At 59.0% G+C, this 170,344-nt stretch carries 112 protein-coding genes, 2 tRNA genes, 2 rRNA genes, 1 other RNA gene, 62 pseudogenes and 1 riboswitch (1 of these 180 only partly in view); of the genes and pseudogenes, 84 read left to right on the plus strand and 95 right to left on the minus strand.

Annotated features, from left to right (window positions below; all coding sequences use genetic code 11):
* Both EIO60_RS09705 and EIO60_RS09710 read right to left on the minus strand, forming a co-directional pair.
* Nucleotides 1–196 carry the beginning of an MFS transporter gene (locus EIO60_RS09705; protein ID WP_374058166.1) on the minus strand. The gene continues 1,121 nt to the left of window position 1, outside the view, so only the first 196 of its 1,317 coding nucleotides appear in the window; its start codon is at nt 194–196; its stop codon lies off the left edge, out of view.
* 556 nt (nt 197–752) lie between these two features.
* Nucleotides 753–1,145, minus strand: a pseudogene (locus tag EIO60_RS09710) (biopolymer transporter ExbD).
* A gap of 813 nt (nt 1,146–1,958) precedes the next feature.
* Between EIO60_RS09710 and EIO60_RS16725 the strand changes: the two are divergent.
* The 5 genes and pseudogenes from EIO60_RS16725 (at nt 1,959) to EIO60_RS09740 (ending at nt 6,380) form a co-directional block, all read left to right on the plus strand.
* The gene (locus tag EIO60_RS16725; protein ID WP_374058167.1) at nt 1,959–2,156 is read left to right on the plus strand and encodes a hypothetical protein; all 198 of its coding nucleotides are present in this window, start codon (nt 1,959–1,961) and stop codon (nt 2,154–2,156) included.
* Between the two features lie 352 nt (nt 2,157–2,508).
* Nucleotides 2,509–2,997 (plus strand): annotated as a pseudogene (locus EIO60_RS09725) (TRAP transporter small permease).
* A 9-nt stretch (nt 2,998–3,006) separates the two neighbouring features.
* Nucleotides 3,007–4,269: pseudogene (locus tag EIO60_RS09730) on the plus strand (TRAP transporter large permease).
* 152 nt (nt 4,270–4,421) lie between these two features.
* Nucleotides 4,422–5,615 carry a cystathionine beta-lyase gene (metC, locus tag EIO60_RS09735; RefSeq protein WP_258576664.1) on the plus strand — a complete coding sequence of 398 codons (1,194 nt, stop codon included), beginning with the start codon at nt 4,422–4,424 and terminating at the stop codon, nt 5,613–5,615.
* A 102-nt stretch (nt 5,616–5,717) separates the two neighbouring features.
* The gene (locus tag EIO60_RS09740) at nt 5,718–6,380 is read left to right on the plus strand and encodes a DedA family protein (protein WP_258576665.1); all 663 of its coding nucleotides are present in this window, start codon (nt 5,718–5,720) and stop codon (nt 6,378–6,380) included.
* A 9-nt stretch (nt 6,381–6,389) separates the two neighbouring features.
* Here the strand turns inward: EIO60_RS09740 and EIO60_RS09745 are convergent.
* Nucleotides 6,390–7,277 (minus strand): annotated as a pseudogene (locus EIO60_RS09745) (AraC family transcriptional regulator).
* Between the two features lie 228 nt (nt 7,278–7,505).
* Between EIO60_RS09745 and dkgA the strand changes: the two are divergent.
* Nucleotides 7,506–8,332 (plus strand): annotated as a pseudogene (gene dkgA / locus EIO60_RS09750) (2,5-didehydrogluconate reductase DkgA).
* A gap of 49 nt (nt 8,333–8,381) precedes the next feature.
* On the opposite strand, the pseudogene ftsP reads toward dkgA, so the two are convergent.
* The 4 genes and pseudogenes from ftsP to EIO60_RS09770 all read right to left on the minus strand — a co-directional run bounded on the left by ftsP (nt 8,382) and on the right by EIO60_RS09770 (nt 13,880).
* Nucleotides 8,382–9,805, minus strand: a pseudogene (ftsP, locus tag EIO60_RS09755) (cell division protein FtsP).
* 140 nt (nt 9,806–9,945) lie between these two features.
* Entirely contained in the window at nt 9,946–10,683 is a 738-nt protein-coding gene (locus EIO60_RS09760) for a 1-acylglycerol-3-phosphate O-acyltransferase (RefSeq protein WP_258576666.1), read from the minus strand.
* A 43-nt stretch (nt 10,684–10,726) separates the two neighbouring features.
* Nucleotides 10,727–13,000: a DNA topoisomerase IV subunit A gene (parC, locus tag EIO60_RS09765; protein ID WP_258576667.1), complete on the minus strand. Its 2,274-nt coding sequence runs from the start codon at nt 12,998–13,000 to the stop codon at nt 10,727–10,729.
* Between the two features lie 133 nt (nt 13,001–13,133).
* Nucleotides 13,134–13,880, minus strand: a complete 747-nt coding sequence (locus EIO60_RS09770; protein WP_258576668.1) for a transporter substrate-binding domain-containing protein — start codon at nt 13,878–13,880, stop codon at nt 13,134–13,136.
* 163 nt (nt 13,881–14,043) lie between these two features.
* Between EIO60_RS09770 and EIO60_RS09775 the strand changes: the two genes are divergently transcribed.
* Together EIO60_RS09775 and EIO60_RS09780 are read left to right on the plus strand one after the other, a co-directional pair.
* Nucleotides 14,044–14,625 carry an NAD(P)H-dependent oxidoreductase gene (locus EIO60_RS09775; RefSeq protein WP_258576669.1) on the plus strand — a complete coding sequence of 194 codons (582 nt, stop codon included), beginning with the start codon at nt 14,044–14,046 and terminating at the stop codon, nt 14,623–14,625.
* Nucleotides 14,626–14,657: 32 nt separating this feature from the next.
* Complete coding sequence (locus tag EIO60_RS09780) at nt 14,658–14,966, plus strand: putative quinol monooxygenase (RefSeq protein ID WP_258576670.1); 309 nt, start codon at nt 14,658–14,660, stop codon at nt 14,964–14,966.
* 51 nt (nt 14,967–15,017) lie between these two features.
* Here EIO60_RS09780 and EIO60_RS09785 read toward each other — a convergent pair.
* From EIO60_RS09785 to nudF, 6 genes and pseudogenes are all read right to left on the minus strand, one after another.
* Nucleotides 15,018–15,915, minus strand: a pseudogene (locus EIO60_RS09785) (LysR substrate-binding domain-containing protein).
* Between the two features lie 44 nt (nt 15,916–15,959).
* The gene (parE, locus tag EIO60_RS09790) at nt 15,960–17,855 is read right to left on the minus strand and encodes a DNA topoisomerase IV subunit B (protein WP_258576671.1); all 1,896 of its coding nucleotides are present in this window, start codon (nt 17,853–17,855) and stop codon (nt 15,960–15,962) included.
* Nucleotides 17,856–17,902: 47 nt separating this feature from the next.
* Complete coding sequence (yqiA, locus tag EIO60_RS09795) at nt 17,903–18,484, minus strand: esterase YqiA (protein ID WP_258576672.1); 582 nt, start codon at nt 18,482–18,484, stop codon at nt 17,903–17,905.
* 3 nt (nt 18,485–18,487) lie between these two features.
* Entirely contained in the window at nt 18,488–19,315 is an 828-nt protein-coding gene (cpdA, locus tag EIO60_RS09800) for a 3',5'-cyclic-AMP phosphodiesterase (RefSeq protein WP_258576673.1), read from the minus strand.
* A 43-nt stretch (nt 19,316–19,358) separates the two neighbouring features.
* Complete coding sequence (locus EIO60_RS09805) at nt 19,359–19,784, minus strand: DUF1249 family protein (RefSeq protein WP_258576674.1); 426 nt, start codon at nt 19,782–19,784, stop codon at nt 19,359–19,361.
* Nucleotides 19,781–20,416 carry an ADP-ribose diphosphatase gene (gene nudF / locus EIO60_RS09810; RefSeq protein ID WP_258576675.1) on the minus strand — a complete coding sequence of 212 codons (636 nt, stop codon included), beginning with the start codon at nt 20,414–20,416 and terminating at the stop codon, nt 19,781–19,783. Before nudF ends, EIO60_RS09805 begins: the two co-directional genes overlap by 4 nt.
* A gap of 215 nt (nt 20,417–20,631) precedes the next feature.
* Here nudF and tolC point away from each other — a divergent pair, with 215 nt between their 5' ends.
* The 3 genes from tolC to EIO60_RS09825 all read left to right on the plus strand — a co-directional run bounded on the left by tolC (nt 20,632) and on the right by EIO60_RS09825 (nt 24,079).
* A complete protein-coding gene (gene tolC / locus EIO60_RS09815) occupies nt 20,632–22,098 on the plus strand; it encodes an outer membrane channel protein TolC (protein ID WP_258576676.1) in 1,467 nt (488 codons plus the stop codon).
* Between the two features lie 141 nt (nt 22,099–22,239).
* Nucleotides 22,240–22,911, plus strand: coding sequence for a DUF1190 family protein (locus EIO60_RS09820; RefSeq protein WP_258576677.1), 672 nt, complete (start codon nt 22,240–22,242; stop codon nt 22,909–22,911).
* Nucleotides 22,912–22,918: 7 nt separating this feature from the next.
* Nucleotides 22,919–24,079: a glutathionylspermidine synthase family protein gene (locus tag EIO60_RS09825; RefSeq protein ID WP_258576678.1), complete on the plus strand. Its 1,161-nt coding sequence runs from the start codon at nt 22,919–22,921 to the stop codon at nt 24,077–24,079.
* A gap of 28 nt (nt 24,080–24,107) precedes the next feature.
* Here EIO60_RS09825 and ygiD read toward each other — a convergent pair.
* Nucleotides 24,108–24,891: pseudogene (gene ygiD, locus EIO60_RS09830) on the minus strand (4,5-DOPA-extradiol-dioxygenase).
* Between the two features lie 186 nt (nt 24,892–25,077).
* Here ygiD and zupT point away from each other — a divergent pair.
* The gene (gene zupT, locus EIO60_RS09835) at nt 25,078–25,839 is read left to right on the plus strand and encodes a zinc transporter ZupT (RefSeq protein ID WP_258576679.1); all 762 of its coding nucleotides are present in this window, start codon (nt 25,078–25,080) and stop codon (nt 25,837–25,839) included.
* A gap of 66 nt (nt 25,840–25,905) precedes the next feature.
* Here zupT and ribB read toward each other — a convergent pair whose 3' ends face one another.
* Nucleotides 25,906–26,562, minus strand: a complete 657-nt coding sequence (gene ribB / locus EIO60_RS09840; RefSeq protein ID WP_258576680.1) for a 3,4-dihydroxy-2-butanone-4-phosphate synthase — start codon at nt 26,560–26,562, stop codon at nt 25,906–25,908.
* Nucleotides 26,563–26,671: 109 nt separating this feature from the next.
* Nucleotides 26,672–26,819: riboswitch (FMN riboswitch) on the minus strand.
* Nucleotides 26,820–27,146: 327 nt separating this feature from the next.
* On the opposite strand from ribB, the gene ubiK reads away from it, so the two are divergent.
* Nucleotides 27,147–27,452, plus strand: coding sequence for a ubiquinone biosynthesis accessory factor UbiK (ubiK, locus tag EIO60_RS09845; protein WP_258576681.1), 306 nt, complete (start codon nt 27,147–27,149; stop codon nt 27,450–27,452).
* Between the two features lie 38 nt (nt 27,453–27,490).
* On the opposite strand, the gene hldE is transcribed toward ubiK, so the two are convergent.
* From hldE to EIO60_RS09860, 3 genes are all read right to left on the minus strand, one after another.
* The gene (gene hldE, locus EIO60_RS09850) at nt 27,491–28,915 is read right to left on the minus strand and encodes a bifunctional D-glycero-beta-D-manno-heptose-7-phosphate kinase/D-glycero-beta-D-manno-heptose 1-phosphate adenylyltransferase HldE (protein ID WP_258576682.1); all 1,425 of its coding nucleotides are present in this window, start codon (nt 28,913–28,915) and stop codon (nt 27,491–27,493) included.
* A 75-nt stretch (nt 28,916–28,990) separates the two neighbouring features.
* A complete protein-coding gene (gene glnE / locus EIO60_RS09855; protein ID WP_258576683.1) occupies nt 28,991–31,831 on the minus strand; it encodes a bifunctional [glutamate--ammonia ligase]-adenylyl-L-tyrosine phosphorylase/[glutamate--ammonia-ligase] adenylyltransferase in 2,841 nt (946 codons plus the stop codon).
* A gap of 22 nt (nt 31,832–31,853) precedes the next feature.
* Nucleotides 31,854–33,164 carry a CYTH domain-containing protein gene (locus EIO60_RS09860; protein ID WP_258576768.1) on the minus strand — a complete coding sequence of 437 codons (1,311 nt, stop codon included), beginning with the start codon at nt 33,162–33,164 and terminating at the stop codon, nt 31,854–31,856.
* Nucleotides 33,165–33,305: 141 nt separating this feature from the next.
* Between EIO60_RS09860 and EIO60_RS09865 the strand changes: the two are divergent.
* Nucleotides 33,306–33,806, plus strand: a pseudogene (locus EIO60_RS09865) (TIGR04211 family SH3 domain-containing protein); the annotation flags it as partial.
* 86 nt (nt 33,807–33,892) lie between these two features.
* Here EIO60_RS09865 and EIO60_RS16730 read toward each other — a convergent pair.
* The 15 genes and pseudogenes from EIO60_RS16730 to EIO60_RS09935 form a co-directional block, all read right to left on the minus strand.
* Entirely contained in the window at nt 33,893–34,123 is a 231-nt protein-coding gene (locus EIO60_RS16730; RefSeq protein ID WP_374058174.1) for a helix-turn-helix domain-containing protein, read from the minus strand.
* Nucleotides 34,112–34,240, minus strand: a pseudogene (locus EIO60_RS09875) (hypothetical protein); the annotation flags it as partial. The gene EIO60_RS16730 and the pseudogene EIO60_RS09875, both read right to left, overlap by 12 nt.
* Nucleotides 34,237–34,527 carry a hypothetical protein gene (locus EIO60_RS09880; protein WP_258576684.1) on the minus strand — a complete coding sequence of 97 codons (291 nt, stop codon included), beginning with the start codon at nt 34,525–34,527 and terminating at the stop codon, nt 34,237–34,239. The pseudogene EIO60_RS09875 and the gene EIO60_RS09880, both read right to left, overlap by 4 nt.
* Before the next feature lie 2 nt (nt 34,528–34,529).
* Nucleotides 34,530–34,991, minus strand: coding sequence for a Gp37 family protein (locus tag EIO60_RS09885; RefSeq protein WP_258576685.1), 462 nt, complete (start codon nt 34,989–34,991; stop codon nt 34,530–34,532).
* Nucleotides 34,991–35,448, minus strand: a pseudogene (locus EIO60_RS09890) (gp436 family protein). Before EIO60_RS09890 ends, EIO60_RS09885 begins: the two are co-directional and overlap by 1 nt.
* The gene (locus EIO60_RS09895; RefSeq protein ID WP_258576686.1) at nt 35,448–35,801 is read right to left on the minus strand and encodes a capsid cement protein; all 354 of its coding nucleotides are present in this window, start codon (nt 35,799–35,801) and stop codon (nt 35,448–35,450) included. Before EIO60_RS09895 ends, EIO60_RS09890 begins: the two are co-directional and overlap by 1 nt.
* Nucleotides 35,802–35,804: 3 nt before the next feature.
* A pseudogene (locus EIO60_RS09900) lies at nt 35,805–36,741 on the minus strand (hypothetical protein).
* Between the two features lie 9 nt (nt 36,742–36,750).
* Nucleotides 36,751–37,017, minus strand: coding sequence for a hypothetical protein (locus tag EIO60_RS16735; RefSeq protein WP_374058168.1), 267 nt, complete (start codon nt 37,015–37,017; stop codon nt 36,751–36,753).
* Nucleotides 36,989–37,255, minus strand: a complete 267-nt coding sequence (locus EIO60_RS16740) for a hypothetical protein (RefSeq protein ID WP_374058169.1) — start codon at nt 37,253–37,255, stop codon at nt 36,989–36,991. Before EIO60_RS16740 ends, EIO60_RS16735 begins: the two co-directional genes overlap by 29 nt.
* 108 nt (nt 37,256–37,363) lie before the next feature.
* Nucleotides 37,364–37,948 carry a phage virion morphogenesis protein gene (locus EIO60_RS09910; RefSeq protein WP_258576687.1) on the minus strand — a complete coding sequence of 195 codons (585 nt, stop codon included), beginning with the start codon at nt 37,946–37,948 and terminating at the stop codon, nt 37,364–37,366.
* A pseudogene (locus EIO60_RS09915) lies at nt 37,945–38,767 on the minus strand (phage head morphogenesis protein). Before EIO60_RS09915 ends, EIO60_RS09910 begins: the two are co-directional and overlap by 4 nt.
* Nucleotides 38,754–40,219, minus strand: a pseudogene (locus EIO60_RS09920) (DUF935 domain-containing protein). The pseudogenes EIO60_RS09915 and EIO60_RS09920 overlap by 14 nt, the downstream one beginning before the upstream one ends.
* Nucleotides 40,219–41,199, minus strand: coding sequence for a phage terminase large subunit family protein (locus EIO60_RS09925; protein WP_258576769.1), 981 nt, complete (start codon nt 41,197–41,199; stop codon nt 40,219–40,221). Before EIO60_RS09925 ends, EIO60_RS09920 begins: the two are co-directional and overlap by 1 nt.
* Nucleotides 41,082–41,531: a terminase large subunit domain-containing protein gene (locus EIO60_RS09930; protein WP_258576688.1), complete on the minus strand. Its 450-nt coding sequence runs from the start codon at nt 41,529–41,531 to the stop codon at nt 41,082–41,084. The genes EIO60_RS09925 and EIO60_RS09930 overlap by 118 nt, the downstream gene beginning before the upstream one ends.
* A complete protein-coding gene (locus tag EIO60_RS09935; RefSeq protein ID WP_309484704.1) occupies nt 41,528–41,971 on the minus strand; it encodes a phage protein Gp27 family protein in 444 nt (147 codons plus the stop codon). The genes EIO60_RS09930 and EIO60_RS09935 overlap by 4 nt, the downstream gene beginning before the upstream one ends.
* Before the next feature lie 453 nt (nt 41,972–42,424).
* Here EIO60_RS09935 and EIO60_RS09940 point away from each other — a divergent pair.
* Together EIO60_RS09940 and EIO60_RS09945 are read left to right on the plus strand one after the other, a co-directional pair.
* Nucleotides 42,425–42,587: pseudogene (locus EIO60_RS09940) on the plus strand (TIGR04211 family SH3 domain-containing protein); the annotation flags it as partial.
* 227 nt (nt 42,588–42,814) lie between these two features.
* A complete protein-coding gene (locus EIO60_RS09945; RefSeq protein ID WP_258576689.1) occupies nt 42,815–44,047 on the plus strand; it encodes a multifunctional CCA addition/repair protein in 1,233 nt (410 codons plus the stop codon).
* Nucleotides 44,048–44,065: 18 nt separating this feature from the next.
* On the opposite strand, the pseudogene bacA reads toward EIO60_RS09945, so the two are convergent.
* Nucleotides 44,066–44,884, minus strand: a pseudogene (bacA, locus tag EIO60_RS09950) (undecaprenyl-diphosphate phosphatase).
* Between the two features lie 194 nt (nt 44,885–45,078).
* Entirely contained in the window at nt 45,079–45,438 is a 360-nt protein-coding gene (folB, locus tag EIO60_RS09955) for a bifunctional dihydroneopterin aldolase/7,8-dihydroneopterin epimerase (protein WP_258576690.1), read from the minus strand.
* A gap of 108 nt (nt 45,439–45,546) precedes the next feature.
* Between folB and plsY the strand changes: the two genes are divergently transcribed.
* On the plus strand, nt 45,547–46,161 hold the full coding sequence (gene plsY, locus EIO60_RS09960) for a glycerol-3-phosphate 1-O-acyltransferase PlsY (protein ID WP_258576772.1): 615 nt from the start codon (nt 45,547–45,549) through the stop codon (nt 46,159–46,161).
* A gap of 59 nt (nt 46,162–46,220) precedes the next feature.
* Here plsY and tsaD read toward each other — a convergent pair whose 3' ends face one another.
* The gene (gene tsaD, locus EIO60_RS09965; RefSeq protein WP_258576691.1) at nt 46,221–47,234 is read right to left on the minus strand and encodes a tRNA (adenosine(37)-N6)-threonylcarbamoyltransferase complex transferase subunit TsaD; all 1,014 of its coding nucleotides are present in this window, start codon (nt 47,232–47,234) and stop codon (nt 46,221–46,223) included.
* 286 nt (nt 47,235–47,520) lie between these two features.
* On the opposite strand from tsaD, the gene rpsU reads away from it, so the two are divergent.
* From rpsU to rpoD, 3 genes are all read left to right on the plus strand, one after another.
* Entirely contained in the window at nt 47,521–47,736 is a 216-nt protein-coding gene (gene rpsU / locus EIO60_RS09970; protein WP_001144069.1) for a 30S ribosomal protein S21, read from the plus strand.
* A 118-nt stretch (nt 47,737–47,854) separates the two neighbouring features.
* Nucleotides 47,855–49,600, plus strand: a complete 1,746-nt coding sequence (gene dnaG / locus EIO60_RS09975; RefSeq protein ID WP_258576773.1) for a DNA primase — start codon at nt 47,855–47,857, stop codon at nt 49,598–49,600.
* Nucleotides 49,601–50,097: 497 nt separating this feature from the next.
* A complete protein-coding gene (gene rpoD, locus EIO60_RS09980) occupies nt 50,098–51,942 on the plus strand; it encodes an RNA polymerase sigma factor RpoD (RefSeq protein WP_258576692.1) in 1,845 nt (614 codons plus the stop codon).
* A gap of 178 nt (nt 51,943–52,120) precedes the next feature.
* On the opposite strand, the pseudogene EIO60_RS16745 reads toward rpoD, so the two are convergent.
* From EIO60_RS16745 to EIO60_RS10000, 4 genes and pseudogenes are all read right to left on the minus strand, one after another.
* A pseudogene (locus tag EIO60_RS16745) lies at nt 52,121–52,618 on the minus strand (molybdate ABC transporter substrate-binding protein).
* 37 nt (nt 52,619–52,655) lie between these two features.
* Nucleotides 52,656–52,781, minus strand: a pseudogene (locus tag EIO60_RS16750) (hypothetical protein); the annotation flags it as partial.
* 187 nt (nt 52,782–52,968) lie between these two features.
* Nucleotides 52,969–53,484: a G/U mismatch-specific DNA glycosylase gene (gene mug, locus EIO60_RS09995; RefSeq protein WP_258576694.1), complete on the minus strand. Its 516-nt coding sequence runs from the start codon at nt 53,482–53,484 to the stop codon at nt 52,969–52,971.
* The gene (locus EIO60_RS10000; RefSeq protein ID WP_258576695.1) at nt 53,481–54,071 is read right to left on the minus strand and encodes a TetR/AcrR family transcriptional regulator; all 591 of its coding nucleotides are present in this window, start codon (nt 54,069–54,071) and stop codon (nt 53,481–53,483) included. The genes mug and EIO60_RS10000 overlap by 4 nt, the downstream gene beginning before the upstream one ends.
* A gap of 134 nt (nt 54,072–54,205) precedes the next feature.
* Here EIO60_RS10000 and EIO60_RS10005 point away from each other — a divergent pair, with 134 nt between their 5' ends.
* From EIO60_RS10005 to EIO60_RS10040, 8 genes and pseudogenes are all read left to right on the plus strand, one after another.
* Entirely contained in the window at nt 54,206–55,033 is an 828-nt protein-coding gene (locus EIO60_RS10005; protein WP_258576696.1) for an SDR family NAD(P)-dependent oxidoreductase, read from the plus strand.
* 205 nt (nt 55,034–55,238) lie between these two features.
* A tRNA-Ile gene (locus EIO60_RS10010) sits at nt 55,239–55,311 on the plus strand.
* A 502-nt stretch (nt 55,312–55,813) separates the two neighbouring features.
* Nucleotides 55,814–56,062 (plus strand): annotated as a pseudogene (locus EIO60_RS10015) (Hcp family type VI secretion system effector); the annotation flags it as partial.
* Between the two features lie 50 nt (nt 56,063–56,112).
* The gene (locus EIO60_RS10020; protein ID WP_258576697.1) at nt 56,113–56,319 is read left to right on the plus strand and encodes a hypothetical protein; all 207 of its coding nucleotides are present in this window, start codon (nt 56,113–56,115) and stop codon (nt 56,317–56,319) included.
* A 49-nt stretch (nt 56,320–56,368) separates the two neighbouring features.
* Nucleotides 56,369–56,668, plus strand: coding sequence for a hypothetical protein (locus EIO60_RS10025; protein ID WP_258576698.1), 300 nt, complete (start codon nt 56,369–56,371; stop codon nt 56,666–56,668).
* A gap of 278 nt (nt 56,669–56,946) precedes the next feature.
* A pseudogene (locus EIO60_RS10030) lies at nt 56,947–57,629 on the plus strand (purine nucleoside phosphorylase YfiH/LACC1 family protein).
* 206 nt (nt 57,630–57,835) lie between these two features.
* Entirely contained in the window at nt 57,836–57,937 is a 102-nt protein-coding gene (locus tag EIO60_RS10035) for a hypothetical protein (RefSeq protein ID WP_258576775.1), read from the plus strand.
* Nucleotides 57,903–58,585: pseudogene (locus EIO60_RS10040) on the plus strand (FAD-dependent oxidoreductase); the annotation flags it as partial. The gene EIO60_RS10035 and the pseudogene EIO60_RS10040, both read left to right, overlap by 35 nt.
* Before the next feature lie 21 nt (nt 58,586–58,606).
* Here EIO60_RS10040 and EIO60_RS10045 read toward each other — a convergent pair.
* A pseudogene (locus EIO60_RS10045) lies at nt 58,607–59,503 on the minus strand (methyltransferase).
* A gap of 82 nt (nt 59,504–59,585) precedes the next feature.
* Between EIO60_RS10045 and EIO60_RS10050 the strand changes: the two are divergent.
* Nucleotides 59,586–60,089: pseudogene (locus EIO60_RS10050) on the plus strand (YgjP-like metallopeptidase domain-containing protein).
* On the opposite strand, the pseudogene EIO60_RS10055 reads toward EIO60_RS10050, so the two are convergent.
* A pseudogene (locus EIO60_RS10055) lies at nt 60,086–61,598 on the minus strand (chloride channel protein). The pseudogenes EIO60_RS10050 and EIO60_RS10055 sit on opposite strands and share 4 nt — an antisense overlap.
* Nucleotides 61,599–61,734: 136 nt before the next feature.
* On the opposite strand from EIO60_RS10055, the pseudogene EIO60_RS10060 reads away from it, so the two are divergent.
* From EIO60_RS10060 to sstT, 3 genes and pseudogenes are all read left to right on the plus strand, one after another.
* A pseudogene (locus EIO60_RS10060) lies at nt 61,735–62,711 on the plus strand (Gfo/Idh/MocA family protein).
* A gap of 254 nt (nt 62,712–62,965) precedes the next feature.
* Nucleotides 62,966–63,943, plus strand: coding sequence for a TerC family protein (locus EIO60_RS10065; RefSeq protein ID WP_258576699.1), 978 nt, complete (start codon nt 62,966–62,968; stop codon nt 63,941–63,943).
* A gap of 234 nt (nt 63,944–64,177) precedes the next feature.
* A pseudogene (gene sstT, locus EIO60_RS10070) lies at nt 64,178–65,012 on the plus strand (serine/threonine transporter SstT); the annotation flags it as partial.
* A 9-nt stretch (nt 65,013–65,021) separates the two neighbouring features.
* Here sstT and EIO60_RS10075 read toward each other — a convergent pair.
* A pseudogene (locus tag EIO60_RS10075) lies at nt 65,022–65,336 on the minus strand (altronate dehydratase); the annotation flags it as partial.
* On the opposite strand from EIO60_RS10075, the pseudogene EIO60_RS10080 reads away from it, so the two are divergent.
* From EIO60_RS10080 to EIO60_RS10130, 11 genes and pseudogenes are all read left to right on the plus strand, one after another.
* Nucleotides 65,336–66,466, plus strand: a pseudogene (locus tag EIO60_RS10080) (MFS transporter); the annotation flags it as partial. The pseudogenes EIO60_RS10075 and EIO60_RS10080 overlap by 1 nt on opposite strands.
* Nucleotides 66,467–66,611: 145 nt before the next feature.
* Nucleotides 66,612–67,387: pseudogene (exuR, locus tag EIO60_RS10085) on the plus strand (transcriptional regulator ExuR).
* 290 nt (nt 67,388–67,677) lie between these two features.
* A pseudogene (locus EIO60_RS10090) lies at nt 67,678–68,356 on the plus strand (DedA family protein).
* Nucleotides 68,353–68,622, plus strand: a pseudogene (locus tag EIO60_RS10095) (EnvZ/OmpR regulon moderator MzrA); the annotation flags it as partial. The pseudogenes EIO60_RS10090 and EIO60_RS10095, both read left to right, overlap by 4 nt.
* A 272-nt stretch (nt 68,623–68,894) precedes the next feature.
* Nucleotides 68,895–69,264: pseudogene (locus tag EIO60_RS10100) on the plus strand (DUF1090 family protein).
* A gap of 35 nt (nt 69,265–69,299) precedes the next feature.
* On the plus strand, nt 69,300–69,605 hold the full coding sequence (locus EIO60_RS10105; RefSeq protein ID WP_258576700.1) for an ElaB/YgaM/YqjD family protein: 306 nt from the start codon (nt 69,300–69,302) through the stop codon (nt 69,603–69,605).
* Between the two features lie 2 nt (nt 69,606–69,607).
* On the plus strand, nt 69,608–70,006 hold the full coding sequence (locus EIO60_RS10110; RefSeq protein ID WP_258576701.1) for a phage holin family protein: 399 nt from the start codon (nt 69,608–69,610) through the stop codon (nt 70,004–70,006).
* On the plus strand, nt 70,003–70,293 hold the full coding sequence (locus tag EIO60_RS10115) for a YqjK-like family protein (RefSeq protein WP_258576702.1): 291 nt from the start codon (nt 70,003–70,005) through the stop codon (nt 70,291–70,293). The genes EIO60_RS10110 and EIO60_RS10115 overlap by 4 nt, the downstream gene beginning before the upstream one ends.
* A 255-nt stretch (nt 70,294–70,548) precedes the next feature.
* A pseudogene (locus EIO60_RS10120) lies at nt 70,549–70,921 on the plus strand (DoxX family protein).
* Nucleotides 70,922–70,996: 75 nt separating this feature from the next.
* Nucleotides 70,997–71,962: pseudogene (locus EIO60_RS10125) on the plus strand (glutathione S-transferase family protein).
* Between the two features lie 132 nt (nt 71,963–72,094).
* Nucleotides 72,095–72,550: pseudogene (locus tag EIO60_RS10130) on the plus strand (YlaC family protein).
* Between the two features lie 50 nt (nt 72,551–72,600).
* Here EIO60_RS10130 and EIO60_RS10135 read toward each other — a convergent pair.
* The 3 genes and pseudogenes from EIO60_RS10135 to rsmI form a co-directional block, all read right to left on the minus strand.
* A pseudogene (locus tag EIO60_RS10135) lies at nt 72,601–73,510 on the minus strand (aminotransferase-like domain-containing protein).
* Between the two features lie 156 nt (nt 73,511–73,666).
* Nucleotides 73,667–74,044: RNase P RNA component class A (gene rnpB / locus EIO60_RS10140), an RNA gene on the minus strand.
* A 33-nt stretch (nt 74,045–74,077) separates the two neighbouring features.
* Nucleotides 74,078–74,941, minus strand: a complete 864-nt coding sequence (gene rsmI / locus EIO60_RS10145) for a 16S rRNA (cytidine(1402)-2'-O)-methyltransferase (RefSeq protein ID WP_258576703.1) — start codon at nt 74,939–74,941, stop codon at nt 74,078–74,080.
* A gap of 62 nt (nt 74,942–75,003) precedes the next feature.
* Here rsmI and EIO60_RS10150 point away from each other — a divergent pair, with 62 nt between their 5' ends.
* The 4 genes and pseudogenes from EIO60_RS10150 (at nt 75,004) to dolP (ending at nt 78,451) form a co-directional block, all read left to right on the plus strand.
* The gene (locus EIO60_RS10150) at nt 75,004–76,941 is read left to right on the plus strand and encodes a penicillin-binding protein activator (protein ID WP_258576704.1); all 1,938 of its coding nucleotides are present in this window, start codon (nt 75,004–75,006) and stop codon (nt 76,939–76,941) included.
* Nucleotides 76,899–77,262: pseudogene (locus EIO60_RS10155) on the plus strand (YraN family protein). Before EIO60_RS10150 ends, EIO60_RS10155 begins: the two are co-directional and overlap by 43 nt.
* A gap of 14 nt (nt 77,263–77,276) precedes the next feature.
* Complete coding sequence (gene diaA / locus EIO60_RS10160; protein WP_258576705.1) at nt 77,277–77,864, plus strand: DnaA initiator-associating protein DiaA; 588 nt, start codon at nt 77,277–77,279, stop codon at nt 77,862–77,864.
* 14 nt (nt 77,865–77,878) lie between these two features.
* Nucleotides 77,879–78,451 (plus strand): division/outer membrane stress-associated lipid-binding lipoprotein, encoded by a 573-nt coding sequence (gene dolP, locus EIO60_RS10165; RefSeq protein ID WP_258576706.1) that lies wholly within the window; start codon nt 77,879–77,881, stop codon nt 78,449–78,451.
* A gap of 155 nt (nt 78,452–78,606) precedes the next feature.
* Here the strand turns inward: dolP and pmbA are convergent, their stop codons facing one another.
* Nucleotides 78,607–79,947 carry a metalloprotease PmbA gene (gene pmbA / locus EIO60_RS10170; RefSeq protein ID WP_258576707.1) on the minus strand — a complete coding sequence of 447 codons (1,341 nt, stop codon included), beginning with the start codon at nt 79,945–79,947 and terminating at the stop codon, nt 78,607–78,609.
* 121 nt (nt 79,948–80,068) lie between these two features.
* Here pmbA and EIO60_RS16755 point away from each other — a divergent pair, with 121 nt between their 5' ends.
* Both EIO60_RS16755 and EIO60_RS16760 read left to right on the plus strand, forming a co-directional pair.
* Complete coding sequence (locus EIO60_RS16755) at nt 80,069–80,191, plus strand: hypothetical protein (protein WP_374058171.1); 123 nt, start codon at nt 80,069–80,071, stop codon at nt 80,189–80,191.
* 41 nt (nt 80,192–80,232) lie between these two features.
* A pseudogene (locus EIO60_RS16760) lies at nt 80,233–80,399 on the plus strand (dual-action ribosomal maturation protein DarP).
* 834 nt (nt 80,400–81,233) lie between these two features.
* On the opposite strand, the pseudogene mpl reads toward EIO60_RS16760, so the two are convergent.
* A pseudogene (gene mpl / locus EIO60_RS10180) lies at nt 81,234–82,564 on the minus strand (UDP-N-acetylmuramate:L-alanyl-gamma-D-glutamyl-meso-diaminopimelate ligase).
* A 168-nt stretch (nt 82,565–82,732) separates the two neighbouring features.
* On the opposite strand from mpl, the gene fbp reads away from it, so the two are divergent.
* The gene (gene fbp, locus EIO60_RS10185; RefSeq protein ID WP_258576708.1) at nt 82,733–83,737 is read left to right on the plus strand and encodes a class 1 fructose-bisphosphatase; all 1,005 of its coding nucleotides are present in this window, start codon (nt 82,733–82,735) and stop codon (nt 83,735–83,737) included.
* A gap of 121 nt (nt 83,738–83,858) precedes the next feature.
* On the opposite strand, the pseudogene EIO60_RS16170 reads toward fbp, so the two are convergent.
* A pseudogene (locus EIO60_RS16170) lies at nt 83,859–85,353 on the minus strand (methyl-accepting chemotaxis protein).
* Nucleotides 85,354–85,508: 155 nt separating this feature from the next.
* On the opposite strand from EIO60_RS16170, the gene EIO60_RS10215 reads away from it, so the two are divergent.
* The 3 genes from EIO60_RS10215 to ppa all read left to right on the plus strand — a co-directional run bounded on the left by EIO60_RS10215 (nt 85,509) and on the right by ppa (nt 87,039).
* A complete protein-coding gene (locus tag EIO60_RS10215; protein WP_258576713.1) occupies nt 85,509–85,646 on the plus strand; it encodes a hypothetical protein in 138 nt (45 codons plus the stop codon).
* 313 nt (nt 85,647–85,959) lie between these two features.
* Nucleotides 85,960–86,409: a DUF441 domain-containing protein gene (locus EIO60_RS10220; protein WP_258576714.1), complete on the plus strand. Its 450-nt coding sequence runs from the start codon at nt 85,960–85,962 to the stop codon at nt 86,407–86,409.
* Nucleotides 86,410–86,508: 99 nt separating this feature from the next.
* On the plus strand, nt 86,509–87,039 hold the full coding sequence (gene ppa / locus EIO60_RS10225; RefSeq protein ID WP_258576715.1) for an inorganic diphosphatase: 531 nt from the start codon (nt 86,509–86,511) through the stop codon (nt 87,037–87,039).
* Between the two features lie 162 nt (nt 87,040–87,201).
* Here the strand turns inward: ppa and EIO60_RS10230 are convergent, their stop codons facing one another.
* Genes EIO60_RS10230 through tamA form a run of 3 tightly spaced genes read right to left on the minus strand, consistent with a single transcriptional unit; the run spans nt 87,202 to nt 93,067 of the window.
* Nucleotides 87,202–87,558, minus strand: a complete 357-nt coding sequence (locus tag EIO60_RS10230) for a gamma-glutamylcyclotransferase family protein (protein ID WP_258576716.1) — start codon at nt 87,556–87,558, stop codon at nt 87,202–87,204.
* Nucleotides 87,559–87,560: 2 nt separating this feature from the next.
* Nucleotides 87,561–91,331, minus strand: coding sequence for an autotransporter assembly complex protein TamB (tamB, locus tag EIO60_RS10235; protein ID WP_258576717.1), 3,771 nt, complete (start codon nt 91,329–91,331; stop codon nt 87,561–87,563).
* A complete protein-coding gene (tamA, locus tag EIO60_RS10240; protein WP_258576718.1) occupies nt 91,328–93,067 on the minus strand; it encodes an autotransporter assembly complex protein TamA in 1,740 nt (579 codons plus the stop codon). The genes tamB and tamA overlap by 4 nt, the downstream gene beginning before the upstream one ends.
* Nucleotides 93,068–93,514: 447 nt before the next feature.
* On the opposite strand from tamA, the gene paeA reads away from it, so the two are divergent.
* Nucleotides 93,515–94,837 (plus strand): polyamine export protein PaeA, encoded by a 1,323-nt coding sequence (gene paeA / locus EIO60_RS10245; protein ID WP_258576719.1) that lies wholly within the window; start codon nt 93,515–93,517, stop codon nt 94,835–94,837.
* Nucleotides 94,838–94,869: 32 nt separating this feature from the next.
* On the opposite strand, the gene EIO60_RS10250 is transcribed toward paeA, so the two are convergent.
* Nucleotides 94,870–95,076: a DUF1107 domain-containing protein gene (locus EIO60_RS10250; RefSeq protein ID WP_258576720.1), complete on the minus strand. Its 207-nt coding sequence runs from the start codon at nt 95,074–95,076 to the stop codon at nt 94,870–94,872.
* A 315-nt stretch (nt 95,077–95,391) separates the two neighbouring features.
* Between EIO60_RS10250 and EIO60_RS10255 the strand changes: the two are divergent.
* Nucleotides 95,392–95,947, plus strand: a pseudogene (locus tag EIO60_RS10255) (YtfJ family protein).
* 57 nt (nt 95,948–96,004) lie between these two features.
* Here the strand turns inward: EIO60_RS10255 and cysQ are convergent.
* Nucleotides 96,005–96,745, minus strand: a complete 741-nt coding sequence (gene cysQ / locus EIO60_RS10260) for a 3'(2'),5'-bisphosphate nucleotidase CysQ (RefSeq protein WP_258576721.1) — start codon at nt 96,743–96,745, stop codon at nt 96,005–96,007.
* A 267-nt stretch (nt 96,746–97,012) separates the two neighbouring features.
* Here cysQ and EIO60_RS10265 point away from each other — a divergent pair.
* Nucleotides 97,013–98,926: pseudogene (locus EIO60_RS10265) on the plus strand (bifunctional 2',3'-cyclic-nucleotide 2'-phosphodiesterase/3'-nucleotidase).
* A gap of 50 nt (nt 98,927–98,976) precedes the next feature.
* Here EIO60_RS10265 and bamJ read toward each other — a convergent pair.
* Nucleotides 98,977–99,597: a BamJ family beta-barrel-assembly machinery protein gene (gene bamJ, locus EIO60_RS10270; protein WP_258576722.1), complete on the minus strand. Its 621-nt coding sequence runs from the start codon at nt 99,595–99,597 to the stop codon at nt 98,977–98,979.
* A 334-nt stretch (nt 99,598–99,931) separates the two neighbouring features.
* Here bamJ and EIO60_RS10275 point away from each other — a divergent pair, with 334 nt between their 5' ends.
* Nucleotides 99,932–100,459, plus strand: a complete 528-nt coding sequence (locus EIO60_RS10275) for a LysM-like peptidoglycan-binding domain-containing protein (protein WP_258576723.1) — start codon at nt 99,932–99,934, stop codon at nt 100,457–100,459.
* 96 nt (nt 100,460–100,555) lie between these two features.
* On the opposite strand, the gene rplI is transcribed toward EIO60_RS10275, so the two are convergent.
* The 5 genes and pseudogenes from rplI to yjfP all read right to left on the minus strand — a co-directional run bounded on the left by rplI (nt 100,556) and on the right by yjfP (nt 102,950).
* On the minus strand, nt 100,556–101,005 hold the full coding sequence (gene rplI / locus EIO60_RS10280; protein WP_258576724.1) for a 50S ribosomal protein L9: 450 nt from the start codon (nt 101,003–101,005) through the stop codon (nt 100,556–100,558).
* A gap of 39 nt (nt 101,006–101,044) precedes the next feature.
* Nucleotides 101,045–101,272, minus strand: a complete 228-nt coding sequence (gene rpsR, locus EIO60_RS10285; protein ID WP_258576725.1) for a 30S ribosomal protein S18 — start codon at nt 101,270–101,272, stop codon at nt 101,045–101,047.
* A gap of 4 nt (nt 101,273–101,276) precedes the next feature.
* Nucleotides 101,277–101,594: a primosomal replication protein N gene (priB, locus tag EIO60_RS10290; RefSeq protein ID WP_258576726.1), complete on the minus strand. Its 318-nt coding sequence runs from the start codon at nt 101,592–101,594 to the stop codon at nt 101,277–101,279.
* A 6-nt stretch (nt 101,595–101,600) separates the two neighbouring features.
* Nucleotides 101,601–101,996 (minus strand): 30S ribosomal protein S6, encoded by a 396-nt coding sequence (gene rpsF, locus EIO60_RS10295; protein WP_258576727.1) that lies wholly within the window; start codon nt 101,994–101,996, stop codon nt 101,601–101,603.
* A 241-nt stretch (nt 101,997–102,237) separates the two neighbouring features.
* Nucleotides 102,238–102,950, minus strand: a pseudogene (gene yjfP / locus EIO60_RS10300) (esterase).
* A gap of 172 nt (nt 102,951–103,122) precedes the next feature.
* On the opposite strand from yjfP, the pseudogene EIO60_RS16175 reads away from it, so the two are divergent.
* A pseudogene (locus EIO60_RS16175) lies at nt 103,123–105,026 on the plus strand (methyl-accepting chemotaxis protein).
* Between the two features lie 56 nt (nt 105,027–105,082).
* Nucleotides 105,083–105,433, plus strand: coding sequence for a biofilm peroxide resistance protein BsmA (bsmA, locus tag EIO60_RS10335; RefSeq protein WP_258576777.1), 351 nt, complete (start codon nt 105,083–105,085; stop codon nt 105,431–105,433).
* Here bsmA and EIO60_RS10340 read toward each other — a convergent pair.
* The 15 genes and pseudogenes from EIO60_RS10340 to nnr form a co-directional block, all read right to left on the minus strand.
* Nucleotides 105,379–106,974, minus strand: a pseudogene (locus tag EIO60_RS10340) (isovaleryl-CoA dehydrogenase). The gene bsmA and the pseudogene EIO60_RS10340 sit on opposite strands and share 55 nt — an antisense overlap.
* Nucleotides 106,975–107,059: 85 nt before the next feature.
* Complete coding sequence (gene rlmB / locus EIO60_RS10345; RefSeq protein WP_258576731.1) at nt 107,060–107,794, minus strand: 23S rRNA (guanosine(2251)-2'-O)-methyltransferase RlmB; 735 nt, start codon at nt 107,792–107,794, stop codon at nt 107,060–107,062.
* A gap of 74 nt (nt 107,795–107,868) precedes the next feature.
* Nucleotides 107,869–110,271, minus strand: coding sequence for a ribonuclease R (gene rnr / locus EIO60_RS10350; RefSeq protein WP_258576732.1), 2,403 nt, complete (start codon nt 110,269–110,271; stop codon nt 107,869–107,871).
* A 16-nt stretch (nt 110,272–110,287) separates the two neighbouring features.
* Nucleotides 110,288–110,731 (minus strand): annotated as a pseudogene (nsrR, locus tag EIO60_RS10355) (nitric oxide-sensing transcriptional repressor NsrR).
* A gap of 226 nt (nt 110,732–110,957) precedes the next feature.
* Nucleotides 110,958–112,256, minus strand: a complete 1,299-nt coding sequence (locus tag EIO60_RS10360) for an adenylosuccinate synthase (protein ID WP_258576778.1) — start codon at nt 112,254–112,256, stop codon at nt 110,958–110,960.
* Nucleotides 112,257–112,421: 165 nt separating this feature from the next.
* A pseudogene (locus tag EIO60_RS10365) lies at nt 112,422–112,618 on the minus strand (DUF2065 domain-containing protein).
* Between the two features lie 56 nt (nt 112,619–112,674).
* Nucleotides 112,675–113,682 carry a protease modulator HflC gene (gene hflC, locus EIO60_RS10370; RefSeq protein ID WP_258576733.1) on the minus strand — a complete coding sequence of 336 codons (1,008 nt, stop codon included), beginning with the start codon at nt 113,680–113,682 and terminating at the stop codon, nt 112,675–112,677.
* Between the two features lie 3 nt (nt 113,683–113,685).
* Nucleotides 113,686–114,936 carry an FtsH protease activity modulator HflK gene (hflK, locus tag EIO60_RS10375; RefSeq protein WP_258576734.1) on the minus strand — a complete coding sequence of 417 codons (1,251 nt, stop codon included), beginning with the start codon at nt 114,934–114,936 and terminating at the stop codon, nt 113,686–113,688.
* Nucleotides 114,937–115,214: 278 nt separating this feature from the next.
* Nucleotides 115,215–116,492 (minus strand): ribosome rescue GTPase HflX, encoded by a 1,278-nt coding sequence (gene hflX / locus EIO60_RS10380; protein ID WP_258576735.1) that lies wholly within the window; start codon nt 116,490–116,492, stop codon nt 115,215–115,217.
* Between the two features lie 79 nt (nt 116,493–116,571).
* Nucleotides 116,572–116,871 carry an RNA chaperone Hfq gene (gene hfq / locus EIO60_RS10385; protein WP_258576736.1) on the minus strand — a complete coding sequence of 100 codons (300 nt, stop codon included), beginning with the start codon at nt 116,869–116,871 and terminating at the stop codon, nt 116,572–116,574.
* A 105-nt stretch (nt 116,872–116,976) separates the two neighbouring features.
* Complete coding sequence (miaA, locus tag EIO60_RS10390; protein ID WP_258576737.1) at nt 116,977–117,927, minus strand: tRNA (adenosine(37)-N6)-dimethylallyltransferase MiaA; 951 nt, start codon at nt 117,925–117,927, stop codon at nt 116,977–116,979.
* Nucleotides 117,920–119,803 carry a DNA mismatch repair endonuclease MutL gene (mutL, locus tag EIO60_RS10395; protein WP_258576738.1) on the minus strand — a complete coding sequence of 628 codons (1,884 nt, stop codon included), beginning with the start codon at nt 119,801–119,803 and terminating at the stop codon, nt 117,920–117,922. The genes miaA and mutL overlap by 8 nt, the downstream gene beginning before the upstream one ends.
* Before the next feature lie 36 nt (nt 119,804–119,839).
* Nucleotides 119,840–121,492 (minus strand): annotated as a pseudogene (amiB, locus tag EIO60_RS10400) (N-acetylmuramoyl-L-alanine amidase AmiB).
* A complete protein-coding gene (tsaE, locus tag EIO60_RS10405; protein WP_258576739.1) occupies nt 121,489–121,953 on the minus strand; it encodes a tRNA (adenosine(37)-N6)-threonylcarbamoyltransferase complex ATPase subunit type 1 TsaE in 465 nt (154 codons plus the stop codon). Before tsaE ends, amiB begins: the two are co-directional and overlap by 4 nt.
* Before the next feature lie 6 nt (nt 121,954–121,959).
* Nucleotides 121,960–123,439, minus strand: a pseudogene (gene nnr / locus EIO60_RS10410) (bifunctional ADP-dependent NAD(P)H-hydrate dehydratase/NAD(P)H-hydrate epimerase).
* Here nnr and queG point away from each other — a divergent pair.
* A pseudogene (gene queG / locus EIO60_RS10415) lies at nt 123,438–124,525 on the plus strand (tRNA epoxyqueuosine(34) reductase QueG). The pseudogenes nnr and queG sit on opposite strands and share 2 nt — an antisense overlap.
* A 401-nt stretch (nt 124,526–124,926) precedes the next feature.
* Here the strand turns inward: queG and EIO60_RS10420 are convergent.
* Both EIO60_RS10420 and orn read right to left on the minus strand, forming a co-directional pair.
* Nucleotides 124,927–125,002, minus strand: a tRNA-Gly gene (locus EIO60_RS10420).
* Between the two features lie 165 nt (nt 125,003–125,167).
* Nucleotides 125,168–125,716, minus strand: a complete 549-nt coding sequence (gene orn, locus EIO60_RS10425) for an oligoribonuclease (protein ID WP_258576740.1) — start codon at nt 125,714–125,716, stop codon at nt 125,168–125,170.
* A gap of 102 nt (nt 125,717–125,818) precedes the next feature.
* Here orn and rsgA point away from each other — a divergent pair, with 102 nt between their 5' ends.
* From rsgA to mscM, 3 genes and pseudogenes are all read left to right on the plus strand, one after another.
* Entirely contained in the window at nt 125,819–126,856 is a 1,038-nt protein-coding gene (rsgA, locus tag EIO60_RS10430; protein WP_258576741.1) for a small ribosomal subunit biogenesis GTPase RsgA, read from the plus strand.
* A gap of 129 nt (nt 126,857–126,985) precedes the next feature.
* The gene (gene asd, locus EIO60_RS10435; RefSeq protein ID WP_258576742.1) at nt 126,986–127,882 is read left to right on the plus strand and encodes an archaetidylserine decarboxylase; all 897 of its coding nucleotides are present in this window, start codon (nt 126,986–126,988) and stop codon (nt 127,880–127,882) included.
* A 37-nt stretch (nt 127,883–127,919) separates the two neighbouring features.
* Nucleotides 127,920–131,029, plus strand: a pseudogene (mscM, locus tag EIO60_RS10440) (miniconductance mechanosensitive channel MscM).
* A 49-nt stretch (nt 131,030–131,078) separates the two neighbouring features.
* Here mscM and mdh read toward each other — a convergent pair.
* Nucleotides 131,079–132,017 (minus strand): malate dehydrogenase, encoded by a 939-nt coding sequence (mdh, locus tag EIO60_RS10445; protein WP_258576743.1) that lies wholly within the window; start codon nt 132,015–132,017, stop codon nt 131,079–131,081.
* A gap of 427 nt (nt 132,018–132,444) precedes the next feature.
* Between mdh and argR the strand changes: the two genes are divergently transcribed.
* The 3 genes and pseudogenes from argR to yhcN all read left to right on the plus strand — a co-directional run bounded on the left by argR (nt 132,445) and on the right by yhcN (nt 134,132).
* Nucleotides 132,445–132,915 (plus strand): transcriptional regulator ArgR, encoded by a 471-nt coding sequence (argR, locus tag EIO60_RS10450; RefSeq protein ID WP_258576744.1) that lies wholly within the window; start codon nt 132,445–132,447, stop codon nt 132,913–132,915.
* A gap of 456 nt (nt 132,916–133,371) precedes the next feature.
* Nucleotides 133,372–133,611: pseudogene (locus EIO60_RS10455) on the plus strand (YdgH/BhsA/McbA-like domain containing protein).
* A gap of 257 nt (nt 133,612–133,868) precedes the next feature.
* A complete protein-coding gene (yhcN, locus tag EIO60_RS10465; protein WP_258576745.1) occupies nt 133,869–134,132 on the plus strand; it encodes a peroxide/acid stress response protein YhcN in 264 nt (87 codons plus the stop codon).
* A gap of 55 nt (nt 134,133–134,187) precedes the next feature.
* Here the strand turns inward: yhcN and EIO60_RS10470 are convergent.
* From EIO60_RS10470 to aaeX, 5 genes and pseudogenes are all read right to left on the minus strand, one after another.
* A pseudogene (locus EIO60_RS10470) lies at nt 134,188–134,464 on the minus strand (barstar family protein).
* 55 nt (nt 134,465–134,519) lie between these two features.
* Entirely contained in the window at nt 134,520–135,974 is a 1,455-nt protein-coding gene (locus tag EIO60_RS10475) for an NAD-dependent succinate-semialdehyde dehydrogenase (protein WP_258576746.1), read from the minus strand.
* Nucleotides 135,975–136,074: 100 nt separating this feature from the next.
* Nucleotides 136,075–138,030 carry a p-hydroxybenzoic acid efflux pump subunit AaeB gene (aaeB, locus tag EIO60_RS10480; RefSeq protein ID WP_258576747.1) on the minus strand — a complete coding sequence of 652 codons (1,956 nt, stop codon included), beginning with the start codon at nt 138,028–138,030 and terminating at the stop codon, nt 136,075–136,077.
* An 11-nt stretch (nt 138,031–138,041) separates the two neighbouring features.
* On the minus strand, nt 138,042–138,974 hold the full coding sequence (gene aaeA / locus EIO60_RS10485) for a p-hydroxybenzoic acid efflux pump subunit AaeA (protein WP_258576748.1): 933 nt from the start codon (nt 138,972–138,974) through the stop codon (nt 138,042–138,044).
* Nucleotides 138,975–138,981: 7 nt separating this feature from the next.
* Nucleotides 138,982–139,185: a p-hydroxybenzoic acid efflux pump operon protein AaeX gene (gene aaeX / locus EIO60_RS10490; RefSeq protein WP_033754795.1), complete on the minus strand. Its 204-nt coding sequence runs from the start codon at nt 139,183–139,185 to the stop codon at nt 138,982–138,984.
* Between the two features lie 286 nt (nt 139,186–139,471).
* Between aaeX and aaeR the strand changes: the two genes are divergently transcribed.
* Nucleotides 139,472–140,383, plus strand: a complete 912-nt coding sequence (gene aaeR / locus EIO60_RS10495; RefSeq protein WP_258576779.1) for an HTH-type transcriptional activator AaeR — start codon at nt 139,472–139,474, stop codon at nt 140,381–140,383.
* Between the two features lie 87 nt (nt 140,384–140,470).
* Here aaeR and tldD read toward each other — a convergent pair whose 3' ends face one another.
* The 10 genes and pseudogenes from tldD to EIO60_RS10545 form a co-directional block, all read right to left on the minus strand.
* A complete protein-coding gene (gene tldD / locus EIO60_RS10500; protein WP_258576780.1) occupies nt 140,471–141,916 on the minus strand; it encodes a metalloprotease TldD in 1,446 nt (481 codons plus the stop codon).
* Nucleotides 141,917–142,042: 126 nt separating this feature from the next.
* Entirely contained in the window at nt 142,043–145,843 is a 3,801-nt protein-coding gene (gene yhdP / locus EIO60_RS10505) for an AsmA2 domain-containing protein YhdP (RefSeq protein ID WP_258576749.1), read from the minus strand.
* Between the two features lie 151 nt (nt 145,844–145,994).
* Nucleotides 145,995–147,464, minus strand: a complete 1,470-nt coding sequence (rng, locus tag EIO60_RS10510) for a ribonuclease G (RefSeq protein ID WP_258576750.1) — start codon at nt 147,462–147,464, stop codon at nt 145,995–145,997.
* Nucleotides 147,454–148,042, minus strand: a pseudogene (locus EIO60_RS10515) (Maf family protein). Before EIO60_RS10515 ends, rng begins: the two are co-directional and overlap by 11 nt.
* Before the next feature lie 57 nt (nt 148,043–148,099).
* Nucleotides 148,100–148,588, minus strand: a complete 489-nt coding sequence (mreD, locus tag EIO60_RS10520; RefSeq protein ID WP_258576751.1) for a rod shape-determining protein MreD — start codon at nt 148,586–148,588, stop codon at nt 148,100–148,102.
* On the minus strand, nt 148,585–149,580 hold the full coding sequence (mreC, locus tag EIO60_RS10525) for a rod shape-determining protein MreC (protein ID WP_258576752.1): 996 nt from the start codon (nt 149,578–149,580) through the stop codon (nt 148,585–148,587). The genes mreD and mreC overlap by 4 nt, the downstream gene beginning before the upstream one ends.
* 148 nt (nt 149,581–149,728) lie before the next feature.
* Nucleotides 149,729–150,772 (minus strand): rod shape-determining protein MreB, encoded by a 1,044-nt coding sequence (gene mreB / locus EIO60_RS10530; protein ID WP_258576753.1) that lies wholly within the window; start codon nt 150,770–150,772, stop codon nt 149,729–149,731.
* 368 nt (nt 150,773–151,140) lie between these two features.
* Nucleotides 151,141–151,704 (minus strand): EAL domain-containing protein, encoded by a 564-nt coding sequence (locus tag EIO60_RS10535; protein ID WP_258576754.1) that lies wholly within the window; start codon nt 151,702–151,704, stop codon nt 151,141–151,143.
* Nucleotides 151,705–151,773: 69 nt separating this feature from the next.
* The gene (locus EIO60_RS10540; RefSeq protein ID WP_258576755.1) at nt 151,774–152,034 is read right to left on the minus strand and encodes a hypothetical protein; all 261 of its coding nucleotides are present in this window, start codon (nt 152,032–152,034) and stop codon (nt 151,774–151,776) included.
* Nucleotides 151,982–152,905 carry a diguanylate cyclase domain-containing protein gene (locus EIO60_RS10545; protein ID WP_258576756.1) on the minus strand — a complete coding sequence of 308 codons (924 nt, stop codon included), beginning with the start codon at nt 152,903–152,905 and terminating at the stop codon, nt 151,982–151,984. Before EIO60_RS10545 ends, EIO60_RS10540 begins: the two co-directional genes overlap by 53 nt.
* Nucleotides 152,906–153,293: 388 nt before the next feature.
* On the opposite strand from EIO60_RS10545, the pseudogene msrP reads away from it, so the two are divergent.
* The 17 genes and pseudogenes from msrP to EIO60_RS16775 all read left to right on the plus strand — a co-directional run bounded on the left by msrP (nt 153,294) and on the right by EIO60_RS16775 (nt 166,984).
* Nucleotides 153,294–154,242: pseudogene (msrP, locus tag EIO60_RS10550) on the plus strand (protein-methionine-sulfoxide reductase catalytic subunit MsrP).
* A 30-nt stretch (nt 154,243–154,272) separates the two neighbouring features.
* Nucleotides 154,273–154,832, plus strand: a pseudogene (gene msrQ / locus EIO60_RS10555) (protein-methionine-sulfoxide reductase heme-binding subunit MsrQ).
* A gap of 219 nt (nt 154,833–155,051) precedes the next feature.
* Nucleotides 155,052–155,540, plus strand: a complete 489-nt coding sequence (aroQ, locus tag EIO60_RS10560; RefSeq protein WP_258576781.1) for a type II 3-dehydroquinate dehydratase — start codon at nt 155,052–155,054, stop codon at nt 155,538–155,540.
* On the plus strand, nt 155,527–155,994 hold the full coding sequence (accB, locus tag EIO60_RS10565; protein ID WP_258576757.1) for an acetyl-CoA carboxylase biotin carboxyl carrier protein: 468 nt from the start codon (nt 155,527–155,529) through the stop codon (nt 155,992–155,994). Before aroQ ends, accB begins: the two co-directional genes overlap by 14 nt.
* A gap of 11 nt (nt 155,995–156,005) precedes the next feature.
* Nucleotides 156,006–157,355, plus strand: coding sequence for an acetyl-CoA carboxylase biotin carboxylase subunit (accC, locus tag EIO60_RS10570; protein WP_258576758.1), 1,350 nt, complete (start codon nt 156,006–156,008; stop codon nt 157,353–157,355).
* A 71-nt stretch (nt 157,356–157,426) separates the two neighbouring features.
* Nucleotides 157,427–157,612, plus strand: a complete 186-nt coding sequence (locus EIO60_RS10575; protein WP_258576759.1) for a DUF997 family protein — start codon at nt 157,427–157,429, stop codon at nt 157,610–157,612.
* A gap of 46 nt (nt 157,613–157,658) precedes the next feature.
* A pseudogene (panF, locus tag EIO60_RS10580) lies at nt 157,659–158,986 on the plus strand (sodium/pantothenate symporter).
* Nucleotides 158,987–158,997: 11 nt separating this feature from the next.
* A complete protein-coding gene (gene prmA / locus EIO60_RS10585; RefSeq protein WP_258576760.1) occupies nt 158,998–159,879 on the plus strand; it encodes a 50S ribosomal protein L11 methyltransferase in 882 nt (293 codons plus the stop codon).
* A gap of 422 nt (nt 159,880–160,301) precedes the next feature.
* Nucleotides 160,302–160,748 (plus strand): carbonic anhydrase, encoded by a 447-nt coding sequence (locus tag EIO60_RS10590; RefSeq protein ID WP_309484705.1) that lies wholly within the window; start codon nt 160,302–160,304, stop codon nt 160,746–160,748.
* 309 nt (nt 160,749–161,057) lie between these two features.
* Nucleotides 161,058–162,029: pseudogene (dusB, locus tag EIO60_RS10595) on the plus strand (tRNA dihydrouridine synthase DusB).
* Nucleotides 162,030–162,053: 24 nt separating this feature from the next.
* On the plus strand, nt 162,054–162,350 hold the full coding sequence (fis, locus tag EIO60_RS10600) for a DNA-binding transcriptional regulator Fis (RefSeq protein WP_000462905.1): 297 nt from the start codon (nt 162,054–162,056) through the stop codon (nt 162,348–162,350).
* Nucleotides 162,351–162,860: 510 nt separating this feature from the next.
* Nucleotides 162,861–163,885: pseudogene (locus tag EIO60_RS10605) on the plus strand (amino acid ABC transporter substrate-binding protein).
* Between the two features lie 67 nt (nt 163,886–163,952).
* Nucleotides 163,953–165,094, plus strand: a pseudogene (locus EIO60_RS10610) (amino acid ABC transporter permease).
* Between the two features lie 15 nt (nt 165,095–165,109).
* Nucleotides 165,110–166,219 (plus strand): annotated as a pseudogene (locus tag EIO60_RS10615) (amino acid ABC transporter permease).
* Nucleotides 166,220–166,227: 8 nt separating this feature from the next.
* Nucleotides 166,228–166,443: an ATP-binding cassette domain-containing protein gene (locus EIO60_RS16765; protein ID WP_374058173.1), complete on the plus strand. Its 216-nt coding sequence runs from the start codon at nt 166,228–166,230 to the stop codon at nt 166,441–166,443.
* A 22-nt stretch (nt 166,444–166,465) separates the two neighbouring features.
* Nucleotides 166,466–166,690 (plus strand): annotated as a pseudogene (locus EIO60_RS16770) (ATP-binding cassette domain-containing protein); the annotation flags it as partial.
* On the plus strand, nt 166,691–166,984 hold the full coding sequence (locus EIO60_RS16775) for an ATP-binding cassette domain-containing protein (RefSeq protein ID WP_374058175.1): 294 nt from the start codon (nt 166,691–166,693) through the stop codon (nt 166,982–166,984).
* 115 nt (nt 166,985–167,099) lie between these two features.
* Here the strand turns inward: EIO60_RS16775 and rrf are convergent.
* Together rrf and EIO60_RS10630 are read right to left on the minus strand one after the other, a co-directional pair.
* Nucleotides 167,100–167,215, minus strand: a 5S ribosomal RNA gene (gene rrf / locus EIO60_RS10625).
* A gap of 94 nt (nt 167,216–167,309) precedes the next feature.
* Nucleotides 167,310–170,213: ribosomal RNA gene (locus EIO60_RS10630) — 23S ribosomal RNA — on the minus strand.
* Between the last annotated feature and the right edge of the window lie 131 nt (nt 170,214–170,344).

Below are 170,344 nucleotides of genomic sequence, written 5' to 3' on the forward strand. Positions count from 1 at the left end.
TCAGGAAACCGGCGCCGAAGGTCATCAGGGTTAACATCAGCGAGGCGAATGGATCGTCGCCGGGAAAGAAGGTTTTGGCAATGGCGGTGGCGTAGTAGCCAAACACCATAAAGTCATACATTTCAAGAAAGTTACCGCTGGTAACGTTAAAGATGGTTCGGGCGCTGCCCTGAGTCTTTGTCTGGCTCATATTCATAGTTGCTTCCCGCATTTTTTTACTATTTACCCTGACCGAGCCGGAAATAACGTAATGGCACTCACCATTTCACTCCATAACATTGAAACAAAAAGTAACAAAAAATTAACCTCGTAATTATGCAGCATGATTCACCATTGCAGGGCGCTACGCCCCTTTCTTACGACTAAAGGCAGCGCTTTAACCTTGTCTATGATGTCGCTCGAAAGGCTACCTTCAGAAACCGCTCCAGCGCCCTAAAGTGGATGAACGAGCACGAGGAGTAAAGCCTCCCGCACTGCGCCATAACAAAGGGCCTTACCGACAGCACCCAAAGCCTGAAAGCGGATGAGCGGGACCGAGGAGCAAAGCGTCCCGCGACAGGGGTGTCGAGGGCCGAGCCGGCAGGAATGCCGCCTTTTGCGTCTTTGCGATCGGGCCCGCTTACCCGCGCCGGCACCGATCCCCTAAACAACTCCCGGCAACTTCTCGCCCACAAAAAAGGGCAGCCCTCAGGATGCTCTCTCTCTCTCTCTCTCTCTCTCTCCACTCGCAAAACTTACCCTGCTCGCAGAACCTACTTCGCGGCGCTCTCCATCCCCATCAGACCGATCTTGAGATAACCCGCGCCACGCAGCTTATCCATCGCGCTCATCAGGGTCTCATAATCGACCGACTTATCGGCCTGGAAGAAAATCGTCGTCTCTTTATTGCCCTGAGTCTGGCTGTTGAGCACCTCAACCAGCGTCTCTGGCGTCACCTAATCGTTGCCAATATAAAACTGCTTATCAGCCTTAATCGACAGGTAAACCGATTTTTCCGGACGCGGCTGTAGCGCGCTGGTCGAGACGGGCAGATTAACGCGAACATCCACGGTCGCCAGCAGCGCTTCGGCGATGCCGGGCGCGACCACCGCCAGGTTGGTGGTCTGGGTCTGGGCGATGCCGATAAAGGGTGCGACGGAGCCGATGGTGGTGAGGAAGCCGTTGCCGCGGCCAGCGTGACGGCTGAAGGCGGCGACGCGGCGCTCAAGGCGGAAGCTGGTGCGTTCTTTAATGCCGTCGGTATATTCAACGCCTGCGGAGAGCGCCAGTTCGTTTTGCGTGTGGTTAAGCAGCGCCGCGCTGTGGCTGTGGCTGTGGGGTTTGAATTGCGCAGCGGCACGCGAGGCATCGCCTAACTTCCGGGCTTTGCCCTGCGCCAGCTGCTCACTTTTCAAACGGCGCTTTGCCGCGCTGATTTCGGCAAACTTTCCAAAAAATCGCTCAGGTCACGACCAAAGCCAGCAACAGGCCGATCATTACCACTTTTACCACGATATCAGCATGTTGATACATGCCCCAAACGGAGAGGTCCGTTTGCATCAAGTCACTGGCTACCACGCTGCGTCTCCAACTTCATATGCAGGAATAATAGATAAGCGTGAATAATAGCAAAAAACGGCGAATTGATAGTAGTTCTCATTACTATTTACAATCAGCGAGACTGCATGTTAAGGGCTTTTTATAAATTTTACGCCGATTTTCAGTTCCATTTCAAAAATGTGATTTCTAATACAAATTTATTAAAATGTAGTTTTAAATGTAAACTTATTCATTCAATCAGCATTACTGCATTTTCACTGTGCCCGTTTTGCCTATTCTGGCAGCACGCGACCGCTTCATGCCCTCCTCTAACCTGCCCGGAGAAAAATAATGAGAGTCAATAAATGGATCCTTGCCGCTTCCGTTGCTGCCGCGCTTGGCCTTAGCGCCCGCGCCGCGTCGGCGATAAGTGTTGATAAGTGGCGGAAGTGCAACCTGCGGGCTATTCCACCGTCGTCGCATTACAGCATATGGGCGACAAGCTGAAACAGGCCATCAACGGGCGGCTGGAGATGCGCGTCTACGCAGGCGGCGTGCTGGGCGACGAAGATCAGACCCCGCAGCAGGTTCATTTGTCGCTCATAACTATCTGCCCGTGGCGAAGTACTACACTCTGACCGGCCACTTTATCCAGCCGGAGATGATCCTCTTCTCCAAAGCCTCCTAGGCGCGCCTGTCACCGGAAGATCAGGCGCTGCTGAAAAAGCTGGGCAAGGTGGCGCAGGATGAGGAACGCTAGCTGTGGGCCACCTACACCCAGCAGTCAATTGAAAAAAGGAAAGCGGGCGGCGTCACCTTCCAGGAAACCGACCGGGACTATTTCATGAAGGCGACGCAGCCGGTGCGCGATCAGTTCGGCGGCAAATATCAGGATCTGATGATGCGATCGCTGACGTCAAATAACCTTTCCCGCCTCGCGTTCTGCGCGGCGTTTCTCTGGTAACGCATATGACACGCTATTAACGTCTGATGGATGGGCTCTACCTGCTGTGCATGGGCATCGCTGCTGTGGCGCTACTAATTAATGGTGACGGTGATCCCCATAGGCATCTTCGCCCGCTACGTACTTAACGGTGCGCTGGCCTGGCCGGAGCCGGTCGCCATTATCTGCATGATCATTTTTACCTTTATCGATCGGCGCGCCGGTCGGCTATCGCGCCAGCACCCATATCTGCGTATCCATGGTGACCGACCGCGTGCCGCCCGGCGCGCAGCGCATGATGCTGCGCCTGTGCGATCTGCTGATGGTGGCGACCTGCCTGATCATCTTCCAGGCCAGCTATAGCCTATGAGGCAATGTGGATCCAGCCGCTCACCTCGCTGCCCTGAGTGACCTACGGCGAGATGTACCTGCCGATCCCGATTGGGGCGCTGTTTACCCTGCTGTTTGTTGTTGAGCAGCTGCTGAACGGCGATCAAAGCCAGCGGCCGGTGGTGGTTTTGGGCGGAACACACTGAGGAACAACCATGGACGCACTGATATTGATCGGCACTCTGATTGTGCTGCTGCTGTTGGGTTTTCCCGTCGGCCTGAGCGCCTTTATCGGCGCCTGGTGGATTGAGCTGCGGCTAGAGGCGGTGATCATTCAGATCACCAACGGGGTGAACAAGTTTTCGCTGCTGACCATTCCCTTCTTTATCCTCGCGGGTGCGATTATGGCGGAGGGCGGCATTGCGCGACGGCTGGTGAACTTTGCCTATATTTTTGTCGGCTTTATTCGCGGCGGGCTATCGCTGGTGAATATCGTCGCCTCGACCTTTTTCGGTGCCATCTCCGGCTCGTCGGTGGCGGACACCGCCTCGATCGGCTCGGTGATGGTCCCGCAAATGGAGCAGAAGGGCCACCCGCGCGACTTCGCGGCGGCGGTGACCGCCAGCGGATCGGTGCAGGCGGTGCTGACGCCGCCCAGCCACAACTCGGTGATCTACTCGCTGGCGACCGGCGGCGTGGTAACCATCTTCTCACTGTTCGTCGCCGGCATTTTTCCCGGCCTGCTGCTAGGGCTCTGTCTAATGGTGATGTGCCTCGCCTTTGCGCGCAAGCGCAGCTATCCCAAAGGCGAGCGCATCCCGTTCCGCCAGGCGGTGAAGATCTTTTTAGACGCCTTCTGGGGCCTGCTCACCATCGTGATTATCCTCGGCGGCATCTTTACCTACTCGGAGTCGGCGGCCATCGCCTGCATCTAGGCGTTTTTCGTCACCATGTTTATCTACCGCGACTTTAAGTGGAAGCAGCTGCACATTCTGCTGTTCCGTACCATCAAGACGGTGACCATCGTGATGGTACTGATCGCCTTCGCGGCGGGCTTCGGCGCGATGATGACCTTTATGCAGCTGCCGACCATCATCACCGATGCCTTTACCAGACTCTCGGGCAACAAGTATATCATTCTGATGTGCATCAACGTGCTGCTGCTGGTGATCGGCACACTGATGGATATGGCGCCGATTATCCTTATCCTGACGCCGGTGCTGCTTCCGGTGGCAACGGCGCTGGGTATCGATCCGGTGCACTTCGGCATGATCATGATGACCAACCTCGGCATCGGGCTGATCACACCGCCGGTGGGCACGGTGCTGTTTGTCGCCAGCGCGGTGAGCAAGCAGAAGATCGAACAGGTAGTGAGTGCGATGCTGCCCTTCTACGGCGTGCTGTTTGTAGTGCTGATGCTGATTACCGATGTCCCCGCCATCTCGCTCTGGCTACCGCATCTGATGGGGGTCATGTAGCGCGGTCGCTGCCTCTGGCCGCAGCTGCGACGCACCCTGTAAACCAGCCTGCCCGGCAACGGGCAGGTTCTGAATATCGGGATTTAGGATCAACCCTGACCGGCGATTCGTGGTAACGTGAAGGCTTTGCGGTAAGCGGCAGGCAGAGAACGATGACAACAAAAAAAATCGACACCACCTTAGTCAGTGCAGGACGCAGCAAGCGTTACACCCAGGGCGCGGTCAACAGCGTAATCCAGCGCGCCTCGTCGCTGGTTTTCGACAGCGTCGCCGATAAACAGCGTGCCACCGAGGGACGCGCCAAAGGCGAGCTTTTCTATGGCCGTCGCGGCACCCTCACCCACTTCGCCCTGCAGGACGCCATGACCGAACTGGAAGGCGGCGCCGGCTGCGTGCTCTATCCCTGCGGCGCGGCGGCGGTAGCCAACGCCATCCTCTCTTTCGTAGCGACAGGCGACCACGTGCTGATGTGCGGCGCGGTCTATGAGCCAACCCAGGACTTCTGCACGCAAATCCTCAGCAAGCTCGGCGTCACCACCACCTTCTACGATCACAGCATCGGCAGCGACATCGGCTCACTGGTGCGCCCCGAGACGCGCGTGGTGTTTCTCGAATCCCCGGCCTCCATCACCATGGAGGTGCAGGATACCGCGAGGATTGTCGCAGCGGTGCGCGCCAAAGCGCCTGGCGCGGTGATCATGATGGACAACACCTGGGCGGCGGGCGTTTTCTTCAATGCGCTGGCGCACGGCATCGATATTTCGATTCAGGCGGGCACCAAATACCTGATCGGCCACAGCGACACAATGATCGGCACCGCGGTGGCGAATGCGCGCTGCTGGGATCGGCTGCGCAAGAACTCCTATCTGATGGGCCAAACGGTGGACGCTGACAGCGCCTATATGGCGAGCCGCGGCCTGCGCACGCTGGCGACGCGCCTGCGTCAGCATGAGGCGAGCGCGCTGCAGGTGGCGGAGTGGCTGGCGGCGCGGCCGGAAGTGGCGCGCGTTAACCATCCGGCGCTGCCGCAGAGCAAAGGGCACGACTTCTGGAAGCGCGACTTCAGCGGCAGCAGCGGCCTCTTCTCGTTTGTGCTGTATGAAAAACTGAGCAGCGAAAAACTGGCGCATTATCTCGATCGCTTCCACCATTTCAGCATGGCCTATTCGTGGGGCGGCTATGAATCGCTGATCCTCGCGAATCAGCCGGAAGAGCTGGCGGCGATTCGTCCTGCGGGCGGCGTGGACTTTACCGGCACGCTGGTGCGCCTGCATATTGGTCTGGAGCACGTTGACGACCTGATTGCCGATCTGGCAGTAGGCTTTGAACGCCTGACGCAGGCGTAACCTAAACAGAACCTCAATTACAACACGGCGTCCGGCGGCGGATCAAAACGCCAGGTTGGATTGCCGCTAAAATAGATTCCTTGTGACTCGATGGGATAGCAGATGGGTATTTTACACGAGATTGTTCATGCGCTCTGGCATCAGGATTTTGCCGCGCTGGCCGATCCAAATGTGGTTTGGGTAGTTTACGGCGTGATGTTCCTGACGCTGTTTCTGGAAAACGGGCTGCTGCCCGCCTCGTTTTTGCCGGGCGACAGCCTGCTGCTGCTGGCAGGGGCGATGGTCGCCAAAGGGGTAATGGATTTCGTGCCAACCATGGTGATCCTCACCACGGCCGCCAGCCTCGGCTGCTGGCTGAGCTATTTGCAGGGACGCTGGCTCGGCAATACGCGGCTGGTAAAAAGCTGGCTGATGCACCTGCCGGCGCAGTATCACCAGCGCGCGTGGCAGCTGTTCAACCGCCACGGCCTGATAGCGCTGCTGGTGGGCCGCTTCCTGGCCTTCGTCCGCACCATTCTGCCTACAATTGCGGGCATCTCCGGGCTGCAGAATGTCCGCTTTCAGCTGTTCAACTGGCTGAGCGGACTGCTGTGGGTGGCGATTGTGGTGGCGTTCGGCTACGGCATCAGTCAGGTGCCCTTTATCAAACGCCATGAAGATCAGGTGATGGTGATCCTAATAGTACTGCCGATGGTGCTGCTGTTCGCTGGCCTAGCGGGCAGCATCGCGGTGATCTGGAAAAAACGACGGCAAAAAAGGGCCTGACAAGGGGCGTCAGGCCTGCGGCTCCGCTATCGTCTGACGCACGCGACTGATCTCTTCGCCCGGTGTGACGCCAAAGTAGCGCTTAAACTCCTGCGAGAAGATGGGCTTTCATAGCCCACTCGCACCGCCGCGCCCGCCTTCAGCCCGTCATGCAGCATCAGCAGCCGCGCCTGATGCAGCCGGTAGCGCTTCAGATACTGCAGCGGAGAAGTTTGCGTCATCACCTTGAAGTTATGGTAAAACGCCGACACGCTCATATTCACCTCTGCCGCCAGCGCATCGACGCTGAGGTTATCCGTATAGTGATTCTCAATACGGCGCAGCGCACTGGCGATCTGGCTGAACTGCGTATGGCGGCTCACCAGCGACAGCAGTGCCCCGCCCGTCGGTCCGGTCAGCACGTAGTAGATGATTTCCTGCACAATCTGCGGCCCCAGCCCGCGCGCGTCGCGCGGATTGGCTATCACATCCAGCAGGCGCTCCGCCACGCACAGCATCGGCTCGGTGAGCCACACCAAATGAATGCCGGAAGTTTGTAGCTGCGGTTGGAACTCCTCGTCGTCGCCAATCTCAATCAGCAGATCCTGTAGCCTGGCGGTATCGACCGTCAGGAACATGCCGGCGAGGGGTTCTTCCGCCGACGCCCAGGTTTCGCACTCCACCGGCAGCGGCAGCGGCAGCGGCAGCGGCAGCGGCAGCGGCAGCGGCACGGTAAGCATCAGGTATTTTGTTGCGTCGTAGGTAAAAACGGTGCTACCGAGATAGCCGGTTATTGCTGCCCTGAAACAGAATAACGATACCGAGCCAGTACATAATCGGCGTGCGCGGCTGATACTGGTTGACTTAAATCAGGCTGACGTTTTCCACTGGACAAAGGCGGTTGCGTCCGTGGGTCATCAGGGTCACGACCTAGTTTACCAGGTACTGACACAGAGCTTCGTGCGCCATGCATCTCTCTCATGGAGTAAAGAAGCCAGACTGCTGCGAAATTCGCCACCAAAAAAGAGAAACATGCAAGACTTCCGCAGGCTCAGGCAGGGCGAGAAGTGGAATTGCCGCCCACAATAAGGTTTATTGACTAGACACTTAAGCCTCTCAGATTCACTGCAACAGAAAGGAGCACCTATGGCAGATCAACCGATTATCAAACTGCATGACGGAAATATGATACCGCAGCTGGGGCTTGACGTGTGGAAGGCGAGCAATGAAGACGCCCACCGCGCGGTGCTGAAAGCGCTGGAGGTCGGCTACCGCTCGATCGATACCGCCGCGGCCTATAAAAACGAAGAGGCGATCGGAAAAGCGTTGCAGAACACCGACGTTGCGCGCGACGATATTTTCGTCACCACCAAGCTGTGGAATGACGACCAGCAAAACGTGCAGCAGGCGATGGAAACCAGCCTGCAAAAGCTGCAGCTGGAGCAGGTCGATCTCTATCTTATGCACTGGCCGTGCCTGGAGAAAGATCACTACGTCGACGCCTGGAAAGAGATGATTAAGCTGCAGCAGCAGGGCCTGGCGAAAAGCATCGCGTCTGTAACTTCCACGAAGCGCACCTGAAGCGCCTGCTGGATGAGACCGGCGTCTCGCCGGTGGTTAACCAGATCGAGCTGCATCCGATGCTGCAGCAGCGCACGCTGCATGTGTGGAACGCCATGCATCAGATCCGGACCGAGTCCTGGAGCTCGCTAGCGCAGGGCGGCAAAGGGGTATTCGATCAGAAAATTATCCGCTAGCTGGCGAACAAGTACGGCAAGACGCCGGCGCAGATCGTGATCCGCTGGCATCTCGACAGCGGCCTGGTGGTGATCCCGAAATCGGTCACCCCTGCGCGCATCGAGGAGAACTTTGCAGTGTTTGACTTCCGTCTGGAGAAAACGGAGCTGAGCGAGATTGCGAAGCTGGACAGCGGCAACCGTCTGGGGCCGGATCCGGAAACCTTTAACGGCTAACCGTTACGCGCGCTGTCGCCCTGACAGCGCGCCCTTGCCGTCGACGGCCTTACGCGGTCGGCTGCACCAGTAGCTGCCCCGCCGTGCCGAGATCGGTCAGCTCCAGCGTCTGGCTGTAGTAGACGTAGGGGAAATGATCTGATGAGCTTTGCGGAAAACTCACCAGCAGCTCCACCTCGCCGTCCCCCCCTACCGTATCTTTCCAGCCGCGATCTTCGCCCATCGGCTGCGCACCGTTGACGCTCTTAATCAGAAATATCGCGCCCTGAATATGCATCGACTGCGGACGATCGGCGCGCAGGATCCAGCGTTCAAAGGTGCCCTGCTGCACTGTGGTGTCGATACGGTTCATATCCCAGTGCGCGCCATTGATGCCTGGCGCGCCGTCGTCAAGGCGGAACTCGCGCGTGCGCGTCGCCGCGCCGTCGAGGATCTAGTCCGCCAGCAGGCGCATCGGCAGGTTATCGGTGACCAGTGGCAGCAGGCCGGTGGGACGCAGCGTCAGCACCAGCGTGTTGGTGAGAATGGACTAAGGTTCAAACAGGCCGCACAGCCGGTCCATAATGCCCGCCGCCGTGCCCGCAGTAATCGATACCTCGTCGCCCTGCGACATATCGAGCAGCACTTCGCGACGCTCGCCCGGCGCCAGCGAAAGCTGCTGCACCGCCACCGGCGCGGGCAGGAAGCCCTGATCGTTGGCGATGACGGTAAAGGGACGGTTATCACTTAGCGACATCTGATAGCGACGCGCGTTCGACGCATTGAGCAGGCGCAGACGCACCCAGCCGCGCGACACCTCGACAAAGGGGTTCTGCACCCCGTTAACCAGCAGCACGTCGCCGAGGAAGCCGCTATCCTGCGGCGGATCGTAGGCTGGCGTGCCGAAGTTATCGAGGCGTTTGTCCTGAATGATCAGCTGAAAGTCATCCACGCCGTAGTGGTGCGGCAGCGGCAGCTGCTTGCTCACCTCATCCTCAATCAGCCACATGCCCGCCAGCCCGTTATAGACGTGCGGCGCCATGCGGTTCGGCGTATTGGCGAGGTACCAGCAGGTGGCGGCGTTCTGGCGAATCGTCAACACCGGCGCCCAGTCGACCCCGGCGGACATAATGCGCGCCGCGCCGCCTGCCAGCGCGCCCGGCACCTGCAGACCTCTGACGGTCATCGCCACCGGCTCGTTAAGGCGATTGCTGTAGATCAGCTTGACGTCGTCGCCGTTGTAGACGCGCACCGTGGGTCCAAGATAGAGGCCATTGACTCCCCATACCGGCACCTTGTTATTGTCGCCGAGAAACGACCAGTGGCTGCGCATCAGCGTCAGAAACAGCGGCTGGCCGCGACGCGATTCGATAAGCGGCGGCACCGGCAGCGGCGTATCGCCGCCAGGAGCGGAGGCGGCGCGGCAGGCAAAAGACCTGCGCCGAACGCCGCGCCAGAAGAAAGCTGGATAAACTGTCGTCTGCTGAAAGACATAGAACGTCAAACCCTTTACGCGTGTACGCGTGGCGCCTGCGCGCCAGCCAGTTGTTATTCTTGATTTATTGCTGTATTGCGTCGCTGCGCGGATTGCGCGCCGCGTGCATCCGTGCGGGTGCCGGCGAAGCGCTAGCCGGTCAGAGCTTACCGCTTTTTTCGCGCGCCTCAACTTCGGCGTTGAGCGCTTCCAGTTTATCCATCATCAGTTCGCGGCAGTGGGTCGCCAGCTTGCGCACCGATTGGTTGGTGTAGCCGCTGGTATCCACCGGCGGCAGCATCTCGACGACAACCAGGCCATTGTTCAGGCGGTTCAGGTTGATCTTACCGTGAGTGTTGGAGACCACGATAGGTATAATCGGCACTCCTGCCGCCACGGCCGCATGGAAGGCGCCGGTTTTAAAAGGTAGCAGACCGCGGCCGCGGCTGCGCGTGCCTTCCGGGAACATCCAGAACGAAATGCGCTTCTTTTTGAACTGATCGACCAGCTGGCCGATGGTGCCGTGCGCCTTGGTGCGGTTATCGCGGTCGATCAGCAGGTTGCCGGTCAGCCAGTAAAGCAGGCCGAAAAACGGCACCCACAGCAGGCTCTTTTTGCCCACCGTCACCGTGGTCGGCTGCAAGATCTTCGCCGCGGTGATCATATCGTAGTTGTTCTGGTGGTTGGCGATATAGATGGCGTTGCCGTAGCTTTCCGCGTCGGTCGGCTTGCGCAGCTCTACTTTGACGCCGAACACGCCCGATAGGCGGCCGAACAGATGGCCGAAAGTCGCGACGTGGCGCGGATTGCGCGGCGAGAACAGACACCAGATACAGCCGAAAACACAGACCAGTATCGAGTAGATAACAATAAAGATGGTGCGCAGTATCAGTAACATATATCCCTCTTTATAGCGCGGCGGAACCGGTCCGCCGCGTGGCTCAGGCTTCGCTCTCGCCGCTGCCGGCACGCGCTGGGGCATCCAGCTCCACCTTGTCGATACGCTGCAGGCCGCGCGGCAGCAGCGTGCCGCGGCGTCCGCGGTCGGCGCGGAATTTCTGTAGCTCTTCGCTGCACAGCACCAGCTTGCGCTTGCTAACGTAGAGCGTGACCACGCTGCCCGGCTGCAGGATCAGCAGCGACGCCAGCTTATCGTTGCCCGCCGCCGCGTCCGCCGCAGGAATGGAGATAATCTTGTTGCCCTTGCCCTTCGACATCCGCGGCAGTTCGCCCACCGGGAACATCAGCATGCGTCCCGCCTGGGTGATCGCCAGCAGCATGTCATCTTCGTGATGCACCGCCAGCGGCGTCATCACGCGCGCGTTGTCCGGCAGCGTCAGCAGCGCCTTGCCGGCGCGGTTACGCGACACCAGGTCGGCGAAGGTGCAGATAAAGCCATAGCCAGCGTCGGAGGCCATCAGCAGCTTCTGGTCGTCCGCCTCCATCAGCACCTGCTCCACCACCGCGCCCGGCGGCGGCGTCAGCTTGCCGGTGAGCGGCTCGCCCTGCCCGCGCGCCGACGGCAGCGAGGTGGGATCGAGCGTGTAGCTGCGTCCGGTGGAGTCGATAAAGACGACCGGCTGATTGCTCTTGCCGCGCGCCGATGCCAGATAGCTGTCGCCCGCTTTATAGCTCAGCCCGGACGGATCGATGTCAGGCCCTTTGGCACTGCGCACCCAGCCCATCTGCGACAGCACGATAGTGACCGGCTCGGACGGCATCAGCTCGTTATCGCTCAGCGCTTTCGCCTCTTCGCGCTCGTTGAGCGGCGAACGGCGATCGTCGCCATAGGCGGCGGCGTCTGCCTGCAGCTCTTTCTTCAGCAGGGTGTTCATCTTGCGCTCGGAGGCGAGGATCGCCTGAATCTGATCGCGCTCTTTCTCCAGATCGCTCTGCTCGCCGCGGATCTTCATCTCCTCCAGCTTCGCCAGGTGGCGCAGCTTGAGCTCCATGATCGCTTCCGCCTGGGTTTCGCTGATGCCAAAGCGCAACATCAGCACCGACTTCGGCTTATCTTTGCTGCGGATTATGTGGATCACTTCGTCGATATTGAGGAAGGCGACCAGCAGGCCCTCAAGAATATACAGGCGGCGCAGCACGCGCTCAAGGTGATAGTTAAGGCGACGCTTGACGGTGTCGCGGCGGAACACCAGCCACTCCGACAGGATCTCGTGCAGGTTCTTAACCGCCGGACGGTTGTCCAACCCGATCATATTGAGGTTAACACGGTAGCTCTTCTCCAGATCGGTGGTGGCGAACAGGTGGTTCATCACCTGATCGAGATCCACGCGGTTGGAGCGCGGCACGATCACCAGACGTGTCGGGTTTTCGTGATCCGCCTCGTCACGCAGATCCTCTACCATCGGCAGCTTTTTGTTGCGCATCTGGGTGGCGATCTGCTCCAGCACGCGCGCGCCGGAAACCTGATGCGGCAGCGCGGTGATAATCACCTCGCCATCCTCTTTTTTCCACACGGCGCGCTGGCGGATAGAGCCGCGCCCGTTCTGATAGATTTTGCGGATCTCCTCGCGCGGCGTGATGATCTCCGCCTCGGTGGGGAAATCGGGGCAGTGCACGATATCCAGCAGCGCGTCGAGGCTGGTATTGGGCTTATCGATCAGCGCCATCGCCGCCTGCGCCACTTCGCGCAGGTTGTGCGGCGGAATATCGGTGGCCATGCCGACCGCGATGCCAGTAGTGCCGTTCAGCAGGATATTCGGCAGCCGCGCCGGCAGCATTTTCGGCTCCTGCAGCGTGCCGTCGAAGTTCGGCACGAACTCGACGGTGCCCTGGCCCAATTCGCCGAGCAGCACTTCCGCATATTTAGAGAGGCGCGATTCGGTATAGCGCATCGCTGCAAAGGATTTGGGATCGTCCGGCGCGCCCCAGTTGCCCTGGCCGTCTACCAGCGGGTAGCGGTAGGAGAAGGGCTGCGCCATCAGCACCATCGCTTCGTAGCAGGCGCTGTCGCCGTGCGGATGGTATTTGCCCAGCACGTCGCCCACGGTACGCGCCGATTTCTTGAATTTCGCGCTGGCGCTAAGGCCCAGCTCTGACATGGCGTAAACGATACGGCGCTGCACCGGCTTCAGTCCGTCGCCGATATAGGGCAAGGCGCGATCCATGATGACGTACATGGAGTAGTTCAGGTACGCGTTTTCGGTAAATTTGTGCAGGGCAAGACGCTCTGCACCATCCTGCGTCAATTCACTCATTAAGCTTTTATCCTCACTTCGTGGCCCGCAATGGCGGAACACCCGGCGGTTATTTGGCGAGGATAGTACCTTAATCGCCGGGATTAGTCACAGGGGAAGCGCGGCGTGGCGCACGATAACCGGGCAAGGCGCATCAGCGCGCCACGATGCGGGCATATTCGCCGGTGGCGGTGCTGAGGTGCAGCCACTGATCGATATAGGCTTTCCAGCTCATATCGTCGCGCGGGATCATGTAGGTTTTCTCGCCGTACTGCAGCAGCGCCTGCGGATTGACGGCGCAGAGCTGCGGGTAGCGCTGCTGCTGGTAGAGCGCCTCGGAGGCGTCAGTGATCATCACGTCCGCCTTGTTGTCCACCAGTTGCTGGAAGATGGTGACGTTATCGTGCAGCGCCAGCGTCGCTCGCGGCAGATAGCTGTGCACGAACGCCTCATTGGTGCCGCCCGCCGGCTCGATCAGGCGCACGCCGGGCGCTTTGAGCTGCTCAAGGGTAGCGTATTTCGCCTTGTCGGCGCAGCGCACCAGCGGGATTTTGCTGTCGACGCCGAGCGGCTCGGCGAACCAAGCCGTGCGCTGGCGCTTCAGGGTGACCGAGACGCCGCCCAGCGCGATATTGCACTGCTTCTCGCTGAAATCCTGCGACAGCGTTTTCCAGTTGGTCGGCACCCAGCGGATCTGCGCGTCGAGGCTGGCCGCCAGCGACTGCGCCATGCTGATGTCCAGCCCCTCGTACTGCCCGTTCGGCCGTAGACAGGTGTAAGGCTTGTAGTCGCCGGTGGTGCAGACCTTCAGCATTTTGCTGGCGAGGAGCTGATCCAGGCGAGAGTCCGCCTGCGCGACGCCGCTGGCCAGCGGCAGCAGAGTAAACAGCGTTTTAGTCATTTTTTATTGAGTCGTGGTCGATGTGTGTGGCCGGAGTGTGGCATATTCGGCTGGATTATTGCTTGCAGAGCAAAATTGTTGTGACCAGCCTCCCATTTTTCTGCCGCCGCTTCGCGCGTAAAGTAAAGTAGCGGCCTGAACGCAACACAAGAGAGATTATCGCATGAGCAAAATCCTTATCATCGACGGCGGCAAAACCTTCGCCCACTCCAAAGGCGAGCTGAACCATACCCTGACCAAGGTGGCGGCCAGCCAGCTGCAAGACTTAGGCCATGAGCTCAGTGTCACCGTCGCCGACAGCGACTATGTAGTGGCGGACGAAGTGCAGAAGTATCTCGACAGCGACATGGTGATCTACCAGATGCCGGGCTGGTGGATGGGCGAACCCTGGACGGTGAAACGCTACATCGACGAGATCTTTACCGAAGGCCACGGCAAGCTTTACGCCAGCGACGGCCGCACCCGCTCAGACGCCAGCAAGAAGTACGGTTCCGGCGGCCTGATTCAGGGCAAAAAATATATGCTGTCGCTCACCTGGAACGCGCCGCTGGAGGCCTTTACCGATCCGGATCAGTTCTTCGAAGGCGTCGGCGTCGACGGGCTTTACCTGCACTTCCACAAGGCGAATCAGTTCCTCGGCATGGAGCCGCTGCCGACCTTTATCTGCAACGACGTCATCAAGCAGCCGGACGTGCCGCGCGATATCGCGCGTTATCGGACTCATCTCAGCGAGATCTTTGCTTAACTTAAACCGGAACCGCAAATGAGGATGCGTAGATGCTAACGGTAGTTGCTGAGATTTGTCTTAAACCCGGACGTCGCGATGCCGTGCTCGCGGCGGTCCGCGCGCTGATCCCGCCAGTGCTCGAGGAAGAGGGCTGCTACCAGTATGACGCACTGGTGGATCATCAGGCGCAGGTGCCGTGGAAGCATAACTCGCCCGACTCCATCTTTATGCTGGAGCAATGGGAGTCACTGCGCCATCTGGAGCAGCATCAGCAGATGCCGCATATGGAAACGCACCGCGCGATCATCAAAGATGATGTGGTGGACTTGAAAATCCTAGTGCTGGAGCCGACGGCATAAGCTAACGCGCCATCTCGAGCCGCACACCTGACCGCGCGCGGCTTTTTTTTGTCAAAACAGCGCCTGCGCGACGATCGCCTTGTGAAGAAAGTTGAGAAAGCAAGTGATGCACGACGCCAGCTCGGCGTTACGGTAATAAACGGCGTGCACCGGCAGGCGAACGTCGTGGGTCTGCTGCGCCAGCACTTGCTGCAGCCGACCCGCGGCGAGATCCTGATGGCTGACGAAATCGGATATACGCGTAATGCCCTGCCCCGCCAGCGCCAGCTGGCGAATGATTTCGCCGCTGGAGGCGGCAAGGGTGGGCTGAATGCGCAGCAGTTCGCCTTCGCGCTGCCAGACCGGCCAGACGTTGTGCATCTCCAGCTGGCTGAAGCCGATCAGCTGATGCTGAAGCAGCGCCTCGACGCTCTACGGCTCGCCATGCTTTTGCAGATAGGCCGGGCTGGCCAGCAATCGCACCCGGCTGCTGCCGAGCATGCGGGCGCGCATGCTCGAGTCGCGCAGTTCGCCGATGCGGATGGCGATATCGGTTTGCTGCTCCAGCAGGTCGATGACGATATTGTCGGTGTTTAACTCCAGCTGGATCAGGGGATAGCGCTGACGGAACTCGCCGATCAGCGGCATGATAACATGCTGCATAGAGGGCACGGCGGCGTTGATGCGCAGGCGGCCGGCTGGCGTCTCCCGACGGCAGGCGATCTGCTCTTCCGCCTGTTCCACAGAGAGCAGGATTTGGCGCGCGTGAGAGAGAAAAAGCTGCCCCTCTTCAGTGAGGGCCAGCCGCCGCGTGGTACGGGTGCAGCAGGGTGCTGAGTTTGCTTTCCAGACGGCTCAGGGCGCGGCTGACGCCCGAGCTGGTTTGCTCCAGCAGCTCCGCCGCCGAGGTGATTGAGCCGCAGTCTGCCACCCCCACCAGCACGCGCAGCTCTTCCAGCATGACTTTTATCGTCAACTCCCTTGCGCAGCGAGCGCGCCGCCGCAGCGCGATGATTACACTTCGATTTCGGCGGTGTCGCCTTTTTCCTGCAGCCAGTTGCGGCGATCTTCCGAACGCTTCTTCGCCAGTAGCATATCCATCACGCGCAGCGTCTGCTCGACGTCGCTCTCTTCCACCGTGAGCTGTACCAGGCGACGCGTATTGGGATCGAGCGTGGTTTCGCGCAGCTGCAGCGGGTTCATCTCACCCAGCCCTTTAAAGCGCTGCACGTTCGGCTTGCCCTTCTTGCGCTTGAGCTGCTCCAGCACGCCCTCTTTTTCATCTTCATCCAGCGCGTAATAGACCTCTTTGCCGAGATCGATACGGTAGAGCGGCGGCATGGCGACATAGACGTGACCGCCTTTCACCAGCGAGCGGAAGTGCTTCACAAACAGCGCGCAGAGCAGCGTGGCGATATGCAGGCCGTCGGAGTCCGCATCGGCGAGGATGCAGATCTTGCCGTAGCGCAGCTGGCTGAGATCCTCGCTGTCGGGATCTATGCCGATGGCGACCGAGATGTCGTGCACCTCCTGAGACGCCAGCACTTCGTCTGACGAGATTTCCCAGGTGTTAAGGATCTTGCCCTTCAGCGGCATGATCGCCTGATATTCGCGATCGCGCGCCTGCTTGGCGGATCCGCCTGCGGAATCCCCCTCCACCAGGAACAGCTCGGTTTTATTCAGATCCTGCGCGGTGCAGTCCGCCAGCTTGCCCGGTAGCGCCGGCCCGCTGGTGAGCTTTTTACGCACCACTTTCTTCGCCGCGCGCATCCGGCGCTGCGCGCTGGCGATCGCCAGCTCCGCCAGCTGCTCCGCCGCCTGCACGTTCTGGTTAAGCCACAGGCTGAAGGCGTCCTTGACCACCGCGGAGACGAAGGCGGCGCACTGGCGCGACGAGAGACGCTCTTTGGTCTGGCCGGCGAACTGCGGATCCTGCATCTTCACTGAGAGCACGTAGGCGCAGCGATCCCAGATATCCTCCGCCGACAGCTTGACGCCGCGCGGCAGGATATTGCGGTATTCGCAGAACTCGCGCATGGCGTCGAGCAAGCCCTGGCGCAGGCCGTTGACGTGCGTGCCGCCCTGCATGGTGGGGATCAGGTTGACGTATCTTTCAGTCAGCAGCTCGCCGCCTTCTGGCAGCCACAGCAGCGCCCAGTCTACCGCTTCGGTATCACCGGAGAAGCTGCCGACAAACGGTTTTTCCGGCAGCGTCGGCAGGCCGTTGACCGCCTCGCACAGGTAATCCGTTAGGCCATCTTCGTAGCACCAGCGCTGTTCGGTGTTGTTGACCTTGTCTTTAAACAGGATCTCGACGCCCGGACAGAGCACCGCTTTTGCCTTCAGCAGATAGCTCAGGCGAGACACCGAGAAGCGCGGGCTGTCGAAGAAGCTTTCGTCAGGCCAGAAGTGGACGCGCGTGCCGGTGTTGCGTTTCGCCACCGTGCCGGTTTTGGTCAGCTCCTGCACCTTCTCGCCGTTTTCAAAGGCGATGTCGTAGACCTCGCCGTTGCGACGCACCGTGACTTCCACACGCTTCGACAGCGCGTTGACCACGGAGATACCGACGCCGTGCAGACCGCCGGAGAACTGGTAGTTTTTGCTGGAGAACTTGCAGCCCGCGTGCAGGCGACAGAGGAGCAGCTCGACGGCGGGCACGCCCTCTTCCGGATGGATATCCACCGGCATGCCGCGTCCGTCATCGATCACTTCCAGCGACTGATCGGCATGCAGGATCACTTCAACCCGTTGCGCATGGCCCGCCAGTGCCTCGTCGACGCTGTTATCAATAACTTCCTGACCTAAATGGTTAGGACGCGTCGTATCGGTGTACATGCCGGGACGACGGCGCACTGGCTCAAGGCCGGTCAGAACCTCAATAGCATCCGCGTTATAGCTTGATTGACTCATGGTAAATTTCTAATCAGCAGCGTGAAATTTTTTTCAATTTCAAAAGGTTAATCGTGATTCAGGCCAAGAAAGTCCAGAATCTGCGGGAAATGGCGTTCGAATCCGATAAACGCATGATTTCCGCCCTCTTCTACCGTCTGGCGGCACGCGCTGTAGTAGTCGATCGCCTGACGGTAATCGAGCACTTCGTCGCCCGTTTGCTGGAGAAGCCAGAGTAAATCGGGCGCTTCCAGCGGCTCAATCTGCATGACTTTCAGGTTGCAAATGTGGCGAGACTCTAACACATATTGCTGGCCCGTGTAGGGATTCCGGTTCTCCCCGAGATAATCTGCCAGCAGCTCAAAGGGCCGCACCGCTGGATTCACCACCACCGCGGGCAGCATAAAGCATTGCGAGAGCCAGGTGGCGAAATATCCGCCCAGCGAGGAGCCGACCAGGCCAAGCGGCTGTCCGCTCAGCGCCATCACCTTCTCCTCCAGCAGCGCGGCGGCGTCGGCAGGGAAGGCCGGCAGCTGCGGCACGATCATCTCGATATGCGGGTGCGTCGCCGTCAGCCACTGCTGCAGCTTCGTTGCCTTGGCGGAGAGCGGCGAGCTGTTGAAACCGTGCAGATAGAGCAGCGCCGCCATACGTCAGTATCCGTTCGACTCGAGATCGGGACGAAAGGCGTCGCTTTGCAGCCGGTTGACTTCCGTATCGAAGGCGCCGTCCGCATGGAGCGTAAACCAGCGCCAGCCGGGCGCGACGGTATCGATGGTAAAGCTGGTGCAGTGCGGTTTGAACTGCACGCAGGTAGAGGGCGTCGCCAGCACGCGCCGCCCATGCCAGCTGACATCCATCTCCTGATGAATGTGGCCGCACACCAGGGTCTGCGCCAGCGGATAGTGTTGCAGTACCGTGTCCAGCTGGTGGGAGTTGCACAGGCTGTGCTGGTCGAGCCAGGTACAGCCGCTGGCCAGCGGATGGTGATGCAGCACCACCAGCGTATGGCGCTGCGGAGAGATCGCCAGCGTCTTCTCCAGCCACTCCAGCTGGTAGTCGCTCAGCATGCCGTGCGGCACGCCGAATACCTGGCTATCGAGCATCACCAGCTGCCAGTGTTCGCCCAGCAGCGCATGCTTTTGCGCGGTGATGCCCGCCTCGGCCAGAACGTTGTACATCGCTGGCTGGAAATCGTGATTGCCCGGCAGCCAGACGCACGGCTTCGGCAGGCGCGCGATGCCCTCTGCAAAATGCTGATAGGCTTCGACGGAGTGATCCTGAGCGAGATCGCCGGTAGCGATAATCAGGTCGAATTCGCGCTTCTGCGCCGCAATCGCGTCCAGCACCGCGTCATAACTCGCCCAGGTATTTACGCCCAGCAGCGATTCATTTTTACCAGCGAAAAGGTGGGTGTCTGTGATTTGCAGAATCCTGATCCCGGCCCCATTCGCCGCAGGAAATGTTAGCAGGCTATCCAAAGCGTTTCTCTTCTCCACGCAGAGTAAAGCATTATCTGCGCGCTCAGCAGACCGGTGCAGCCATCACGCCCTGCGCCAGGCAGTAGCGCAACCAGTCAGCGAGAAACTGGTTTATCTGATGTTTCTCGTCGCGCTGATGCAGTTTTTTATTAGGGTAATCATAGCGCGCTCTAAAGCGATAGATCTGCTGTGTCGAACACACTTCGGCGACCATCGCGTCATGATAGAGCCGCACCGACATTGCGGACAGGCTCCAGTAGCTTACGGCGGGTGCCACCTGGCAGATCTCCACCAGCGTGGTGTAGCGCGTGGACTCTTCTATCGTTAACTGATAGCGGGCGCCATTGACCTGATAAACCACCGACGCGCCGGCCTCGTCGCTGCGCGGCAGCAGGCGGCGCAACTGCGCAAAATTGTTTTCGCAGAGTCGCATCATTTTGGGGAAATCAGAGGTATAGCGCTGTTTCATTTTAGCTTCCACTCGTCTCGTAGTTTTTCATGTTGCAACGTCAGCCATTGCAGGGCGATGACAGACGGCGCGTTGTCGATTATCCCCTCTTCCACCCAGCGGTAAGCCTGTTCGCGGCTCACCACATGCACAAGAATATCCTCATTCTCTTCCTCCAGACCGTGGCATCCTTTCGCCAGGCTGGCATCCACTTCTCCCACCAGAATCGATAACCGCTCGCTGGTCCCACCAGGGCTGACGAGATAGTTTAACACGGGTTTAACGCGTCCGACGGTTAAGCCTGCCTCTTCTACTGCTTCGCGCCGCACCACCTCTTCAGCACTTTCGTTGGGCTCGATAATGCCCGCCACCATTTCCAGCAGCCAGGGGGTTTCGCTGACGTCATAGGCGGGAATGCGGATCTGCTCGATCAGCACCACCTCGTCACGTAAGGGATCGTAGGGTAGCAGCACGGCGGCATGTCCGCGCTCGAAAACTTCGCGCACCACCGCCTGGCTCATTTCACCGTCAAAACGGCGGTGGCGGAAGCGGTAACGCACAATGGAAAAAAAACCGTTCCAGGCTGTTTCGCGTGCAATAATTTCTACATCGTTTTTTGTAAAAGTCACTGGGGAATTTTTTTCTCCGCTCATCGTCAGGCTCCTTATGCAGGTTGGAATGGAGCAGAGAAAAGCCAACCCCTGTGCTCCGTCCGAGTGGTTCTTTCTGAATTATTTACGTAAATTAGGGAGAGAAGGCACGTTCAGCCAACTTATTCTTACAGTCGCACTCTGCTAGAATCTGCGATTATTTTTTGGCTCATCCGGCAGCGCTACCACTGTAATTTGCTGCAACAAAAGGAATGCAAATGAAAAAACAGCTCCCATTTTTAATTGGGCTGAGCCTGGGCGGTTTCAGCCTCGTCAGCCAGGCAGATGACCTGCTGCAGGTCTATCAACAAGCGCGTCTGAGCAATCCGGATTTACGCAGCTCCGCAGCTAACCGCGACGCCGCGTTCGAAAAGATCAATGAAGCGGGCAGTCCTTTGTTGCCACAGTTAGGTTTAGGCGCGGATTACACTTACAGCAACGGCTATCGCGACAGCAGCGGTATCCATTCCAACACGACCAGCGGATCGCTGCAATTAACCCAGACCATTTTCGACATGTCGAGATGGCGCAACCTGACGCTACAGGAAAAAACCGCTGGTATTCAGGTCGTTACCTATCAGGTAGCGCAGCAGGATTTGGTCCTCAAAACGGCGACCGCCTATTTTAACGTGTTGAAGGCGATTGATACCCTTTCTTATATCGAAGCGCAGAAGCAGTCGATCTACCGTGAGCTGGATCAGACCACGCAGCGCTTCAAAGCTGGTCTGGTTGCGATTACCGACGTGCAGAACGCTCGCGCGCAATATGACAGCGTGCTGGCGGACGAAGTGACCGCGCGCAACAACCTCGACAATATGCTGGAGTCGCTGCGTCAGATCACCGGCAACGACTACCTTGCGCTGGCGTCGCTCAATATCGATCGCTTTAAAACCACCAGGCCGGACGCGGTCAGCACGCTGCTGAAGCAGGCGGAAAGCCGCAACCTCAACCTGCTGTCGGCGCGTCTGAACCAAGATCTGGCGCGCGAGCAGATTCGCTATGCTGAAACCGGCCATATGCCGACGGTGGATCTGACCGCCTCAACCGGCATTTCTAACAGCAAGTACAGCGGCAGCCGTGCCAACCAGAGCACTGGCAGCACCGACTCTATCTCCGGCACTAACCAGGTTGGCCTGAGCTTCTCGCTGCCACTGTACAGCGGCGGTGCCGTGACCTCGCAGGTGAAGCAGGCGCAATATAACTACGTCAGCGCCAGCGAGCAGCTGGAGAGCGCGCACCGTTCCGTCGTGCAGACCGTTCGTTCCTCCTTTAACAATATGAACGCCTCGATCAGCAGCATCAACGCCTACAAACAGGCGGTCGTTTCGGCGCAAAGTTCGCTGGATGCGATGGAAGCGGGCTATCAGGTCGGCACGCGTACCATCGTTGACGTGCTGGATGCCACCACCACGCTCTACAACGCCAAGCAGCAGCTCTCCGACGCGCGCTACAACTATCTGATCAACCAGCTCAACATCAAGTATGCGCTGGGTACGCTGAACGAGCAGGATCTGCAGCTGTTGAACAGCCAGCTCGGCAAAGAGATCCCGACCTCGCCGGAAAGTGTCGCGCCGGAAAATCCAGAGCAGGCCGCTCGCGTCGACAACGGCCCGGCGGCGAAGCCCGCCGCCGCGACGGCGCGTCCTGCCGCCCTGCGCAGCAGTGGCAATCCATTCAGCCACTGATCTTCTTCGGGCCGCTTTGCGGCCCGTCTCGCCGATAAACGTATAACAACGTAAAGATCCTTTCCCCGTCAGGCCCTCAGCTTCATTTTCCACCAGCGATCCCCTATCCTGAGCATCACCTTTGGGCACAGGATGACAACGATGAAACGGACAAAAAATATCCGCCATGCCGCTTTTCGCAAAAGCTGGCAGGCACGCCATTTAACGCCGGTCGCGCTGGCCATTGCTGCGGTATTTACCCTGGCAGGCTGCGAACAGAGCGATGAAACGGTTTCCATGTATCAAAATGCCGACGACTGCAGCAAGGCCAACCCAGGCCAGAGTGCGCAGTGCACCACTGCCTACAACAACGCGCTGAAGGAAGCGGAGCACACCGCGCCGAAATACGCGACGCGCGAAGACTGTGTCGCGGAGTTCGGCGAGAATCAGTGTCAGCAGACGCCTGCGCAGACGGGCACCGGCACTACGCAGAATGCCGAAGCGCAGCAGAGCGGCAGCTTCTGGATGCCGCTGATGGCGGGCTATATGATGGGTCGCCTAATGGGCAGCGGCGCGGGCTTCACTCAGCAGCCGCTCTTCTCGCCGCGTACGCCGAACAGCCCTGCAAACGGTCAGTTTGTTGACGCCTCGGGCAAAAACTATGGCGCCGCCACTTCCGGCCGTACCATGAACGTGCCGAAAACCGCGCTGGCGCCGAAACCGGCCACTACCTCGACCATTACGCGCGGCGGCTTCGGTGAAACGGTCGCGAAGCAGAACAGCATTGCGCGCAGCAGCGCGACCGGCACCACCAGCCGTTCGCTTGGGGGCTAACGCCGTTATGCAGCGTATTGCAATAAACGAGCGCCCGGGCTGGCGCGAGAAAGCCACGGAGTATGGCTTCCGTTTCCACACCATGCACGGCGAGCCGTACTGGTGCGAAGACGCCTACTATCAGTTTACGCTAGCGCAGATCGAGAAGCTGGAAGCGACCACGGCGGAGCTGCACCAGATGTGCCTGCAGGTGGTGGAGAAAGTGGTCGGCAGCGAACTGCTGCTGGAAAAATTCCGCATTCCGAAGCACACCTGGGATTTCGTGCGCGACTCTTGGGCGCTGCGTCAGCCGTCGCTCTACTCGCGTCTCGATCTCGCCTGGGACGGCAAAGGCGACGCGAAGCTGCTGGAGAACAATGCGGACACGCCGACCTCGCTGTATGAAGCGGCCTTCTTTCAGTGGATCTGGCTGGAGGATCAGCTTAACGCCGGCCAGCTGCCGTCGGGCAGCGATCAGTTCAACAGCCTGCAGGAGAAGCTGATCGAGCGCTTCGCCGCGCTGCATCAGCAGCACGGCTTTCAGTGGCTGCACTTCTCCTGCTGCCGCGACACCGAAGAGGATCGCGGCACGGTACAGTATCTGCGGGACTGCGCCACCGAGGCGGGCTTGCCGAGCGAATTCATCTATATCGACGAGATCGGCCTAGGCGACAAGGGCCAGTTCACCGACGTGCAGGATCAGGTGATCAGCAACCTGTTCAAACTCTACCCGTGGGGGTTTATGTTGCGCGAGATCTTCTCCACCAAGCTGGCGGATGCGGGCGTTCGCTGGCTGGAGCCGGCTTGGAAAAGCATCGTCTCAAATAAGGCGCTGCTGCCGATACTGTGGCAGATGTTCCCCAACCACCCTAATCTGCTGCCTGCCTATTTCGCCGAAGACGCTGTGCCGCACATGGATAAGTATGTGGTGAAGCCGCTTTTCTCGCGCGAAGGCGCCAATATTCGCATCGTGGAAAACGGTCAGGAGATTGCGCGCGTCGACGGGCCTTACGGCGAAGAGGGCATGATCGTGCAGCAGTTCCATCCGCTGCCGAAGTTTGGCGACAGCTATACGCTGATCGGCAGCTGGCTGATCGACGATCAGCCGGCCGGCATCGGCCTGCGCGAGGATCGCGACCTGATCACACAGGATCTTTCGCGCTTCTATCCCCACGCCTTTATCGAGTAAGCAAAGCGGGCCCGAGGCCCGCTTCTGTTCAGCCTATCTGCACCGACAGCATACTGATGGCGCCCATTTCAATCCTGTCTACCGGCATGCTCACCGCCTCGCCGGGCTGACGTGCGCCCAGCACGTAGAGCAGCGGCAGATAGTGCTCCGGCGTTGGGTTGGACAGCGAGGCTGTCTGGGTACTGCATAACCTCTGTCAGCGGATGCGCGTCAGGTTCTCCCTGATAATTCAGGTTATCCCGCACGAACTGATTGAAGCGCTGTGCCCAGGGCCAGGGTTCCACGGTTTCATCCCATCGCACTTTGCGCAGATTATGCACCACGTTGCCGCTGGCGACGATCATTACGCCGCTGTTGCGCAGTGCCGCCAGCTTTTTGCCCTGCTCGACGTGCCAGGCGGGCGGCTGCGTCGCGTCGATGCTAATCTGCACCACCGGAACATCGGCGTCGGGATACATTTTGATCAGCACGCCCCACGAGCTGTGATCGAACCCCCATTCATTATCGAAGCGCACCGGCACCGGCTCCAGCGCCTCGGCGATCTGCTGCGCCAGCGCAGGCGATCCCGGCACGGGATAGCGCGTATCGAACAGCGCCTGCGGAAAGCCGTCGAAATCGTGAATGGTACGCGGATTCGTCATCGCCGTGACCGCTGTTCCCTGCGTATACCAGTGGGCGGATATGGCGACAATGGCGCGCGGGCGCGATGCGCTCAGCTGATGCCAGGCCTGGGTATAACGATTCTCTTCCAGCACGTTCATTGGACTGCCGTAGCCCAGAAAAGCGCTGGCGCGACTGTCTGCATGGCTCATCCTCAAAAAAACTCACTATCTGAGCACCATACTCCCTTTCTGCCGGGTAAAAACGCGCATAACACTGATTGATATTATCAGTAAATTTGAACAATACTGACCTGACACTTCTTTACCAAATATAACTCGACGTTTCGTAAGGTTATCGCTGGCTTTATGTGAATTATTATCACTAAGGAGTTTGCGATGTCGGTACCTTTGCTGCTTACCGTGCTGGCGAGTGGCGCCACCTTTATCGGCGCGATTGCAGGCGTGCTGGGTTCAGAAGCCGTCCAACCGGATGTGGCGTTTGCGCTGGGCTTTGCGGCAGGCATTATGCTGCTGATTTCGCTGATGGAGATGCTGCCCACCGCGCTGCATACCCCCGGCACGCCGCCCATTCTCGGCTACGGCATGTTTATGCTGGGGCTGCTCGGCTACTTCACGCTGGATCGTTTGCTGCCGCACCATCACCCGCAGGATTTGATGATGACGCAGCGCAACCCGGCCAAGCTGCGCCGGACGGCGATTTTACTGACGCTGGGCATCAGCCTGCATAACTTTCCCGAAGGTATCGCCACCTTTGTCACGGCCAGCAGCTATATGGGGCTGGGCATCACGCTGGCGGTGGCGATTCACAATATTCCCGAAGGCCTGCCGGTAGCGGGTCCGATGTATGCCACCACCGGCTCGAGGAGCAAGGTGCTGTTCTGGACCTGCGTTTCCAGCATGGCGGAGATTCTTCGTGGTCTGCTGGCGTTTATGCTGCTTGACCCGATGATGTCACCGGTGGTTATCGCCGCGGTGATGGCGGCTGTCGCAGGCATTATGGTGGCGCTGTCAGTGGATGAGCTGATGCCGCTGGCGCGCGAGATCGATCCACATAACAACCCAAGCTATAGCGTGCTGTGTGGCATGACGGTAATGGGCGCGAGCCTGGCGCTGTTGCAGGTCAGCGACATCGGCTAACCCGCCTGCCGCTGAAAACAAAACGGGCCGCTAAGCGGCCCGTTTCTCATTGGTCTGCGGTGCAGCTTAGCTCGCCTGACGTGTTTCATGCTCGCGGCGATACGCGACCAGATCTTCGATGGTAACAACCGGCATATTGTTGGCTTTGGCGAAGGTGATGGCTTCCGGCGCGTGCGCCATGGTGCCATCATCGTTGGTTAGTTCGCACAGTACGCCTGTTGGCTTAAAGCCCGCTAGTGTCACCAGGTCGATGGTCGCTTCAGTATGGCCGCCGCGCGTCAGTACGCCGCCGTCGCGCGCGCGCAGCGGGAAGACGTGGCCCGGGCGGTTTAGATCGCTCGGCTTCGCGTCGTCGGCAATCGCCGCGCGGATAGTGGTAATGCGATCTTGCGCGGACACGCCTGTAGTCACCCCTTCGGCAGCTTCGATGGTCACTGTAAAGCCGGTGCCGTAGGAGCTGGTGTTGTTCTCCACCATCATCGGCAGCTCAAGCTGCTGACGGCGCTCTTCGGTGAGGCAGAGGCAGACAATGCCGCTACCGTGGCGAATGGTCAGCGCCATCTGCTCAACAGTCATGGTTTCCGCAGCGAAGATCATATCGCTTTCGTTTTCGCGGTTTTCATCGTCAAGCACCATCACGCCGCGTCCCTCACGGAGCGCAGCGACTGCACGTTCTACACGCTGTTCCGGCGTGCCAAATTCAGAAAGAAGCGTCTGATTCATGGTAATAAAGCCTTATTAAAATATATGAGTTACCAGAATCAGGGCGAGCTTAGGAGTTATGTCTTCAAGACATGTCAATAACGCGAAGCGGGCGCAGCCCGGCAGATGTCGTTACCCTCTCCCATCCGGACTTTAACCGTCGGCCCCGGAATTACACCGGATCTGCTGACCTTCCCGTTGCCGGGAAGCGCTCGCGGGCTTTCAGCTGCTGCTGATTTACCGCCGGTGGGGAATTTCGCCCCGCCCTGAGAATAAGCAAAATCACTATAACGCCATTCCTCAGGCCGGGCAATCATCAAAACCGCAAATGCTTTTGCATTTCAGGCGGTAAAAAAATAGCCGTAAACAACGACACTGGCGCGAAAAGCGACGCGCGTCAGGCCAGCCGGCAGGCGACGACAGCAGAGAGGATCGCCTTTACTACTGGTCCGGTTCCGGTTCAATGGCGCATTCCTGCGCGCCGCACAGGTTTTGCGTTTCCTGCCGTGTCGATTCGGATTTAACCTTTTCGTTTCAGGCATTACACTTAACACATCTCAGGCATCCACCCCGCTGTCACCAGCAACCCGAAACCAGGAATCATCATGATCGACACGAAAAAAATTGAACAACTTGCGCGTCAGGTGCACGAAGCTATGCCGAAAGGGATTCGTGAATTTAGCGACGATGTCGAAAAGAAAATTCGCCAGGTTCTGCAGGCGCAGCTGACGCGTATGGATTTGGTGAGTCGCGAAGAGTTTGACGTGCAGACGCAGGTGCTGCTGCGCACCCGTGAAAAGCTGGCCGCGCTGGAACAGCGTCTTGCGCAGCTGGAAAGCCAGCAGCCTGCCGCACTGGCCCCGGCCGTCGTAACTTCCGATCCCGCGGGCAAAATCGATACCCCGCAGTAAGGCGCTGATGGCGGGCGCGCCAGGCGACCGCTGCAGGATTACTCGCCGCGAATAGTTTTGATGATATTGGTGGTCGAGATACCGTCCTCGAAGTTAAGCACCCGGACATCCCCGCCGTTCGCCCACACCTCTTTGCTGCCTGCGATATCTTCCGGCTTGTAGTCGCCGCCCTTCACCAGCAGATCGGGCAGTACGCCGGCAATCAGACGCTGCGGCGTATCCTCTTCAAACGCCACCACCCAGTCCACCGCCTCCAGCGCGCCCAGCACGATCATGCGGTTAACCAGCGGATTGACCGGACGGCTACTGCCTTTCAGGCGCTTCGTCGAGGCGTCGCTGTTGACCGCCACAATCAGGCGATCGCCCAGCTTGCGCGCGTTGGCGAGATAAGAGACGTGGCCCACATGCAGAATGTCGAACACGCCGTTGGTCATCACCACTTTCTCGCCGCGCTTGCGCGCTTGCTCGACCGCGATTTTCAGCTGCGCTTCGTTCATTATGCCGAAGCCCTCATCCGGACGCGCATGAATCGCATTCTCCAGCTCAACCGGGCTGACGGTCGAGGTGCCCAGTTTGCCGACCACCACGCCTGCCGCCGCGTTCGCCATAAAGCAGGCCTCTTCGAGCGAGTCGCCCGCCGCCAGCGTCGCCGCCAGCACGCCAATCACGGTATCGCCCGCGCCGGTGACGTCGAACACCTCCTGCGCCTGTGTCGGCAGATGCAGCGGCGCCTTGCCGGGCTGCAGCAGCGTCATGCCGTTTTCGGAACGGGTCACCAGCAGCGCGGAGAGTTCGTAATCCGCCACCAGCTGCATGCCGCGGCTGACGATCTCCTCTTCGTTTTTGCACTCGCCGACCACCGCTTCAAACTCCGACAGGTTGGGCGTCAGCAGCGTCGCGCCGCGGTAGCGCTCAAAGTCAGTGCCTTTGGGATCGATCAGCACCGGCACGCCAACGTCGCGCGCCAGACGGATCATGCTCTGTACGCTGGAGAGCGCGCCTTTGGCGTAGTCGGACAGCACCAGCGCGCCGGCGGCGGCCAGCGACTGACGCATGCGCTGATGGATCGGCTCCGGGTCCACCTGCTCAAACCCCTCTTCAAAATCGATGCGGATCAGCTGCTGATTGCGCGACAGCACGCGCAGTTTCGTAATGGTGGGATGAGTGTCGACCGCCACGAAGTCACACTGGACGTTCACATTCTTCAGCGTTTCGCCCAGCACGCGCACCGCATCATCTTCCCCGGTCAGGCCGATAAGCCGCGAAGAGGCGCCCAGCGCTGCAATATTCATCGCCACGTTTGCCGCGCCGCCCGGACGCTCTTCGATGGCGTCTACTTTGACCACCGGCACCGGCGCTTCGGGAGAGATACGGCTGGTTGGGCCATACCAGTAGCGATCTAACATCACGTCGCCTACGACCAGCACCGAAGCACGGTCGAACGCGGGCAAAGTAACTTTCATTCCAGGGACTCCAGACTGCAGTAAAAATAGTGCGTGGATGATAGCACAGATGCGATCCGCACCATCAACCGGCGCTTAAGGTGTCAGCGGCGACGCCAGCCAGCGCTGCCAGCTTGCGGTGACGATTTGCCGCTCCGCGGCAAAGGCGTCTGGCTCCACATGGCCGGGCAGCGCCTGCAGCGACAGGTGGTGCAGCGCGTCGCGCAGCGTCACATAGGCGCGCGTCAGCGCCTCCGGCTCCGCCATTTTGTCATAACGCGCCGCCAGCTCGAAAATGCGCACATTGTCCGACCAGCGCGTCAGATCCGGCTGCTCGGCGGCGTAGCGTAAGACAAGATATTGCGCGATGAATTCAATATCGGTAATGCCGCCCTCGTCGCTTTTCAGGTCCCAGCGCCCTTTATGCTTGTTGCTGAGATGGGCGCGCATCTTCTCGCGCATCTCGCGCACCTCTTTTTGCAGCACTTCAGGAGGGCGCGGCAGGCAGAGGATGGCGCGGCGAATCGCATTAAAGCGTCCGGCCAGCGCCTCATCGCCAAACACCACGCGGGCGCGCACCAGCGCCTGATGTTCCCAGGTCCAGGCTTCATGGCGCTGATAGTCGTCAAAGGCGTCGAAGGTGCTCACCAGCATGCCCGCCGCGCCGAAAGGCCGCAGCCGCGCATCCACCTTATAGAGGATGCCCGAGGCGGTGCGCGTGCTGAAAAGATGCATGATGCGCTGCGCCAGACGCAGATAGAACTGGCGGCCGTCAATGCTGCGCTCGCCGTCCGTCATCGCGTCCGCCGGGCAGTCGTGCAGAAACACCAGATCGAGATCGGAGCTGTAGCCCAGCTCCCAGCCGCCCAGCTTGCCGTAGCCCAGCACGGCAAAGCCGCGCTCGCTGCTCTCCCGCAGATGGCCGGGGCGGCCGTAGCGCTGCACCATCATCAGCCACGCCTGCTGCACCACCGACTCGATAATCGCTTCCGCCAGCCAGGTTAAGTGATCGCTCACTTTCATTACCGGCAGCGTGCCTGCAATATCGGCGGCGGCAATACGCAGCTGCTGCGCCTGCTTAAACTGGCGTACCGCCTCCAGCTGCTGCTCTTCATCGTCGGCAGGAATGCGTATCAGGTACTGGCGCAGCTCGTCGCGGTAGGCGTCGGTGGCAGTGGGCTGATAGAGCGTGGCGGGATCGAGCAGCTCATCCAGCAGAAGCGGATAGCGCGCCAGCTGGCTGGCGATCATTGGCGAGGCCGCGCACAGGCGGATCAGATGCCGCAGCGCGCCGGGGTATTCGGTGAGCAGCTCCAGGTAGGTGCTGCGCGTCAGCACCCCCAGCAGCAGGGGAACAAGGCGGCTGAAGGTCACGGCGGCGTCGTCGCGCTGGTATACCTCGCTCAGCAGCCGCGGCATCAGCTGATCGATCGCCAGCCTGCCGCGCGGACCGATGGTTCGGCGGCTAATATCCTGACGGAAATCCTCCAGCGCGCGGTGCAGCGTCTGGCGCGCCTCATCGCCCAGCTGCGGCACCAGCGCCGCCAGCTCGCCATCCTCCAGTGGGTCCCGCCACATGCTGTTGAACCCCGCCAGATCAGGCCGATCGCTGATTTCCGGGATCTCTTCGCCGATCAGCTCGTCAAACACGGCGCGCACCGCGGTCATATGCATCTCCAGCCGCGCCGTTAAGGCGGGAAAGCTTTCCATCTCCATCGCCCAGGATAGACGTGCCCGATCGAGCGGATCGGCTGGCAGCGTCTGGGTCTGCTCGTCGGCGATGCTTTGCAGCAGGTTTTCCAGACGACGCAGAAAAAGGTAGGCCGCGCGTAGCGTTTCAACCTGTTCCGACGTTAGCAGCCCCAGCTCGCCGATGGCCACCAGGGTCGGCAGCAGCGCGCGTTGCTGTAGCGAGCGCTCACGTCCGCCGCGGATCAGCTGAAACACCTGCACGATAAATTCGGTTTCGCGGATGCCGCCCGCGCCCAGCTTGATGTTGTTGGTCAGGCCCTGTCGGCGCACTTCGCGCGCAATCATGTTTTTCATATTGCGCAGCGACTGGATCACGCTGAAGTCAATATAGCGGCGATAGATAAACGGACGCAGCATCTGCTGCAGCTCTTGACTCCAGCGCCCCTGAGCGTCGCCCACTAGGCGCGCCTTCACCATCGCGTAGCGCTCCCAGTCGCGCCCCTGCTCCTGATAGTAGTCCTCCAGCGCGGCGAAGCTGAGCACCAGCGGGCCGCTGTCGCCGAAAGGACGCAGGCGCATATCGACGCGGTAGACGAAGCCGTCCATGGTGGGCTGGTCCAGCACTTTAATCAGCAGCTGTCCCATGCGCGTAAAGAACTGCACGTTATCCAGCTCGCGACGGCCGCCGCGCGTGACGCCGTTTTCCGGCCACGCGAAAATCAGATCGATATCAGAAGAGAAGTTCAGCTCGCCGCCGCCCAGTTTGCCCATGCCGAGGATCAGCATCGGCTGCGGCTCGCCCGCGCTGTTGCAGGGCGTGCCGAAATCGCAGCAGCAATCCTGATAGACCCAGTCGCGGGCACGGCCGATCAGCACTTCCGCCAGCAGGCTGAGCTGTTGCAGGCTCTGCTCCGTGCTGGCCTGATGCAGGCACTGCATCCATGCCACCCGCACCAGCATGCGCCGACGGAAAAGGCGCAGCACGCGCATCAGCGCCGTCTCGCTGTCGACGCCCGCGATATCGGCGTCGAGCCAGCGCGCGTAGTGCTCTGATTCGTCCGGCTGCGGCGGCTGCTCCTGCATTGCCTGCCACCATTCCGGGTGGCGCTGCAGGTTGTCGGCAATAAACTCACTGAACGCCAGCGCGGCGCGCTGTGCGTCGGTCAGGGCGTCTGCGGCGACGCCAAGGCGTTCGGCCACCCTGGCCGCCTGCGCCTGTAATTCAGCGGGTAACGGAGACAGCATCTTCTCTCCCTGATGGGTTTGCCTAGCGCGGCGTGCTGCTGTTGAGCCAGAAGGCGGGCTGGCGGATCGCCTGGCCCGCGAGCGATTTCAGCCAGTGATCCTGATTCTGCGCAATCGCCTGCTGCAGCTGCTGCCAGGGCGCCAGCCAGATAGTGACCGCCTTCGGCGCATAGGCGCCCGCCAGCAGATGCACCGCCAGTAGCTGACGCGACAGACGCGTAGCTTTGTCGTGATACTCATTGGCCTGTTGTACATCGCCGAAGGTCTCTTTGAGATCGGCGGCGATGCGGCTCAGCATAATGTCGCTGAAGCGCTTGAACGAGCCGTCGAGCTTCGCCTGACCTCTGGCGTCGATCCAGCGGCGCCACTGCGCTTCCACCAACCAGAGAGTAAGCGCTAACTGGGTTTTGACAGCGAGCGGCGAGAAACTCAGCGCCTGTGCATCTTTTACCGGCTCCGCCAGCAGCTCTTCCAGCGCCGTCAGCTTTTGGCGCAGATCGCTGCTGGCCTTGCGGGGCACCAGCGCGCCAAACAGCGAAAACGCCTGGCGCAGCGCTTCCAGCGCCTCGACGACGCTGTGCTGCGCGCTGGCGTCGCCGCGCAGCCACACCTCTTCATGGTACTGCCAGTAGCTAAGCGTGCTCGACATCGCCGCGATCATGCCCTCCTCCACCGTGGCCTTCGGCGCTGCCTTCAGCAGCGGGAAGGGACGCAGCGGACGCGCCGGGTTGCCCTGCGCCAGCTGATAGCCGCGCGCCGCCTTGCTCAGGCTGCCCAGACGCAGGCCGCCCATGGCGATCAGCTGCGCGGCGAAGGTCATCATGTCGCTGCGCTGGCCGCTCTTCAGCTCCAGCTCAACTTCGAACAGATCCTCGCTCAGCGTTTCGGTGGCGACCGCGCCGCGGTCAAACACGACTTCGACTTTGCTCTCTCCCACCTGCACCAGCCAGGTTTCGCGCTGGAAGTGGGTGCTAAACAGCGGCTGCAGGCGCTGCTGCAGCGCCGCGACATCGGTGCCCTGCGGCCATACCTCGTCGGGCAGGCGCGCAATATCCAGCTTCGCTTCCGTCAGATCGATGTTATATTCCGCCCGCTGATGCAGACCGCCGAGGGTTTTCCTGGCGGTTTTCAGCGTCATCTCATAATGACCATCCACGCCGCGAATGCGCAGGCCCATGTCCCAGCGGCGCAGCTGGTTGTCGTCGGTTTCAAAATAGGTGTTGCTCAGCGCGCGCGCAGCCTGATGCTGATGCGGAAACGCGGTAAGAGTCTGCGCCAGCTTGCTGGCGGCGTCAGGCGTGGCAATGAACTTTAGTTCGGTTTCGATGGTCATAGTATTTTTATTCAATACGACGCTGTTGGCACTTACGAGGATTCACTGGCGAAGAGTAATGCACAGAAGGCACGCTGTCTCTGCTTTCTTTGCGCTTTCGCGGCCAAATTTATGCGAGGCGGTTCCAGACTGTGCCGGTAAATTTACAGACCCCAAGCTAAAACGACATCGAATGAAAAAATCGTAATCGCAGGCCTTACTTTGCTGGCTCTCAGCACGTTCGCCCCCACTCATGCAGACGAAAAGCGCTATATCTCCGACGAATTATCCACTTGGATTCGCAGCGGACCGGGCGATCAGTATCGCCTGCTCGGCAAGCTGAACGCGGGCGAAAGAAGTGCAGCTGCTTCAGACCAATGCCGACACCAACTATGGCCAGATCCGCGATGCGGAAGGCCGCACCGTCTGGCTCCCGCTGTCGCAGCTGAGCGCCGAACCCAGTCTGCGCACTCGCGTGCCGCAGCTGGAGCAGCAGGTTAACGATCTTACCTGCCAAGCTCGGCAATATCGACAACAGCTGGAACCAGCGCACCGCGGAAATGCAGAACAAAGTCGCTAACAGCGACAGCTGTGATCAACGGGCTGAAAGAAGAGAACCAGAAGCTGAAGAACGAGTTGATTGTGGCGCAGAAAAAGGTCAGTGTGATGCGGCGTGCGATATTTGAAGCCAAAACGTGCGATAAATGACGGGCTACTTTTGTTTCCATCAGTGCAAAGAAATTACACTGTTATTTTTCATCAAAGCCATTTTGGCCTGTTCGAGCATTCCGGTTAACTGGACAATATTTGTAGATGCTGGCCAGCGAAACGCCATACAGTAATGCCAGCTGTTTTCTGTTATGGCCGGACTCAAGTAATTTTTTAGCCTGCTGTTGCTGTGCAGAAGATAATGCGCAAGGGTCTACCGCCAATACGTCCCCTGCTTCTCGCTGCGGCCAGACCTGCCTGGGTTGATTCACCGCGCCCGTCGGGGCGGTGCCTATCAGTCCTATCACCGATGATTTAGAGCCTCGTACCGGACGGGGGCCGCGCTCGACCTCAATGGTCTCCGGGCCGTGTACATAGGGATCGCTCATGCTTTTTCTCCTTCCGTGCTCGGGCTGTCTGTTTTCTGCTTGCCCGCCTTCTCTGTCGACGAGGGGGTGGCGGCAGGCCGGGATGTCACCGGACGCGCCGCCGGTTCAAGGTAGACCGGTTGCGCATCCAGGCGCGTCAGATAACCAAGACACACCAGTGTCTGGGTGTACTCATGATCTTCCGGCATTTTCACTTCCCGCCCCGGCCAGAGCAGGACTTCCTGCAGCACCTCGCCGGTACGCAGGGTGACGCCACTGGGTGGGCCGTCATAACGAAACAGGGCCATCTTTATTGCTCCTCACGGGTTATATGGGTTAATGGGGGATTGTCTTCGGGGCGGTCGCCCTGGATAAAGACCGTCACGGTCTCAACGGTGAGCGCGTATTGCCACAGCCCCTCGGTCTGCCCCAAAAAGACCTCCTCGACCAGCCAGATATCACGCTGGCAGTCGGGTGGCCGCCAGCCGCCCAGACACTGGCGCACCTGATCAAGTACCGCCACCGCGCCACCTTTGCCGTTAAGCTGCCTCACCACCACCGTGGTGGTCAGTCTGACGGTCTGCGGCTGAATAACCCCCCCGATATCCTGCGTCTGGCCAAAGCGGGATTTGCCGTAGCTGACCAGCACCGCCCCGTGCGGATGATTCAGGCGAAACTGCTCAGGCCGTTCGGGGAAAAAATCCACATGCAGCCCCGGCAGCTGAAGGCGCAGTCGTTCAACCACCGCGCTCAGCAGGGTAAGGGTATCCATCAGTAGCGCTCCAGCAGGCCATCAGGGCCACCGAATTGCCGCTCCCGGCTGCGGACACGGTATTCCCCCGGCTCGGGCATATCCTTCTGTGTCGCCTGAATACCCAGCGTCAGCTTGCCGTCGCGCAACGCCACCAGGGTTTTCTCAGTGGCGCGGTAGCTTTCCTTCACCGCGTCCGGCAGGTCACCTTCAGGGCGGCGGCGATAGAGGGCATGACACACCAGATTCAGCGCCAAATCCCTGAGGACAGTGGGTACCTGCGTCAGCGGCAGGGTAGCCCGCGCAGATGCGTATCAATCAGCTCAACCGCATACCGGATGGCGTCATTCACCACAGTTTCATTAACGACGTCCGGCAGCGCCTGGTCAATCGCCATGGTCATCCCGTCCTGCGTCAGCTCAATCAGCGTCTGGCGGGGAATAACCGTCGCCACATCATCAGGTGTGCAGTAATCCATCAGATACCTCGCACCATGCGGATAAGCTGGCCTTCGGCAGTGGCGCTATCGAGCGCGACACCGACCGTGGAGGCCGGTAATGCGCCTTTTTCCAAAGCAGACTCCGGCATAACCCGACCCTGGTCATCGGATTTCAGTAATTCGCCGACACTGATGGCACTACCGGCCTCGACCGCCATAATGCCCAGGACATTGACCGGCACGACATCGCCTTTTTTGCCCGCGATGTCAGCCACACCAAGTTCGGTACCGCTGCCTTTAAAAACCTTGCCGGAGATGCCGACCAGTCGGTGCTGGATTAACGCCTCGGCAGCCATTATTGTGGTGGTCAGTACCACCTGTTGGGTCACCATGACTCAGGCTCCTTTTACGTTGGTGATAAGATAACCGGCATCACTGCCTACCACTGCCACCTTGTAGATATCGGTGTAACGCACGTTCACCACCTTGCCCCCGGCACTATCAAACTTATCGACCATCGAATACCCTGACGGCGGAAGGTGTAACCAAATGACGGCTCGTGCTCATCGGCGCTATCGCTACCAGCCTGCGGCCCGGACACGTAATGCAGCATCACGTTGTCCGCCCACAAATCAGAGACCGTCTTGCCATCCTGGGAGAGGGCACGCGGCTGGCCAATCAGCACGCTGTCGACCTGGAACAGATCTTTAAGCATCTCTTCTGTGATGCGTTTACGTTCATTAGCCCCGATAGCGACCTGCAGCGCGGGATGAAAGCGCAGCAGCGCCATCACCGACGCGCCGAGCGTGATCACATTCGGTCGCAGACCAATGTTGTTGCGCACCACCTCCATACCGGCTTCAATATCCTTGAGGGGATTACTGTCCTTGGCACCCCAGCCTGTGGCGGCGGTAAGTTTTTTGACGGCTTCTTTCGGATAAATTTTGCTGTCCTGCGCCAGCTCGGCCACATAACGCTCACGGCGCAGGGCAATCCCCTGGGTGGCACGTTTCGCCGCCTTGGCTTCTTCATTGAACATCGACTCGGCCTGTTCGCGGTGATCCACCGGCGCGGCCAAATCATGTTCATCCAGCACGATGTCCATCGCGTCCTGTTTTTCGCGGATCATGATATTGCTGTCGGCACCGACGGCGCGTTGCGTTTCATACACCGCAAACAGACCCTTGCCGAAGGTGGGCACTTTCGCCCCTTCCTTTTCCATCATCACCATCGGGAACAGCTGCTCACCAATAAACGCGGCATTTTTATAGCCAGGGCGACGGTGGTCAGTACCGGTTCAGCGATGCGCTTCCCCTTGAGATAATCAGACATACTCTCTCCTTACAGGCAGCGCTTGACCGCCGCTTCATAGCTGATGTTTTCAGACTTCGCCAGGGCCAGCGCGACCGGGTCAGCATCGGCAAACTCCACCGACTGCCCCAACGGGTTGCCGCGTGCCTTGGTCGCCACCTCGCTGAAACTGACCAGCGGCGGGGAGGTTTTCAGCACGTTTCGAAACGCCTCGCCCAGCGGCTGGGTAAGACTGCCCTCGCTGAAGGCGACTGGCTGGTCGCCGCCTTCAACCGCATCCAGCAGCGCCGCCACCACGTTTTTGGCGGCAGACGTCCTGGGGTTCAGCCAGCACATCAGTACCCTGTGCCACCAGGCTTTTTACCCAGTCGTAGGCAGGGGCGTCGAGCGCAGGATGCCCGACCACGATAGGCGCATCGTACAGCGCCGGATCGTAAGCCTGCACCATCGCCGCGACCGCTGCTTCACTAAACTGGATCCTGCTGCCGTGCATATCGGTATGCGTACCGGCTTTGAAAATATGGAGTGTGCTCATGTCCCCTCCGGTCAATAGACAGGGGGACAGTGTGGCGTGTGAAAACAGGGCAGGCTTTTAAAGGGGTTAAGAATGTACGGATAACGGCGGGTCACCCACATCATGCCGTTAAAAGGCGACGACCGTCAACGCAGGTGATAAAAATGGCGCAGGAAAGCCTTTATAAAGGTTTATAAAGGCCGTCAGGGCGTTCAGGGGTAAACTGACCCGCCTGAACGCCGTAAAACGCACCACGGGCGTTAGCGGCGGGTGGCCCTTTCCAGATAAACGTAGCACCGACTCCAGCAGTTTTTGTTCGATACCAGGCTGAAGCGCGCCCTGCTCATCAACAGGCAGATACGGTCGCGCGGGCAGGGTGACGCGGCGTTGGCGTCCGGCCTTGCCGCCCAGTTGATGAATACGCGCATAATCGAGGTTGCTGCCCGCCGTGGCATGATGGCTGCTGTAGTCGGTGGTGACACTGCCGCGTAGCTGGCCGCTGGCCGACAAGGTCATGCCCTCTCTGGCCAGGGCGGCCACGGAAGGCTGCCAGGCCGGGTGCCCCTCATCCTCGAAGTTGAGGTCGGTTTCGGTCTTGAGGGTTTCTGCCAGGGCGCGCATCAGCGGCGTCATGTCCTGCCCGGCGAGGCTCAGGTCGCGTAGTCCCTTTGCCAGTTCGCGGGCATCAATCTGAATGTGCATCAGGTCTTTCATGATGCCCCTCGCCACTGTTGACGCGCCAGTGCAGCCAGCGGGCCGCCGTAGCGCGCGAGGTCAGGGGCGTAAGCACGACCGGGTGTATAGGAAAAGCCGACATCCGGGCTGAGGGTTTTACCGGACGGTAAATGAAACGTGGTCAACGCCTTCATTTCCCCGGTTTTTTCAAAGACCTGTCTGAGCGCCGTCTCCAGTCGATCGGCTGCCGTCCCCACCGCCAGCCCGCGCTGACGCACGTCGTCGGCGGAGAGCGCCATCACGCTGCAGCGACAGCGCCAGCCGTTAGGGGGATAGAAAGTCTGCCAGAACGGAGCATCCGCCGGGAAAACCAATCCGTGCAGCGCCAGATGACTTTTGCGCGTGCGATTATCACGGATAGCCACGTACATCCAGTAAGGCCGATCATCGATATTGGCTTGCTGCTCGGCCCAGCGTCCGGCGCTGTAGAGCATAGAGAGATTGGTGCGGTAAATCGTCTCCAGCCGCCATGCACTGCCCTGCTGGACGGTGACCGACTCGCCCGTGACGGGGTCGGTGGTATCGGTTTTTCCCCACCATCCCTTGGCCTGCAGTATGGGGGTCAACTCCTTTTTAAACCACTGCAGGGTCTTGCCTTCCGCCAGGGCCCAGTGCCTGGCGGATATCCTCCAGAATATCGAGGCGCATCACTTTCGCCACGGTAAAGGCTTGTGAATGCACTTCCTGCCACATCTCCTCCCAGTCCCAGGTGATGCGTTAGCCTTTGGCTCTGAGGTAGGCAATGGCGCGTGCAGGCGGCAGGCCAAAACAGACGGCAATGTCATCACGAGTGAGCACTGAGCCTCCCGGCGATTTTCGCCACAAATAAAATCCGCGCCAGGTGCGCCTGCAGACGGTCAGCCGCCATACGCGGATACATTTCTGCCAGCATGCCCATTAATGCCTCGGGAGACTGGCCCTGCTCGACGGCGGCAAACAGCGACGCCAGTATCGGCTGCATGGCGTTACCCAGTTGCCCGCGCGTTATCAGACTCTCCAGCGCGTGCTCCAGTTCATCCTCTGCCAGCCCGGCTTCTTCGGATTGCGTCTCGGCAAAGGCCGCGTTCGTCAGGGGCGTCATGACCGCAGACTCGCGCAGGTCTCCCGGTTGCAGGTTGTACTCACGCATAAAGTATTGCGGGGTAAACAGCGTCGCGGCCTGCGACAGGCTCAAATCGCGTTTGGCCTGGGTCTCGTCAATGGTCTCTTGCGCCCACAGCTCCCATGAAGGCATTGGCACCTCACCGAAGTTAAGCTCCACCATAAACTGCAGTACCTGATTGATGGCACTCATCACTATGGACGCATCGCCATCGCGGATATCGGCGGCGACTTCCAGTCCGGCCTGCGCCGAGGCGTGCGTGGTCTCTGCTTCGGTGGTCTGGTTTTGTCCCAGCAGGGCAATGACGATTTCAGAGCGCGCCAGCGCAATCAGATGGCGATAGATGTCGCTGGAGGCGCCCTTGCCCACGGATTCAATGATTTCTACCGTGGAATCATTGGGAATAACCGCCACCGCGTCTTCCACCATCTTGTCGAGCGAATCGAGCAGCAGATCGATTTCCGCATCGGCGATGCCGCGTGGGTGTTTGCCAACCAGCCAGGGGCTGCCGTACTTCTCGGTAAAGCGCATCCAGAAACGCCAGCCGCCTTTTTTAAACGCCACCGGCCAGAAGCACATCGACAGGTCGGGAAAGCCGTAAGGGTTATCAAAGGTGGCGTCCTGTGTTGCCACCAAAAACTTGCGCGGGGGCAATAATTCACCGGCCAGCCCGGCCTGTCTGGCACGGAAGCGCAGCTGGTTGCCGTCATCAAAGCTGAACCACTCCGGCGGTTTACCAACAATATCACTGACCCGCAGGCGGTCGTGACGTTTGACCCAGGTCAGTTCAGCGGGCTGGTAGCCAAAGAAGGCCGCATCCAGCAGCTCGCCGATGATGCGGTCGATATCCCAGCCTTCCATCACCTCACGCAGAAAATCCACCACAGCCGGGTCAGCATTACGGGGCGTGAGACCCCGCTCTAGCGCCTTGACGGCTGATTTACGGCGTCGAATGCTGCTGCCAACTAATGGTTCAGCCCGCAGTTCACGGTAGACGCTGATATCACGCCCGGGTTAGGCAGCCACTGGGTAAACCCCAGAATGCCTGCAGGGCTGCGCTCGCGCGAGGCAATGGTGCGCATCAGTGGCCGACGCGGGTCGGCGAAGGCGACAAATTCGGTTGGTGAGATATAGAGTCCGTGTGCCATTAATAGCCCTCCAGTAATCGGTTAGCCTGTCGGGGGCGGCGGGAGTAAACACGTCCCGGCCCGGTCGGGCTGTCGGCGGCATTGAGCGCCAGAAAGCAGGCCCAGGCGCGGTCAGCGTGGCTACTGGCATCGCTGTCGGCCACAAAGCGCGGGGCACCGGTCGGGCCGGTCACGCGCGTTAACTTGTGCAGGTCAGCCCGTAACGCCTTGTCACCTTGCGGAATACGCAACCGGCGGTCTTCAAAGATTTCCTTGCCGCGCGTGGCCAGCGTGAGTTTATTACTGGCCGTAAACAACACCCCCTCGACACGATGGGTACCATGACGGCGTTTGGCATCTTCCACCGGCTTTTCGCCCATGCCGGTCTGGTCAATGCAGCAACGCAGTACCCGGTAGCGAAAAAAGACATCATCGAGTAGCGCGTCCTGCTCGGCAAAGGTGGCCCGTTTGCGGGTAATGATGTCGCGCGTCCAGTACACATCCCCCACCTGCTCAATCACCCAAATGACAAACAGGTCATGACGGGTGGCGATATCAACGCCGACAAAACAGGGGCCATCGGCATAGTGTTCGGGGATACCCGCCAGGTCATGCTCTACGCCGTCAATCAGTTCATAGGAGAGCCAGCTTGATGCTTCATCGAGCCATTTGAGTTCAAACTCCTGCGCCCACGCATCCTCGTCGTTCAGGGCGGCACGCATGTCGGCAATATCGCGCGGCAACCCTTCACGCACCGCCTGGTAGATATCCACCACACGGCGCGACCAGACGGTATCTAATGACGCATCGGTCATCAGTTCATAGAATTTGTTGCCTTTGCCGTTCGGGGTGGAGGTGACGCGCAGCCTGTAGCCGTTCGATATCACCGGAAACAGCGCCGTCCAGATTTTGCGGCTGTCGGCATGAAAGGCAAACTCATCGAGAAATACATTGGCGGCAAAGCCGCGCGCCGTATCCGGGTTCGCCGGGAGTGCGGTAATACGCCGCCGGGCAGCACCGCCTCCAGCATCGTGTAACGTTCACTGCCCGGCCCTTTCACGCTGCCTTCGATTTCACGGATGGCCAGACCGTACGCCTGGCAATGCTTTTTGACCCCTTCTTCCATCGCCTCTTTGGCCTGTCGTTCACCGCGCGAGAGAATGACCCAGCGGGTGCGACCGCCACGGGCCTCGGTCTCAAGGCAGTCGTCAACCAGCTCCAGTGTGGTGGTAAAAGTTTTGCCGGTCTGGCGGGCAAACTGGCCGATTTTAAAGCGTGACCGGTCAAGCAGCCAGCGCTGCTGGTAAGGGTAGAGTTCAACATTTTTGCTCATGAGATAATCCCGTAAATTTCTTCACGCACCCGCTTCAGGGTATCCAGACTGACATGTGCTTTACCTTGCTGGGCTTCCTGCTCCAGCTTGGCCATTTCCGCGCTGATTTTTTTAAGCTGGCCTTGCATTTTTTTCAGGCTGACGCTGGCATGAATAATCGGGGCCAGATTTTTCGCCATGCGGGCAAAGCGTTCGGCCCGTTCAACCGGCGACCCCGCTTCTTCCTTGATGGTTTGTGCCTCCAGCAGGCTATTGAGTAATTCAGTCTGCACCAAAGCTATAATAGACTCTGAGCGGGTATCCTGGTCATCGGGCGCACCCTTGGTCAGTTGCCGCGCCGCTTCAGTCGCGTCACGAATGGCGGCAAAGCGGCGCTGCACCTTTTGACCATAACGGGAAATTTGTGCGCGACCGATGCTGTACCCTTTTTCACGCAGCAAGGCTTCCAGCTCCCATACGATTGAAGGTGTGCGTGCAATGGCAGACCCACTCCTTGTACATAAACACCTGCTAGCTCATAAAGAACTGGAGCTTTCAAAGGTTCGCGCAGAGTTGGCTGTAGCGCAAGCGCGAGTGCAAGCAATGATCCACCCACTTCCCCCTGCTGTATTCGATATTGAGTAATTACTATGATATAGCCAAATACTTAATATTTATGATGTAGTGTTATTTATATGAAAAAAATCATTTGGCTACATACTGCTAAGTATGAAGACTAATTTTTATTTTCTTAGGTAGATATCTCGAATCGTGGCAGATGATTTTAAGTAATGATTTCTGTTTCACTATGTGTAACTTAATCACCCTGACTAGTCCCAGATAGATCCAGTTTGTCCCAGGTAGATCCACATTTATCGCACGTTTCCCTTTTAAATATCTCACGTCCTATCATCAGTGCCGCCAACGTTCTGCTGGATGACAAACAGCGCACCATATTATGCAGTAGTTTATGTATGGCGGCGGCGTGCTCGGCGTCGGTTTGCTGTTGGGGCTGCTGCTGCCGCACATGGTGCCGCGCCGTAAGAAAAAGATCGCTGGATGAGCTGGATGAACTGAGCCCCTCTCCAGGGCCAGCCATACAGGGCAAAGGGCTAGGCAACGCTTCGCTTAGCGGCCCTTAGCGCCCGCGCGATCGCTCCCGTCATCTAAGGGCATCGATTGATGCCCTTTCTCTCATGGCTGCAATCTGGCAATTGTGTGCAACAATAGAGCAATGAGCGAGCTGGATGTTAAGCGCCGGGTTCCGCCCGGTGCGCCATTTTTATTATCTCTGGAGTTGTTGAGTGAAGACGTATTTGGTAGGCGGCGCCGTTCGCGATGCTCTGCTGAAGCTGCCGGTCAAAGACCGGGACTGGGTAGTGGTCGGCGCGACGCCGGAAGCGATGCAGGCGCAGGGTTACCAGCAGGTCGGCCGCGACTTCCCGGTCTTTCTCCATCCCAAAAGCCGCGAAGAGTATGCGCTGGCGCGCACCGAGCGCAAAAACGGTACGGGCTACACTGGCTTTGTCACCTGGTCCGCCCCGGACGTGACGCTGGAGCAGGATCTGCAGCGGCGCGATCTGACGATTAACACCATTGCCCAGACGGAAAACGGCGATCTGATCGATCCCTTCCACGGCCAGCGCGATCTGCGCGCACGGCTGCTGCGCCACGTTTCGCCCGCCTTTAACGAAGATCCGCTGCGCGTGCTGCGCGTCGCGCGCTTCGCCGCGCGCTTCGCCCACCTGAATTTCCGCATCGCCGACGAAACCCAGGCGCTGATGCGCCAGATGGCGGCGAGCGGCGAGCTGAGTCAGCTGACCGCCGAGCGCGTCTGGAAAGAGACGGAGAAGGCGCTCACCTCGCGCAACCCGCAGGTTTATTTTCAGGCGCTGCGCGACTACGGCGCGCTTGAGGTGCTGTTCCCGGAAATTGACAGGCTATTTGGCATTCCCGCGCCGGCGAAGTGGCATCCGGAGATCGACACCGGCGTGCATACACTGATGACGCTGACGCTGGCGGCGTCGCTGTCGGACGCGGTGGACGTACGATTCGCCACCCTGTTCCACGACGTCGGCAAGGCGCTGACGCCGCCAGAGAAGTGGCCAAGCCATCACGGCCACGGCGCCGCGGGCGTGCCGCTGGTGGGGGCGCTGTGTCAGCGGCTGCGCGTGCCGAACGCCATCCGTGATCTGGCGCTGATCGTGACGGAGTTTCACGACGTGGTGCATACCATCGAGCGGCAGTCCGCTGACGCGCTGGTGGCGCTGTTCGACCGCATCGATGCCTGGCGCAAGCCGCAGCGGGTGGAGCAGATCGCCCTGACCAGCGAAGCGGATGCGCGCGGCCGCGCCAGGCTGGAGAGCATGGCCTATCCGCAGGGCGACTATCTGCGTCGGGCGTTCGCGCTGGCGCAGGCGGTGCCGACCAAAGCGGTCATCGACGCTGGATTTAAAGGCGCGGCGGTACGGGAAGAGCTGACGCGACGTCGGATTGCCGCCGTGGCGCAGGGAATCGAGGAGATGCGGCCAGCTTGACAGCCGGCCGCGCTGGCATTACATAAGGACGGCGTAGACGGCAGCCGCGACGATAAAGCGATAGATGGCGAAAGAAACAAACGAAATACGTTTGATCAGCTCTGGGAGCGCCTTGATGGCAATCATCGCGACGATAAACGCCGTGACGAAGCCGACGGCGAACATCGGAAAATCTTCCATCGTCAGGAAACCGATGCTTTTGTAGAGGTCAACGCCGGTGGCGCCCATCATCATCGGCACGGCGAGGATAAACGAGAACTCCGATGCCGCGTAGCGGCTGACGCCCATCAGCATGCCGCCGCAGATGGTGGCGCCGGAGCGTGAGAAGCCCGGCCAGAGCGCCAGACACTGGAAGCAGCCGATCATAAAGGCCTGGCGATAGGTAATATCGTCAATGCCCACCGCTTTCGGCTGTTTTAGCTCGAGGTATTCCGCCGCCAGTAGCAGCACGCCGCCGACCACCAGCGCATACATCACATTGATCGGATTAAACAGCGTTTTGATCTGGTCGTGCAGCACCAGTCCAATCACTACCGCCGGGATCATCCCGAGCAGGATGTGGATCAGTAACAGGTGGCCGCGCCCCATGCCCTTATGCTTTACTTCGCCGAAGTGAATGCCGATTAATCCAAAGAGACGACGCCAGAACATCACCACCACGGCCAGAATAGAGCCGAGCTGAATCACCACTTCGAAGGTCTCTGCTTTTTCGCTCTCAAAGCCCAGCAGGTGACCGACAATAATCATGTGCCCTGTAGAGGAGACCGGCAGGAATTCAGTAAGCCCCTCCACAATGCCCAGTATTGCAGCTACCCAAAGCTAATGAATATCGGCCATCAACTTTTCCTTATATCCGTTTCAAACCCATTAAAAAGGCTGTCGCAAGCTGCTTTCGCCTGAAATTTTGCCATCGCCTGCCTGAGGGAAACCTTAAGGCTTGCGGCATCCTCTACGTGCAACAACGCAGCGGCGCCAGTTATGACAAAAAAATAATTTGGTTTGGTTTCATTGTGATGGCAATGACAATGAAATCATTTTGGAATAGGCCCGCGCTCGATGCGCACGCCCACCGCCGCCGCCTGCGCCACAGCGCACGGCTTGGCGACGTTGATCCGCACGCCCGGCGTGTTGAAACGCGCCATCAGCAGATCCGCGATTTCTTCTGCTACGCGCTCCACCAGCGCGAAACGCTGGCCGCTGAGATGCGCGAGGATCGCCTCGGCGACGTCGGCATAGCTCAAGCAGTCGCTGACGTCGTCGCTGCGCGCCGCCTGCCGGTTATCCCAGGCCATTTCCACATCGAGCACCAGCTTCTGCTGTATGCCCTGCTCCCAGTCGTAAACGCCAATAGTGGTGTACACCGTAAGTTGTTCGATAAAAACGATATCCATGATAGCAGTCTCTGTTTTTGGCTAAGCCGGATAACACTTCCGGCATATAATGCGTATTATCCACGGTTCATAAAGACAAAACGACCCTGAGGAAAACGGTACGGTATGATGAGCGCTATCGCGTCCGGTATGATTATTTTCGCGTATCTCTGCGGTTCGATTTCAAGCGCCATCCTAGTCTGCAAAATCGCCGAGCTGCCCGATCCGCGCACCCAGGGCTCCGGCAATCCCGGCGCGACCAACGTGCTGCGCATCGGCGGCAAGGCCGTGGCGGCCTGCGTACTAGTGTTCGATATTCTCAAAGGCATGGTGCCGGTCTGGCTCGCCTATCTGCTGCACGTGACGCCGCTGTTCCTCGGCCTGACCGCCATCGCCTCCTGCCTCGGCCACATCTACCCACTCTTTTTTCACTTTCGCGGCGGCAAAGGCGTCGCGACCGCGCTCGGCACCATCGCGCCCATTGGCTGGGATTTGACCAGCCTGATGACAGGCACCTGGCTGCTGACGGTGCTGCTGAGCGGCTATTCGTCGCTAGGCGCCATCGTCAGCGCCTTGATCGCGCCGTTCTACGTCTGGTGGGTTAAGCCGCAGTTCACCTTTCCGGTGTCGATGCTTTCCGGTCTGATCCTGCTGCGTCATCACGACAATATTCAGCGGCTGTGGCGCGGTCAGGAGAGCAAAATCTGGAAGCGCAAAAAAGCGCGCGAAGAAGAGAAAAAATAAAGCCGGCAATACCGGCTTTTTACAGCAAAAAAAGAGCCGGCGCTGCCGGCTTTTTCACATCAGATAGCCGGCAGTTCCGCCAGCGGCCAGCGCGGCCGGATGCTGACGCCCAACTCGCCGCGGGTGCCTCCTTTCAGCCTCACCATGCCCGCATAGGCGATCATCGCGCCGTTGTCGGTGCAGAATTCCGGACGTGCATAGAAGACCTCGCCGCCGCGCGCCTGCATCATCTGCACCATGCGCTCGCGCAGGGTGCGGTTGGCGCTGACGCCGCCGGCGATCACCAGCCGCTTGAAGCCGCTCTGCTCCAGCGCGCGCTTGCACTTGATCATCAGGGTGTCCACCACCGCATCCTCAAAGGCGCGAGCGATATCAGCGCGGGTCTGTGCATCGTCCGCGTTTTCGCGAATGGTGTTAGCGGCGAAGGTTTTCAGGCCCGAGAAGCTGAAATCGAGTCCCGGACGGTCGGTCATGGGACGCGGGAAGGTAAAGCGCCCCGCCACACCCTGCTGCGCCATTTTCGACAGCATCGGTCCACCGGGATAGTCGAGCCCCAGCAGCTTGGCGGTTTTATCGAAGGCTTCTCCTGCCGTGTCGTCGACAGACTCGCCGAGCAGCACATATTCGCCAATGCCGGTGACGCTAATCAGCTGGGTATGGCCGCCCGACACCAGCAGCGCCACAAACGGAAACGCCGGCGGATTCTCCTCGAGCATCGGCGCGAACAGATGGCCTTCCATATGGTGCACTGGTACCGCCGGCACCTTCCACGCGAAGGCGAGCGCGCGGCCAATGGTCGCGCCGACCAGCAGCGCACCGACCAGGCCCGGCCCGGCGGTATAGGCGACGGCGTCGATTTGCTGCGGCTGCAGGTTCGCCTGTTTCAGTGCCGCCTGAATCAGCGGCACGGTTTTGCGCACGTGATCGCGCGACGCCAGTTCCGGCACCACGCCGCCGTAGTCGGCGTGCAGTTTTACCTGGCTGTAAAGCTGACTGGCCAGCAGGCCCGCTTCGTCATCATAGATTGCGATGCCGGTTTCATCGCAGGATGTTTCAATACCCAGAATTCGCATAGCACTTACCTCTTACTTGCGGCGCGCAGTGTAGCACAGCAACCTCCGCGCCAAGCGACGCTTTCGTAGCAAAAAGTCGTGCCGGCGGATAAATAAGGAGTGCGCTATGCTCCTCCATTACCCTTGAAAAACCGGCAGCCACATAGGCAAACGCTTCTGTTGGTTCTTAATTGTCTATGGTGCTTTACAAACCAACCTGCCTTAGAATAAGATACTGTATTATATTTGAAGTGTGCTGGCGCCGCAGTCAGCAGCAAAAAACGAATTTTATCGAGGTGAGAGTTACATGCCGGTAATTAAGGTACGTGAAAACGAGCCGTTCGACGTAGCACTGCGTCGCTTCAAGCGGTCCTGCGAGAAAGCAGGCGTTCTGGCTGAAGTTCGTCGTCGTGAGTTCTATGAAAAACCGACCACAGAACGTAAGCGCGCTAAAGCGTCTGCAGTTAAGCGTCACGCCAAGAAACTGGCTCGCGAAAACGCACGCCGCACTCGTCTGTACTAAGTCCTTCCGGAGGTTCGCCTCCACCGCGTGTTAAACGCAGACAGAGTCACGGAAGAGGCCGTGCTTTCCGAAAGGAAGTGCGGTTTGTTGCCGTTTATGAGCTGAAAATTTGGGGCTTATGGTTGGAAGAATCCCACGCGCTTTTATCAACGATCTGCTTGCCCGCACGGACATCGTGGATCTTATCAATGCCCGTGTTAAGCTGAAAAAGCAGGGTAAGAACTTCCATGCGTGCTGTCCTTTCCATAATGAAAAAACTCCCTCTTTCACCGTAAACGGCGACAAACAGTTTTATCACTGCTTTGGCTGCGGCGCACACGGCAACGCCATCGACTTTTTGATGAACTTTGATCGCCTGGAATTTGTCGAGAGCATCGAAGAGCTGGCGACGCAGCACGGTCTGGAAGTGCCCTATGAAGCGGGCAGCGGGCCGAACCAGATGGAGCGCCATCAGCGCCAGAGCCTGTATCAGCTGATGGAGAGCCTTAACGGGTTCTATCAGCAGAGCCTGACGCAGTCCCATGCGCGCGGCGCGCGCGACTACCTCAGCAGCCGCGGCCTCAGCGCCGAGGTCATCGAGCATTTCTCGATTGGCTTTGCCCCGGCGGGCTGGGATAACGTGCTGAAACGCTTTGGCGGCAATAAAGAGGATCGCGAGTCATTGATGGAGGCCGGCATGCTGGTTTCCAACGACAAAGGCCGCACCTATGACCGCTTTCGCGAGCGCGTCATGTTCCCCATCCGCGACAAGCGCGGACGCGTTATCGGCTTTGGCGGCCGCGTGCTGGGCAACGATACGCCAAAGTATCTGAACTCGCCGGAAACGCTGGTTTTCCATAAGGGCCGCCAGCTTTACGGCCTGTATGAAGCGCAAAAAAACCATCCGCAGCCCGCTCGGTTACTGGTGGTGGAAGGCTATATGGACGTGGTGGCGCTGGCGCAATTCGGCATCGATTATGCCGTGGCGTCGCTGGGCACCTCGACCACAGCCGAGCATATCCAGCTACTGTTCCGCAGCACTGATACGGTGATCTGCTGTTACGACGGCGATCGTGCGGGTCGCGAAGCGGCCTGGCGCGCGCTGGAAACCGCCCTGCCTTATATGAACGACGGTCGTCAGCTACGCTTTATGTTTTTGCCTGACGGCGAGGACCCCGACACGCTGGTGCGTAAAGAGGGCAAAGAGGCGTTTGAAGTGCGCATGGAGCAGGCGATGCAGCTCTCCTTGTTTCTGTTCGACACGCTGCTGTCGCAGGTCGATCTGAGCACGCGCGACGGCAAGGCCCGCCTGAGCACGCTGGCGCTGCCGCTGATCAGCCAGATCCCGGGCGAAACCCTGCGCATTTATATGCGTCAGGAATTAGGTAATAAACTGGGCATTCTTGACGATAACCAGTTAGAGAAGCTAATGCCGAAGCAGGCGGCCAGCGACGCAGCGCCGACGGCGCCGCCGCTGAAGCGCACCACGATGCGCGTGCTGGTAGCGTTGCTGGTGCAGAGTCCGCCGCTGGCGGCACTGGTGCCGACGCTGGACGGGCTTGCTCAGGTTAAAATGGCGGGCTTACCGCTGTTTATCGAACTGGTGAGCCGCTGCATCGAGAATCCTGGATTGACGACCGGACAGCTACTAGAGTTATATCGCGGCACAAATTTTAGTCAGACACTTGAAACCCTCGCTACATGGAACCACATGATAGTAGATGAGGAAGTTGAAGCGGTGTTTCACGACTTGCTGGCGAGTATTTATGACGCCGCACTGGAACAGCACCTTGAAGAGCTGATTGCTCGCGATCGCTCGCAGGGATTGAGCGCCGAAGGGCGCCGCGAATTCTGGACGTTAAGTCAGGCGCTGGCAAAAAAGTAGAATTTTAACTGGGTTAGAAGCGTGCGCATCGCCAAAGGTGCATTTCTGGCCCATTCGTTTCTGGGGCGCACCGCCGCAAACTAAGGCTTCGCGAGCGGATAAGCGAAGCCGGAGAAGCGATCGTTCAGAGATAAATAGCGCCGGTCAGTCCAGCGCGCGCAGTTAGCTGGACCACGGCGGCGAAGCCAGCCGCTCCAGCGCACAGCACCCGGCGCGTACTGAAGTACGCGAGGATTAATCGCTACGCTCACCTCTTCAGGGCCGCCCTGAAGGAATTTCAGGTTGCTCAAAGCAGCTTGTGCGAGCACTACTGGATGTGAAAATGGCCAGTCAGCCAGACCCGGAACAGAATTCAAAGCGGCTTAAGTGCCGATATATTATGGGCAAAAGCCCTAGCCGCGACGAAGGCAGCGGCAAAAACACAACGCCTTCACTGTTATAGTTGGCTCGCTGCCGACCGACACCAATCTAATTAACAGAAGTATGGATACCGTCTTATGGAGCAAAACCCGCAGTCACAGCTCAAGCTGCTTGTCACCCGTGGTAAGGAGCAAGGCTACCTGACCTATGCTGAGGTCAATGACCATCTGCCGGAAGATATCGTCGACTCCGATCAGATCGAAGACATCATCCAGATGATTAACGATATGGGTATTCAGGTGGTGGAAGAAGCCCCTGATGCCGACGATCTGATGCTGAACGAAAACAGCGCCGATACTGACGAAGATGCCGCGGAAGCCGCCGCTCAGGTGTTATCCAGCGTAGAATCTGAAATTGGCCGCACCACCGACCCGGTGCGCATGTACATGCGCGAAATGGGTACCGTTGAACTGCTGACGCGCGAAGGCGAAATCGACATCGCCAAGCGCATCGAAGACGGTATCACCCAGGTACAATGTTCGGTGGCGGAATACCCGGAAGCCATTACCTATCTGCTGGAACAGTACGACAAAGTTGAAGCGTGCGAGTCGCGCCTCTCCGACCTGATCACCGGCTTCGTGGATCCCAACGCTGAAGAAGATCTGGCGCCCACCGCCACGCACGTCGGCTCCGAGCTGTCTGAAGAAGACCGCGACGACGACGAAGATGAAGACGAAGAGAGCGAAGACGACAACTCCGACGACGATAACTCTATCGACCCAGAGCTGGCACGCGAGAAGTTCGTCGAGCTGCGCACGCAGTATGAAACGACCCGTAACGTCATCAAGAGCAAAGGTCGCAGCCACGCTGACGCCGTAGCAGAGATTCAGAACCTCTCTGACGTATTCAAACAGTTCCGCCTGGTGCCGAAGCAGTTCGACTACCTGGTCAACAACATGCGCGAGATGATGGAGCGCGTGCGTACGCAAGAGCGCATCATCATGAAGCTGTGCGTTGAACTGTGCAAAATTCCGAAGAAGAACTTCATCACCCTGTTCACCGGCAACGAGACCAGCGAGAGCTGGTTCAAAGCCGCGCTGACGATGAACAAGCCGTGGTCCGAGAAGCTGCAGGAAGTGGAAGAAGATGTGATGCGCTGCCTGCAAAAGCTGCATCAGATCGAAGAAGAAACCGGCCTGACTATCGAGCAGGTTAAAGACATCAACCGCCGCATGTCTATCGGCGAAGCCAAAGCGCGTCGCGCGAAGAAAGAGATGGTCGAGGCGAACCTGCGTCTGGTTATCTCCATCGCGAAGAAATATACCAACCGCGGTTTGCAGTTCCTCGATCTGATTCAGGAAGGCAACATCGGCCTGATGAAGGCGGTTGATAAGTTTGAATACCGCCGCGGCTATAAGTTCTCGACCTATGCGACATGGTGGATCCGTCAGGCGATCACCCGCTCTATTGCTGACCAAGCGCGTACCATCCGTATTCCGGTGCATATGATTGAGACCATTAACAAGCTCAACCGTATTTCGCGCCAGATGCTGCAGGAGATGGGCCGCGAGCCGACGCCGGAAGAGCTGGCTGAGCGCATGCTGATGCCGGAAGACAAGATCCGCAAGGTGCTGAAGATCGCCAAAGAGCCGATCTCAATGGAGACGCCGATTGGGGATGATGAAGATTCGCATCTGGGCGACTTTATCGAAGACACCACGCTGGAGCTGCCGCTTGACTCTGCCACCTCCGAGAGTCTGCGTTCCGCCACCCACGACGTGCTGGCGGGCCTGACCGCGCGCGAAGCCAAAGTGCTGCGCATGCGTTTCGGTATCGACATGAACACCGACCATACGCTGGAAGAGGTCGGCAAGCAGTTTGACGTAACGCGTGAGCGTATTCGTCAGATTGAGGCGAAAGCGCTGCGTAAACTGCGCCACCCGAGCCGTTCGGAAGTGCTGCGCAGCTTCCTAGACGACTGATTCGCTGTCGCGTTAAAAACCCTGGCTTGCCGGGGTTTTTTATGGGCGCAATGTTAACGCTGAGCGTCTTACTCAATCGCTAAACCCCGGTAAGCCGTTTTTTTCATGGGTGCAAAGTTAACGCCGAACATCTGGCTCAATCGAAAAAACCCCGGCCTGCCGAGGTTTTTTATTACGCTTATAGCGGCGTCAGCCCTTTGTCACGTATCGTCGTTTTCGCCTGCTCGCTTTGCAGGTAGCGCACAAAGCTCTCTGCCGCCTGCAGCTGTTTGCTTGAGGTCACCACCGCGCCATACAGCGTATCCTGCTGCACCGCCGGCGGGATCAGGCCGACAATGGTGATGCCCTCTACCGCCTTCAGCTCGCTGTTCTGCTGAAAACCAATCGGCGCTTTGCCCTATGCGACCGCTTCGCCTACCGGCGTGGCGGGAATAACGACGACCTTTTTCGCCGTCTGCTCACCAAGGTGCAGCTCCTTCAGCATCTCGCTGCGAATGTAGCGGCCGCTGGCGCTGTCGGAGACGGCGATGGTCGAGGCTTCCGTCAGCACCTGTTTGAACTTCGCCACGCTGCTGATATCGGGCACCGGCCTGCCCTGCTTCACCACCATCGCAATATAGGAGTGCGCCAGCACCTGATGCTTGTCGGCTTTTATCTGCGGCCCTAGCGGCGCGATGGTGTAGTTGAACCATCACCAGTACGTCCGCATCGTCATGCCGCTTCAGGCGATTCGGGATCGCCTGCGGCGTATCGCCCATGGACGGCGCCGCTTCCAGCGTCAGCTGATTGCCGCTCTGCTTTTCATAATCAGCCTTCAGGCTTTTCACCACAGGATACATGCCGCCGGAACAGAAGACGCGCAGCGTCTCGCTCCAGCCCGGCGCGGCGCGGCCACCAGCAGCGCCGCCACGATAATCAGGTACTTTTTCATGCCACTCTCCTTTTATTGTCCAGCACCTGGTTTAGCCAGAATCCGGACGGGGAACAATCGCCGCTTGACAGTAAGCCGAGCCTGTTCACGTTTTATTAGCCACTTTTATGTAACGCACCATGAAGTTGCCGATAGGCCTTGACGATCTCATCCAGCGAGGCGCGGTTCAGCCCGCTGGGATTGGACAGCACCCAAACCTGGGTTTTGCCCATAAAACTGCCCTGCATGCCCCAATCCACCTTGCGCAGATTAAAGGCGCGCCTGAAAGCGTCTTTGCCGAGAATCGCCAGCACGCGCGGCTGGTAGTTCAGCACCTTGTCGGTCAGGCGCGCGCCGCCGTGGCGCAGCTCTTCAGCGGCCAGCTGATTCGCCTGCACCGTGGGACGCTCTACCAGCATGGTGATGCCGCAGCCGGTCTCCAGCAGCCGCAGCTCCTCTTCCGGCTTCAGCTGCTCGTGGGTGAAGCCGGCGAGATGAATCACCTTCCAGAAGCGATTGCCGGGATGCGCAAAATGATAGCCGGTATGCGCCGTCGAGTGGCCGGGATTGATGCCGCAGAACAGCACGTCGAGGCCGGGCGCAATGATGTCGGTAATATTATGCTCGCTCATGCCGCCTCCTTCAGCCCGACGCGATGGCGGATAGCTGCGCGACTGCGCGCCAGCATCGCTGCCGAGAGCGTCTTATCCGGGCAGGCGCGCGCCAGCGCCAGCGCGCCGACCATTTCGGCCAGCAGACTGCTGGCCAGCGTCTCCGCATCGCGCTGCCACAGTTCCGCGAGCAGCGCGCTCAGCCGCTGCAGCATCGCCGCTACGCCCTGGGTAAATATCGCCTGCGCCTCTTCGGGCAGATGGCCGACCTCGCTGACCAGCGCCGGCACCGGGCAACCTTCGGCGCGGCAGTCGCGATGCGTTTCCGACAGGTAGTAGTCAATAAGCGTGCTGAGCCGTTCAGCCGGATCGGGCTGCTGCCAGAGCGACCTCATACGCTGCGCGGAGTCGGCGAACATCTCAGCAATCACCACCTGCACCAGCGCCTCGCGCGAGTCGAAGTGCGCATAGAAGCCGCCGTGCGTCAGCCCGACACGCTTCATCAGCGCCGCCACGCCAATACTTTCCGTGCCGCATTCGCGCATCACCCGCGCTGCCTCTTCCAGAATGCGCTGCCGCGTGCGCGCTTTGTGCGTTTGTTTATCCATTTGTCTCTGCTCACTAAAACCGTTTGGCCGATTATAGCAATCATTACGACCGTCATATTACCTGCTTAACGCCTAATATGATTGTCGTCATATCAGCTGCATGTATGACAACCATCATACGCAAGGGGTTCACTATGTCAGCATCATCACAGGGCTTTGCTTTAATCACCGGCGCATCCAGCGGTATCGGCGCCACCTATGCGCAGCGTCTGGCGGCGCGCGGCTACGATCTGATTCTGGTAGCGCGCGACCAGACCAGACTAGACGCGATGGCGCAGTCGCTGCGGCAGAAACATGCCATTGAGGTACGCATTCTGCGCGCCGATCTTACCGACGCCGCCGATCTGCACCGCGTTGAGCATGAGCTGAAAAACAACGCGGCGATTACCCTGCTGGCGAACAATTCCGGCATGAGCGTGGACGGTGATTTTCTCGATGCCGACATCGAACGCATGCAGGCCATGCTGGCGCTGAATATTCTCGCCCCCACGTGCCTGGCGCACGCGGCGGGCAATGCGTTTCGCACACGCGGACGCGGCGTGATTATCAATGTCGCCTCGGTGCTGGCGCTGGTACATGAGAAGTTCAACGGCGCCTATAACGGCAGTAAATCCTTTATACTGACGCTGACGCGCACTATGCAGCGCGAGCTGGCAGAGAGCGGCGTACAGGTGCAGGCCGTGCTGCCCGGCGCGACGCGCACCGAGATATTTGACCGGTCCGGCAACTCGCTCAATGCGCTTCCGCCGCAGATAGTGATGGAGGTGGATGAGATGGTGGATGCCGCGCTAGTCGGGCTAGATGCGGGCGAAGCGATACCCCTTCCGGCGCTGGAGGATCTTGCGCAGTGGCAGGAGCTTGATCGCCTGCGCGGCACGATAGTGCCCTTTCTGTCGCAAAGCCAGTCGGCGTCGCGCTACCGCGTGCGCAGCGTGAACGATCAGGGCGCGGTGGCAGACTAAGGATGTAGAGTGCGCTGACTGCTCCCCCTATGTGTGTAAATGCGCGACACGTGATGCTTATCGCCTGCGCTTGTCTGGTAAAAGGCGCCGCATATTCGGGAAATGTCTAGTTGAATCAAGCACTCATGCGCTGGAGAAATTTTCAGCATCCGGCGGATGAGTGCTGGATCGCTCTAAACAGATACATTATAATCCCCGCTCTGCTGGCCCCTTAGCTCAGTGGTTAGAGCAGGCGACTCATAATCGCTTGGTCGCTGGTTCAAACCCAGCAGGGGCCACTAAATTTAAGCTGTCTAATTAGTAAGATAAAGCCACTTTTAAAAGTGGTTCATTTATTGGCTGAATTAAAACGGTGGTAAAATAGTGACGCAATTTTATAATACGTGAAAAAATGATTTTAAAGATTCTATTAGCCCCTCATTCGCATTCTAAAATCCAGTCCCGCCTATATCATCTCGCTTTAAGATATTATCGGTATTGTAGAACATGTTCCTTTATCATCCGGCAAGGCCAATCTATTTTTCGAGTGCCCTTTTCGTAGCTGTCATCAAAATCACCTAAAAAATCCAATAACAACTAAACTACCACTTACATTTACACAAAATAACATGTAGACTTCTATTCAATTTCAATTAAGCATCACGTTCACTCCATTATTAAACAGCAATTTAATTAATTAAATTAAATAACCAGCTCAAGAATACCTCAATTGATTAAAATCATTCTATTCTATTCTGAATAGCGTAATCTCTCTTTTTCTTACAAGGAAAGGTGGCGCAAATGGCGATTCCAGCTTACCTATGGTTAAAGGATGATGGTAGTTCTATTATTCGAGGTTCAGTAGATGTTCAGAATCGTAAAGGCAGTATTGAAGTCACTGCTTTTTCCCATAATCTAAACCTTCCTACCGATGCCATGACTGGTAAAATCACAGGGACAAGAAAACACTCACCGGTCTTAATACAAAAAGAATTTGATTCTTCCTCTCCCTATCTTTATAAAGCTGTTGCCACGAGGCAAAAGCTCAAGTTTTCCATTATGGAGCAGTCGGACATGCTGCAGGCATTATAGCAGAGATCTTGCTAAGAGCGGCTGGATGGGCACAAAGCCGAGCAGGCACAAGTTCGCCTGCTTTTGGCGACTGGTATAGATCTGCACCTTATGGCGACGATCCAGATAATCAGTCATGGATAAGAATGGGAATAGAATATGCGAAACGCTCAGTTTTTAAAAAAACGACATCTGCTTATTTTACTTTTTCCTGTGTTATTTTGAGCAGCGTTTAAAATTGACCACTTATCCCCACTTGAACAAACCCTACCGCAAACCATTCCCGTGACCTCTCACGTAAGCCTCTACATCACCGAAGCCAGTGCTGGGACCACGACAGACTTTTCATATCGCTTCTATTTATACAATGCCAGCAAAAATACTCGCACTTTTATGGCGAGCCCGAAAGATGGCAACGAACCCTTTATGATTACAACGGACCACAACACGTTGCAGAAGGTGGATAATGATGCGATCTATTTATCCGTAAAAGGCTCTCTCTACCGCTTCACCAATGCCCCCGCCTGCCGCGTTGACAAAACCATCTATTACGTGCCCGTGTACCTCACTGCAACGCCTTACTGAATAACAATCCTCAAATCACTCTTCAGACGCATCGTTCTATTAAAGGTATCTGGTTACAAGTGGCTTTTATTCGTATAGACAGCGGATAACAGTTATTGCCTGCGTAGGGGACTGCGAAGCGCAGCCGGAGAGCATTAGCGTCATCAGGCCGCTGCCCAGCAGCGTTGCGGTCATTTTCATTGTGTCATCCTTAAATGCTAGAGTGAGGGGAGAGTACGCTGTCAAAATGTAGCAGTTAACCTAAGCTCGATGCAGCCTAACGATCACAGGAGAGGATGATGGGAGTTCGTGTACGTTCCACGTTGCTTGACGTGCTGGAGTGGGTTGAATACGCCTTTCAGCCCGCTAGCGAAGCGACACCGCCTACGGCATGCAGCGCCACAGCGCCACGGTGGTGGAGGATGCGGCCAACGTGCCGCCGAAAAGCTGCAAGTCGGACGGCGTGATCGGCCTGGGCGCCCGCCCGGTGGCGGTCTACACCGCCGACTGCCTGCCGGTGCTGATCGCCGAATGCCGCCATCAGCGCGTGGCGGCGGTGCATGCCGGCCTGAAGGGCACGCTGGCGGGCGTGCTGGAGAGCGCCGTGACGCGGCTCTGTCGCGATAGCGCGACGCCCGCGCACCTTTCCGTCGCCATCTGCCCGGCGATTGCGCCCTGCTGTTAAGAGCTGGGCGTGGAGATGCTGGCGCAGATCGCGGCGCGCCAGCCTGGCCCGCTGGAGCAGTGCTGGCATCGCGCGCAGCCACGCAATCCGCTCGCCGTTAGGCCGCAGGCTATCGCCACCCAGGCGAGCGTCTGGTTCGATCTGCCGCAGCTGGCCACCGCCATTCTGATGCGCGCGAGCGTGCCGGGCTAGCAGATCAAGAACGTTGGCTTCTGCACCTACTGCATGGCGGAGGCGGGATCGAGCTACCGGCGCGACACCCATTTCAACAACGGCTACCAGTCGCGCTACTCCTAGATCCGTCGCCGCAGCGGCGCGCTTTTTTAACGCGTCTCACAGCGCTGCAAAATTTCACTTTTTAATAACATCACGGCGACTACAGTAAACTCATCTGATCACTTTGCATGAGTGACACAGCCGTGAACAGCCACGCCTACCCCGCCCTTTTCGCCCCGCTCGATCTAGGGTTTACCCAGCTGCGCAACCGCTTTCTGATGGTCTCGATGCATACCGGCCTGGAAGAGCATCCGGCGGGCGCGCAGCGCCTGGCGGCCTTCTATAGCGAACACGCACTTTCGCCACAAATTCGCCGCCGCCGGGGTTGAGGTGCGTACCTGCTACCGCGTCACGGCGCAGATGCTGGACGAGGCGGACGAGATCGTGCAGACGACCGGCATTCAGCCGCGCACGCCCGCGATTCCGGGCATCGATCACCCCAGCGTGCTCAGCTATCTCGCGGTGCTGCGCGATAAAAAACCGGTGGGACGCCGCGTCGCCATTATCGGCGCGGGCGGCATCGGCTTCGATACCGCGATGTTTCTTTCGTAGCCTGCGGAGGCGAACGACATCGATCATTTCTGCCGCGAATGGGGCATTGACCAGACGCTTGCCGGGCGCGGCGGCCTGCAGCCGGCAGCGTCACCGCGCGAGATCTGGCTGCTGCAGCGCAAACCGGGCAAACCGGGCGCCGGGCTGGGCAAAACCACCGGCTGGATCCATCACGCCACGCTGCAGGCGCGCGGCGTGCGCATGTAGGGCGGCGTAGAATATCTGGCGATTGACGACGAGGGGCTGCATCTGCGGCGCGACGGCGTCGAGGAGACGCTGCCTCTGGATAATCTGATTATCTGCGCCGATCAGGAGCCGCAGCGCGAGCTGGAGGCGGCGCTGCGCGCGCGGCAAGCGGCTACACCTTATCGATCGGCGGCGCCGACGTGGCGCTGGAGCTAGATGCGTGCCGGGCGATCGCCTAGGCGACAACGCTGGCGCTGTAATCAGCGTATCTTCACCGCGCGCAGCACCACGAACTTCTGGTTCGACGCCACCAGCGTGCAGTTGCCGAAAAGCTTTTTCAGCTTGTGGTGATAGTCAAGGTGGCGGTTGCCGACGATGCGCAGCTCGCCGCCGTATTGCAGGCAACGCTTCGCATCGTGGAACATCTGCCACGCCAGATGATCGGTGACCGCGTGATGCTGGTGGAACGGCGGGTTGCAGAGCACCGTGTGCAGGCGGTCTGACGGGTAGCCGCTCAGAACGTTGTTGACGCGGAACTGGCAGCGCGCCAGGTCCTGCGGGCGATTCACCTCGACGTTCAGCTGGCTCGACGCCACCGCCATATAGGACTCATCGAGAAAATGCACCTCTGCCTGCGGATTGCTCTCCAGCACCATCAGACCGATTACACCGTTGCCGCAGCCGAGATCGACAATCTCGCCTTCGATATTTTCCGGCAGATGCTGCATAAAGAAGCGCGCGCCGATATCCAGCGAGGCGAGGGAGAAGACGTTGGCGTGGTTATGGATCTGATATGGCGTCTCATCCAGCGGCCAGACGGTGGTCGCCGCCTGCGGCACGGGCGCGGGCGCGGCGGGCAGCGCGTCGAGGCTGCTGAGAAAGTGCACTTCGCCGTCGTCTAGCGCGTTGAGGCGCAGGTTCTGGCGCGTCGCCTGCCGGCTCAGCCAGGAGTCGCTGACGTGCCAGACCGGACGCGGCGCGAGCGCGCAGGTCAGCGCGCCGAAGCTGTCGTTGAATACCAGGATCGGCCCTTGCGGCAACGTCTGCTGCAGCAGATATTCATCTGCGGCGTCCCACGCCTAAAGCGGGCTTTGTTCGCGCATCTGCAGGAAACGGTGCAGGATCAGGTTGCGATCGACTAGTTCAAGTTGGCTCATGAATTCTCCGGCTGGTACAATCTGGCGGTTTTTCGCCCCACAAGGGGGGCGCAGTATACTTTCTTTTCGCCGGGAATCCCTAATGTCCTCTCTTATCTATCTGCAGGGGTATCCTGAGAACATTCTTCAGCAGGTTCAGACGCTGATTGACCATCAAAAGCTGGAGGCGTTTATCCAGCAGCGCTATCCCGACACCCACGATATCGTCAGCGACAAGGCGCTCTACGACTATACCCAGGCGCTGAAAAACCGCTACATGCGCAACGCGCCGCCTGTCAGCAAGGTGATCTAGGACAACAAGATCAAGGTGATGAAGCACGCGCTAGGGCTGCATACCGCAGTGTTGCGCGTGCAGGGCGGCAACCTCAAGGACAAGGTGGAGATCCGCGTCTCGACCTTTTTCCGCCTCGAGCCGGAGCCGTTTCTGCGCATGATCGTGGTGCACAAGCTGGCGCACCTGAAGGAGAAGGATTACAACAAAGCCTTCTACCAGCTCTGCTGCCATATGGAGCCCGACTACCATCAGCTGGAGTTCGACGCCCGGCTGTGGATGACGGACCAGGCGATGCGCGGCAACGCCGCCTAGAGAAACTCCTGCGCCTTCTGGATCAGGCTGGTCTTGGTCAGCGCGCCGAGAAAGCGCTTCTCCTGTGGATTATTCAGCACCAGCAGGCGTTCCAGCGTGACGCGTGCGAACGCCTCCCAGCCCTCGCGCATGCTCTGATTCTGATAAACAAAGGGAAAGTTGTCGTCCGTCACCATCGCGACCGGCGAATCCAGCGTGATCTCCTGCGCCAGCATCTTGCGCGCGATGTCGTGGATCAAGACTACGCCGAGAAAGGCACCCGCCGCGTTGATTACGTAGGCGTAGCGTTCTCGCTTCAGCGAGCTGACCGCCAGCGCCTGTCCCACCGACTCCTGCGGCTGCAGCGCCGCACCGGGAATGATCAGCTCCGCCACGCGCATATTGTCGAAGTCGTACTTGGCTTCCGAGCAGTTGAAGTGGCTGCCGACCACCGGATAGGTGCTGGCAGACTGCAGCCGATAGACCACCATCTACGCCAGCACAGCGGCGAGCATCACCGGAAAGAGCAACATGCTGTTGAGCGTCATCTCTAGCACCATCAGGATCGCCATCAGCGGCGCCTGGCTTACCGCCGCCAGCACCGCGGCCATGCCGATGGCCGCATAGAACAGCGGGTCGCCGATCGGCAGATGCAGCGCCGCGCCGAGCAGCGCGCCAATCAGCAGCGACGGTGTAAACAGGCCGCCCACCGCGTTGGAGCCGACCGACAGCATGGTGGCCAGCGTCTTCAGCACCAGCAGCAGGCCCTGCAGCAGATAGTCGCCCGCTATGATCTTCACGATCACCTCATAGCCGTTGCCCAGAATATCAGTGGAGATCAGCGCCAGCAGCCTACCGCCAGCCCGCCAGACCGGACGCGAGGCCAGTCGCCACCGTTACCAGCAGACTGCTGAGGTCCATCTGGAAGCTGGCGTCCGCCAGCGGATAGAGGGCGTTGCGGAAGCCCAGCGACCACATGGTCGTGACGGCGACTGACGAGGCGATCACCAGCGGGATCAGGCGCTACAGCGCCGAGATACAGAAGGCGATTTCGGCGAAGAAGATCGCCGACGCCAGCCCGGCCGCCGCGGCCATCGCCACCACGTCGCTGTTCTTCAGCTGCAGCGCGACGAGCTGCACCATCGGCCCCTCTTTCCCGATTGAGGCGCCCGAGCCGATGCTGGCGATGGAAGAGAGTGCGCGAAACAGCGAGGTGCGGGTCGGCACCTCGTCGAGCCGCGCGTTGATCACCTCAAGGTAGTCGGTTTTGACCGTCTGCTGCTGTTCGATGCTCACCCCATAGCGCAGGAAAAAGCCCGCCAGCAGGCCGCCCGCGACCACTAGCAGCGGCCAGAAGATCCATAGCCAGACATGTATCACCACGATGATCTTGCCATTGCTGCCAAACAGCAGCCGGTTGATCAGGTCGATCACGCTGCGAAACGCCAGCGTGACCAGCGACGCCGCAAGGCCAACGGGGATCGCCACCAGCAGCGTGGTCCAGTTCAGAGCGTGTTTACTTCCTTTCAAGCTCGGTCTCCTTGTTTCAGCCAGCCACCGTGGCACCACCACTATATTGGAAGGCGGATCGCTGGATCAAATTCCCCTGCTTACTCGCGCGATCCGCCGTGCTACTCTGCCGCTTATTTGCCGCAGGAGAGATGACGTGATCCGTTTTGCCATTGTGGGAACCAACTGGATAACTCGCCAGTTTATCGAGGCCGCGCATGAAACCGGCCATCTGCACCTGAGCGCGATCTATTCGCGCGCGCAGCAGCAGGCAGAGGCGTTCGCCGAGCACTTCCCCTGCCCGCATCTGTTTACCTCACTGGCGGCGCTGGCGGCCAGCGACGAGGTCGAGGCGGTCTATCTGGCGAGCCCGAACGCGATGCACTGCGAGCAGGCGCAGCTGTTTATGTCCCACGGCAAGCACGTTATCTGCGAGAAACTGCTCGCCTCCAACCTGCGCGAGGCCGAGCAGATGATCGCCTGCGCGCGGCGCCATCAGGTGATCCTGTTCGAGGCGTTTAAAACTGCCAGCCTGCCTAACTTCGCCCGGCGCTGCCCTGTCTTGGCCCGCTGCGCAAGGCGTTGTTCAGCTACTGCCAATATTCGTCGCGCTATCCGCGCTACCTGAACGGCGAATCTCTCAACACCTTCGATCCGCGCTGGTCGAACGGATCGATTATGGATATCGGCTACTACTGCCTGGCGGCGGCGGTGACGCTGTGGGGCGCGCCGCAGCGCGTGCAGGCGAACACGACGCTGCTGGCCAGCGGCGTCGACGGCTACGGCAGCGTGCTACTCGACTACGGCGATTTCGACGTGACACTGCTGCACTCCAAGGTCAGCGACTCGCGCATTCCAAGCGAGATTCAGGGCGAGGAAGGATCGCTGCTGATTGAAAAACTGTCGGAGGTGCAGTCGCTGACGCTGCTGCCGCGGGGCGGCGACGCGCAGGATCTCAGCCAGCCGCAGCATAGCAACACCATGCTGTATGAAGCGCAGACCTTTGTGCAGCTGGTGCGCGCCCAGGGTATCGACCATGCCTCGCTGGAGGTTTCGCGCACCACCGTCGCGCTGCTGACGGAAATTCGCCGCCAGACCGGTGTGGTGTTTCCGGCCGACGCAGACTCTGTGTAAATATGTCTAAATATGAATGGCCTGCTCTTGCCACTTTTCCCGTCAGCACCTATCTTAACTGCCAGCAAAGGGGAGTGACTTGTAAGCTGCTCGATCGTCATTACGATGCGCAAGCATCCGGTCGACAGACAACTCGGAATCTGATTCTGCGTTGTAAGTGAGACCTTGCCGGAAGGCAAGGTTCGCTTACATCCTGTAAAGCAGCTGACGTCTTCTGAATTCAGCCGTTTTTTTTATTTCAGGGCAGGAAAACGATGCAAACTGTTGGAACACCGCTTCTCTGGGGCAGCTTTGCGGTCGTGGTGCTGATCATGCTGGCGATCGATCTCTTATTGCATGGTCGGCGCGGCGCGCAGACCATGAGCTTTAAGCAGGCGACAGTCTGGTCGCTGGTCTGGGTCTCGGTGTCGCTACTGTTCAGCGCCGCCTTTTGGTTGTATATCGAGGGCAGCGCCGGGCGGGAAGTCGCCACCACGCAGACCCTTGCGTTTCTCACCGGCTACGTGCTGGAGAAGGCGCTGGCGGTCGATAACGTCTTTGTCTGGCTAATGCTGTTCAGCTACTTCTCAATCCCTGCCGCGCTGCAGCGCCGCGTGCTGATTTACGGCGTGCTGGGCGCAATTGTGCTGCGCACCATTATGATTTTCGCCGGCAGCTGGCTGGTGACGCAGTTTAGCTGGATCCTCTACCTGTTCGGCGCGTTCCTGCTGCTGACCGGCCTGAAGATGGCCTTCTCGAAAGAGGATGATAAGAACGCAGTGGGCGACAAGCCGGTGGTGCGCTGGCTGCGCAAGCACCTGCGCATGACCGACGAGCTGGAACTGGAAGGCGAGAAGTTTTTTACCCGCAGAAACGGCGTGCTGTTTGCGACGCCGCTGCTGCTGGTGCTGATTATGGTGGAGCTGAGCGACGTGATTTTCGCAGTCGACAGCATTCCGGCGATCTTCGCCGTGACCACCGATCCCTTTATTGTGCTGACCTCTAACCTGTTCGCTATCCTTGGTCTGCGCGCCATGTACTTCCTGCTGGCCAACGTCGCGGAACGTTTATCCATGCTCAAGTACGGGCTGGCGATTGTGCTGATATTTATCGGCATCAAGATGCTGATCGTCGACTTCTACCATATTCCGGTCGCGATCTCGCTGAGCGTGATCGGCGTTATCCTCGGCTCGACGCTGTTGATCAACGCCTGGATGAATCGCCAAAACGACCAGAAAAAAATTTCACAATAATCCGCTATAGGGGCAGCCAATGCCCCTGTTTTATTTTTCCAGTCACGAATGCGACATTTTATTGCTCTGTCACACTTCACGCAAACAGCATAACTGAAATCCGATCTCCCCCGCATTGGCAGAATTATCTCTTTCTTCGTCAGATCTTTTCCTTATACTCCGCCGGGCAAACCGCTCCAGGCGCGTTAATCAACGCCCTCTGGTCCACATCCCGCTACAATGTAAAGAACAACTATGCAGACATTTCTCTCCGGTCGACTGGGCGCGCTACTCGCAGGAAGCCTAGTGAAACAAATTATGGTAGGGCTGGTGGCCGGCGTGGCGGTGGCCTGGGTTTCGAAAGATGCGGCGATGGCGGTCGGCCTGCTGGGCGAGCTGTTCGTCAGCGCGCTGAAGACCGTCGCCCCGCTGCTGATGCTAGTGATCGCCTCGATTGCCAATCACCAGCAGGGCCAGAAAAGCAATATCAACCCCATTATCGCGCTCTATCTGCTGAGCACCTTTTTGCGGCGGTGGTCGCGGCGGTATTCCGTCATCTGGTGCCACAGACGCTGACGCTGGCGGTCGGTAAAACCGAAATCACGCCGCCGTCGGGCATTACCGAGGTGTTGCGCGGCCTGCTGATGAGCATGGTTACCAACCCAATCACCGCACTGATGGAGGCCAACTATATCGGCATTCTGGTGTAGGCGGTCGGCCTTGGTCTGGCGTTTCGCCACAGCGCACAGAGCACGCGTGACCTGCTTAATGACGCCTCGACTGCCGTGACCTGGCTAGTGCGCTGCGTGATCTGCTGCGCGCCGATCGGCATTTTCGGCCTGGTGGCGTCGACCGGCTTTGGTGCGCTGTGGCAGTACGCGCACCTGCTGGCGCTGCTGCTGGGCTGCATGGCGCTAATGGCGCTGGTTGTGAACCCGATGCTGGTCTACAGCAAGATCCGCCGCACCCCTATCCGCTGGTGTTTACCTGCCTGCACAAGAGCGGCGTGACCGCTTTCTTTACCCGCAGTTCGGCGGCCAATATTCCGGTGAATATGGCGCTGGCGAAACGCCTGAACCGGGATGAGAATCGGCTGCTAGTGATCGATAAAGTAGCGCTTGAAGTCGTTGAGCATCGCCACGGTCTTCTCGAAGGTGGCCTCGTCGCGGCAGTGGCTCATCAGGATGCGTTCCGTGCCGAACATCTCCGGCACTTCCGTCAGCACCGTGGTGCCACCATTGGCATCATCTTGATCGGAGAAGCGCCCCAGCAGCGGGTTGGCGTTAATGCAGGAGAAGCCGTCCGAGCCGCTACACTCCAGACCGAACTTCAGCTCGCTCAGCCTGCCCGGCTGGCGCCTGTCGTGACGCATCACCTCATACAGGGCGCGCAGATGCGCCAGCCCCGCTTCCATATTCCTACATCGTGGCGACTTACTCAGCCTGCTATACCGTGATGCAACCCGTGGCAGGCTACGTGCTCGACATACTCGGCACCAAAGTCGGCTATGCGGTGTTCGCCGTGCTCTGGGCGATTTTCTGCGCCGCCACCGCGATAGCAGGCAGCTGGGGCGGCTTTGCGCTGGCGCGCGGCGCGGTCGGCACGGCGGAAGCGGCGATGATCCCGGCGGGCCTGAAGGCGAGCAGCGAATGGTTCCCGGGCAAAGAGCGCTCCGTGGCGGTCGGCTACTTCAACGTCGGCTCCTCTATCGGCGCCATGCTGGCGCCGCTGGTGGTGTGGGCGGATCGTGGCGCATCGCTGGCAGATGGCCTTTATCATCACTGGCGTGCTGAGTCTAATCTGGGCGCTCTGCTGGCTGGTGTTTTATAAGCACCCGAAGCAGCAAACCAAACTCAGCGACGACAAGGAGCATCACTACATCATTTCCGGCCAGGAGGCGCATCATCAGACCGGCAACACCACAAAAATGTCGGCGCGCCAGATTCTGCGCAACCGCCAGTTCTGGGGCATAGCGCTGCCGCGTTTTCTGGCACAGCCGGCGTGGGGCACCTTTAACGCCTGGATCCCGCTGTTTATGTTCAAGGTCTATGGCTTCAACCTGAAATAGATCGCGCTGTTCGCCTGGATGCCGATGCTGTTCGCCGACCTCGGATGCATCCTTGGCTCTACCTGCGGCCGCTGTTCCAGTGCTGGTTCGGCGTGAACCTGATCGTGTCGCGCAAGCTGGTGGTGACCATGGGCGCGCTGCTGATGATTGGTCCCGGCACGATCGGCCTGTTTACCAGCCCCTATGTCGACATCGCGCTGCTCTGCGTCGGCGGCTTCGCCCATCAGGCGCTTTCCGGCGCGCTGATCACCCTCTCCTCGGACGTTTTCGGCCGCAATGAGGTGGAGACGGCGAACGGCCTGACCGGGGGCATGGCAGCCTGGACCGCCAGCACCATGTTCGCGCTGGTGGTCGGCGCGCTGGCGGTGTTTGACCTGCTGGACGCGGTGGTGATCTGGACGGTGCTGCGCAACAAGCCGGTGGCCGAGCGGGAACAAGAGGTGGTGGTGCCGCAGAATGCGGCGCTGCGCGGCTGACGCCGCTGCCTGAGACGCAAAGCGGCTGCTTCAGCGTTGCGACAGCGCCCACGATCCCGCGTCATAAAGAGGCGGGATCTTTTATTTCATCGCCGCAAAGTGGTATAATAACTTTATTTGCGTCACGGAAACTGGGGAATGTGCTATGGAACTGACCGAACCTCGCCGTCTTTATCAACAGCTCGCCAGCGATCTAAAAAGCCGTATCGAAATAGGCATTTATCCTGTCGGCGACAAAAGCTGCCCGCCGAACGTCTGATCGCGGAAGAGATGAACGTCAGTCGCACCGTGGTGCGCGAAGCGATCATATGCTAGAGGTGGAAGGCTACATTGAGGTGCGTATAAGGGTCCGGCATTCACGTTATTACCAGCCAGCAGCAGAATCGCGTCACCACCGCCATCCAGCTGGAGTTCGCCAGCTTCGGCCCTTTCGAGCTGTTGCAGGCGCGACAGCTGATTGAGAGTAATGTGGCGGAGTTTGCCTCTACACAGGTGACGCGTCAGGACATCATTGAGCTGATGGCGATTCAGGAAAAGGCGCGTTAAGAAGATCACCTCCGCGACTCGCAGTGGGACATGCAGTTCCACGTGCGCATCGCTCAGTCCACGCAGAACAGCGCGCTGGCGGCCATCGTTGAAAAAAATGTGGCTCACTGCCTGCATAACCCCTACTGGCTCAAACTCCACGAGCACATCGACCAGCTCAGCATCCTCAGCTGGTGCGACGACCATGACCAACCCCTCAAAGCGCTGATGCGCAAAGATCCCGCTGCCTGCAAACTTGCGATGTGGCAACATCTGGAAAATACTAAGCAGATGCTGTTCAACGCGACCGCCGATGACTTTGAATTTAATGTGGATCGTTACATGTTTGCTGAAAATCCCGTCATCCTTTCCGATGGTGCCAGCAATATGCCTTGATTCCGCTGGGTTTTCGCCCAACAAAGTCATTTCTTTTGACGGGCCGTGTCTAAAGGTAAAACTCCTGTGCGGCAGGCACATTCCCCTGCCTCACCCTTGGTGATTTTTGTTACAGTTATCGCCCCTTTTTTACCCTTTGCGACAGGGTTTAAAAAGCGGCTGATTTAACAATCAATTCTGGAAGAATCCGGAAAATCCTGCACAGGCTGCGCTCCTAAAACAGATAACCAAACGCCGGTCTGCGCTTATGTCTTTCGAGACGCGTTAAACAATGATGTTCAGGAATGATTATGGATATTTTGCATGCGTTGCTACAGGCGCTGTGGCAACAGGACTACGAGAGGCTTTCCGATCCGACGCTGGTATGGGCCATTTATGGCGTACTGTTTATTATCCTGTTTCTCGAAAATGACCTGCTGCCCGCCGCGTTTTTGCCTGGCGACAGCCTGCTGATTCTGGTCGGCGTGCTGATCGCCAAAGGCACTATGAGTTTTCCGCTGACGATTCTGGTATTGAACACCGGCGCCAGCCTCTCGGCTGCTGGGGCAGCTATATTCAGGGACGCGGGCTCGGCAATACGCCGACGGTGCAAAAATGGCTGTCGCACCGGCCCGCGCAGTATCACGCCCGCGCACACAGCCTGTTTCACCGGCATGGACTTTCGGCGCTACTGATCGGCCGCTTTATCGCCTTTGTCCGCACCTGCTACCGACCATCGCCGGCCTCTCTGTTCTGAGCAACGCGCGCTTCCAGTTCTTCAACTGGGTCAGCGCGCTGCTTTGGGTGCTGATCCTCACCGTGCTCGGCTTTGCGCTTGGCAAAACGCCGATCTTCCGCCGCTATGAAGATGAGCTGATGTTCTGTCTGATGCTGCTGCCGCTGGTGCTACTGTTGATTGGCCTGGCGGGAGCGCTGCTGGTGCTGTGGCGCAAACGTCAGGCGAATCAGAGCGGCAAGGGGGGAGCATGAAAATTCATGCTCCTGTTCCCCGGCGTATGATGCTGCCCTGGCTGGCCGTCGCCGCTCTGCTACTGCTGGTGATTTGCCTGGCGCCGATGCTGCTGCGCCACGACACCATGGTGCAGATCCGCGTCTCGCACGCCGGCGGGCCGCTGCCGGACGGCTTCCATCTCTATCAGCAGCTGACGGCGAAAAGCATCCGCATCAAAAGCATCAAGCCCGCCGGCGACGCGCTGATTATCAACTTTGAAAACGAGGTGCAGAGCCCCGCCGCGTAGAAAGTGCTGCTCCGCCTGCTGCCGGACGGCTTTGTGGTCGCCAGACATCTCGACTCCGCTTCCGCTGCCTCGCTGAACGTCTCCTGAATCAATCTCGTCGTCCCGCGCTGGCGGGACGACGCCGGATTAGTCTGTATCCCCCGTCTTTTTTGAACTTTTTACGGGCGCTGTCTATGCTTAACTGGTGGCTCAGTCATCTGACACGCTATGATATGGCACTGTCTGGTCACGGCAGGGCAGGGCAGCAATAATGGAAGGTAACAAGCCTGATGAAACATCAACTACTTCTTGGTCTCGCGCTGCTTTCTCTCTCTGGATCGCTGATGGCAGCGGAGTCGCTCTGTCAGCAAGAAGAACAGGATATTCAGCATGAATATCGCGATGGCGAAGCAGCACGACAACCAACGCCGCATCAACGGATTGGAGCTGGCGCTGACCGAAGTGCGTGCTAACTGCAGCGACAGCAAACTGACAGCGGCCCATCAGGAGCGCATCAAGGCGCAGCAGGACAAGGTCGCCGAGCGCGAGCTTGAAGAGGAGCGCCAGGAAGGCGACGACAGGGAAAAAATCGCCAAACGCGAACGTAAACTGGAAGACGCACGCCAGGAGCTGAAAAAGTTACAGGCGGAGCCTTACTAATCCGGACTCAACTACTGAAGCTAAAGGAACATTACATGTCTAAAGAGACGTCATCAGAACATTTGCGTGCCGAGTTAAAAAATCTGGCGGACACCCTGGAAGAGGTGCTGAGCACCACCACAGATAAGTCGAAAGGCGAACTGGACAAGCTGCGTCATAAGGCTCGCGTCGCGCTCGACAGCTCGCGTGAAAAGCTGGGCGATTCCGGCGAATATCTGGCGCAGACCACGCGCGAAGCCGCACAGAAAGCGGACGGTTACGTGCGTGAAAACCCTTGGCATGGTGTTGGCATCGGTGCGGCAATTGGCGTAGCGATCGGCATCCTGATTTCACGGCGTTAATTATGGCGGTCTCACAGCGGAGCCACGGCCCCGGCAAAGGGGTCATCAACATCGGTCAGCGTATCGTCACTATGCTGGTCAGCATGGTCGAGACACGCGTCCGTCTGGCGGTGGTCGAGCTGGAAGCGGAAAAGGCCAGCCTGATTCAGCTGCTGCTGATGGTGGGCCTGACCATGCTGTTTACCACATTCGGGCTGATGAGCCTGACGGTGTTGATTCTCTGGGCGGTTGACGCTCAGTATCGCCTGATGGCGATCGGCATCACCACCGGCGTACTCTTTTTACTGGCGATCATCTTCGGCCTGTGGAGCCTGCGTAAGTCGCGGCAGTCCACCTTGCTGCACCATACGCGCAAAGAGCTGGAGACCGACCGTCAGCTGCTGGAGGACCATCGAGCATGAGCAGCAGCAAACAGGAACGCGAGGCGCGCATTCATGAACTGCTGAGCCAGGTTCAGCAGCAGCGGCTAGATCTCGGCATGGGGCGCCGCGATTTTCTGCAAAGCACGGCGCGGTACGATCGCGGCTGGCTGACGTTTCTCTGTATGCGTCGCTATCTGGCCATCGGCAGCAGCGCGCTGGCGATCTGGTCGGTACGCCGTCCGAATAAATTTATGCGCCTGTTCAAGCGCGGCTTCGGCGTCTGGAGTACCTGGCACATGCTGAAGGCGGCCCTGCCGCAGCGCTAATCTTCTCCACCCTCAGCCGGTGTGAAAAACACCGGCTTTGCTTCATCAGATTTCCTGAACATCATCTACAGAATATCTCGCTTACAACCTTTCCGCGCCGCGACTATCATATCTCCAGCTATTAGCTCAGCGAAACGTAACCAACCCGTTTGCTGGGAATTATCAGACGCGGGTAGCTTGCTCCTGCAAAAACTTAGCCTGGAGTGAATGATGAAAAAATTCTAAGATACTGGCCTGCTACTGGCGCGCATTTTAATGCCCATCCTGTTTGTCACGGCCGGCTGGGGCAAAATTTCCGGCTATGCCGGCACGCAGCAGTATATGGAAGCGATAGGCGTGCCCGGCTTCTTCCTGCCGCTGGTGATCCTTCCTGCTTGAGTTCGGCGACGGCCTGGCGATTCTGTTCGGCTTCCTAACGCGCTTTACCGCGCTGTTTACCGCTGCCTTTACGCTGCTGACCGCGTTCATGTTCCACAGCAACTTTGCGTAAGGCGTCAACCAGCTGATGTTTATGAAGAACCTTTCTATCGCGGGCGGCTTCTTGGTGCTGGGCCTGGTGGGCCCGGGCACATACAGCTTTGACCGTCTGCTGCGTAAAAAAGCGCAGCCGGCCGCTGCACTTCGCTAAACACACATCCGGCATAATGCCACATATACTTAGCAGGGCGAGGATACTCTTCGCCCTGTTTGCACTGGAGGCGATATGGGTCAACTGATCGAGGGTGTCTGACATGACACCTGGTACAACACTAAATCCACCGGCGGACGCTTCAAGCGCTCTGAGGCCGTCTAGCGCAACTGGGTGACGGCGGACGGCAGCGCCGGCCCGACGGGCAGCGCGGGCTTCAAAGCCGAGCGCGACCGCTATCATCTCTGTGTTTCCCTTACCTGTCCCTGGGCGCACCGCACCCTGCTGATGCGTCAGCTGAAAGGGCTGGAGTCGATGATTGACGTCTCCGTGGTGCATCCACTAATGCTGGAGACCTTCGGCGACGGCCTTCCCGACGCCACCGGCGACAAGCTGTAACAGAACGAGTTTTTGTATCAGCTCTATCTGCATGCCGATCCGCACTATACCGGGCGCGTCACCGTGCCGATGCTGTGGGACAAGCAGCAGGGCGCCATCGTCAGCAACGAGTCGGCGGATATCATCCGCATGTTCAACAGCGCCTTTGACGCTGTCGGCTCGCGGGCGGGCGACTACTATCCGCCTGCGCTGCGCGAAAAGATCGACGAGCTGAACGGCTGGATCTACGACACGGTGAATAACGGCGTCTATAAGTCGGGCTCCGCCACGTCGCAGGCGGCCTATGACGAAGCGGTCACCGCGCTGTTCCATTCGCTGTCGCGGCTGGAGCAGATTCTGGGCCAGCACCGCTACCTCACCGGCGACCAGCTGACGGAAGCGGATCTGCGCCTCTAGACCAAGCTGGTGCGCTTCGATCCGGTCTACGTCACCCATCTCAAGTGCGATTGCCATCGCATCGGCGACTACCTCAACCTGAACGGCTTCCTGCGGGATATCTATCAAATGCCGGGCATCGCCGAGACCGTGAACCTGCCGCATATCCGCCATCACTACTATGGCAGCCACAAAACCATCAACCCGAACGGCGTGATTTCGTTGGGTCCGGCGTTTGACTGGGACGAACCGCACGGCCGCGGCTAAGCCCGCGCCGTCCCGGCAGCGGGACGGCGCATTTCTGGCAAACTGTTATAAAAATTATCTCTGTTTATGTCTCCTCCTCGCGCCAACTATTATCTATTTTACCACGCAGAAACGGTGACTGCGAGGTGAACGATGGACGCCATTAAACAAATTTTGCTTGATGAAATTGCTACCCTGAATCGCGAAGAGCGCCGCGACAAACGACCGCGCTTCAGCTTCTCGTTTCTGAAAACCCATCCAGGCCTCTGGGCGATCATGTACCTCTGCTACACCCTGTGCGTGGCGCTGATCTTCACGACGGAGATGCTGGGCTGGCCCGCCTTCTAGATTGCCACCCTTTTCGTGCTAGTGATAAGCTTTCTGATGCTGCTGGATATCAATCCGAAATATCGCTTCGAGGATATCGACGCGCTCGATCTGCACGTCTGATACAACGGCGAGTGGTATTACGTGCAGCCGGTTTCGGCAGGCGGCGTGAAAAAAATTCTCAACCTGCCGGACGCGCCGGAGCAGGTGAAAAGCGGCATTACCCGTCTGCTGCAGCAAAAGGGCGAGGTCGATTTTTATGACGTCTATTATCTGACCTAGGGCCACCGTCAGGCGGCGCAGGTGTAGTCAGCCCGGTTGCTGAGCGGCGATCAGCGCACCCAGCGCTTCGATCGCCGCCCCGGCGCAATGCTGATCCCCTGCTGCAACGCCTGCTGATAGAGCCGGGTGGTGTCATAGCCCTGCGGCAGCGTCACCTGCCCAAAATAGCCACCCGGCGCATCGCTGACGGCGGCGCCTATCGGCAGCGCGCGGCTCAGCGCCTGGCGCACCCACTCTTTGCAGCGCGCCAGCGTCTGGCGCAGCTTTTTCAGGTGCGTATCTTAGCGACGCGTGGCGAGAAAGTCCGCCAGCGCCAGCTGCATCGGCGCGCTGGTAGAAGAGCGTGCTCATCAGCTGCAGCCGCTGAATGCGCTGCGCGTGCTGACCCGCCGCGACCCAGCCGACGCGGAATCCCGCCACCAGACATTTCGAAAACGAGCCGCAGTGCAGCACGCCGCCGTCGCGATCCCAGTACTCCGCCGGATGCGGCGGCTCGCTGCCGGCCCAGAGCTCAGCGTAGACGTCATCTTCGATCAGCGGCACCCGATAGCGCGCCAGCAGCGCCACCAGCTGCGCTTTGCGCACGGGCGAGAGCTTGACGCCGAGAGGATTTTGCAGCGTGGTCATCAGCCAGCAGGTCTTCACCGGCCAGCGCTGCAATGTCTCTTCCAGCTGCTGCATATCGATTCCCTGCTGCGGGTCGCTCGGCACCGCCAGCGCCTTCAGTTTCAGCCGCTCAATCGCCTGCAGCGCGCGCGGCGCAACGTAGTAGCCGGACTGCGGCCACGAGACGATCCAGCCCTAGCTCTACAGCACCTGATAGGCGTGCATAACCGTCATCAGGCTCATGCCCTGCTGCGCCACCTGCTGGCGCAGCGACGACAGCTTCGTGCCCGGCGGCCAGATGCCCGCTTCCATCTGCTGCTGAATTTCGTCCGTCAGTTGCTGATATTTCGCCACGCGCCGCTCCTTTCGTTGCCGGGGCGCAGTTTAGCATGGCGGGAACGGAACTGGCGTTATCAGGGGAGTGAAGACGCGCAGAATAGAGCGGGCCAGTGCTGCCGCCAGGCTGCCCAAAAAGCAAAAACCCCACTTGCGCGGGGTTTTCACCTGAAAAGTCGAAACTGACCGATAAGCCGGGTTCTGTCGTGGACAGTCATTCATCTAGGCCAGCAATCGCTCACTGGCTCAAGCAGCCTACCCGGGTTCAGTACGGGCCGTACCATGCGAACCCCTATTTGGCCTTGCTCCGGGTGGAGTTTACCGTGCCGCGAACTGTTACCAGACGCGCGGTGCGCTCTTACCGCACCCTTTCAACCTTACCTGATCCCATAAATGGGCCATCGGCGGTTTGCTCTCTGTTGCACTGGTCGTAGGCTTGCGCCCCCCAGGCGTTACCTGGCACCCTGCCCTATGGAGCCCGGACTTTCCTCCCCTCTGCCCGTATCCCTACAAGAGGGACGACGACAAAGCGGCGACTGTCTGGTCAGCTTCAGCGCCGGATAATAGGCTATTCGCCCCCGTTTGTCACGCCTCTTGCTGATCGAGGGCAAAGCGATAGAACGCATTTTTCTTCACGCCGTGAATTTCCGCCGTCAGCGCCGCCGCCTTTTTCAGGGGCAGCTCTTTATGCAGCAGCGCCAGCGTGCGCAGCGCCTCTGCGGGCAGCGCCTCGTCATCCGCCTTGTGCCCTTCGACGATCAGCGCCATCTCCCCTTTGCGGCGGTTCTCATCCTCTTTGGCCCAGGCGAGCAGCTCACCCACCGGCGCGCCGTGAATCGACTCCCAGGTTTTGGTCAGCTCGCGTGCCAGCACCACGTAGCGGTCGGCGCCCAGCTCCTTCGCCATATCTTCCAGGCTGTCGAGCAGACGGTGGGTCGACTCATAGAAAATCAGAGTGCGCGGCTCCTGCGCCAGCGCGCGCAGCGCGTTGCAGCGAGCCTTAGTTTTGGCAGGCAGAAATCCTTCGTAACAGAAACGATCGGACGGCAATCCGGCGGCGCTTAATGCTGTGACGGCGGCGCAGGCGCCCGGCAGCGGCACCACACGGATGCCCGCCTCGCGGCAGCGGCGTACCAGATGGTAGCCCGGATCGTTGATCAGCGGCGTGCCGGCGTCAGAGACCAGCGCGATGCTCTGCCCTTTCTGCAGCTTCGCCAGCAGCAGTTCGGCCTTTTGCTGTTCATTGTGGTCGTGAAGTGCGAAGAGCCGCGCAGCGATGGCGAAATGTTGTAGCAACAGCCCGGTATGACGTGTATCTTCCGCTGCGACCAGATCGACGCCCGAAAGCACCGTCAGCGCCCGCTGGGTGATATCACCCAAATTACCAATCGGGGTTGGAACGATGTAGAGCGTGCTGGCAGAAATCTCTGCCCGATCGAGTTGTTTCATTGTTTCATCCGAATTGCCGATTTAATATTGAGCATCTTGAAAAAAACATCACTGGATACAGTATGCTTCCTTCAAAAGTCGTTCGCCATAAAGTAGGACGCTTTGTGCCTGTCCTTCTTGCTGGGCTGATTTTAGCCGCCTGTAGCGGTCAGGGGCCGCAAACCTCTAACGTCAATATTCAGGGACCTGTTACCGGCGGGTCTGATTACTATCTGCAACAAGTACAGCAAAGCAGCGATGATAGCAGGACAGACTGGCAATTACTTGCCATCCGCGCCCTGATGAAAGAAGGAAAGTATCCAAAGGCGGGCCAGCAGCTGAATCAGCTGCCGAGCCAGCTCAGCGACACGCAGCAGCAGGAGCTGCTGCTGCTGAAGTCGCAGTTCCTCTTTAGCCAGCAGAACGTGCCGGGCGCGACCCAGCTGCTGAACCAGGTGAAAGTGGACGACCTGTCGAAAGAGCAGCAGGCGCGCTACTACGGCCTGCAGATCGCCGCCGCACAGGGCAAACTCTCGCTGGTGCTGCTGCGCGCCTATATCGCCCAGGAGCCGCTGCTGAGCGGCGACGATCGTCAGAAAAACATCGACGCCACCTGGCAGGCGCTGACGCAGATGACGCTGCAGGAGGCCAGCAATCTGGTGATCAACGCCAGCGAGAACACCCTGCAGGGCTGGCTGGATCTGCTTAACGTCTGGCGCGCCAACGCGCAGGACGGCGAGATGCTGAAATCGGCGCTGGCAGACTGGCAGACGCGCTATCCGCAAAACCCGGCGGCCAAAACACTGCCGACGCCGCTGAGCCAGACGCAAAACTTTACCAAAGCCTCAACCAGCACCATCGCGCTGCTGCTGCCGCTCAACGGTCAGGCGCAGGTTTTCGCCGGTGCTATCGAAAAGGGCTTCAACGACGCTAAAAACGGCGCGCTGAACGCCGCGCCGCAGCATGCGGCTTCGCCAGCCGCACAGCCTGCGACGGCAGAAGGCGCGCAGCCGCAGCCCGCCGCCAGCGCGCCGCCCAGCAGCAGCGCGCAAATTAAGGTCTATGACACCAGCAGCCAACCAATCCAGCAGGTGATGCAGCAGGCGCAGCAGGACGGCGCCACCATCGTGGTCGGGCCGCTGCTGAAAAACGAGGTGGAGTCGGTGGCCAACAGCCAGACGCCGCTCAACGTGCTGGCGCTTAACGCCCCGGAACAGATCCAGAACCATCCGAATATTTGCTATTTTGCGCTTTCTCCTGAAGAAGAAGCGCGCGATGCCGCACACCATATGTGGGATCAGGGCAAACGCCAGCCGCTGCTGCTGGTGCCGCGTAGCAGCTTTGGCGATCGCGTCGTCAACGCCTTTACCGAGGCCTGGCAGAAGCTGGGCGGCAGCGCGCCGCTGCAGCAGCGCTTCGGCTCTACCGCCGAGCTGAAACAGGGCATCAACAGCGGCGCGGGCATTACGCTGAGCGGCACGCCGGTCAACATGCAGCCGGCCGAGCCGCAGAGCATTACCATCGCCGGGCTGACCATTCCTTCGCCGCAGCCGAGCGCGCCAGCGACGGCGAGCGAGGGTGGCAGCGTCGATTCGGTCTATATCGTCTCGACGCAGGATGAGCTGCAGCTGATCAAGCCGATGATCGCGATGCATACCGGCAGCCGCAGCGGGATTGCGCTCTACGCCAGCTCGCGCAGCTACCAGGCGGGCGCCGGTCCAGACTTCCGTCTGGAGATGGAAGGATTGCAGTTCAGCGATATTCCGCTGCTCTCCGGCCGCAATCCGGCGCTGATGCAGCAGACGGCGCGGTCGTTTAACAACGACTTCTCGCTGGTTCGCCTCTATGCGATGGGCATTGACGCCTGGACGCTGGCGAACAGTTTCAATCAGGTGCGCCAGACACCGGGCTTCACCATTGACGGCAATACCGGCAAGCTGAGCGCGAATCAGGATTGCATGATCAACAGGACGTTGCCATGGAATCAGTATCACCAGGGCGAGATCGTTCCCACCTACTGAACCGTCGGCGCCTCGGCGCCGAACAGGAGCAGCGCGCCCGGCGCTATTTAGAGCGCACCGGGCTGCGCTGGGTAGCCAGCAACGTTCACTGTCGCGCTGGCGAACTGGATCTGGTTATGCGCGACGGCGCATGCTGGGTGTTTGTGGCGGTGCGTTACCGGCGCGATGCACGCTACGGCGGCGCGCTCGCCAGCATCACCCACGCTGTGGCTCGCCCAGCGCGGCGGCAGTTTTGAAACGGTGGATTGCTGTTTCGACATTATCGCCATTACCGGTACGGCGCTCGAATGGCTGCCCAATGCCTTTAATGCAGACGTATAGAACCAGGTGGTCATGTGCAGGACAGAATTAAAGCGTGTTTTACTGAAAGTATTCAAACCCAGATTGCAGCCGCTGAAGCGCTGCCGGACGCCATTTCCCGCGCCGCCATGACGCTAGTGCAGTCCCTGCTGAACGGCAACAAGATCCTCAGCTGCGGCAACGGCGCCTCCGCCGCTAACGCACAGCACTTCGCAGCCAGCATGATCAACCGTTTCGAAACCGAGCGGCCCAGCCTGCCGGCGCTAGCGCTCAGCGCGGACAACGTGATGCTGACGGCAATCGGCAACGATCGCCAGCATGACGAAATTTACGCCAAACAGTTACGCGCGCTGGGTCAGGCCGGCGACGTGCTGCTGGCTATCTCCACCCGCGGCAATACGCGCGATATCGTCAAGGCGGTAGAAGCCGCGGTTACTCGCGATATGACTATTGTCGCGCTCACCGGCTATGACGGCGGAGAGCTGGCGGGTCTGCTTGGCCCGCACGACGTGGAAATTCGCATTCCTTCGCACCGCAGTGTCCGCATCCATGAAATGCATATGCTGACGCTCAACTGTCTGTGCGACCTGATTGATAACAATCTGTTCCCCCACCAGGAATAGCTGAAGGAGCAACCATGAAAGCATTGAACGCTGTCGCCATCCTGTTAACCGCCATGCTGCTGCAGGGCTGCGTCGCGGTCGTTGCCGGCGGCGCGGCTGTTGCCACCAAAACAGCCACCGATCCGCGCACCGTCGGTACGCAGGTAGACGACGGCACGCTGGAGCTGCGCGTCAGCAACGCGCTGGCGAAAGATCAGCAGATCAAAACCGACGCGCGCATTATCGCCACTGCCTATCAGGGCAAGGTGCTGCTGACCGGCCAAGCGCCGTCGCAGGATATCGCCAGTCGCGCCAAACAGATCGCCACGGGCGTGGACGGCGCGACTGAAGTCTATAATGAAATCCGCATCGGTCAGAAAGTGAGCCTCGGCACCTCCTCTTCGGACACCTGGATCACCACAAAAATCCTCTCGCAGCTGCTGGGCAGCGACCAGGTGAAATCGTCCAATGTTAAGGTAAGCACCGAGAATGGCGAAGTGTTTCTGCTGGGTCTGGTGACACAGCAAGAGGCGACAGCGGCGGCCGATATCGCCAGCCGGGTCAGCGGCGTGAAGCACGTCACGACCGCCTTTACTCTGCTGAAGTAAGCGGCAAAAAGCAAAAAGGGCGGCCCAGGCCGCCCTTTCGTTATAAGGCCCCGTCAATAGCCTGACTCCGTCGGTTTCTACAAAGGCCCCGTCGCCGCGCTATATTGGGCAAAAAAAAAGCAGCCAGAGCGGCTGCTTTCAGGAAGCGAGTGTGTTTATTGGCCGGCGATTTTCATTTCTGGCAGCAGCACCGAACCGCATTGTATGTTGCTGCGGGTTTCAATGTCGTTACCAATCGTAACGATATTGCGCCACATATCCTTGAGATTTCCTGCAATAGTGATCTCACTCACAGGATACTGGATCTCGCCGTTTTCTACCCAGTAACCTGCCGCGCCGCGCGAATAGTCGCCGGTGATGGCGCTGACGCCCTGACCCATTAGCTCGGTGACCACCAGGCCGCTTCCCATCTGCTTCAGCAGATCGTCAAAGCTGCTGCCCTGGCCTGCGATGCGCCAGTTGTGAATGCCGCCCGCATGGCCGGTGCTTTTCAGGCCCAGCTTGCGCGCCGAGTAGCTGGTCAGCAGCCAGGTTTGCAGCACACCATCTTTAATAATGTCGCGCGCCTGGGTGCGTACCCCTTCGCTGTCGAACGGCGTGGAGGCCAGACCCTTGCGCAGGTGCGGCTGCTCCTGAATGGTGAGCCACTCCGGCAGGATCTGCTGACCGAGCGCGTCCAGCAGGAAAGTGGATTTGCGGTAGACGCTGCTGCCGCTGATGGCGCCGACCAGGTGGCCGAACAGGCCGGTGGCCACTTCCGGCGCGAAGATCACCGGCGCTTTCATGGTAGAGAGCTTGCGCGGCGCCAGGCGCGACAGCACGCGGCGTGCGCACTCTTCGCCGACCCAGTCGGGGCTTTGCAGATCGTCAAAGGCGCGTCCGATTGTATAGGCGTAGTCGCGCTCCATATTGCCGTCCTGCTCGGCGATCACGCAGCTGGAGAGCGAATGGCGGCTGGAACAGTAGCTCTGCAGCATGCCGTGGCTGTTGCCGAACACCTTGATGCCGACGTGGCTGTTAAAGCTGCCGCCTTCGGTATTGGTGATGCGCGAATCCGCCTTCAGCGACGCCTGCTCCGCCTGCGCGGCCAGCTCGATGGCGCGATCGGCGTCGATTTCCCACGGATGGTAGAGATCGAGATCAGGCGCGTCGAACGCCAGCAGATCCACCTCTGCCGGCGCAGCATAAGGATCGGCAGAGGTGTAGCGCGCGATGTCGATCGCTGCCTGCACGGTGCATTTAATCGCTTCAGGGCTGAGATCGGTCGATGAGGCGCTGCCTTTGCGGTTCTGGTGATAAACGGTAATGCCGAGCGCGCCGTCGCTATTGAACTCGACGTTCTCCACTTCGCCGTAGCGGGTGCTGACGCCGATTCCGGTGGTTTTGGTCACTGCCACTTCCGCGCCGTCGGTGCTGGCTTTTGCCAGATCCAGCGCCTGCTCGACTACCTGTTCCAACACTTTTCGCTGTTCTGCAACCTGAGTAGATACGTTCATCGGCCTGCCGTCTAATCTTATGTATGAAAGTTTTGAGTCTATCAGAGTCAGAGAACAATTTCGCAGTCACTCGATAAACTGATAGGATTAGCCTCTTTTTTTTTTTAGGAGAGCCTAGAAAATGACCAAACAGCCCGATGAGTGGCTCGACGATGTACCGGATAATCAGGAAGAAGTAGACGAAGAGATTATCTGGGTCAGTAAAAGCGAAATTAAACGCGACGCTGAGACGCTGAAGAGCTGAAACGCCTGGGTGCCGAACTTTTCGATCTGGGCAAGAACGCCCTGGAGAAGATCCCGCTGAACGAAGAGCTGCTGGCCGCCATTGAGCTGGCGCAGCGCATCAAGAAAGAGGGGGCCGCCGCCAGCTGCAGCTGATTAGCAAAATGCTGCGCGCCCGCGACGTCGAACCGATTCGCCAGGCGCTGGATAAGCTGAAAAACCGCCAATAGCAATAATCGATGCCGCCGGTATCGCATTTTTCTTCATGCGCGTAGTCGGTCAGCTCCAGACGACAAAGTCCGCCAAGATACCAGCTATCGTTAATTTTATACCAAGGCGCGAAGCCGAATATCCATTCGGTTCGCGCGGAGTTAAATTCCGGCTGAATAAAGGGCGACAGCGCCCAGTTTCCCCTGTGGTAGAATTTCAGGAAGGTGACTTCAACCACGTTTAATACGGTGTCATTATAAAATTTGTCTTTGGGATCGGTGCCGCCGGTTTTAAATTTCGTCCCGACGCCAATAAACATATCCTGCGGCAGGGTGGTGCTTAACCCGAGCTTGTCATAGTACGTACGGTCGCGCAGGCGGTAGTCCACAGATGCGGTCGCCCGCGCGGCGGTTGAACCCAGAAGCAGCGTGAGGCCGAGAGAGGGTTGAAATAATTTACTCTTTTCCATAACAACATCCTTATTGATGATAACAAGGCAGCAGAAAAATAATAATCAGACTTATTACTCTTCCTTTACCGTGTTATTAAATTCTATTTAAATGCCAAACCAAAATAAGAAATACTGCCTGATAAACACGTGTTACTTATTTAATTAACGGGAAAGCTTTTTATTTCTTATATATGGCAACAGCACCTATGATAAAAATTATACTGACACCAATCCTTTTTGTTTTTGACAGGATCAGAAGAATTTTGGCAGTGTCAGGATCGATTTCAAAAATATATCGCGCTTTTTAGCGGGCGGTAAGCGGGTCTGAAGGCAAAACTGAAGAAGGAAAGCGTGCGCCCGACAGCCGGCGCACAGGCCATTACACCAGACGATCCAGCAGCTTCTAATGAATTCCGCCGAAGCCGCCGTTGCTCATCATTAGGATCGAGTCCCCCGGCTGGGCGGCTTTCGCCACAATCTCCACCAGCGCGTCGATATCGGCGCTCCAGTGCGCCGGCGGAATGCAGGCATCGGCGACGTCGGAAACCTGCCACGGAATATAGTGCGGCTGGAACAGGGACACCTCATCCGCGCGCGCCAGCGATGGCGCCAGGTCGTTTTTTCTGACGCCCATCTTCATGGTGTTGGAGCGCGGCATCCAGCACCGTAAGGATGCGGGTGCAGCCGCCGACCTTGTTGCGCAGCGCGGTGAGGGTCGCCAGAATTGCCGTCGGGTGGTGGGCGAAGTCGTCATAGACCTTGATGCCATTTACCTCGCCGCGCAGCTCCAGACGGCGGCTCGCGTTGATAAAGCTGTCCAGAGCCTGCGCCACGTCCTCCGGCCTGACGCTGACGTGGCGCGCGGCGGCGATCGCCATCAGGCCGTTGTGCATGTTGTGCTCGCCCATCAGCGACCAGTTCACTTCACCGACGCGCTCGCCGTCGAGCAGCACTTCCCAGCGCGACGCGTCCGGCAGCAGCTTCTTCGCCTGCCAGCGACCGTCGTTGCCGACGCTCTCCTGCTCGCTCCAGCAGACCATGGTCATCGCCTGCCGGATGCTGTGATCGTGCTCCGGCAGCAGGATCTTGCCCTGGCCCGGCACTGATGTGCACCAGATGGTGAAACTGCTTCTGGATGGCGCGCAGATCGTCGAATATGTCTGCATGATCGAACTCAAGGTTATTGAGGATCAGCGTGCGCGGGCAGTAGTGACCGAATTTGGAGCGCTTGTCGAAGAAGGCGCAGTCATACTCATCCGCCTCAATCACAAAGAATGAACTTTTTCCTAATTTTGCCGAGACGTCGAAATTGCCCGGCACCCCACCTATGATAAAGTTAGGCTCCAGGCCGCACGACTCCAGAATCCAAGCAACCATACCCGAAGTGGTTGTTTTGCCATGCGTTCCTGCTACCGCCACCACCAAGCGATTGCGCAACACGAAGTCATGCAGCCACTGCGGGCCGGAAAGATAGGGAATGTTGCGCTCCAGCACCGCCTCTACGCAGGGGTTGCCGCGCGTCATCGCATTACCGATGATAACGAGATCCGGAGCGGGATCGAGCTGTGAGGCGTCGTAGCCCTCAGTTAACTCGATGCCCTGCTGTTCGAGCAGCGTACTCATCGACGGGTTGACGTTGGCGTCCGAGCCAGTAACCTGGTAGCCGAGCGAACGGGCCAGCATCGCCAGGCCGCCCATAAAGGTGCCGCAAATCCCAGGGATATCAATGCGCATAACGAGATCAATTACTCAAAAGTTCGGCGCACAGTGTAACCCTGCTCGCAGACTTAAGAAACGGATTAGGATTATGGTTTTTGAAGTTCAATCGGCTAAACTGCGTACGCAAACGTTGGCGGTTTGCCAGGCAGGCTGCCACTCCATCGAAGATTCAGGGAATGTGTTATGAAAACGTTAGGCGAATTTATCGTCAAGAAACAGCACGACTTTCCTCACGCAACAGGTGAACTGACGGCGCTGATTTCCGCTATCAAGCTGGGCGCGAAAATTATCCATCGCGACATCAACAAAGCCGGACTAGTGGATATTCTCGGCGCCAGCGGCGTTGAAAACGTTCAGGGCGAACAGCAGATGAAGCTGGATCTGTTCGCGAGCGAGAAACTGAAAGCGGCGCTGAAAGCGCGCGGCATCGTGGCAGGGATCGCATCGGAAGAAGAAGACGAATTCGTTATCTTCGAAGGAGTGGAGCACGGTAAATATGTGGTATTGATGGACCCGCTCGACGGCTCCTCCAATATCGACGTTAACGTCTCTGTTGGCACCATATTCTCTATCTATCATCGCGTCAGCGCGCCGAGCACCCCGTTGACTGAAGCGGACTTTATACAGCCGGGCCATAAGCAGGTCGCGGCGGGCTACGTGGTCTATGGCTCCTCGACCATGATGGTCTACACCACAGGCTGCGGCGTACATGCCTTTACCTACGATCCTTCACTGGGCGTTTTCTGCCTGAGCCACGAGCGAATGACCTTCCCGGAAAAGGGCTACACCTACTCCATTAACGAAGGCAACTATATCCGTTTCCCGCAGGGCGTGAAGAAATACCTGAAGTTCTGCCAGGAAGAGGATCATGCGACGCACCGTCCTTATACCTCGCGCTATATCGGCTCACTGGTAGCGGACTTCCACCGCAACCTGCTGAAGGGCGGCATCTACCTCTACCCGAGCACCGCCAGCCACCCGAACGGCAAGCTGCGTTTGCTCTATGAGTGCAACCCGATGGCGTTTCTCGCCGAGCAGGCGGGCGGCAAGGCGAGCGACGGCGCCAACCGTATTCTCGATATCCAGCCGGAAACACTGCACCAGCGCTGCCCGTTCTTCTGCGGCAACGACGCGATGGTGGACGACGTGGAGCGCTTCCTGCGCGAATACCCGGACACCGCGAAATAACGCAGCGAACAGTGCTGACAGACAAGCAAAAGGCCGTTTTTCGCCCGCTGGCGATCGGGCCAGTTTACTCGCCGGCACTCTGCCACAGCTGAAAAGGGCGCGACGATCGAGCCCTTTTCTTTTATGCCGTTTCCAGCCGGAACAGCGACATCGTGGACTGCAGATGCTGCGCCTCCAGCGACTGGGTGGCCGCCGTCGCCTGCTCTACCAGCGCCACGTTCTGCTGCGCCACCTCATCCATCTGCGTGACCGCCAGATTGACCTGCTCGATGCCGCGGCTCTGCTCGTCCGACACCAGCGAAATCTCCTTCATCAGCGTGGTAACGCGCATCACTTCGCCGGCGATCTCATCCATGGTTTCACCCGCGCGCGTCGCCATCTCGCTGCCCTCTTTAACCCGCGTCTGCGACGCCGCGATCAGGCCGCGAATCTCTTTCGCCGGGTTGGTGCTGCTCCAGTGTGCGCACTTCGTTTGCCACCATGGCGAAGCCGCGCCCCTGCTCGCCCGCGCGCGCCGCCTCTACCGAGGCACTGAGCGCCAAGATATTGGTCTGGAAGGCGATGCCGTCGATGACACCGAGAATTTCGCCGATGCGGTTGGCGCTGTCGGTAATTTCGCGTATCTTCTCCATCACGTAGTTCACCACCTCCGCGCGCCGCGATCGGCGGTTTCGGAGACGCTGTTCGCCAGCGTATGCGCCTGCTGCGCGTTGGCGGCGTTGAGACGCACCGTGGCGGTAAGCTGCTCCATGCTGGACGCCGTCTGCTCCAGCGAGGCGCCCGACTCTTCGGTGCGCTGCGAGAGATGAACGTTGGCAGCCGCCAGCTCGCGGCTGCCAACGTCGATCTGCAGGCTCGCTTCGCGCACCTGGCTGACCTGCGCGCGCAGCGCCTGCTGCATCTCGCCTAAGGCGCAGTTGAGACGGCCCAGCTCGTTGTCGCCGGCGGGCGGCAGCGTCTGCGACAGATCGCCCGCCGAGACCTGCTCCATGATGCGCGACGGCGCGGTTGAGCGGCAGCAGCCACGCCAGCGCGATCAGCGCCTTCATCAGCGTCTCGTTCTAGGCCGCCTGCGCCAGCTGCTTCTCCGTCACCTGGTCGGCATAGCTGCCGAAGGCATCCACCGCGCCGCTGTAGGTGGTGGCCAGCGCAGCCAGTTTACCCTCCAGCACGCTGTAGTATTCGTCGGTGTACTGCTTTGCCAGCGCGTCCATCATCGGATTGATGCCCTGCGCCAGATAGGCGTTATAGCTGGCGACGATGACGTCGGCCATCTGTTTGCCGTACGCGGTGACCGTGCCGGCGTCGACGAACACCTTCATGCTGCGATGTGACGCCTGCACGTCTGCCAGAGCCTGCTTTGTCGAGGCGGCCCCCTCATCCAGCAGGCCGATCTCGATTTTGCGCACCGCCAGCGCGGCAGTGGCGCGCGCGCATCAGATCTCCGTTGCTCTGGTAGAGCGCGTTAAGCTCGATGCCCTGGATGCGGTTGATCACATCCAGCGAACAATTTCCCTTGTTAATGGCCACAATGCCCATCACGCTGACCGCCAGCAGCAGCAACGTCATAAAAGCGAGTAAGCTAATAACCTAGTGCGTAGTGAGAGCTTATTCATCATGATGTTGTTTTTCCGTTTGCATATAAAGGCAGAGAATCCAGCAGCCCTAAAACGTACAAGTTACCGGCAGTTACGAGGGGAAACTTTATCGCGTCTGATGGTCATTTCCCTGACCATCACCCATGCTTAATCTTTTTTCAGACAGGAGGGCAATGATGAAAATGTGTATTGCAACGGCGGACCTGCTGCTGAGTCTCCCAACGCTGGCGCAGGAGGATCCCATCGACGGCGCGGTGTCCACGCTGGCGATGACCGATTACTACCTGCACCGCCAGCAGCACCTGGGATAAGGCGATAAATGCGCAGTATCAGCAGCTGATGAAACCCCTCAGCGGCGCGCCGCAGCGCGCAGCGTCAGTGGCTCGCCTACCGCGACAGCTGGCAGGCGGCGAGCGCCGCCTACTTCGCCCATACCCAGGGCACGCTGGCGCAGGTCTCCGTCGCCGCGCAGCGCGTCGCGCTGGTGCGCAATCAGACGCTGATGCTGCAGTCGCTGCGTGAAGGGAGTTGCGCCAGCGGCGCGGATTGTTGATAAATGGGGGCGGCAATATTGCTTACGCGCCGGCGACTGCCGGCGCCTTCATCCATTTTCAGGGAGAATTTATGGCTGCCTATGCCTCCACCTTTATCCTTGTCTGCTTTGTGCTCCTCAGCCATTTCGTCCACAACAGCGCCGTCACCATCTCTATTCTGATCCTGCTGGCGATCAAGCTTACCCCGATGTCGCACTTCTTTCCTTACGTGGAGAAGCAGGGTATCCAGCTCGGCATTATTATCCTGACGGTGGCGGTGATGGCGCCGCTCGCCAGCGGTTCGCTACCCGCCGCGTCGCTACTGAAATCTTTCGCCAACTGGCAGTCGATCGTGGCGATTGTGGTCGGGATTTTCGTCGCCTGGCTGGGCGGGCGCGGCGTCAACTTTATGAGCGTTCAGCCGTCAGTGATTGGCGGCCTGTTAATCGGTACGGTTATCGGCGTCGCTTTCTTCCGCGGTGTGCCGGTCGGACCGCTGATTGCTGCGGGGATCGTCTCTCTGTTTGTCGCAGCGAAGTAAGGCGTGGAGCAATCCGAAAGGTCAAAAAGGGGGCATACTTTCAGTGTCAGTTGGCTATAATAGCCGACACTCACCATATGACTATTGAAGGAATGCCCGATGAGTTTGAACCAGGTGCCTGCAGGTAAAGAACTGCCAGAAGATATCTACGTTGTCATTGAGATTCCGGCCAATGCCGATCCGATCAAATACGAAGTCGACAAAGAGTCTGGCGCCCTGTTCGTAGACCGTTTCATATCTACGGCGATGTTCTATCCGTGTAACTACGGCTATATCAACCACACGCTGTCGCTGGATGGCGATCCGGTTGACGTGCTGGTTCCGACCCCGTACCCGCTGCAGCCAGGCGTCGTTATCTGCTGCCGTCCGGTTGGCGTGCTGAAAATGACCGACGAGTCTGGTCACGACGCGAAAGTCGTCGCTGTGCCGCACACCAAGCTGACCAAAGAGTACGATCACATCAAAGATGTGAACGACCTACCGGAACTGCTGCGCGCGCAGATCACTCACTTTTTCGAGCACTACAAAGATCTGGAAAAAGGCAAATGGGTGAAGGTTGACGGCTGGGACAACGCCAAAGCCGCTAAAGCGGAAATCGTTGCCTCTTTCGACCGCGCGCAGAAGAAATAAGCCCGCAGTTGTTCAAAAAACACCGTCCAGAGGACGGTGTTTTTGTTTCTGCGCAGCAGGCGTGTTGGGGTGATGTTGTCCGATCGCAAAAGCGGCCTCTGTGCCGGCCCCACCCCTGAGTAACAGACAAAAAAACACTGTCCAGCTGGATGGTGGTGTTGTTTATGCGTCTGACGGAGGATCGTCGCGCCGCAGCCAGTCACCGCTAGCGATGCGCTCGCGCCCTTTTACCGGACGCTGGTACATATAGAGCCAGGCGCTGCCCCAGGGCGTCTGCATCAGCTGGCGCTTGTATTCGCCACCTTTAGTGTGCAGCACATCCAGCTCGGCCAGCGTGGTGGCGTCGATGCGGTAAACCTCACAATAGACGGTTCCTTCGCCTGGGATAACGCCCGGATAATAGCCGAGACTGTAGAGCGCAAAGCCCTCAATCTGCATATCCCCCAGCCATTGCGCATTCGTCATCCAGTGACTGTTTCCCTGTTTGCGCCGTAAACTGCCGTAGACAATTATTCGCATTGCTAAAACTCGAACTGATAGAGCAAATCAAGAGCCTGATCCACACCGGATACGGCTTCCAAATAGAGCTTGGGCATCAGGCGATAACGCAAGGTTAAGGTCGCCAGTGAATCGAAAATGCCGACACCATATTTTACTTGTAGACCCGGCAACACATAGCCGCTGACCTGCACCTGTTGGCTGTCGCCAACGCCGGTGGTGTCAAGAGCAAGATTGCTGACGCCGAATGTCCCACCGATTTTACCCACAACCTGCCCACTTTGTGCAACCCCCAGCCCGATTAACGCGGAGGTTAATGCGTTGCTGTCGCCGTCGCTGTCCAGTCCCTGACCGCGCAGCAGATAGGAGAGCGTCTCCTGCTGCGACATCGCCGGATCGGAGAAGACCTCGACCTTCGACTCGTCCGCCAGCCCGGTGACGCGCAGGCCCGCTGTCACGTCATCCTCTGTCGCCTCGGGATTACGGATCGCCTCCAGATTGATATAGGGCTGATCCGGCGGCCCGGCGAACTGCAGCTCGCCTTTGCGCACGATCAGATTCTGCCCGTAGGTGTGGAAGCGGCCGGAGGGGATATTAATCTGGCCATTGAGGCCCAGTCCGGTTTTATCCTGCACCACCTTCAGGTCGCCGTTCAACTTCGCCTTCAGGCCGAAGGCGGAGAGACGCACGTCGTTGCCGACGTGGATCACTAGATTGCTGTTGATCGGGCTGGCGGCGCTTTTCGGCTGAATCGGCTGCAGATTGTTATCCAGCAGCACCTCGTCCGACGAGACGCCGGTGGCGCTCTCCGGCACCTCCTGCACCGTAATGCGCGCCCAGGGCACATCGACGCCGCCGTCGAGGCTGAACACCGCCGGCGTCGCCTCAAACACCAGATCCGGCGAGACATCCATGCGCACCATCGGCGGCACGGTGACGCGCACACGGCTGCCCTGCGCCGCGATGCGCGCGCGCCAGTTGTCGAGCTGGCTCCAGTCGGCGTTGCCGTTGAGGTTAATGTTGCCCTGCGCGGTCTGCACCTGGCCGTTAAGCGTCGAGCTCATGCCGTTGAACACCATATTAAGGTTCGCGGCGGTGAGATCGACCGGCATAAAGTTGCCGTCAACGTCGACGCCCTGCAGCCCCAGCTGGCCGAAGACCTGCGGCTGCTTCACGCTGCCGCCGAGCCGCAGGCTACTGTTGAGGTTGCCCTTGATCTGCTCGCCCTGCATCAGCGCCGGATTGATCATCGCCAGCGAGATGTTGCGGATATTGACGTTGCCGCCCAGCGTGCGGCGATTCTGCAGATCGCTGATCTGCACGTTGCCGTCGAGCTGGCCGTTGTTGGCGATGCGGATCAGCCAGTCGAGATCGGCCCTTCCGTTGTGCAGCGCCGCGTTGAGGTTCAGGGTGCTGAAGTCGATGGGCAACGTGTTGCCCTGCACATCCTGCCGCACCTTGACGCTGTTGCCCTTCAGCGAGAGGGTGCCGGTCGGCAGCGCCCCATCCGCCGTCCAGTTGACGCGCGCGTCGCCGCTGAAGACGCCCGCCAGCTGGGTTTCATCCGGCAGGAACGGCTTGATCATCGTCAGGTCGAAGCGGTTCAGGGTGACGTGCGCGTGACCGCTTGACCCCGCCTCTACCGGCTCCGACACGCAGAGCTGCGCGTTGGGGTTCTGCCAGCAGTGCGGGCCAATGGTGGCGGTCTGCTCCGCGTTGAGGTAGTCGATCGCCATCGCGCGCGTCAGACGCAATTCGCCCACCGGCGTGTCAAAGCGCGTATTGTTAAGCGTACCCTGCCAGCGCTGCTGCTGGCGATCGAAGCTGCCGTTGAGCGCCAGCTGGCCGGAGACCGGCTCGCCCTGAACGTTAAGTTTCAGCTGATGCGCTTTTTCATTACCGTCGGCATTGAGCGTCAGCAGGCTGATCTTGAGCGCGTCCTGCTGCAGCTGCTCGACGCGCAGCTGCAGCTTCCCGTCCACCTGATCGTTGGAGCGCACGTCGCCCTCCAGCGTGACGCGGCGGATTTGCAGCTGCTGCCAGCGCAGACCGGTGGCGTTGAGATCGGCCAGCAGCTGCGGCGCCTGCATCGTGCCGCGCGCCTTGAGGGTGCCTTTGACGAAGCCGCCCAGCCCCGGCAGAGTGTTGTCGAGATGCGGCGCGTCGATGGTGGCGTCGAGGTTAAGCGTATCGCCCAGCACGCCTTTCACGTCCAGATTATTGCGGCCCAGCACGATGTGCACGCCGGGAATATCCCACTGGTTGTAGCTGTTGCCCCTGAGCGAGCCGTCGGCACTGACCGCGTTCTGTTTGACGTTGCCCTTGAGCTGCAGCTGCGGCACGCTCACCTGCCAGCTGCCGCCATAGAGGCTGCCGCGCGTGGCGATTTTGCCGTCCAGCTTCGCCGGCCAGTCGGGATACTGGCGCGCGGTGTTGATGCCGGAGAGCGTCAGCTCGCTGCGCCAGCTGATCGCCTTACTCCAGTCCAGCAGCGCCGTGAGATCGATATTGCCCTGCAGCACGCCGATGCGCAGCTTGTCGAGGGAGAACTGCTCGACGTTGCCTTTGCCGTCCAGCGCTATCGTGGCAGGCGGCACGCTGTCGCTCTTCACCGCGGTGCGCAGCGACATGGCGTAGTCAGTGACTTTGCCTGTGAACCGGTAGTCGAGATCGTCCGCCTGGTACTGCACCGCGCCGGTGAGCGGCCAGGGCAGCTGCAGGCTGGTGAGACGCAGCGACAGCGGCAGTCCGGCCACCGCCAGCTGGGTGGCAGCGTCGAGCTGGGCGCGTACCGGACCGGAAAAGTTGAGGCCCAGCTTCAGCTCGTCGCGCATCGCGCCGCCCAGGTCCAGCTTGATCTTCTCCCCTTTCAGCGGATCGACATTTGCCGTGCCGTTAAGCGTGAAGTTCACCGCCCAGTTGCCCGCCAGCGTAGCGTCGCCGCTGCCGCTAAGCTGGCCGAGGTTAGAGTCGACGTCCAACGTCTGCAGCTGCAGCCGACGGTCGGCGCTTTTCGCTTTCAGCAGCAGGCGGTTGATGGCGATGTCGGTGCCGCCAGTCAGGCGCAGCTGTTCGCCGAGGATCTCCTGCACCTCGATATCGAGCGGCAGGCGAAAATTGGGCAGATCCGGTAGCAGCGGTTTGGCGAACATCGCCTGCAGGGTTTCGCCCAGCGGCTTCTCATCCGGCTGCGGCTGCGGCTGCTGCACTTTTGGCTGCACCACCTCTTCATTGGCGACCTGCGCCGCTTTCGGCAGCGCCACCAGCAGGCTCTGAATATGGATCGGATTGAGCGTCAGCGCGCGCTCGCGCCACTGCAGGCCGGTGGTGAAGTCGAGCAGCGAAACGGCAGTGTCGTCGATTTTGACGTTGATGTTATGCAGGCCAAGATGGTGCAGCGTAATCGGATAAGGCGTGCTGAAATCACCGCTGCCGCCCTCCTCTTCCGGCGGAGCCTCTTGAGCGGGCGCCATCTTTTTGCTGTCCACCACCACGCTGACGTCTTTCAGCGCGATATCATTGACGCACACCGAAGAGTGCAGCAGGCAGTTGAGATCCACCGCCAGATGGAAGGTGCCAGCGTCGACGCTGACGCCGGGCATCTCATAGCGCAGCCCGCTGACGGTCAGGTTGCGCCAGCCGCCCTCGACCTGTTTGATCGACAGGCCCGGCACCCAGCGCGCCGCGCCGTTTAGCACCAGATGTAGCCCCGGCGTGGTGCCGATCAGGAACGCCACGCAGCCCAGCAGCATAAAGATCACGATGCCGATCAGGACCTTTTTCCATAGCTTCATAGTTCAGGCCCCAGTCCGATATAGAATTGCAAACCATGCTCCTCGCTGTCGCCGATCGGCCGGGCGATATCCAGTTTGATCGGCCCCACCGGCGACGCCCAGCGCACGCCGAAGCCCGCGCCGGTTTTAAAATTGCTCTGCTTGATGTCGTTGACCGCTTCGCCCGAATCGATAAACGCCGCGCCCCACCACTTGCCGGTCACGTTGTACTGATACTCCAGCGAGCCGGTGGCGAGCTTCGAGGCGCCGGTCAGCTTGCCGTCCTCGTCGCGTGGAGAAATGTCTTTGTCTTTGTAGCCACGAATGCTGCGATCGCCACCAGCGAAGAAGCGCAGATCCGGCGGCACCTTCTCGAAGTTGTTGGTTTCGATCCAGCCGAGATTGCCGCGCGCCACAAAGCGGTGCTTGTCCGCCAGCGTGCGGATCCAGACATTCTGCGCCTTCAGGAGCAGGAAGCCGACGTCGGAGCCCCAGGTGGTGTCGGAGACGTCTACCGAATAGCGCTGCGTATCGCCCCAGGTCGGCATCAGGCCGCCGCGCGAGCGGGTACGGTTCAGGCTGACGCCCGGATAGAGCAGCATGGTGGTGTTGGTGACGCTGCCCTGGGTAAAGTGGTCGAGGCTCCATTTCAGGTTGATCGCCTTCTGCCAGCCGGTGCTGTTCTCCCAGTAACGGGAGACGCCGAGCGTGCTGGTGTCCGCTTTGGTGTCGTTGAGATCGGTGCGCTTCAGGCCGCCGGTGAAGATGTAGTACTGCTCAAGCGGGCTTTTCAACAGCGGCACTTTATAACTGAGATCGAGCTGCTGCTCCGGCGCGGAGATATAGGCGCTGGCCGCCAGGCTATGGCCGCTGTCGTTGATCCAGGGCTTTTTCCACGTCGCCTTCAGGCGCGGGCCGACGTCGGTGGAGTAGCCGACGCCGGTTTCGATGGTATTTTCGGTGCGCGGCGACAGCGCGGCATTCAGCGGCAGCACTTTTGTTTTACGCCCCTGATTGAACTCCGGCGCCACCACCACCGAATTAAACCAGCCGGTGGTGGAAAGCCGCCGGTTCAGCTCGGCGAGCTCGCGCGAGCTGTAGTAGTCCCCTTTTTTAAACGGCACGAGGTTCTTCAGGTATTCTTCTGGGATCTGCGAGCCGGAGAAGCTGACGTCGCCGAAACGGTAGCGCTGGCCGCTGTCGTAGTCGATATCCCAGAAAGCTTCGCGCCGCTCGACCGAGACGCCGAGCTGGCTTTTTTTGAAGTCGCCGTCGAAATAGCCGTTACGCAGCGCCAGGTTAGAGAAGCCGCTCTTGAATTTGCCATACTCGCCGTGGTTGAGCTGCCTGCCCACCGCCGGCGTGCCCTGTTTCACCCATGCCCGGTAGTCGGGATCGCGCAGAGCATCGCCTTCCAGTACAATGGTGCTGCCCACGATTTTAACCGGCTCGCCGGGTTTAACGTGGGCGATCAGCACCGGCCTGCCGCCTTCTGCCGGCGCAGGACGCGATTCGAAATCGATATCCGGTTCATAGTAGCCGATCGCTTTCAGCCCCTGCTGAATCGCTTCTGAGACGCGCGCGCGGAAGCGGCCATCGTTGGAGACCTCATCGGCGTCGATGGTCGAGAGGTGCGCGCGCACGTTTTTATTGAGATCCCCGGTTAAGCCTTCAACCTGAAGGCGCACTTTCGCTGCCTCGACGGCCGACGCGGAGGCCAGCAGGCAGGCAATAAAACAAACGTGAATTCGTGGCACGCGTACTCCTGTTAATCATACCGACCCCTATTCCGCGGGGTGTTTATATATCCCTAGATATATGAACATCGCAGCGGCGCTTTCATCATCATAGCCGTTGAAAGCGGCCTGCGGCTGCGAAAAAAGCGTTTAAAATGCCAGCCAGCGCCCATTGTCAGCAAATGCCCGAGGCGATACAACCGCTGCGCGGCCAACAGGCACGCCACTCGGATTAATCTGATCACCTGTGCAAAAAGGCTGTTCTGGCGGCCTTCAGGGCGCTGCTGCTATAATCAGCGGCGCAGGCGCAGCCTGCTCTTTTCCTGCCCCGATTCGGCCACGCCGCGTCGATAAGGCGCAGACATTTTTGGCACGGATAGCCCAGACGGTGAGGTGAGTACAAGCGGTACGCGCTCTTCACGCGCTGCCTAGGCCAAAAATTACAAGTGGATAACCCTTTGAAAACCTATGTTAGATAGCTTACTTGTCATCCTGCTGCTGATTATTATCAGCGCCTTTTTCTCTCTGTCGGAAATCTCGCTGGCGGCCGCCCGCAAGATTAAACTTAAACTGCTGGCCGATGAGGGTAACGTCAACGCCCAGCACGTGCTGAAGATGCAGGAAACGCCCGGTACCTTCTTTACCGTGGTGCAAATCTGCCTTAACGCGGTCGCCATTCTCGGAGGTATCGTCGGCGACGCGGCTTTTTCTCCCGCCTTCAACAGCCTGTTTATCCGCTTTATGGAGCCGGCGCTCGCTGAACAGCTCAGCTTTATCTGCTCCTTCGTTATCGTCACCAGCCTGTTTATCCTGTGCGCCGATCTGACGCCGAAGCGCGTCGGCATGATCGCGCCGGAAGTGGTGGCGCTGCGCATCATCAACCCGATGCGCTTCTGTCTGCTGGTGTTCAGCCCGCTGGTCTGGCTGTTCAACGGCCTAGCGAACGTCTTCTTCCGCGTGTTTAAGCTGCCAATTGTGCGTAAAGACGATATCACCTCCGACGATATCTATGCGGTGGTAGAGGCGGGCGCGCTGGCGGGCGTGCTGCGCAAGCAGGAGCACGAGCTGATTGAGAACGTTTTCGAGCTGGAATCGCGCACCGTGCCCTCTTCCATGACCTCACGCGAAAACGTCATCTGGTTCGATCTGCGCGAGGACGAGAACACCCTGAAGACGAAAATCGCCGAGCATCCGCACTCTAAATTCCTAGTGTGCGACGGCGATATCGACCATATCGTCGGCTACGTCGACTCAAAAGAGCTGCTGCTGCGCGTGCTGGGCAACCAGAGCATGGCGCTCAACAGCGGCGTGCAGATCCGCTCAGTGCTGATTGTGCCCGATACGCTGACGCTCTCCGAAGCGCTGGAGAGCTTTAAAACCGCCGGCGAAAATTTCGCAGTGATCATGAACGAATATGCGCTGGTGGTCGGCATCATCACACTGAACGACGTGATGACCACGCTGATGGGCGATCTGGTGAGCCAGGGTTTGGAAGAGCAGATTGTGGCGCGCGACGAAAACTCCTGGCTGGTCGAGGGCGGCACGCCGATCGACGACGTGATGCGCGTGCTGGATATCGACGATTTCCCGAAGTCGGGAAACTACGAAACCATCGGCGGCTTTATGATGTATACGCTGCGTAAAATTCCCAAGCGCACCGACTTTGTGAAATTTGCCGGCTACAAGTTCGAGGTGGTGGATATCGACAGCTACCGAATCGACCAGCTGCTGGTGACGCGCATTGACGAGCGTCCGCCGGTGCTGAATGTGGCGAAAGCCACGGAAGAGTAGAAAATTAGAGGGCGCCAGCGGCGCCCTTTTTGTCAGTTGAACTCCGCCTGAAGGCGCAGAACCTGACGGTTGATTTCGGACATCACACTCAGGTGCTGTTTGTCCTTAACGCGCGGGATCAACACTTTTCCCTTGTCGAACTCAAACGCGCCCACATCCTTTATATACATCCTTCCCTTGAACAGCGTTTTTACATATTTCGCTATTTGCATTGGATTATAGCGTTGGAAGATCTTCATACTGCTTAACTCCTGTACATTTATAAATACGCTTCGCCGTTTCCAAGTTCGGTACGAGCCTATGAAGCGCAAAGTGCCGGTAAACTATAGAACACTGAGCGGGGTTAAAGTTCCGAAAACTAAACTTTTTTACTGAGTTGAAACAGCATTACAGAATAGTCTGTTCTCTCTCTCGTCGAACACAGTATAAATCAGAACTTGTTAAGAAATTATGGCATAAATAACAAACCCGATACCTTAACAAGACAGGCGCATTATCACCGCTTACTATTGCAGGAAAATGACTAACTAGTCGGATCACTGAGGAGAATCGTAATGCGTTTCGTCGGTGCCCTATTCGCGCTAGCGCTGCTGTCTGGACTTGCCTGCGCCCACAGCCTGAAACAGGGCGAGCGTGTACCCGCCGTCGGCGTTAACGACAAGGGCGATCTGCGTTATCAGCAGGAGGAATTCAGCTATCAGCCCTGGAACAGCGCGCAGCTGACAGGCAAGGTGCGCGTCATTCAGCACATCGTGGGACGCTCATCCGCCAAAGAGGAAAATGCGGCCGTAGTAGAGGCGATCAAGGCCGGTCGCTTCCCGCACGACCGCTATCAGACCACCACCATCGTCAATACCGACGATGCCATTCCCGGCACCGGCATGTTTGTGCGCAGCAGCATCGAGGGCAATAAAAAGCAGTATCCCTAGTCACAGTTTATCTGTCGACAACAAAGGCAACGTGAAAAAAGCCTGGCAGCTGGAGGATGCCGGATCGGCGATTGTGGTGCTGGATAAAGGCGGGCGCGTGCGCTTCGTGAAGGATGGCGCGCTGACGCAGCAGGAAAACACGCAGCTGATCGCGCTGGCGAGAACACTATTGAAGGAATAAGGCTCTGCGCTGCGTCTGACGCAGCGCAGAGCGAGAGGCTGCCGCCTCCCGGATGCGTCAGAACAGCGACACGCGGAAGCCCGGATTCAGGAAGGATTCACGCGGCGCATAATCCAGCGGTTTCCCCGTCCAGTCATTCACATGGGCGCCGGCCGCGATGGCGACCGCGTGTCCCGCGCCGGTGTCCCAGATATTGGTCGGCCCGAAGCGCGGATAGAGCTGCGCTTTGCCCTCCGCCACCAGACAGAATTTCAGCGACGAGCCCGTCGCGACGGTCTGATGCTCGCCGATCTGCTGAAGATACTCTTTGAGTTCGTCATCGGCGTGCGAGCGGCTCACCACCACCAGCGGCGGCCGCGCATCCTGCGCATGGATCTGGATTTTATGGCCGCCCTCTTCTTTCCAGGCTTTGCCGTCGGCAGCGCAATAGAGTACGTCGAGCGCAGGCGCGTAGACCACGCCAAGCACCGGTATCCCCTTGTCGATCAGAGCGATATTGACGGTGAACTCGCCGTTGCGCTTGATGAACTCTTTGGTGCCGTCGAGCGGGTCGACCAGCCAGTAGCGCTGCCACTGCTGCCGCTCGCTCCAGTCGGGCGAATCCTCTTCCGACAACACCGGCACTTCCGGCGTCAGCTGCTTTAACCCCTGCAGGATAATATCGTGCGCGGCGATATCCGCGGCGGTCACCGGTGAGTCGTCCGATTTACGCGACATGTCAATCGGCGCTTCCTTCTCATAAATCAGCATGATGGTGTTGCCCGCTTCACGCACCAGCTGGCAAATTTGCTCTAACATATTTCACCTCCTGATAGGTGGCAGCCGCAAGATTCAGCCGTGCGCCACCCAATCAAATTTTAGCAGCTGCGGCGCTGACCGCCCAGCTCTGCGCTACATCAACCTACAATAAAAATATCAATACCATAGATTGCTCTTTGTCGCTATGCCGTCTTGTTCTCCACCATGCTGAGCGGCAAAATGTTAAACCCATCACGCATTCCTCTGACCATTCATCTCACTTTTACATTACTTTGAGAGACTTATTGTTTTGCAGCAGGAGCACGCATGTTTAAGTCAGCCGTCACCCTTCTGGCACTCAGTCTTTCCGCCGCCTTGCACGCCGCCACCGTCGATCTGCGGCTGCTGGAAACCACTGAGCTGAACAGCAGCATGATGGATTTTGACTACTACAAATGACGCGCCGACGGAAAAATTTGGCCTGGTGCGCACCGCGTCGCTGACCTATGCCGCACGCCAAGAGGCAAAAAAACAGTGTGCTGGTGGATAACAGCGACATCATTCAGGGCAGTCCGCTTGGCGACTATGTCGCGGCGAAAGGGCTGCAGCAGGGCGAGATCCATCCCGTCTATAAGGCGCTCGATACCCTCAACTACAGCGTTGGCAACCTCGGCAACCATGAGTTCAACTACGGCCTGCCCTATTTGCGCAAGGCGCTGGCGGAGGCGCGCTTTCCCTACGTGAACGCCAATATCATCGACGTCAGCACCGGCCAGCCGATGTTCATCCTCTTTCTGATTAAGCCCATCGAGGTGGTGGATTGCGACGGCAAGCCGCAGATGCTGAAGATCGGCTTTATCGGCTTTGCGCCGCCGCAAATTATGGTGTGGGACAAGGCGAACCTGCAGGGCAAGGTGCGCGTCGAGGATATCACCGCCACCGCGCGCCGCTATGTGCCGCAGATACGCGCGCAGGGCGCCGACCTGATCGTCGCCATTCCCCATTCCGGTCTGAGCAGCGCGCCTTACCAGGCGATGGCGGAGAATTCGGTTTACTATCTGAGTCAGGTGCCGGGCATCGACGCCATTCTTTTCGGCCATGCGCACGCGGTGTTTCCCGGCAAGGATTTCGCCGGTATCAAAGGCGCGGATATCGAGAAAGGCACGCTGAACGGCGTGGCAGCAATGATGCCCGGCATGTGGGGCGATCATCTCGGCGTGGTGGATCTGGTGCTGACTCATGAAGGGGGCCGCTGGCAGGTGAGCGACCGCCAGGCGGAAGCGCGGCCCATTTACGATGCGGCGCAGAAAAAATCGCTGGCGGTGGAGGATGCGGCGCTGGTGAAGGTGCTGGCGGAGGATCACCGCGCCACGCGCGAATTTGTGGCGCAGCCGATCGGCAAATCAGCGGACGTGATGTACAGCTACCTCTCGCTGGTGCAGATCGTCAATAACGTGCAGCGCGACTACGTTGAGCGCTTTATTCAGGGCGATACCGATCTAGGCGGCCTGCCGGTGCTCTCCGCCGCGTCCCTCAAGGCGGGCAGGCGCAAGAACGATCCCGTCAGCTATACCGAGGTGGAAAAATGGCAGCTGACCTTCCGCAACGCCTCTGACCTCTATATCTACCCGAATACGCTGGTGGAGATGAAAGTCAGCGGCGCGCAGGTGAAAGAGTGGCTGGAGTGTTCCACCGGACAGTTTAACCAGATCGACCCCCATAGCCGCGCGCCGCAGTCGCTGATCAACTGGGATTTTTGCACCTATAACTTCGACGTGATTGACGGCGTGAACTACCAGATCGATATCACCCAGCCCGCGCGCTACGATGGCGAGTGTCAGCTTATCCACCCCAACGCCTTGCGCATCAGGAACCTGACCTAGCAGGGCAAGCCGGTCGACGCTACCTTCCTCCACCAATAACTACCGCGCCTACGGCGGCAAATTCGCCGGCACCGGCGATAAGTTTATCGCCTTCGCCTCGCCGGATGAAAACCGCGCCATCGTCGCCGCCTATATCGGTGCGGAAACGAAAAAGCACGGCGAGGTGCGGCCGCAGGCGGACAATAACTGGCGGCTGGCGCCGATCGCTGCCGACGCGCCGCTGGATATCCGCTTCGAGACCGCGCCAGGCGAGAAGGCGGACGCCTTTATCCGCAGCCATACGCAGTACCCAATGCAGCCTGCGGGCAGCGATACCATTGGCTTCGCCATCTGGAAAATGGATTTACGGCAGAAATAGCGGCGTAAAAAAGCCAGCCCGCGGGCTGGCTCGATCGCAAGCGGCTGGGATTACAGGATCTCCAGCAGCTCCACTTCGAAAATCAGGGTGCTGAACGGCGGAATGGATGCGCCCGCGCCACGCTCGCCGTAGGCGAGATTGTGCGGAATGGTCAGCTCCCACTTCGAGCCTACCGGCATCAGGGTCAGCGCTTCAATCCAGCCGGCAATCACGCCGGTCACCGGGAATTCCGCTGGTTCGCCGCGCGCGACCGAGCTATCGAAAACGGTGCCGTCAATCAGCTTGCCGGTGTAGTGGACGCGCACGCGATCCTGACGCGACGGGATCGGGCCGTCGCCCTGTTTGATCACGCTGAACTGCAGACCGGATTCGGTGCTGCTCACGCCTTCTCGCTGCGCTTTCTCCGCCAAGTAGGTCTGCCCTTCGGTAGCCATCGCCTGCACGCGCTCGCGGCGCACGCCTTCGGTGCGCTCATGCACTTCACACAGCGCACGATGCACAACGTCAACCGGCACTGCTGACGAGTTCCCTTCCAGCACATCGCGCAGGCCCGCGAGCAGCGCTTCTTGCTGAAGTCCCTGCAGACCGGACTCCTGCAGCTGCTGGCCAACCTGTAAACCGATTCCGTAACTTGCTTGTAATTCGACGCTGTCGAATGAAGGGGTCGTCATCTTGATACCTGTATCTTTCGCTAATTGAATCGGCAGCATAACAGCACGCGCCGCTGGCGTAAAATCCCGCGCGGCAGAGATGACTTTTCCCTGTGAAACAGAAACAATACGCAGGTCATATTTCGTCAGGCTGGCGGGCGCTTCGCGTCTGCATTGCCCATACTATAATAATGGAGAAGGTTAGCTTTTGCCGTGGCACTGAAAAAGAGAAGATACATGGGTCAAATCGCCCCACGACGCCGCAAAACGGGCGCACCGCACACGCTGCTCCAACGACTCGGCTGGGTGGCCCGCCAAAGGGCCGCACGCCGCTGGCAATGAGGAGAATTCATCAATGGCTTCAGACGCACCCTCCCGCCTCCCGGCCTGGCTGTTCAGACTCTGGCACGCGACCGATACTGTCCGCTGGATGGGCCCGCTGCCGCCGGCTCACCGCCGCGGCATCGTTATCGCTCTGCTGGTGATGCTGCTGGCGTTCCTCTGGCCGTCAGGCTCGTCGCACTACCCCGTTGAGCGTCAGCAGACGCCGGGCGGCGAAAAAGAGGTGCCGATGCAGGCGGAAATTTATGATAACGGCACGCCGCCGAAGGCGGATTCACAGGGCGAGTGGCGCAGCTATACCATCGCCTCTGGCCAGACGCTGGCGCAGCTGTTTCGCGATAATAATCTGCCGGTGGGCGATGTATTCGCTATGGCGCGCGTAGAGGGCAGCGATCAGCCGCTCAGCACACTGCAGAGCGGTCAGCAGGTCAAGATTCGCCTGAATGTGCAGGGCGTGGTCAATGGGCTGACCGTGGACAGCGCCAACGGCCCGGTGCTTTTCACCCGGCAGCCGGACGGCTCTTTTATTCGCGCGCAGTAGCGCAAGTCGTCGGGCGCGCCGGTAAGCGGCAGCTTCCGCAGCGACAAAAACGAAAAAGCCGGCCTTTTGCCGGCTTTTTCGCATTACCGAGTAAAATTACTCAGCAACTACATTCACAACCAGTTTAGCGAAAACTTCGCTGTGAACCTGGAAGTCAACTTCGTGCTCACCGGTGTTGCGCAGAACGCCGTTCGGCAGGCGAACTTCACTCTTGGCCACGTCAACGCCAGCGGCAGTAACAGCGTTAGCGATGTCGCGAGTACCGATAGAACCGAACAGTTTACCTTCGTCGCCTGATTTAGAGGCGATGGTCACTGAACCCAGTGCATTGATTTTCTCAGCGCGTGCGTTAGCAGCAGCCAGAACGTCAGCCAGTTTGGCTTCCAGTTCAGCGCGGCGTGCTTCGAAATATTCAACGTTTTTCTTGGTAGCCGGGACAGCTTTTCCCTGCGGTACCAGGAAGTTGCGCGCGTAACCCGCTTTAACGTTGACCTGATCACCCAAGCTGCCCAGGTTTGCTACTTTATCAAGCAGAATAACTTGCATTACCTTACCCTCTTAAAGTCGTTAATGGACCGTTGCCGATTACTGATGACGATCAGTGTACGGCAGCAGAGACAGGTAACGCGCGAACTTGATAGCACGAGCCAGCTGACGCTGGTATTTTGCGCGAGTACCGGTGATACGGCTCGGTACGATCTTACCGCTTTCAGTGATGTAGTTTTTCAGCGTAGCGATATCTTTGTAGTCGATCTCTTGAACGCCTTCCGCGGTGAAACGGCAGAACTTGCGACGGCGGAAATAACGTGCCATTTGGCTAGTCTCCAGAATCTATCAATTCAATCTGCTCGGCATGCAGCACCACTTTACTCTGTCCATTTCGCGCCTGATGACAGCTGATGAAGCCTTCAAGGGTGAGTTGCGTGCCGACCGTTATATGTTGAGTAATCTCCTGATGAAGCGCGCCGCTGATAATCACGGGCATTCTGCACCAGGCTTGCCGGTGAAAGCCAGCTTCTTCCTGCACTGAGCGGTGCTCAAGCACGAACTGACAGTGAGGAATTCCTGACGGGCTCACTTTTCGAACCGGCGTCTTGCACACGGTGCCAGACAGGCGCAGTCGATTGGCCGTCACGAATGATTACTCTTCAGAATCCCCAGCATCTGACTCGTCAGAGGTTTCGTTAGCGAAGTCTTCGCGGCGCTCACGACGCTCGTCTTTCGCTTTAACCATCGGAGATGCTTCGGTTACCGCGTGCTTAACGCGCATAACCATGCTGCGGATAACTGCGTCATTGAAGCGGAAGTTCGTTTCCAGCTCGTCGATCACTTCCTGCGGCGCTTCCACGTTCATCAGAACATAGTGTGCTTTGTGCAGTTTGTTGATCGGGTAAGCTAGCTGACGGCGGCCCCAGTCTTCCAGACGGTGGATCGTGCCTTTTGCACCAGTAATAGCACCGGTGTAACGCTCGATCATGCCCGGAACCTGTTCGCTCTGGTCAGGATGGACCATAAATACGATTTCGTAATGACGCATCGAAATTGCTCCTTACGGATTATTCAGCCTCCTGTCAGGGTCAGCTGCGGCCCACGGAAGCAAGGAACATTATAGGTCGTGAAACATTAGCTGAATGTAACGCGCCTCTGAATGCAGCTGAAAAATCGATGCGTAATCATACTGGCGCCGTGCCCTAAACTCAAGCGCACGTTTCATTAAATCACCTTTCAGGCGCCTTTCTGTGCTAAACAGGAAATTCAACGGGTTGCACATCATTTCATCAGTTTTTCAGGGGGCGCTGAAAAAAGGCCACCAGCGCGCGCAGCGCGAAAGGGGTGATTTTGTGGCCGATGCCGCGCTCTGAGAAGAAGGTAATCTTCTCCGCCTGTCCCCCAGTCCGCAACACGGCGACCAGCCGCGCTGTTTCGTCGAAGGGCACCACCTCATCCGCTTCGCCGTGCCACAGCAGCAGCGGCCGGTTCGCCAGCTTATCGCCGGGATCGTAATCCGCCAGCAGCGCCGTCAGGCGATCGAACTGCGCACGATCTTCTGGCGAGCTGACGCGCAGCGGTGGAAACAGCGTCTGGCTGAGCGACCTGAAGTAGCCCGATCCCATCAGACAGGCGACGCTGGCAATCTATGGGTAGCGCGCCATCGCCCCGAGCGCCGTCATGCCGCCCAGCAAGGCGCCCGCCACGGCGAAGCGTCCCGCCTCAATCAGATTCTCCGCGCGCAGCGCCGCTTCCAGCTACGGCAGTTCGTCAATATTACGCTGCAAAATCTGCCAGAAGCGGGTAGGGCGCAGCGCGTCATCGCCGCTGTCGCGCGCACCGTGCTATCCGCATCCGGCATCACGGCGCGAAATCCCGCCTGCGCCAGCGCGACGGCCAAGTACGCGTAGACCTCCTTCGACGAGGCGAAGCCGTGATAAAGCAGCACAGTGGGCAGCGGCGCTGCACGCCGTCCCGCAGGCGCGGCGTACAGCACCTCCACCCGCTGTGGATGTTGATGGCGCTGAGTCTATGTGCCGCAGAGAAGATCTGCGAACCACTTCACAAACCTACTCCCTATTTTAAGGGTTAAACCTTTGGTTGTCGATGCCCTTAATCGTATATCCCCTAAACCGACCTAAAGGTATCTCATGAAACGTCCCTCTCTCAGCTAACTGAGCCTTGGCGTCAAGCTGTCTGTACTGACGTCTCTCAGCGTCGCGCTGCTGCTGTTTGTCCTGACGCTGACGCAAGGCCATGCTGCCACCCGTCAGCTGGAAAGCTTGGCCATGGATGATATGCACAACCAGGTGGAGGGCATCAGCGAAATGGCGACAATGTTCAACGCCACCCTGACCGAAGAGGTCAGCAACTATACCCGGCTGTTCGCCAGCTTTCTGCCGCAGCGCTTCAGCAGCGACGACAGCGCGCGTATCCAGGTAGGGGAATTCTCTACCCCGACGCTGCGCGCCGGTCTGAAAACCCTGAACCTCGATCAGGTGGCGGTCGATGACTTTTTACAGCGCACCGCCGCCGTCTCAACCATTTTCGTACGCGACGGTGAGGGCTACTACCGTATCTCCACCTCGCTGAAAAAAGAAGGATGGCAGCCGCGCCATCGGCACCCGTCTCGACCGCAACAGCGCGGCGTGGAAAAGCGTCAACCGCGGCAAAGCCTATCGCAGGCTGGCGACGCTGTTCGGCCATCGCTATATCACCCAATATCAGCCGGTCAAAGATGACGGCGGCACGGTGATCGGCATCCTGTTCGTCGGCGTGCAGATCGACAAACAGTATGCGCTGATACGCGAAAAAATGCTGGCGTGCAAACTCGGCGACAGCGGCCGCTTCTTTGTGCTGAACGGCGCGCCGGTCGCGGCGCAGGGCAAGTACCTGTGCGATAAAGCGCGTGAAGGTCAGCTACCGTGCTGGGAGGCGAGCGTGCAGCAGGCGCTGCTGAACCAGCCACAGGGCATTCTGCAGACGGAGATTAACGGCGAGAGCAAACTGATCGCCTAGCAGCAACTGCCCGGCTGGGAGTAGGTTGTGGCGGGCGAAGTGAGCCGCGACAGCTTGCTGGCGTCGATTAACCACAGCCGCAACCTTTTCATGCTGACGGGCCTGGCGCTGATGCTGCTTTTCGCGGCCGGCTTTGTGATCTACAGCCGCCGCGTGATTACCCGCCCGCTGCAGCAGGTGATCCACCTTGCCGAGCAGTATGCGGCGGGCAACCTGCGTGTGCAGCTTGAGACCCGACGCCGCGATGAAGTCGCCTAGCTTATCGGCGCGATCAACGGCCATCGGCGACGGGCTGGAGAAAATTGTCAGCCAGGTGCGCGCTGCCGCTCAGGAGATCAGCGACGGCACCAATACCATCGCCGCCAGCAGCCTGAATATCAGCGAGCAGATCGGCCGTCAGGCGAGCAGCGTGGAAGAGACCTCGGCAAGCATGGAGCAGTTCGGCGCCACGGTAGAGCACACCGCCGACAACCTGCGCCAGGCGATGACGCTGGTGGCAGAAGCGAGCAAACTGGTGGGCCACGGCAACTAGACGGTGAGCCGTTCGGTCAATACCATATCGGCGATTCAGGTCTCTTCGCAGAGCATCGCCGGTATCACCCACGTCATCGAATCCATCGCCTTCCAGACCAATATCCTGGCGCTGAACGCGGCGGTGGAAGCGGCGCTCGTGGGCGAACACGGGCGCGGCTTCGCCGTGGCGGCGGCGGAAGTGCGCGCGCTAGCGCAGCGCACAGGCAACGAAAGAGATCGACGGCCTCATTGCCACCTCGATTCAGAATATCTCGGAGGGCCACCAGCTATCGCAGCAGACGCATGACGCCATGAGCCATATCGTGTCGCATATCGAGCAGGTGCAGCGCTTATGGGCGAAATCAACGTGGCGGCGCAGCAGCAGGCAGCGGGCATCGGTCAGGTCAACCTGGCGATGAACCAGATCAGCCAGGCGACCCATGAAAACAGCGAGCTGATGGAGCAGGCTGACGCCTCGGCGCAAAACCTGAGTCATAAAGGCCATCATCTGACGCAGTTAGTCAGCGTCTTTCACCTGAAATCCTGACCCGGTTTCAGGATGGTGGCTTACACTTAATCCACCGTCCTTCCGGAGAAAGTGTGATGCGTTACGCTTACTTACTGACGGCAGCGCTACTGTTGAACGGCTGCGCCGCGCTAAAAACCACCCCACAACCGCAACTGCCGCCGGCGCCGACCGAGCAGGCTCAGGAGATCACCCGCGCGCAGAGCGCCGGACTGCCGCGCCTCGGCAGCATCAGTACCCAGGTGCGCGGCTCGCCGGACGACGCGGAGCTCGCGCTGGCGGCGGAGGCCAATCAGCGCGGTGCCGTTTACTATCAGTTAATTATGGTGGATGAGACGATGACGCCAGGCTACTGGTACGCCACGGCAATCCTCTACGGCGCGTCACCCGCCAGCGGCCGGATGCCGCGCCCGTCGAGCCACTGCTGACACCAGGCGTCAGCCAACGGCGGCTCGGCATATTTCAGCAGCTGTGCGCCTGTGGCCAGCCGCGTCAGCTGCTGCGCAATTTCCCGCGCCTGGCTCTCCTGCGCCCGGTGCAACTGCAGCCGAAGCTGCCGCCAGCCGGCGTCGAAGCGGCGATTGATCCCTTTTACCACCTCGCACTCCAGATCCAGCATCTCGAGCGCCTCCGGCTGCTTTTTCAGCACGCACAGCACGTCCAGGCACATCACATTGCCCGATCCTTCCCAGATGCTGTTGACCGGCATATCGCGGTAGAGGTGCGGCAGTTCACTCTCTTCGCAGTAGCCGATGCCGCCCACCTCCATCGATTCGGCGGCGAAAGGCATGCCGGCCTTGCAGATGGCGTACTTCGCCGCCGGGGTAAAGAGCCGGGCGAAGGCGGCTTCCAGCGGCTGTGCCGGCTGCGACCAGGCTCGCGCCAGCCGCATCAGCAGCGCCGTTTGCCCCTCCAGCTGCAGCGCCAGCCGTGCCAGCACCTCGCGTATTAGCGGCTACTCCACCAGCGACTTGCCCATAACCTGACGCTGGTGCGCATGGTAGAGCGCCACGGAGAAGGCGCGCCGCATCTGGCCGTGGCTGCCGAGGGCACAGTCGAAACGGGTCATGCCGCTCATCTTCAGGATCAGCCGCACGCCATCGCCCTCTTCCCCCAGCAGCTAGCCGGTGGCGTCCTGAAACTCCGCTTCGCTGCTGGCGTTGGCGCGGTTGCCCAGCTTCTCTTTCAGGCGCTCCAGGCGGATGGCGTTGCGCGTGCCGTCCGGCAGCAGGCGCGGCAGCAAAAAGCAGCTCAGCCCTTTTCCGCTCTGGGCGAGGATCAGATGCGCGTCGCTCTGCGGCACGGAGAAAAACCATTTATGGCCGGTGATGCGCCAGAGGGATCCGGGTGCACGCGCAGCCAGCGGCTCGGCGCGCGTGGTATTGGCGGTGACGTCGCTGCCGCCCTGCTTTTCCGTCATGCCCATGCCGATCAGCAGCCCGCGCTTCTGCTCGCCTGGCAGCGCATGGTTGTCATAGCGGTCGCTGAGCAGCGGCTCGCGCCAGCCGGCAAAGTCGTCGGGCAGCCAGCGCTGCAGCAACGGAACGGCGGCGTGCGTCATGGTGACCGGACAGAGAGTGCCAGCCTCGACCTGTGCATGCAGAATAAAGCGCGCGGCGCGCGCCACCATCGCGCGATCGAGCACGTCGGGCTGCCAGCTGAGATTTTGCAGGCGGCTGGCGCAAACGCCCTGCATCAGCAGATGCCAGGCGGGATGAAAGCGCACCTCGTCGAGGCGCACGCCTCGCGCGTCGTAGCGCAGCAGCATTGGCGGCGAGGCGTTGGCGAGTCGTCCTAATTCCAGCGACTCGGCGCCGCCTAACTAGGCGCCGACGGACGCCAGCCAGTCGCGATCCTACTCGACGCCTTCGCGCGCCAGCGCTTCGCATAGCGACGTGTCGAACAGAAAGAGGTTGCTGTTGCTGAGGGGCTGCGGCTGACTAAAAACGGTATGGGGTTTCCAGGTCATAACCACTCCTCGCGTTGCCTGTCCCGATCAGTATGGGAGAGCGACGCACAATTATGCCCGGCACTAAGAGGATTTGCGGCGGCGATCACGCCCCACGCTGGCGTACCGCTTCGAACAAACAGACACCGGTGGCGACCGAGACGTTAAGCGAGGAGACGCTGCCCGCCATCGGGATGCTGATCAGCTCGTCGCAGTGTTCGCGCGTCAGACGACGCATGCCTTCGCCTTCCGCGCCCATCACCAGCGCCATCGGCCCGGTCATCTTGCTCTGGTAGAGCGTATGATCCGCTTCTCCCGCGGTGCCGACGACCCAGATGTTGTAATCCTGCAGCAGACGCAGGGTACGCGCCAGGTTGGTGACGCGGATCAGCGGCACGTTCTCCGCCGCGCCGCTGGCGACCTTTTTCGCCGTCGCGTTCAGCGAGGCGGAGCGATCTTTCGGCACGATCACCGCATGCACGCCCGCGGCGTCGGCGGTGCGCAGACAGGCGCCGAGGTTATGCGGATCGGTAACGCCGTCCAGCACCAGCAGCAGCGGCTTTTCCAGACTTTGCAACAGATCCGGCAGATCGCCTTCCTGATACTGACGGCCCGGCTTGATGCCCGCCACGATACCCTGATGCACGCCGCCTTCAACCTGACCATCCAGCCACTGGCGGTTCGCCAGCTGAATCACCACGCCCTGGGCTTCCAGCGCCGCCACCAATGGCTGCAGGCGACGATCGTCGCGGCCCCTGAGGATAAAGACTTCCTGGAAGCGCTGGGGACTGCGCTCCAGCAGCGCCTGCACGGCGTGGATACCAAAAATAATTTCGCTCATCGATCTGCTCAGTTAAAGATTGTATGGACCTGCAGCGGACGCTTTCTGCGCTGCAGAAAGCGTCCGTCAACGCATCAGGCGGAGTTAGCCTGCTTTTTTGCGTTGGTGGCGACGGCGATTTTACGGTTTTTTTCCGACGGGGTTTTGCTTTTTTCTCTTTCTTCGCTTTGGCCGGCTTCGGTCGGCTCGAAATTGCCTTTCTTGCCGATCTTACGGCGACGCTTCGGCGGCGCTTTGCCTTCGCGCTTCGCCCTGTAGCGCGCGGTTTTACCTTCGCCGCGCGGCTGACGCTGGCTGGAGATCAGCGCGAAGTCGATCTTGCGCTCGTCGAGATGCACCGCATCGACGCACACTTCAACCGCGTCGCCCAGACGATAGGTGCGGCCGCCAGACTCGCCGATCAGGCGCTGGCCTACCGGATCGAAACGGTAGTAGTCGTTGTCCAGCGTGGAAACGTGCACCAGCCCGTCGATAAAGAGGTCGTTCAGGCGTACGAAGAAGCCGAAGCCGGTAACGCTGGAGATGACGCCACTGAAGGTGTTGCCCACCTGATCCTGCATAAAGTCGCACTTCAGCCAGTCGGCAACGTCGCGCGTCGCCTCGTCGGCGCGGCGCTCCATCATCGAGCAGTACTGGCCCAGCTGCAGCATCTGCGCCATCTCATAGTGATAGCCGCCGGTCGGCGTGGTGATGCCTTTCACTTCGCCTGTGGCCTGCGCCAGCAGATACTTGATCGCCCGGTGCAGCAGCAGATCGGGGTAGCGGCGGATCGGCGAGGTGAAGTGGGTGTAAGACTGCAGCGCCAGACCGAAGTGGCCGCGGTTTTCCGGATCGTAAACCGCCTGCTTCATCGAGCGCAGCAGCATGGTTTGCAGCATTTCGGCGTCTGGGCGATCGGCGATCTGCGTCAGCAGCTCGGCGTAGTCGATCGGCTCCGGCTTCGCGCCGCCGGGCAGCGAGAGGCCCAGCTCGTTGAGCACGGTGCGGAAGCTGGTGATGCTGTCGTCGCTCGGGCGATCGTGGTCGCGGAACAGCGCCGGCTCCTGGTGCTTCTCGACAAAGCGTGCCGAGGCGATGTTGGCGAGGATCATGCACTCTTCGATCAGCTTGTGTGCGTCATTGCGCACCGTGCGCTCGACGCGCTCGATGCGGCGCTCGGCGTTGAAGATAAACTTCGCTTCTTCGGTTTCGAACGAGATGCCGCCACGCGCTTCGCGCGCCTGCTCTAGCACCTTATACATGCTGTGCAGCTCTTCCATCGGCTTCAGCAGCGGCGCGTACTGCTCGCGCAGCTCAGGGTTGCCCTGCAGAATGTTCCACACCTTGGTATAGGTCAGACGCGCATGGGAGTTCATCACCGCTTCGTAATGCTTGTAGCTGGTCAGCTTGCCGCTCGCCGAGATGGTCATTTCGCACACCATGCAGAGACGATCGACCTGCGGGTTCAGCGAACAGAGCCCGTTGGAGAGCACCTCCGGCAGCATGGGAACGACCTGAGAAGGGAAGTAGACCGAGGTGCCGCGCTGCACCGCTTCGTCGTCGAGCGGCGTGCCAGGACGCACATAATAGCTGACGTCGGCGATGGCGACCCACAGGCGCCAGCCGCCGCCGCGTTTTTTCTCGCAGTAGACCGCGTCATCAAAGTCGCGCGCGTCTTCGCCGTCGATGGTCACCAGCGGCAGCTGGCGCAGATCGACGCGCCCCTGCTTCGCCGCTTCAGGCACCTCTTCGCTCAGCTTGCTGACCTGTTTTTCCACTTCCAGCGGCCAGCTGTGGGGGATCTCATAGGTGCGCAGGGCCATATCGACCGCGAGGCCGGTGCCCATATTGTTACCTAGGATCTCCGCCACTTTGCCAATCGCTTTGGTGCGGCGAGTCGGACGCTGCACCAGCTCCACCACCACCACCGAACCCATGCGGGCGTCCAGCGTCTCTTCCGGCGGGATCAGAATGTCAAAGCTCAGGCGGCTGTCGTCCGGCACCACGAAGCCGGCGCCCGCATCGGTGAAGTAGCGTCCGACGATCTGGTTATTGCGTGGCTCGAGCACGCGCACTACGCGCGCTTCGCGGCGCCCTCGGCGATCGGCGCCCAGCGGCTGTGCCAGGATGACGTCGCCGTGCATGCACATTTTGATCTGCTCGGCGGAGAGGTAGAGATCGTCTTTCTGGCCTTCCACGCGCAGGAAGCCGTAGCCGTCGCGGTGGCCGATCACCTTGCCGCGCAGCAGATCGAGGCGTTCCGGCAGCACATAGCACTGGCGGCGGGTGAAGACCAGCTGCCCGTCGCGCTCCATGGCGCGCAGGCGACGACGCAGCGCCTCAAGGTGTTCTTTGTCCGTGAGGTTCAGTTCCTGTGCCAGCTCGTCGCGGCTGGCGGGTTTTTCGCGTTTTTCCAGGTGAGCCAGAATAAATTCACGGCTCGGAATGGGGTTTTCGTATTTTTCGGCTTCTCTTTCCTGAAAAGGATCTTTTGACATAGCGGTTCCTCCGATGTCATTTCAGATTCATTGCCACCGGCGGTTCGGACAATAAAATGTGGTACAGGGGCTCATTCCCCTCGACTAAGTCTGCCAGCGTGTAGCTGTCCAGTTCCCGCAAGAACAGCTGCACCGTATCATTTAACGCCTTTCGCAGGCGGCAGGCTGGCGTAATGGCGCAGGTAGCGCAATCGACGAGCTGCAGCGGCTCCATTTTACGCACCACATCGCCGATAACGATTTCATGCAGATCTCGTCCCGGACGAATGCCGCCGTTTTTGCCGCGCGTGGCCGCAATAAAACCCGCCCGGCTCAGTTGATTGACGATTTTTACCATATGGTTGCGCGACACGCCGTAGATATTAGTTACTTACGTTATATTCGTCTTTTTGCCTTCCGGCAAACAGGCCATATAAATTAAAGCCCGCAGACCATAATCAGTAAAACTTGTCAGCTGCACAATTACCTCGGTGAATCACCCATGGCGTTTTTTTCTTTGCGCTCGCGTTGCGTTTAATTTTTCAATCAGTGGACCTGTTCGCGGTTACTTAGATGATAAACTAGAGTCGAAACCACAGTGCGTTTTTTTTCAGTCGGCGATGTTGTGAGGCAGCGAAGAGAGGAAAAGCGGCGTCTGACGCGGAAAGAAACTGGCCGGAGACGCTCCGGCCTAGGCATTGACAGCATTATGCGTCGAACGGGTCGCGCAGAATCATTGTTTCGCTACGGTTCGGACCGGTAGATATGATATCGATCGGTACGCCGGCCACCTCTTCAACGCGCTTGATGTAGTCGCGCGCCGCCTGCGGCAGATCTTCCAGCGTTTTCACGCCAAAGGTGTTCTCGCTCCAGCCCGGCAGGCTTTCATAGATCGGCTCGATGCCTTCCCAGTTTTCCGCCGCCAGCGGCGTGGTGGTGACTTCGCGGCCGTCTGGCAGGCGGTAGCCCACGCAGATTTTGACCTCTTTCAGGCCGTCCAGCACGTCCAGCTTGGTCATGCAGAAGCCCGACAGCGAGTTGATCTGCACCGCGCGGCGCACCGCGACTGTATCCAGCCAGCCGGTGCGACGACGACGGCCGGTGGTGGCGCCGAATTCGTTGCCCTTGGCGCACAGGAACTCACCAATGTCGTCGAACAGTTCGGTCGGGAATGGACCGGCACCGACGCGCGTGGAGTAGGCTTTCACTATGCCCAGCACGTAGTCGACGCAGCGCGGACCGATGCCGGAACCCGTCGCCACGCCACCCGCGGTGGTGTTAGAGGAGGTAACGTAGGGATAGGTGCCGTGATCGATATCCAGCAGCGTGCCCTGCGCGCCTTCGAACATAATCAGACCGTCGCGCTTCTGAGCGCTGTCCAGCAGATCGGAAACGTCGACCACCATGCTAGTGAGGATGTCGGCAACCGCCAGCACATCGTTCAGCACTTTTTCGTAGTCGACCGCGTCTTCTTTGTAGTAGTTGACCAGCTGAAAGTTATAGTAATCGACAATTTCTTTCAGCTTGATGGCGAAGGTCTCTTTATTGAAGAGATCGCCCACGCGCAGACCGCGACGCGCCACTTTGTCTTCGTAGGCCGGACCGATGCCGCGGCCGGTGGTGCCGATGGCTTTCGCGCCGCGCGCTTTTTCGCGCGCCAGGTCCATCGCCACGTGATATTGCAGAATCAGCGGACAGGCTTCAGAGATAAGCAGACGTTCGCGTACCGGTACGCCACGCTCTTCCAGACCTTTCATCTCTTTCATCAGAGCTTCAGGCGACAGCACCACGCCATTACCGATAATGTTGGTAACGTTTTCGCGCAGGATGCCAGATGGAATTAAATGGAGGACGGTTTTTTCACCGTTGATGACAAGCGTATGGCCTGCATTGTGGCCACCTTGATAACGCACAACGAATTTCGCGCGTTCAGTCAGAAGGTCTACAATTTTACCTTTGCCTTCGTCACCCCATTGGGTGCCCAGTACGACGACGTTCTTACCCATTTTCAAAATCACCGATTGCTTAAAAATGGATTCTACCATCTGATCTTGCAGCTTTCAGCACTTTTAGCATACGTTTGCGCGCATTTTTCGTCTGATTTTTGCGCACTACAACATCCTGGGGAATCCGGCCGCCTCAGGCACAATTTAGCTGCGGCACAAGCCTGTTCAGCTGCCGCTGTGGGCGGCAATCATGCAGTAGATCACCACACCCGCCGCCACCACCAGGCCGCCGACGAAACGGTGCAGCAGGCGATCTGGCAGCTGCGCCATGCTGAGGATAATGCGTCGCTACATGCACGGCAGCAGCATTGGCCCTAACCCTTCCAGCACCAACGCCAGCGCCATAATATGGTTGTGTTCATCTGCGAGTCCAAAAAAAAGGCCGACATCATTGTCGGCCTGTAGGTTATAGCAGTTCTTATCGCGCCGCGTTAGAGGGCGCTTTCATATAGCGAAAGAAATAGCTGTCCGGGCTGAGCACCATCACGTCCTGGTTTTCGCCGAGGCTGTTTTCATAGGCACGCAGGCTGCGAATAAAGGCGTAGAAGTCGGGATCCTGACTGAACGCGTCAGCAAACAGCTTCGCCGCCTCGGCATCGCCGTCGCCGCGCGTAATCAGCGCGGTGCGCTGCGCTTCCGCCAGCGTACGGGTCACCTGATAGTCCGCCTGGGCGCGCAGTTTTTCCGCCTCTTCCTGACCCTGCGAACGCTGGCTACGCGCTACCGCTTCACGCTCAGCGCGCATACGGTTGTAGATCGCGTCGGAGACTTCGGTCGGCAGATTGATCTGCTTGATACGCACGTCTACCACCTGGATGCCGAGCGCCGACATGCTGTTAGGGTTGATCGCCGGCTCGTTGCTGTTGGTTTCGCGCTCGACGCGCGCCGCCGCGCTGGCGATGGCGTCATCCGCCGCCGGCGTCTGCACTTCATCATCGTCGCTGCCGGCGCTGCCGGTGTTCAGCGCGTCGCGCACGTCGGTAGTCAGACGGCCGCGCGAGTCGGTAACGATATCCTTCACGTCGAGGCGGCCCATCTCGGAACGCAGACGGTCGCTGAACTTACGCTTCAGCAGCACTTCCGCCTGTGAAACGTCGCCGCCGCCTGTCGCCAGGTAGTAGCGGCTGAAGTCGCTGATGCACCACTTGATATAGGAATCGACGATCAGGTCTTTCTTCTCTTTGGTGACGAAGCGATCCGCCGGGTTGTCCATGGTCTGGATGCGGGCATCAAGCGTTTTCACCGTCTCGATGAAAGGCACCTTCATATGCAGGCCCGGCTCGAACACCTGAGGCTTGTTCTCATCATCGCGCAGAACTTTGCCAAAGCGCAGCACGATGCCGCGCTCGCCTTCCTGAACCACAAACAGTGAAGCGTAAAGCGCCACCAGTACCACAATAATGACTACGATTACGGGCTTACGCATCGATTACTCTCTCCCTTCGCGCTGGGTATCGTTGCGTAGAGCATTGGCCCGACGCTGATCCATGATGCTTTCTGTACTGTAGGCTGACGTGTCGCTGCGGCTGGCGCTGCTGCCGGGCGAAGCGGGCAGCATGGTCAGGCTGCTGTTTTTCTGGCCGCTCTGCGCCGTGCCATTTGCGCCGCGCATCAGCTGATCGAGCGGCAGTACCATCAGGTTGTTGCCGCGATCGTTTACCAGCACCTTGCGCGTATGGCTCAGCACGCGCTCCATGGTTTCGATATAGAAACGCTCTTTGGTAATGTCCGGCGCCGCCTTATATTCAGGCAGCAGCTTGGCGAAGCGCGCAACTTCACCCTGCGCTTCCAGTAAGGTGCGCTCTTTGTAGGCGCGCGCCTCTTCCAGAATACGCTGCGCCTGACCGTTGGCGCGCGGCTGCACTTCGTTGGCGTAGGCTTCCGCCTCACGCACATACTGCTCGCGATTTTCACGCGCGGCGATGGCCTCGTCGAAGGCGGCTTTCACCTCTTCCGGCGGACGCGCCGCCTGGAAGTTGACGTCCAGCAGCGTAATGCCCATGTTATACGGGCGAATAGTTTCGTCGAGTTCGCGCTGCGTATCACTACGCACCACGGTACGGCCTTCGGTCAGGATACGATCCATGGTGGAACGGCCAATCACGCCGCGCAGCGCGCTGTCGGTCGCCTGACGCAGACTGTCGTCGGCGCTGGTGACGGCAAACAGATAGCGCTCGGGATCGGTCACGCGATACTGCACGTTCATCTCTACGCGCACCACGTTCTCATCCGACGTCAGCATCACGCCCGACGCCGCCAGTTCGCGCACTGCTTCCACGTTGACGGCGCGTACCTGATCGATAAAGGTAGGTTTCCAGTTCAGGCCCGGTTCGACCAGATGGCTGAACTTGCCGAAGCGCGTGACCACGCCGCGCTCCGCCTCTTTGATTGTGTAGAACCCGTTGGCGGCCCAGATAACCACCGCCGCGACGGCGACGATGCCAACCAGTTTGCTGCCGCTGCCGCTGCCGCTGCCGCTGCCGCTGCGCTGACCACTGTCACCCAGTTTACCACCACCCAGTCCGCCGAGCTTTTTGCTCAGCTTACGGAAGATATCATCCAGATCCGGCGGCCCCTGCTCGCGTCCGCCTTTGTTTCCCCCAGAGTTGCCGCCTTGATTATTGCTGCTTCCCCACGGGTCGCGGTCCTGTCCGTTATTACCGGGCTGATTCCACGCCATGTTCTACTCCATTTATTTATTGTAAGTGTGCTGTTTACCCTGCAGCTTGCAGGCTGTAGCGGTGTGGGCTGCCTTCGCTCGTGTCGGCTGCTTGCCGGCAGGCGCGCCGACGCCGCTTCACTACGCCAGAAATTTTCAGGTAAATCCTGCCGTTCGGGGCGATAGCTTTGCCGGCCGCCTTCGTTCATTCTGGCCATCAGCCTGAGAAACATCCCAGAAAACGGCAGCCGCCTGCTAAGACCATACACGTTATTGCGTAAGGACGTTTAGGCAACGTGTCAAACTATGTAATCAGGCAGAGCGGGTTCCTGTTTGCACAGGCGTCGCCAGTCAACCATTGGCATGTGCACCCGCAGCCCAACGCTGCCATCTTCTTCATTCCATTCATCTTCCGCAGCCTGCAGCTGATAGAAGCGGCTGCGCAAGCACCCCACCTCCGGCGGCAGACGCAGCGTAAACTGGGCGATTTCGCCCGACAGACGTTCAGAGAGCGCCTGCCACAGCAACGGAATGCCTTCGCCGCTCTGCGCCGAAAGCCAGACGCGGATCGGCATATTCTCTTCGTTGCGATCGATGCGCGGCACGAACCCGTCCAGCATATCGATTTTATTCATCACCAGCATCGACGGAATTTCGTCAGCCTCAATCTCTTCCAACATGGCGTCGACCGCTTCGATGTTTTCATTGAGGCGCAGATCGGCGGCATCGATAACGTGCAGCAGCAGCGCCGCCTGATGCGTTTCCTGCAGCGTCGCCTTAAAGGCGGCCACCAGATCGTGGGGCAGATGACGAATAAAGCCTACGGTATCCGCCAGCACCACTTCGCCGACGTCGGCGACGTTCAAGCGACTTAGCTCGAGGGTGGCGAACAGCTGATCCGCCGCATAGACGTTGGCAGAGGTTATTGCGTTGAACAGCGTTGACTTGCCGGCGTTGGTATAGCCGACCAGTGAGACGGTAGGCACATCCGCCTTGGCACGCGCCTGGCGCCCCTGCTCGCGCTGCTTCTCTACGCGCTCAAGCCGCGACAAAATTTGACTGATTCGGTTGCGCAGCAGACGACGGTCGGTTTCCAGCTGGGTTTCACCCGGGCCGCGCAGACCGATACCGCCTTTCTGGCGCTCAAGGTGCGTCCAGCCGCGCACCAGGCGGGTCGCCAGATGGCGCAGCTGTGCCAACTCGACCTGCAGTTTCCCTTCGTGGGTGCGGGCGCACAGGGCAAAAATATCAAGGATCAGACCGGTGCGGTCAATGACTCGGCATTCGCACAGGCGCTCCAGATTGCGTTCCTGCGCAGGGGTTAAGGCATGAGTGAATAAAACGACCGATGCTCTACTACTCGATTTCACCGCATCGGCAATTTCAACTGCCTTTCCTTCACCGACAAAATATTTGGGATGTGGCGCTTTACAACTGCCGGTAATAACCTGCAGCACCTCGACGCCTGCAGAAGAGACCAGGGTTTCAAATTCCTGGAGATCTTCCATCTTTTTGTCTTGGGAGAACCAGATGTGTGCCAGTACGCCCTGCTCACCGGTATCATAACGGTCAAACAAGCTATAACCTCGCTAAAAAATAGGAGACCAGGACGAAAAACGGTTTGCGTTCCCGACCCTGGCTTATACGGGTAGCGCGTTATTTCGCGTTATCGCTGTCTTGTTGCAGCTGCGACTGTGCAGAAGCGTGATGGTAGTTATTACTGCCGCTACCAGCATTGTTGCTGTGATGAGAAACCGGACGTGATGGAACTACAGTGGAAATGGCGTGTTTGTAAACCATCTGGCTTACCGTGTTCTTCAACAAAATCACGAATTGATCGAAAGACTCAATTTGTCCTTGCAGCTTAATACCGTTGACCAAATAAATTGAAACCGGAACACGTTCACGACGCAGTGCGTTCAGAAACGGGTCTTGTAATGATTGCCCCTTAGCCATTCTATCTTTTCCTTTATATGCTTGTTGTTTATTACTTATAGAACCGAAGTCCTGAAAAAAAACTGCGTAAAAATTTGCGCACGATAACCTGTCAATTGTACACAATCACCCATGCTTCGCACTAAGAACCTGAAGCACCTCATCACACGCCAGTTCTGGGTTGTCGCTGTCTAGCCAGCGGACATTTTCCCAGCCGCGTAACCAGGTCATCTGGCGTTTAGCAAGCTGCCGGGTTGCGCAAATTCCCCGATAAACCATTTCGTCATAGTCAATTTCGCCAGCTAAATATGACCACATCTGGCGATAGCCGACACAGCGAATGGAAGACATATCCGTATGCAAATCACCTCGTGCAAACAGGGCCCGAGCCTCCGCTTCAAATCCTGACGCCAGTATCTGCTGAAAGCGTAAAGCGATGCGCTGATGCAACAGTTCTCGTTTCGCGGGGGCGATTGCGAACTGATATACATCGTAGGGTAACGCTTCACCGGATGTTTTTTTCAGTTCCGTTAAAGTTTTACCCGAAATAAAAAAAACTTCCAGTGCTCGCGAAAGTCTCTGCGGATCATTCGGATGAATACGACTCCCGGCGACCGGATCGATTTCGCACAGCTGTCGATGCAGGGCATCCCAGCCTTTTTCCCGCGCCGTTTGCTCTATCTGCTGGCGCACCGCGGAATCGGCCGAGGGCAGCGGCGATAAGCCCTCCAGTAACGCTTTGAAATAGAGCATGGTTCCGCCCACCAGCAGCGGAATTCGCCCGTTCGCCACGATCTCCGCCATCGCGGCCAGCGCATCGCGGCGAAAATCGGCGGCGGAGTAGGTTTCCGCGGGATCGCGAATATCCAGCAGGCGATGGGGCGCCTGCGCCCGCTCTTCAGCCGTGGGCTTCGCCGTGCCGATATCCATGCCACGATAAACTAAGGCAGAGTCAACGCTGATTAGTTCCACCGGCAACTGCTCTCTTAGCGCAATCGCCAGTGCGGTTTTGCCCGAGGCGGTCGGACCCATTAAAAAAATAGCCTTCGGTCGGCCAGCCTGGTTCTGTTCACTCATGCTTCAATGCGGCAAGCGCGCTCTCAATCTCAATGGCCTGAATCAGGCCAGACGGTGGCGATTTCAACAGCTGCGGACAGAGCCGTTCAAGCTCCGCCAGCAGGGCAATCGCCTGGGAGTGATTCCAGTGAAGCGCCTCGGTTTCGCACCGCTGCGCCAGCCACTGCGCCAGCTTCGGCGCGTCACTCTCTGGCTGTTGGGCGAGATAGCCTAGCAGTTCTGGAATCAATATTTGTAAATTTTGCGTGCGTAAGGGTAAAGGCAACGCGCGCAGCGTCACATGGTAGCCTTCTGGCTGCAGATCGATGCCCATCATGGCAAGCAGGCTCTGTTTATCGGCGGAAACCTGACGCGCCGGGCGGGCGATTTTCATGCGCACCGGGATTAGCAGCGGCTGCGGCTTCAGTCCCTCTTCGCCCGGCTGCAGCTGCGCGTAACGCACCCAGCGCGCAGCCACCGGCAGCGAGAGCAGCTGCAGCATTGACGGCTGCTCCAGCAGCGCATAGCGCTCTCTCACCACCGTCAGCACGCGGCCGAAGCTTTGCGCATGCGACGCCAGCGGCGGCGCGGCGGGCGCGTCGGCCTCGGCACGCGCGATAGGCGCAGCGGACGTCGGCGTTTTTAACAGCTGCTGATAGACAGCCCCTTCCCGCTTGCTGTAGTCATTCTCTTTCTTCTGCCATGCGCCGCCGCTGTGGCTGCCGCCGCGGCTATCTTGGCCACCGCGGCTGCGGCTGACATCGCCGCCATGGCCGCCGCCTTCGTTGCGGCGCGGCGCGGCAGGCTGGGAAAAATGGTTCCCGCCCGCCGCCTGGCGGTTTTCCGGCTGCCAGCGCGGCGCGGGCTCCTCCTCCGCGGCGAGCGGCAGGGTCGGCGCGCTGCTGGCCTGCAGCACGCTCATTACGCCCTGAAAGATAAAGTCGTGCACCAGCCGCGACTGATGGAATCGCACCTCGTGCTTGGCGGGATGCACGTTGACGTCCACCTGATGCGGATCTATCTCCAGATAGAGCACATAGGCGGGCTGCTGATCGTCCTGCAGCTGGGTCTGAAACGCCTGGCGTATCGCATGGTTGATCAGCTTGTCGCGCATCATGCGGCCGTTCACATAGCAATACTGGATATCGCTGAGCTGCCGCGAGCCAGCCGGATCCGCCACCCAGCCGCGCAGTAGCAGCTCGCCATGCTGCCAGTCGATGCGCAGCGCATGCTGCATAAAGGTAGCGCTGCAAATCGCGCCCAGCCGCCGCTCCCGCTGCGCCTCGTCGCTGACCGCGCGGTACTGGCGCATCAGCTTGCCGTTGTGGCTAAGGGAGATGGCCACGTCGAAGCGCGCCAGAGCGATACGGCGGATCACTTCGTCGATATGGCCGAACTCGGTTTTTTCGGTGCGCATGAATTTACGGCGCGCGGGCGTGTTGTAAAACAGATCCAGCACTTCCAGCGTGGTGCCGCAGGGATGGGCGGCAGGTTTGACCGTCACCTCCATATCGCGGCCCTCCGCATAGGCCTGCCAGGCTTCGCTCTGCGCCTGAGTACGCGAGGTCAGCGTCAGGCGCGAGACCGAGCTGATGCTGGCCAGCGCCTCGCCGCGGAAGCCGAGGCTCATGATGGCTTCCAGATCGTCGAGCGAGGCGATTTTGCTGGTGGCGTGGCGCGCCAGCGCCATCGCCAATTCCTCTTTGCTGATGCCGCAGCCGTTGTCGCGAATGCGAATCAGCTTCGCGCCTCCCTTCTCGATATCGATATCGATGCGCGTCGCGCCAGCGTCGAGACTGTTTTCCACCAGCTCTTTTACCACCGATGCGGGACGCTCGACGACTTCGCCCGCCGCGATCTGATTGGCCAGCTGCGGCGGTAAAATTTGTATTGGCATGGTGCGTATCCTTGTAGAGCCTGGCCGGGCTGGCCGTCAGGAGGCGGGAATTTTCAGGGGTTGCCCCAACATCACGTTCGAGGACTTCATATTGTTTGCCTAGATGATGGCCTGCGGGCTGACGCCGTAATGGGCGGCGATGGCCGTCAGCGAGTCGCAGCGCACCACTTTGTGCCGCACCGGCGCGTGCACCGCCACGCTATTGCTGGCCGGCACCTTCAGGCGCTGCCCCTCCCAGACCACATCGCGCTTGAGCCGGTTCATCTCGCGCAGCGTCGCCATGCTAACGCCATATTTCGCGGCGACGCCGGAAAGCGTTTCGCCGCGCGTCACGGTATGCCGCTGCACTGCACCAATGTACTGCGTGGTGCCGGTCGCTGGATTACTGGCGACGCTCACCGTCGGCGATGAGCCGAGCGGACGATTTTCCTCCTTTGGGACCGATTGTAGCGGGTGCGCCAGGAAATAATTGCGCAGGCCCTTATAGATGGCCGAGGCAATTTTATCCTGATAAGCGCTACTGCCGAGCAGTCGCTCCTCCGAGGTATTACTGATGAAGCCGGTTTCCACCAACAGCGAGGGGATATCCGGCGAACGCAGCGCGCCAAGGCTGGCGTGCTCCGGCAGTCGCTTGTGCAGCGGCGATACGCCGCGCAACTGTTGCAAGACTTTTACCGCCACGTCGTAGCCGACGCGCTGCGAATGGCCAAACTGCAAATCCAGCACCGCCTGGCTCAGGTAGGGATCGGCTTGGCTGTTCGCCAGCAGATCCCCTGCGCCGCCCAGCAGTTCGGACTGCTTCTCGCGCTGCTCCAGCCAGTTCGCCATTTCGCTGTTGGCGCGCCGGTTCGACAGCACCCACACCGAGGCGCCGGTGGCGCTGTGGCTCGGCGCCGAGTCGGCGTGGATAGAGACCAGCAGGTTGGCGTTCTCTTTGCGCGCCACCTCGGAACGGCCCATTACCGAAATAAAATAGTCACCGTCGCGCGTCAGCACCCCTTTGAACATCGGATCGTTGTTCAGCAGTACCTTGAGCTTGCGCGCGATAGCGATAGTGACGTTCTTTTCACGCAGGCCGCGCTGACCGATAGCGCCGGGATCCTGGCCGCCGTGACCGGCATCAATCGCCACAATCACCGTGTCGTTGCTGGTAGGCACTGCATTGCCCGGGCGCGTCGTGGTATTGGTATTGCTGACCGCCGTTACCTGCCTGGCGTTGAAGGGGTTAGCGGCTGGGCGGCTCGGCGCCGTTGTCGCTGTTGTCGCTGTTGAAACCGGCGCGGCGCGCGTAGCGGGCTGTCGGCCCTGAATGGTAAACACCACGTTATAGCTACTGCCGTTGCGCTGTGTCGTCGCGCGGGTTTTGCCCGGCTGCGTCAGCTCGAACACCAGCCGGATGCTCTGTTTGTCTTTTGGAGTGCTGGTGCGGATGCGCTTGACGATGTTGTCACCGCTGAAGTTCAGTGGCAGGCCCTGAATCACGCCGCTCTGGCGAAGAATATCCAGCACCACGCGATCAGAATTGCGCAGCGGAAAATAGCCGTAGACCGGCTGTCCGGCGAAGCTCAGCGTCACCGTCGCCCGGCTGTCGCCGTTTTCTATCTTGATGTCCGACAGGCTGGCCGCCAGCGCGGGCGCGGTAGCCAGGTACAACAACAGCAGCAGTGCGCTTTTCATCCGTGCGATCATGCCTGCGCCACCTGCTCGGTCAGCTGTTCGCCCAGCGCAGAGCGCGCTTCCAGCCTCGCTTCGCGCGCGGCGCCGACATAGCTCAGCGTCAGGGCCAGATCGGGCGGCGGCAGCACGCCGGCGCCCTGCTGCGGCCACTCCACCAGGCAGATTGCCTCACCAGTGAAATAGTCGCGGATGCCCATGAATTCCAGCTCTTCCGAATCGGCCAGACGATAGAGATCGAAGTGGTAAAGCGCGCGTTCGCCAAGGGTATAAGGCTCGACCAGCGTATAGGTCGGGCTTTTGACGTTGCCCTGGTGGCCAAGCGCCTGCAGAAAGCCGCGGCTAAAGGTGGTTTTACCCGCGCCTAAGTCGCCATAGAGATAGATTACCGCCGTGCCGGTACAGGCGCGGGCCAGCTGAGCACCCAGATTGAGGATTGCCGCCTCATCGGGCAAGGAAATAACACAGGTCTTCATGCTTTATTATTGGGTCATCTCTGGATTAACAAACTGCCACAGCAGCTCGAATAAATCTGTTGCCAACATGCCGCGCGCGCCGCGCCGTGCGCTACGCAGCCTGCACAGGCCGCGTCGAACAGCGCCAGCTGCTGCCCCATCATCGAGGCGATAATACCACTCAATACGTCGCCCATTCCGCCGGACGCCATGCCCACATTGCCGACGTCGGCAAAGGCCATCTCGCCCTGCTCGCTGGCGATAATGGTGCCGGCGCCCTTCAATACCATGACGCCGCCGTAGCGCGCCGCCAGCGACTGCGCGGCATGCAAGCGATCGCGCTCGACGTCGCCGGTTTTCACGCCCAGCAGCCGCGCTGCTTCGCCGGGATGCGGCGTAATGATGCGATTCTGACGTTTCTGCGCATTGATTGCCAGCAGGTTAAGCGCATCCGCGTCCCAAAGCATCGGCTTTTCGCTGACCGCAACCGCTTTTAACGAATTTTGCCCCACTCTCGCTGACCCAGCCCAGGACCGATGGCGATCACATCCGCCCACTCCAGCCCCTTTGTCAGGCTGTCGTCGGTCAGCTCATCCACCATGATTTCCGGGCGCGCCGTCAGGATGGGCGCAATATTATCGCGATGCGTCAGCACGCGCACCAGACCCCGCGCGCAGCGCCGCCTCCGCCGTCATGCGGATGGCGCCGGCGGTGCCGGTGTCGCCGCCGACCACCAGCAGACGTCCGTGGTTGCCCTTGTGCGAGGTCGGCTTGCGCGGCTTCAGCCAGCGCGTTAGCGATGAGGCGTCAAAGCGCGCCATCGGGGCCTCTTCGCCCGTCAGGAAAGGGGCCAGGCCAAGATCGGCGTAGCGCAGCCTGCCGATCAGGTCGCGCGCTTTGCCGGTGATCTGTCCCGGCTTGAGCGCGACAAAACTCAGCGTCTGCGCGGCATCAATCGCCTCGCCCGGCACGCTGCCATTTGCCGCCGACAGGCCTGAGGGCATATCGAGCGCCAGCACCGGCGCAGCGTGCGTGTTCGCCTGTTTGATCAGCGCGGCGTAAGCGCCGGTCGGCGCGCGGTTGATGCCGGTGCCGAGCAACGCGTCTACGATCACGTCGACCTGCTCCGGCCAGGGGGCGTCAGGCGCATAGATTTCGCCGCCTGCTTCCAGCCAGGCGTCGCGCGCGCGCTGCGCCTCTTCCGGCAGCGGCTTCTCTCCTTCGCACGCCAGCAGCGTCGTCTCGATGCCTGCCGCCTGCGCCAGCCGCGCCACCACATAGCCGTCACCGCCGTTGTTGCCATGGCCGCAGAGGATCAGCCAGTGCTGCGCCTGTGGCCACTGCTGCTGTGCAGCGCGAAGGCCGCCTGCCCGGCGCGCTGCATCAGCTCGTAGAGCGTAATGCCGAGCGCGTCGGCGCCTTCGCGCTCCAGCTGCCGCAGAGCCTGCGCAGGCCAGACGGAATATGGTAAACGGCGGCCGTCCGCATTTGATTCCTGGTTACTCATGTCATACCCTCTCGATCTTCATCAGCTTGCCCAACAGATTAAACAGTGGGGCAAGGATCTCGGTTTTCAGCAGGTCGGTATTACCGACACAGATCTCAGCGCGGAAGAGCCGCGCCTGCAGGCGTGGCTGGACAAGCAGTATCACGGCGAAATGGAGTGGATAGCGCGACACGGCATGATGCGCGCCCGTCCGCATGAACTGCTGCACGGCACGCTGCGCGTGATCAGCGTGCGCATGAACTACCTTCCGGCAAAAGCCGCCTTCGCCAGTACGCTGAAAAATCCGCAGCTCGACTATGTCAGCCGCTACGCTCTGGGCCGTGATTACCACAAAGTATTGCGCAATCGCCTGAAAAAGCTCGGAGAAATGATTCAGGAACGCTGCGGAGAGCTGAATTTTCGCCCCTTCGTCGACTCTGCGCCGGTGCTGGAGCGTCCGCTGGCGGCGAAGGCCGGGCTGGGCTGGACCGGTAAACATTCGCTGATCCTGAATCGCGAAGCGGGCTCGTGGTTTTTTCTCGGCGAGCTGCTGCTCGACCTGCCGCTGCCGATCGATACGCCGCAGGGAAGAGCAGTGCGGCCGCTGTGTCGCCTGTATGACCATCTGCCCGACCAATGCCATCGTCGAGCCCTACGTGGTCGACGCCCGCCACTGCATCTCCTATCTCACCATCGAACAGGAAGGCGCCATCCCTGAAGCGCTGCGGCCGCTGATAGGCAATCGCATCTACGGCTGCGACGACTGCCAGCTGATCTGTCCGTGGAACCGCTATGGACAACTTAGCGACGAAAGCGATTTTGCGCCGCGCGCCGCGCTGCACATGCTTGAGCTTATAGCCCTGTTTCAGTGGAATGAGAAAACCTTTTTACGGGTGACGGAAGGCTCGGCGATACGCCGCATCGGCCATCTGCGCTGGCTGCGATGTAGCCGTCGCGCTGGGCAACGCGCCCTAGCGCGCGGAAATCGTCGATGTGCTGGAGAAGCGGCTGGGGGAAAACGCGCTGCTTGATGAGCATATCGCGTGGGCGCTGAGTCAGCAGCGGGGAAAATGCTAGGCGCTGGCGATTGACGTGCAGCCTACGTAGCAAAAGCGGCTGGTGCGCGCCGTCGAGAAGGGATTGCCGCGTGATGCATAATTGATCAATGCGGCGCGCTGATAACTTTTCCACACGTTGTGCATAAAATTAAAAAGCCGTTGTCATTCAACTGACACAGGGAGGCAAAGACGAAATTCTAACAAAATGAAATGTTATTATCTTATTAAAATTTAATGCTTTACATAAAAATATGTACAAATGATAACATGGACAGACGCAGAACGGCGCAGTAATCTTGTGGATAACTCTGTTAAAAATAGTTTTACAGATCGCCGGAAACGGCGTCAAAGTGCGGCTGGCATGCTGTGGATACCCCAATAAGCGTAGAGTAGCCCGATGACCGGAAAGAGTCATACGCTAAGCGTATGATTTTCTATGATGTGAAAATTTGGAGCGGGAAACGAGACTCGAACTCGCGACCCCGACCTTGGCAAGGTCGTGCTCTACCAACTGAGCTATTCCCGCGCCCTGTACCACTACATAAATTCCTCATTGGTACGATGGTATTTATTATACGAGAATTTTTTGCCGCTGCAAGAGCCTGAAAGCAAAATTTTGCGATTTCGATTCGTTTGCCGATTAAAGCAGCAACACGCTGTTTTCCTGCGCACCTTTCACCGCTAATCACCGCTAAAGCTGCAAAAAGTGCTCGCGGTAGTATGCCAGCTCGGCGACGGATTCGCGAATATCATCCAGCGCCTGATGCGTGCCCGCTTTTTTAAAGCCTGGCAGAATATCCGGCTTCCAGCGACGCGCCAGCTCTTTCAACGTGCTGACGTCAAGATAGCGATAGTGGAAATAGGTTTCCAGCTCCGGCATGTATTTGAACAGGAAGCGGCGATCCTGACCGATGCTGTTGCCGCAAATCGGTGAGCTGCTAGCAGGCACCCACTGCTTTAAAAACGCCAGCGTCGCCAGCTCGGCGGCGCGATCGTCAAATTCGCTGGCCTTGACGCGTTCCACCAAGCCGCTGGCGGTATGAGTGCGCACGTTCCAGTCGTCCATCAGCGCCAGCTGCGCGTCGGACTGGCGTACCGCCATCACCGGCCCTTCCGCCAGAATATTCAGGTTCGCGTCGGTCACCAGCGTGGCGATCTCAATAATGCGGTCGCGCTCTGGATCCAGCCCGGTCATCTCCAGATCGATCCAAATCAGATTGTTTTCATTTCCTGTTGCCATGCTGTTTCCCGCCGTAGCCGTAGTCGTCATCGATAGTGAATAAAGTGTATCATAGACGTTTTGCCCGGCAGGGCGAAGTGTGGCCAACTCCTGAGAGGATGTGTGAGCAAAAATAAACTGTCGAAAGGTCAACAACGTCGCGTCAGCGCCAACCATCAGCGTCGTCTGAAACAGCGTGAAGTGCCGGAAGCTGACGACAACCTGTTTGGTGAAGCGGCGGAAGGCGTGGTGATCAGCCGCTTCGGCATGCATGCAGACGTCGAGGCGAGCGCAGGCGACGTGCACCGCTGCAATATCCGCCGCACCATCCGTTCGCTGGTCACCGGCGACCGCGTGGTCTGTCGGCCGACGCTAAGCGGTGGCAAGGGCATCGTCGAAGCGGTGCACGAGCGCAGCAGCGTATTGACGCGCCCCGACTACTACGACGGCCTGAAGCCAATCGCCGCCAATATCGATCAGATCATTATCGTGTCGGCGATTTTGCCCGAGCTGTCGCTGAATATCATCGATCGCTATCTGGTGGCGAGCGAGACCTTAGGTATCGAGCCGCTGCTGGTGCTGAACAAAACCGATCTACTGGATGAGCCGGCGCACACCTTCGTTGAGGAGCAGATGGATATCTACCGCCGTATCGGCTATCGCGTGCTGATGGTCTCCAGCCACACCAAAGCGGGCCTGGCGGAGCTAAAAGCGGCCCTGACCGATCGCATCAGCGTCTTTGCCGGTCAGTCCGGCATCGGCAAATCGAGCCTGCTTAATGCCCTGCTCGGCCTCGACGCGGCGGCGGAAACCGCCATCCTGACCAACGGCGTGTCCGGGCTGGGCCAGCACACCACCACCGCGTCGCGCCTCTATCACTTTCCTCACGGCGGCGACGTGATCGATTCGCCGGGCGTGCGCGAGTTTGGTTTATGGCACCTGGAACCGGAACAAATCACGCGCGGATTTGTCGAATTTCGTGAATTTCTGGGCGGTTGTAAGTTCCGCGACTGTAAGCATGGCAACAATCCCGGCTGCGCCATTCGCGCCGCCGTCGAAGCGGGCCAGATAGATGTTTCGCGCTTTGACAACTATCACCGTATTTTAGAAAGCATGGCGCAGGTGAAAACGCGCAAGAATTTCTCTGACGGTGACGCCTGATCCCTGCTGCGAGCCAGCCGATTTCGCTGTACGCCGCAGCGCAACGGGGAAATTCGCCATCTGACCGGGGCGCAGCTATCATGCGCCCCCCCCCTTTTGATTGACGCGAAATTAAGCCAGGAGGCTAAGGTGTTTGATCGTATAAAACTCGGCCTGAATCATGTACTGCCGAAAAAATGGCTGACCGAACTCGCCGGCTGGGGAGCCAGCCGCCGCCGCGGCTGGTTGACCAAACTGGTGATCGATCTCTTTGTCTGGTTCTACAAAGTCGATATGGCGGAGGCGCGCAAGCCCGACACCGCCAGCTACCGCACCTTTAACGACTTCTTCGTTCGCCCGCTGAAAGATGATGCGCGTCCGATCGATCCCGACGCCAACCTGATTGTGCAGCCTGCCGATGGCGCCATCAGCCAGCTTGGTCGCATCGACGGCAATCAGATCTTTCAGGCGAAGGGTCACCACTACACGCTGGAGGCGCTGCTGGCAGGCCAGCAAGAGATGGCGGCGCGCTTCCGCGATGGCGACTTTGTCACCACCTATCTGGCGCCGCGCGACTACCACCGCGTGCATATGCCGTACAACGGCATTCTGCGCGAGATGATCTACGTGCCGGGCGATCTCTATTCCGTCAATCCGCTGACGGCGCGCAATATCCCGAACCTGTTTGCGCGCAACGAGCGCGTGATCTGCTATTTCGATACCGATATCGGTCCGATGGTACAGATTCTGGTCGGCGCCACCATCGTCGGCAGTATCGAAACCAGCTGGGCTGGCACCATTACGCCGCCGCGCGAAGGTGTGATTAAGCGCTGGCACTATCCGGCCGCGGAAGATGAAGGCGCGGTTGTGCTGCTGAAGGGCCAGGAGATGGGCCGCTTCAAGCTCGGCTCCACGGTTATCAACCTCTTCGCACCGGGACGCGTCAAGCTGGCGGAGAGCCTGGAAGCGGAAAGCAAGACCCGTCTGGGTCAGCCGCTGGCCATCGTGCTGCCGCCGTCCGCTCCCGTCGATATCATCGCCGACTAATCCCTAAGAGTGTGCTGTGCGATCCTTTCTCTTCCTGATGCTGAGCCTCTGGCTCAGCACCTCAGCACTGGCGGCCACGGTGCCAGAGACCAGCCAACTTAAACAGGCGTTGGAGGAAGCGAAAGCAGCAAAAACCTCACCTGCCCAGGCTGAACAGGTGCAATCCCTCGAAGCCGCCCTAAACACCCTTTCCGAACGCGATGCGTCGCTGACGCGCGCAGAGGCAGAGCAGTATCAGCAGGTTATCGACAATTTTCCCCGCCTGGTGCGCGAGCTGCGCCAGCAGATCGCTTCGCTGGACGACGGCGGCAAAAGCGTGCGCGGCGCCATGAGCAGCGCTCAGCTCAATCAGGAGATTCTGCAGGTCAGCAGCCAGCTGCTGGAAGAGGGCCGTCAGGCGCATCAGGAACAGGATTGCGCCCGCGAGATCAGCGATTTGCTCTCGCAGCTGCCGCAGCAGCAGACCGACACGCGTCGCGCCATGAATGAAAGCGACCGCCGTCTGCAAAACGGCGCTGCCGCCTCGCCGTGGGCGCAGCAGGCGGAGAACGCGCTGAACAAAGCGCGCGTCGATGCACTCGAGCTGGAGCAGCTCTCCGCCAATAACCGTCAGGAGCTGGCGCACACCGAGCAGCTGGCGGAAAACAGCGGCGATCTGCCGCCCGCCATCAGCGATCAGTTTCGCGTCAACCGCGACCTCTCCAGCGCACTGAATCAGCAGGCGCAGCGCATGGATCTGGTGGCCTCTCAGCAGTGGCTGGCGACCAACCAAATTATTCAGGTGCGTCAGGCGTTATGCACACTGCACGAACAAGTCGCAGTGGCTGGGCGCCTCCAATCTGCTCAGTGAAGCGCTGCGCCCCAGGTGGCGCGCCTGCCTGAGATGCCCAAATCGCAGCAAATCGACAATGAGATGGCGCAGCTGCGCGTGCAGCGCCTGCGCTATGAAGATCTGCAGCAGCAGCAGTAGGTGCTGCGCAAAGCGCACCAGCCCGACGGCCAGCCCTTTACCGCGGAACAGCGGCGCATTCTTGATGCGCAGTTGAAAACCCAGCGCGAGCTGCTCAACTCGCTGATCTCCGGCTGCGACACGCTGATCCTCGAAATTACCAAGCTCAAGGTGGCCAATACCCAGCTGCAGGATGCGCTGACCGATGTCAAAGACGCCACCCACCGCTATCTCTTCTGGATGGCGGATATCAGCCCGATCGGCCTGAGCTATCCGGTCGAAGTGGCGCGCGATCTCTCGCGCCTGCTGTCGTTCTATACCCTCAGCCAGCTGGGCAAAGCGCTGGCGATGATGGTCACTAGCCGCGAAACGGTGCTGCTGATGGTCGGCGCGCTGCTGCTGGTTGGCTTCAGCATCCGCACGCGCCGCCACTTCAACACGTTCCGCGTTCGGCGAGCAAAGTGGGCAAGGTGACCTAGGATCGCTTCCGCCTGACGCTGCGCACCGTTTTCTGGTCAATCCTGGTGGCGCTGCCGGTGCTGTGGGCCGCGATCGGCTTCGGCCTGCAGCACGCCTGGCCCTACCCGATCGCCGTGGCGTTCGGCAACGGCATTACCGCGACGCTGTCGCTGCTGTGGGCCTTTATGATCAGCGCCGCCTTCGCCCGGCCTAACGGGCTTTTTGTGGTGCACTCCCGCTGGCCGCAGCGGCGTGTCGCGCGCGCCATGCGCTACTACTTGCTGACTATCGGCCTGATTGTGCCGCTGATCATGCTGCTGATCGCCTTCGCTAATAAGGAGGATCGGTCGACTCTGCTTTATTCTAATCTGCGGCGCGCGCTCTATCGTGATCGTTAGCCTGAAGCGCGCCGGCATCCCACTCTATCTCGATAAAGAGGGTAACGGCGACAATCTGGTGAGTCGCGTGCTGTGGAACCTGATGATCGCCATTCCGCTGGCGGCCGCCCTCGCCTCGACCATCGGCTATCTGGCAACCGCGCAGGCGCGGCTGGAAACCTCCATCGCCATCTGGTTCCTGCTGCTGGTGATTTACCACATTATCCGCTGCTGGATGCTGATCCAGCGGCGCCGCATCGCCTTCGACCGCGCCCGTCAGCGGCACGCCGATATGCTGGCGAACCGCGCGCGCAACGAGGAGGAGGAAGAGGCAGGCGCCGCCAACGCCGAGCCGGATGTGGAGGAGCCGATTATCGATCTGGACGCCATCAGCGCCCAGTCGCTGCGGCTGGTGTGCTCGATTTTGACCCTGCTGGCGCTGGTGTCGGTGATTGTGCTCTGGTCGGAGATTCACTCCGCGTTCGGCTTCCTAGAAAATATCCGCCTGTGGGACGTCAGCACCACGGTACAGGGCGTCGAGAGCATGCAGCCGATTACGCTGGGCTCGGTATTTATCGCCATTCTAGTGCTGATTATTACCACGCAGCTGGTGCTGCTGCAGCACCTAAGCCTGACGCCGGCACCGGCTACGCCATTACCACGCTGACCAAATATGTGCTGATGCTGGTGGGCGGCCTGATCGGCTTCTTGATGACTGGCATTGAGTGGTCGAAGCTGAAGTGGCTGGTCGCCGCGCTCAGCGTCGGGCTTGGTTTCGGCCTGCAGGAGATTTTCGCCAACTTTATTTCCGGCCTGATTATCCTGTTCGAAAAACCGATTCGCATCGGCGACACCGTGACCATCCGCGATCTCACCGGCAGCATTACGCGCATCAACACGCGCGCCACCACCATCGTCGACTGGGCCTGCAAAGAGATCATCGTGCCGAACAAGGCCTTTATCACCGAGCAGTTCGTTAACTGGTCGCTCTCTGACTCGGTGACGCGCGTCGTGCTGACCATTCCTGCGCCCGCGCACGTCAACAGCGAAGAGATCACCACGGTGCTGCGGCAGGCGTGCGAACGCTGTAGCTATGTGCTGGATATGCCTGCGCCGGAGGTGTTCCTGGTGGATCTGCAGCAGGGTATTCAGCTGTTCGAACTGCGCATCCACGCGGCCGAAATGGGCCACAGCATACCGCTGCGTCATGAGCTGCACCAGCTGATCCTGAAAGGCTTCGCCGAGCACGGCATGGAGATGCCCTTCCCGCCTTTCCAAGTGCGCATGAAGACGCTGGGCAAGAAAGCGCCCGCCAGCAACGGCACGCCCGCGTCGCGCACCTTTAAGTCCGGCGGCATATAGAAAAAAGCACCCCCGGCGAGTCGGGCGTGCTTATCCTGCGGTGACGGCCTTAGCCCTTCACAAACGCTTCGCCCTGGACAATATCTTTACGCAGCGTCTCCAGCATGCCGTCCAGCGCCTGCTGTTCAAACGCGCTGAGCGTGCCTACAGGGCGCCGCTCGGCTACGCCGTTTTTGCCCAGCAGTAGCGGCTGCGAGAAGAAGCGGGCATGCTCGCCGTCGCCCTCGACGTAGGCGCACTCGACCACATTGGCTTCGCCCTGCATGGCGTGCACCAGCGACAGGCCGAAGCGCGCCGCAGCCTGCCCCATCGACAGCGTGGCGGAGCCGCCGCCCGCTTTCGCCTCCACCACCTCGGTGCCGGCGTTCTGAATGCGTTTAGTAAGGCTGGCCACCTCATCGTCGCTGAAGCTGACGCCCGCGACCTGCGACAGCAGCGGCAGAATGGTGACGCCGGAATGGCCGCCGATAACCGGCACCTCAATCTCTTCGGGCTGCTTGCCTTTCAGTTCGGCGACAAAGGTGTTGGCGCGGATGATGTCGAGTGTGGTCACGCCGAACAGCCGGTTTTTGTCATAAACGCCATGCTTTTTCAGCACGTTGGCGGCGATAGCGACCGTGGTATTGACCGGATTGGTGATAATGCCGATCAGCGTGTCAGGCGCAGTTTGCGCCACCTGATCAATCAGGTTGCGCACGATGCCCGCATTAACGTTAAACAGATCGGCGCGGTCCATGCCCGGCTTGCGGGCGACCCCGGCCGAGATCAGGACAATATTCGCGCCTTTGAGCGCGGGCGTCGCATCTTCGCCGCTGAAGCCTTCGACCTTTACCGCCGTTGAAATATGACTTAGATCGACCGCCACGCCAGGGGTGACCGGCGAGATGTCGTAGAGTGAGAGCGCTGAACCCGCAGGAAGCTGGGTTTTTAACAGAAGGGCAAGCGCTTGGCCGATACCGCCAGCGGCGCCAAGAACGGCAACTTTCATTCTGTACTCCTTATTAAGGTGCGGCAGAGTAGAGCCGAATTTCCATCTGTGTCCAGATCTGAATCAACTGCTCAGACGATGACAAACCCGCTGTTCATTATGCGTGCAGAAGCACTATAATCCTCCGGGTTGCTTTTTTGTCAGCACAACGGGCCTGAATGACCGGCATCGATGCCGATGGCAGATAGAGCACGACTAACTATAGTAGTAATGAGCAATAACACTTCAATAGTATAACAATTTTGCAACCTACGCTTACCCGCCCACGCAGTTTTTGGTCTGCGTGAAAATAGTTGCTATCATTGCCGCCCGCACACCGCGACGCCTGCCTGTTTTATCGACTGATTGCATAAAAATTCATTCATATGCATAGTAATTTATCTGCTGCTGGCAGGCGGCCGGCATTTTATTCTCGTATTGGTAGCTTATGCGAAACCCATCGAAACAAGACGATTTGATCAAAGCGTTTAAGGCGTTATTAAAAGAAGAGAAATTCAGTTCTCAGGGCGAGATTGTGCTGGCGCTACAGGAAGAAGGCTTCGAGAACATCAACCAGTCAAAGGTTTCCCGTATGCTGACCAAGTTCGGCGCCGTGCGCACGCGCAATGCCAAGATGGAAATGGTCTATTGCCTGCCGGCGGAACTGGGCGTACCGACCACCACCAGCCCGCTGAAAAATCTGGTGCTGGATATCGACTACAACGACGCGCTGGTGGTGATCCATACCAGCCCAGGCGCGGCGCAGCTGATTGCCCGCCTGCTCGACTCGCTGGGCAAGGCGGAAGGCATTCTGGGCACCATCGCCGGCGACGATACAATCTTTATTACGCCCGCGCGTGTTTTTACCGTGCGCCAGCTCCACGACGCAATTCTGATGCTGTTCGAGCAGGAGCTGTAAGCAGTGTTGCCTGACCGGCAGCTTGGCTGTCGGTCGCCTTTCCCCCCTGCTCTTTTTACGCCCTTATCCCGCTTGTTTTCTCTTCTTTCAGGCTGTTGGCTTATGCTTTCCGGTTCGCCCGAGCCGCGCCGATTTGGTCATGCTTTTTATTCTGCTTACCCTTTTGCGCTATTTTAAGCTGCTTTACACAACAGCATTAGCGATATTACCCAGGTCCAAATCAACATCCAGCAATTTTTATTGGTCACGTTCTCACAAAAAGTTAACTGGGCTTAACCCCATGAATTCACAGTTAATTAAAGATAACTGACGCATTTCCAATGCGTTTTTCATAACCATAAACAATAAAAATGAAGCATAAGGATAAATAATAACAACAAAATTAATTGCGGAATATTAATTTCACTCACAATTAGTTCTATACTTCTTTCTGTGATGCAAATCACACCAAACAAAATGAATGTTAAAACTACTATCGCCATTCTGAGTACTCTATCTGCCCTGTCATTTGGCGCATTTGCAGCAGAATCGGTTAACCAGCAGCAGGCGCAAAATCTTTAGCCTGTTGGCACCGTCAGCGTCAGCGGCGTTGCCGGTTCACCGACGCAGATCAATGACAAGCTTAATGCAAAAGCGGAACAGCAAGGTGCCAGCGCCGCCAGCCTGGTTTCCAATGAGCAGGCGGAAACGCTGTAGCCCCTTAACCAGACCATCAGCATCAGTGGTCACGACGGCGGTCAGACCAATATTCGTCAGGAACTGTCTCAGAAAGCCGATGCGCAGGGTGCGCCACTACCGCATTATTGAGAACAACCAAGACGACACCTATCACGTCACGGCCGAGCTGTATAAATAATTAACCGACTGGGCGCCCGTATGACGCCTGGCCCTGTCGACGACCCGCATCCCTTAACGTTACCCGCAGATTGTTGATCGTAACGAGGAGACGAACAATGAAAATCAAAGCAACCATCGCAACCGTTAGCCTGCTTTCCGCACTCGCATTTGGCGCCCAGGCGGCGCAGCTAGTGACTGGCAATCAGGCACAGAATATGCAGCCTGCGGGCACCGTCACCATCAGCAGCACCGCCGGCACGCCGATGGACTATCGCGCACAGCTGTCGCAGAAAGCTGATGAGCAAGGCGCCAGCGCCTATAAAGTGATTGAGGCGCGCACTGGCGACAACTATCACTTCACCGCTGAGCTCTATAAGTAATTCCTTGTCACCTGATGACAAACCCCTTGGCCCCGCTTGTCGGGGCCCTTTTTGCTTATTTGACGTTAAAACGGAGCTGGCCTTCCAGCTCCTCTTCTGCTTCTCTGCTTCGTCAAAAACAGGATGAGCGCGCCGTAGCGCCGTTTCTGTCCCTTACCCAGATTCACGAATTCAATTTCCAGCGGCATCGGCAGCTCTTCGCCAGTGACAGCATCCCATAGCCCGTCCAGATCGCCAATGCGGCACTCGTTCAACCCGAACCGCTCGCTGAACTGACGGAAAAAATGGGACTGGTCGACAATCTCATCAAAGTCGAAACGTTCGCTTTTCATAGTGAAGGCTCCTGTCCTTCTTGACGGACAACGCCAGCGCGCCCGCGCACTGGTGCTAATCCAGGCCGCCGAGATGCAGCGTTTTGACCTCCAAGTATTCCTCTAGGCCGAGCACCGACCCTTCCCGCCCCAGGCCAGACTCTTTAACTCCGCCGAAAGGCGCCAGCTCTGTCGATACCGCACACTCGTTGACACCGATCATGCCGCTTTCCAGCGCCGCCGAGACCCGGAAAACGCGCTGCAGGTTCTGGGTATAAAAGTAGGCCGCCAGGCCGAATTCGGTGTCGTTGGCGCACCGGATCGCCTCCGCCTCGTCAGTAAAGTGGAAACAGGCCGCCACCGGACCAAAGGTCTCTTCCTGCGCCAGCTTCATCTTTTCATTGGCGTCGGCGATCACCGTGGGCTGCCAGAAGTTGCCGCCCAGCGCGTGCCGCTCGCCGCCTGTGACGATGCGGCCCCCTTTGGCGATGGCGTCTTGGACGTGCTCTTCCACCTTATCCACGGCGGCCGCCTCAATCAGCGGCCCCACCACCACGCCCTCTTCCATGCCGTTGCCGACCTTGAGCTTTTTCACCTCATCTGCCAGCTGGTTAACAAAGCGATCGTAAACGGCGTCATGGATATAGAAGCGGTTCACGCTGACGCACACCTGGCCCGCATTGCGAAACTTATTGGCGATGGCGCCTTTCACCGCCGCATCGATATCCGCATCCTCAAAAACGATATAGGGTGCGTTGCCGCCCAGCTCCATCGACACTTTTTTCATGGTGTCCGCCGCCTTGCGTACCAGGGTTTTGCCGACCAGCGTCGAGCCGGTGAAGGAAATTTTCCGCACCGCCTTGCTGGACATAATGGCATCGCTGATGGCGTGGGTATCGCCCGCGACCGCATTCAGCACGCCGTCCGGCACGCCCGCTTTTTTCGCCAGCGCCAGCAGCGCGAAGGCACACAGCGGCGTATTGTTGGCGGGCTTGATAATGCCGGTGCAGCCAGCAGCCAGCGCCGGGCCGAGCTTGCGCGTCAGCATCGCCATCGGGAAATTCCACGGCGTAATGGCCGCCACCACGCCAATCGGCTCGCGGGTCGCCAGGATGCGCGATCCCGCTTTGGCCGGCGGAATAATCTCGCCGTTGGCGCGCTTCGCCTGCTCGGCGAACCACTGGATAAAGCTGGCGGCATACTCCACCTCGCCTTCCGCCTCTTTCAGCGGCTTGCCCTGCTCGGCGGTCATCAGCTGCGCCAGCCAAGCCTTGTTCTCAATCATCAGCTGGTACCAGTGATAGAGTATTTCGGCGCGCGCTTTCGCCGTCTGCGCGCGCCAGGCGGGAAAGGCGTGCTCCGCCGCGGCAATGGCCTGTTCGGTTTCAGCCCGGCCCGCCCGAGCGACAGCGGCCAGTACCTCGCCGGTTGCCGGATTCAACACGTCGAAGGTGGCGGCGGTGCGTCGCCATTCGCCGTCAGCCAGATAGCCGGTCTGGAAAAATTCGCTGTCGTGTAGAGAAGTTGTCATCGGTTCGCTCCTGTCAGTTTCTTTTCCTGTCAGAAAAGTATAGATGGCAAAAGCGACCGTTTTGTGGAGGGCGTGCCGCTGCGCGGTGCAGCGGCCTGATTCAGATTTGGATGAGGGTGTTTCGGTACTTACTTAGCATATCGGCCAGCCGCTTCACCGGTTCGGTCACGCTGATGGGCGCGTCATACTGCGCCAGTTTCTGCTGGTAAACCTCAAACTCCGCCAGCAGCTGCTCGAAGCCGTGCCGCCTTTTCTCATCGCTGCGCGCGGAGATCACATGGTTGGCCGTGTAGCGCAGCTGGCGATGAAACGCCGAGAGGTCGGCGTTGATCGGTACCTCCGCATGGCGCAGCCGCTGATGGCCAATGATCAGCGTCAGCGCGATGCGGTACTTGTCGATATCGCCGGGAAACAAGTTCAGCAACATAAACAGCTGCTGGTAGAGCGCCGGCAAGAGATTTTCCCGCCGGCGCGCCCGATTGGTGGTCAGCGTCGACACGGCGGCGTACATAAAGCGGTTCAGCAGCTTGCGTCCGGTGCGCGCCTTCGACTTGTCGCGGATCAGCAGGATCACCGTCAGCGCCACGAAGCAGCCGATAACCTGGCCCAGCACGTTGTCGAGAAAGACGTTGAACTCGAACTGCATCGGATTATCCAGCACCAGTACGTTAAGGGTACCGATGAGCGCGCCAAGGGTGCCCAGCTGGCGACGCTGGACGAAGATGCCGCTGACGAAGCCGAGCAGGCCGATGGCGATACAGAGCAGCAGCGCGCTCTGCTGCGTATTGGGCAGCACATACATAAAGTAAAGCGTGCCGAGCGGCACCGCGACGATCATGCCGTAGAGGAAATCTTTCGCCATCATCAGCGGGTTCGGCACGCGCATCGCCAGCGCGGTGATCACCGCCAGCATCACCATACAGCCGCTGCCGGAGGTCCAGCCGGTGTAGAGCCAGAACAGCGAGCCGAGCGCGGTGGCGGTAAAGGTGCGGATACCGTTGATCATGGCGTGATGGGTTTCGGCGGAGCGAGCCTGGATGACGATTTCGCGCTGCAGGATGTTCTCCTCCAGCGTGGTAATGCGACTGTTGCTTTTGATCCCTTTTAGCAGCAGCAGATATTCCGTCGCCGCGCCCACCCAGCTGGCCAGGGTCACCGGCGCCTTGCCTTCGCTGCTGACGGCGATCGCCCGACGCATCACCTTCATGCGCTTATGCACGTCGGCGACGTTTTCCACCTCTTTTTCCACCAGCAGGCGATACTGCGGCGGGATATATTCCGGGTGTGAATTCTGGATCAGGAAGGTTTCTGCCGCCTGGGTAATCATGGTCAGCGACAGGGTATTGAGCATTTTCAGGCGGCGGTTGGCGTTTTGCCAGCGTGACGACTCTATCATCAGCTGGCCGCGCATGGTGCCGAGCGCCGTGGTGCGGCGCACCAGCGCGCTCCACGCTTTATCGACTTCCTCTTTATCTTCATGCGCGACGCAGAGCTGCAGCAGCCGGTAGTGCGCCACCAGCAGCGCGTCGACCTCGGTGTCGATCACCTTTTTAATCGAGCGCGGCGAGAAGATCATATCGGCGAGGATGGCGCACAGGATGCCCAGCACAATATCGCTGCAGCGCTCCACGGCGAACTGCGGCGCCAGCGTCAGGCCACCGCTGGCGTCAGCGGTCACCACGATAATCAGCGCGGTATAGCCCGCCAGTCCGATTGCATAGGAGTTTTCGACTTTAATCAGCGAGGAGAGCCAGACGCAGACGCCCGCCCAGATGCAGCAGAGCAGCAGCATCACCACCGGCGCGCGCACCGTGGCGATCATAATCGTCAGCGCGGCGATACAGCCGATAAAGGTGCCGATAATGCGCAGCACGCCGCGGTAGCGCAGCGCGCCTGAATAGGGATCGCCGCCGGCGACGAAGGCGGTGCCGCCGGCCACGATGCCGGTGGTCATCACCGCCCAGCGAGGCGTTTCAAGGTTGAGGTGAAAGCCGATCATCAGCGTCGCTACCAGCGCAAAGGTCAGCTTTACCGGGAAACGCATGAACTCGATCATATCGTCCCCGCTTAACCAAACTCACGCAGGCGATTGAAGAGACGCGACATCGGTGACACCTGAGTATCGGCGCGATCGTTCGGGCCGGTGATAACCACTGTCGCGGTGGTGCCCGCCGGGAAGCGTTTGCCCGGCTGCTGATCGAGATGAATACGCACCGGCACGCGCTGCGCCAGGCGCACCCATTCGAGACTGGAGTCAACGGTCGCCATACCTTTGCTGTCCACCGAGCTGCTGCTGTTGGTGACGCCCGCCGCCATGCTGTCAACGGTGCCGCGCAGCACCACGTTGCTGCCGAGCGGCGTCACTTCCGCACGATAGCCTGGCTGCACGCCATGCAGCTTGGTCTCTTCCAGATAGGCCAGCACGTAGAACGAGTGCTGCTGCACCAGCGCCACCGCCACCGAGCCGCGGGTGATGAATTCGCCCTGATAGACGTTTAGGTTGGTGACCCAGCCGTCAGACGGCGAGGTGATGGTGGTGCGATCGAGATCGATCTTCGCCAGATCGCGCGTGGCGATCGACTTCGCCAACTGATGCTCGGTGGTTTGCAGATCGTTATTCGCCTGGTCGATCGCTTCGCGCGATATCGCCGAGGTACCCAGCTTATTGCGGCGCGCCGCCTCACGGCGTTTTTCGCTGACCAGCGCCTGACAATATTCGACATCGGCCTGCGCCTCATCCAGCGCTTTTTGATAGCGTGGGCGATCCACCACGAACAGGGTGTCGCCCTTTTTCACCAGCTGGTTGTCATGTACCGGCACGTCGGTAATGAGACCCGTCACGTCTGGCGAAATCGCCACGACATCTGCCACGAATTTCGCGTCGCGCGTCCACGGCGACTCGGTGTAAAACACCCAGGCGCGGAAGATGATAACCACAGCGATAATAACCAGCAGGAGAGTAATCGCGTAGCGCGCGATTTTTCTTATTAGCGATTTCACTTAAACCTCAGACGAATAGACGGGATACCAGGTAGAACACACAGCAGTAAAGCGCCGTGTTAAAAAGCGCCGGATGCCAGACAAGATCGTAGATCCCGCTCGGCGTCAGCAGGCGTTTCACTAACCAGAACAGCATTAGCGAGACGATTAATTCAATGAAGATGGGCGGGAACGAGAGCCCAAACACGACAAAAACCGGAAGCACACTCATCAGGAATCCTTAGTTCGACCTCGCCGAGATGATCCTCTGCCTGTCCGGCCGCAAGCCGCGACGCAATGACGCTCGCGGACAGCCTCCCTGAGAAGGCAACATCCGAACCACTGCTGAGTAAATAATAGCGTATGATCGGGCAGCGACAGACATTTGACGCAGGGCGTCCGGACAAAAGCGAATCACCGGAAAATACCCCGGCGCGCATATAGTAACGCGCATGACTATACGTTTTCTACAGATTGTGAACTGAATCACTTTTTAGCCAGAGTAAACAATGGAATGACTGAAAGGCGTGTCCATTTTCGCCAAAGTGGTTGAATTAGGCTCTTTTACCTCCGCCGCGCGCCAGCTTCACCTCAGCGTTTCGTCTATGAGTCAGATTGTAGCGAAACTGGAAGATGAGCTGCAGGTCAAGCTGCTGAACCGCAGTACCCGCAGCCTCGGCCTGACCGAAGCGGGCAAAATTTACTATCAGGGCTGTCGCCGCATGCTGGCGGAGGAGGCGACCCAGGTGCATGAACAGCTCTACGCCTTTAAAAATACGCCCATCGGCACGCTGTACATCGGCAGCTCCTCTACCATGGCGCAGAACGTGCTGGCAGAGATGACCAGCAATATGCTGCGTGAATATCCCGGGCTGAGCGTCAATCTGGTGGCGGGGATCCCGGCGCCCGATCTGATCGCCGACGGGCTGGACGTGGTGATCCGCGTCGGCGCGCTGAAGGACTCTAACCTCTTCTCTCGCTGCCTCGGCGCGATGCCGATGGTGGTATGCGCGGCGAAAAGCTATCTGCAACAGCACGGCGCGCCGGAAAAGCCGGCCGACATCGATAACTTCGCCTGGCTGGAATACAGCGTACGTCCCGACAATAAATTCGAGCTAATTGCGCCTGAGGGGCTGATAACGCGCCTGTCGCCGCAGGGCCGCTTCGTCACCAACGACTTGCTAACGCTGATCCGCTGGCTGAAAGCGGGCAACGGCATCGCCTATGTGCCGATTATGTGGGTAATTGAGGAGATTAACGCGGGGGAGATCGACATTCTTTTTCCGCAGTATCAATCGGAGCTGCGCCCGGTATATGCGCTCTATACCGAGAAAGATAAGCTGCCGCTGAAGGTGCAGGTCTGCATCGACTATCTCTCTGACTATTTCCGCCAGGTGGCGGAGCCGTACCAGCAGCACCGCATCAGCTGACGCGCACGGCGGGCGTTAGCACCCACCCGCGCAATCCCCGCTATCCGTGTCGGCGCGCTGTGATTCGCGCGTAAAAAGGCTCGCCTGTCAGGCGGTGCCGCCGATGGTGAGTTTATCTAGCTTCAGCGTGGGCTGGCCGACGCCGACCGGCACGCTCTGACCCTCTTTGCCGCATACGCCGACCCCTTTATCCAGCGCCAGGTCGTCGCCCACCATCGAGATCTGCTGCATCGCCTCAATGCCGCAGCCAATCAGCGTGGCGCCCTTAACCGGCTTAGTCACTTTGCCCTTTTCAATCAGGTAGGCTTCCGAGGTAGAGAAGACGAACTTGCCGGAGGTAATATCGACCTGGCCGCCGCCGAAGTTCGGCGCGTAAAGGCCATATTCCACGCTCTCGATAATCTCCTGCGGCGTGGATTTGCCCGCCAGCATATAGGTATTGGTCATACGCGGCATCGGCAGATGCGCGTAGGATTCGCGGCGGCCGTTGCCGGTCGGCTCGACACCCATTAGGCGCGCGTTGAGCTTGTCCTGCATGTAGCTTTTCAGCACGCCGTTCTCGATCAAGACGTTGTACTGGCCCGGCACGCCCTCGTCATCCACTGCCAGTGAACCGCGCAGCCCCTCGATGGTGCCGTCATCCACAACGGTACAAAGTTCAGACGCCACCAGCTGGCCAATTTTGCCGCTGAATACCGAGGTTCCTCGCCGGTTGAAGTCGCCTTCCAGCCCGTGTCCGACCGCCTCATGCAGCAGCACGCCAGGCCAGCCCGCGCCCAGCACCACAGGCAGCGTGCCCGCCGGCGCCGCCACGGCGGAAAGGTTGACCAGCGCCATGCGCACCGCCTCTTTCGCCCAGGCGTCGGCGCGCACCTCGCCGTTCTCGTCGGCAAGGAAAAATTCGTAGCCGACGCGCGCGCCGCCGCCGCTTGAACCGCGCTCGCGCCTGCCCTGATCTTCCACCAGCACGCTAATAGAAAGGCGTACCAGCGGACGCACGTCCGTCGCCAGCGTCCCGTCCGTGGCGACCACCAGCACCTGTTCGTAGACGCCGCTCAGGCTGGCGTTGACCTCCTGCACGCGCGCGTCCGCCGCGCGCGCCACTTTGTCTACTCGCTGCAGCAGGGCGATTTTGCCTTCGCACGTCAGGCTGTCAAGCGGTTTGACCGGTTGATAGAGCGCGCGGTGCATGACCGCCGACATGGTATGCGCCTTGCCGTTGCCCTGCTCGCGCACGATGCTGCGCGCCGCTTCCGCCGACTGACGCAGCGCGTTCAGCGTGATCTGATCGGCGTAGGCGAAGCCGGTTTTCTCGCCGCTGACCGCGCGCACGCCGACGCCCTGATCAATATGCCAGGAGCCGTCTTTGATTATTTTGTCTTCCAGCACCCAGGATTCATGGACGCTGGACTGAAAATAGAGATCGGCATAATCCAGACGACGTTCTGAAAGCTGCCCTAACAGGGAAAACAGGTCCTGCTGATTAATATTGTTAGCAGTTAGCAACTGCTCACTTACCAGGTTCAGAGTCATCATTTCTCGCTCGTTTTATGCTCGGATAATGAGAGTGTCGCACTTATCCTGCGGCAGCGCCCTGGGGCGCTGCGCTGATAAAGCCAGATTTTATTAGCCTGCGGTAATTCCCCGGCGGCGTCAAATTCACTTCTTCTCTTCTTCTTCTTCGCGCGGCTTGCGTAGCACTTCGTTGATTTGCGGTTTGTCCAGCGGGCCGCTGATGTGATAGCGCAGCAGCGAAATTTTATTCCAGAGCGGACCTAGCACCTTGCTGGCGGCGAACACCGCCGCGCCCACCACTGGATTAATGACAAAGGCGGTCGCCACACCGACAGAGGCGGAAATCTCTGGCGCCACCACCGCCTCCATATCAATAGTACGCTTCGCCAAATCAACCTTACCCTGCATGGCGATATCCGCTTCCAGCCCGTCGACCAACAGGTTATCGGTGCGCATCACGCCGTTTTCAATCCAGGCGGTGCCGTTGATGGAGTCGAAATAGAAGCCGTCGTTGTTAAAGGCGTCGCTAAAGTCGAAGCGCAGCTTGCGCAGCAGCGCGTCGAAGCTGATCAGACGCAGCAGCTGTCCGGCCGCGCCGGTATTGACGTCGGCGATCTGTCCCTTGCCGAAGTGAGTCTTCAGCGTGCCGCTCAGCGTCTCTTCTGATAGCTGCCACGGCGCTGCACGCCAGTGCAGATCGTAATCGATGCGGAACGGCGCGTCGCGCAGCGGCGTATTGACGCCGAACCAGTTAACCGCATTGTTGATATTGCCGCCGCTCAGCGTGCCTTTCAGCGAGGTGCGCGGTGCGTCGTCGCTATTGACCCACTCACCGGCGAGCTTCAGACGCGTGCTGCCAATATCTACCGAGCCATTAGTGAGCGCTAACTTATCTCCTTTGGGCGTCAGTTCCGCCTGCATGCGGCCGAACTTCTGTCCGCGTAGCCAGCAGTCGGCGCAGCTCAGCTGCAGCGCTGGCCAGCCGCTAAAGTTGATATTGCCCGCCTGCTGCGTCGCGCCCGCGCCGTCGCCGCTCGGCCATTCAGGGTTGTAGTAGAGATAGTCGAGCGCCACGCGCCACGGCGCCTTTTCCTCCATTGTCAGCGTGCCACGAATTTCGTATCCCTTAACGCTGAGGCTGCGGCTACCGTTCAGCCCCTGGCTGAGCGTGGCGTCAACGTCGTGCCACTGCTGCCCCGCCAGCGTCACGGCCGGGCTACGCAGGATGAAATCGCCCGGCAGCGCCGCGCCGCCTATCTGTGGCGCACCGCCCGCCGCCGCCAGCAGGCCCGCCCAGGCGTCGCCGTCCATCGCCGGCAGATTCAGCACCATGCCCGCCCTCTCCGGCAGGTCGGGCTTACTCTGCGCGTCGTTAAGCCAGATGCCGCGCTCGACGCGTAGCTGCGGCGTCAGAATCCAGCGGCTGTTAAAGCGATGATGCGCCGACACGCTGCCGCTCAGCTCAAACTGCTGTAGATTGCCGCTGGCGTTGACCGCAATGGGCATAGCCTCGCCGCTGGCCTTATCCAGCGGCGCGGGTAAGCGACTGCTTACTTCTTTCGCATCGCCTTTCAGGCTGACGTCGTAGCGCGCGCCGCCCTGATGCGGTAGCGTAATGTTGACGTCGCCCTGCCACGGCAGATGGCCGCCTAGCTGCTGGGCAAACTGCACAGGCAGCTGCGTCAGCTTCGCGGGCTGCCAGTCGCCGTCGAGCTTCACGCTGACTCCGAAATCCTGCGCATTCTCCTGGGTGGTGAAGCTGACGTTCACCGGCTGACCGAACCAGTTGCCCTGCAGCCTGTCGCTCTCCAAGTTGCCGTTGTTAAAGCGGAAGCACCCGGTGAGGTTGTTTATGGTGGTGCCGAGCGGTTTGATATGAAGCGCGTTGTTGTTCAGCTCCACGTTGCCGCTGGCGCACACCTGCTCGCCGTCAAGCGGAATGTCGAGCTTGAGATGACCCTGGGTTTTGCCCTTGATCTCCAGCGGCTCCAGCGCCGCGCCGAGCGAGCTTTTCAGCGGCGTATCCTGAAAATAACGCGCGATCTGATCGCCGTTGCCGCGGATGTCGCCGTCAATCAGCAGCTTCTCTTTCAGGTAGTCGGGGATGGTCGCACTGAAGTCGCTGACCTCGACCTCATCCAGCTTAAAGCGCGACGCCGTCATCCACAGCCCGTCGTTGATGAAGTTAAGATCGATAGCCAGATCCGTTACGTCGGGCCAGTTGGGCTGGAAGGCGTAGGTCGCCTGGCGCAGCGGCACCCAGACCTGAAACATGCCGTCGTTGTGGCGGAACGGGAAAAGCTTCGGGTTTCCGGCAAACAGCAGCGTGGCGTTCTCGACCTCGCCACCTTTAATGGCGCCGCTCAGGTAGCGGGTCAGCGCCTTGCCCATCAGCGGCTGCGGGAAGTAGCGCCAGGCGTCGCCGGCGTCGGTGACGCGAATACCGGCAAGAATATCGAGGCGCGGCTCGCGGCCGAGGTTCTGCTGATAGCGGAAATCGCCGCGCGCCCAGAGCGAACGCGCCTGCATGTCGAGGCCGCTGCCGTCCAGCGTCAGTCCGTTCTGATCGCGCAGCCAGCTTAGCGAGCCGTGCAGCTGGTGGATCTCCAGCGGCGCGTTGAACATCGCGCCGTAGGCGACGTCCGTGCGGCTCATCGCTACCTTGACCTGCCCGTTGCTTAGGCTGCCGCGCGCCTCGCCGTTAAGATGGCTGACGCCGGGCAACAGCTGCCAGGGCTGCCAGCTGAAGTCGCGCCACTTCACCTGCATGCGCGTCTGATCCGGCTGCGCCAGCGGGACATCTAGCGCCAGCCCCTCAACGGTGCCCTGCGGCTGAAGCGCGCGCCAGTTGTCAAACAGCGACGGTGACAGCTGCGCGAACAGCGGCACCAGCGGCGCGATGCGGTTAAGCGCCAGCTGCGTCGCCCTGACCCGCACTTCGCCCTGGCTGTCAGGGCCGAGCAGCTGCTTGTTTTCCGGCCGCCACAGCAGCGCAAAATGGCCCGCCGGCCAGGCTTCGCCGTCAGTGCTGAAGCGCGTCTGCGGCACGTTGACCATCCAGCCGTTCTGATAGCGCGACAGATACGCGGTCAGGCCGTCGACCTGAAGATGATGGACGCCATCTTCTTCCTGCCAGCTGGCGCCGCTCTGGCGCAGCAGCAGATTGCCCGCGTAGAGATCGCCGTCGCGCAGGTTGACCCAGGCGGCCAGGCTAAAGCGCGCGCTGTCGAGTCGTGTGTTGTCGCGCATCCAGCGGCCGAGCCACGGGCGTACGTCGACATCGTCCGCCTGCATCCAGATGCGTCCGTCGTTGAGCAGCCCTTCGCTGTCATTGAGATCGAGCCGCACCTGGACGATGCCGTGCTGGCCGGTAAAGCTGGGCAGGCTCACCTCGCTTTCCGCGCGGTGACGACTTTTTTCGTTCAGCCAAGTCAGTTTTGGGATTGCCAGCTCAGCGCGCTGGCCGGAAGGGGTGCGAAAGCCGATAGTGCTGTCGCGCAGATCGAAATGGTCGAACTGGCGCAGAAAAAGCTCGTTGATGCGGTCGGGCTTGAAGCTGTTTTTCTCGGCCTCGCTGGAAAAAAGCGCCCGATCGCTGTCGAGGTGCAGCTGCCAGAAGGTGAGATCGCGAAACTGCCAGCGCCAGTGCAGCAGCGACCGCCAGACGTCCAGCGCCAGATTGACGCGCGCGATAGTCAGCCTGCCGTTCTCTTGCATATCGACGCGCAGGTCGGCGATTTGCAGCTTCGGGCCGAAGTTTTCCCAGCGCCCCTGCAGCGAGTCGGCCGTCAAGCTGGCGCCGCTGGCGCGCGATACCGCCGTCAGGATCTCGCTGCGGTAGCTGTCGAGGTGCGGCATCACGAGACGCAGCGCACTCACCAGCAGCGCCACAATGACAATTGCTGTCGCAACCAGCAGTAACAAAATCCTCGGCAACCGCCTCACACACCTCTCCTTGTCTTCCGCGTTTTACGGATGGTTATCTCTCATACTCAACCCATTGCCAGACAATAATCGGTATGAACGCGCAGTTTACCCTAAGCAAGGTCGCTTTTTTAGCCCGGCGGGCAGCGATTCTGCTGACGCGCGACGGGAATTACATCATGACGACGTCAAACTGCTCCTGGGTGTAGAGCGGTTCGACGTGCACTTTCACCTGCTTACCGACGAAAATCTCAACTTCCGCCAGCGCGTGCAACTCGTTGTTTTTCAGCGCTTCGCCCACCGCCGGCGAGACGTACACCAGGAAGCGGTCCGCGTCGTAGGCGTGGTGCACGCGCACGATTTCGCGCATGATTTCGTAGCACACCGTCTCCACAGTTTTCAGCGCGCCGCGGCCTTTACACACCGGGCAATCTTCGCAAAGCACATGTTCGATGCTTTCGCGCGTGCGCTTGCGCGTCATCTCCACCAGCCCCAGCGCCGAGAAGCCGTTGATGCCGGTCTTGACACGATCTTTGCTGAGCGCCGCCTCCAGCGAGTGCAGCACGCGGCGCCGGTGCTCGTCATTGCTCATATCAATAAAGTCGATGATGATAATGCCGCCGAGGTTGCGTAAGCGAAGCTGGCGCGCAATCGCCTGCGTCGCTTCGACATTGGTGTTGAAGACAGTTTCGTCGAGATTGCGATGGCCGACAAAGGCGCCGGTGTTGATGTCAATGGTGGTCATCGCTTCGGTCTGGTCGATAATCAGGTAGCCGCCCGACTTCAGTTCGACCTTGCGATCCAGCGAACGCTGGATCTCGTTTTCCACATCAAACAGATCGAAAATCGGCAGCTTGCCGGCGTAAAGCTCCAGCTTGTCCGCCATCTCAGGAATATATCCGCGCGTAAACTCTACCAGCAGCTCGCAAGTGAGGCGCGAGTCGACGCGGATGCGATCCAGCGACGCGCCGGCGAAATCGCGCAGGATGCGCTGCGCCAGCGCCAGCTCGCAATAAAGCAGACAGCGGGTCTGGTTGCGCTTTTTGCGCTCGGTGACTTTAGTCCAGAGATGCTTAAGGAAGGCGGCGTCCTGAGCCAACTCCTCTTCGCCGATGCCTTCCGCCGCGGTGCGAATGATAAAGCCGCCGAGATCGTCGCAGTAGTCCGCCACCACCGCCTTGAGGCTTTCGCGCTCGCTTTTGCTTTCGATACGCTGGGAAACGCCGACGTGCGAGGCGCCGGGCATAAACACCAGATAGCGCGACGGCAGCATGATGTCAGTGGTGAGGCGCGCGCCTTTCGTGCCGAGTGAATCTTTCACCACCTGCACCATCAGATCCTGGCCCTGACGCACCAGCTTGGCGATATCGCGCACGATAAAGTTTTTATTCTCCTCGCCGCCGACGCATTCGGTGTGTAGCATGATATCCGAAGCGTGCAGAAAGGCGGCCTTTTCCAGCCCGATATCGACAAACGCCGCCTGCATGCCGGGCAGCACGCGGCTGACTCGGCCTTTGTAAATATTGCCGACGATGCCGCGCCGCGTCTCGCGCTCGATGTGGATTTCCTGCAGGATGCCGCCGTCGATATAGGCCACGCGCGTCTCAGAAGGCGTAACGTTGACTAGTAATTCAGCCGTCATGTGATCCCCTTACGGCACGCAGTGACTGAAAGTGGCTGAGCAACTCATCCGTTTCAACCAACGGCAATCCGACCACCGCGTGATAGCTTCCATTAATTTTGCGGACAAATTTGCCGCCAGCGCCCTGAATACCGTAGGCACCAGCTTTGTCCATCGGCTCGCCGGTGGTGATATAGTGGGCAATACCCTCGGCGCTGAACAGGCGAAACGTCACTTCGGTTGTCACCACGGAGTCGAGCGAACCCGCGCGATCGGCGATCGCCACGGCGGTCATTACCTGATGCGTCTGACCAGAGAGGCGTGCCAGCATCTCGGCGGCATGGGCGGCGTCGCACGGCTTTTCCAGCACGTCGCCGTCGAGCACTACGATGGTATCCGCGCCGAGCACCGGCAAATCGCGTTAGGCCACGGCAACGCCCGCGCGCGCCTTCTCGTTCCCCGGACAGCGCACATAGCTTTCGGTGGCTTCGCCGGGACGACGCTGCTCTTCTACATCGGTAATGGAGACGCTCAAACCGCAGACCAAGCTGCGTCAGCAGTTCACGACGGCGAGCCAGAAGCCAGAAGCCAGAAGCCAGAAGCCAGAAGCCAGAAGCCAGAAGCCAGAAGCCAGAAAGAAGGATAGCATAAATTCCTTAATGAATAGCGAACTGACGGCGAATCTTTCTCATCAATAAGAATAGCCAGGGCCAGAGAATACCGTCGATGACGCTGCTCCAGAAAATTTCTGGGCGAAATGAGACATTGATCACCAGGAATTCCGCCCAGAAGACAATGACATCCATCGCCAGCGACAGCACCATCACCATAAGCGCCTGCTGCCACAACGCTAAATTGCGGAAAAGCTGGAATTTAAACGCTACCAGGTAGGCGATAATACTGAGCGCCAGCGCGCGGACGCCGAGCATTGCTCCGGCGATCAGATCCATCACGGCGCCGAGCACAAAGCCGGAGCCGACGTTGACGCGATGCGGCAGCGCCAGCACCCAGTAAATCAGGATAAGCAAGATCCATGAAGGCCGGAACATCAGAATCTGTTCCGGCCAGGGCATGATCTGCAGCACAAGGGCGACAAGGAAGGAGAGCCAGATAACCCAACGCCCCTGGCTGCGGTATCGACTCAAGGCTGGCCTCTGCGCGCATTGGCTGGCGCGCTCTGCGCGCCGTTTCCGCTACTGGCGGGCGCGGGCGGCCCCATTTCGCCAGCTGGCGGCAGCACCTGCGGCATCATCTGCATCAGGCGCTCGTTGGCGACGCGGTGCACTTCATCCGGCGCCATCGGCATATCGCCGTTTTTGTCTGCGCCCCACAGCAGCAGCAGATAGCGCAGGCGTTGCAGACCGGCGGTCGGACGCGCCTGAATCACGGTATAGGCGCGCTGCGTATCGACCTTCACGGAGGAGACCACCGCTACCGGATAGCCTTCCGGGAAGCGGCCGCCGAGACCAGAGGTCACCAGCATATCGCCGACGCGAATATCGGTGTTGCCTGGCAGATGCTCAAGCTGCAGATTTTCCGTGCAGCCGTTGCCCGCGGCGATAACGCGAATGTCATTGCGCAGAACCTGGATCGGCAGCGCATGGGAGGCGTCGCAAATCAGCAGGACGCGACTGGTGACCTGACCAACCGCGATTACCTGGCCGACTACGCCTTTGTCGCTGATGACCGGCTGGCCCTCGTAGACACCGTTGACGCTGCCCTTGTCGATCACTACCTGATCGGTATAGGGATCGGTGCCAGTGGAGATCACCTGCATCACCATTTTTTGCTCATCCTGACGCAGCGGCGAACCCAGCAGTTCGCGCAGGCGTGCGTTTTCCTGCTTGTATTGCCCCAGCATCAGCAGGTCGCTGTTTTTCAGGAAAAGCTCGCGGCGCAGGGCTTTGTTTTCCAGCTCGAGCTGCTGGCGCGACGCCAGCGAACCGGAAATACCGTCAAGGATCTGTCTCGGGCCGTTGGCCAAGAAATAAAACGGGCTGACCGATGTGTCCAGATAATTGCGAATTTGGGTAAATGACCCCATGCGGCTATCGGCGATGATAATCGCAATGGCGACGATCACCGCCAAAAACAGGCGCAACTGCAGGGAAGGTCCCCTGCTAAAAATCGGCTTCATATATTCTGCCTGTTCCTCGACAACAGGTAAGGATGCACAGCCTTGCGCCGCACTTCCCAAGGCTGGACGCCTGACACCAACGCACGCGGCGTCAGCTTCCACGCGACTCCCTGCGCATTTCGGTTCAAGCCACAGCCGATTGAGGCGATTATTCTTCGCTGAACAAATCGCCGCCGTGCATGTCGATCATTTCCAGCGCTTTACCACCACCGCGCGCCACACAGGTCAGCGGATCTTCTGCGACGACCACCGGAATGCCGGCCTCTTCCATCAGCAGACGATCCAGATTACGCAGCAGCGCGCCGCCGCCGGTCAGCACCATGCCACGCTCGGAGATATCGGACGCTAGTTCCGGCGGGCACTGCTCTAGTGCCACCATAACGGCGCTCACGATGCCGGTCAGCGGCTCCTGCAGCGCTTCCAGAATTTCGTTCGAGTTTAGGGTAAAGCCGCGCGGCACGCCTTCCGCCAGATTACGGCCGCGCACTTCGATTTCGCGCACTTCGTCGCCCGGATAGGCGGAACCGATTTCATGCTTGATGCGTTCTGCGGTCGCTTCACCGATCAGCGAGCCATAGTTGCGGCGCACGTAGTTAATGATCGCTTCATCGAAGCGGTCGCCGCCGATGCGCACGGAGGAGGAGTAAACCACGCCGTTCAGGGAGATAACCGCGACTTCGGTAGTACCGCCACCAATATCCACTACCATCGAGCCGGTCGCTCCCGACACCGGCAGGCCAGCACCGATTGCCGCCGCCATTGGCTCTTCAATCAAAAAGACTTCACGCGCGCCTGCACCCTGCGCGGATTCGCGGATCGCGCGGCTCTCAACCTGCGTAGCGCCGACCGGCACGCATACCAGCACGCGCGGGCTGGGACGCATAAAGCTGTTGCTATGCACCTGCTTGATGAAGTGCTGCAGCATTTTTTCAGTCACGAAAAAGTCCGCGATCACGCCATCTTTCATGGGTCGAATCGCAGCAATATTGCCTGGCGTACGGCCGAGCATCTGTTTTGCATCATGGCCAACGGCCGCCACGCTTTTTGGCGAACCGGCACGGTCCTGACGGATGGCAACCACGGAAGGCTCGTTCAGCACGATGCCTTGTCCTTTTACATAAATCAGGGTATTCGCGGTACCCAGGTCAATGGACAAGTCATTGGAAAACATGCCACGAAATTTTTTAAACATATCTAAAGGATAATCCTGCAAGCTGGGGGCGGAAAATAAAATCCGCTTACTTTACCAACCACGCGAAGCCGCCACAAGGCGCAAAAACGTTCTGCTTCGGTGAAAAAATAGACCAAATTGGCTTTGGACGATTGTCAATAAGAAATGATATAATTGGAATAGCGCCTTTATCCCATTCTAACGGCCGCCACGGCGCTTTTTGGAATAAAATTTAACATTTCCGCTGGCGAATTTTGCCGATAACGCGCCGCGTTTTGCTCAAAAGCGCGGCCGTTGTCCGAGAACCGCCAGACTGACTAAACAGGATAGCGTTGTGAGTAATTTTTCACATTGCTGTTTACCGGCAGCGAGGAGGCGAAGAGATCGCCCTACCCGCCGAGGCCGACCAGCGTTTGCCACTCTGCACACGTGCGCAATGCGGTGGCGAAAACCTGCGTCTGCGTCGATTTGCACACCTCCAGCAGGCTCTGTACAAATAGCTGGTTTTCCGTGCGGCGATCGATACTGCGCACCAGACCGGGATCGAGCTTGATCAAGTCGATGGGAAACTGCTTGATATACGCGCTGCTCACCACGGTCAATCCCGCCTGATCGACGGCGATGCGGCAGCCAAAGGCCTGCAACGTCCGGAACACCGGCGCTAACCGGTTGATGTGTTGACAGACATCTGCCTCGGCAAGTTCAAATAAAAACGCTTTCTTTGCGATTTGGTGCACTGCAGCAGCATATTTTGCAGCCAGTTGACGAAGGGGCGCTGCAGCAGCGAATCGATATTGATACGGCACCGCCAGCGTTTCGTCGGGCCAGACGTCCGACAGCGCGGCGATGCGCGCGATCAGCTGGCGATCCCAGCCGTCCGCCATACCGAACTGCAGCACCAGCGGCATAAACTCCGCCGCCAGCACCTCTTTATCGCCATCGAAAATGCGCATCAGCAGCACCGCCTGCTTCTGGTAGAGGCGCGGCCCGCCGCGGCTAAGGGTGTTTTCCAGCAGCGTGCGCTAGCGTACACTGCCGCGGCCAGCATCCAGCGGATTGCCCTCGCCGTTCGACCAGTTGTTGCCGCCCAGCAGCGCGGCATGCCGCGTCGCCATTTCCACGTTGTCCATTACCTGCGGCACGGTCTGGCCGCTGTGCCAGGCGCTGATGCCGATATGGATCAGATCGTCGCGGTTCACCATGCGCATCGGCGGCAGCGAATCGACCGCGTTAATCAGCTGGTCGGCGATGCTGTTGGCCTCTTTCAGGCTGCGATGCAGCAACAGCACTGCGAAAGTAGCGCGCCAGCAGCGCACCGGGATAGCGCAGCACAAAGGTGGAGAGCATATTGACCAGATCGAAGAGATACTCATCCACCAGCGTTGGGCCGAGGGTTTCATTGAGCATATCCAGGTCCGGCAGGCGCACCATCATCACCACGCCGTGCGTGCTGACATCCTCTTGATCTTCCAGCAGCGTCGCCAGCTGATTATTAAAAAAGAGCCGGTTGTTCGGGCCGGTACGGCTGTCCTGCGCAGCAAAGGCGCGGATCGGGGTATCGATGCGCAGCCGCTGTTCGCCCGCCTCTTGCAGATCGCTTAGCAGCAGATCGATGGTGTTGCTGGCGCGCGGCGGCCACTCATCCACGTCGCCCTTGCGCAGCAGCGCGCGTTCGCCTGACAGGATCGCCTCGGCGCGCTTTTCCAGCCGTTCCATGCCGCGCCACTGCCGGTTTAGCCAGCAGTGCATCATAAACAGCAGCAGGCTCACCACCACCACCACAAACAGCATCGCGGCCATCGTGTAGACGCCGGTGAAAGAGCGGAACCAGGTTTTGGCGGGATCGAGCACCACAATACGCATGGTGACGCCAGGCTGATGCACCAGTGGCATGTCGAACTGAATAAAGCGGTTGGTTTCATCCTCGAGCATCGGGTTTTCATGGCGATTCAGCCGGAACAGCACGCTGTCGCCACTGCGCAGCTTAACCCACTCGGAGTTAATTACCGTCATCAGGTGCGGCATCCAGCTGCACAGCGCGTCCGGCGATTTCGTTGTCAAGGCCTGATCGACTTCGGTCACCATGGTCTGCATCCGGCTTTCGACGCGCTGATGCGTCAGCCAGTAGACGCTAAACGCGCAGCCCACCAGCATAAAAAAACATCGCCAGCAAGCTTAAAAATGTAATGAAAGCAGAAAGTTTCGTGATTAATCGCATCCCTGTGCCTGTTCGCTGCGGTGATGACCCGTTTATGCCCGCCGCGCGCCGCGCCTGACGCAAGCGCGAGCAAAATAGCATAATTTCCGCTACTCGGCAGCACTGCTGCGTAAGTTGAGCAGTATATCCGTACCCGTTGGCGGTTCATGTTTGCGACGCTGTTTTTGGGGCGCAACGTCCTGGGAAATTTAACATTTTAGCGGCGAAAGTCGCGGCGATCGGCAATAGTCATCATGCTGGAGCGGATATTCGAGCCGGGAGGTGAGCGATGAAAGCCAAAAATATCTGACGGAAGCCGACGTGACGCCGGAAAGCATCTTTAATATGCGGCGGTGCCAGGTGCTGAAAACCCTTGGGCTGAGCGCCGCCGCGCTGGGCATGCCCGACGTCGCGCGGGCGGACGTGCTGAGCTAGTTCAAGGGCAACGATCGCCACGCCGCGCCGGCCGGTCTAACCGCTGGACTTCAGCAAGCAAGAGAAATACCAGTCAAACCTGACGCTGACACCGGAAGACAAAGTCGCCGGTTATAACAACTTCTACGAGTTCGGCCTCGATAAGGCCGATCCGGCCGCCAACGCCGGCACGCTGAAAACCGATCCCTGGCAGCTGACCATCGACGGCGAAGTGGCGAAGCCCGTTACGCTGAACATGGATGACATATTTAAAAAGTTTGCCATGAAGCAGCGTATCTACCGTATGCGCTGTGTGGAGGCCTGGTCGATGGTGGTGCCCTGGGTCGGCTTTGAGCTGAACAAGCTGCTCAAGCTGGCGGAACCCACCAGCAACGCGCGCTTTGTCGCCCTCCAGACGCTCTACGATCCTGAGCAGATGCCCGGCCAGAAAGATCGCTTTATCGGCGGCGGGCTGGACTATCCCTATGTTGAAGGGCTGCGCCTGGACGAGGCGATGTATCCGCTGACGCTGCTCAGTACCGGCGTGTACGGCAAGGCGCTACCGCCGCAGAATGGCGCGCCGATCCGCCTCACCGTGCCGTGGAAATATAGCTTTAAAGGCATTAAGTCGATCGTCAAAGTCACCCTAACGCGCGACCAACCACCGCCGACCTAGAATCAGATTGCGTCAAACGAATATGGCTTTTACGCCAATGTGAACCCGCACGTCGACCATCCGCGCTGGTCGCAGGCGACGGAGCGCTTTATCGGGCCGGGCGGCACCCTCAGAGTTAAGCGACAGCCGACACTGTTTTTCAACGGCTACGCCGACGATGTGGCGTCGCTCTATCGCGGAATCGACCTGCGGGAGAACTACTGAGTGCGCCTGACCATTAAGCAGATCGCATAGCTGAAGGCGGCGCTGCATCTGGCAGCCTTTTTGCCGCTGCTCTATCTCTTTTGGTCGGCGAGCCAGGGGTGACTGAACGCCGATCCGGCGAAAGATATTCAGCACTTTACCGGCAGAATGGCACTCAAGCTGCTGCTGGTTTCGCCGCTGGCGCGCTACGCCCGCCAGCCGCTGCTGATCCGTACCCGCCGCTTGCTGGGCGTCTAGACCTTTGTCTGGGCTTCGCTGCACCTGACCAGCTACTACCTGCTGGAGCTGGGTGTCGATAATCTGCGCCTGCTGGGCAGCGAGCTGGTGTCGCGTCCCTACCTGACGCTGGGCATCGCCACCTGGCTGATTCTGCTGGCGCTGACGGCAACCTCTTCCAGCGCGCACAGCGCAAACTCGGCCGCCGCTGGCAAACGCTGCACAACTTTATCTATCTGGCGGCGATCCTCTCCCCGATTCACTATCTCTGGTCGGTGAAGGTGCTGTCGCCGCCGCCGGTGATCTACGCGCTGATCGCGCTGGCGTTGTTAGTCTGGCGTTACAAAAAGTTCCGTAATTGGTTGCCGCGTTAAGTTGTCTTCCTGCCGCGATTTCTGATAAAGGTGTGGCCTTCGGGCCATGCCCGATCAATTTCGCAGATAAAACCAGTATTTTGCTGCGAATTGTCCCGAAACGGATATAATGCCCGGCTTTATTGCAAGCTGCGTCGCTTTTTTTCGTGACGGGTGATAAACGGAAGATAGCGAGGTATCTTACGCGATGCCTCAATGATTGCGGGAGATGGCAGCACGATGGCGCATAAATTTCACATTCTGCTTTTGAACGGGCCCAACCTGAATTTGCTAGGCACTCGCGAGCCGGAGAAGTACGGTCACACCAGGCTGTCGCAGATCGTCAGCGATTTGACCGCGCAGGCAGACCAGCTTGATGTGAAACTGAGCCATTTGCAGTCCAATGCGGAATATCAGCTTATCGATCGCATCCATGAGGCCAGAAGCAATGTGGATTACATCATTATCAATCCCGCTGCCTTTACGCACACCAGCGTAGCATTGCGCGATGCCCTGTTGGCGGTAAGCATTCCCTTTATCGAGGTGCACCTTTCCAATGTACATGCCCGTGAGCCTTTCCGCCATCACTCCTATCTTTCTGACGTATCTGCCGGCGTGATTTGCGGTTTAGGCGCCGACGGCTACGCATGGGCTTTACAAACGGCAGTAAAACGCCTGTCTCACTCTAAATTAAACAGAATACGGAACCACACTCATGGATATTCGTAAAATTAAGAAACTGATCGAACTGGTTGAAGAATCCGGCATTGCTGAACTGGAAATTTCAGAGGGCGAAGAATCCGTTCGCATCATTCGCTCACCTGCCAATGTAGGTTATCCCGTGATGCAACAGGCTTACGCCGCGCCAGCGCCGCAGCCTGCCCTGGCCGCCGCCGTCACGCCGGTCGCTGCACCTGTTGCAGACATCGCCAAGCCAGCTGAAATCAGCGGCCGCATCGTGCGTTCGCCGATGGTCGGCACCTTCTATCGCACCCCGAGCCCGGATGCGAAAGCCTTTGTTGAAATCGGACAAAAAGTCAACGCTGGCGACACCCTCTGCATCGTTGAAGCGATGAAGATGATGAACCAGATCGAAGCTGACAAATCTGGCGTCGTGAAAGCCATTCTGGTCGAAAGCGGCCAGCCGGTTGAATTTGACGAGCCGCTGGTCGTCATCGAATAACGAGGCGAACCATGCTGGATAAAATTGTCATTGCTAACCGAGGAGAGATCGCGCTGCGTATTCTCCGCGCCTGTAAAGAGCTGAGCATCAAAACCGTAGCGGTGCACTCCACCGCAGACCGCGATCTGAAGCACGTGCTGCTGGCGGACGAAACCGTCTGCATCGGTCCGCCGCAGTCGGTCAAAAGCTATCTCAACATCCCAGCTCTGATTTCCGCTGCCGAGATCACCGGCGCGGTTGCTATTCACCCTGGCTACGGCTTCCTCTCTGAGAACGCCGACTTCGCCGAGCAGGTTGAGCGTTCCGGCTTTATCTTTATCGGTCCGAAAGCGGACACCATTCGCCTGATGGGCGATAAAGTATCCGCCATCACCGCGATGAAAAAAGCGGGCGTGCCGACCGTACCGGGTTCCGACGGTTCGCTGGGCGACGACATGGAGAAAAACCGTGCCATCGCCAAGCGCATCGGCTATCCGGTGATCATCAAGGCCTCCGGCGGCGGCGGCGGTCGCGGCATGCGCGTTGTGCGCAGCGACAAAGAGCTCGAGCAGTCCATCAACATGACGAAAGCGGAAGCCAAAGCGGCTTTCAACAACGACATGGTCTACATGGAGAAGTATCTCGAGAACCCGCGCCATATTGAGATTCAGGTGCTGGCCGACGGCCAGGGCAACGCCATCTATCTGGCCGAGCGCGACTGCTCTATGCAGCGTCGTCACCAGAAAGTGGTCGAAGAAGCGCCGGCACCGGGCATTACGCCGGAACTGCGTCGCTATATCGGCGAGCACTGCTCTAACGCCTGTATCGAAATCGGCTACCGCGGCGCAGGCACCTTCGAGTTCCTGTATGAGAACGGCGAGTTCTACTTTATCGAGATGAACACCCGTATTCAGGTTGAGCATCCGATTACCGAAATGATCACCGGCGTGGATCTGATCAAAGAGCAGCTGCGTATCGCTGCCAGTCAGCCGCTGTCGATCAAGCAGGAAGATGTGGTGATCCGCGGCCATGCGGTCGAGTGCCGTATCAACGCGGAAGATCCCAACACCTTCCTGCCGAGCCCGGGCAAGATCACCCGCTTCCACGCGCCAGGCGGCTTTGGCGTGCGCTGGGAATCGCATATCTACGCCGGCTACAGTGTGACGCCGTACTACGATTCCATGATCGGCAAGCTGATCTGCTATGGCGAAAACCGCGACGTGGCGGTTGCGCGGATGAAGAACGCGCTGGCGGAACTGATTATCGACGGCATCAAGACCAACATTGAACTGCAGATGAAGATCATGTCCGACGAGCATTTCCAGCAGGGTGGAACCAACATCCACTATCTGGAGAAGAAACTCGGCCTGTACGATAAGTAAGCACATCGCTGAATACGAGCGAGGCCGGTGATACCGGCCTTTTTCTTTTTTGTCGCCGATGAGGTTGCATCATGGAGTGGCGTTTTCTGCAAGCAAACAGAGAGGCGCGCTGGTCGTTTGGGCTGACGCTGGCCTCTCTCACCGTCTGGGACCTCTGCGCCTGGCTGGGCGGCGAGGAAGCCGGCGTGACCGGCCTGCCGCACTGGTTTGAACTCTCCTGCATCTTCGCCCCGCTGCTGTTTATCGTGCTGTGCTAGCTGATGGTGCGTCTGGTATTCCGCGATATGCCGCTGGAGGAAAGCAATGGACACTGAAATCATTCTGCCGCTGCTCGCTTATCTGGCGCTGATCGCCGCGCTGTCGGTATTCGCCATGCGCAAGCAGCGTCAGGGCAACTTCCTAACCGAATACTTTCTCGGCAGCCGCTCGATGGGCGACTTTGTGCTGGCGATGACCATCACCACCACCTCGCCTATATCAGCGCCAGCTCCTTTATCGGCAGCCCCGGTACGACCTATAAATATATGACCTCAGCTGGGTGCTGCTGGCGATGATTCAGGTGCCAGCGGTCTGGCTGTCGCTGGGCGTGCTGGGGAAAAAGTTCGCTATCCTCGCTCGGCGCTGCAACGCGGTGACGCTGAACGATATGCTCTACGCGCGCTATCGCAGCACCCTGCTGATTTGGCTGACGAGCATTAGCCTGCTGGTGGCCTTTATCGGCGCGATGATGGTGCAGTTTATCGGCGGCGCGCGCCTGCTGGAGAGCGCCGCGGGCATTCCTTACAATACCGGCCCGCTGATCTTCGGCGGCACTATCGCGCTTTACACCGCCTTCGGCGGCTTGCGCGCCAGCGTGCTCAACGACGCCATGCAGGGGCTGGTGATGCTGATCGGCACCTTTCTGCTGCTTTTCGCGGTCATTCACCACGCGGGCCGGCTGGGAACGGCGGTGGAGAAACTGCGCGCCATCGATCCGCAGCTGGTGTCGCCGGAAGGGGTCGGCAACGTCATTACCCCGACCTTCCTCGGCTCCTTCGCCGTGCTGCTCTGCTTCGGCGTCATCGGCCTGCCGCACACTGCTGTGCGCTGCATCTCCTATAAAAGACAGCAAGGCGCTGCATCGCGGCATTATCCTCGGCACCATCGTCGTGGTCGTACTGATGTTCGGCATGCATCTCGCCGGCGCACTCGGCCTGGCGATCATGTCGACCATCAACGCGCAGCTGCTGCAATCCTCTGCTATGCTGACCAAGGATCTCTATCTGCGCCTCAGGCCGTAGTAGAGCGAAAATGAAGCGCGCCTGCGCCTGCTCTCCGGCACCCATCACCTTAATGCTGGGCGTGCTGCTGCTGCTGGCGTGGAACCCACCGGATATGATTATCTGGCTTAACCTGCTGGCGTTCGGCGGCCTTGAGGCGGTGTTCCTCTGGCCGCTGGTGCTGGGCCTCTACTGGTCGCGCGCCAACGCAGCCGGCGCCATCAGCGGTATGCTGGCGGGCGCGGGCTACTCGCCAGCCTAAATATTGAATGGGGTGGCTTCCACCCTATCGTTCCCTCATTGACCTTAAGCCTGCTGGCTTTTCTGGTCGGTAACCTGTTTGGCCGCGCGCCTGGCGCCGCGCTGGAATAAAGAGAAACGCTATGCCATGGATTCAAATCAAAATTAACAGCACCGGCGAGCACGCCGAAACCCTCAGCGATGCGCTGATGGAGACGGGCGCGGTCTCGGTCACCTTTCAGGATACCCACGATAATCCGGTGTATGAGCCGCTGCCGGGCGAAACGCGCCTGTGGGGCGACACCGACGTTATCGGCCTGTTCGACGCGGAAACGGAAATGGATGACGTGGTGGCGGAGCTGAGCCAACATCCGCTGCTGAGATCCGGCTTCCGTCACAAGATTGAGCAGATCGAAGATAAAGACTGGGAGCGCGAGTGGATGGATAATTTCCATCCGATGCGCTTCGGCGAGCGGCTCTGGATCTGCCCAAGCTGGCGCGACGTGCCGGATCCCGACGCCGTCAACGTGATGCTGGATCCCGGTCTGGCGTTCGGCACCGGCACCCATCCCACCACCTCGCTCTGCCTGAGCTGGCTCGACGGACTGGATCTGGCGGGCAAGACGGTAATCGATTTCGGCTGCGGATCCGGCATTCTGGCGGTCGCCGCGCTGAAGCTTGGCGCGGCGCAGGCGATCGGCATTGATATCGATCCGCAGGCGATCCAGGCCAGCCGCGACAATGCAGAGCGCAACGGCGTTGCCGATCGCCTGTCGCTCTATCTGCCCCACCAGCAGCCGGAAAATCTCCAGGCGGATGTCGTAGTCGCCAATATCCTCGCCAGTCCGTTGCACAAGCTGGCGCCGTTGATCGGCGTGCTGCCGAAAGCGGGCGGCCATCTCGGCCTCTCCGGCGTGCTGGCCAGCCAGGCGGAAAGCGTCTGCGAGGCGTACGCCGATCGCTTCGCGCTTGAGCCGGTCGCGGAAAAAGAGAAGTGGTACCGCATCACTGGCGTGCGCCGCTAACCTGCCCTGCGGGCCCGCTGCATTGACCTGCTGTTTTTCTGCGCCTGCTTTGTCCCACCGCAATAAACCTGCCTCCCGGCGCTGTTTATTATTTGAGGTCGTTTTTGCGTCATTACCGGAACGGATAATGAAAAAGCTACCTCTGTTGGCGGTGGTCGTGACCTTGCTTCCTTTACGCGCTGCCCTAGCAGCCAGCCTTACCGCACTGGAGCTATGAGGGCCAGGCCGGCCCCGAACGCTGGGGCGCGCTCTCCAGCGCCTATCAAACCTGTCATAGCGGGCAGTTTCAGTCGCCGATCGACCTTCGTCATCCTGTTGAAGGCCATCTGCCGCCGCTCAGCCTTAAGTTTTACACCGCTGCGGCGATACTCGTCAATAATGGCCACACCATTTAGGTCACGGTCGACGACGAGGATGACTTTATGCTCGACGGCGAACGCCTCCGTCTGATGCAATACCATTTCCATACTCCGAGCGAAAATCGGATTCAGGGGCGCGCCTTTCCGCTGGAGGCGCATTTTGTCCATCAGAATGGTGCGAGCGAGCTGGCCGTGGCGGCGATGATGTTTGAGCCGGGCGCGGAAAACCCGACGCTGCAGCCGATACTTGCTGCGCTTCCCCATGAAGAGAACCACCCGGTGACGCTCGGCAGGCAGATCGATTTAATCCCGCTGTTTCCGCAGGATCGTCACTACTACCGCTTCAGCGGCTCGCTGACGACGCCGCCCTGTACGCAAGGCTTGCGCTGGCTGGTAATGAAGCAGCCGGTGCAGCTGTCACCGACGCAGCTGGCGAGATTTCGCCGCGCGCTGGCGTCGGCCAACAACCGTCCGCTACAGCCGCTGCACGGTCGGTTAATCGTCGAATAGGGATAATTGCCTTCAGGGCGTAACCATTTAGTACAATAAATCGTCACTTCGCCGTCAGATCTGTGGCTAATTAGCTGATGTGTCGCTTTTTATATTGTGATTTAGGGCATGTTTTGAGAAAATTTTTTGTTCACAATTTCAGCATGTTTTAAAATTGTTTGAAATATAAAAGGAATTTAAAAACTGATTGCTGTTTAGCCCATGGCAAGCCGTTTTGGTCGGTCAATTGTTCAAAGTTTGGCCTTTCATCTTCGGTAAAAAATGCGTAATATACGCCGCCTTGCGAACAGTTACGGTCACTTTTTCTTCATGCGCATTGGATACCACCAGCTTCGTAATCGACTCATCGCTGCGCCGATGGCCGGAATAACTGACAGGCCATTCCGCACTCTGTGTTTTGAAAACGGCGCCGGTATGACGGTCTCCGAGATGCTGTCATCGAACCCCGAAGTCTGGGCCAGTGACAAATCCCGTTTGCGTATGGTGCACAGTGACGAGCCCGGCATTCGCGCCGTGCAGGTTGCAGGTTACGATCCTGATGATATGGCCGCCGCCGCGCGCATCAATGCGGCGTCTGGCGCGCAGATTATCGATATCAACATGGGGGTTGCCCGGCCAAAAAAGTGAATCGCAAGATGGCAGGCTCAGCGCTGCTGCAGTACCCGGATCTGGTGAAATCTATTCTCATCTCAGCGCCGTGGTTAACGCAGTTGATGTGCCCGTTACGCTGAAGATTCGCACCGGCTGGGATCCGGACAACCGTAACTGTGTAGATATTGCCCAATTGGCTGAACGCTGTGGCGTTCAGGCCCTGGCGATACATGGACGCACTCGTGCCTGCCTGTTCAACGGGAGGCTGAATACGACAGCATTCGGACAGTTAAGCAGAGTGTCACTATTCCCGTTATCGCGAATGGCGACATAACTGACCCGCATAAAGCCAGAGCCGTGCTTGACTATACGGGGGCCGATGCCCTTATGGTAGGCCGAGCGGCTCAGGGAAGACCGTGGATCTTCCGGGAAATCCAGCATTATCTGGACACTGGGAAGCTGCTTGCACCTCTGCCGCTGGCAGAGGTGAAGCGTATGCTCGTTGCGCATATACGTGAGCTGCACGACTTTTATGGTCCAGGCAAGGGATACCGTATAGCGCGAAAGCACGTCTCTTGGTATTTGCAGGAGCATGCCCTTAATGACCAGTTTCGGCGCACATTCAACGCCATTGAGGATGCCAGCAAACAGCTGGAGGTGTTGGAGGCATACTTCGAAAATCTTGCGTAAACAAAATAAAGAGCTGAAAGAACTATGTTCGAACAACGCGTAAATTCTGACGTACTGACCGTTTCTACCGTTAATTCACAGGATCAGGTGACGCAAAAGCCTCTGCGTGATTCGGTAAAACAGGCATTGAAGAACTATTTTGCTCAACTGAACGGTCAGGATGTCAATGACCTGTATGAGCTGGTACTGGCTGAAGTCGAGCAGCCCCTGTTGGACATGGTGATGCAGTATACCCGTGGCAACCAGACCCGTGCTGCGCTGATGATGGGTATCAACCGTGGTACTCTGCGTAAGAAGCTGAAAAAATACGGTATGAACTGATTTCTGGTTTATGCGTTAAATGACGCCAGCCCTGGGGCTGGCGTTTTTATTTGTGCGACATCGCTTATTTGCACCTGAAAGCGTGAAACGGTTTCCAGATAAATCATCATCTGCGTTACAATCGCCGCCGCATTTATTTCTTTTTGCGCTATCTGCCTTCCCGCCTTTTTTGCCCTGCTGTCTGCCCTGTGCCAGCGCTGACGCGTGTTGCATCATTTTCCTTCACAAAACTCTCTGTCTACGTCACTTCCTGAGCTGTGGCTCACATTGCTTCCATATAGTGAAACTATTGGCACTAATTGTGATCGCGGCGACTCGCTTTGCTTCCTTTTAGTGTGCTGCTTTCCGAATACTTCAGTTTATTAAGAGATCTTTCCCGTCCGTTATCTACTCTGCAAACCTTACATTGGCTTTGCAGAGCTAAGCGTGGCTGACCGCCACAGACAGGCCATTGCGCACTGCAGGTGCGCATCAAACATAACAAGATAATTACGCCATACAGGATACTTTATGAAAAAGATGATGCTCTCCACGATGGTCGTCGCCGCTACGCTCTTTACGGTAACCCAGCAGGCGCACACCGGTACCACGCTGGACGCAATCAAGAAAAAAGGTTTTGTGCAGTGCGTTATCAGCGACGGGCTGCCGGGCTTCTCCTGTGCCGACGCCAGCGGCAAGTTCTCTGGTATTGACGTGGATGTCTGCCGCGCCGCCGCGACCGCGGTGTTCGGCGATGCCGGCAAAGTGAAATATACCCTGCTGATGGCCAAGGAGCGCTTTATCGCTCTGCTGTCGGGGGAAGTTGATATCCTGTCGCGCAATACGACCTGGACCTCTTCTTGCGATGGCGGCACGGGCTTCCTGTTTGCGGGCGTGAACTATTACGACAGCATCGGCTTCCTGCCCCACCAGAAGCGGGCCTGAAAAGCGCGAAAGAGCTGGACGGCGCCACCGTCTGTATTCAGGCGGGTACCGATACCGAGCTGAACGTCGAGGATTACTTCAAAGACAACAAAATGCAGTACACGCCGGTGACCTTCGACCGCTCTGACGAGTCGGCGAAAGCGCTCGACAGCGGCCGCTGCGATACGCTCGCCTCCGATCAGTCGCAGCTCTATGCGCTGCGCATCAAGCTGGGCAAGCTAGATGAGTTTATCGTGCTGCCGGAAGTTATTTCCAAAGAGCCGCTGGGTCCGGCGGTACGTCGCGGTGACGACGACTGGTCCACCATCGTGAAGTGGTCGCTCTTCGCGATGCTGAACGCCGAAGAGATGGGCATCAGCTCGAAGAACGTCGATCAGATGGTAGCGAAGCCGTCCTCGCCGGATATGGCGCATCTGCTGGGCGCCGAGGGCGACTTCGGCAAGGATCTGAAGCTGGACGACAAGTGGGCCTACAACATCATCAAGCAGGTCGGCAACTATCAGGAAGTGTTTGACCGCAATGTGGGCAAGGACAGTGTGCTGAAAATCGCCCGCGGCCAGAACGCGTTGTGGAACCAGGGCGGCATCCAGTATGCCCCGCCGGTTCGCTAATCTCGCACGTCAACGGAACGCCGCCTCGCGCGGCGTTCTGCCTGAGTTTTGTTTCTGAGGTTCCAACATGTTACAACGCCCAACCGTGAAAAGGGATATTTCATTCGGTAATCCCACGGTTCACGCCTGGCTTTACCAGATTATCGCCATCGTCTCGGTATTTGTCGTGGTAGGTTATCTGATCCATAACACTGTGATTAACCTTGCCAGCCGCGGTATTACGTCCGGTTTTGGCTTTCTTGAGCGCAGCGCCGGATTCGGCATCGTCCAGCATTTGATCGATTACAGCGAAGGCGATACCTATGCGCGCGTCTTCCTGGTAGGACTGACCAATACCCTGCTGGTTTCTGCGCTCTGTATCGTTTTTGCCTCGCTGCTGGGCTTTTTTGTCGGACTGGTTCGGCTGTCGGATAACTGGCTGCTGCGTAAGCTCTCTACCCTCTATATCGAAATATTCCGCCGCTGCTGCAGATCTTTTTCTGGTACTTCGCGGTGCTGCGCAACCTGCCTGGCCCGCGCCAGGCGGCGCTAGAGGCCTTTGGCCTAGCCTTTGTCAGCAACCGCGGCCTCTATGTGCCCTGGCCGCAGTATACGCCCGGTAGCTGGCCCTCTCTAATTGCGCTGGCGGCCGCGGGCAGCTATGCGCTGTTTCGCTATCACCGCCAGTATCAGCTCAAGACCGGCCAGCTGCGCCGCACATGGCTAGCCGCTATCGCGATGTTTGTGCTTTTTCCCGTGCTGGCGCATCTCGGCTTCGGCGCCGCCACCCATTGGGACGTACCGACGCTTCGTAGATTTAACTTCCGCGGCGGCTTCATCATGATACTAGAGCTGGCGGCGCTGACGCTGGCGCTCTCTGTCTATACCTCGTCATTTATCGCCGAAGTGATCCGCGCCGGCATTCAGTCGGTGCCGCACGGCCAGCATGAAGCCGCCCGCGCTCTTAGGCTGCCGAATCCGGTCACGCTGCGCCAGGTGATCATTCTGCCGCTGACCAGCCAGTACCTCAATATTGTAAAAAACTCGTCGCTGGCCGCCGCTATCGGTTACCCCGATATGGTGTCGCTGTTTGCCGGCACGGTGTTGAACCAGACCGGGCAGGCGATCGAAACCATCTCCATTACCATGGGCGTTTACCTGGTGATGAGCCTAGTGATTTCGCTGTTGATGAACCTCTATAACCGCAAGATTGCGCTGGTTGAGCGTTAAGAGAGCGAGATGACGATGTCAGTGACTACACAGGAAAACGCGCCGACTGCCTCGACGCCGCTCAACCGCGCTTGGCTCTGGGCACGCAAGAACCTCTTTTCCAGCTGGTTCAATACGCTGCTGACGCTGTTTAGCCTCTGGTTGATGTGGCAGGTGATCCCGCCCGCGCTGGAGCGGCTGGTGTTTCAGGCTAACTGGATTGGCGAGACGCGCGCCGACTGCACCAAAGAGGGCGCCTGCTGGGTGTTTATTCATGCCCGTTTCGGCCAGTTTATGTATGGGCTCTATCCGCATGAGCTGCGCTGGCGCATCAATCTGGCGCTGGTGCTGGGAGTGCTCTCCATCGCACCGATGTTTGTTAAAAGGCTGCCTTTCCGCGGCCGCTATCTGGCCTGCTGAGCGGTGATCTATCCCCTGCTCGTCTGGCTGCTGATGTATGGCGGCTATCTGGGGCTGGAGCGGGTCGAAACGCGCCAGTGGGGCGGATTGACACTGACGCTGATTATTGCTGCCGTCGGCATCGCCGGCGCGTTGCCGCTCGGCATTCTGCTGGCGCTGGGACGCGCCGCTCGCACATGCCGGTAGTGCGCACGCTGTCGGTGATTTTCATCGATTTCTGGCGCGGCGTGCCCCTTATCACCACCGTGCTGTTTATGTCATCGGTTATGCTGCCGCTGTTTATGGCGGAAGGCACCACCATTGATAAGCTGGTACGCGCACTGGTTAGGGTGATTCTGTTTCAAGTCGGCCTATGTCGCGGAGGTAGTGCGCGGCGGTTTGCAGGCGTTGCCGAAGGATCAGTATGAGGCCGCAGAGTCGCTGGCGCTCGGCTACTGGAAAACCCAGATGCTGGTTATTCTGTCGCACGCAGGCGCTGAAGCTCACGATTACCGGACTGGTGAACACCATTATCGCGCGGTTCAGGGATACCAGCCTGGTGATCATTATCGGTCTGTTCGATCTTTTCAGCAGCGTACAGCAGGCGACGGTCGATCCCGCCTAGTTAGGGATGTTGACCGAAGCTACGTGTTCGCCGCGCTGGTCTACTGGATTTTTTATTTTAGCATGTCGCGCTATAGCCAGCATCTAGAAAAGCGCTTTCACACCGAGCGTAAATCGCACTGAGGTTTTTTATGACACAACATATACACCAGAACGCTGATGCGATGATGATTTCGCTCGAGAACGTCAATAAGTGGTACGGGCAGTTCCACGTGCTGAAGAACATTAATCTACAGGTGAAGCCTCGCGAACGCATCGTGCTGTGCGGCCCGTCCGGCTCCGGTAAATCGACAACGATACACTGCCAATCATCTGGAAGAGCATCAGCAGGGCCGCATCGTGGTTGACGGCATTCACCTCAACGATGACGTGCGCAATATTGAGCGCGTGCGTACTGAAGTCGGCATGGTGTTCCAGCACTTCAAACTGTTTCCGCATCTTACCGTGCTGTAGAACTGTACGCTGGCGCCCATCTGGGTGTGTAAGTCCTCGAAAAAAAGAAGCGGAAGAGCTGGCGATGCACTATCTGCAGCGCGTGCGCATTGCCGAGCGCATAAGTTTCCAGGACAGCTCTCTGGCGGGCAGCAGCAGCGCGTGGCTATCGCGCGCTCGCTCTGTATGAAGCCGAAAATCATGCTGTTTGATGAGCCGATTTCGGCGCTGGATCCCGAAATGGTTAAAGAGGTGCTCGATACGATGATTGGGCTGGCGGAAGATGGCATGACGATGCTGTGCGTAACGCATGAGATGGGCTTTGCGCGCACCGTGGCCGATCGCGTGATCTTCATGGATCGCGGCGAAATTGTCGAGATGGCACCGCCGGAGACGTTTTTCTCAAATCCAACCTCTGAGCGTACCCGCACCTTTCTGTCTCAGGTTATCCACTAAGGCTGAAGGCTGGATCGCTGCCCCGGACAGGTTCCGGTTTTTTTTCTGGATGAAAAAGGCAGAACGCGGACGTAAAAAAGCCCCTGCGTCAGCAGGGGGCTTTTTCGGGTTGGATGCCTGGCAGTTTCCTACTCTCGCGTGGGGAGGCCCCGCACTACCATCGGCGCTACGGCGTTTCACTTCTGAGTTCGGCATGGGGTCAGGTGGGACCGCCGCGCTAAGGCCGCCAGGCAAATTCTGTTGCTCCGCGCCGCCCGCCGGGCCGCGCAGATCTGTCCGTCACAAGCTGAAAATATCGCGTCTCGCAAAACGCCTCTGGCGTTGTAAGGTTAAGCCTCACGGGTCATTAGTACCGGTTAGCTCAACGCATCGCTGCGCTTACACACCCGGCCTATCAACGTCGTCGTCTTCAACGTCCCTTCAGGACCCTCAAGGGATCAGGGAAAACTCATCTCGGGGCAAGTTTCGTGCTTAGATGCTTTCAGCACTTATCTCTTCCGCACTTAGCTACCGGGCAGTGCCATTGGCATGACAACCCGAACACCAGCGGTGCGTTCACTCCGGTCCTCTCGTACTAGGAGCAACCCCCCTCAGTTTTCCAGCGCCCACGGCAGATAGGGACCGAACTGTCTCACGACGTTCTAAACCCAGCTCGCGTACCACTTTAAACGGCGAACAGCCGTACCCTTGGGACCTACTTCAGCCCCAGGATGTGATGAGCCGACATCGAGGTGCCAAACACCGCCGTCGATATGAACTCTTGGGCGGTATCAGCCTGTTATCCCCGGAGTACCTTTTATCCGTTGAGCGATGGCCCTTCCATTCAGAACCACCGGATCACTATGACCTGCTTTCGCACCTGCTCGAGCCGTCACTCTCGCAGTCAAGCTAGCTTATGCCATTGCACTAACCTCCTGATGTCCGACCAGGATTAGCCAACCTTCGTGCTCCTCCGTTACGCTTTGGGAGGAGACCGCCCCAGTCAAACTACCCACCAGACACTGTCCGCACCCCGGATCACGGGGCCACGTTAGAACATCAAACATTAAAGGGTGGTATTTCAAGGATGGCTCCACGCAGACTGGCGTCCACGCTTCATAGCCTCCCACCTATCCTACACATCAAGGCTCAATGTTCAGTGTCAAGCTGTAGTAAAGGTTCACGGGGTCTTTCCGTCTTGCCGCGGGTACACTGCATCTTCACAGCGATTTCAATTTCACTGAGTCTCGGGTGGAGACAGCCTGGCCATCATTACGCCATTCGTGCAGGTCGGAACTTACCCGACAAGGAATTTCGCTACCTTAGGACCGTTATAGTTACGGCCGCCGTTTACCGGGGCTTCGATCAAGAGCTTCTCCCTGCAGATAACCCCATCAATTAACCTTCCGGCACCGGGCAGGCGTCACACCGTATACGTCCACTTTCGTGTTTGCACAGTGCTGTGTTTTTAATAAACAGTTGCAGCCAGCTGGTATCTTCGACTGGCCTCGGCTCCGGGAGCAAGTCCCCTCACTTACGCGCCAGCGTGCCTTCTCCCGAAGTTACGGCACCATTTTGCCTAGTTCCTTCACCCGAGTTCTCTCAAGCGCCTTGGTATTCTCTACCTGACCACCTGTGTCGGTTTGGGGTACGATTTCGTGTTGCCTGATGCTTAGAGGCTTTTCCTGGGAGCAGGGCATTTGTTGCTTCAGCACCGTAGTACCTCGTCGTCACGCCTCAGCCTTGAACATCCGGATTTGCCTAGATGCTCAGCCTACACGCTTAAACCGGGACAACCGTCGCCCGGCCAACATAGCCTCCTCCGTCCCCCCTTCGCAGCAACACCAAGTACAGGAATATTAACCTGTTTCCCATCGACTACGCCTTTCGGCCTCGCCTTAGGGGTCGACTCACCCTGCCCCGATTAACGTTGGACAGGAACCCTTGGTCTTCCGGCGAGCGGGCTTTTCACCCGCTTTATCGTTACTTATGTCAGCATTCGCACTTCTGATACCTCCAGCATGCCTCACAGCACACCTTCGCAGGCTTACAGAACGCTCCCCTACCCAACAACGCTTGCGCGCCGCTGCCGCAGCTTCGGTGCATGGTTTAGCCCCGTTACATCTTCCGCGCAGGCCGACTCGACCAGTGAGCTATTACGCTTTCTTTAAATGATGGCTGCTTCTAAGCCAACATCCTGGCTGTCTGGGCCTTCCCACATCGTTTCCCACTTAACCATGACTTTGGGACCTTAGCTGGCGGTCTGGGTTGTTTCCCTCTTCACGACGGACGTTAGCACCCGCCGTGTGTCTCCCGTGATAACATTCTCCGGTATTCGCAGTTTGCATCGGGTTGGTAAGCCGGGATGGCCCCCTGGCCGAAACAGTGCTCTACCCCCGGAGATGAGTTCACGAGGCGCTACCTAAATAGCTTTCGGGGAGAACCAGCTATCTCCCGGTTTGATTGGCCTTTCACCCCCAGCCACAGGTCATCCGCTAATTTTTCAACATTAGTCGGTTCGGTCCTCCAGTTAGTGTTACCCAACCTTCAACCTGCCCATGGCTAGATCACCGGGTTTCGGGTCTATACCCTGCAACTTAACGCCCAGTTAAGACTCGGTTTCCCTGCGGCTCCCCTATGCGGTTAACCTTGCTACAGAATATAAGTCGCTGACCCATTATACAAAAGGTACGCAGTTACCCCATAAAAGAGGCTCCTACTGCTTGTACGTACACGGTTTCAGGTTCTGTTTCACTCCCCTCGCCGGGGTTCTTTTCGCCTTTCCCTCACGGTACTGGTTCACTATCGGTCAGTCAGGAGTATTTAGCCTTGGAGGATGGTCCCCCCATATTCAGACAGGATACCACGTGTCCCGCCCTACTCATCGAGCTCACAGCATATGCACTTTCGTGTACGGGAGTATCACCCTGTATCCTGCGACTTTCCAGACGCTTCCACTAGTGCACAAGCTGATTCAGTCTCTGGGCTGTTCCCCGTTCGCTCGCCGCTACTGGGGGAATCTCGGTTGATTTCTTTTCCTCGGGGTACTCAGATGTTTCAGTTCCCCCGGTTCGCCTCGCAACACTATGTATTCATGTTGCGATAGTGTGACGAGTCACACTGGGTTTCCCCATTCGGACATCGCCGGCTGTAGCGGTTTATATCACCTTGCCGGCGCTTTTCGCAGATTAGCGTCCTTCATCGCCTCTGACTGCCAGGGCATCCACCGTGTACGCTTAGTCGCTTAACCTCACAACCCACAGGCGTCTTGCGACGCTGCGGATGTGAAAATTTGAAAGACTCAAACACATCGCTATCTCAATCCTGTTGCGGGGAATGAACGCGACGTGTCGTTTCAGTTTTCAGCTTGTTCCGGATTGT

It is taken from the genome of Candidatus Pantoea persica, from assembly GCF_013753875.1.
Taxonomy (GTDB): Bacteria; Pseudomonadota; Gammaproteobacteria; order Enterobacterales; family Enterobacteriaceae; genus Pantoea; species Pantoea persica.

Bases quoted from the DNA above. Each gene is read 5' to 3' on its own strand.
- metC (WP_258576664.1), top strand. From the start codon at position 4,422: ATGACAACAAAAAAAATCGACACCACCTTAGTCAGTGCAGGACGCAGC.
- EIO60_RS09740 (WP_258576665.1), top strand. From the start codon at position 5,718: ATGGGTATTTTACACGAGATTGTTCATGCGCTCTGGCATCAGGATTTT.
- EIO60_RS09760 (WP_258576666.1), bottom strand. From the start codon at position 10,683: ATGTTACTGATACTGCGCACCATCTTTATTGTTATCTACTCGATACTG.
- parC (WP_258576667.1), bottom strand. From the start codon at position 13,000: ATGAGTGAATTGACGCAGGATGGTGCAGAGCGTCTTGCCCTGCACAAA.
- EIO60_RS09770 (WP_258576668.1), bottom strand. From the start codon at position 13,880: ATGACTAAAACGCTGTTTACTCTGCTGCCGCTGGCCAGCGGCGTCGCG.
- EIO60_RS09775 (WP_258576669.1), top strand. From the start codon at position 14,044: ATGAGCAAAATCCTTATCATCGACGGCGGCAAAACCTTCGCCCACTCC.
- EIO60_RS09780 (WP_258576670.1), top strand. From the start codon at position 14,658: ATGCTAACGGTAGTTGCTGAGATTTGTCTTAAACCCGGACGTCGCGAT.
- parE (WP_258576671.1), bottom strand. From the start codon at position 17,855: ATGAGTCAATCAAGCTATAACGCGGATGCTATTGAGGTTCTGACCGGC.
- yqiA (WP_258576672.1), bottom strand. From the start codon at position 18,484: ATGGCGGCGCTGCTCTATCTGCACGGTTTCAACAGCTCGCCGCTCTCC.
- EIO60_RS09805 (WP_258576674.1), bottom strand. From the start codon at position 19,784: ATGAAACAGCGCTATACCTCTGATTTCCCCAAAATGATGCGACTCTGC.
- nudF (WP_258576675.1), bottom strand. From the start codon at position 20,416: ATGAGCGGAGAAAAAAATTCCCCAGTGACTTTTACAAAAAACGATGTA.
- tolC (WP_258576676.1), top strand. From the start codon at position 20,632: ATGAAAAAACAGCTCCCATTTTTAATTGGGCTGAGCCTGGGCGGTTTC.
- EIO60_RS09820 (WP_258576677.1), top strand. From the start codon at position 22,240: ATGAAACGGACAAAAAATATCCGCCATGCCGCTTTTCGCAAAAGCTGG.
- EIO60_RS09825 (WP_258576678.1), top strand. From the start codon at position 22,919: ATGCAGCGTATTGCAATAAACGAGCGCCCGGGCTGGCGCGAGAAAGCC.
- zupT (WP_258576679.1), top strand. From the start codon at position 25,078: ATGTCGGTACCTTTGCTGCTTACCGTGCTGGCGAGTGGCGCCACCTTT.
- ribB (WP_258576680.1), bottom strand. From the start codon at position 26,562: ATGAATCAGACGCTTCTTTCTGAATTTGGCACGCCGGAACAGCGTGTA.
- ubiK (WP_258576681.1), top strand. From the start codon at position 27,147: ATGATCGACACGAAAAAAATTGAACAACTTGCGCGTCAGGTGCACGAA.
- hldE (WP_258576682.1), bottom strand. From the start codon at position 28,915: ATGAAAGTTACTTTGCCCGCGTTCGACCGTGCTTCGGTGCTGGTCGTA.
- glnE (WP_258576683.1), bottom strand. From the start codon at position 31,831: ATGCTGTCTCCGTTACCCGCTGAATTACAGGCGCAGGCGGCCAGGGTG.
- EIO60_RS09860 (WP_258576768.1), bottom strand. From the start codon at position 33,164: ATGACCATCGAAACCGAACTAAAGTTCATTGCCACGCCTGACGCCGCC.
- EIO60_RS09880 (WP_258576684.1), bottom strand. From the start codon at position 34,527: ATGGCCCTGTTTCGTTATGACGGCCCACCCAGTGGCGTCACCCTGCGT.
- EIO60_RS09885 (WP_258576685.1), bottom strand. From the start codon at position 34,991: ATGGATACCCTTACCCTGCTGAGCGCGGTGGTTGAACGACTGCGCCTT.
- EIO60_RS09895 (WP_258576686.1), bottom strand. From the start codon at position 35,801: ATGGTGACCCAACAGGTGGTACTGACCACCACAATAATGGCTGCCGAG.
- EIO60_RS16740 (WP_374058169.1), bottom strand. From the start codon at position 37,255: ATGAGCACACTCCATATTTTCAAAGCCGGTACGCATACCGATATGCAC.
- EIO60_RS09910 (WP_258576687.1), bottom strand. From the start codon at position 37,948: ATGAAAGACCTGATGCACATTCAGATTGATGCCCGCGAACTGGCAAAG.
- EIO60_RS09930 (WP_258576688.1), bottom strand. From the start codon at position 41,531: ATGAGCAAAAATGTTGAACTCTACCCTTACCAGCAGCGCTGGCTGCTT.
- folB (WP_258576690.1), bottom strand. From the start codon at position 45,438: ATGGATATCGTTTTTATCGAACAACTTACGGTGTACACCACTATTGGC.
- plsY (WP_258576772.1), top strand. From the start codon at position 45,547: ATGAGCGCTATCGCGTCCGGTATGATTATTTTCGCGTATCTCTGCGGT.
- tsaD (WP_258576691.1), bottom strand. From the start codon at position 47,234: ATGCGAATTCTGGGTATTGAAACATCCTGCGATGAAACCGGCATCGCA.
- rpsU (WP_001144069.1), top strand. From the start codon at position 47,521: ATGCCGGTAATTAAGGTACGTGAAAACGAGCCGTTCGACGTAGCACTG.
- dnaG (WP_258576773.1), top strand. From the start codon at position 47,855: ATGGTTGGAAGAATCCCACGCGCTTTTATCAACGATCTGCTTGCCCGC.
- rpoD (WP_258576692.1), top strand. From the start codon at position 50,098: ATGGAGCAAAACCCGCAGTCACAGCTCAAGCTGCTTGTCACCCGTGGT.
- mug (WP_258576694.1), bottom strand. From the start codon at position 53,484: ATGAGCGAGCATAATATTACCGACATCATTGCGCCCGGCCTCGACGTG.
- EIO60_RS10000 (WP_258576695.1), bottom strand. From the start codon at position 54,071: ATGGATAAACAAACGCACAAAGCGCGCACGCGGCAGCGCATTCTGGAA.
- EIO60_RS10005 (WP_258576696.1), top strand. From the start codon at position 54,206: ATGTCAGCATCATCACAGGGCTTTGCTTTAATCACCGGCGCATCCAGC.
- EIO60_RS10035 (WP_258576775.1), top strand. From the start codon at position 57,836: ATGCATACCGGCCTGGAAGAGCATCCGGCGGGCGCGCAGCGCCTGGCG.
- EIO60_RS10065 (WP_258576699.1), top strand. From the start codon at position 62,966: ATGCAAACTGTTGGAACACCGCTTCTCTGGGGCAGCTTTGCGGTCGTG.
- EIO60_RS10105 (WP_258576700.1), top strand. From the start codon at position 69,300: ATGTCTAAAGAGACGTCATCAGAACATTTGCGTGCCGAGTTAAAAAAT.
- EIO60_RS10110 (WP_258576701.1), top strand. From the start codon at position 69,608: ATGGCGGTCTCACAGCGGAGCCACGGCCCCGGCAAAGGGGTCATCAAC.
- EIO60_RS10115 (WP_258576702.1), top strand. From the start codon at position 70,003: ATGAGCAGCAGCAAACAGGAACGCGAGGCGCGCATTCATGAACTGCTG.
- rsmI (WP_258576703.1), bottom strand. From the start codon at position 74,941: ATGAAACAACTCGATCGGGCAGAGATTTCTGCCAGCACGCTCTACATC.
- EIO60_RS10150 (WP_258576704.1), top strand. From the start codon at position 75,004: ATGCTTCCTTCAAAAGTCGTTCGCCATAAAGTAGGACGCTTTGTGCCT.
- dolP (WP_258576706.1), top strand. From the start codon at position 77,879: ATGAAAGCATTGAACGCTGTCGCCATCCTGTTAACCGCCATGCTGCTG.
- pmbA (WP_258576707.1), bottom strand. From the start codon at position 79,947: ATGAACGTATCTACTCAGGTTGCAGAACAGCGAAAAGTGTTGGAACAG.
- EIO60_RS16755 (WP_374058171.1), top strand. From the start codon at position 80,069: ATGACCAAACAGCCCGATGAGTGGCTCGACGATGTACCGGATAATCAG.
- fbp (WP_258576708.1), top strand. From the start codon at position 82,733: ATGAAAACGTTAGGCGAATTTATCGTCAAGAAACAGCACGACTTTCCT.
- EIO60_RS10215 (WP_258576713.1), top strand. From the start codon at position 85,509: ATGATGAAAATGTGTATTGCAACGGCGGACCTGCTGCTGAGTCTCCCA.
- EIO60_RS10220 (WP_258576714.1), top strand. From the start codon at position 85,960: ATGGCTGCCTATGCCTCCACCTTTATCCTTGTCTGCTTTGTGCTCCTC.
- ppa (WP_258576715.1), top strand. From the start codon at position 86,509: ATGAGTTTGAACCAGGTGCCTGCAGGTAAAGAACTGCCAGAAGATATC.
- EIO60_RS10230 (WP_258576716.1), bottom strand. From the start codon at position 87,558: ATGCGAATAATTGTCTACGGCAGTTTACGGCGCAAACAGGGAAACAGT.
- tamB (WP_258576717.1), bottom strand. From the start codon at position 91,331: ATGAAGCTATGGAAAAAGGTCCTGATCGGCATCGTGATCTTTATGCTG.
- paeA (WP_258576719.1), top strand. From the start codon at position 93,515: ATGTTAGATAGCTTACTTGTCATCCTGCTGCTGATTATTATCAGCGCC.
- EIO60_RS10250 (WP_258576720.1), bottom strand. From the start codon at position 95,076: ATGAAGATCTTCCAACGCTATAATCCAATGCAAATAGCGAAATATGTA.
- cysQ (WP_258576721.1), bottom strand. From the start codon at position 96,745: ATGTTAGAGCAAATTTGCCAGCTGGTGCGTGAAGCGGGCAACACCATC.
- bamJ (WP_258576722.1), bottom strand. From the start codon at position 99,597: ATGACGACCCCTTCATTCGACAGCGTCGAATTACAAGCAAGTTACGGA.
- EIO60_RS10275 (WP_258576723.1), top strand. From the start codon at position 99,932: ATGGCTTCAGACGCACCCTCCCGCCTCCCGGCCTGGCTGTTCAGACTC.
- rplI (WP_258576724.1), bottom strand. From the start codon at position 101,005: ATGCAAGTTATTCTGCTTGATAAAGTAGCAAACCTGGGCAGCTTGGGT.
- rpsR (WP_258576725.1), bottom strand. From the start codon at position 101,272: ATGGCACGTTATTTCCGCCGTCGCAAGTTCTGCCGTTTCACCGCGGAA.
- rpsF (WP_258576727.1), bottom strand. From the start codon at position 101,996: ATGCGTCATTACGAAATCGTATTTATGGTCCATCCTGACCAGAGCGAA.
- bsmA (WP_258576777.1), top strand. From the start codon at position 105,083: ATGCGTTACGCTTACTTACTGACGGCAGCGCTACTGTTGAACGGCTGC.
- rlmB (WP_258576731.1), bottom strand. From the start codon at position 107,794: ATGAGCGAAATTATTTTTGGTATCCACGCCGTGCAGGCGCTGCTGGAG.
- rnr (WP_258576732.1), bottom strand. From the start codon at position 110,271: ATGTCAAAAGATCCTTTTCAGGAAAGAGAAGCCGAAAAATACGAAAAC.
- EIO60_RS10360 (WP_258576778.1), bottom strand. From the start codon at position 112,256: ATGGGTAAGAACGTCGTCGTACTGGGCACCCAATGGGGTGACGAAGGC.
- hflC (WP_258576733.1), bottom strand. From the start codon at position 113,682: ATGCGTAAGCCCGTAATCGTAGTCATTATTGTGGTACTGGTGGCGCTT.
- hflK (WP_258576734.1), bottom strand. From the start codon at position 114,936: ATGGCGTGGAATCAGCCCGGTAATAACGGACAGGACCGCGACCCGTGG.
- hfq (WP_258576736.1), bottom strand. From the start codon at position 116,871: ATGGCTAAGGGGCAATCATTACAAGACCCGTTTCTGAACGCACTGCGT.
- miaA (WP_258576737.1), bottom strand. From the start codon at position 117,927: ATGAGTGAACAGAACCAGGCTGGCCGACCGAAGGCTATTTTTTTAATG.
- mutL (WP_258576738.1), bottom strand. From the start codon at position 119,803: ATGCCAATACAAATTTTACCGCCGCAGCTGGCCAATCAGATCGCGGCG.
- tsaE (WP_258576739.1), bottom strand. From the start codon at position 121,953: ATGAAGACCTGTGTTATTTCCTTGCCCGATGAGGCGGCAATCCTCAAT.
- orn (WP_258576740.1), bottom strand. From the start codon at position 125,716: ATGGCAACAGGAAATGAAAACAATCTGATTTGGATCGATCTGGAGATG.
- mdh (WP_258576743.1), bottom strand. From the start codon at position 132,017: ATGAAAGTTGCCGTTCTTGGCGCCGCTGGCGGTATCGGCCAAGCGCTT.
- argR (WP_258576744.1), top strand. From the start codon at position 132,445: ATGCGAAACCCATCGAAACAAGACGATTTGATCAAAGCGTTTAAGGCG.
- yhcN (WP_258576745.1), top strand. From the start codon at position 133,869: ATGAAAATCAAAGCAACCATCGCAACCGTTAGCCTGCTTTCCGCACTC.
- EIO60_RS10475 (WP_258576746.1), bottom strand. From the start codon at position 135,974: ATGACAACTTCTCTACACGACAGCGAATTTTTCCAGACCGGCTATCTG.
- aaeB (WP_258576747.1), bottom strand. From the start codon at position 138,030: ATGATCGAGTTCATGCGTTTCCCGGTAAAGCTGACCTTTGCGCTGGTA.
- aaeX (WP_033754795.1), bottom strand. From the start codon at position 139,185: ATGAGTGTGCTTCCGGTTTTTGTCGTGTTTGGGCTCTCGTTCCCGCCC.
- tldD (WP_258576780.1), bottom strand. From the start codon at position 141,916: ATGACTCTGAACCTGGTAAGTGAGCAGTTGCTAACTGCTAACAATATT.
- rng (WP_258576750.1), bottom strand. From the start codon at position 147,464: ATGACGGCTGAATTACTAGTCAACGTTACGCCTTCTGAGACGCGCGTG.
- mreC (WP_258576752.1), bottom strand. From the start codon at position 149,580: ATGAAGCCGATTTTTAGCAGGGGACCTTCCCTGCAGTTGCGCCTGTTT.
- mreB (WP_258576753.1), bottom strand. From the start codon at position 150,772: ATGTTTAAAAAATTTCGTGGCATGTTTTCCAATGACTTGTCCATTGAC.
- EIO60_RS10535 (WP_258576754.1), bottom strand. From the start codon at position 151,704: ATGCGCATTTTCGATGGCGATAAAGAGGTGCTGGCGGCGGAGTTTATG.
- EIO60_RS10545 (WP_258576756.1), bottom strand. From the start codon at position 152,905: ATGCTGGTGGGCTGCGCGTTTAGCGTCTACTGGCTGACGCATCAGCGC.
- aroQ (WP_258576781.1), top strand. From the start codon at position 155,052: ATGGCGCATAAATTTCACATTCTGCTTTTGAACGGGCCCAACCTGAAT.
- accB (WP_258576757.1), top strand. From the start codon at position 155,527: ATGGATATTCGTAAAATTAAGAAACTGATCGAACTGGTTGAAGAATCC.
- accC (WP_258576758.1), top strand. From the start codon at position 156,006: ATGCTGGATAAAATTGTCATTGCTAACCGAGGAGAGATCGCGCTGCGT.
- EIO60_RS10575 (WP_258576759.1), top strand. From the start codon at position 157,427: ATGGAGTGGCGTTTTCTGCAAGCAAACAGAGAGGCGCGCTGGTCGTTT.
- prmA (WP_258576760.1), top strand. From the start codon at position 158,998: ATGCCATGGATTCAAATCAAAATTAACAGCACCGGCGAGCACGCCGAA.
- EIO60_RS10590 (WP_309484705.1), top strand. From the start codon at position 160,302: ATGCTCGACGGCGAACGCCTCCGTCTGATGCAATACCATTTCCATACT.
- fis (WP_000462905.1), top strand. From the start codon at position 162,054: ATGTTCGAACAACGCGTAAATTCTGACGTACTGACCGTTTCTACCGTT.
- EIO60_RS16765 (WP_374058173.1), top strand. From the start codon at position 166,228: ATGACACAACATATACACCAGAACGCTGATGCGATGATGATTTCGCTC.